A 230,686-nucleotide genomic window follows, 5' to 3' on the forward strand; every position below is an offset into this window, starting at 1 on the left:
CTCTCAATACCTACATTCCCCGCAATCACCTCTGTTTGCTGTGGGGGGGCTAAAAAATGGATCTTGGATAATGATGAAAATTGCGCGTATTGCACTTGCTCTCGGGCTGCTTACCTCGGTGAGTTCGCAGGCTTTTGCCTCTGGTCTGGTCACCAATGATAATGAACTACGAAACGACCTGGCTTGGCTATCCGACCGAGGTGTTATCCATCTTAGCCTTTCAACCTGGCCGCTGAGCCAGGAAGAGATTACTCGCGCATTGAATAAGGCAAAACCTTCTTACTCATCTGAACAAGTTGTCCTGGCGCGCATTAATCAACGCCTTTCATCCCTTAAAGCAGATTTCCGCGTCAACGGCTATACCTCGACTGACCGGCCCGGAACGCCGCAGGGTTTTGGTCAAGGGCAACCTGCAGATAACTCGCTTTCGCTGGCCTTCAATAACAGCGGTGAATGGTGGGACGTTCATCTCCAGGGAAATGTAGAAGGCGGAGAGCGAATCAGCAACGGTTCCCGCTTCAACGCGAATGGCGCCTATGGTGCCGTGAAGTTCTGGAACCAGTGGCTGTCGTTTGGACAGGTGCAGCAGTGGTGGGGGCCTGGCTATGAAGGTAGCCTGATCCGCGGCGACGCCGCCAGGCCGATGACCGGGTTTTTAATGCAGCGCGCCGAGCAGGCCGCACCGGAAACCTGGTGGCTTCGCTGGATTGGCCCATGGCAGTATCAGATTTCTGCCAGCCAGATGAATCAATATACCGCAGTGCCGCATACCAAGATTATCGGTGGTCGCTTGACCTTCACGCCGTTCCAGTCCCTTGAACTGGGCGCATCTCGTATTATGCAGTGGGGTGGGGAAGGGCGGCCGCAGTCGTTCAGCAGCTTCTGGGATGGCTTCACCGGGCAGGATAACACCGGTACCGATAATGAACCAGGCAACCAGCTGGCAGGATTTGATTTCAAATTAAAGCTTGAGCCGACGCTGGGCTTGCCGGTAAGCCTGTATGGGCAGATGATTGGTGAGGATGAAGCGGGTGGACTGCCCTCTGCTAATATGTTCCTCGGTGGTATTGAGGGGCATCACGGCTGGGGGAAAGACGCGGTTAACTGGTATGTAGAAGCGCACGACACTCGTAGTAATATGAGTCGTACAAACTATACATATACACATCATATTTATAAAGATGGCTATTACCAGCAGGGCTATCCATTAGGAGACGCCATGGGGGGGGATGGGCAACTATTCGCCGGAAAAGTGGAATTGGTCACAGAAGACAACCAGCGTTGGAGCACGCGTTTAGTCTTCGCTAAGGTTAATCCCGAGAATCAATCGATTAATAAGGCGTTTCCGCACTCGGACACATTGAAAGGCGTGCAGTTAGGGTGGAGTGGAGACGTATACAAAACCGTACGACTGAATACCTCACTCTGGTATACCGATGCAAACCACAGCGATAGCGATGATGTCGGGGCCAGTGCAGGGATTGAAATACCGTTTAGTTTATAGGCTGACTGCTGCGAGTATCGAAGAGAAAGTGATGTTCTCTTCCTAAGTCAGATGGCAACAAACTGGCGGATGGATAGCAGCTCAGGAATTGGCAAATTTTGGTTTACTGATGATGTGACATTATGAAGAAAAAAATTGTTAGATTTTCGGCATTAGCATTGGCAATTGGGTTTTTAGCGGGTTGTACCATTATTCCAGGCCAGGGATTAAATAGTCTGCGCAAGAATGTGGTTGAACTACCGGATAGTGATTACGATCTGGATAAGCTGGTTAACGTTTATCCGCTAACACCAGGCCTAATCGATATGTTACGTCCGGAAACTGTGATGGCTCAGTCCAATCCCCAGTTAGATAATCTACTGAAAAGTTATGAGTATCGTATTGGGGTGGGTGATGTTTTAATGGTAACCGTGTGGGATCATCCAGAGTTGACAACGCCAGCGGGCCAGTACCGTAGCGCCAGTGATACCGGGAACTGGGTTAATGCCGACGGCACGATTTTCTATCCCTATATCGGTAAGGTTCAGGTGGCGGGCAAAACGTTGAGCCAGGTACGCCAGGAGATTTCGAACCGTCTTAACACCTATATTGAAAGCCCACAGGTAGATGTGAGTATCGCCGCATTTCGTTCACAAAAAGTTTATGTTACCGGTGAAGTGACGACTTCAGGCAAGCAGGCGATAACTAATATTCCCCTAACCGTTATGGATGCGATCAATGCCGCGGGTGGATTGGCTGCCGATGCAGATTGGCGGAATGTAGTTCTGACGCATAATGGTAAAGATACCAACATTTCATTGTATGCCTTAATGCAGAAAGGAGATTTAACACAGAATCATCTACTGTACCCTGGCGATATTCTGTTTGTCCCCCGTAATGACGATCTAAAAGTGTTTGTGATGGGAGAAGTAGGCAAGCAGAGCACCATGAAGATGGATCGTAGCGGTATGACGCTTGCTGAAGCATTGGGTAATGCCGAAGGTATCTCTCAGTCAATGAGTGATGCAACAGGAATTTTTGTTGTTCGCCAGTTGAAAGGCGACAAACAAGGTAAGATTGCAAATATTTATCAATTAAATGCACAAGATGCATCAGCTATGGTTCTGGGAACGGAGTTCCAGTTACAACCATATGATATTGTGTATGTTACTACCGCTCCTCTTGTTCGCTGGAACCGTGTTATTTCTCAGCTTGTCCCAACGATCACCGGTGTTCATGATATGACCGAAACAGTTCGTTATATTAAGAGATGGCCTAATTAATGTTTGATTCTATCCTCGTTGTGTGTACAGGTAATATTTGTCGTTCCCCTATAGGGGAACGACTTTTACGACGGGCGCTCCCGAATAAAAGAATAGACTCTGCGGGTACAAGTGCTCTTGTGGATCATGATGCTGATAGTAGTGCGATCAAAATTGCTGCTCATAATGGCCTTTCACTTGAGGGACATAAAGGGCAACAGTTTACTTCTTCGCTAGCACGGCAGTACGATTTGATCCTGGTGATGGAAAAATCCCATATTGAGCAAATTTGTCGTATAGCTCCGGAAGCAAGAGGGAAAATCATACTTTTTGGCGAGTGGATGGGTCATCGAGAGATCCCTGACCCGTATCGTAAAAGTGAAGAAGCATTCGCTTCTGTATATCAATTGATAGAGCAAGCTGGTTTGCTCTGGGTTCAAAAATTAGGCGCATAACTATCAGGGATTATCGCATGTCTCCAGTTACAAACAAATCTGTCACGAAAGATGCAGATGAAATCGATTTGGGCCGTTTAATCGGAGAACTTATTGATCACAGAAAGCTCATTATTTCTGTTACTGCATTATTCACTCTAATTGCGTTGGTATATGCGCTTTTTGCAACGCCTATATATCAAGCCGATGCTTTGATTCAGGTTGAGCAAAAACAAGGAAATGCCATTCTCAGCAATTTAAGCCAGATGCTACCAGATAGCCAGCCAAGTTCAGCACCTGAGATCACCTTGTTACAGTCTCGTATGATTTTAGGAAAAACAGTCAGCGACCTGAATTTGCAAGCACGGGCTGTCCAGAACTATTTCCCTATATTCGGAAAAGGCTGGTCAAGACTTATGGGGGAGAAACCAGGACATTTATCTATTTCTAGATTATATATGCGAGACGATGAAAATGAAACTCCTGAGCTAAATCTTCTGGTTAAGGATAGTTTTCATTACGTTATTAACTATAAAGGTAAGCAATTAGAAGGAAAAATCGGCGAGCTTTTAGATGGAAAAGATATTTCGCTGAAAATTGATGAAATTGATGCGAAACCAGGAACTGAGTTTACAATCTCGTATGTAACTAAACTGAAAGCTATTACTGACCTGCAGAATTTATTCACAGTGGTTGATGAAGGTAAAGATACGGGAATGCTAACGCTGTCACTGACAGGTGATGATTCAGATTTGATCGTGAAAATCATCGATAGCATTAGTAATAACTACCTAGCTCAGAATATTTCTCGTCAGGCAGCGCAAGATGCTAAAAGTTTGGATTTTCTCAATATCCAGTTACCGAAAGTAAGAGCTGATCTCGATCTTGCAGAGGATAAATTAAATCAGTATCGTCGCCAAAAGGATTCAGTTGATTTATCGTTGGAAGCTAAATCGGTTCTTGAACAAATTGTTAATGTCGATAATCAGCTAAATGAATTGACATTCCGTGAGTCTGAAATATCTCAGCTGTACACAAAAGAACATCCAACGTATAAAGCTTTGATGGAAAAACGGAAAACTTTGCAAGATGAAAAAGGGAAACTTAATCAACGCGTATCTGCTATGCCAAAAACGCAACAAGAAATTTTACGGCTCAGCAGAGATGTAGATTCCGGGCAGGCGGTATATATGCAGCTTTTAAATCGCCAACAGGAATTGAGTATTGCTAAATCCAGTGCTATTGGTAATGTGAGAATAATTGATAATGCCGTCGCACAGCCAAAACCAGTAAAACCAAAGAAGGTACTTGTGCTTCTCGTTGGGATAGTCTTTGGGCTTATGGCTTCAATAGGATTAGTCCTGTTTCGTGTATTTTTACGTCGAGGTATCGAAAGTCCTGAGCAGCTCGAAGAATTAGGCATTAATGTCTATGCAAGTATTCCTGTGTCAGAAGCTTTTGCAAAGAAAATGATCCTTTCCCGTGATTGGAGAAAAAAAAATCATGGCGATTTTCAGGGATTTCTTGCTCTTGAAAATCCTGCTGATTTAGCTATTGAAGCTATTCGTGGATTACGTACAAGTTTACATTTTGCGATGATGGAAGCCCGTAATAATGTATTAATGATTTCGGGTGCAAGTCCTAATGCTGGTAAAACTTTTGTCAGTACTAATCTTGCAGCTGTTATTGCGCAAACAGATAAAAGAGTTCTTCTCATTGATACTGATATGAGAAAAGGATACACCCATAAGATATTTAATGTTTCAAATGAAAATGGTCTTTCTGATTTTTTGTCGGGAAAAGTTGAGTTGTCTAAAACTATTAAAAATGTTTCCCAGATTGGATTTGACTTTATTTCGCGAGGTATAGCTCCACCAAATCCGGCAGAGCTTCTTATGCATCGTAGATTTGGCGAACTAATAACCTGGGCAAGTTCAAATTATGACATTATTATACTCGATACTCCTCCAATCCTTGCAGTAACTGATGCGGCAATTATTGGAAATTATGCAGGCACAACTCTTCTTATCGCTCGTTTTGAACAGAATACAGCTAAAGAACTTGAGGTTAGTTTCAAACGATTTGAGCAGAGTGGAGTTATGGTAAAAGGCTGTATTCTTAATGGGGTTATGAAAAAAGCGAGCAGTTATTACGGTTATGGTTATAGCCACTATGGCTATTCATATACCGACGATAAATAATCTCAATAATTATGGTCGGGCTATTAGTTATTAGCCCGGCTTATTTCAGATCTCTCTTAGCACAGTTAATTAATATTAATAGTTTCTGAAAAATGCGTTATAAACATTGAGAGGGAATCATGACGCTTCTAGGTAGGAATATTTTGGTCAGTGTGGCCCTGGCCTTGTCTGACTTCCTTAGTTTTACAATTTCCATATATTTAGCGATGGGATTGTTATCTATATGTCTAAGTGACTACGATAAAATAATTCCCGCAAGTCAAACTGATGGATGGGTTGCATTACACTTACTATTAGCTTTTTGTTGTGTTGCATGGTATTCAATGCGCCTGCGCCATTATTTTTATCGTAAGACATTTTGGTTCGAACTAAAGGAAATTTTGCGGACATTAGTTATTTTTGCCATTATTGAAATTGCAGTGATGGCATTCACGACCTGGTCTTTTTCTCGTTATTTATGGGTTCTGACCTGGGTGTTTGTTCTATTTTTAGTTCCTGTATCCCGTATGATAACCAAACGTGTATTAGATGCCTTTAATCTCTGGCAGCGTGATACCTGGATTATAGGGAGTGGTATAAATGCACATGAAGCCTATAAAGCAATTAATAGCGAGAGAAACCTAGGGTTAATCATTGTCGGGTTTATTCATAGCGATGGCGGGATACCAGCAGGTGAACAGATTGATGGTCTGCCGGTACTAGATAATGATTTAAGCTGGTTGGCGACAAAAGATAAAAAAACACAGTTTATTGTCGCAGTAGAATCACACCAAAGTGAAATAAGGAATACATGGCTCAGAAACTTTATGATCAAAGGTTACCGCTACGTCTCCGTCATTCCAACATTACGCGGAATGCCACTTGATAGTACCGATATGTCTTTTATTTTCAGCCATGAAGTTATGATATTTCGTGTTCAACAAAACCTTGCAAAATGGTCGTCAAGAGTGTTGAAACGTCTCTTTGATATTGTCGGTTCATTAGCAATTATTATTTTACTTTCACCTGCATTACTCTATATCAGTCGTAAAGTCAAAAAAGATGGTGGTCCGGCAATCTATGGGCATGAACGTATTGGGAAAGGCGGTCGTTCTTTCAAATGCCTCAAGTTTCGTTCTATGGTTATTAATTCAAAAGAGGTTCTGGCTGAGTTACTTAAAAATGATCCTGCTGCTAAAGATGAGTGGGATGCGACATTTAAATTAAAAAACGATCCACGAATTACTAAAATTGGTGGGTTTCTTCGAAGAACCAGCCTTGATGAACTGCCGCAGTTATTTAATGTGCTTAAAGGTGAAATGAGTCTGGTTGGTCCCAGACCAATTATCACTGCAGAACTGGAGCGCTATAATGAAGAAGTTGATTACTACCTCCTAAGTAAACCAGGAATGACTGGTTTATGGCAAGTCAGCGGACGTAGCGATGTTGATTATGAAACAAGGGTATATCTCGACGCATGGTATGTTAAAAACTGGTCAATGTGGAATGATATTGCCATTCTCTTTAAGACTATTGGTGTGGTATTGAAAAAGGATGGTGCGTATTAAGCATATCCCTAAAATTAGTAAATAAAGAGTTTTAATATGAAATACTATATTGCAATACCAACTTATAATGGCGGGGAAATATGGAAATCCGCTGTGGCTAATATACGAAAATATGCGCCTGCTGATTTGTTTGTACATGTTATTGACTCCACCAGTAAAGATGATACGGTTTCCGTCGCAGAACAAGCCGGTTTTGATGTGGTTACTATCGCGGGAAATGATTTTAATCACGGAGGTACCAGAAATCAAGCAGTTGAAAAATATATTGATCGTTATGATATAGTTATTTTTTTGACTCAGGATGCTATCCCGCAGCCAAATTTCATTGAGAAAATAATATCAGTATTTTCTGATGATAGAATCGCGTGTGCCTATGGTCGACAGTTGCCGCATACGGATGCTAACCCACTGGCAAGGCATGCCAGAAGTTTTAGCTATCCGGGAAAAGGATATGTTTGCGGTAAAGAAAACGTTCCAGATATGGGACTGAAAACCGTTTTTATGTCAAATTCTTTTTCTGCATATCGATTATCAACTTTTAAAGAATTGGGCGGTTTTCCTTCAGATACGATTCTTTGTGAAGACATGTTTTTCACGGCAAAAGCCGTGCTGGCTGGGTATAAGGTTGCCTACGTTGCAGAAGCAGTCTGTCCAACATTCGCATAATTATACCCCATCAGAAGAGTTCAAACGCTATTTTGATATTGGTGTTTTTCACAAAGATGAACCCTGGATTCGGCAAAGTATTGGAGGTGCAGGGGGGGAGGGTAAAAAATTTATATTTTCTGAAATTAAGTTTCTGTTAAAAAATGCCCCTCACTGGATACCTATTGCATGTATAAATAATTTTATGAAAATATTAGGATATAAGTTAGGACAACGATATGAAAAGATACCTAAAAAAATGATTAAATCCTTTAGTATGCACAAGCGCTATTGGGATTTTTGATTTTATAATTAATCCTTAATTTAATATGATAATCGTATGATTATTGGACTATTTTGCTATAAGAGGGCAACATGAAAATAATTGTTACTGGTGGTGCTGGGTTCATTGGGTCTGCTGTAGTACGTCATATAATTAAAGATACTAACGACGAAGTCGTGGTAGTTGATAGTCTAACCTACGCAGGTAATCTTGAGTCGTTGAAAGAAGTTGCTGACAGTTCACGCTTTAATTTTGAGCATGTGAATATCTGTGACAGATCAGAACTGGACCGAGTTTTTAATGAGCAACAGCCAGATGCTGTAATGCATTTGGCTGCTGAAAGTCATGTTGATCGTTCAATCGACGGCCCAGCTGAATTTATTGAAACCAATATCATCGGAACCTATACGATGCTTGAGGCCGCACGTTCGTACTGGAATCAGTTAGATGAGAAAGGAAAACAAAATTTCCGTTTTCATCATATCTCGACTGATGAAGTTTATGGGGATCTTCACGGAACTGATGATCTATTTACTGAGACGACTCCTTACGCTCCAAGCAGTCCTTATTCTGCATCTAAAGCGTCGAGTGATCATTTAGTTCGAGCATGGTTAAGAACATATGGGCTTCCAACAATTGTGACTAATTGTTCTAATAACTATGGGCCGTACCATTTTCCGGAAAAATTGGTACCTTTGATCATCTTGAATGCTTTAGATGGTAAACCTCTGCCAGTATATGGTGATGGTGGTCAGATCCGTGACTGGCTATATGTTGAGGATCATGCTCGTGCATTGTATAAAGTTGTTACCGAAGGTGTGGTTGGCGAAACATACAATATTGGTGGGCATAATGAACGTAAAAATATTGATGTTGTGAAGACTATATGTCATCTACTTGAAGAACTTGTTCCAGCTAAACCTGCTGGTGTCACACAATATGCCGATCTCATCACATATGTTACTGATCGCCCTGGTCATGATATGCGCTATGCAATTGATGCCGACAAAATCTATAAAGAGTTAGGATGGAAACCACGGGAAACCTTCGAAAGTGGAATTCGTAAAACTGTTGAGTGGTATCTGGCTAATGAAATATGGTGGAGTCGTGTAAAAGATGGTTCATATGCTGGTGAACGCTTAGGTCTGTCTCATTAATTACTTTAGGGAAGGAAAAAATGAAAGGTATTGTTCTTGCAGGTGGTTCTGGCACTCGTCTTTATCCTATTACTAAAGGGACCTCTAAGCAGCTTTTACCAATATATGATAAACCAATGGTTTATTACCCAATTTCCGTGCTGATGCTTGCTGGTATTCGCGATATATTAATCATTTCGACTCCGGATGATATGCCTGGTTTCCAACGCTTGCTCGGCGATGGCAGTCAGTTTGGCGTAAAATTTAGTTATGCCATTCAACCAAGTCCAGATGGACTTGCTCAAGCCTTTCTGATTGGTGAGGAGTTTATTGACGGGGACAGTTGTGCGTTGGTTCTGGGGGATAATATTTACTTTGGTGAAAGTTTTGGACGTAAGTTAGAAGCTGTTGTGCAGCGTAGTGACGGTGCGACTGTGTTTGGCTATCAGGTAATGGATCCAGAACGCTTCGGTGTTGTCGAGTTTGATGAAAGTAATCGTGCGGTATCTCTCGAAGAAAAACCTGCTGAGCCTAAATCGAACTGGGCGGTTACAGGACTTTATTTCTACGATAAAAATGTTGTAGAAATGGCAAAAAAAGTTGAACCATCTGCCCGCGGTGAGTTAGAGATTACTACGCTAAACGAAATGTACCTTGAACTAGGCAATTTGCATGTTGAAAAATTAGGTCGTGGATTTGCATGGTTGGATACCGGAACTCATGAGAGTTTACTTGAGGCATCTCAGTTCATTCATACAATTGAGCAACGTCAGGGTTTCAAGGTTGCATGCCTTGAAGAGATTGCATACCGCAAGGGCTGGCTTACAAAAGATGAAGTATTAGCACAAGCTAAAATACTCTCAAAAACTCAGTACGGACAATATCTCCAAATGTTAGTGGAGGAGAAGTAATTATGCAGATTATTGATACTAAAATTACAGATGTTAAAATTATCCAGCCTAAGGTTTTTGGCGATGCACGTGGTTTTTTCGTGGAAACTTTTGAAAAAAAACGCTATCAACAAATGTTGAATATTGACTTGGATTTCGTCCAGGATAATCACTCACGTTCGACGAAAGGCGTACTACGTGGGCTTCATTTTCAGACACAGCATGCGCAAGGTAAATTAGTACGAGTTGTACGTGGTGAAGTTTTCGATGTAGCCGTCGATATTAGGCCTGACTCACCTACCTTTGGGCAATGGGAAGGCGTAATCCTTTCTGAAGAAAACAAAACTCAGTTTTGGATACCACCGGGCTTGGCACATGGATTTGTTGTACTTTCAGATATAGCTGATTTTGAGTATAAATGTACAGATTATTATAATCCTGGATTCGAGGGATGCGTAGTATGGAATGATGCTGATATTGGAATCGATTGGCCTGAGAAAAATCCCTTACTTTCAGAAAAAGACAAGCAAGGGAAAAAACTTAAGGAACTTTTTTCATGAAAGTATTACTGACAGGAGCAAATGGACAACTAGGGCGTTGTTTCCAGGATCGCGTACCAGCAGGATGGAAAGTTTGGGCAACTGATACTTCAGTGCTTGATATCACAAACCGGGATAATGTTCTTGCTGCAGTAGATAAGTATCAACCAAATGTAATTATTAATGCAGCAGCTTACACGGCAGTAGATAAAGCTGAAAGCTCCTTACAAGATGCTAATTTAGTAAATAACGTAGGGCCGGAAAATTTAGCCATTGCTGCTAAGAAATGTTCTGCAATTTTTATTCATGTGTCTACAGATTATGTTTTTGATGGTTTTTCGGCTACTCCATATGTCGAAACAGATAAAACTAATCCATTAAGCGTATATGGAAAGACAAAACTTGATGGTGAAACTACCGTAGCAAATGTATATCCAGATACAATCATAATTCGTACTGCTTGGGTATTTAGTGAGTATGGTAATAATTTTGTAAAAACCATGCTAAGACTAGGAAAGGAAAGAACTTCTTTAGGTGTTGTTGCCGACCAGCGTGGATGCCCAACATATGCTGGAGACATCGCTCATGCAATCATCAAGTTAATTGAGAACAACACCGGAGGTGGTATTTATCACTTTTGTGGTGATAAAGAAGTTTCCTGGTATGAGTTTGCAGAGACTATTTTTGAAGTGGCAAACATCTCGGGGACAATAAATTCCAGACCGCTTGTAAAACCAATAAAAACAGAAGAATATCCTACACCTGCGCCTAGGCCCTCCTATTCAACACTAAATTGCACTAAAATAAAACATGCTGGAGTAACTCCATCACCATGGGAACAGGCTTTAATTGATATTATCCATAAATTATAATAATAATATAGCCAGGTAACACTGGCCATATTATTTGGCGATAGGATTAATTAAAATTCTGTAAGTTATTTATTTTAGAGAACCCTTATGTATGCAAGCTAATGTTGATGCTCCTAAAGTAAGTATCTATATTTCGACATTCAATAGAATTGATAAATTAAGGAGAGCAATAGATTCTGTCCTGCGTCAGGATTATTCTGACTGGGAACTCTTAATTTGTGACGATGCATCATCTGATGGTACTGAGGAATTCTGTATAGAGCTTGAAAGATTAAACTCTAATATTCGTTATTTTCGCAATGCTACAAATTTAGGTGCTTGTGTTGCAAGAAATTTAGGAATATTTAATGCTAAAGGTAAGTTTATTACAGGTCTTGATGACGATGATGAATTTACTCCTGAGCGGTTGTCATTTTTTTTGGAAAATTGGGATGATAAATTTTCATTTATCTGTTGTAATTTTACTAATAAATATGCAACAGAAGAATCAATTTATTATAAAGATAATGGAGAAAAGTGTGCATTTTCATATAAAGATCTCTTATTTGAAAATGAAGCATCAAATCAAATATTTACATTGACATCACGACTTCAAAAGATAGGTGGTTTCAATAAAAACGTGAAAAGACTTCAAGATTGGGATACTTGGCTAAGGTTATCTTATGAATATGGGGAATTTTTGCGTTTAAATAAATCAACATATATCATGAATCATGATCGTTCCCCCCGTGAAAACCGTGTTTCGCAGAATGCAAAAATTACAGAGTCTTTATTGGAGCTAGCTTCGAGAAATCACGAAATCTATTCAGTATCTGATTTAAGATATATGACATATATTGTGGATTCAATGAATAAACAGGCAAGGTTAAAAGAGACTATTTATTGGTCGTATAAGAAGAAAAATATTAAATTTATCGTAAAATATCTCCTTCAGTGATTTGGATCGAACTATGAAAAAATTGGATGTTATTCTTGCTTCCTATAATGGTGAGAGTTATATAAAAGATCAGATTCTTTCTATCTTAGCATGTTTTGAGCATGTTCCTAATATAGATTGCAATGTATTGATATCCGACGATAAATCGTCAGATAAAACAGTATCAATTATTAATGAGTTATGTAGTCATGATTCTCGAATTCAATTATTAGATGATGAAAAAAAAGGAGGGGTAAAATTAAATTTTCTCCATCTAATACGTAACACTAACGCAGATTATATTTTCTTTAGTGATCAAGATGATTACTGGTTGCCAAAAAAAATAAACTTATTCCTTAGTGAAATGATGATGAGTGAAAGCAAATATCAAGGGCCAATTTTAATTCATTCAGATTTATGTGTTACAGATGAAAATTTATCACCGTTAAATGTATCAATGTTTGATTATCAGAACTTGAATAAATCGCCCTCATTTACAGAGTTGCTAGTAAGTAATTCTGTTACTGGTTGTGTTATGGCTTGTAATAAGGCCCTGATAGATTCGATAAAAGATAGTCAAATTAATAAATCAATTATGCATGACTGGTATATTGCATTATATGCTTCTGCTTTTGGGCATATTGAATTTATTGACAAATCCATGATACTTTATCGACAACATAACAATAATCAAGTAGGTGCGAAAGCATTTACACTAACTAGTTTATTTTCCTCAGATGATTATAAATCTAAGGTGAAGAATGCTAGAGATTCTGTATACAGAACGAAAGAGCAGGCTCAATTGTTTTATGACGATTTTGGGGTGTCCCTCAACACGACTGATAAAAAGATTCTCGAACAATTTATCACAACCTTTGATAATTCTTTTTTCGGGCGACTTAGGCTATTTTTAAATAAAAAATGTAGGAAAAAAGGAATGTTGAGAAATCTCGTATTCTTTTTTATATATGTTCTAAAAGTTTAGCTAAATCCAGATATAAGAAGCATACTGTTATATTAGGAGTTATAATGCCATCTACTAGTAAAATTTACGCATTAATGACAGTTAAAAATGAAGCTGACATTATTATCGAAACCTTAGACAAAGCTTCTGTATGGGCTGATAAAATTTTTATATTAGACAATAATAGTAACGATAATACATGGGAACTGTTGACTAAATATGCTCTGAGTAATTCGAAAATTGTGCTTTGGGGGCAGTATGGAGGTCGCTTTTATTTAGAGTTAAGGCAGGTCATTTTTCGCGAGTTTAGAACGGTCGCAAAACTCAGTGATTGGTGGTGTAGATTAGATGGTGATGAGTTTTATATTGACGATCCACGTGAATTTTTATCATCACTTGAAGGCGATATTGATCATGTATATAATGCATCTTTTCAATATTATTACACTCCAGAAGATTATGAGCGTGAAAAAAATAATGGGGTTAATAATAGTGTTACACAACGGTTAAAATGGTATAAATGCAATCATTCTGAGATAAGGTTTGTTCGTCATTGGGATGGTATTTGTTGGCCTCAAAATACGGAATGGCCATGTAATATGCGTAAACCATCATCTAGAAGAATTAAGCTAAAGCATTATCAATATCGAGATATTAAACAAATTGAAGATAGATTGCAGGCTCGTAATGCACCTGACTCAGGATCATCTTTTTCTCACGAGAAAGTTTCAATAGATGAGTGGTATAAAAAGAGAGGATTCCAATTACCAAGTAATACGAATTATGCACAATATAGAATTGTGGAAAAGGAAAATCTATCAGACAGTGAAGAATTTATCTATGAGGATAAGTTATTACCTCCAATATACTATCTTTCTTTTAAAAAGAGAATTAAGAACGCTATAATTAATATTTACATGAAATATTTAAATGATTTTCTTTTCAAAATTTAGCAAGTTATGATCTAGTGATTATGGCACAATCAAGAATTTATTTTAAGTAGATTGTGCTTTGCTTTTAATAATTGAAAGTTGGTCGTCCTTAAAATCGGATAGTTATCCTTGGGGAGTTGAATTGAATAAACGTATTGTGGCTAATTCGCTTTGGATGATGTCAGAAAAAATTGTGGCAATTTTTGGCCTTATTTTTGTGACTTCTTTTGTTGCAAAGTATGTTGGGCCTGAAATTTTTGGTAGCATCGCTTTAGCAATGTCAATCTTTCAATTAATTCAACTTGTTGCCCAACTTGGTACTGATGTTTTAATTTTCAAAAGATTGAGCCGTAATAAACAATCAGGGATAAATTTAATTAATGTAACGGTCCCTATAAGAATGTTTGTTTATATGGCTTTGTCTTTTCCTGTTTTGCTTTTTTATATTGCAAAAACTGATTATTCAGCTTCATATTATTTGATTGCTGCACTCATTGCATGTTTTATTCAGTCGATGGATGTGTATTCAATTTATTATGATGCTACTTTAAACTCCAAGGTAAATACATTTGTTAATGTTATAGGGTTGGTTTTTTCATTGCTATTAAGATGGGGGATTGCTTTCTTAAAATTGGACCCATTATGGCTATGTTTGCCAATAATTTTAGCGCCGTTGATCCCATGTCTTATTCGTTATTTTTACTACATTAATAATACGAACAAAAAAAATATATCTCACAAATTCAAAAGAAAATATGTAAGGTATATTATAGGGGCAGGTTCGGCTTTTGTAATTTCATCATTATCTGTAGCGATTTATACTAGGCTATCATTATTAATGCTTGGCTTTTTCGACGGAGAGTCGGCTGTTGGTATTTACTCCGTTGCTGCAACACTTGCGACATCTTGGGCTTTTATACTAAATTCCCTTGTTACCTCGTCTTTGCCATCTATATTTTCTGAAAATAATGATGAAAATACTTTGAACAGAGCAGCTAAACTTAACCTTATTGTTGTTGGTGTTTCAATTCCTATAATCCTTGGCGTTTATTTTGTCGGCGAGTGGTTTATCAAAACTTTTTATGGTGACATGTATATGTTGTCATATCATCCATTGCTAATACTTACATTTTCTACATTGTTTGGGTCTTTGGGTACAGTATCTGCTAGAATAATTGCAAAATATTCTGGTTATTCTTTTTTGTCAAAGAAAATGTTTTTAGTTGCTATCTTTAGTTTTATTGTTAATTTTTTGCTCATTATGAAATTAAGTATTATAGGTGCTGCAGTAGCAAATGTTCTTACACAATTTTTTTCTTTGACACTATTCAACTACCCATTTAAAAATGGTGTTGTTTTAAAACTTCATTTAAAAACTATTTTCTTTTCTTTTAAGCGATAATTTCATTAAAGCCAATTTGAATGACCACTATCCAATTACTTGAAGTTTTATAATGCCACCTCATAAAAATTCCAAAAAAACACAATATTTATTTTCTTTAAAATTGATGGTTTTTGATAATGAGTTTATTCCGGAAATGTTTCCTGTGAAGAGGTTGAATAGATTGCTTATAAGTCTGCCAACTAAATTAGTTGTAGATTCCTAGTAACCATATCAAAATATTTTTCCTTATAAGAATACTTCTTTTATTAGGTTTGTTTGATAATGCTAAAGTTGACTTTTACAGTTTTTCATTATTATATAGGCCGGTGTTTGAATAATTTGAATAATTTGAATAATAATTTGTGGGGTGTTTTTTGTTGGTTTAAAAACACCTAGTTAATTTTTTTTGACTTTAGCGTGGGGAGATTGTATGGTTATCGATATATATATGAAACTGCAGCAGGCACGATTTTTAATTATATAAAATTATTGAGGTCTTTATGCGTTTTTTTATTAACCCTTTTTTTGTTTTTTTGCTTTTTTTGTTTTTGTCTCGATGTTGTTTGAATTGAAATTATCTCATTTGTATGATTATGTTGATGGAAGCGAGACAAAATTCTTAATGTATGCTTTGTTGTTGATAAGCCTTTTTTTAGGAACATTTTTTCATGTGGTAGTTGTAAAAAAGATAAATGTAAAAACAAGTAGTGATGATGTATCAAAAAAGAATGCGTTCCTTATTTTTTTTATTATAATCGCCGGTGCTTTTTTGGAATTTGGGGTGGCAAGAGTAATACCAATTGTTAGCGTATTACGAGGAAGTGGCTATGAATATAAAAACTTTTGAATCCCTACTTTTCATGTATTTCTTGTGATTTATATCGTAACCGCGGCAGTTTCAGCTTTTAATAGATATATGTTGTATAAAACAAAAAGAAATCTATAAATTACTCTGTGTTGTGTAATCTACTCAATATTTATTGTAAATCGAGGGTTAATGATTATGACAATAGCCCCATGTGTATATATGTATCTTTATTATAAAGCGAATAAAAAATCTCTGATTAATAGTTTAGTTTTTTTATTTTGATTATAATGTTGTTTGGCTATATGGGGGATAAAAGGATGCGATCATCTGGCTATACAGATGACAATCCAATATATCGGATTGGTCAAATAGATAGTACTGTATTGAAAACTTTGCCTAGTGGTTTTTCATGGTTTTACGTCTATGCTTCATCTCCTATTGCTACGTTATTCAATCAACAAGATAAGATTGGTTTCGATCGTGGAGACGTATTTGAGTTTTTGCATTCTACTATTATTCCTGATTTTATTGCCAAACGATTTGGTGATGATAAGTCAAAATATAAACCAGTTTTGATTGACCACCAACTAACAGTTCCTACGGGCTTTGGTGTTGCATTCCGGGTTTTTGGATTTGCTGGTGTTTTTTTTACATATTTATATCTTTCACTGGTGATTTTCTTTTTTTCTTTTTGTAACTTAAGAGGTAACATTTTGCCTGTTCTTGGTGTTTTATCTTCGGTATCATCGCTAATGATATTTTCTAATATGCTTAATTTTTCTGCAGGGATACTCCCCCTATTTTTTATTACTTTTTTATCCAAGAAAAAAATTAAGTTAGGGCGTTCAAGACTTTATATATTTTAAGTTAAATTGCCTATAAATTTGTTATGTTAATTCGGTTTTTCTTCTAGGCTCATTCCTATCTTTGAGCTAACATCATCATCACATTTAAGCTGCGAACGTGTCGCAGTGACCACACCAGACAGGAGTATGTAATGTCCAAGCAACAGATCGGGGTTGTCGGTATGGCAGTGATGGGGCGCAACCTTGCGCTCAACATCGAAAGTCGTGGTTATACCGTCTCTGTTTTCAACCGCTCCCGTGAAAAGACCGAAGAAGTGATTGCCGAGAACCCTGGCAAGAAACTGGTTCCGCATTATACCGTCAAAGAGTTTGTTGAATCCCTTGAAACTCCACGCCGCATCCTGTTAATGGTCAAAGCAGGCGCTGGTACAGATAGCGCGATCGATTCCCTGAAACCATATCTGGACAAAGGCGATATCATTATCGATGGTGGCAACACCTTCTTCCAGGATACCATTCGTCGCAACCGCGAATTGTCTGCTGAAGGCTTTAACTTCATCGGTACCGGTGTTTCTGGTGGCGAAGAGGGCGCACTGAAGGGCCCCTCTATCATGCCTGGTGGTCAGAAAGAAGCTTATGAACTGGTTGCGCCGATCCTTGAGCAGATCGCTGCTCGTGCAGAAGATGGCGAACCGTGTGTTGCCTATGTCGGTGCTGATGGTGCTGGTCACTATGTGAAGATGGTTCATAACGGCATTGAATACGGCGACATGCAGCTCATTGCTGAAGCATACGCTTTGCTCAAAGGCGGCCTTGCTCTGTCTAATGAAGAGCTGGCTACAACCTTTACTGAATGGAATGAAGGTGAGCTCAGCAGCTACCTGATTGATATCACCAAGGACATCTTCACTAAAAAAGACGAGGAAGGAAAATACCTTGTTGATGTGATTCTTGACGAAGCTGCCAACAAAGGTACAGGTAAATGGACTAGCCAGAGGCTCACTCGACCTGGGCGAACCGCTATCCCTGATTACTGAATCTGTCTTTGCGCGTTATATTTCTTCGCTGAAGGACCAGCGTGTTGCAGCTTCAAAAGTTCTGCCGGGGCCCAAAGCTCAACCGGCTGGTGACAGGGCGGAGTTCGTAGAGAAAGTTCGTCGCGCTCTGTATCTGGGGAAAATAGTTTCTTATGCTCAGGGCTTTTCTCAACTGCGTGCCGCATCGGATGAATACAACTGGGATCTGAATTACGGAGAGATTGCCAAAATCTTCCGTGCCGGTTGCATTATTCGTGCTCAGTTCTTGCAGAAGATCACTGATGCTTACGAGCAAAATGCAGGCATCGCTAACCTGCTGCTGGCACCGTACTTCAAACAGATTGCTGATGAGTATCAGCAGGCGCTGCGTGATGTAGTGGCTTATGCTGTTCAGAACGGCATCCCTGTTCCGACATTCTCTGCTGCCATTGCCTACTACGACAGCTATCGTTCTGCAGTCCTGCCGGCTAACCTGATCCAGGCTCAACGCGACTATTTCGGTGCTCATACCTATAAGCGCACTGACAAAGAAGGTGTATTCCATACTGAGTGGATGGAATAATCGACAGTCATTAAACGTACGTCAATCCCGGCTATTTAATAGCCGGGATATTTCTATGAATATCTTTCAATCCGAACACTCTTGTTACGACTGTTCGTCTCCTCTTTAAAGCTTTGCTTTGTTAGTAACTCTGGATCAGGAAAGATCTGTTCTTGACATACATCCAGCCAGAGAGTAAAACCGCCAGAAGTGCTGATTACCAGGGTGGCTATTATGCCGCCGTCCAGTTAACTGATTAAAGTGTGATCGAATGAAAATTACTATTTCCGGTACCGGTTATGTTGGTCTATCGAATGGCATCCTGATTGCGCAGAACCACGAAGTGGTTGCGCTGGATATCGTACAGTCCAAAGTTGATATGCTTAACCAGAAGATTTCTCCGATTGTCGATAAAGAAATCCAGGAATATCTGGCCGAAATACCATTGAATTTTCGCGCGACAACGGATAAGCAAGATGCATATCGTAATGCCGATTATGTCATTATCGCCACACCGACTGACTACGATCCGAAAACTAACTACTTTAATACGTCGACAGTTGAGGCAGTCATTCGTGATGTAACAGAAATTAACCCAAATGCCGTTATGATCATTAAATCGACAATTCCGGTCGGTTTTACTCGTGATATTAAAGAGCGTCTGGGTATCGATAATGTCATATTCTCCCCAGAGTTCCTGCGTGAAGGGCGTGCGTTGTATGACAACCTTCACCCGTCCCGTATCGTTATCGGTGAACGTTCTGAACGTGCTGAACGTTTTGCCAACCTGCTGAAAGAAGGGGCGATTAAGCAGGACATTCCAACGCTGTTCACTGATTCCACGGAAGCCGAAGCGATCAAGCTGTTCGCCAATACCTATCTCGCGCTGCGCGTTGCCTATTTCAACGAACTGGATAGCTATGCTGAAAGCCAGGACCTGAACAGCAAGCAGATTATTCAAGGTGTTTGCTTGGATCCGCGCATCGGTAATCATTATAACAACCCATCCTTCGGTTATGGTGGCTACTGTTTACCGAAGGATACCAAGCAGTTGCTGGCAAACTATGAATCTGTACCAAACAATATCATCGGTGCCATCGTTGATGCCAACCGTACCCGTAAAGATTTTATTGCTGATTCTATCCTTGCACGTAAACCGAAAGTGGTCGGCGTGTACCGACTGATCATGAAGAGTGGTTCAGATAACTTCCGCGCTTCATCGATTCAGGGAATTATGAAACGCATTAAGGCCAAGGGGGTTCCGGTTATTATTTATGAACCGGTTATGCAAGAGGATGAATTTTTCAATTCTCGTGTAGTTCGCGATCTGGATGCATTTAAGCAAGAAGCCGATGTCATCATCTCTAACCGTATGGCAGAAGAACTCGCTGACGTCGCGGATAAGGTTTATACCCGCGATTTGTTCGGCAACGACTAGCATTTCGCTGACCATGACTGGCGGTACCTGCCGCCGGTCTGTTTTAACCATCTCTCTTAAACCCTTCTTGCCTCTTCCTCTACTGATACCTGGCACCATTAAAATTGTGATGTATCCCGTAATCTAGCACTCTATCCATTGCACCTTCTGAACAGGTCGGATATGTTGAATCTACCTTGTGAAGAGCTACCGTCACTGTGATGTAGATGCTGGAGATAAGCGCCGGAAGGTAAAACGAAGCCTGCAATGCAGGCTTTTGTTATTTTTGTAACCTGATGAACCAAGTATATTACTGACTGAGTTTTAAGATTAATTGGTAAAATAGGAGTTATTGTCAAATCTGGTGTACGAAGACATCAGGCGACGCTCCGATCTGATGCTTCATCTTCCACCTGTTCGCCGTCTTTAAACGGCACGTTGTTGACCACCAAAGTCAACAGCTCGAATCCCTTAAGTCGATTCCAGTTTTTCTGCGCTGACTGGAGCAACTTGAATACCATCGCCAACGTCGTCGCTCTCGAGCCACAGTTCTTAGCTCGTTTGCTGCGTAACCGAACTGTCGCAAATGCCGATTCGATGGGGTTAGTCGTCCTTATTGACGCCCAGTGTGCCGCCGGGAAATCGTAGAAGGCGAGCAGCTCTTCTCGATCCTTCGTCAGCTTCTTCATCGCTGCCGGATATTTGTCGCCATACTTCACCAGCATCGCATCCAGCGCCGTGTCTGCTGACACACGGTTCTCTGCCAGCCAAATATCCCTCAATTCACTTTTTATCTTCGGCTGCACCGACTTCGGCAACGAGGTCAGTATGTTAGCGGTTTTATGTACCAGACAGCGTTGGTGCCGGGTGTCAGGAAACACTTTCGACAGTGCATTCCAGAAGCCCATTGCGCCATCACCGGTTGCCAGCTTCGGTGATATCGTCAGGCCACGTGTGCGCAGCCCGCTCAGGAGCTCGTACCAACTCGCCTCCGACTCCCTGTAACCATCTTCAACAGCAATCAGCTCCTTACGACCGTGTTCCGTGACCCCGATGACAACCAGCAGGCACAGCCGATCGTCCTGCCGTACGTTGCTGTAAATACCATCAGCCCAAAGATAGGCATACCGCGTATCGCTCAGGTCGCGTTGTGCCCAGATATGGTGCTCATCCAGCCACTGAGCCTTAAGACGACTGATGGTGCTGGCCGAGAGGCCGGAAGCCCCTTCGCCGAGCAGAGCCGACAGGGCTTCGTGGAAATCGCCGGTAGAAATCCCACGAAGGTACAGCCAGGGTAGCAACTCGTCTACGGATTTAGCCCGCTTCAGGTAGGGCGGTAACAAGGCACTGTTGAAGCGTATGCCGTTGCCACTGCGATCCCTGACCTTCGGGACTTTGACGCTGACATCGCCGATACTGGTCTGAATGCGTCGCTCAGGTAGAAAACCGTTACGCACCACCGCCTGGCGGCCATCATCGAGTCGGCGCCCGGCAAACCGGGCGAGCATAACTGCCAGTTCTGCTTCAACGGCACTGGCGATCAACTGCTGTGCGCCGGTTCGAAGTAAATCATGGAGTGGGTCGGTGGCCTCAAGTAGCTCAGGCAACACCTGTAGGGTAGACTTGGTCATGGCGTATCATCTCTCTGTTGTTGAAATCCGGGAAGAAATCAATCAGCAGGATACGCCACCCTCTTCGGATCCCCATACACCACAAATGAACATAACTCGTAAAATAGCCAGTACCGAGAAAAAACGGCACGGTTACTTTTTTAAATTTTAATTCGGTTATCATATTATTTATGTTGCGACTACCACTTGCGTTTATTGAACGATAATTTGGTTCTTTTTCTATCCTTTAAATAAGAAATTAAAAAATAAATAGAAACAGCGAGCAGTATGGCAGCAACAACTAAGACAAGTAGGTTTTCCATAAGATCTACCAGAGCAGAAGTAACAGAAGTAAATTATTAGCTTGAAATTAAAGACTGATAGAAACTATCTTTATCGTAATAACATAGCTTCTTTCTGGGGAAATTCCTATGCGGTAATTTGGTTTTTATGGAGAATGAAAACTATATTATTCAAAATAAAACTGGATTAAGCTCTTGTTTTTTAGGTTAAAGTTGAAATTTTAGTCTGTGATAACGAGGTCAGCACGCTGCTGTTGAAAGAAGGGTTGATGAGATAAAACTTTCCGCACTAGTGAACAAAATTATGCGTAAAAGGGGAGGGGCGGTGCCAGAAGAGAGAACCGCAGCTTGTGCCGCTGCGGTTGAGAAACTGATTTCGCGATTATGCCTTGTAGTATTCTTTATACCAGTCGACAAAATTCTGCACGCCTTCTTTGACGCTGGTCTTCGGTTTGAAGCCAACCAGATCGTACAGAGGTTTGGTGTCCGCGCTAGTTTCAAGCACATCCCCCGGCTGGATAGGCATCATGTTTTTCTCAGCTGTCATTCCCAATGCTTCTTCCAGGGCGGTGATGTAATCCATCAGCTCAACCGGAGAGTGTTGCCGATATTGTATACCCGGTACGGCGCTGAACTGTCTGCCGGAGAGCCATTCTCAACGGTCCACTCCGGATTCGGCTGCGGGATAACGTCCTGGACGCGCACAATGGCTTCCACAATATCGTCAACGTAGGTGAAATCACGTTTCATCTTGCCGTAGTTGTACACATCAATACTCTTACCTTCCAGCATGGCTTTAGTGAATTTGAACAACGCCATGTCAGGGCGACCCCACGGGCCGTATACGGTGAAGAACCGCAGCCCGGTAGTCGGTATCCCGTAAAGGTGGGAGTAGGTATGCGCCATCAGTTCATTCGCTTTCTTGGTGGCGGCATAAAGAGAAACCGGATGGTCAACCGAGTCGTCGGTTGAGAACGGCATTTTACGATTCAAACCGTAGACGGAACTGGACGATGCGTACAGCAGGTGTTCGACCTTATGGTGTCGGCAACCTTCCAGAATGTTCAAATAGCCGATCAGGTTGGAGTCGGCATAGGCATGAGGATTTTCCAGCGAGTAGCGAACGCCAGCCTGAGCGGCCAGATGGATCACGCGGTTAAACTTCTCTTCTGCGAACAGTCGTGCAATGCCTTCCCGATCGGCAAGATCGACTTTATGGAAACTGAAAAGGGAGGATTGCAGTAAATCCAGACGCGCCTGCTTAAGATTGACGTCATAGTAATCATTCATGTTGTCGATACCAACAACTTGATGACTCGCCTCCAGAAGGCGCCTGCAGGTGTGGAAACCGATAAATCCTGCGGCTCCAGTGACTAAAAACTTCATGTTCATCCTCCGGGTTTGTTGTTTCCCGCTGTATATAATGGTTGATTTTACACTGGCTTGCCGTAGGGGTCATCTGCTTTACCGTTGTACAGCATCAAGGTGAGGGGAAATGCTTTTTAGCGTTCAGGGAGCACACTATTAATGAACGTAATTGTTTCTAATTTTACGTAAATAATAATCATTATCAACTGTGAATTGTTAGCACAATAATAGTCTATGATGGTGTCTATGAGGATTAAGATGATGATGGCTCAGGAAGTAGCCAATTAAGGGGAGAGAAGGCTCTTGCCAATATTGTTTCTGATTATGCTTTTTCCGAACATTTCCTAAAGATTATTCATAAATACTATATTGTTTTTCAATGGAAAATATGATTAATGCCTTGTTATCAACTAGTTGAGGATTCTTTCCTTTGATTGCTCAAATAATGTCTAGTCATGTGTAATTTTGCTATGACAGAGTTATCATGTTTTTTCATTTTTATTCTCACCGACCAGAGCTATAATACATAGCTAATTCATGTATGGCATTGATGTATTATTGTGAAGAGGCAATTGATGAGGGCGTAAAATGATTAAGCGAGTTGTGTTAAAAGAGACCGCTTAATACGCTATAGCAGAAGGCAAGTTTTGAAGGTTTTTTATTGCTGTCCATCTGCTCTATGACCTTTGATGTATCACTCTTATCCTGAAAGGCTGTCGGCGTGGCAACATCCTGTTAAACACCTTCAGACTCAACGCTTACCGTGATGTAACAGGCAGGGCAAATGAGAAAGTCCTTATGGATAGGAGGTAGTAAAAAGGGGAAAGTAGCGACCTTGTGTGGGCCGTTTGCTCCGTTGGCTGTTGGCTTGAAAACAGCGCTATGTCTGATGATATACCTCTGTTTTTAGTTTTTTGCATAGGGCCAACTCGTCTGCTTTAGGTTGTGTGAGCTCTCTGTTGGCGATGCTCGGGCATTAGGTGATGGCTGTATGCTGGGGGGCGACACTAAGACTCATGAATACAACACGGCAGCGTTACGTGCTTTGGTTGCGATAGCCAAGGGCGGTAGCGTGTCCATCAAACGGTGAAATATCAGTTGTAGTTGGTTATTTGGTTGCACATAAAGTGATTGTTTATTTAAGGATTTTAATATGTTACTTCCTGTAATTATGGCTGGCGGCACAGGCAGCCGACTATGGCCGATGTCCCGCGAGCTGTATCCAAAGCAGTTTTTGCGGCTGTACGGGCAGCACTCTATGTTGCAGGAAACTATCTCTCGCCTCTCAGGGCTGGACACCTATGAGCCCATGGTTATTTGTAACGAAGAGCACCGTTTTCTGGTGGCTGAGCAGCTGCGACAGCTGGACAAGCTGTCGAAAAATATCATCCTTGAGCCGATTGGCCGCAATACGGCGCCGGCTATTGCTCTTGCGGCACTACAGGCGACGCAAAATGGTGATGACCCGCTGATGCTGGTTCTTGCTGCCGATCACATTATTAATAATCAGGCAATTTTCCATAAAGCCATTGGCATCGCTGAACAGTATGCGCTGGCCGATCATCTTGTCACATTCGGGATCGTGCCGAGCACGCCGGAAACGGGGTATGGGTATATTCAGCGTGGTGAGGCGTTGACCGACGACGAGCACACGCCTTATCAGGTGGCGCGGTTTGTTGAAAAACCCGATCGTGAGCGCGCAGAGGCATACCTTGCCTCCGGTGAATATTACTGGAACAGCGGCATGTTTATGTTCCGGGCTAAAAAGTATCTTTCTGAGTTAGAAAAATTCCGCCCGGATATCCTTGCGGCATGTACCGAAGCGGTCCGCAATGCGGACGACGGCAACGATTTTGTCAGCATTCCACACGACATTTTCAGCAGCTGTCCGGACGAATCTGTCGATTACGCGGTCATGGAAAAAACGGCTGATGCGGTGGTCGTGGGCCTGGATGCCGACTGGAGCGATGTCGGCTCCTGGTCCGCATTGTGGGAGGTGAGTCCCAAGGATGAGCAGGGCAACGTCCTGAGCGGGGATGCATGGATACATAACAGCCAGAACTGCTATATCAACAGTGACGAAAAACTGGTGGCGGCAATAGGCGTTGAGAACCTCGTTATCGTCAGTACCAAAGATGCCGTGCTGGTCATGAATAAGGACCACTCACAGGACGTGAAGAAAGTGGTGGAGTTTCTGAAACAAAATCAGCGCAGCGAATACAAGCGTCACCGTGAAATCTACCGTCCCTGGGGGCGCTGTGACGTGGTGGTACAAACTCCGCGTTTCAATGTGAACCGGATTACGGTTAAGCCTGGAGGCGCGTTTTCCATGCAGATGCACCACCACCGGGCTGAACACTGGGTTGTCCTTTCCGGTACAGGTCAGGTGACCGTCAACGGAAAACAGTTCCTGTTGACGGAAAATCACTCCACCTTCATCCCAATTGGCGCCGAGCACTGTCTGGAGAACCCTGGGCGCATTCCGCTGGAAGTGCTGGAGATTCAGTCCGGCTCTTATCTGGGTGAAGACGATATTATCCGTATTAAGGACCAGTACGGTCGTTGCTAATTTTTCAGGACATAGATTCAGAATGACACTGCTTAAATGTTTTAAAGCCTACGATATTCGTGGCGAACTGGGCGAAGAGCTGAACGAAGATATTGCCTACCGTATCGGGCGCGCTTACGGCGAGTTCCTTAAGCCAGAACGGATTGTGGTGGGCGGCGATGTCCGCCTGACCAGCGAATCCCTGAAGCTGGCGCTGTCCAGGGGCCTTATGGATGCGGGGACGGATGTGCTGGATATCGGCCTGAGCGGGACGGAAGAGATTTATTTTGCCACCTTCCATCTGAACGTTGACGGGGGAATTGAGGTCACGGCCAGCCATAATCCGATGAACTACAACGGCATGAAGCTGGTCCGCGAGAACGCGAAGCCCATCAGCGGTGACACCGGCCTGCGGGATATCCAGCGCCTGGCGGAAGAAAATCAGTTCCCGCCCGTGGATGCCGACCGGCGTGGGACGCTGCGTCAGGTGTCCGTCCTGCAGGAATATGTGGATCACCTGATGGGCTACGTCAGACTGGCGAATTTTACCCGTCCTCTGAAGCTGGTGGTGAACTCCGGTAATGGGGCGGCGGGTCACGTCATTGATGAAATCGAAAAACGCTTTATCGCGGCAGGCGCGCCGGTGAGCCTTATCAAGGTGCATCACCAGCCTGACGGTAATTTCCCGAACGGTATTCCTAATCCCCTGTTGCCTGAGTGCCGTCAGGACACCGCGGATGCCGTGCGTCATCATCAGGCCGATATGGGTATCGCGTTTGACGGCGACTTTGACCGCTGCTTTATGTTCGATGATGAAGCGGAGTTTATCGAGGGATATTACATCGTCGGTCTGCTGGCGGAGGCGTTCCTGCAGAAACTGCCGGGCGCCAAAATCATCCATGATCCGCGCCTGACGTGGAACACGGTGGATATTGTCACCCGCAGCGGCGGTACGCCGGTCATGTCCAAGACCGGGCATGCCTTTATTAAAGAGCGGATGCGCCAGGAAGATGCGATCTATGGCGGCGAGATGAGCGCGCATCACTACTTCCGTGATTTTGCCTACTGCGACAGTGGGATGATCCCGTGGCTGCTGGTGGCCGAACTGCTGTGCCTGAAAAATACGTCGCTGAAAGCGCTGGTGGCGGATCGTCAGGCGACGTTCCCGGCATCGGGGGAGATTAACCGCAAGCTGAACCATGCGGCAGAGGCGATTGCGCGAATACGCGAACGTTATGAGCCAGCGGCCGCAGTTGTCGATACAACGGACGGCATCAGTATTGAATATCCTGAGTGGCGTTTTAATCTGCGCAGCTCGAATACCGAGCCGGTGGTGCGTCTGAATGTGGAGTCCAAAGGCGACCCTGCGCTGATGAAAGAGAAAACGGCCGAACTGCTGAACTTGCTGAAAGAGGAATCGCTTTGAGTCCGATGTTATCTGCGATTTATCGCTACCGTGGCTTTATTATTGACAGCGTAAAACGGGACTTTCAGTCCCGTTATCAAACGAGTTTCTTAGGTGCAGCATGGTTGATCTTACAACCTGTTGCCATGATTTCTGTTTATACATTAATTTTTTCTGAGCTGATGCGTGCCCGTCTGGCTGGGATGGATGGGCCTTTCGCTTATAGTATTTATCTCTGCTCAGGAGTGTTGACCTGGGGGCTATTTACTGAGACGCTGAACAATCTGGTGAATGTGTTTTTAACCAACGCCAATATACTTAAGAAACTCAGTTTTCCACGTATTTGCTTACCGATTATCATTACTGCCTCTGCTTTCATTAATTTTCTGATTATTTTTGGTTTGTTTGTTGTGTTCCTGATTATTACCAAGAACTTCCCCGGCTGGATATTTTTCGAAATAATTCCGGTGTTGATGATACAAATGCTTTTTACGCTGGGTTTGGGAATTATTCTCGGAGTATTAAATGTCTTTGTGCGTGACGTAGGACAGTTTGTTAATATTCTTCTACAATTTTGGTTCTGGTTTACTCCGATTGTTTATGTATCAAAAACGCTACCGGAGTGGGTTTCTGGGCTGTTAGCTTACAATCCGATGGCAACGATCATTGGTGCTTACCAGAATGTCATGCTGTACCACGAAAGCCCTCACTGGATGGCGCTTCTGCCGGTGGCTATCGTCTCCCTCCTTTTATTTTTATTCGCCTGGCGTCTGTTTAAAAAACATGCAGCTGATATCGTGGACGAGATTTAAGAATGAGCATAAAAGTTCAGAACGTCGGCAAGGCGTATAAATCCTATTCTTCAAAATGGAATCGGGTAATTGAAAAACTTCTGCCGGGGGATAAACCCCGGCATAGTAAAAAATGGGTCCTGAAAGATATTAGCTTTTCCGTGGAACCTGGGGAATCGGTAGGGATCGTTGGGGTTAACGGCGCGGGCAAAAGTACTTTGCTGAAGCTCCTCACGGGGACCACGCAGCCGACAAAAGGTGAGATCCATATCGAAGGCCGGGTTGCCGCGTTACTGGAGTTAGGAATGGGTTTCCATCCTGATTTCACCGGTCGGCAAAACGTGTTTATGTCCGCGTTGATGATGGGGCTGAATCGCGAAGAAATTGAGCGTTTAATGCCAGAGATCGAGGCTTTTGCCGATATTGGCGACTATATTGATGAACCGGTACGTATTTATTCCAGCGGGATGCAAATGCGCCTGGCCTTTGCCGTTGCGACCGCTTCTCGCCCGGATATTCTGATTGTTGATGAAGCATTATCAGTGGGGGACTCCCGATTTCAGGCAAAATGCTATGCGCGCATAGCCGAGTTTAAAAAGCAGGGAACAACGCTGCTTCTGGTTTCTCATAGTGCCGGAGATATTGTCAAACATTGCGATCGCGCAATCTTCCTAAAAGATGGCGATATTTGTATGGATGGTACCGCCAGAGATGTCACTAATCGATATCTGGACGAACTGTTCGGTAAGCCGGGTAAAAACGCTGCGGCTAAGAGCGATAAGCAATCGCAGCGCAGTGCGAGTGAGACGGGGATGTCGCTGGATGAGATTGCTGACACTTACCACACCCGTCCGGGCTACCGTCCAGAAGAGTACCGCTGGGGGCAGGGAGGGGCAAAAATCATTGATTACCATATTCAGAGCGCAGGTGTCGATTTTCCGCCATCTCTTACCGGTAACCAGCAAACCGATTTTTTAATGAAGGTCGTCTTCGAATACGATTTTGACTGCGTGGTACCGGGAATTCTAATTAAAACTCTGGATGGTCTTTTCCTTTATGGCACCAATTCTTTTCTGGCCTCTGAAGGTCGGGAGAATATTTCTGTCTCTCGCGGTGATGTGCGTGTATTCAAATTCAGTTTACCCGTAGATTTAAACAGCGGCGATTATTTGCTTTCGTTTGGCATTTCGGCCGGTAGTCCGCAGACTGATATGACGCCGCTTGACCGTCGCTACGACTCCATTATTCTACATGTGACTAAGAGCATGGATTTTTGGGGTGTCATCGATCTTAAGTCAACGTTCAAAAGCTACCAATGAAGATGAGAAAAAATATTCCATGACTACTAATACACACAAATTGGTTAGCGAATTACCTGAGATTTATCAGACTATTTTTGGGCATCCTGAGTGGGATGGCGATGCTGCACGCGACTGTAATGAACGGCTCGCGCTAATTAGTGAAGAATATGACAGCTTGTCCAGAGAGTTAGGAAGGCCACTACTGGTTCTCGATCTGGGCTGTGCGCAGGGATTCTTCAGTTTAAGCCTGGCAAACATGGGCGCCAGCGTATTAGGTATCGACTTTCTGCAGCAGAACATTGATGTTTGCCAGGCGCTTGCTGAAGAAAATCCACACTGTGATGTTAAATTTCAAGTCGGGCGCATCGAAGACATTATCAGCACTCTGGAAGAAAACCAGTTCGATCTCGCCATTGGGCTAAGTGTTTTTCACCATATAGTTCATCTGCATGGGATTGCGGAAGTCAGAACGCTGTTAGAGCGATTGGCAAACCTGACGCAGGCGATGATTCTCGAACTCGCTGTTAAAGAGGAACCGCTGTATTGGGGGGAATCCCAGCCTGAAGATCCGCGTGAACTTATTGAACAATGTGCTTTCTATCGATTAATTGGAAGATTTGACACTCATCTGTCTAATATTTCGCGTCCGATGTATATTATCAGTAACCACAGGGTTATTCTTCCGAAATTTAATCAGCTATTTACTTCATGGCGCGACAGTCCTTATACCGGTGCAGGTTTTGCGCATAAGCAGAGTCGTCGCTATTATTTCTCTTCTGAGTTCATATGTAAGTTCTATCGTTACAGTACGGTAAGTGGTTTACTAACTGATAAGGAGAGCGAGCGTAATCGTACTGAACTCGCCCATGAAGAAGCCTTTCTCAAATCTCCGCCATCTGGCTTAAAAATGCCGGCGTTGTTTACTTCCGGGGGGAATGAAGCAGCGGGATGGCTGGTAATGGAAAAAATACCCGGAGAGCTGTTAAACGATGTTCTGACCAGCGAACGAAATATAGATCGGGAAAAAGTTATTGCCGATCTTCTCGACCAGTTGGTCATTTTGGAAGAACATGGTCTGTATCATGATGATTTCAGAACTTGGAATGTTTTAATTGACGATAATGACAGTGCTCGTTTAATAGATTTTGGCTCGGTTGGAAGCGTCCAACAAGACTGCAGCTGGCCAGTTAATATTTTCCAGTCGTTCATTATTTTTGTAAATGAACTCTTTGGTGAAAATAAATCCTGGGGTGGTTTCTGGCGTTCCGCGCCATTAAGCCCTTTCCAGTTGCCTGAACCGTATTCAAATTGGTTGACAGCATTCTGGAAACATCCTGTTAGTGAGTGGAACTTTGCTTTACTCCAACAACTCTTTAATACTAAAGATGGTCTACCGACTGCGAGCTCCGTTATGGACGCTTCTGATCTATGGGTCCGGGCTCAGGAGCCCGTATTGTTGGAAAGTCAAACGCAAATACGCAATACTGATGCGCGGGTTGCCCGTCTCGAGTCGCAAATCAATGAACTCACATCCCTGATTAATATTATGGGTGAGAGCATTCAAACGCTTGAGAAGCGTGAGTATCCGCCACATGACGTTATCACTGATGTACAGCCGTGTGTCGAGGTTGAGCAGAGTAAAACTGTGGATTCTGAAGAGGTTATACAACTTCATACTCAGCTAAATGATGCTCGACAAGAAGTAGAGAATCTACGCCATGAAATCGCTAAAATCCATAATAGTCGCTCATGGAACATGACGAAGTGGTATCGTTATGCTGGCTTGCAGTACTATTTACTTCGTCAGTACGGCTTCAGACAGCGTTGTAAGCACTTACTGAAACGAGTACTTGGCAAAGTATTCTATTTTTTACGTGCACATCCACTACTAAAGCAGAGAGTTATCAATCTACTGCATAAAGTTGGAGTTTATGACTTTGCTTATCGCTTGCATCGCCGTATGAATCCTGGTTCACATAACCCTTATCAAAACGACCCACAAAATCAGTCGCAGACTGAAAAACAGATATTACATCCAGAATTATTGCCTCCGGAAGTTAATTCAATTTTTAGCGAGCTCAAGAAAAAAGAGATAAGGTGAGTCACTTGCATATTTTGATTGATGTACAAGGATATCAGTCGGAAAGTAAATTCCGTGGAGTTGGTCGTAGCACCTATGAAATGAGTCGTGCGATCATAAAAAATGCTGGCCAGCATCGAGTCAGTATTTTAATGAACGGCATGTATTCGATTGATAGTATTAATGAAATTAAAAACAGCTGGGGTGATATCCTACCACAGGAAGAAATGTTTATTTTTTCAGCTGCGGGCCCGACAGACTCTTCGCGACCGTGAAAATCATCCACGGAGTGTTGCCGCTAAACTAGCTCGTGATCTTGCTATTGCTAATATCAACCCCGACGTTGTTTTCGTCATTAATTTCTACGAAGGTTTTGACGATAGTTACACCGTCTCAATTCCTCAAACTACAGTGCCGTGGAAAACAGTTTGTGTTTGCCACGATCTCATCCCGTTACTTAATAAAGAACGCTATCTGGGTGAACCGAACTTCCGTCAGTATTATCTTGATAAACTGACTGAATATGAAAGGTCGGACGCTATTTTTGCTATTTCCAAATCATCCATGCAGGAAGTTATTGATTATACATCGATTCCTGCAGATAAGATTATTAATGTTTCGTCTGGAGTTAGCGATTCATTTAATATTACAAGTTATACTCAAGACGATATCAATGCTTTACGTAATAAATATCAACTGCCTCAATATTTTATTCTCTCTTTGGCAATGATAGAACCACGTAAAAATATTGAGGCACTGATCCATGCGTATAGTTTATTACCGCATGCCCTACAACAGAGTTACCCCTTAGTTTTAGCCTATAAAATTAGCACCGATGAAAAGGAAAGGCTGTACCGCGTTGCAGAGAACTATGGTTTATCCCGTAGTCAGCTAATTTTTACAGGTTTCTTAAACGACGGTGACCTTATTGCACTTTACAATTTGTGCAAAATTTTCGTTTTCCCCTCTATACATGAAGGGTTTGGCCTGCCTCCACTAGAAGCTATGCGCTGCGGCGCGGCTACGCTGGGTTCAAATGTGACCAGCTTACCGGAGGTCATCGGTATGGAAGAGGCTTTATTTAATCCGCTGGATGTTGACGATATTTGCCGTGTTATGCAAAGGGCTTTGACCGACAGTGAGTTCTACTCAGCGTTGAAAACTCATGCTCCGGCGCAGGCGGCAAAATTCACATGGGATCATACCGCGCAGCTCGCGTTAAAGGGATTTGAGAGGCTTGTGGATACGGCTTCCGCTTCAGAATCTCTGGATATCACTAGCTTCACCCTAAACGCCATTAATCAAATTAAAAATATTGCAGAATTAGGTGAAGCCGAACGCTTACAAACAGCCTGGGCTATTGCTCGCAATAGCTTTGCCACGCATCAGCGTAAGCTGCTGGTTGATATTTCTGTTCTTGTTGAACATGATGCGAAAACGGGGATTCAACGGGTCTCTCGCAGTATACTTAGTGAGTTACTGAAATCAGGTGTTGCTGGTTATACCGTCAGTGCGGTTTATTATCGACCGGGTGAATGCTATCGCTATGCCAACGAATATCTGAATACCCATTTTAACGATCAGTTCGGGCCTGATGAACCGGTGCTGTTTACCAAAGATGATATTCTGGTTGCTACCGATCTGACTGCACATCTATTTCCTGAACTTACTGCCCAGTCTGGATTTTATTCGTCTATCCGGCGCCAGGGTTTGTTTTGTTGTGCATGATATCCTGCCTCTGAGAAGGCCGGAGTGGAGCGATGAGGGAATGCAACGCGTTTTCCCCATTTGGTTATCCTGCATTGCACAGCACGCTGACCGTTTGATTTGTGTCTCTGCAAGCGTAGCAGAGGATGTGAAATCGTGGATTGCTGAAAATGCCGACTGGGTTAAACCTCATCCATTGCTGCAGGTAAGGAATTTCCATCTTGGCGCCGACCTGGATGCCAGCGTTCCTTCTACGGGTATGCCGGATAACGCAAATGACTTGCTGACTAAGATGACTGCTGAACCCTCCTTTATTATGGTGGGAACGATGGAACCGCGCAAAGGCCATGCGCAGACGCTAGCGGCATTTGAGGAATTGTGGCAGCAGGGCAAGAACTACAATCTGTTTATCATTGGTAAACAGGGGTGGCATGTTGATGACTTATGTGAACGTTTACGTCACCATCCACAGCTAAATAAAAGACTATTTTGGCTACAAAATATTAGCGATGAGTTCCTTGCGAAGTTGTATGCTCAGTCTAGTGCGTTAATCTTCGCATCTCTCGGCGAAGGATTTGGACTACCATTAATTGAAGCCGCGCAGAAAGAATTACCGGTAATCATCCGTGATATTCCAGTGTTTAAAGAGATTGCTCAAGAACATGCCTTCTATTTTTCTGGTGAACAGCCGGGCGACATTTCAACAGCGATCGATGAGTGGTTGGAGTTATATCAGAGAAATGCTCATCCTCGCTCTGAAAAAATTAAATGGTTGACATGGAAGCAAAGTGCACAATTCCTGGTAGAGAATCTTCCGGTTATTAAATCTGACGTGAATAAATAAACAATATTAACCGTGGCAGTCTCCTGTGCCACGGTCAAGAGCTTTTATGAAAATTATATTTGCAACTGAGCCAATCAAATATCCATTAACGGGTATCGGTCGTTATTCCCTCGAGCTGGTAAAGCGATTGGCGGTGGCCAGCGAAATTGATGAGCTAAAGTTATTTCACGGTTCTTCATTTATTGACTGCATTCCCCAGATTGAAAATAAAGCGGATACCCGAGCCAGCAATCACGGTAAGCTGGCGGCTTTTTTACGTCGTCAGGCGTTATTGATTGAAGCCTATCGTGTGTTACATCCGCGTCGCCAGGCGTGGGCTCTGCGCGATTATAAAGATTATATCTATCATGGGCCTAATTTTTATCTGCCACACAATTTAGATCGCGCCGTTACCACGTTTCATGATATTTCGATATTTACCTGCCCGCAGTACCATCCAAAAGATCGGGTGCGTTATATGGAGAAGTCGATACGTGAAAGCATGGCGTCGGCAAAGCTGATTCTGACCGTATCCGATTTTTCGCGCAGCGAGATTATTCGCTTGTTCAACTACCCTGCTGACCGCATTGTCACGACCAGGCTGGCGTGTAGTGGTGATTACGTGCCGCGCAGTCTGGCGGAATGCCAGCCAGTGTTGCAGAAGTATCAGTTAAAATGGCAACGTTACGCCTTGTATATTGGTACGATGGAGCCGCGTAAAAATATTCGTGGTTTGCTCCTGGCCTATCAGCAATTGCCTGTGGAAACGCGTATGCGCTACCCGCTGATCCTCAGCGGTTATCGTGGTTGGGAAGATGAAACGCTATGGCAAATTGTTGAGCGCGGCACCAGGGAAGGTTGGATTCGCTATTTAGGCTATGTGCCGGATGACGATCTCCCATATTTGTATGCGGCTGCCAGAACCTTTGTTTATCCTTCGTTTTATGAAGGATTCGGTTTACCTATTCTTGAAGCAATGTCTTGCGGTATTCCGGTAGTATGTTCCAATGTGACTTCATTGCCTGAAGTCGTCGGAGATGCGGGATTATTATCCGATCCCAATGATGTCGATGCCATAAGCGCTCATATTTTGCAAAGTCTGCAGGATGAATACTGGCGTGAAATAGCAATTGCGCGGGGCTTTGTCCAGGCACAACGGTTTTCGTGGGAAAATTGTACGGCGCAGACCATCAATGCCTATAAATTACTTTAAGGGTGTACGTTGAGAGTTTTACACGTCTATAAGACCTATTATCCGAATACCTACGGTGGTATTGAACAGGTCATTTATCAGTTGTGTCAGGGCTGTGCTCGCCGGGGAATCGCAGCCGACGTATTTACCTTTTGTCCGGATAAAAATACCGGGCCTGTCGCTTATGAAGAACATCAGGTTATCTATAATAAGCAATTGATTGAAATCGCCTCCACGCCGTTTTCTCTGAGTGCGCTAAAGCGATTTAATAAGATTAAAGATAATTACGATATCATTAATTATCATTTTCCGTTTCCATTTATGGATATGCTGCACCTTATGGCGCAACCTGAAGCGAAAACGGTTGTCACCTATCATTCTGATATTGTGAAACAAAAACGGTTAATGAAGTTATATCAGCCGTTACAGGATTGCTTTTTGTCCAGTGTCGATTGCATCGTCGCTTCATCGCCCAACTATGTGGCTTCAAGCGAGACATTAGGGAAATATCAGGACAAAACGGTAATTATTCCCTTCGGACTTGAGCAGCATGATGTGCAGCACGATCCCCTGCGGGTAGCGCACTGGCGCGACAAAGTAGGGGATAAGTTTTTCCTTTTCGTCGGCGCCTTTCGTTACTACAAGGGGCTACATATTCTGCTTGAAGCTGCGGAACGTAGTCAATTGCCGATCGTCATTGTCGGCGGCGGACCTCTGGAAGCGGAAATTCGCCGGGAGGCGGAGCAGCGAGGTCTGAGCAACGTTGTATTTACCGGCATGCTGAATGATGAGGATAAATATATTCTCTTCCATCTTTGTCGCGCGGTCGTTTTTCCCTCCCACCTGCGTTCAGAAGCGTTTGGTATTACCTTACTGGAAGGGGCGCGGTTCGCCCGGCCGCTGATCTCCTGTGAGATTGGCACCGGGACCTCTTTTATCAACCAGGATAAGGTCAATGGTTGCGTGATCCCACCGGATAACAGCGCGGCGTTAGTCGAGGCAATGAACGAACTGTGGAACAGTGATGAAACGGCTGCCCGCTATGGTGCAAATTCTCGTCGCCGCTTTGAGGAGATGTTTACTGCAGAACATATGATTGATGCATATGTTAATCTCTACAGCACCTTACTGGAGAAGAAAGCCTGATCTTCAGCGAATAGCCCCCGCGAGTGCGGGGGCGAAAGGGATCAGTGACGACTCTTGAGATTATTAATCACATCGGTCAAATCGAGCCCCTGGTCCTGCAGCAGCACCAGCAGGTGATACACCAGGTCCGACGCCTCGTTCTTCAGCTCAAACTGGTCGTGCACCGTGGCGGCCAGCGCCGTTTCCACGCCTTCTTCCCCAACCTTCTGCGCAATGCGCTTGGTGCCGCTGGCATACAGCTTGGCGGTATAGGAGCTCTCCGGGTCGGCGTGCTTCCGCTCAGCCAGCAGCTGCTCGAGCTGATAGAGGAACAGCCACTGGTGTCCCGCGTCGCCGAAGCAGCTGGAGGTGCCTTTATGGCAGGTTGGGCCAATCGGATTAACCAGCACCAGCAGGGTGTCGTTGTCGCAATCCGGGGTGATGCTCACCACGTTGAGGAAATTGCCGGAGGTTTCGCCCTTGGTCCACAGACGCTGTTTGGTGCGCGACCAGAAGGTCACTTTCCCGCTCTCTTCGGTCTTCGCCAGCGCTTCCTGATTCATGTAGCCCAGCATCAGGACTTCGCCGGAAATAGCGTGCTGTACGATGACCGGCATCATGCCGTCGGTTTTTTGCCAGTCCAGCTGTTCAGTTAACATACCCTAATCTCCACGCCCTGTGCTGCCAGGTACGCTTTCAGTTCGCCAATATTAATAATCTGTTTGTGGAACACCGATGCGGCCAATGCGCCGTCGACGTTGGCGTCGCGGAAGGCTTCCAGGAAGTGCTCCATGGTGCCGGCGCCGCCGGAGGCGATCAGCGGCACGTGGCACACGGCGCGGACTTTGCGCAGCTGCTCAAGATCGTAGCCGTTACGCACGCCGTCCTGGTTCATCATATTCAGCACGATCTCTCCGGCCCCGCGCTTCTGCACTTCCTCTACCCAGTCGATAGTTTCCCACTGGGTCACCCGGGTACGGGATTCGTCGCCGGTGTACTGATTCACGTGGTACTTGCCGCTCTCGGCGTCGAACCAGGTATCGATGCCCACCACGATGCACTGCACGCCGAAACGATCGGCGAGGCGGGTAATCAGCGTCGGATCGGCGAGGGCAGGGGAGTTAACCGAAATCTTGTCTGCGCCAAAAGAGAGGATCTGCGCCGCGTCTTCCAGCGATTTAATCCCGCCGGCGACGCAGAACGGAATATCGATAACTTGCGCCACCCGGGAAACCCAGCTTTTATCCACCACCCGGCCGTCGCTGGAGGCGGTAATATCGTAGAACACCAGCTCATCCGCGCCTTCATCGGCGTAGCGCTTCGCCAACGGGACGATGTCGCCGATGATCTCATGATTACGGAACTGCACGCCTTTCACTACCCGACCGTCGCGAACGTCGAGGCAGGGGATTATCCGTTTTGCCAGCATTGAATGGCCTCCGTTACGTTGAATTTATCTTCCAGCAGCGCGCGGCCGACAATGACGCCGCGCACCCCGGTTCCGCGCAGCGCGGCGATATCGTTAAGATCGCCGATGCCGCCGGAGGACTGGAACGCGACCTGCGGATAGCGGGCGCACACCTCTTCATATAAAGAGACGTTGGAACCGGCGAGGGTGCCGTCGCGGGAGATATCGGTGCACAGTACGTGCTGCAGGCCAACCGGCAGATAGCTCTCCACCAGCTCCTCAAGGGTCACTCCGGAGTTTTCCTGCCAGCCGCTGACCGCCACCTGCTTATTACCTTCGGCATCGATGCGCACGTCGAGCGCCAGCACCAGATGCTGCGGGCCAAAACGTTTGAACCAGCCCTTCACCGTCTCCGGCGATTTCACCGCCGTAGAGCCTACCACCACGCGGGCGACGCCGGCATCCAGCAGGGCCGCGACGTCCTCTTCCGTACGCACGCCGCCTCCGACCTGCACCGGCACGTCAACGCCGGCCACCAGGGTTTTGAGCAGCGCAATCTGCCGCTTGGCGGGATCTTTCGCGCCGGTGAGATCGACCAGATGCAGCACTTCTGCGCCCTGGGCGGCGTAGGACTGCAGGCGCGGCAGCGGATCGTTACCGTAGTCGCGCTGCTGGCCGTAATCGCCCTGGTGGAGACGGACAACCGTACCGTCAATTAAATCTAAAGCCGGAATTATCATCACATCTCCAGGAAGTTTTTCAGCAGCCGGGCGCCGGCGCTGCCCGAGCGCTCCGGGTGAAACTGCACGCCAAAAAAGTTATCTTGCTGTACCGCGGCGGTGAACGGCTCGCCGTAGTTGCATTGCGCGATGGTGTGCGGATTGACCGGCATCGCGTAGCTGTGGACGAAATAGAACCAGGCGCCGTCCTCGATGCCGCTGAACAGGCGATTCCCTGCTTTCGGGTACACGCGGTTCCAGCCCATATGCGGCAACGGCAGCCCGTGGTCGGTCATCTTCGGCACGTCTTCGCCAATAATGCCCAGCAGATCGACGCCGTTGTTCTCTTCGCTGCGCCGGCCAAGCAGCTGCATGCCGAGGCAGATCCCCAGCACTGGCTGGGTGCAGGCTTTAACCAGCTCAATCAGCTCGCGGTCGCGCAGCTGGTCCATCGCCGCCTGGGCGGTGCCCACGCCGGGTAAAAACAGCTTGTCGGCGCGCAGCACCACGTCCGGATCGCGGCTCACCGCTGGCTGATAGCCGTGGCGGAGAATCGCCGACTTCACCGAATTGAGGTTGGCGCACCCGGTATCGAGGATCACCACGTTCATTACAGCACCCCTTTCGAAGATGGCAGCGTGTCGCCCTGGACGCGGATCGCCTGACGCAGCGTGCGGCCAAAGGCCTTAAACAGGCTCTCGACGCGGTGGTGGTCGTTCTTGCCCTTGGTTTTCAGGTGCAGGGTTACCGCCATGGTGTAGGAGAGCGAGCGGAAGAAGTGCTCCACCATCTCGGTGCTCAGGTCGCCGACGCGCTGATAGGCAAACTCCGCTTTATATTCGAGGTGCGGACGCCCGGAGATATCCAGCGCGCAGCGGGCCAGACACTCATCCATCGGCAGCACAAAACCAAAGCGGTTGATGCCGCGCTTATCGCCCAGCGCCAGCTTCAGCGCTTCGCCCAGCGCGAGGCCGGTATCTTCCACCGTGTGGTGATCGTCAATATAGAGGTCGCCGCCGACGTTAATCTCAAGGCGGAAGCCGCCGTGGGTGGCGATCTGATCGAGCATATGATCGAAGAAGCCGACGCCGGTGTGGATTTTGCTGCCGCCTTCGCGATCCAGCCAGACCTTCACATCGACCTGGGTCTCTTTGGTATTGCGCTCAACGTGGGCGTAGCGGTCGCGGCGGGTAAGCTGCTCGCAGATGGTCGGCCAGTCGAGGGTCTCGCGGTTGTAGCGCAGGCCGATAATGCCCATATTGTCCGCCAGCTCGATGTCGGTGGCGCGATCGCCGATGACGTAGCTGTGGGCTTTATCCAGCACGCCCTCTTCGAGCCACGGCAGCACCAGCTGGGTTTTCGGCTTGCGGCAGTCGCAGCCTTCCGCCGGCAGGTGCGGGCAAATCAGCACTTCTTCAAAGTTGACGCCCTGGGAAGCAAACACCTGCATCATCAGGTTGTGCGGGCCGTCGAACTCCGCCTGCGGCAGGCTCTCCGTGCCCAGACCATCCTGATTGGTGATCATCACCAGCCGGTAGCCTTCCTGCTGCAGCTTCAGCAGGGCGGGGATCACCTGCGGCTCAAAGGCCAGCTTTTCAAAGCGATCTACCTGAAAATCAACCGGTGGCTCGGAAATCAGCGTACCGTCACGGTCAATAAAGAGAAACTTCTGGGTCATACACTCTCCGCAGTCAAGGCATCAATTACGCGCTGGCTCTCTGCACGGGTACCGACAGTGATACGCAAACAGCCGCTTAATGAGGGTTGTTTATTCTGGTCTCGTAAGATAATGCCCTGATCCCACAATGATTTAAACACCGCGCTGGAGGCTTTAATGCGCGCGAGGATGTAGTTGGTCTCGGAATCGAAAACCTGCTCAATGCAGGCGATACCGCGCAGCTGGCCAATCAGGTACTCACGCTCCTCCACGATCTGCGCCACGCGGGCGCGCATGGCGGCAATCCCCTCGTCGTTGAGGGCCTGGGCGGCGATATCGGCGACCGGCGTGGAGAGCGGGTAGGGGGCGATAACCTTCATCAGCAGGTTAATCACCTCGGTGTTGGCCAGGGTAAAGCCGCAGCGCAGGCCGGCGAGGGCAAAGGCCTTCGACAGCGTGCGCAGCACCACCAGGTGCGGATAGTCGCTCAGCCAGCCGGCCAGCGTCGCCTGCGGGCAGAACTCGATATAGGCTTCGTCGGCGATGACAATCGCCTTGCCGCGGGTCATCTCCAGCAGCGCGCGCATATCGTCGGGTTTAATCACCTGCCCGGTCGGGTTGTTGGGGCTGCAGACAAAGACCACCTTCACGCCGTCGAGATTGGCGGCAATGCCGGGGAGATCGAGCTGCCAGTCGCTCAGGCTTGGCACCGTCCGGCGGTCCACGCCGAAGGTTTCGGTACTGACGCCGTACATGCCGTAGGTTGGCGGGCAGTAGAGCACCGCGTCCTGTCCCGGCTCGCAGAAGGCGCGGATCACCAGCTCAATGCCTTCATCGGCGCCGCGGCTCACCAGAACCTGCTCCGGCTTCACTCCGGCATAGCGGGCGTAGTTCTCAATCACCGCTTTCGGCTGGCCTTCCGGGTAGCGGTTCAGCGTTTGCTGAGTTAGCTGGAATTCAACGGCGGTCGGGAATTCGTTGGCGTTGAGCCAGACGTCGCCTTTGCCGCCCAGGCGGCGAGCAGACTGGTATGGCGTCAGGTCACGCACGTTAGCGCGGGCTAAATCTTCGATGCTCATGCTTGCTCCTTTAGGGCTGCAACGCGCAGCGTCACGGCATTTTTGTGAGCGGTCAGGCGCTCGGCGGCGGCGAGAATTTCAATCGTTGACGCCAGGGCGGCAAAGCCTTCGCGCGACAGCTCCTGCACCGTCATGCGCTTCTGGAAATCCGCCAGGCCGAGGCTGGAACAGGTGGCGGTATAGCCGTAGGTCGGCAGCACGTGGTTGGTGCCGGAGGCGTAATCGCCCGCCGACTCGGGAGACCAGTCGCCGAGGAACACCGACCCGGCGCTGGTGATGCTGTCGACCAGCTCACGGGCATTGCGGGTTTGAATAATCAGGTGCTCCGGGCCGTACTGGTTGGAGATCTCCACGCACTGCGCGAGGTCGCGCGCCACGATGATGCGGCTGGCGGAAAGCGCCTGGCGCGCGGTTTCCGCCCGCGGCAGCTCCGCCAGCTGGCGTTCAACGGCCTCGGCGACGCGGCGGCCCATTTCGGCGTCCGGGGTCAGCAGAATCACCTGCGAATCCGGGCCGTGCTCGGCCTGCGACAGCAGGTCCGACGCCACGAAGTCCGGCGTCGCGCCGCTGTCGGCAATTACCAATACTTCGGACGGGCCGGCGGGCATGTCGATCGCCGCGCCGTCGAGACGCTGGCTGACCTGACGCTTGGCCTCGGTCACGAAGGCGTTACCCGGGCCAAAGATTTTGTCCACTTTGACAATCGATTCGCTACCAAAGGCCAGCGCCGCAATCGCCTGGGCGCCGCCGACATTGAAGATATTCCGCACGCCGCACAGCTGGGCGGCATAGAGAATTTCATCGGCGATGGGCGGCGGCGAGCACAGCACCACCTGCTGACAGCCGGCGATGCGCGCCGGCGTCGCCAGCATTAATACGGTCGAGAACAGCGGCGCCGAGCCGCCGGGAATATAGAGACCGACGGAGGCGATGGGGCGGGTGACCTGCTGGCAGCGCACGCCCGGCAGCGTTTCAACGTCTACCCCCGCAAGCCACTGGGCGTTGTGGAAGGTTTCGATATTGCGTACCGCAACCGCCATTGCCTGCTTAAGCTCGTCGCTCAGGCGCTCGCCGGCGGCGGCAATCTCCGCGTCGCTGACCTTCAGCGCCTTAACCTCGGTCTTATCAAACTTTGCGCCGTACTCGCGCAGCGCCGCGTCGCCGTTTTGTTTGACGTTATCAAGGATCTCAGCAACGGTGCGCGTGATGCTGTCGGAAGCGGAAATCGCCGGGCGCATTAATAGTTGTTGCTGTTGTTCGGCGCTACGGCTATTCCAGTCGATGATTGTGTTGAAGCTCATGATCGTTTCCCCTGGTTACTCTCTGAGACAGGCCCGGCGGGGCCCGCGCTGGCTGGATTACTCCATCATCTTCTCAATCGGCAGAACCAGGATCGAGCTGGCGCCGAGCGCTTTCAGTTTTTCCATGGTCTCCCAGAACAGGGTTTCGCTGCTGACCATGTGCATCGCGACGCGCTGCTTATCGCCCGCCAGCGGCAGAATCGTTGGACGCTCGGCGCCGGGCAGCAGGGCCACCACTTCTTCCAGACGCTCGGTCGGCGCGTGCATCATGATGTATTTCGATTCCCGGGCCTGGATTACGCCCTGAATACGGGTCAGCAGGCGGTCAATCAGCTGCTGTTTGCCATCGTCGATGTCGCCGTCGCGCTGAATCAGGCAGGCTTTAGAGCGGAACATCACTTCCACTTCGCGCAGGCCGTTGGCTTCGAGGGTTGCGCCGGTGGAGACCAGGTCGCAGATGGCGTCGGCGAGTCCGGCGCGCGGGGCGACTTCAACAGAGCCGTTCAGCAGACAGGACTTAAACGAGATCCCTTTCTGATCGAGGTAGCGCTTCAGCAGGTGCGGATAGGAGGTGGCGATACGCTTGCCGTCCAGCGCCGCCGGACCGTCCCAGCGCTCGTCCGCCGGCGTGGCCAGCGACAGGCGGCAGCCGCCGAAATCAAGACGGCGCAGGGTGAAGTAGCGCGGGTCTTCGCCCTGGGCGCGGCGGCTCAGCAGCTCTTCTTCCAGCACGTTTTCGCCGATAATCCCCAGGTCGACCACGCCGTCCATAATCAGGCCCGGGATATCGTCATCACGCACGCGCAAAATATCGATCGGCATATTTTCCGCCAGCGCAATCAGGCGCTGGGTGTGCAGATTCACTTTGATGCCGCAGCGGCTCAATAATTCGCGTGAATCTTCGCTCAGGCGGCCTGATTTTTGAATAGCTATGCGTAAACGGCTGTTGTCTAACATTCTTGTTTTCCTCTTATACCTGTCTGAATCTGTCCGAGTTTAATTCAAAAAAAAGCCCCCGGAAGTAAATCTTCCGGGGGCTCTCTTTGCGTTCATGCACCACTGGAAGATCCAAACGTCTTCCAGCACACATCGCCTGAAAGACTAGTCAGGATGATGGTGATGATGGTGGTTTTTAGATTGAACGCAGTTCATAAAATTCTCTTTGAATGACTATGCATTTGATGCCCTTTAACCTAAACCAGTTCAGCGACATAAAGCAAGGGCTTTTTACTATCATTAATTCATTTCATATTCACCGAAGAAATTGTCAGCCGCCGCCGGCTGGCGTAGCCTTAAGTCAGCGCAGCGAAAGAGCCAGGAGCCAGGATATGAAAAAGGTCGCGATTGTCGGATTAGGATGGTTGGGTATGCCCCTTGCGCTGTCGTTGATGGCGCGCGGATGGGAGGTCACCGGCAGTAAGACGACGCAGGATGGCGTGGAGGCGGCGCGGATGTGCGGCATTGACGGCTATCCGCTGCGCCTTGAGCCCCAGCTGGTTTGCGACACGGAAGATCTGGATGCATTGATGAACGTTGATGCGCTGGTGATCACCTTACCGGCTCGCCGCACCGGGCCGGGGGAGGAGTTCTACCTGCAGGCGGTGCAGGAAATCGTGGATACCGCGTTAGCCCACCACGTTCCGCGAATCATTTTCACCAGCTCGACCTCAGTGTACGGCAACGCCAGCGGCACCTTAAAAGAAGGCGCTCCCCGCAATCCGCAAACCGCCAGCGGCAGGGTGCTTAAAGAGTGGAGGACTGGCTGCATAACCTTCCGGGGACTTCGGTCGATATTCTACGCCTCGCCGGGCTGGTGGGGCCGTCGCGCCATCCGGGGCGTTTCTTTGCCGGTAAGTCGGCGCCGGACGGGCAGCAGGGGGTCAATCTGGTCCATCTGCAGGACGTTATCGCCGCGATTGAGTCTGCTGCTGCAGGCCCCGAAGGGCGGACACATCTATAATATATGTGCGCCAAAGCATCCCGCTCGCGGCGTCTTCTATCCGCAGATGGCCCGCGAACTTGGCCTGCCGGAACCGGTGTTTGCCGATAATCCGGACGGCGATAGCGGCAAGATTATCGACGGCAATCGCATCTGCCACGAGCTGGGGTTTGAGTATCAATACCCGGACCCGCTGGTCATGCCGATGGAGTAATCAGTCAGCGGGAGATCGCGAACCGTAAGGGGGCGGCGATGAAACCACTGCTGGATGTCCTCGTTATTCTCGATGCGCTGGAAAAAGAGGGGAGCTTTGCCGCGGCGTCGGCAAAGCTTTATAAAACGCCCTCCGCGCTGAGCTACACCATTCACAAGCTGGAAAGCGATCTTAATATTCAGCTTCTTGACCGCAGCGGACACCGCGCGCGCTTTACCCCCGTCGGGCAGTCTGCTGCTGGAAAAGGGGCGCGAAGTGCTGCATACCGCCCGCGAGCTGGAAAAACAGGCGATTAAGCTGCACCAGGGCTGGGAAAACGCGCTGGTCATTGCCGTGGACGCCACCTTTCCCTTCTCTTTGCTGGCGCCGCTGGTGGGCCAGTTTTACCAGCAGCACAATCTGGCGCAGCTGTGCTTTTGCCGCGAGACGCTTCCCGACCGCTGGGAGGCGCTGGTAGAAGGGCGGGCGGATATCGTGCTGGGGGCGTTAAGCGATCCGCCGGCGCTCAGCGGCTATGGTTTCAGCCCGCTGGGCGAGCTGGAGCATGTTTTCGTCGTCGCGCCGCAGCATCCGCTGGCGCAGATGGCGGAACCGCTGAGCTGGCGGGTAATGAAGCGCCAGCGGGCCATTATCTGCGGCGGCGGCTGGCCGTCCGTCGACGATCGGCAGCATCTGGCGGCATTTGATTACCCTGGCCAGCTGGCGCTGGTTTGCGCCGGTCTCGGCTGGGGCTATCTGCCGCGCTACCTGATCGAGGACCCGCTGGACCGCGGCGAGCTGATAATGAAAGAGGTCGCCGCCCATCAGCCGATACATCGGGCGTGGATTGGCTGGCATGAGGACGCTTGCGGCCTCGCCAACGGATGGTGGCAGAATGCAGTTTTAGCAAATAATGCTATTCGCAGGATATACAATACTAAAATCGTATGAATATTAGTCTGTTAAATAACTCCTACAATTATTTGGCTCTTCAACGGCTTGTCATCCGGCCAGTAAATGTTGCAAAATACGCGGCCTGAAAAACGGAAACTAGCCGACGCTTTTTAAAGCGTCGGTTATTTTTTTGCTTTAAAGACACATCATTCAATACCAAGAGGCCGGGCTTCGTACCGGATAGATATTTACTAAAAACCGACAGTTGTTGTCGCTGAGGAATACACAGAAATGGGGCAATTTTTTGCTTACGCGATGGCTTTCGCCGTAAAAGGGGATGACCACAATGTCGCATAACGCTACTCCAAAAACCTCTCGCGTGGAATTACGTAAAACGCTTACGCTGATTCCGGTTGTCATGATGGGCCTGGCCTATATGCAGCCAATGACGCTGTTCGATACGTTTGGTATCGTCTCTGGATTGACCGACGGTCACGTTGCGACGGCCTACGCCTTCGCGCTGGTCGCGATTCTTTTCACGGCGCTGAGCTACGGTAAACTGGTTCGCCGTTTCCCGTCGGCAGGCTCCGCCTACACCTACGCGCAGAAATCTATCAGCCCGGCCGTTGGCTTTATGGTTGGCTGGTCATCGCTGCTCGACTATCTGTTTATGCCGATGATCAACATTCTGCTGGCGAAGATTTACTTTGAAGCGCTGATGCCTTCTATTCCGTCGTGGATCTTCGTCGTCGCGCTGGTCGGCTTTATGACCGTCTCTAACCTGCGCAGCATCAAGGCCGTGGCGAACTTCAACACCCTGATTGTGGTTCTGCAGATGGGCATCGTGGCGGTTATCGTCGGCCTGATCATCTACGGCGTCATGCACGGTGAGGGCGCCGGTACGCTGACCAGCACCCGTCCGTTCTGGTCTGAAGGGGCCCACGTGGTGCCGATGATTACCGGTGCGACCATTCTGTGCTTCTCGTTCCTCGGCTTTGACGGCATCTCTTCTCTGTCTGAAGAGACCAAAGACGCAGAGCGCGTGATCCCGCGGGCTATCTTCCTGACCGCGCTGATCGGCGGGATGATCTTTATCTGTGCCTCTTATTTCCTGCAGTCTGTACTTCCCGGATATCTCGCGCTTTAAAGATCCGGACGCGTCGCAGCCTGAAATCATGCTGTACGTGGCGGGCAAAACCTTCCAGTGGGGCGTGCTGATCTTCTCCAGCGTCACCGTTCTGGCTTCCGGCATGGCCGCGCACGCGGGCGTTTCCCGTCTGATGTACGTGATGGGCCGCGACGGCGTTTTCCCGACCAGCTTCTTCGGCTACGTTCACCCGAAATGGCGTACCCCGGCGTTTAACGTCCTGCTGGTGGGCGCGATTGCGCTGCTGGCGATTAAATTCGACCTGGTAACCGCGACAGCGCTGATTAATTTCGGCGCGCTGGTGGCCTTTACCTTCGTTAACCTGTCGGTAATTTCGCAGTTCTGGATCCGCGAGAAGCGTAACAAGACGCTGAAAGACCACGTCAACTACCTGGTGCTGCCAACCTGCGGCGCGCTGACCGTAGGCGCCCTGTGGGTCAACCTGGAACAGAGCTCGATGGTTCTGGGCCTGATCTGGGGCACCATCGGCCTGGTCTACCTGGCCTGCGTGACCCGTCGTTTCCGCAACCCGGTTCCGCAGTACGAAGACATTGCCTGATTGCGCGTCAGGATAAAAAAAGCCGGGGGGAGACCTCCGGCTTTTTTGTTTCCGTCACGCCCGCGCTTCCTGGCGCATCACCCTGAGTAGCGTATCCAGCAGCCCGGGAAAACGCGCCTCCAGGTCCTCCCTGCGCAGCGAAATCATATTCTCCCGTCCCTGCGGACGCTGCCAGATCACGCCGCTATCGCGCAGCACGCGCCAGTGGTGGGTCATGGTTGATTTGGCGACATCCTCATGGCGCAGGGCGTTGCAGCTCTGCTCGCTGCCGTCGGCGAGGATGCGAATAATCTCCAGCCGCATCGGGTTTCCAAGGGCAAAAAGCACGTTTTCAAGGCGGATTTGTTCACGTTCGGGATGATTGGCGATCATAATATTCCTGTGTCGGCGGTTGCTCTGCTCCGCGGAACAGCAGCCCGCATCGGCGGCTGGCCGGTAATATAGCAAACTCAATCCCTAAAGCCACGCGCGCTGCCGTAGCTTCACCAATAGTAACGATAGCAAAAATAGTTCGAATATACTCGTACAGTTGTACTATGATAGAGGGCGTTAAACGAACCGCGGCCATTTCGCCGCTCACTGACAGTCAAAAATGACTAAGGACGCATCATGCCCCGACCCATCCCCCTCGAACGTTATCGCAACATCGGTATCTCCGCGCATATCGATGCCGGTAAAACCACCACCACCGAGCGCATTCTGTTTTATACCGGAATGAGCCATAAGCTGGGTGAAGTACACGATGGCGCGGCAACAACCGACTGGATGGCGCAGGAGCAAGAGCGCGGGATCACCATTACCTCCGCCGCGGTAAGCTGCTTCTGGCCCGGCATGGACCGCAGCTTTGAGCCGCACCGGATTAATATCATCGACACCCCCGGGCACGTCGATTTTACGATCGAAGTCGAGCGCTCCATGCGGGTGCTGGACGGCGCGGTGATGGTCTACGACTCCGTGGGTGGCGTGCAGCCGCAGTCGGAAACCGTCTGGCGGCAGGCGAATAAGTACCAGGTCCCGCGGCTGGCCTTCGTCAACAAAATGGACCGCCCGGGGGCCGATTTCTTCCGCGTGGTGCAGATGATGATCGACCGCCTGAAGGCCAACCCGGTGCCGGTGGTGATTCCCGTCGGCGCCGAGGAGCATTTCGTCGGGGTCGTGGACCTTATCAAAATGCGCGCCATTTTGTGGGACGACGCGACCCAGGGGATGACCTTCAGCTATGCGCCGGTGCCGGATGCGCTGTTGGCAACCGCCCGCCAGTGGCGGGAGAACATGGTCTCCGCGGCGGCGGAAGCCAGCGATGAGCTGATGGACAAATATCTCGAAACCGGCGATCTGAGCGAGGCTGAGATCGTGGCCGGGCTGCGTAAGCGTACCGTTGCCGGCGAGATCCAGCCGGTGCTGTGCGGCAGCGCCTTTAAGAATAAAGGCGTCCAGCGGATGCTTGACGCGGTCGTCGAACTGATGCCGTCCCCGCTGGATATCCCGGCGATTCAGGGCGTCGATGAGCAGGGCCGGCCGGCGGAGCGTCATCCCGACGACAATGAACCGTTCTCGGCGCTGGCGTTCAAGCTAATGACCGACCCCTACGTGGGCCAGCTGACCTTTATCCGCGTCTATTCCGGCACCCTCAAGAAAGGGGATGCGGTATATAACCCGGTTAAAGGTAAAAAAGAGCGCATTGGCCGCATCGTGCTGATGCACGCCAACGATCGCCACGAGGTGGACGAGCTGCACGCCGGCGACATCGCCGCCTGCGTTGGCCTGAAAGACGTCACCACCGGCGACACGCTGTGCGATCCAAACGCGATCGTTACCCTGGAACGTATGGAGTTTCCGGAGCCGGTGATTTCGCTGGCTATCGAGCCGAAAACCAAAGCGGATCAGGAGAAAATGGGCATTGCGCTGCAGCGCCTGGCGGCGGAAGATCCGTCGTTCCGCCTGCATACCGACGAGGAGTCGGGGCAGACGATTATTTCCGGGATGGGCGAGCTGCACCTGGAGATTATCGTTGACCGGATGCGCCGCGAATTTGGCGTTGAGGCGAATATCGGCCGCCCGCAGGTCACCTACCGCGAGACGATCCGCAAAACGGTGAAAGAGGTGGAAGGCAAATTCGTCCGCCAGTCCGGCGGCAAGGGGCAGTATGGCCATGTGGTGCTGACTCTCGAACCGCTGGAGCCCGGTAGCGGCTTCGTCTTCGAAGACGCCACCAAAGGCGGGGTGGTGCCGCGGGAGTACATTCCTTCGGTGGAAAAAGGCCTGCGTGAAGCGATGGGCACCGGCGTGCTGGCGGGATATCCGGTAGTGGACGTCAAGGCGATCCTGACTTTTGGTTCGTACCACGACGTCGACTCCTCGGAAATGGCCTTCCGCATGGCGGCCATTTTCGGCTTCAAGGAGGGAGCGCGCAGAGCCGACCCGGTAATCCTCGAGCCGGTGATGCATGTGGAAGTGGAAACCCCGGAGGAGTACGCCGGCAATATTATGGGCGATCTCTCCTCCCGCCGCGGCATGGTGCAGGGGATGGAAGAGCGCTTCGGCAGCCAGATTATTCGCGCCGACGTGCCGCTGGCCGAGATGTTCGGCTACTCCACGACCCTACGCTCGATGTCCCAGGGGCGGGCGACCTACAGCATGGAGTTCCATCATTACGCAGAGGCCCCGCGTAACGTGGCGGAGGCGATTATCGCCAGCCGCGCGAAAGGGTAAATAACCGTTCCCGGTTCTGCGTCGCGCAGGCCGGGAATTTTTTTAGCCTACACAATTTCCTGCGCGTACTGCCACAGCGCTTTCACCAGCGTCAGCTTTTCATTATCGTCAGCATACTGCTGCTGCAAGGTCTGCAGCTCATCGGCATAAGCCTGTAAAAACTCCGGCGTAAACACCTCCCGACGATGCGCTAACCAGCGCTGCTGCTCGGCTTCATCGAGGCTGCCCGGGAAGTTGCGCGCGCGATAGTTAAACAGCAGGCGTTCGATGCGCGGGTCGGCGAAGGTAATGTCCAGCGCCGGCAGATTGCGCGGCTCGGTCTCCAACACAATCTTCATCGCCGTGCGGTCGGCATCGCTGAAGAAGCCGTTATAGAGCTGAGTATCGACGTTGTCGGAAGGAACGAACGGCTCCGCCTCGGCAAAAATTGCCACCACTTTTTCCCGCACCTGCGGCTGGCCGCGCAGCAGCTGCAGGTTATCGAGGCAGCGCTGACGGTTGATGCCCAGACGCTCCGCGTCTTCCGGGCGCAGCGTATTGGCCTTGGCCAGCACCGGACATTTGTTGAGGTGCACCAGTTTGATCGGTACCGCCGGCAGGTCGCCGAGATCGGCTTTGGCGGTATACAGCCGCTCGCGTAGCGCATCGGCGTCCAGCTCCAGCAGCGGCGACATATCGCCGGCAAGGTCAACCATAATCACCGCATTGCGATTATCCGGATGCCACGCCAGCGGAGCCACCCAGCTGGTGTTGCCGCGCGCGGCGCCGAACATCCCGGAGACGTGGACCAGCGGCGTCATCTGCGGCACGTCAATCAGCGTCGCCAGCTTGCGCTTATTGCGGAAGGTATAAAGGTAGTCGAACAGGCGCGGCTGCCGGGTTTTGACCAGTTTGGCCATGGCGATAGTGGCATAAACGTCGGCCATCGCATCGTGGGCGTTGCTGTGCTCGATGCCGTTGGCCACCGTCAGATGCTCAAGGCGAAAGCTGGGCAGGCCGTCGTCGTTTTCCGGCCAGTTGATGCCATCCGGGCGCAGCGCGTAGCAGGCGCGCATCACGTCGAGCAGATCCCAGCGCGAGTTATCGTGCTGCCAGCTCCAGGCGTAGGGATCGTAGAAGTTGCGGTAGAAAATATTGCGGCTGACTTCGTCATCGAAGCGCACGTTGTTGTAGCCCACAATGCAGGTCTTTGGCACCGTGAACAGATCGTGAATGCGGCGGGCAAAAGCGGCTTCGTTGTCGCCTTTGGCGATCGCTTCCTGCGGCGTTATCCCGGTAATCATCACCGCCTGCGGCTGCGGCAAATAGTCGTCGGCCGGCTTGCAGTAGAACACCTCGGGTTCGCCGATGACGTTAAGATCCGCATCGGTGCGGATCGCGGCAAACTGCGCCGGTCGGTCAAGGGACGGGCGGGTGCCGAAGGTTTCGTAGTCGTGGAAAAGAAAGGAATATTGTTGCTCACCGTCTGCCATTGTCTAATTTAGTCCAATATCGTTAATTAACTGACTGTTTTGTCACGATAAACAACACATCATACGCCTAATATTTTCCATAACTACAAAACATAGTTGTTTACTGTATGCCGTTGTCCATGTGATCTTGCGTACCAAGAGAGTACCAAATATCAATTTGTGAGCGAACCAAAACTATCATAGCCATCAGTGACACTAAGCTGTGCTCCATTCATGGTAAACCATATTCAGCCTTATCAGAAGTGACTAATACTGATAGGTAAGTGTGAGAATTTATCCATGAGAGGGCTTAAATTTTAATACAGGAATCGAGTTTTTGTGGCGCTGGCGTAGCATAGCTAGTTGTACTTTGAATACTTCATGTTGGTCTGTTACCTTTGAATCATCGACCATGGACGATTATACTCTTTATACCTTTTTTAATGCTCATCTGTAAATCACCTTGCATGATAAAATGGGAGAAGATAGCCTACTAGCCGAAGCAAAAATGGCACTTACGCTGATTCGTAACGAAAGAATGAAGCACAGAGAGAAAGTTAGCCAATTATAAATGCGGCCACGTAATGGCCACATTTATTTATTGTAATAGATCACATAACATACCACTCTCCATTAGTATATGTGGCAACCATTTTTTGTGTTCTCTCTGCGCTTGAATTTATTTTAGCATCCCCATAAAAACTAACTTTGTGATTACTGAAATTATCAATTTCGATAGTAAATCCATCGGCTATCTTTGATTTTTGAGGGAGAGTGATAGAAATATCTTTATTTGCATTGATTATATATTTGTAATAATCATCTGATAATTTTTTTGAGTCACTCAGGACTTGGGTTTTGTAGGCTAATTTTATAATCTGACCATCAGGTGATATTCTTGAAATTACTTGTCCATTAGAGCGCCATTCAGTTGAGCTATCTTTATTTTTACCAGAGAAAATAAAACCAACTGAAGCCGATGAGTTGTCTATGAAGCCAACTTTGGTCGATTTTTCAGGAGTTGCGTCAGAACTATAAAAATTAGCAAATTTTGCACCTTGAGACATAAATCCCATTTGCCATTGCTGTTTGCCTCCCGTTCTTGCAGATCTGGCTAGATATGCTGCAGTGCCACCATATTTAGAGCCTGGAAGAACTACAGTATCAAGACCATTAATTGCGTTTGGATTTTCATTTTCATTATTAATTAATCCATTCTCCTGAATTACCCCCGCTCTAGCTTTTCCGCCTTTTTTTAAAAATATATTGAAATTAGTTGCCCATATTTTTGTGACTGGATTAATGAATAAGGCTGCACCTGATGGAGGTGTGCCAATTTTTTTTAGTGGAATTATTAACCCATCCATTTGTGATTATCTTGTGATTTTCAATAGAGATCACATAGGCCGACCATTTTGGATTTGAAGCAACATCAAGGAGCATGCCCGGCTTTATCTTGCCACTATCTAATTCAGGGGATGATACAGATGTTGGAGTATATTTTGTAGACCTAACTTTCTCCCATGATTTAAATGGAGATGATGTATTGTCAGTATACAACCCTACGGAATCCCGTCCACCATAATTAGACATCGCCTTGGTATAATTAAAACCATTAACTGGATAACTTTCACTGTCATCTGCATTTGCCCTAGCTGCTAGGACAACAGCATTAGCTCTCATTCCATAAGTATCTTTAGCCGCATAGACCCCAGATGAGAAAGTATTTGATTCCGATGGAGACATTACTCTTCCCATAGTACCAATGTTGCTTTCTGCAGAAAATGTTTGACGAATACAAACTAAGAAAATAGTAACTATCAATGCTAAATATCTTATCTTCATAGCGCGCTCTCATAAAATTATTTATCAATGATATTCTAATTGCTTAAAGTATAAGTGCATATTATTTACTGTTACTGAATGTTAATGTTCCTCTTCGTCATATTTATTGTAGTATATGATATTCATATATAGATGCTTGTTTTATTTGTATATTTTTAGGTTGAGGTGGTAGGAAGTAACTTTGCTCTCTGCTAGTGATAAATAATCTAAACCTGTGTTGTAAGCACACCCACTTTAGTTCCACGCTTTTTTTGAGAGTTCCGGTTTATCAGCCATCAGCCGGTACTCTTCCGGCGTCAGGTTATTCAGGGACTCATGAGGTCGCTCGCTGTTATATTCCATCAGCCAGTTCTCAGTAATTTCCCGTGCTTCATTCAGTGTTCTGAACAGATAAAAATCCAGGATTTCTGTCCGGTACGTCCGGTTAAAACGCTCGATAAAGGCATTCTGCGTTGGCTTTCCCGGCTTGATAAATTCCAGCATCACGCCATGCTCCTCTGCCCATTGTGCCAGTGCCAGAGAGACCAGTTCTGGTCCGTTATCCATCCGCATCTTCAGTGGATAACCGCGGTTTGCCACTATCCTGTCCAGCACTCTGATCACCCGCTGCGCCGGGATATTCAGGTCTATTTCTATCGCCAGTGCTTCGCGGTTAAAGTCATCCACTACATTGAAGGTCCGGAAGCGTCTGCCGCACATCAGCGCATCATGCATAAAATCGATGGACCAGCTCTGGTTTAACGCCTCCTGCGTGGCCAGTGGTGCCGGGTTACGCACTGGCAGACGCTGCTTTCCCCTGCGACGAAAATTCAGTTTCAGCAGGCAGTAAATCCGGTGAACGCGTTTATCGTCTAATCAGTCAATATCAGATGGAGTCTTTGTCGTCTTCGTAGTCACTTTTCAATGCTACAACATGTTGCAAGACATCGCCTTCATTCCTATGTGATTCCCGCAAGGCTGTCGCCCTGCAAAGCGCGTCCCGGAATTGAAGTTTAAGGCGGCCTCAGTCTGATTTGATTATGATTTTTTTACTTCTTAATTTACCGCTTTAAGCCGTTCATTATAAAAAGTTTCTGATTTCCACATACTCAATTAATGTTGTCAGTTTTCTCGCCAGGGCAACAATAACTTTCTTGTAGCCCATTCTGTGCCTGAGTTCATTTGCCCATAGAGCCAGACTTGTATCCGTGCCATAGCGGGTCAGCAAGCAGGATGCTGCTTCATAGATAAGTGTGCGTGTCATTCTGTTGCCCTGTTTTGAAATTCCCCCATTCCTGTCAACCTCACCGGATTGGTACTTTTTGGGCGTTAACCCGAGGAAAGCGCCAGCATCACTGACACGTCTGAAGCGCGAAGGGTCATCAATTGAGGTTTTAAAGCTTAATGCCGTCAGAACGCCCACACCCGGAATAGATTGTAATATCTGACAAACAGGATCATTTCGGGCAAGTTTTTCCAGCATATAGTTAAATTTTCTTATCTGGCCGGAAAGATGTTCCCACGTATCCAGCAGCATCATAACCGCAGGTTTAATGGTTTCCAGAGAAGGTGATGACTCAAGTACAGCACGCTCAAAAACACTGTTTTTCCCCGGAGGAAGAACAACGCCGAATGTTTTCAGGAGCCCGCGGATCTGATTCGTGACAGCAACCCTGAGTTGAACCAGTTTTTCCCGGCTGGTCAGAATGAGTCTTTGTTGATGGCATTCAAGGCTTTTGACATGTACCGGCTTATACCATCCAGAAAGAACCAGCCGGGCGATACCAAAAGCATCATTTTGATCGGTTTTATTCAACTGCATCGACAAAGCGGCATGGACGTGCCTGGCGTGGATACAATCAATGTCCAGGCCAAAACTCTTGAGCGAATGGTAAAGCCAGACGCAAAGCGGCCCTGTTTCCAGACCGATTTTTGACTTATCAAAACCTTCAGAAAAGAGATAATCAGCGATAACCTAGGATGTGTATCGACGTTAGCCATACGAATTTTATTACCGTTATGGTCTATCACGCAAACGCTTGTTTTCTTCTGAGAAACATCAAGTCCAACGAAAGTTTTCATGACAGTCACCTCGGATATCACAGACTGGGATCGTATTAAGATTACAGCATGTGGTTCCAGGTGTGCCCCTGCCTGCGCAGAAGCTGGAACAGCTTCTTAAAACCGTATCGCGGATAGCGCTCCGCCAGCTCAGTCAGTGCCTGGATCACCCGTTCATTGTGCCGGGTATCGGGCTGGTAAAAATAAACCGTCCTGCTCAGCGATAACATCCTGCATGCCTGACGTACATTCATCGAAAACGCCTCTTTCAGATAGCTGACGAGTTCACGCTTTATCGCTGGTTTTAAAGCTTTTTTTCGATGACGTCTTTTAGTGCGCGATTTTCCAGACTCAGGTCGGCAAACATCTGTTTGAGGCGGCGGTTTTCGTCCTCAAGATCTTTTATCTTTTTGATATCAGAGGATTCCATCCCACCGTACTTTGCTTTCCAGTTGTAGTACGAGGCTTCAGAAATTCCTGCTTCGCGGCAGACATCCTTGACGGCACGTCCGGCTTCAACAGACTTCAGGACAGCGATGATCTGGTGCTCAGTGAATCGGGCTTTACGCATGGCGATCTCCTCAGGGAACATAATCAGTATGTCGGAAGATCTCTAAAAGTGAATGGTTCGTTTAAGCGGGATGCTTACACCACCTCCTAGGGAGGTGGTGATTGATCCTGTAAGGCTATAGCCTGAAGAATGCCCATGTCGGAATATCTCTGCTTACTCACCACAAGTAAAAGGAGACAAACCGACATGGGACTTTACAGGAGTTCATCACATGTATATTGGCGTTGCAAATACCACATAGTTGGACGCCCAAGTACCGATTCAGGATCTTGAAAGATAAGCTGGGGAAGGAGTCTGTACAGGACGATCTATATTCTCTGTGGAATAAAGGATTGTGAGGTTCTGGAGCTAAATGTTCAGCCCGATCATTTGCATCTGGTCGTAATCATCCCACCGAAGATCTCGATATCAACTCTGATGGGCCATCTAAAAGGCCGCAGTGCTATCAGGCTCTACAATCGTTTTCCACATATACGAAAGAAGCTATGGGGCAACCACTTTTGGTCACGTGGTTACTTTGTAGATACAGTCGGTGTGAACGAGGAAATTATCAGACGATATGTGCGGCATCAGGAGAAAACGGAACAAACGCATGAACAGCAGATGGAATTGCTAGAGTAGTAAGCGGAAGGTGACAGTAGCCCCCCTTACAGGGGGCATTCTCAAAAGCCACCTTCTCAGAAGATGGTCTTTTACTAAAATCTCGTTGTTCCTTCAGCTGATTAACCCACTAATGCACATTGTCATCATTGTTATTCGTGTCAACCCCGGCGAAAGAGCAGGCTCCATGGATAAAAATTTCCGCAAATGCATGTTCCCTTTTACGTCATATTCATCAGCACTTGCCTGTCGCCAATTGAATGCTATTGTTGAACCAGACTATACGGCAAAGTGATGACCATTTTTAAATTCAGTTCCTTTGCCAATAGCGACAACAATGGCCGTAGCCGTTTTAGGAAGAATGCCTTTAACTTTGGCAAATTGCTGACAAGCTTCGAATTACCTGAATACAGAATCGATTTCTTTATCAAAAAAGTTTATACGAAGGTGGCGATAGTTAAAGAGATTATAAAGTTCCACAATTGTTCTGCGCATTCTAGCATCGAGACTGTTTTCTGAATATTTAAGGATTAGCTGAATGGCACGACGAACTCTTGATAATGCTGACCTGATTGTTATTCCTCCGGTCAAGCAGCAATCTTCTGATTTGACAGATTGTCGTGGTATGATAATTGACAATACGCTGTTTTGTCCGGTACATTGTCCGGTACAAGACTTGAACGTCCTGCTTTTCAGGATTTTTGGGACGGAGTAAACTGAATCGCTAGTTGCATAAGTGCTACAGCTATCGTCTGTGTATCTTTACCGTCATTTTTTGCCCTTGGACAAAAAAGTATCACATGCTGAAGGCTGATGACTTTTACTTTATGTCCCATTTTTTTCAAACTCACGTTTCCAGTGGAATTCCCCTGTGAATGCTTCGACACCAATTAGGCAGGTCGGAATATTCTCCATCGTCTGGAGTAATTCTTTTCGATCGGTCCGTTTTGTATAAACTGGTTTGTCGGCTTGATTTAATCAGTAGAACTGAAAAACATTTTTAGCCAGATCAATATCCAGAAATACGATATTCATAGTTATTCCTCTTATGAGTGTATTTCGTACAGTTAACTGCGGGGGCGAGGTAGTCCATTCCATTAACTGAAAGAAGAAATTTGCCAGTCTGGACGTTACGGAATCGTGATGTCTGTGGCTACTGTAGGATGAAAATCGGCAGCTGAAGAAATGGAGGGCTGACCTGAGTCTGGACAAGGAGATGCTTCAGATGGTGGTGTAAGAAAAGCTCTGAGACCGGCTCAGAAGCGCCAGGCAGAGTATTTTTGCGCGAGGCTTACCGTATCAGTATCCGCCGGGGATGCTGGTTGCTGATACAGGGCAGAACCGTCTAATACTGGAAGAGCCGGCGTGGTGATCGGGTGGTAATCCTGCGTATCCGGGAGATAGTAGAACCTAGGTATGGTTGCCCACGTATTCATATTCAATTATGGCGATAAGATAGGTGGATTAACCACAAGAAAACACATCGAATTTATTACCTGAAAGGTCTCAATCTGCGCAGAAAACTCCCTCGCTCGCAGGAGCGCACCGTCATACACATCAATCAGTGCTGGAGTATGGATTTCGTGTCGGATATCTGTTTAACGGACTGCGCTTCCGGGCGTTGGCTGTAATGGATAATTTAAGGCGGGACCCGATTTGCCTGGGCATCAGAAGGGCAACAGCTGCGCAATGTTTTTACCGTGTCATATTTTCTTGCAATTAAACCATGATATGAAAGGAGAATTTCCGTAAAAAGGACGGCGGATCTGTAAATCTTGAGGATATGCCGTTGAAAGGCCGTTTTTTTATTGCCGTAACTTTGCTCGCTTCGAGCATTTCTTGCGCCTTTGCCGCGAACGATTTTCCCGTCACCGTGACGCCGCCTTCCATTCAGGCAGGCTCCTGGGTGCTGATGGACTACACCACCGGTCAGATCCTGACCGCCGGTAACGAACACCAGCAGCGCAACCCCGCCAGCCTGACGAAACTCATGACCGGCTACGTGGTCGATCGCGCCATCGACAGCCATCGCATCACCTTTGACGATATGGTCACCGTCGGCAAAGATGCCTGGGCGAAGGGCAACCCGGTATTCGATGGCTCATCGCTGATGTTCCTCAAACCCGGCGATCGGCTTAGCGTCCGCGATTTAAGCCGCGGGCTTATCGTCGATTCGGGCAACGACGCCTGCGTGGCGCTGGCCGACTACGTTGCCGGCGGCCAGCCGCAGTTCGTCGCCCTGATGAATGAATACGTACAAAAGCTGCACCTGCAGGACAGCCATTTTGAAACCGTCCACGGGCTGGACGCGCCGGGGCAGCACAGCTCGGCCTACGATCTGGCGGTCCTCTCGCGGGCGATTATTCACGGCGAGCCTGACGTGTACCATATGTACAGTCAGAAAAGCCTGACGTGGAACGGGATTACCCAGCAGAACCGCAACGGCCTGCTGTGGGATAAAACCATGAACGTCGATGGCCTGAAGACCGGCCACACCTCCGGCGCCGGTTTTAACCTGATTGCCTCCGCCGTCGACGGCCAGCGTCGCCTGATTGCGGTGGTGATGGGGGCCGAGAGTCCGAAAGGGCGCGAGCAGCAGGCGGCCAAACTGCTGCACTGGGGCCAGCAAAACTTCGATACCGTCCAGGTCCTGCAAAAAGGCAAAAAAGTGGGTAGCGAGCCTATCTGGTACGGCGATAAGGAGCAGATCCAGCTCGGCACCGACCAGGACTTCTGGCTGGCGCTGCCGAAGTCGGAGGTTTCGCGGATTAAGGCCAAATATGTGCTGGATAAGAAAGATCTGGAAGCGCCGATCGCCGCTAATCAGCGGGTCGGCGAGATTTCTCTCTACGACGGCGATAAGGTCGTGGCCCACTGGCCGCTGGTGACGCTGGAAAGCGTCGGCAAAGGCGGCGTTTTCTCGCGCATGAGCGATTATCTGCACCACAAGCTGTGACCTCTGTGCCGCTCCCTCCCGGAGCGGCATCTTTTCCCGCCCACGCCGTTGTGGCGCTGGTTGGCGATTCGTTTAGTTTCAGTCAATTACCTTACCCGCTCACCCTTAAGGAAATTCACCGGCGCCCGCGCGCCTGAAATGGAGGCTGGGAAAATGAAATTTTTTGCGCGTAGCGCGCTTTCTCTGGGACTTTTTGCCGCTTTGAGCCCCGCAGGCCTGGCCTCTGGTCTGGTTCTGGCCGATAACGACGTGCGCAATGATTTAGCATGGTTGGCCGATCGCGGAGCCCTGTCGTTGAGTTTATCGACCTGGCCCCTCAGCGAGGAGGAGATCGGCCGCGCGCTGGCCAACGCCCAGCCGACCACATCCGCAGAGCGGGTCGTGCTGGGGCGGGTGAACCAACGTCTGAGGGCGCTAAAAGCCGACCTGCGCGTCACCGGCTACAGCGCAACCGACAAACCGGGAACGCCGCAGGGTTTCGCCGGGTCTTATCCTGCCGACCGCTCGCTCTCCGTCGCGCTCAATAACGGCGGCGAATGGTGGGATCTGCACCTGCAGGGCAACGTTGAAGGAGACAAGCGCATCGGCAATAGCTCCAACCTCAACGCCAACGGCGCCTACGGGGCGGTGAAGTTGTGGAACCAGTGGCTGGCGTTTGGCCAAATTCCGCAGTGGTGGGGGCCCGGCTATGAGGGGAGCCTGATTCGTTCCGACGCCGCGCGGCCGATGACCGGCTTTTTGCTGCAGCGCGCCGAACAGCGGGCCCCGGAGAGCGCCTGGCTGAGCTGGATTGGTCCCTGGCAATACCAGCTTTCCGCCAGCCAGATGAGCCAGTACGCGGCGGTACCGCATACTAAAATTTTTGGCGGCCGTCTGACGATCTCGCCCTTTACCTCCCTGGAGCTGGGCGCTTCGCGCATTATGCAGTGGGGCGGCGAGGGTCGACCCTCCTCCTTTGGTAGCTTCTGGGAGGGGCTTACCGGGCACGATAACACCGGCGATTCGGCGGACGATCCCGGCAATCAGCTGGCGGGATTTGATTTTAAACTCAAGCTGGCGCCGACCACCGGCTGGCCGGTAAGCGTTTACGGGCAGATGATCGGCGAGGATGAGGCCGGGTATCTGCCGTCCGCCCACCTTTACCTCGGCGGCATTGAAGGGCATCACCAGTGGAACAGCAGCGCAGTCAACTGGTATCTGGAGGCGCACGATACCCGCTCGAACATGGGGCGCACCAACTACATCTATAACCACTTTATCTACAAAGATGGCTACTACCAGCAGGGCTATCCGTTAGGCGACGCGATGGGCGGCGACGGGCGTCTGTACGCCGGGAAGGTCGAGCTGGTGACGGAGGAGAATCAGCGCTGGAGCGCGCGGCTGGTCTACGCCGAGGTGAACCCGGAAAATCAGCGGATTAATAAGGCGTTTCCGCACGCCGATACCCTGAAAGGCGTGCAGCTCGGCTGGAGCGGCGACATGACGCCCACCGTGCGCCTCAGCACCTCCCTGTGGTATACCGACGCCAACCACAGCGACAGCGACGATCTGGGCGCCAGTATCGGGATTGAGCTCCCTTTTAGCCTGTAATCGCCGGCGGCGCTTTGCGCCGCCACGTCGCGCCTCTTCCCAACGCAAAGCAGGCCAGCGGCAGAGGCAGGGTGACGATCAGCAGCATCCACAGCAGGGTATAGACCGCGTCAACGCCGTCGTTTTGCAGGTTGGTATAGAGTTTGACCGGGATCCCCTGGGGGAAATAGGCAAAGATCATCACGATGCCGAACTCGCCGACGGCGCGCACCCACGCCAGGGCCACCGCCGAGGCCAGCCCCGGCAGCGCCATTGGCAGGGCGAGAAAGCGGAAGCGGTTCCAGCCCGTAGCCCCCAGCGTTTGTCCGGCCTCGAGGATCGCTTTCGGCACCGTGGCGAAGGCGGAGCGGGCGACCACGATAAAGTAGGGCAGCGCGCCGTAGACCTGCGCCAGGACAAAGGCGGCGGGATTGTTCACCAGCGTGACGCCTATCCGCGTCAGCCACTGCCCGGCCAGCCCGTAGGGGCCGTAGGCCGAGACCAGTAAAATCCCCATCGCCAGCGGCGGCGTCAGCAGCGGGATCATCAGCAGCAGTTCCGCCAGCAGACGCCGACGACCGCTGGCCTGCGACAGCCACCAGGCGGTCGGCAGGCCTATCGCCACGATCGTCACCAGCGCCAGGCACCCCAGCCCCATCGACACGAGGATCGCATCGTCGTCGCGCCAGGCCAGCCGCAGATGCCGCCACGGCGTGACGCTAATTAGGGTAATAAAGGGGACGCTGAGCAGCAGCAGAGCCGGCAGCGCGAGCCAGCCGGCAATGCGCCCGGCGCGTTTTACCTGGCGTATAGGTTTTCCCCTTTCGCCGCGGCGTAGCCGTACTGTTTAAACAGTCTGCTGCCCCTGCGCGCTTTGCATGAACTGGACGAATTTCTCTCCTTGTTCCACGCCGTTCGGCGCATTTTTCAGCACCGCGGCGTAGAAGACCAGCGGCTGGGTGTGCAGCGTCTGGTCTTTACCAGCGCTGTCCTTAATGGTGAAGCTAACGGTGTCGTACCACTGCTTCGCCATCGCCGGGTTGCTGAGGTTAATCTCATCGGGCAGCGCGACGTAGGGCAGATGAGCGGAGAGCACTTCGCTCTCGTAGCCCGCCGCGGCGTCAACCTGGCCGCTCTCCAGACGGCTCAGCAGGCCGCCCTCCTGATGGGTCTGCGCCGGATTTTGCAGCTCGCCGAGGATTTTGTTGCTGATGCCCGGCTGATGGTAATACTTCTCGGCCAGCAGCAGGGTAAAGACGATATTCTGCCCCTTAGGATCGACGTACGGGTCGGTGCGGCCAAAGCGGACGTCTTTCTGCGTCAGCAGCTTCAGCCACGAGGCATCCTGGTTTTTATTGGCGGCGGCAAACTGCGCGGCGTATTTCCCTTTGGGGCTGTACGCGACCACCATGCTGGTGCTGGCGACCGGTATCGCCTCATCGATCAGCCCGGCATCTTTGAGGATTTGCATCGGCCCCGGAGTGATGGAGACGAAAACGTCGGCGGTCAGCTTGTGGCTGGCCAGCAGGCGCGCCATGCCGTAGGCGCCCTGGCCTTGTCCCTGATAATCGCCGTTTTGCGCTTTGGCAAACGCCGGGCCTAGCCCCTGATCCATGACCTTACCCATCGAACCGGCATAGGTGACGCGAATATCCTGCGCCATCGCCGCATGAGCAAACTGCAGTGCCAGCACGGCTGCCAGCGTAAACTTCATTTTTCCGTGCATCGGTATCCCCATTCGTTATGTTTTTATTTACATAACGATTATCAATAATCCGCGCGGCGAAAACAATTTATCCAGAAGCGGTATTGAGGCGCGGTTGAAGTATCCGTTCTGCGTGCCGGCTTCCTGAATCATTTTTCAGCGCCGGCCAATGGCGACTCTGTGAATCCGCGCACATACTGTGTGTTAACTGCCTGCTACATTATATGTATATTTATGGCTATGTTTGCAGTCTCCGTTGGAAAACTTCACTATACTGTACATAATACTGTATAAAGACGTCCCCTCTCGGAGGTTCCCATGAAAAAGCAAGACGTTATACAGATCAAAAGTCTTCTTTCATCCCTGCCTGCTAATACCCGACTTCATCTCATTACCTGGCTGAATGACAACCTTCAGACGGATACCGCTTCCGTTATTGACACCAGCCCGCCTGAGTTATGTTGCCCTCACTGCCACAGTGAAAAAGCAATCCGCTGGGGACGCGATTCAGACATACAACGATATCGTTGCAAGGATTGCGGAAAAACCTTTAACAGCCTGACCGGAAGCCCGCTGGCCCGGCTCCATTACCATCAAAAATGGTTCGATTATCTGCGCTGTATGCAGGAGGGGCTGACATTACGTGAGTCCGCAAGGCGTACAGGGATTGATCTGACAACAGCATTCAGATGGCGTCATCGCTTTCTGGCTTCAGCCGCAGCAAATAATATAAATCCCCTGTCCGGGATCATTGAGGCCGATGAGACTTTTTTCCCTGAATCCAGCAAAGGCAAACGCAACATCATTCACCGAAAAGCCAGAAAACGCGGCGGGGAGGTGGATAAGCGAAAAAAACAGGAACAGGTGCCAGTCGTCATAGCCTGTGACCGGCAGGGGCGTGTGAGTGACTGCATCCCCCCGGAATTTGATACTGAAAATATTCATCGATTCCTTGAGCCGATAGCAGACAAGGATTCAATTCTGTGTACGGACGGTGCCAGCTGGTACAGGACGTTTGCCAGTGAACACGGGATGAACCACTACCGTCTTATAGCACTGGATAATCAGCGTGTTATCGACAGTGTATTCCATATACAGCATGTGAATGGCTATATCAGTCGTTTAAAAGGCTGGATGAAGCGATTTCATGGTGTAGGGACTGCATATCTGCCGAATTATCTGGCCTGGAGGCGGCTGTTTGAGACCACCGTAATTGATGTGAAAGTCTGGCTACAAATTGCATTACGGCATAACCAACATACTTTGCAAACATAGCCATATTTATACAGTATCTTATCAATCGCGGAGGCAATATGAACTACAGCGTTAAGTCCGTTGGCGCGCGTAAAATCGCCGGTTTTCATATGGTGGGTCCCTGGGAACAGACCGTTAAACAGGGTTTTGAACAGCTGGCGGTATGGGTCAACACCCGCCAGATCCCAGCCCGGGAGTGGATCGCCGTCTATTACGACAACCCGGAGCAGGTTGCGGCAGAAAAGCTGCGCTGCGATACCGTGGTAACGGTGGACGACGACTTCGTTATTCCGGCCGATAGCGAAGGGGTGATCCTCACCGGGATCGCCGGCGGCGAATACGCTTTTGCCCGCGCGCGGGTGCTGAATCATGATTTCTCCACGCCCTGGCTGCAGTTCTTTGACAGCCTGCTGCAAAGTAAAGAGTATCAGCTGGCGGCAAAACCCTGCTTTGAGCTCTATCTGAACGACGGCAACCGCGACGGCCACTGGGATATCGAAATGTACGTGCCGGTTGCGCATATCGGCGGGTAGGCGCTTATCCCTATAGTGAGAAAGGTTTTCTTACATTAGCGTGAGGCTTGTGATGAAAAAACAGCTACAATCGGCCTTTTGTTTTTAGCGGAGAGGGTCGTGCGCGCTGATAAATCACTCAAGCCTTTTGAAATTCGCCTGTATCGGCATTACCGCATCGTACATGGCGTACGCATCGCGCTGGCTTTTGTTCTCACATTTCTACTGGTACGTCTGCTGAACGTACCGGAAGGGACCTGGCCGCTGATTACGCTGGTGGTGGTGATGGGGCCGATATCGTTCTGGGGCAACGTGGTGCCGCGGGCGTTTGAGCGTATCGGCGGCACCATCCTCGGCTCCGCGCTTGGGCTGGTGGCGCTCAAGCTGGAGCTTATCTCCTTACCCGTGATGGTGCTGTGGTGCGCGGTGGCGATGTTCCTCTGCGGCTGGCTGGCCTTAGGGAGAAAGCCCTACCAGGCGCTGCTGATCGGCATTACGCTGGCGGTGGTGGTAGGGGCTCCGCCGGGGGATATGAACACCGCGCTGTGGCGAAGCGGCGACGTTATCTTCGGCTCCCTGCTGGCGATGCTGTTTACCGGCATCTGGCCGCAGCGCGCGTTTCTGCACTGGCGTATCCAGATGGCAAACTACGTCACCGCCCTTAATCGCCTGTATCAGGCCGGGATCTCGCCAAACCTGGTCGAGCGCCCGAGGTTGGAAAAACATCTGCAAAAGGTCCTCAACGACGTGGTGAAAATGCGCGGCCTGATTACGCCGGCAAGCAAAGAGACCCATATCCAGAAGGCTATTTTCGAGGCGATTCAGACCGTCAGCCGTAACCTGGTCTGTATGCTCGAGCTGCAGGTCAACGCTTACTGGGGCTCGCGGCCGGGGCACTTTGTGATGCTAAATTCCCGTACGCTGCGCGAAACGCAGCAGATGACCCAGCAAACCCTGCTGACCATCGCCCATGCCCTCTATGAAGGCAACCCGCAGCCGATCCGCGCCAATACTGAAAAGCTTAATGAGATCATCGCCGAGCTGCGGCAGCTTATCAAAGAGCATCCGGGCGAAAACCTCGCGGAAACGCCGATCCACGGCTACGTCTGGCTGACGATAGAGCTGGCGCGCCAGCTTGAACTGCTGTCGAATTTGATCTGTCGGGCGTTGCGTAAATAAAAGCCAGATGCGCGAGAACGACCACAGGTTGCTTCGATTCAGCAGCATTTAGAGGTATGATAACCCTAAAGGAAAAAACATTGTCATCAGCGACTGCTAACAGTTATGTTAGCCCTATATTGCAGTCGCTTTAGCGAATCCGAATCTCAAATATTAGGGGTATAAAAATGGAAACAACTAAGCCTTCTTTCCAGGACGTACTGGAGTTTGTTCGTCTCTATCGTCGTAAGAACAAGCTGCAGCGTGAAATTCAGGACGTTGAGAAAAAGATCCGCGATAACCAGAAGCGCGTCCTGCTGCTGGACAACCTCAGCGACTACATCAAACCGGGCATGAGCGTTGAAGCTATTCAGGGCATCATTGCCAGCATGAAGAGCGATTACGAAGATCGCGTCGATGATTACATCATCAAAAATGCTGAACTCTCTAAAGAGCGCCGCGACATCTCCAAAAAGCTGAAAGTTATCGGCGAAGCGAAGGTCGAAGAGTAATCTCCTCGATCCTGCCCGGCGTCGGTTCTCGCCGCCGGGAGTTATCCCCGGTACTCCCTCTGTACGACTCCTTTCTTCCGTATGGCGAACCGCCGTATAACGCGGGCTGCCGGCCCGAGCGTAGAAAATACGCGCGCAACGGTCCGCCCCCTAAAGCGCTACGAGGAACATCATGGACACACTTTCGGCCCTCATTGCCGACATTCCGCCGCCGGATCGCCCGGCGATGGCCCAGGCGCAGCAGCATCTTGACGGTTTATTAAAACCGCCCGGTAGTCTCGGCCGCCTGGAGGCGCTGGCCGTACAGCTGGCGGGTATGCCGGGGCTGAAAGGTCAGCTGCGGCTGGCGGAAAAAACCATCGTGGTGATGTGCGCCGATCACGGCGTCTGGCATGAGGGCGTGACTATCTCGCCCCGGGCGGTTACCGCGATTCAGGCGATAAACATGACCCGGCAAAATACCGGCGTTTGCGTTCTGGCAGCGCAGGCGGGGGCAAAAGTCCGGGTGATTGACGCCGGGATCGATGCGGAGCCGATCCCCGGCCTTGTCGACTTAAAAGCGGCGCGAGGCAGCGGCAATATTGCGCAAACGGCGGCAATGAGCCGCGAGCAGGCGACGGCGCTGCTGCTGGCGAGCATCCGCTATACCCGCGAGCTGGCGTCTCAGGGCGTGACGCTGTTCGGCGTCGGCGAGCTGGGAATGGCGAACACCACGCCGGCGGCGGCGGTGGTGAGCGTGCTGACCGGCCGCGATGCGCAGGATACCGTCGGCATCGGCGCCAATCTGCCGGTGTCGCAGCTGGCGCATAAGGCGGAGGTGGTGCGTCGGGCCATTGCCGTCAATCAGCCGCGGGCTGAGGATGGACTAGAAGTGCTGGCAAAGGTTGGCGGTTTCGATCTGGTTGGCATGGCCGGCGTCATGCTCGGGGCCGCATCCTGCGGACTGCCGGTGGTGCTGGACGGATATCTCTCCTGTGCGGCGGCGCTGGCGGCCTGCCGTATCGCGCCTGCCGTTCATCCCTATCTGATCCCCTCGCATCTGTCGGCGGAAAAGGGGGCGCGCATTGCGCTTGAGCATCTGCAGCTTGAGCCGTATCTGGATATGGGGATGCGTCTGGGCGAGGGGAGCGGCGCGGCGCTGGCTATGCACCTGGTCGAGGCCGCCTGTCGGGTGTTTAACGAAATGGGGACCCTGGCGGAGAGCAATATCGTCCTGCCGGAGAGCCGTTAACCCACCGATCGGGGCGCCGTCAGGCGCCCTGTTGCCATTCGGACTACAGCGCTTTTTGCCACACGCTCTGCGGCAGCAGATAGACTTCGGCTGCGGCCTTCATGCCGTCGGTCACGATATGGTGGATACCGCTGGCCATCACCGCCAGGGTCACGTCAAATGCGTTCAGGCTATCGCCAAAACCGGCGGTCAGGTTGAGCATCGAACCGTTGGCCATCAGGTAAACGGTTTTACCATGCATTTGATAGGCGTTGATATACGGCATCACCTCATTATGGCTGAACTGGCGCAGGTAGCCGCAGTCAATCTCTTCCGCAACGTGGCCGACGTTAAGGATAAATACCCCGTCTTTTGCTTTATCCAGAGCGCTGCTGTTAACCACCTTTTTCGCGCCGGTTGCCGTAGCGACGACATCAGCGGAAGCAATGGCCTCCTGCAGTTCGACGACATGCCAGCCGTCGTAAGCCGCCTGCAGGCGACGGGCAGGGTCGATTTCGGCGACCATCACCTGGCCGCCGAAGGCTTTTGCGGCGGCGGCAACGCCCTGGCCCACCAGGCCATAGCCGATCACCAGCACCTTTTTCTCATGCAGCGTGAGGTGGGTGGTCTGGAAGAAGGTGTGCCAGGCGGTCAGGCCGACCATGTGGCGGTTATGCAGGCCCTCTTTAACCGGCAGATCGTCCCAGTTAAAAATCGGATAGCCCGGGCGAATATCGCCCAGCCGGCTGACGCCGGAACCGGTCGCTTCCAGCCCGGCCACGATATTGCCAAATTCGCCGCGCTGGTGGAGCAGGGTGGTGATATCGGCCCCCATTTCACACAGGTGCGTCGGCCCCCAGGCGATGGCCTTTTCCCACGACTGCTGCCAGTCGGCATCGCTCATATTGCGCCAGGCGCTGGCCTCGGCACCGCGTGCGACCAGCCAGTTGACGACCTCGTCCTGTACGGTGGTTGGGTTGCAGGTGGTTAAAAAGACCTGAGCGCCCTTCTCCAGAAGGCCCTGCACCAGCGGGATCATTTTCATATCCAGATGCATACAGCAGGCCAGTCGAACCTGGCTCAGGTCGGGAAGCGCCGCCACCTGGCGCAGAGTACGCGGCATGTTCTGGCTGGCCCATGCCACTTCTTTCTCTAAATTAATATTATTATTCAAAGTATTATGCCTTCAATCCGTAGAGTGGGTGAAATCCTGAACGGGGAGATTCTAGCGTAGTCCGCTGAAATCACATAGCCGGGGCCCATGGCGAGTTGTCGGATGAGGCGAGGGTTAGTAGGCATGATAAAAACGTGGTTGTTAAAATATGGTTAAAAAAGAAAATAAAATATAAGTAATTTAATTGAACAAAAAGCGCGCCGGCGCATGGCCGCTGCGCCGAGGGCCTGACGCCGCCGTCGGGCGAGGGGCGGCGGTGAGCGGCTAAAGCTCGCCGGTCATATACTGCGCCACGCCGCGGCCAAAGCTCCAGTCGCCTTTTTGGTTGCTTAGCACTGAAACCATTAAATCATCAGGGCTGAGCCCGCAGTGTTCCTGCAGTTCGGCGAGCAGCGTCGCGTAAAACAACTGTTTTTGTTCTTCGCTGCGCGGGCTGGTGTACACCCTGACCACCACCATCTTTTGACTTCGCGTCAGGCCTAAACCGGTGTCCTCAATCACCATATGGTGAGGCTTGTTTTCATGAACAATCTGGTAGCGATCGCGCTCCGGCACCTTAAAGGCGTGCAGCACGGCGCGGTGGGCGGCATCGAGCAGCGTTTTTATTTCAGCTTCACTGCGACCTTCAATCACATCAAATGTCAGTAGCGGCATGGCGGGTCATCCTTATTATCTTGCGTATGTTGAGTGGGTAAAATCGATGCTATCCAATGTGACGACGGACAAAAACCGCTATATTTGAATTCATTGTTTTTACAGGTGAACAATCGAAATGAGCGATCCGCGCCCCGACGTTTTCTGGACCCATTTGTACTGGCTCACGGTGCTGGAAGAGCAGAAGAGCTACACCCGCGCGGCGGAAAAGCTGGCGGTGAGTAAGTCGGCGATCAGCCAGAAAATCAGCGAGCTGGAGCGGGTAACCGGCAAAACTCTGGTGCACCGGACCACCCGCAGCGTGACGCTGAGCGAAGACGGGCTCAGGCTGGTGACGGGAGCTGAATGCGCCCTTCGGCCAGCTGCGCGATATCTTTAACGGCACCCGTGATGAGGAGGGGCCGCTGCGCGGTACGCTGCGGGTTACCGCCCCGGTCGCCTTTTCCCGCCAGCAGCTGGTCCCGGCGATGACCCCTTTTCTGCATCAGCACCCGCAGCTCCAGCTGCAGCTGGAGGTCACCGACCGGCTGGTATCCCTTGCCAGCGAGGGATTCGATCTCGCGATTCGTCACTGCCGACGCGAGGCGCTGCCGGACACCCATGTCGCGTGGACGCTGTGCCAAACCGCCACGCTGGTTGTTGCCTCGCCGGAGTATATCCGCCGCTTTGGCGCCCCGGACTCCCCCGAGGCGTTACGCCATCACCAGTGTTTGACCTACCCGCGCGGCTCGCAAAGCCCGCAGTGGGCGTTTGAGTCTGAGGACGATCGCGCCGGGCGCGTGAGCGTGCCGGTGCGCGGCCCCTTTGCCACGAACAATAGCGAATCGCTGCGCGATGCGGTGCTGGCGGGGCTGGGGATTGCGCTATTGCCCGATTTTAGCGCCCGGGAGGCGATAGGGCGCGGAGAGGTGCAGGAGTTGCTGCCCGGCTGGCGGCCGGTGGACGTGTTTGCCGGGAGTCTGTTCGTTATCCGCCCCTACGCGCCGCGCGTATCGCGGGCGGTAGAGACCTTTAGCCGCTATCTGAAAAGTACCTTCAGTCTGAGATTTTGCCACTCGGTCGCCAGCGCCTGGCGGAAGCGGGGCAGCAGATCTTTTTCGCCCGGCAGGCGCTGGGCGAGGGTAATGGTTTTATCCGCATGGTAAACCCGGCCGCTGCCCAGCTGTGACTCAAAATCATTTGCTGCCTGATGCGCGGCGATCGGATCGGCGTCGATCAGGATCACCGCATGCGCGAGGACCACGTGACCGCGGCCCTCCGCCATCGGCCGCCAGTACTGCGCGGTTCCGGCAATTTTACGCGCCTGCTCCCCCTGTCCGCAGGCGAGGTTGTAGCGTCCATCGCAAAACGAGCCGCTCACCGCCTGAAAACGGGCATCGACGCCAAAGGTCGCCAGCGCGCGCTGCAGCAGACCGCACAGCATCAGATAGATAGGCTCAGCGGCTTCGCCCAGCGGCTGATAGACCGGCCAGGCGAGGCTGAGATTAACAATCCCCGGCCCCTGCGGCACGAGGCCGCCGCCGGAGCGGCGCAGCCACACCGGCCAACCGCGCCCGGCAAAACGTTCGCTGACGGCGGAGAGCTGGCTAAATTTGCGATAGCTGCCGGGAACGACGAATCCCTGCGGGGCCTGCCACAGCTGGGCCAGCGCTTCGCCGTCGCGGGCGCGCTCAAACAGCGGCAGTTCGGCAAGCGTTGGGTCGGCGTGGTACTGCAGCGGCAGCTGTTGATGAATAAAGCGCGGCGGCCAGCAGGCCGCTCTGTTGTCCTGGTTCATGGAGTCTCCTTATGGACGGCGGTCTCCCGCCGTCCCGGGCGCTGTCAGCTGTGCTGAGGCTTGTTCATCAACATGGCCGTGATGGCCGAGAGCAGGCAGCCGGCGGTCAGATAGATAGCGACGCTGTGCCAGGAGCCGCCGGAGAAGGTCACCAGCGCGGCGGCGATGAAGGGCGTAAAGCCGCCTCCGACGACGCTGGCGACCTGGTAACCCACGCCGGCGCCGCTGTAGCGGTAGCTGGCGCCGAACATTTCGGTGAACATCGGCTGCTGTACGCAAACCACCATATCGTGGGCGATATTGGCCAGCATCAGCGCGAAGAACAGGATCCAGAAATAGGACTGGCTTTCGAGGGCCATAAAGAACGGAAAGCCGCTTAGCGTGCCGATCAGCGCGCCGGTAATATAGATGCGCCGGCGGCCAAAGCGGTCCGCCAGCCAGGCGAAGAACGGAATGGTCAGGCAGCTGATCCCACCGACAAGCAGGCCGATGTTGAGGAACAGTTCGCGCGGCAGGCCGAGATTTTGCGTGGAGTAGTTGAGGGCGAAGGCGGTCACGATATACATCGTCAGCAGTTCGCACAGGCGCAGGGCGATAATCAGCAAAAAGGCGCCGGGATGGCGGAATAACGCTTCGACTACCGGCAGGCGCTTTTTCGCCGCGGTGGGCATGTTTTTCTGCTGCTGATGCTCAAACTCCGCCGATTCGCTCATGCCGTTGCGGATCCACAGCGCCGCCAGCACCAGCACCACGCTAAAGAGGAAGGGGAGGCGCCAGCCCCAGCTCAAAAACTGTTCGTCGCTGGTATTGGCGCTGATTAGCGACACCAGGCCGGTTGCGAGCAGCAGGCCGACGCCATAGCCAATCTGGACGCCGCTGCTATAGAAGGCCTTCTTATGCTTCGGCGCGCTTTCTACGGCGAGCAGCGCCGCGCCGCCCCATTCACCGCCCACGGCAAAGCCCTGGATTGCGCGCAGCAGCACCAGCAGCACCGGCGCCCACCAGCCGATTTGCCTGAACGAGGGCAGCAGACCAATGCAGGCGGTGGCGATCCCCATCATCCAGACGGTCATCATCAGCATCCGCTTGCGCCCGAGGCGGTCGCCAAAGTGGCCGAAGATAATGCCGCCCAGCGGGCGAAAAAGAAAACCGACGCCAAAAGTGGCAAAGGCCGCCAGGGTACCCATTGCCGGGCCGATCTGTGGGAAAAACTCCTTGTTGAAGACCAGCGCGGCGGTAATGCCGTAAAGCAGAAAGTCGTACCAGTCGACCACGGCGCCGGCGAAGCTGCCCCACGCAGCTCTTCGTGCGCGATGAAGTGAGTGGGTGTTACCGGTGGGGCGAGGGGATGTAAGCGTTGAGTCCATACCTGTCCTGTCAATCTGAGCTGTCGCTACGTTATCATTATTGGAATGAGACGCGCTCTTAATGGCGTCATCAAAGAGACTACCGCGCCGCCGGGCGCGAGAAAAGATTTTTACCTGCCGCTATGCATTAACGGCAAAAAATGTGCATTCTACAACCTGTCGTCAGCAGGCGGTCGGAAGGTTCTGAAATTTGGGATTCTTTTTTAATTGAACAGCTCACAACCTTCCGATGACATCTTTTAAGAATTGCCGTAAATGGTTTACAATTAACATATCTCCAATCCCGGAAATGGTGAGTTAAATGCGTTTACTTTTCGCCGCTTTATTTTGTTTCATGATTTTACCAAATGCATTTGCAGAAAAACTGCCCGCGCCTGTGGGCAAGCCCGTTTTAACCATTTCCGGTCTTATTGGAAATACAAATGAAGGCGATACCGCGGTGTTTGACCTCGCGATGCTTGAGAAGCTGGGCATGCAGACCGTGGAAACAACCACCCCGTGGTACTCAGGGAAAATCCGTTTTGACGGGATTTCCCTCAGCAAGCTCATGGACTTAGTCGCGGCAAAGGGTCAGTCGGCGCGGGTCATTGCCCTTAATGACTATACGACGATTGTGCCTATTGATGATTTTCATAAATTCCCCGTTATTTTGGCTTTAAAAATGAATGGTGAATATATGCGCGTCCGCGATAAGGGCCCTCTGTTTATTGTTTATCCCTATGACAGCAGCCCTGATTTACAAAATCAGATCTATTATTCCCGTTCGGCGTGGCAGGTTTCAAAAATTATTATTGAGTAATAGCCTGGGCCCCCAGGCGTAATTGTTGCATAGGGTTTGGACACCGGCAGAGGCTCAGGAGCCAGGCGTATACGGCGTACGTGGGGTTTGGAGCTCTGCCCAGGAGCAAACTGATAAATAAAATAGCCTAATGGGATAGGCTCTAAGGGTTTGATCTTGAATCGAATACTCACCGCCATTATTTTGTCGCTTTTCATTATCACCGGGTACATTACCTATCTGGTGCACGAGCGACAGAGCGAACTGCAAAAGTTGACCCGTTACACCGATTCGTGGTCAATCGCGCAGATAGTCTCTGAGTATATGCGGCTGGAGGCGCATCTGGGCTCCTATGCCCTGGGCGTCGAAGGGGTCGATCGGGATGACGTCCGGCTGCGTCTGGAGATCATGATGGGCCAGATCAAACCGCTGCAGCAGGGGGAGCCGAGTGAGTTTATTCGTAAGGACGCGGGGCGCCGGGCGACTATTGAGAGCCTGATCGCTATTCTGTATCAGCTTGATGAGCAGCTGGATACCATCACCCCGCAGCGGATAAAGCCGATTTTGCATAAGATGGGCGAACTTGACGGCCCGATGACCGGGCTGGCGTCAATGTCGCTGGCGCAGGATATTAATATTGTTAACCTGACCCACGATAAAATACAGAACCTGTATTTTATCTATTCGATAATTTCCGTTCTGCTGATCACCATGTGTATTTCTTTAGGGCTGTTGATGCTGCGGCAAAATAACAACCTGCGCCGCGCTCACGTTCGCATGAAGCTGTTGGCGAACGATCTGCAGGCGTCAAAAGAGAAGCTCCAGGTGCAAAACAGGCGTTTGCAATACGACGCTTACCATGACTCCCTGACCGGCATGCCGAACCGGCTCTCCTTCTGGCAAAAGCTGCAGGAGATCGTCAACCAGGTTCGGCCGTACAACGGCTCGGCGGTGGTTATGCTGTTCGATCTGGACAATTTTAAGGATGTTAACGATACGCTGGGCCACGATTCCGGGGATAAGCTGCTGCAGGATCTGGCCAGCCGTCTCTCCTTTTTCCGCAAAACCTCCGAAACCCTCTACCGGCTCGGAGGCGATGAGTTTGCGCTGGTCTCCTGTGATTTAAGCGAAGAGCAGGCTCTGGAGCGGGCGACGGTCATCCGCGAAAAGATCAGCCAGCCGTATCAGGTTTATGATTCGCTGATTAATATTGACGCCTGCATCGGGATTGTTATCTCTGACCGGGAAACCCGTACCGATTATCTGTATAAATGCGCCGATCTTGCGCTTTATGAGGCGAAAAAAGAGGGATCGGGTACCGTGCAAATTTTCCGCCCGGGGATGCTGCAGCGCCTGCAGGAGAATAAGTCTTTTGAGGACGATCTGCTGCAGGCGCTCGATAACGGTGAATTCCGCGTTTACTACCAGCCGATTGCCGATACCATGAGCGGCGAGATTTATGGCTATGAAGCGCTGGTACGCTGGTTCCATCCGGTGCGCGGCATGGTGCCGCCGACAATATTTATTCCCGTCGCCGAGAAAATTGGCATGATTAACCCGCTGGGAGAGTGGGTGCTTAAAACCGCCTGTGAGGAGGCGGCGAGTCTGGTCATCACCGCTTAAAGTTTCGGTCAACGTATCGCCCGTTCAGCTGATCAACAGCTCGTTAACCGATACCGTTATCGCGATACTGAAGCAGACGGGGCTGGATCCGCACCGCCTCGACCTGGAAATTACGGAATCAGATGTGTTTAATGAAAACACGCGCTCTTTAGAAATCCTCAGCCAGTGGCGCGAGCTGGGGATCCAAATCTCTATTGATGATTTCGGTACCGGATACTCCTCCCTGTCACGACTAAGCTATTTCCCATTCGATAAAATTAAAATCGATCGCTCATTTGTTATTAATATTCCCGCACAGAAAGACGATCTCGATATTGTCCGGCTGATTATCAGCATGGGTAAAAGCTTGCATATGCGCATCGTGGCGGAAGGCGTCGAGACGGATGAACAGTTAAAATCTCTCCAGCAATTAGGCTGCGACCTCGTCCAGGGCTATCTGATTGGTAAACCGGGGCCGCTGAATACCGCCAGTAATAAATAGTTCGGAAGGCTTTATTTACCGCAGAACTATTAATGCCGATGCGCCTTATCGTATATTCAATAAATATAATCCTTGGTGGGTATAAATAGGGGTAGGGTGAAATTTATTAAAAAATAATACCCTCAGAGATTAAAAGGAGTATATCATATGCAATATATTTCCCCGTTCCCGACCGTGCTCAATGGTGCGGAAAGAGAGGCCGAATCATGCAGCGTATCGTTATTCCTACCCACTATGTGCATACCCGCACCACCCCGCTCTGGACCAAAGAAACGGCGCCGGCGTCAATCTGGCAGCGGCATCTTGATGCCGGTACAAGGCAAGGCGTTTACCCTCGCCTGGCGGTCATGCAGGGCGCTATACGCTATTATGGTTATACGGATGAAACCGCGCCTGAACCTGTCGAAACGATGACGATAGAGGCCGGACAGTTCGGCGTCTTCCCGGCGGAAAAATGGCATCGTATTGAAGCGTTGACGGAAGATACCGTCTTTAACGTGGATTTCTATGTCGATCCTAAAATTCTGATAGAGGGATAAGGCTGAATTTATGAACAGTGAAAATAAAGGCTATGCATTAACCGTGGTTAACGGCAATAACGGTCAAAAACAAGAAAAAGTCTATCTTAAACCGATGGCGCTTTATGTTCCCGATATTGCAGTTCAGGCCGTAGCAGAACTTATTGGCGCACTGTCGGTGGATAATCAGCAGGGCAAAGGATTTATTCTGTCAGTGACCAATAATAATAACAGCATATCGGTAGATAAAGAATTTGCTACTCTCGTCGAATTACAGGACCCGCTTATTGCCGCCGATGCGGTGAAGGACCTGATTAATATCGTCCGCGGCTATGAATCGGATGAAGAGACCAACGTCTGCGGCTGGTAGCCTAATCAGGCAGGTCTCCTCGATGCCTGCCTTTCTCCATACCACCTTAGCCCTCGCTGTTTCCAGCGCCAGCAGAGTTGGCCGACGGATCCCGCGCCTGTCGGGCGGATAACCCCGCCTGCTAGCAAGCGCCGCGCCGTTAGCTGGTGCACGAAGGTCCCGGTAACCAACCGATGCTCACCATCGGCGACGACGACCTGAGAGCGGACAGGTGCATGGAGGAGACCAGTCGCGCGGAGACAAAAAAGCCCTGACCATTGCAGCCAGGGCTTTTAAGGAAATACTGATTTAATATTTAACATTCATGGACTTAATATGGGTACTACTCATGATACTGCTTTAAATGTACACGTTTATCACAGATAATATTGGGTGCTGATACTAACTAAAACCTCCCGCTATTCTCTCGTTACTTTACCCACCATTTTTATAACGCTAAAAAATGGCACTTTAAACAAGTACATCCCCTCGCGACATATACTCTTTGATGCGTGGCTTGACTTCCGTTGCGATGATTTAACTAACTCACGTACATGGACCAATCGCAAACAATAACTCTTAAAACATAGCCTTACATCGTCGCGCTACTTCCCCCCAGATTTGCGATTAACTACGCTAACTACATGACCTTAAAACATTACTGATGTAAAAAATAATCTTCTTAACACCCGTAATCCCATACAACAAAATACGTGGCCTGTATCGCAAATTACTTCTTACGCTTTCAACATATAACAGCGAACTACCATTTCAGTGCTGTCAAACTCAATTTAACGCTTTTAAATGCACTGTCAATACTGTGTTTAAAGACATGCTTTTATTTACAGCAAATATATTCTGCGGCCGTTAGGCTGTATCTCAACGTCCCCTTATTTATGGCTCGGGAAAGCATACCGGTGACCTATTTTCTGAGCGCTTTATTAACGGCGGAAAACCTTTTCTACGAGGAAGGCGTGTCGTAGGCTTGCAGGCCATCCGCGCGCGAAGTCTTCCCGACATAGCCCAAATCGCGGCGCGCGGCGGAGTCGTCGAGGTTAAACTCTCGCCCGATCATGCGCATCATCGAGCGGGAAATCGGCGGATCGCCTTTTTTTCGCATAATGGTCCAGACGGCATCCATCGCCCGGCCCGCGGCTGAGGCGAGCCAGTAGGGCATCGAGCGCACTCCTCGATAGAGAGCCCTTGCGCGCCTGCAATAGACGCGATGAATTCGCGGAACGTCCACTTTTCCCGGTCGGTGATGAAGAAGGCGCGACCGCCAGCGCCGTACTCAAGCGCGCATTCAATCGCTTCCACCACATTGTCAACGTGGCAGGTTGAAAAGGCATAGTTACCTCGATCGATGAAGGCGAACTGCCCGGACTTTATCGCGGCGGGAAGCTGGCGGCTGAAGGGATCGCCTGGCCCCCAGATCGCCGGCGGACGAAGGGCGATCGTAGTAAAGTCGGGCCTGTTGGCTGCCAGCACCAGCGATTCGGCCCGCGCTTTACTGGCCAGATAGGCCGAAAAATGGTTCGGGTAGGTGAGGGCGCCTTCATTGGCGTGGCGGATCGGCGTGCCGGCTTCGTCCTGTATGACGCCCGCAGCGCTGATGTAGATAAACATCCGCGCCGCGGAATTCCCGGCGGCTTTCAGCAGCGCGGCGGTGCCATCGACATTGGTGCGAGAGAAGGGTTCGCGCGGACCTGAAAAGCGGAACATAGCGGCAGCGTGCACCACTGCGTCGATCGCCGGCAAAATCAGGGGAGCATCGCTTTCCAGATCGGCGTCAATCGGCAGCGCGCCCATGCTCTTTAGCCTGGAGTGGGAGGATGTCGCGCGGGTGAGAGCGAAGATCTGGTGACCCGCGCCCGCAAGTTTTGGGATCAGGCGGCTGCCAAGCAGTCCGGTCCCGCCCGTGACAAGAATTTTCATGACGATCCTCCTTTCGATTCAGGGTTCAAAATAGACTGCATGGCGCTGTCGCGGATTTGCTCAAGGACGTCAGGCGTGGGCGCAGCGACCTTGCGCAGCTGGGCCGTGACGTAAAGAAAGGATGCGGCGTGCGCCGATGCCCACATGAGATCGGCGGCCGCTTCGACGGAACGGCGAAGTTGCCCCCTGGCCGCAATAGCCTCAATGCGCTCGATCAGGTGCGCGAAGGCTTGCGTAGCGGCCGGGATTTCCGCGCCATCAAGTACGCGGCTCATCATTGCGGCATATAGCCGGGGACGGGCCGCCGCGAAGCGCACGTAATCGTCCCAGCCGTCGCGTAGCGCTATCACCGGGTCGGTGGAGTGAACCGCAGACCTTTTGCTTTCGAGAAACTGCGAAAAGGCTTCGGCTATGGCGGCGCTCAATAGCCCATCGGCACTGCCATAGTGATGGTAGAGCGTGGGGGCGGTGACGTTCGCGAGCGCGCAGACGCTACGCGTCGAAAAATGCGCCTCGCCTTCTGTTTCGAGCACGTTGAGTGCGGCATTGAGCAGGATATCTCGTGTTTTCATGGTGGGAGTATAGCAGTGCTATAGTGAGTGTCTATAGCGCTGCTATAGACAGGGGGCAGTTTGCGGAGTTCTGTCACATTAGGCGGCGTCAGGTCACATACTGTTTTTGCTGATGCAGCCAAAACGGCGGCGATAATCCGTCGGCGTGAGAGCGACAACCCGGCGAAATCGTGCGCGGAAGGCCACCGCAGAACCGAATCCGGCAAGAAATGCGATTTGGTCTATTGGTAGCTGGCTCTGCTCAAGTAATTCGCGCGCTCGTTCAATACGAGCGGCAAGAAGCCACTGTAAAGGGGTTGTGCCGATCTGCTCCTGAAATCGACGCGCAAAGGTTCGCGGGCTCATATTGGCGCGAGCCGCAAGGCTATCGACCGTATGCGCAGCGTGCAAATTGTCGCGCATCCATTCGACTAAGGGGTTCAAACTCGTTGGCGAGCCTGGGATTTTCTGGCGAATAAACTGCGCCTGGCCACCGTCCCGGTGCAATGGGGCGACCATCAGACGAGCCGTGTTTGCGGCAACCGTCTGGCCATAATCTTGTTGCACGAGGTGCAGGCACATATCCGTTCCCGCGGACGCGCCAGCAGACGTTACGATGCTCGCTTCATCGACGAACAGAACGTTAGGTTCGACGTTTATTTCCGGGTAAAGCCTGGCGAGGTCGTCGGCCAGGCGCCAATGAGTGACGGCGCGCTTTCCGTTAAGGAGGCCGCTGGCGGCAAGGATAAAGGCCCCGGAGCAAATTGATGCCAGCCTGGCCCCGCGCGCATGGGCCCGCCGAAGCGCGATGCTGACCGTCGTTGAAACCTCCCCGAGAGGGTCTTCGCTCCCCGGAATAACGATAGTGTGCGCTAACGCAAGACGGTCAAGGCCGTAGCGTACGTGCATATCAAGTCCGGCGACCCGAATTGTCGGCTCAGGACCGCACACCTCCACCTCGTAAGCTCTGCTTCCGTCGGCCAGACGAGCGAGGGTGAAAGCCTGCCAGGCGATGCCAAAATCCAGCGGTACTACATCATTAATAGCCAGAACCGCAACCTTACGCATGTCATTGAACTCCGCTGGAGAATTTGAAAATACCATCCTGTTGGCAGAAACCGGTCTATTTTTGTCGTCCTTGCGACTCACGCAGCCCCGCAGGCGGAATTATTATTGAGTCGAATTTAACGCAAAGGGGAACATAATGTCCGACGAATTGGGTAACGGTGTTGAAGGTCGCGAATTACAGATTGGCATGGTGATTTTCCCGGGATTTACTCTGCAGGATTTAGCAGGGCCGCAGACGGCCTTTGGTCTTCATGCCAAAACACACATAATCTGGAAAACCATGGAGCCTGTGCCAACGGACATGGGCGTCACCGTGAATCCTACCATCACGATTGCTGAGGTTCCAGACAACCTCGACGTGCTGTTTGTTGCGGGCGGCGCAGGCACTCCCGAGATTATGAAGGATCGGCAGTTCCTTGATTTCATCTCCCGCGCGGGAGCAACGGCTACCTATATCACCGCCGCATGTACGGGGTCTGTACTTCTCGCCATGGCGGGGCTGCTGGAAGGCTATCGTGCCGCCACCTATTGGCCATTTTATGAGCCGCTGATCGCGTTGGGCATTGAGCCCAGCTACGAACGCGTCTGCGTCGACAGGAACCGCATCACCGGCGGCGGCGTCACGGCAGGTATCGATTTTGCGCTGCAGGTCATCGCCGAAATCAAAGGGTTGGAGGCGGCAGAGTTCACGCAGCTGGTGCTCGAATATGACCCGCAGCCGACAATGAATTCAGGGAATCCACGTACCGCACGGCCAGAAATCGTTGCGCAGATAAAGGGGCTGTGGGGGCGAACGGATGAAGCAGTAAGAGTCGCGAAGGCGCATATGAAGCGCCTGGCGCAGACGTCAAAGGTGGCTTCTTGCCGATCGTAGCCCTCCGTTGGCGCCCCGGGTGAATCACGAACCGCTATTTTGCAGGGGTCAGTTAAAACTGACCCCTGTGCCAGTCTGATACCCGTTGTATTTATGTCTTCATTCCGGCCTCGGTCAGCATCGCTCTGAGTATTAATGAAACTACGCCCAGCGCCAAAACGCTCAATGACCAAATCGCTATCAGCCAAAATAATCGCTTAAGGAAAGATGTCCCTTTCGGGGAAATACGCATGTTAAGCATCAGTGATATCCTTCATCCGCTTGCGTCTTGCCGCGGAAAACGTAATAACTCCAAAAGGTATAAACCAGGATGACGGGTATAATAAAAAGGCTACCAGTCAGTATAAATACCTGACTGCTTCGCGGGGCCGCGGCATCCCATATGGAGACCGATGGCGGGATGATATTTGGCCAGATGCTAATGCCCAGGCCTGAGAATCCCAAAAATATCAGCCCGAGCGTCAGCAGGAAAGGGAGGTAATGGGCATCGCTTTTGATACTGCGGATTATTCCCCACGCAAAAATTAACACCAATACGGGAACAGGCATAAACCAAAATAGATTGGGGAGCGTAAACCACCGCTGCGCAATATTTTCGTGAGCCAGCGGCGTCCAGATGCTGATCAAAAATATAACCCCAAGCAGCGCGTACAGGATGGGGCGTGCCACCGCTTGCATCCTCTTATGGATCCGGTGCTCGGTTTTCATGATCAGCCATGTACATCCCAGCAGGGCGTAGGCGATAATCAATCCAACACCGCAAAACAGTGGAAAAGGTGATAGCCAGACTCATTGATGAACCGGCAAAAGTCCGGTTCAAAACCGGTAGCCCGTCCAACAGCGTACCGACGGTAATCCCTTGACAAAACGTTGCCAGTATTGAGCCCGCGATAAAAGCGCCGTCCCAGAACGGGCGGTGGGCTTTGGTGGCTTTGAAGCGAAACTCAAAGGCGACGCCGCGGAATATTAATCCGATGAGCATCATCGTTAAGGGTATAGATAGCGCATCGGCAATGACGGAATATGCTAATGGAAAAGCACCAAATAACGCTGCGCCACCAAAAACGAGCCAGGTTTCATTACCGTCCCATACCGGGGCAATTGTATTCACCATGACATCGCGATGTGCGGGGTCTTTAATAAATGGGAATATAATTCCAATGCCCAGATCAAATCCATCCATAACGATGTACATCAGCGTTGCGAAAATGATGATGGAAAACCAGATAATGGAAAAGTCGCTCATTTAATTACTGTCCTTTCTCGTCCGTAGAATAAGACTCGCGTGCCGATAGTTAGTTATCTGCAAATGCACGGGCCCTTTATCTTACCGGGGATAATAATAAGAGGAATCGCCGCCTCGATAATTACGGCTTGTCATTGTATCGGTCTGCCGCAGAAAGCGGACGAGCCGGCGTTCTGTTTTTCCCGGGGCCACCGTCGACTACCGTTTTCCCTTCGCCTGTTGCTGGCCCTTTTTTGATTAACCGCATCATATAGTAATAACCCACCCCGAAGACCGCGCTGTAGACTGAGATAAATACCAACAAGCTAATGCTCATCTGCAGAGCGCCATGTGCGGAAACCGCATTTATGGTTCTCTGAACGCCATACACAACCCACGGCTGGCGCCCAATCTCGGTAGTAAACCAGCCGGCAAGAATCGCCAGTAATCCGGATGGCCCCATTAATAGAGCGAACCAGAGAAAAGATCGTGAATGATATAAGCGTCCCTTGTAGCGCATCCATAAGCTCGTTATCCCCATGGTGATCATTAGCAATCCCAGGGCAACCATAATGCGAAATGACCAGAAAATAATGGATGAGTTAGGTCTGTCTCGCTGAGGAAAACTTTTCAACGCCGGGATTTGCTTATCAAGGGTATGGGTTAAAATCAAACTACCCAGGTAAGGAATGGATAACGTATATTTTGTCTTCTCTTGAGCCATATCGGGCAGACCAAACAGGATTAGAGGCGTAGGCTCAGCGCCCACGTTTTCCCAGAGCCCCTCGATTGCAGCTATTTTTGCCGGTTGATATTTAAGCGTATTCAAACCATGCGCATCGCCTATCAAGGCCTGGACAGGCGAGACCACCAGTACCATCCATAAAGCCATTGAAAACATCTTGCGGATCGCCGGGCTATTGTTTCCTCGTAATAAATGCCAGGCGGCGGAGGCCCCAACAAATAGTGCGCTCGAGAGAAAGGCCGCCGTTGTCATATGCGCCAGGCGATACGGGAAAGAGGGGTTAAAAATAACCTTAAGCCAGTCGATTGGCACAACTACATCATTGTGGATGATATAGCCCTGAGGGGTATGCATCCAGCTGTTGGAAGCCAGTATCCAGAACGTGGAGAATAACGTGCCTAACGCGACCATACACGTAGCGAAGAGATGAAGGGCGGGGCCAACCCGATTCCAGCCAAAAAGCATCACCCCAAGGAACCCTGCCTCAAGGAAAAATGCGGTGAGAACCTCGTAGGTGAGTAAAGGGCCAGTGATACTACCTGCAAACTGAGAGAAACCGCTCCAGTTAGTTCCAAACTGGTAAGCCATGACTAAGCCAGAAACGACTCCCATACCAAAATTGACGGCGAATATTTTCGACCAAAAATAATAGAGATCGCGATAGGTTTCGTTGCGTGTCCTGAGCCATAATCCTTCCAGTATGGCGAGGAAACAGGCGATACCGATGGTTATTGCCGGGAAAATAATATGGAATGAAACCGTGAATGCAAATTGAATTCTGGCCAGGTGAAAAGCGTCTAGTCCAAACATAATTCCCTCATTATACCTACTTTTTAACCTGCCAAATTTATTCGGCAAAAAAGTCTGTCTTGGCCCCGCGAGTGGGCTAATCTATTGCTGCTATTTTTGTGCTATTCCGCTGCCGCGTGTTTTGGCGTGACTCTTTGCGCCTTAGGCGCGTGGCGATTAAAATAGTACCGGTTTAAACTTAGCCAGGAAAATTATTACGGAGATCGCCAGGATAATAATCGATGCGCCGCGGCGAATCGTCAGCCTGGCATTAATATGTTCACCGTTTGCCAGCATTCGTATCGATTTCGAGAGCGTGCCGTGCAGGGCCGACAGAAAAATAAGGATCACCAGCTTCATTAAAATCCATGAGTGAAACAGGCCGGCTTTAGAAATTAATACAATGCCACATCCCCAAAGCACAAGCATAGCCGGAGTGATAACCTTTCGGTTCCACCTTAAAATATGCCTGAACCACGATTGATCAACCGCGTTGCCGTGTTGCTTCTCGGAATAAATATAAGCTGTGATTGCGAGCAGCAGCAGTCCGCTAACCCAGACCACGGCCGCAATCAAATGAATGGCGCCGAACCAGCGGTAATCCATATTTCCCTCTGTTGGTTGTTTAAAAAAATATACCTGAGTATTTAACGGCATCCGCCGTTTCGGTCAGAGAGATAAATCGCCGGAATGGCTCTCCGCCGCCGCCATTCTTCGAATACTCTGCGGGGGCATGCCCGTAACCCGAATAAACGCTCTTCTCATTCGTTCAGGATCGGCGTATCCCACCCGGCGGGCGATAACCTCAACGGGTTCGATGCCTTCCTCAAGATGCTGTTTTGCCACCTCCGTACGCAGCTTTTCTACGGCTTTTGCCGGGGTATATCCGGTTTCAGCTCTGAAAATTCGCCCAAACTGACGCGGGCTCAGGCAGGCTATCGTTGCCAACTTTTCAACCGACAGATCGTCCGCAATATTGCTGCGCATATAGCCTAAAATGCTGCGGATTCTGTCCGATTGCGGCGCCATATCGGCAAGCGCGGAAAACTGCGACTGGCCGCCCGGCCGCCGGTGGTAAACAACGAGCATCCGCGCTGTCGCTCGTGATATGGCGGTTCCCATATCCTCTTCAATCATGGCAAGCGTCATATCGATCCCCGCGCTGATACCCGCCGAAGTCCATATATGGCCATCTTTGGTAAAAATATGGTTGCCGTTAACCTTAATCCGCGGGAAGAGTTGTTGTAGTTGGGAAGCGTATTTCCAATGTGTTGTTGCCTTTCGCCCATCCAGCAGTCCGTCGGCAGCCAGAATAAATGCGCCGGTACACACGCTCGCAATACGTCTGATTTCACCGGTCAGTATGGGTTTCAATTGCTGAGAAACATCAAATAGATCGGTTAGATCGGCTAAAACGTCGCCGCCTACGACAATCAGCGTGTCATATTTCCCGGGGATCAGCCGTTTTGTCACGACTTCCAGGCCACCGGAACTGGCAATTATCCCTCCGGTTAACGATACGACATGCAGATAATAGGAGCCCGCGCCAGCCAAATTACCCGCTGTTTCAAAAGCCGCGAGCGGCCCGCTTAGATCCTGGATCTGAAATCCGGGAAAGACCACAAAAGCAATGTCACGTTTGATTGGCGCATCATTCAGTTTTTCTTTCATAGAAGTATTCAACGTTGTTGATCGGGTCAGGCTGCCGCCTGAGTTCTTACCTTAGCCGTGGCCCGCGGGGGGCCATCGCTATTGCCTTGCCTGACGTGATGACGCGATTTCCAACCGGAGCAAGCCGTACCTGCAAACAGCGTAAGCGGACTACCGTTACTTCCGTTTTTCTCATCCGCGTATCTATAGTGCATCAACATCAACGCATCCGAAAGGACACATATCCCTCATTAACAGACACTTTCTGGTAATTGATTGAAAAATAAAATAATTATAAGGGGAGGGTATTGTTAATTTTGTCAGAGAGGAATGCGATGGCTTTTAGCCCTGGTATGCCAGGGTCACTACTGAAGTTGGTGCGATGAGCACACAATGCCTGGCCTGATAGGGGACTCATCCATTGTGTGATTGCCTGTCATTGTGGTTTGTAGCCATACCAGACGATACCAGTTGGGCAAAATGGTATCATCAGCGCTATGCCGGACTGATAACATCAGGTAATCTTCAAGTATGTCTGGGGAATGGATGGTGAAGGCGTGGAACGAAAATTCATTGAGACACTGAAAACGTATTGTGACAATGCGAATCGCGGGGCCGGACCACTTTATCTGCGCCTGGAGAGAGGGTTTCGCGACATGATCAGTCGTGGTGAGCTCAAAGCGGGTTATGCCATTCCCAGTGAACGTGAACTTTCAGAGCAGTTGAGCTTATCCAGAGTCACGGTACGGCGCGCATTAAGCGAGCTGGCAAACGCACAGGTCATCGTACAGCGACGTGGGGCGCGCAGCACCGTAGCCGGAAGGGTAGAAAAACCACTCTCATCGCTGACCAGTTTTAGTGAAGATATGATTTCACGTGGTTATCAGCCCGGTGGCCGCTGGCTGGAGAAGGAACTGACGTATGCTTCTCCCTCCGAGATTATTGCCCTGAATTTGTCTCCCGGAGCGATGGTATGGCGGCTTAAGCGCCTGCGTACCGTCGACGACCGGCCGATGGCAGTGGAAATCGCGGTGGTGCCGCAGATGTTTATTCCTGATATGGATGAACTGAGCGATTCATTGTATGCCGTGCTCCAGCTGCACGGTTTCATGCCGGCACGCGCGTTACAGCGCATTCGGGCTGAGCCGCTAAATCGCGATCACAGCCAGTTGCTGGAAATGCCAGTACATAGTCCGGCGCTGCACGTTGAGCGTCACTGCTACCTTGAGGATGGTCGCCCGATTGAATATACCCATACCTGGTATCGGGGCGACAGTTACGATTTTCTTGTTGAGCTCCAGCGCGATATCTCGACGGGTATGTAACGATTGTTACTGGTGTTGTGCCCAGTCAGCAACACCCAGTAACCCAGCATCGCCGCCTCCCAGCGCGGGAGTTACCGGCAGCTTAAACAGCTCAGGAAGTTCCTGCAGCGCTTTTTGCACCCGGGCAAGCATACCATCTGCCAGACCCACGCTTCCCCCAATCACCACCTCTTCAATATCGACAACCATCAGCATATCGGCTATCGCCTGGGCGACAGCTCTGGCGGCGTTATTAAGAATGGCGTCGGCCTGCGGGTTTGTAGCGGCCAGCGCAAAAAGCTGGCGGCTATTGAAAGGGCGTCCGAAGAGTGCCGTGGCCTGTCGCGCCAGCGCGGTACCGGAGGCAACGTGTTCCAGACAACCGGTACGGCCGCAACCGCAGGTGCCTGACTTCGGGTCCATTGGTGCGATGTTCACCGTCGCATGGCCGATATGCCCGGCGAGCCCGTGCGGACCAATACGCAGTTTCCCGTCACAAATCAGCCCTCCGCCGACACCGGTAGAAAGTGTGATAAATAACAGGTTAGCGCGTTGCTCGCGGCGCGGTAGAAACTCTCCCCACGCAGCGGCCTGCGCATCATTCAGCATGATAACCGGGCAGTTAAACTGCTGCTCTAACACCCGTCCGAGAGGAAAGCCTTTCCAGAACGGGATCGTGTTCTGATTCACCGACCAGACCCGCCCCTCCCGCAGGTAACCCGTAGCCGCTACCGCGACGCGTTCGATCGGATAATCCGACTGCGTGACTTCACGAAGGGCGGTGAGAAACCCCGCTTCATCGTGGCGCATGGCGACCTGCCGACGGTCAATGCAGCGTTGACCCTCGATCCAGGCTGCGGAAAGCTTGGTACCACCAATATCCAGAGCCAGGATCATGCTGACGTTCTCCCGTTAACAACCGCGGCGAGGGCGCTGTTGTACCACTCAGTAATATGTTCAACACGCGTGATAGCCGAACCCACTGTTACCGCAAAGGCCCCGGCCTGAAGCGCCGCCGCCGCATGAGCGGGAGTCCGGGTACGGCCTTCGGCCATAACACGATAACCACGGCCGGCAAGTTGCGCAATAAGTTCGAGGTCCGGGTGTTCCATTGGCTGATCCGAGGTTTCGGCGGTGTAACCGGAGAGCGTCGTGCCAATCAGATCGAATCCCAGTTCTGCGGCTGCGATACCCTCCGCTAACGTTGAGCAATCGGCCATTACCAGTACGCCAGACTGACGGGCAAGCCGGTAAAGTTCCGCCACGGCTACCGGACGGGGACGCGCCGTGGCGTCAATCGCAATGATACTGGCTCCGGCAGCAATCAGGGCTGATACATCGTTCAGGAAGGGAGTGATGCGCACCGGCGAATCGTCCAGATCGCGCTTAACAATCCCGATAACGGGAATATCCAGGTGTCTGGAAACCTGACGGACATTATCCACTCCTTCAATGCGCACCGCGCCGGCTCCGGCCCGTTCCGCACTACGCGCCATCGCGACCACGATATCTGTGCGGTCCATCGGTCCATCGGTTACCGGCTGGCAAGATACAACCAGCCGATCTTTGAGTCGATTTATGTCGATCGCCATTTTTTCACTCCTGTTGGTTTTGTCATTGCCAAATAGATAATCACAATAATACCAGATGTGTAAATTGGTATTTTTATTTAATACCTGACGCTTCGTGATGGTGCTCTAAGTTTGATCAAAAGCACCATAAATGTGCTGGACAACACGAAAAAGCAGGCAGTATAACAGGTTAAATATGTTGAAATAATGTGCCTTAAAATGTTAAATGCTTTGATTTTAAAGGATTTTACATTATTGGTATTAATCTGGCATTTTTCTGGCATGTTAATTGAATGACCGAACAGGTTGCAGGAAGCGTTACTCAATTTTTCAAACCCGGTACTGAGGAAAGTGAAATGACAGACAGCGTGATTAAAGTGTGCGTCATCGGCGCAGGTTTCATGGGGGCAATGCATGCCAGAATCTGGCAGCAGATGTACGGCGTAGAGGTGGTTGGCGTGGCCGATCCGGACTTATCCCGCAGCGAAGCGCTGAAGGAGTGGATCCCGCAGTTGAACTGCTATGAAGATTTCAACCAGATGCTGGAGCAGGAAAAACCGGCCATCGTAAGTATCTGCACCAAAGATGACTTCCATCTTGCCCCCGCGCTCGCGGCGGCTAAAGTGGGGGCCCATATTTTTCTCGAAAAACCCATCGCAGCCACAATGGAAGATGGCGAAGCCATCATCCGGGCAGCGCGTGACGCCAATGTGAAGCTGGGGATTGGCTTCTTGCTGCGCTTCGATCCGCGTTACTCCCGTGCTCAGGAAATCCTGGCGACCGGCAGTGCAGGAGAGGTGAGCCATATTACCGCCCGGCGCAACAGCCCTGCGATTGAAGGACCGGCCCGTTACGGCGGCAGCCTGCCGTTGCCGCTGCACGTCACCGTTCATGATGTCGATATGATCCTCTGGCTGCTGAAGCACACCAGCCCGGTAAGCGTTTATGCGCAGACCACTAACAAACTGCTGGGTCATCTGGGTACAGAAGATTCAGTCTTCGCCATCATCCGCTTCGACGATGGAACCGTGGTGAATCTGGAAAGCTCGTGGGCGCTGCCGGCGGGTTCACGCACGCTGCTTGACGCCAAAATGACGATTCTTTCGACCAAGGGCCTGATTGAAATTGAATGTGGGGAGTCCGGTCTGTATCACGCTGCTGAAAACATGAACCGCTATATCGACACCCAGCACTGGCCGCTGAGTCAGGGGGAAATTAAAGGCGATCTGCGCGAGGAACTGATGGCATTCCTGGCCGATGTTCGTAGCGGATCGACCAGTGTGGCAACCGGCGAAGAGGCTAACGAAGCCTTGCGCATCACCCTTGCCATTATGGACTCTGCCCGCACCGGAGAAATTGTCCGGGTCTGACATTCTGACTGAATAACCAGGTGATGAGATGAGCATAAAGAAAATCGCGATCGCAGGTATTATCAGCACGTTGCTGCTGGCGGGTAACGCCAGCGCGCAGGAAACCATCCGTGTCCTGCTGGAAGGCCACAGTACCAGCGATTCCATAAAAGCATTATTACCGGAGTTTGAGAAAGAGACCGGTATTAAGGTCCAGGCTGAGATTGTGCCCTACAGCGATCTGACCTCCAAAGCCCTGCTGGCCTTCTCCTCGCACAGCGGACGTTATGACGTCGTCATGGACGACTGGGTCCACGCTGTCGGTTATGCCTCGGCAGGCTACATTGTTCCCGTCGATAAGTGGATGAAGAGCGATAGCGCATTTTATGACAGTGCGGATTTCGTTCCGAGCTATGCCGGGACGCTGCGGTATAAAGAGGGCTACTACGGGCTGCCGGTTTACGGCGAAAGCACCTTCCTGATGTACCGCAAAGACCTCTTTGCGCAGTACGGTATTGCGGTACCGAAAACCTTTGATGAGCTGACGGCTGCGGCGAAGACCATCAAAGAGAAAACCAACGGTCAGGTTGCCGGTATCACGCTGCGCGGAGCGCAGGGGATCCAGAACACCTTTGCGTGGGCAGCGTTCCTGTGGGGCTACGGCGGCCAGTGGATCGACAGTAACGGCAAATCTGCCATCTCATCGCCGCAGGCGATTGAGGCGACCAAAGCTTTTGTCAATGTCCTGAAAAATTACGGTCCGATCGGCGCGGCTAACTTTGGCTGGCAGGAAAACCGTCTGGTATTCCAGCAGGGCAAAGCGGCCATGACTATCGATTCAACCGTCAACGGCGGTTTTAACGAAGATCCGAAACAGTCCTCTGTCGTCGGCAAGGTGGGTTACGCGCCGGTACCTGCCCAGCCTGGCGATCGTCCGGGTAACAGCGGCGCGCTTCAGGTACATGGTCTGTATATCTCCAGCGACAGCAAGAACCAGGATGCAGCCTGGAAGTTTATCAGTTGGGCGACCAACAAGCAGACGCAGGTGAAGTCGGTGGAGCTGAACCCGAACGCAGGCGTGAGCTCACTCAGCGCCATTAACAGCGATGCTTTCACCCAGCGCTACGGCGCTTTCAAGGATGGCATGCTGGCGGCGCTGAAGAATGGTAATGCGAAGTACCTGCCGACCGTTCCGCAGTCCACGCAGATCATCAACATTACAGGCATCGCCCTGTCCGAAGCGCTGGCCGGTACGCAGTCAGTTGAAAGCGCACTGAAGGCAGCGAACACCCGTAACGATAAAGCGCTGTCCCGTTAACCATTTTCAGCCGGTGCGTTTGCGCGCATCGGCTGAAGTGAATTCCTTACGCAGGTCCAGGTAAAACTATGAAAGCAAAACTCACGCAGCAGGCGTTTACACTGCCGTTACTGGTTGTATTGCTGCTGGTTTCGTTCTACACGCTGGGTTACGCCATCTACTTGTCAGTGTACGACATCGATTTGATGTCGCCGCCGCCGTTTGATTTTATCGGCCTGGCGAATTTTATCGAGGTACTGAAAGAACCACGCATGTGGCTCTCTCTGTGGCACACGCTGGTATATGTCGTGGGCTCCACGGTAGCTGAGCTGGTACTTGGCAGCGCCATTGCGCTGTTTATCAGCCGTGACTTTGTTGGCCGTAAGCTGGTACGAGCGCTGTTACTGTTGCCGATGATTGTCACGCCCATCGTAGCCGGGCTCATCTGGCGTATTTTTTATGATCCCAACGCCGGCTTGTTCAACTGGCTGGCCGGTTTTTTCGGTATCGCACCGATTGACTGGCTAGGCAACACAAGCACAGCAATGGCATCGCTGATCCTGGCGGATATCTGGCAGTGGACGCCGTTCATTATTCTGCTGGTTTCTGCCGGTTTGGATGCGCTGCCGAATGAGCCTCTGGAGGCGGCAGAGCTGGATGGCGCTCGCGGCTGGCGTCTGCTGGCGTTTATTAAATTACCGATGATGAAACCGATCATCCTGATGGCGTTGTTTTTGCGCATGATCGATGCCTTCAAATCTTTCGATCTTATCTACGTGATGACCCGTGGCGGCCCGGCGCTCGCAACGGAAACGACCAACATGTATGCCTATCTCACCGGATTCCAGGATTTCCGTATTAGCGCGGCGGTGGTGATTGCCATTATCAATACGCTGCTGGTGATCGCGGTACTGTCATTTGCCAGTAAAAAGGTGATGAAAGATGAGTGATTCCTTGACGTTTTTTGGCCGGAGAATCGGATTTTACCTTGTACTGGCCGTGATTCTGGCGTTCTTCCTGTTGCCGATTTACTGGCTGGTAACGATGTCGTTTAAAACCTATATCGACGCTTTTGCCATGCCGCCAAAGCTGTGGTTTACGCCGATTCTTGATAACTACAGACAGGTATTGAGCAACGGCGACTTTGTCCGTGCGTTTGGCAACAGTCTGCTGATCTCGCTGGTGTCGACGTTTCTGTGTCTGGTGCTTGGCGCACTGTTTTCCTACGGCCTGGTGTTCTTCATCGAACGTAAGGGCCAGGCTAAGCAGTTCATTATGAGTTTGCGTTATGCGCCGGCGATCATGCTGGTAATACCGGTCTATTACCTGATAACTAAACTGGGAATGACCGACAGCTATCTGGTGCTGATTCTGGTGTACACCGTGGCGAATGTGCCTTTCACCATACTGATGATTACCACCTTTTTTGAAGATATTCCCCCTGAGATCCGCGAGGCAGCCCGCGTTGATGGCGCCAGCGAGTGGCGCGTATTCCTGAGCGTTATGCTGCCGCTGGCGCGGACCGGGCTGGCGGCGTCGGGTGTCCTGACGCTGTTTTTTATCTGGAATGAATTCCAGATTGTCCTGACGCTCTCTGGTGACTCCACACAAACGCTACCCGTCGCGATCACTTCATTCCTGACCTTCCAGGGGACGGAGTGGGGGCCGCTGACGGCAGCAGGAACTCTGGTGATGTTGCCGATGCTGGTACTCGGTCTGCTGGTACAAAAACATTTGGTACGCGGTTTAACCATGGGCGGCGTTAAGTAGCTCAGAAGAGAGGAGTTGTAAATTATGTCTGGTATACGTCTGAGCAATGTATTTAAGCGCTTCCATGACACGCAGGTGATTAATCAGGTCGATCTCGAAATCAAAAATGGTGAGTTTTGTGTGTTTATCGGGCCATCGGGATGTGGCAAATCGACGTTGTTACGCATGATCGCCGGGCTGGAAACCATTACTTCTGGAGAGATCTCGATTGGTAATAAGGTGGTAAATCGTCTGGCTCCGGCCGATCGTGGTGTGGCGATGGTATTTCAGAGCTATGCGCTTTATCCGCACATGACTATTTATGACAACATGGCGTTTAATCTCAAGCTGGCGAAAACCGAACCGGCTGAAATTGAACGTCGCGTTATGAATGCGGCGAAAATTTTGCAACTTGAACCGCTGTTACTACGTCTGCCAAAGGCGCTTTCCGGTGGGCAGCGCCAGCGTGTTGCCATTGGGCGGGCTATCGTTCGCGCGCCTGATGTTTTCCTGTTTGATGAACCGTTGTCTAACCTCGATGCTTCACTGCGCGTCGCAACGCGGGTAGAAATTGCCAAACTGCACCATCAGCTTGGCAACACTATGATCTATGTGACTCACGATCAGGTTGAAGCGATGACGCTGGCGGATAAGATTGTGTTACTGAACAGCGGAGCAGCAATGCTAAATGAGGGCTCGATCGCGCAGGTCGGTCATCCGCTGAAGTTATATCACCATCCGGTGAATGAATTTGTGGCCGGATTCATTGGTTCACCGAAAATGAATTTCCTGCCGGGGGAACTGGTTAAAGGAACGGGCCAGAGCGCCAGAGTACGCCTGGGAGGGGGCGGCAAAGAAATTGAAGTGCAGGTCAATACGGCCGCCATGCGTTCAGGCGAGCGGGTAAAAGTGGGCATTCGCCCCGAGCACTTACGCCTCGTCGATAAGCTGGAAGCGCATCTGATCGGAAAGATTCAGCATATCGAACACCTTGGTGAAGCTGCTTACTTCTATGTGTCCGTTGATGGATTTGATCCTCTGTTGGTAAGGCATTCAGAAGAGCAGGAGCTGGGGCTGGGTGATGACGTCGGGTTAGCGATCCCAGCAAATCATGCGCATCTGTTTGATGATAAGGGCGTTGCATTTCGTCGCACGGCCGCCGCGGTACAGAAGCAATTTGCATCTGTATAAGAGTGGAATTAAGTTTTTATCGAAAAAAAGCCCGCTCAGGTTTCCCTGAGCGGGCTTCTCAAATTTGGCTCCTCTGACTGGACTCGAACCAGTGACATACGGATTAACAGTCCGCCGTTCTACCGACTGAACTACAGAGGAATCGTGTGGGGTCGTATCTTAGCGGCGAAAAATATTTTGTCAAACATCTATTCTGCTCCTGCCGATCAACCGCCGCTTCTATCAACAATTTGTTGTAATTACCGACAATTTAGAAGGAAAAATGCTTTGCAGGATTAGCATTTCTCGATCATCATTTGAAATGTAGTTTCAACTTTTCTCACTAAGGTCTCCCTTGAACGTCACATCCGCAGCACGCAGGGTTTTAGAACGAACATCCTGGTTCAAAAAACGTAAGAGTTATCGCGTACTTTACTGGCGTGAAATCAGTCCGCTGGCAGTACCTATCTTCCTGGAAAATAGCTGCGTTTTGCTGATGGGCGTCGTCAGTACGTTCCTGGTGAGCTGGCTGGGAAAAGAGGCGATGGCCGGGGTAGGGCTGGCCGACAGCTTTAATATGGTAATCATGTCGTTCTTTGCCGCCATCGATCTCGGGACGACGGTGGTGGTGGCCTTTAGCCTCGGCAAGCGCGATCCGCGACGCGCGCGCGCGGCGGCGCGGCAGTCGCTGGCGATTATGACGCTGTTCTCCATTCTGCTGGCGGCGGTGATCCACGCCTTCGGCAAAGAGATTATCAATATTGTCGCCGGAGACGCCTCGGCCCAGGTGAAGGATATGGCCTTAACCTACCTGGAGTCTGACGGTGCTGAGCTATCCGGCCGCGGCGATTGCGCTGATCGGCAGCGGCGCGCTGCGCGGCGCGGGCAATACAAAAATTCCGCTACTGATTAACGGCGGGATGAACATCATCAATATTGTTATCAGCAGTATCCTGATTTACGGCGTCTTATCGTGGCCTGGCCTCGGTTTTGTCGGCGCGGGGCTGGGGCTGACCATTGCCCGTTACATCGGAGCGGTGGCGATCGTTTGGGTATTAGCCGTCGGCTTTAACCCCGCGCTGCGCATCTCGCTGAAGAGCTATTTCAAACCGCTTAACTTTGCCATTATCTGGGAAGTGATGGGCATTGGCATCCCGGCGAGCATCGAATCGGTGCTGTTCAACGGCGGCAAGCTGCTGACGCAGATGTTTGTCGCCGGCATGGGAACCAACGTGATTGCCGGCAACTTTATCGCTTTCTCCTTCGCCGCCTTGATTAACCTGCCGGGAAACGCGCTCGGCTCGGCCTCAACCATTATTACCGGTACCCGGCTGGGTAAAGGCCAGATCGGGCAGGCGGAGCGCCAGGCGTGGCATGTCTTTTGGCTATCGACCATCGTCCTGACGGTGATTGCGTGGGGAACCGCGCCGTTTGCCAACCTGATCGCCTCGTTCTATACCAGCGAAGAGGATGTCAAAGTGGTGGTTAAAGAGCTGCTGTGGCTGAACGCCTTCTTTATGCCGATTTGGGCGATGTCCTGGACCCTGCCGTGCGCGTTTAAAGGCGCTCGCGACGTGCGCTACACCATGTGGGTGTCGATGCTGGGGATGTGGGGCTGCCGCGTGGTGGCGGGTTATACGCTGGGCATCGTGCTCGGCATGGGGGTGATTGGCGTGTGGCTGGGAATGGTGCTCGACTGGGCGGTGCGCGGCGCGCTGTTTTACTGCCGAATGGTGAGCGGGCGCTGGCTGTGGAAATATCCGCGCAGCAAAAGCCAGGTGCGCGAAACCTAACCATTTTTCGGGCGAAACGACAAATTTCGCGCAAAGTGGAGAATAAATCGGCAAACGGTTTGCAATGTGCGAAACAGCCTTTGACAAGGCCAGGCGTCGCCGTTAATATTCGCCCCGTTCACACGATTCCTCTGTAGTTCAGTCGGTAGAACGGCGGACTGTTAATCCGTATGTCACTGGTTCGAGTCCAGTCAGAGGAGCCAAATTCGAGAAGCCCGCTTAAGGAAACTTAAGCGGGCTTTTTCATATCCTCTTTGAGAATCCCTTCGTAATTTTGCTTCAATAAGCAAGCGTGAGAATCTTCCCGGCGCATTTTCAGTTTTCCCGTCATATCGGGCAAATTTGGCGGTCAGCACGGAACGCGGCGCGGGCATAAAAATGGCCGCCGGCGGCAGGAGATACCCTGAACGGCGCCAGCGTTGCACCAGATGCAAAACTACGTTGTATATTCCCCGGATTATCACCTCTGACATTGTCGTTTAAGTTAACTGCACCCGACACGGGATGTAGTTTCCTAATTAATACCGTTAATTTCAGGAGAACGATAATGAGCCATTTCACTACCTCAGATAATGTTTGCATTGCGTATAAAGATTGGGGCAAAGGTCAGCCGGTTGTTTTCTCTCACGGATGGCCGCTTTCCGGTGACGCCTGGGACGCACAGATGCTTTTCTTCGGGCAGAACGGTTTCCGGGTTATCGCCCATGACCGCCGCGGGCATGGCGCATCCGAGCAGCCCTGGGAAGGCAACAACATGGACCGTTACGCGGAGGATCTGGCAGAGCTGATCGACCATCTTGATCTGCATGATGCGATACTGATTGGCCATTCAACCGGCGGTGGGGAAGTCGCCCGCTATATCGGCCGCCATGGATCTTCCCGCGTGGCAAAAGTGGTGTTAGTCGGCGCGGTTCCACCGCTAATGCTGCAAACGGCTGATAACCCGCAGGGCACGCCTCTGGAGGTTTTCGACAATATCCGCACCGGCACCGCAGCCAATCGTTCGCAGTTCTTCCGCGAGCTGGCGGTACCGTTTTATGGCTTTAATCGCGAAAATATCGCCACCAATGATGGCCTGGTCGAATCGTTCTGGCGGATGGGGATGCAGGGCGGCATCAAAGGGGAGTATGACTGTATCCGCGAGTTTTCCGAAGTCGACTATACGGACGATCTGAAAAAAATCGACAAACCTGCCCTGATTATTCATGGCGATGACGATCAAATTGTGCCCATTGCTGCGGCAGGCATTAAGAGCGCGAAGATAATCGCAGACGCTGAGCTGAAAATCTATCCCGGCGCCAGCCACGGTCTGGCTCAGCTAAATGCCGGGCAGTTTAATCAAGATGTGCTTGCGTTTATCCGCCGCTAGTTTAGATAAATAACCAGGCGTACTGCTTTAGCCTGGCTTCCCGCAGAAAATATCAGTTTCCTCTGCCGCCTGCTGGTTGAGGAACTGATAAATAAAATCGACAAATAATTTCACCATTTTAATGTCGCGGCGGCTTGGATGATAAAGCGCATACACCGCGGATTCATCTTCGTCAGCGGTAACATCAGCGCGTATATCCGGAAACAGCGCTAACAGGTCGCCGCGCTGAACGTCGTTATTCACCAGCCAGTCCGGAAGCAAAGCAATACCCTGTCCGCCCAAAGCCGCCTGCCTGAGGATCTGAGAATTGTTGCATCTAAGGTTTCCCTCAACGCTGACGCCTTCCGTTTTATCGCGGAAGAAAAACCATTTTGTCTGACCGGAAGAGTAGGAGAAAAGCAGGCAATTATGGCGTCGTAAATCGGCAGGCAGCAATGGCACGCCTTTTTCAGCAAGATAGGCCGGGCTGGCGCAAAGAATGCGCTTTTGCAACAGCAGCTTTTTGGCAATGACGTTTTGCGCAGAAATTTTCCCCAGCCGGATGCTGAGATCCAGCCGGTTCTCAGCCAGATCAACCACATCGTCAGTAAACGTGAGTTCAAGCCGGATAAGCGGATATTGCTTCATGAATTCAGGCAATAAAGTGGCTAAATATTGCAGTGACCAGGATACCGGCAGGCTGGCTCTGAGGATCCCGCGAGGCATACCGGAGTGGTCGCGGGCTTCGTAGTTAGCGTACGAGAGATCGGCCATAATCCTGCAGGCATGCTGGTAGTACCGTTCTCCGGCCCCGGTTAACGATACCTTTCGGGTTGAGCGAACCAGCAGCACCGTTCCAAGATATTGCTCAAGCGTGTCAATTTGCCGGGTGACGGAAGAGGTGGCAAGCGACAGGCGCCGCCCGGCGGAAGAGAATCCGCCTTCCTCAACCACCGCTACCAGCGCCTGTAACGACGAAAACATATCCATAGCTTTAACTTTCTCTTATAGGAAAAACGCCCGCGTGAGATCCTTACCTTAGCCTGTTTTGAGTAAGGAATACCAGTCAGCTTTGCATGCTACGCAATAGTGTTTCCGGTTTTGCTGGTATTCTCCGCTAGCGCTGAGGCTGTTATGGTTAACGTCAGCAGCCAGACAGTTAATTATTATTTATACCCTTACCTGCGTGGCATAAATAAAATGCGGAGGTGCCTGTGTCAGATATTACCCAAGCTAAAAAAGCCATTATTATCGGCGGTTCTCTTGGCGGACTTTTTGCCGGAAATATGATGAAAAAAGCCGGGTGGGATGTGGATATTTTCGAACGCTCGGCAAAAAATCTGGATAGCCAGGGCGGTGGCATCGTGCTTCAGCCGCAGGTGGTGGAGGTAATTCAGGAAAGCGGCGTTAATAAAAAATGGGATGAGATGGGCGTTCGTTCACAATACCGCATTTTTTATAATCCCGATGGTACGGTTGAATACAAACAATTAGCGCCACAAATGCAAACCTCATGGTCGTTAATTTATTCGACATTACTGACCACCACTGGCAAAGAGAATTACCATCAGGGGAAAAAACTGCAGCGTATCGATTCGCAAAAAGAGGGCGTTACCGCGTGGTTTGAGGACGGTAGCCATATAAAAGGCGACATTCTGATTGGCGCCGATGGCAATAACTCCACCGTCCGCCAGCTGCTCTGGCCGGGTGAAACCCCGACTTATTCTGGCTATATCGCCTGGCGAGGACTGATTCGTGAAGATCGGCTGCCGGAGCGCGCCCGCCTCGATCTTCATGGCAACTTTGCGTTTGCCGATAATAAGGGATCGCAGATTCTGGGCTACCTCGTTCCGGGGATAAATAACGATCTGCGTCCGGGGCACCGGCTTTATAACTGGGTGTGGTATCGCGTTATGGACGACGCGACTCGCGAATCGGTGATGACCGATAAAAATGGCGTAATGCGCGGGCATTCTCTACCTGAAGGCGTCATCGCGCAAAAATGGAAAAACCATATTTATGAAGAGGCCGTGCGGATGCTGCCGCCAGGGTTCAGAGACGTGGTGCTGGCGACAAAAGAGCCTTTCGCGCAATCTATTCGCGATCTGGCCGTTGATAGCATGGTGAAAGATCGGGTGCTATTGCTTGGCGTCCACACACGGCGGCAAGCACTTCCAAGGCGGCGGCAAATGCCCTGGCATTACGGTGGGCATTTCTGAATTATCCTGACGATATCGATGCCGCTTTAGCGCGCTGGGAGCCGGAGCAGCGGCATCTCGGTAAATACCTGAAGCAGGTGGGAATGAACATGGGCAACCGCCTGATGTCAATTGATATGTCACCATCATCCGGATATTAAATATCAATACGCCGTAGCGCCCGTAATGTATTTCATCTTTCGCCTAAATAATCTTTTAACGCAATGATGTTCCCGACCCACTCATAGCCAGCAGGAGTCAATATGAATATTACCGTCAAGCTCACCTCTGATTTTATTTGCCCGTGGTGCCTTATTGGCGAACGCCGTCTGCAAAAGGTGATTCGTCGTTTACCCGATGATGTGGAGGTGACTATTCTCTGGCTGCCCTATGAGCTTAATCCCACGATGCCGGTAGAAGGCGTCGATCGTAAGAACTACCGTTCCGCCAAATTTGGCAGCTGGGAGTACAGCCAGTCGCTGGACAGAAAAACCATTCTGGCTGCCGCGGAGGATGATATCGCGTTTAATTACGACGCCATGCAGAAGACGCCGAACACCTTCCGCGCGCATCGTCTGATGAATCTGGCCCACCGGCATGGCGCCGCTGATGCCGTCGCCAATGGGATTTTCCATGGCTATTTTGAGCAGGGCCGCGATATCGGGGATGTAGACGTTCTGGCTGATATCGCCGGGGAAAACGGCCTCAACAGAGCGGAAGCGCTGGCCTACCTCACCAGCGATGCTGGCGCAAAAGAGACCAGAGCGGCAATCAGCTTCGCCACCGGGATCCGCGGCGTACCGAATTTTGACATTGAGGGCGAGACGATTTCCGGCGCGCAGCCGTTAAATGTTATCGAGGATGCCATCATGAGGGCGATTGCCCGTAAACCTCAGGAGAAGCCCGCTCTCTGAACGTCTGATGCTCTTCAATCCCTGCATGGTGAGGTTGCTAAAAATGACCGATAAAGAAACAAACAGCATACGCATTTATGGCCGGGTGGGATCGCCGGAAGGCTATCTGCTTCGGGACTATCTGGCGCGTAGCGCGGTTACCTTTGAATGGATTGAACTAAATAGTGAAGAAGAGTGTTTGTCGGCATTAGGGGTGTCAGGGTTCAATGACCTGCGTCTTCCCGTTGTTGAATTTCCTGGACAGGTTCGCCTGTTCGCCCCGGGACTGCATGATATTGCCGCTTATTTAGGCCACATCACGCTGCCCAAATATCGTGAATATGACGTCTCCATTTACGGCGCGGGCCCTGCAGGGCTAAGCGCCGCCGTCTATGCCGCATCCGAAGGTCTGCGAACCATATTAATTGAGCGCCAGGCTCCAGGCGGCCAGGCGGGTACCAGTTCATTAATCGAGAATTATCTCGGTTTTCCCGAAGGGATCTCCGGGGCCGCGCTGGCGGACCGGGCCCGCAAGCAGGCGATTAAGTTTGGCGCTGAATTGGTAACCATGATTGAAGGGGTGAAGGCCCATTTTAAGGATGGCAAAATCCATGTTCGTCTTGCCAATGGCGAGACGCTGACCGCCAGAACCAATATCTGCGCTACCGGCGTTGAGTATCGCCGCCTTAATTTACCCCGGGAAGATAAGTTCCTCGGGCACGGCCTGTTTTATGGCGCCGGAGCAGCAGAGGCTCCTTATTGCGCGAATGATCATGTTTATGTGGTGGGGGGCGGCAACTCGGCAGGTCAGGCGGTGATGCACTTTGCTGAATATGCTGCTCAGGTCACGATGCTGGTACGGGGAAGCAACCTGTCTCAGACATTGTCGACGTATTTAATCCAGCGTATCGCCTCAAAAACCAATATAAAGGTCATCTTCAATAGCGAGATAGCTGAGCTGGACGGTGAGGATTCCCTCGCGGCGATTACTCTTCACGACCGGTTATCGGGCGGGAAAAGTCGCCACGCCTGTTCCCGACTTTTTGTCTGCATTGGCGGCCAGCCCAACACCGACTGGGCCAGCGAAACGCATATTTTGCGCGACTCTGAAGGCTATCTGCTAACCGGGCCCGATCTCTTCGGAGAGAGCCGCTGGCCTGAGAGCTGGCCATTAGCCCGCCAGCCATTTTATCTGGAAACCAGCGTTCCCGGCTCTTTTGCCGCGGGGGATGTCAGACATGGTTCCGTGAAGCGCGTTGCGTCCGCCGTTGGCGAGGGGGCGATGGCCGTGACATTTGTCCATCGCTACTTACAGGAACAGGGGTGAGCGTATGTCGGCAACCCCCACCCCTTGAAACCACGCATATCGCAACGATAGACACCATCGTTACGGATATCAGCAACTTTTTCCCTTCGCTGTTGTGAGCGTTTTCAACATATAAGCGTCCTCATATCATTTGAAGTTCGTCACCCGGCTCGTATGAGCCGGGGTGCTTTCAGAAGGTGACATTCACCTTGCCCCAGAACGTTCTTCCAGGTTCGTTTACCGACGTATTCGCGGAATAGCCGAAGCTGCTGTTGCCTGCCAGATTCAGGTGCTCGCTGTAGGCTTTGTCGAACAGGTTATCAACGCCTGCACTGACCTTGACATACTTGTTCACTTTATAAGCGGCGTTAGCAGAGAAAATGGCAAATCCCGGACTGCTGTCAAAATCTTTGCCGACGACATTTCCTTCATTCATGGCGACGCGATGCTGGCTGCTGACCAGACGTAGCAGACCCGTGCTGCTCCAGTCACCGTTCTCCCACGTCAGACCCAGCCGGGCTTCGAGCGGTGGAATCTGCGGCAGCGGCTGATGGTCATCGGTATTTTTCCCCCATGAGTACGCCAGGCTGGCATCCGTTTTCCAGCTCTCACTCAGTTGATAGCTCAGGCCCGCTTCGCCCCCCATAATCGTGGCGTTCACGTTATCCACCTGGCTAATATAGGCATTATTAGGATCGTAACGGAACAGGATAAAATCGTTTACGCGACCGATGTAAGCTGAGACCCAGCTTTCCAGACGCTTACCTTTGTATTGCGCGCCAATATCGATCTGGGTCGTTTTTTCCGTTTTGACTTTATCAAACGCATCCGTTGAGCCGTCTGGGCCATAGGTCGGAGAAAAAAGCTCCCAGTAGTCAGGGAAACGTTCTGTATAACCGATACCTGCATAAAACATTACCGGCATCTCAGCCAGATTATGCTCGAAGCGGATAAAGCCTGCGGGGAGCGTATCAGTACGCTCAGATGAACCGACATCGGTGAAATTATCGACCAGAACCCGGTCAAGGCGCGCACCGCTGACTACTTTGCTGAGGTCCGTCGCATTCCAGGTCAGTTCACTGAAAAGACCATAATCGTGGAAGCGTGCGTCCTTCGTCCATCCGTCATCACCTTTGCTGCGGTGCGTATTTAACTGGGTATCTGCGCCGCTGCGCAGCTCAAAGTCAGACCAGTTCCAGGTTCCCATCATCCGTCCACCAACGGTGCGTCTGTCGAGTTCCATCGCCATCGGCATCGCCATGTTCATTGATGAACCCGAATCCATAGATGAATCCATTGAGGATCCCATAGAATCACTCATACCCCCACCAGACATTCCTCCCGACATGCCGCTGTCCGGCGAGCGCAGAGAATAGTTGTCCATAATGTGGTCGGCGTAGTTGTAATAGACATTGGCCTCAAACTTATCAAATACATCACCAATGTTAGACTTCTCAAAACGAGCCCCGAGGCTTTCACGTTTAAACTGTGAGCCATCCATACTACGCCCGGCATAACGCGCCTCACCGTCGCCTTTTCCGGCGGTCAGCTCCAGTAACGTATCTTTATCCGGCGTCCAGCCCAACGCCATATCCCCATTCCACTTATCCCATTTCGAAGGAACACGATCGCCATTGCCATCCTTGTAGTCGTCGGAACGTGATTTGTTACCCGTCAAACGTAAATACCCGTCTTCACTGCCAAGGCTGATATCGGCATTTTCATCCCAGCGGTTGTTGGATGCGGCAAGCAGGCTGGCTGTACCCTGAATACCTGGTTTGTCAAAGCGTGGTTGCTCCCGCTCAAAACGGATGGTCCCTGCCGAATTACCCGGTCCCCAGAGCACGGTTTCAGGCCCTTTGATCAGCGTCAGGAGATCAAAACTCTCTGGCGATATGTAGGAGCTTGGCGCATCCATTCGCGCAGGGCATGCGCCGAGCATCTCGCCGTTATTGGTTAACAGGCGAAGCCGCGAGCCGAACATGCCGCGAAAAACAGGATCGCCGTTAGTGCCGCCATTACGAATTTGCGAGAATCCTGGAATGGTTTTCAGATAGTCAGACCCATCGCTGGCGGGTACAGGCTGTCGTGGCGTTTTGGGGGAAGTAACAACCTCCAGTGGAGAAGAGACCGGCGCAGTGACGATCATGACGGAGTCATCCTGCATTTGCATGTGGTTGTGCTGCTCTTCAGCGACTGCGGTATTAGCCAGCTGTGCCGTAAGCACCAGATAAGCGAGCGGAGTGCGCACAAAGTCGTGTTTTTTCATTACAAATCCTATTGTTTTCGGCATAACCCTCCAGGCTCATCAATGGATAAACCGGCGTTATGCAAATTTTTTATAAATAGTCAGATTGCAACAGAAAAAACGGCAGGAGGAGCGCGAGCGCGTTGAGGAGGCCAGGTGCGAAGAACAGGAAGGAAAACGGCGTGCGGTACGGGCGACCGCTGGACTAACAGCAACAACAGCCACAGAAGAGCCGTCACCACGACCAGAATAAACGGCAGATGGATCAGGAGTCTGACAATAACCGCAGGCTATCTCCTCCACCGGTGACATTGCCTGCCCGGACATCATCCGCTGATCCATATCTGACATTGTCCGGCACGGTTCTGCCATCATCATGCCGTGATGCATATCAGACATGTTCATCGCTGCGACATTATGATGTTCACAGGACGCTCGGTGAGAAATCGACTTTGAGATAACCGGCGCAACAAACAGCATGGCAATCGAGAAGAGTGCCAGCCACGCTGCAATGTAATTACTGGAAATACGCCGGGACACAATATTACCGATTACTGGTTGTTTTGACACAAGTGTATCTGATTGGGCTTTTAAATGTTACATGCGCTGAAGGGAAAATGCAGGAGAAGGCCATGATTACGAAGAGTACCGCAGCGGGAGTAATCTTATTACCCTGCTAAATGATTTAAAACATATACGGCTTCATCGTCACGCCCCGCAGGGCGTGACATCAAAATCAGGCCTGTTCGTCTTCTTTACCGTAGTAAAGCTGACCGATTTTGATAAGAGGGCGGCCCTGGGATTTGCGGTGCAGGTTGCTGTCACGCAGTGAATAGACGCAGCCGCAGTATTCCTGCTGGTAGAACTGCTCGCGCTTGCTGATTTCAATCATGCGCGACGAACCGCCCTGTTTGCGCCAGTTATAGTCCCAGTACACCATGCCCGGATAATGCGCGGCGGCTCGCTGTCCGCAGTCGTTGATTTGCTGCATATTCTTCCAGCGCGAAATGCCCAGCGAGTCTGCTAATTACGCTGAAACCATTTTCAGCGGCGTACAGCGCAGTCCGCTCAAAACGCATGTCAAAACACATGGTGCAGCGAATACCCCGTTCGGGCTCCCATTCCATGCCTTTGGCGCGCTCAAACCAGTTGTCGGTGTCGTAATCCGCGTCGATAAACGGTACGCCATGCTGTTCAGCAAAGCGAATATTTTCATCCTTACGAATGAGATACTCTTTCTGCGGATGAATGTTGGGATTGTAGAAGAAAACGGTGTAGTCGATGCCTGACGCCTGGATAGCTTCCATCACCTCGCCGGAACAGGGAGCGCAGCATGAGTGCAATAATAATTTATCTGCGCCGTTAGGCAGTTGCAGTTTTGGTCGCTCAAATTTAGCTATAGTCATCGGTCATTTTTTCATGATAAGTAAATTTGCGAAAATTGTAGCATTTATAAGAGCATTGTAAAAAAAGTGATACGCATCAGCAGCGTCCGCTCCCGGCACCGGGCAGAGTGTCTGGACTCAGGACCGGCTCTCCGATGCTTACTTCGGCGATGCTGCCCCGGGAAACTTAAGCGGGTTTTTTGCTTTCTGTCCGCGGCGAACGACGTCGTCGTATTAAAGAGAGGCGGTTTTTCGTAGCTGCCATAAAAACCACGGCGCGCCGATAAAGGCGGTCAGCAGGCCTGCCGACACCGGCCACGGCCAGGCGATATTGCGCCCCAGCCAGTCCGCCAGCACCATTAACAGCCCGCCGGCCAGCGCCGCCGTTACCAGTTGCTGGCGCACGGCGTGCGCTCCCAGCAGCCGCGCGCACTGCGGGGCCAGTAAACCCACAAAGCTGAGCGGCCCTACCAGCAGCGTGCCCGCCGCGGTAAGCAGCGCGGTCAGCAGCAAAATGAGTAGCTGGCTGCGCCGCAGCGACATGCCCGCAGACTGCGCGCTGAGCTGCCCCAGCCCGAGCAGCGTCAGCCAGCGCTGCATCAGCAGCGCCAGCGGGCAGAGGATCGCGGCGGCAATCAGGGCGCCGCCCGCCGTCGCGGCATCAATATTGGCGGTGGAGCCGGTGCTCCAGTTTAGCAACATCAGCGCGCGCGGATCGCCGCTTAGCATCAGCACCATATTCAGCGCCCCGGCGAAGCTGGTCAGGCTTAGCCCGATAAGAACCATTTTTTGGCGGCTGAACCGACTGCGTAAGCCCAATAAAAACAGCAGCGCGATGGCGATCAGGCTGCCGAACAGCGCCGATGGCAGCAGGAAGGTCAGCGGAACGGGGGTAAAAAGGACGGTCAGCAGCACCGCCAGCGCGGCGCCGCTGCTGATACCGGTGAGCTCAGGGCTGGCCATCACGTTGCCGGTTAGACGTTGAATCAGCACCCCGGCGCAGGCCAGCATCATTCCGGCGCACAGCGCGCCGGCCGTTCGCGGCCAGCGCCAGGCCAGCAGGTGAGCGGTCACCGCGCCCGGCGGTTCCCGGTTGAGCCACAAAGATGCGAGTATCGCCAGCGCCAGCAGCAGGATCAGGATCGGCACATGGCGGCCCGTGAACGGCGGCCTGGCCCGGCCGTCGCCCGTCGGCACTACGCCGCCGGTTACGCGCTGGCGGAGCAGCATCACCAGCAGCAGCGGCGCGCTGAGCAGCGCGGTAGCCGCGCCCGCCGGGATATCGCCGGCGGCGGGGGAGTAGCGTAAGGCCAGCTGATCGACCAGCAGCAGCAGCGCCGCGCCGGTAACAAGGGTGAGGCCAAGCTGTCGTCCGAGGCGGCGAACCCCTGCGGCTTTGACCATCGCCGGCGCCGCAAGGCCAATAAAGCTGATGATCCCCACCTGGCTGGCGATCGCCGCGCTGAGCAGCACCGCGATGGCCAGGGTCATGAGGCGAATCTTTGGAACCGACACCCCTAGCGAGCCGGCATGCTGCTCCGATAGCCCGAGAACGGTCAGCGGGCGCAGCAGCAGCAGGCTGACCGCCGCCGAGGGCAGCAGCACGGCGGCCAGCACCTGACTGCTGGCCCAGCCGCTTTGCGTTAACGCGCCGGCCTGCCAGCTAAAGAGATCGCTCAGGTAGTCGTGGTTGAAAAGCACCAGTAACGTATTCAGCGCGTTGCCATACAGGCTGAGCACCATTCCCACCAGAATCACGCTGAGCGGCGCGAAATGACGGCCCGCGGTCAGCCAGACGAGGACCAGCATCACCCCCGTTGAGCCCAGCAGCGCCAGAGTGGGCAAGCCGAGCGCCAGCAGCCCGGGGGCGAAGACCAACGCCGCCGACATCGCCAGGTTCGCGCCGGCGGCAACGCCCAGCGTACCCGGCTCCGCCAGCGGGTTGCGCAACACCTGCTGGAACAGTAATCCCGCCAGCGCCAGCCCGGCGCCGCACAGCAGGCTGACGGCGACGCGCGGCAAGAAGCTTTGTGTCAGCAGCAGCGAGGCCAGCGACGCCGGATAGCGCGCGGTCAGCGCCAGGTAATTCCCGCCGGTGAGGGCGACGGCTGTGGCAGCGCAGATGAAAAGGCCGACGATCGCCGGCGATAGTCTCATGCGGCGCGCTCCAGGATCCGGGCGATCTGCCCGGCCAGCCCGACCGCGGTGGCCAGGCTGCCAAAGGGGAAAAAGTGCTCCAGCCGGGAGGCGCGGCGGTCGGCGACGATCGGCAGGTGCTGCCACAAGCCGTTGGGCTGCCGGGCCCGCGTCAAACGGGTCAGGGTGGTCGGCAGCTCGGTATAAAAAAGCCAGTCGCAGGGAAGGTCCGCCAGCGCTTCGACCCGCACCCGCGCGACGTGGATCGCGCTCACCGGCTGTTGCCAGGCGTTGACGAGGCCAAGCTGGCCTAAAACGGCATCGGCAAGGCTGCCGGGACCATAGACCGTGGCGTACTTGCCATCCTGATCGAGGACCATCACCAGGATTTTCGCCTTTTCGCGCGCCGCCAGCCGCCGGCGCAACGTCGCGATGTCTGCCGCCGTTTGCTGCAGCCAGCGCGCGGCGGCCGCCTCGGCGCCCAGACGATGAGCCATCCCTCGCGTCCACTCCCCGAGCCCTCGCCACAGATCGCCGGGTTCGGAGTAGGCGGTGACCGTTTCCACCGGCGCAATCGTCGCCATTTTCGCCATGATCGCCGCGGGCAGCACGTCGCTAACGATCAGCGAGGGGCGCAGAGCGTCGAGCATTTCCATATTCGGCTCCCAGAAAGGCCCCACGTCCAGCACCCCGGCCGGCAGAACGGGCTGGACGATCCGCTGGCGGAAGTAGCGGCTGTCGGAAATCGCCAGTGGCGTCACGCCAATGCTGAGCAGGGTTTCTGCCGCGGCCCAGTTAATGGCGACAATTCGGCGGCTATCGAGGCGCGCCGGCGCGGCCCGCGCCGCCATCGGCAGCAGAATGAGCGCCTGCAGGCAGGCGCGGCGGCTGATTCCTTTTGACATCAGAAGTTAAGCTTCAGCGAGCCGATGAAGGTCCGCTCCTGGCCGGGATAGCAGACTGGTGTCGCCATCGCAGGTCCCGATGTAGTGATGGTCGAGCAGGTTCTGGACGTTGAACCCCAGCTGAATATGCTGATTCACCTGATATTTCACGCCGGCATCGACCAGGGTGACGTTTTTGACCGGCAGCGTATTGGCGTTATCGCCGTACATGCTGCCGATATAGCGCACGCCGGTGCTGAGCAGCAGCCCATCCAGCGCCCCCTGGCGAAACGCGTAGTTCACCCACGCCGAGGCCATCTGCTTCGGCACGTTAGCCTGCTGTTTTCCCTGGTCGCCGTTGTTGCTTTTGCTTATCTCCGTCTCGTTCCAGGTATAGGACGCCAGCGCATCGAGGTTGCCGGTGATCTGCGCCTGGGTTTCCCACTCAATGCCGCGGGAACGAATTTCGCCGGAGGCGACCTGGTAGCCGGTCGGCGTGCCGTTGGCGATTTCGTTGGTCAGGACGTTGGTTTTGGTGATGTCAAACGCCGCCAGCGTCATCAGCAGATTGTCGTGCGGCCGATATTTCACCCCGACTTCGTACTGGTGCGCTTTGCTGGGCTCGAAGGTGCGGTTTTGGCGGTCGGTCCCGCTGTTGGGGACAAAGGATTCGGCATAGCTGATGTAGGGCGCGAGGCCGCCTCCCGCCAGCCAGGTCAGCCCCGCCCGGCCGGTCCATGCCCCTTTATCCAGCCATGAGGTCGTCTCGTCGAGGTGATTACGCGTGCGCATGCTGACGTCGTCGTGGCGTCCGCCCAGGGTCAGCAGCCAGCTATCGGTCAGGTGGATTTGATCCTGTAAGTAGAGGCCCAGCTGCGCGGTGGTCTGATCGTTATTGTTGAGCGCATAGGTGGGATCCGCAATCTCCATGCCGTAGGCCGGGTGATTGATGTTGAGCGGCGGCGCGACGGCGCCGAAACGCCTGGCGTTTCCGTCCAGCCAGCTGTAGTCCACCCCCGCCAGCAGCCGGTGCGCCACGACGGCGGTGTTGAAGTCCATCTGCAGCTGGTTATCGACGTTGAACGCGTGCATATGTTCGTCAAAGCGCACGGCGTTGCGCGCCAGCGTACCGTTGGCGAAATCCGGATCGCCCGGCAGCAGGTTATTGAGGATGGTATCGGTCTGCCCGTAGCGCAGGTTCTGGCGAAACTGAACGCTTTCCGTCAGCTGCTGGCTGAACTCATAGCCGACGGTGAACTGTTGCTGGCGAAAGCGGTTATAGCTGTAGTCGCCCAGCAGCGTGTCGGTTATTTTCCCGCCGGGCTTCGTCAGCACGGCAATGGTGCCGCCGGAGGTATCGCGCAGATAGTCCGCGCGCAGGGTCAGGCTGGTATCGGCGGAGGGAAGCCACGTCAGCGTCGGCGCCAGGTACAGGCGGTTATCTTCCACCTGCGGGCCGTTCTGATACTGGAACTGGGTATCGCTGTCGCGGGCGAGGCCTACGACCCGGTACAGCCACTGGCCTTCATCATCCAGCCTGTCGCTGACGTCAAACTGCGCCTGGCGGCGGTTGAAGCTGCCGAGCTGAACTTCCACCTCATGCACGCCGCGGGCATCCGGCATTTTGCTGACCCGGTTGATAATCCCGCCGGCGTCTCCCAGACCAAACAGCGTCGAAGAGGGGCCGCGGACGATATCGATACGCTCAAGCGCGTAGGGTTCGGTGCGGAAATAGCTGTAGCTGTTGTTGAGCTGGCGCAGGCCGTCGCGGTAATCATTGGTGGTCAGCGCGTTGAAGCCGCGGATGTAGATCCAGTCGTAGCCTTTAGGATCGACGCCGTAGGTCTCCGTCTTGACGCCGGGTACGTAGCGCAGCGCTTCGGTGACGCTCTGCACGTTCTGGCGATCCAGCCGCTGGCGCGTAATCACCGAAACCGACTGCGGAACCTCCAGCAGCGGGGTATCCGTTTTGCTGGCGCTGGTGGTCTGTTGCGCCACCTCCGCCGATGCGCTACCCCCGCCGATGACGGTGATCGTCTCTTCCCCCGCGGCGTCCGGCGTCACGGAGACCGTATCGCCGTTTAGGGACCAGCGGAGCCCGCTGCCTGCCAGCAGCCGGCCGAGCGCGGCATCAAGCGTCATGGCGCCGGAAACGGCCGGGGCGGTTTTGCCGGTAAGGGTGGCAGGCGCGACGATCAGCTGGACGTTAGCCTGTTTGACTAACTGATTTAAAGAGGCCGCCAGCGGCTGCGCGGGCAGCGAAACGTTCAGCGTCGTTGCCGCAAAAACGGCAGAGGCCGGCAGCGCCGCGGCCAGCGCAATATGGTGGGTGCGAAACGCACGCCAAATGGAAACAACAGCCATTCTTCATCCCCAGAGTTATAACGAATAATAATCATTCTCCTCTGAAGACGAAGCGGGAGGGAAAACCCTGACGTCAGTTTTGATTATTTTTTGCCGCCGCCGCGGATAGGCTAATAATGTATTGATTATCCTTGTTCTTTATTTTTACCGGCAGCACGCTCGGCAGCGCGGCGGCAAAGCTGTTCACTCGGGTTATCGCAAAGCTGCCGCTGACGCGCAGGGCGGCAACCGCCGGCGAGTCGAGGGTAAGCGGCACTTCGCCGTAGCGGGCAAATTCCGCCAGCGCCATATCGAGGCGGATATTCTCCAGAACGATACGGTCGTCACGCCATGCGGCAATATTTTCCGCCGGCAGCGGGGAGGGGGACGCCAGCATGCCGCTGGCGTCGCTGGTGGCCCGCTGCGAGCTCTGCAGTACGGTGAGGTAGCGGGCGGCCTGCGGCAGGTGCAGGCGCTGCATCGCGCGCCACCAGCGGTTTTGCCAGATCCCGCGCGGGCCGACGCGCACGGCGCCGGTGCTGACCGCCACGTCGGTACCGTCGCCGCTCAGGGTATGCGGCAGATAGCGCACGCTGAACCCGGTGCCGACTACGGTGACCCGGGTTGGACCGCTGAGCACCTCGAACGGGCGCTGCGGCTGATGGGTAACCTTAAAGAAGGCCTGCCCCTGGGGCATCACCACCTCCCGGCGGTGGGCAAAATAGCGGACGGTTAACTGCGTTCCGGCATCAAGGGATATTCGGCTGCCGTCCGGCAGATCGACCTGGCGTATCTCGCCGCGCCCGGTGTGCCAGCTGGCGGTATAGATCGGCGCGGCAAACTCGTCGCGCAGCGGGAAAAAGAGGATCGCCGCCAGCAACAGGAGCGCGCAGCCCCAGCGCAGCGGGCGCCAGAGCGAACGGCGCGGCGCGGCCGGTCGCAGATGGGCGATATCGCGATGCGGCAGGCGCGAGGTCTCCTGCCATAGCTCGCGCAGGTCGTCGTATTCGGCCTGATGTGCCGGTGTTTGCAGCCAGCGCTGAAAGGCGGCGCGCTCGGCGGGGGTCATCCCTTCCCGCTGGCGCAGCAGCCAGCGGATCGCCTGTTCAGCAATAGTCTGCTGGTCTTGATGGGTCATCGCGGCTTCCTTGTGGGCGGTTCTTCACGCCAGCTGTCGCGACAGACTGCGGCAGGCCAGCATGGCCCGAATAATATGCTTTTCTACCATATTGGTTGAAATGCCCATTCTGCTGGCGACCTCGCTTTGCGACAGGCCGTCAATGCGGTGCAGGATAAATGCCTCGCGGCAGCGTGGCGGCAGCTGTTCAATGGTGGCAACGAGGCGGTCGATATACTGCTGTTTTTCAATCAGGCTATCCGGCTGCTCATGACCCGGGGCCAGCAGCTCATCCGTCGCTGTCTCCTCGCTATGCGCGCGGCGGTGGCGATAGCGATCGACCAGAAGATTTCTGGCGATATGGTAGAGCAGGCCGCGGTGCGATGACACCTTTTCAGAAGAGGCCAGCGCGCGGCTGAACGTCTCCTGGGTAAGCTCCTCTGCAAGGTGTGTGTCCCGCAGTTTCCGACTGAGAAAGCGGAACAGTTCCGTATAGTAACGCTCAAACGCTGACAAGATAGCTTCCCAACGGCCGCGCATCGCTGCGCGTGTTTAGCGAAAAGGGGCCCCTATTTAAATGAAAATAGTTATCGTTATCAAGGTGAAAATTGTAGGGATATCGCCGCCGCGTTTCGCGCCTAATCCGCCGGCGGGACAGGTGGCGGCGGCCGGTCATCAAACTGCAGCAGCCGCCCGGTATTCAACAGCACCAGCAGGATGCTGAGATTGTGCAATATCGCCGCCACCAGGGCGCCCGCCGCGCCGAGTAGCCCCATCGCCGCGGCAATCACGATTAAAATCGTCCAGCCGAGGCCGATAAATACGTTGACCCGCAGGGTGGCGCGGCACTGGCGTCTGAGCCTTACCGCCAGCGGCAGGCGGCGTAAGTCGCTGCCGGTCAGCACCACGTCGGCGGAAGCCAGCGCGATATCGGCGCCGTTGCTGCCCATAGCAATACCGACGGCGCCGGCCTTGAGCGCCAGCGCATCGTTGATCCCATCGCCAACCACCATCGGGCGCCATCCTTCATTGACGGCTTGCTGCACCTGCTGCAGCTTTTCGGCTGGAAGCACTTCGGCCGCCAGGCTCGTCAATTCCCGTCCGCTGCGCCACGCGCTGCGCGACGGCCAGGCGATCGCCGGTCAGCAGCAGGAAGCGGCCGACGCCGAGCTTTTGCAGCATTCCGATGGCCTCCGGCGCCTCGGGGCGGATCGTATCATCGAGCAGCAGCCAGCCGAGAAAAACGCCGCCTTCAGCGATACCGACCGTCGGGCCGTCGTGGTCGGGGAGCGGCGCCACCGCGATCCGATAGCGGTCAAATAGCTCTTTTCTGCCCAGCAAAGCCTGGCCGGCAGCGGTGGTGGCGACGACCCCCAGGCCCTGAATCTCCTCCACCTCCCGCAGCGGAATCTCTCCATCTGCTGCGGGAGCGCCGACCATCGCCCGGCTGACCGGATGATTACTCGCGGCACCCAGCGCCGAGGCCAGCTGCAGCAGGGACTCGCGCGGGCGCGAGGTTGCCGGAGCCACGTCAACCAGCCGCAGACGCCCCTGGGTCAGGGTGCCGGTTTTATCGATAATCACCGCATCAACGTCCGCCAGCTCTTCAAGAAAGGCCGCGTTGCGGATCAGGATGCCGTGCCGGGCGGCTACGGCGATCCCCGCCATCGAGGTGGCCGGGGCGGAGAGCACCAGGGCGCAGGGGCAGGCCGCGACCAGCACCGCCAGCATCGCCTGGCTGTCGAAGGTCAAAAACCAGGTCGTCGCGGCGATCAGCAGCACGAGGATCAGATAATGTCCGGCGTAGCGCTCCAGCATCCGGGTAATGGGCGGTTTTGCCCGCTCGGCATCCTGCATCAGCGCCAGCACTTTTCCGAGGGTGGAGTGCTCGCCCGTATGGGTAATCTCGAGGCGCAGCAGGCCGTTGAGGTTTAGCGTTCCGCCGAAGACCGACATCCCCGGGCAGACCTCCGCCGGGACCGATTCGCCGGTAATGGAGGCCACATCGAGGCTGGCGTTACCGGAGAGGATCTTCCCGTCGGCGGGAATCTGATCGCCCGCACGCACCTCAACCACGTCGCCGGGCCGCAGCTGCTGGCTGCCGATATTCTCCAGCGATCCGTCCTCGCGCAGGCGTCTCGCCCGGCTGTGCGCCAGCTTGCTGAGGCCGGCGATGGCCTGGCGGGTGCCCATAACGCTGCGCTCCTCCAGAATGTGGCCGAAGATCATGATCACCGGCAGCAGCGCGGCGGTCATCAGATCGCCCAGCGCCCACGCGCCCAGCATCGCCAGCACGATCAGCAGGTCGGTCACCCCGTGCAGATCCGGATGCAGCAGGCTGTGCCAGCCGGCGCGAAATACCGGCACGGCAACCAGCAGCCAGGCCACGCCGGCCAGAATATCGCCGATCGCCGGCTGATCCGGCGCGACGGCGCGCCAGAGCAGGCTGAGCAGCAGCAGCCCGAGGGTTATCATCGCCAGCGTTAGCCGGCGCGCCATCCGCCGCCGCTCCGCCGGGGTCTGGAGACTATTGCTGAAGTGAATATGTCCGTGGCTGCACGACTGGCTCATGGTGATTTCTCGCTGGCCGGCGGCGTGGCCGGCTGGGGTGGAAGGCCCTGCAGGATCAGGCGACTGTCGTCTCCCGGGGCGACGGTAATGACCTGTCCGGCCTGTGACAGAATGCGGCCTACCGCGTCGCGCCACAGACGTAGCAGCAGTCCGCCATCGCTGCCGTCGCGCCGGGTTTGCGCCAGCCTGCAGGATGGTCCGGGTATCAACGTTGGCCTTCGCCAGGGTCTCCTGACGGCCGGCTTGCGCCTGCTGGATGATGCGATCCGCCTGCTGCTGCGCCTGCTGGCCCAGCAGCGTAGCCGCGGTTCGCGCGCTGGCGATCTCCTTGTCGGCCTGCTGGCTGGCGGTGAGCACGGCGTTGAATGCCGCTACCGCGTTAGCCGGCAGGGATGAAACGATATCGACGCGCTCGATGACGATCCCCGGATCGTTGCCGCCGGCGGCCATCTGCGCCAGGCTTTGCGCCATGCTGCGCCTGAAGTCGCTGCGCAGACGGATGCGCTCCTCCGCCGAGTGGCGATCGTTCTGCGGGCTCTCCGGTCTGGCAACCAGAATCGCGTCCAGACCGCGCTCCATGCAGACGACCGCGGCGGCACGTTCGGTCAGGCGATCGATCAGCGGCTCGATATGCGCACGCTGTAGCGCGAAGCGGATCGGGTCGCTGACCCGCCAGAATACGCGGACGTCCAGCTGCACCACGCCCTCATCGCCGGTTAAAAGATAGCCCGCTCCGGCGCCGGCATCGCCGTCGCGCTCCCAGTTGTTGATCCGCTCCAGCTGCTGGTCGCGGCGCAGCACCGCCACGTCCCGTTCGAGAATGCGTTCGGCGGCCGGCACCAGTTCGATGCTGTTGACGGGATGCGGCCAGGCGAACAGCAGCCCCGCGTTCTCCACGCGGATCGGCCTGCCAAACTGAAAGACCACCGCCCGGCTGTCGGGGGCGACCTGATGGATACAGGAGAACAGCCACGCGCCGGCGGCAAGCAGCGCCGCGCCATACAGCGTAAAGAAGGCGATGCGCCAGGACTGTCCCCAGGGCGTTGAGCCCGGCGATGCTGAGGTCATGGCTGCTGCGTCCCGGTCAACGGCGCGGGTCCCTGCACCAGGGTACGGAACGGCTCCGCATCGGTGCGCAGCACCAGGCGGGTGCTGGCGTTAACGATCGTGCTGAGCGTATCCAGCGAACGCAGCAGATCGTACACGCTGCGGGTCGCTGGCCCGCGCCTTGCCGTAGATGCCGGCCGCGTCGCGCTGGGCGTCGGCGCTAATGGCCGCCGCTTTCACCGCGGCGTCGGCCTGCAGAATGCGCGCGTCGCGATCCGCCCGGGAGTGGATTTCCGCCGCCTGACGTTTGCCCTCGGCGGTGCGTTCGGTGGCGATGGTTTCGCGCTCGGCGCGCATGCGGTCCACCGTGGCGTTCAGCGTGACGGCCGGTAGGGTCAGCCGTTCGATCCCGGTCTGGATCAGTTCAATGCCGTAGCTTTTCAGCAGCTGGGCCTGCAGCTGCGACTGCAGCTGGCCCTCCAACTGGGCTATTTTGACTTTTTTAGCGTCGACGTTAACGATATCCGACAGCGCGTAGTTGCTGGCGGTAGTCTCCAGCGCCGAGCCGATAAAGGTGCGGATTTGGCGGGCGGCCTCGTCCGGCTGGTTCTGCACGGCGCGGATAAAGCGCAGCACGTTGTCGTTATCGGGTTTGACCTTCCAGATAACCCAGGCCTGCACCAGCACCCGCAGACCGTCGCGAGTGCCCACGTCCTGCAGGCCGCTGGAGGTGGAGCGGATGCGCAGATCGACGTCGAGCGGCGTTTCAAACGGCGCCGGCAGCCGCCACGCCAGACCGGGGGCGAGCAGGACGCGTACCGGATCGCCAAAGCGGGTCACCACGGTGGCGCTTCCGGCGCGGACCTCCAGCAGGCAGGCGGTTAATACCGCCAGGGTGACCAGCAACGCCGCGACGGCGAGGCGAATACCGCGCCTGCGGCGCAGCGGGGCGGGCGGGACGATCTGCCGCGTAACGGCGTTCGGGGCCGCGTGGGCGGCGGTTATCGCGCGGATCTTCATGGTGTGCTGGCCTTCTGTGGGGCGGTACTGTCGGATAAAGCGGAATACTGGCGGAGATCGAGCACCGGCTGGCTGCTCCCCTGGAGATGATTATCGAGGATCAGCAGCGGGGTATGGGCCAACGCCTGGCTCAGAATGCGATAGCGCCGCTCGGTCATAAACGCCTCTCCGGCCTGCTGCGACGCCTGGCGTTCCGCGCTGAAGGTCACCGCGGCGGCCCGGGCCTGCGCCAGGTTTTCAGCGGCGGAGGCCTCGGCGTTATTCAGTTTGGTCAGGGCGTTACGCTGCGCTTCGCGGCTGACCTTCTCCGCATAGCCCTGTTCGCGGGCGATCAGCGCATTTGCCGCAATTTGCGCGGCCTGCACTCCGTGATAGGCGTTAGCCGCGCCGGCGGGGGGATGAATGGCCTCTATGCGGGTAAACAGCAGCTCCACGCCGGTATTGAGGGAGGTAAGACGCTGCTGGATTTGCCGGGTGAGCTCGCTGGCCAGCGTCGCCCGCTGCTCATCAAGCAGCTCATCGAGCTGTTTGCTGGCGAACTGGGTCACCAGTATCTGCCGGGCGATGCTGCGAATCATCAGCGCCAGGTCTTCGGTCTGATACTGGCTGTTAAGCGCATCCCGATCGCTGAGGCCAATGCGCCAGATCGCGCGGATATCCATATTCACTATCTGAAAATTCTGCTGGTCCATGGCGGCGCTGGCGATGACCTGGGACTGGTCCGTGGCGTGGCTGCTATCCCAGAGCCGCCAGCTGCTCTGCGGAGCTGGGCCTTCTGCGGCGTCGTCGGGCTGAGGATCCGCCTGCGCCGCCTCGGCGATATCGCTGAGCTGGAGTTCATGCACCGCGCCGTTCTCGACGGCGACAACCCGGCCAAAGGGCCAGGGCAATCCGGCGTGCAGCCCGGGAGCCAGAACGGCGATCGGCCGGCCAAAGCGCTCATATATCCCGCGCTGATGCAGCTGCACTTCCGTCAGCCCGCTGAGCAGCCAGCCCAGCGCCGCGATCCCCGCGGTCACCGGCAGCAGCCGGCTGCCCATCAGACGAAAAGCCTGAATCTGCCGCAGATCGACGCCAAAGCGCTGCTGAAATGCGTCCAGCACGCGCAGCAGCGGCCGCGGCGGCCACTGATACAGCGCGGCGAGCAGGCTGCGGGTCAGCAGGCGGGGAGCGGAGTCCGCCGCAGGGGGAGAGGCCATCGCGGCCAGCGCGCGCAGGGTATACTCCAGCGCCACCAGCAGTAGCATCAGGCTCGCCAGCTTAATGCCCCACAGCGCGGGGGCGGGGAAAGCCATCGCCGCCAGCAGGGAGAGGGTGAGTAGCAGGAAGAGGCTGAGCATCAGGCGGGCGATCCCCACGTGCTGCTGCCGATGGGGCCAGCCGCGAAGGGGGCGGAAGCTGAGCGTGCGTTCAAGCAGCAGCAGCGTAAAGCAGAGCAGGATAAAGAAGCCGACGGCGATCGGCCGCGGGGCGTCGGCGAGATCAACGGACCGGGCGTCCGCGATATTGGCGATGGCAAAGGCGCCGGCCAGCGCGGAGGCGATAAGGGTGGTGGCCAGATGCTGATGGAAATGGCGGAGCCAGGCCTGCGCGCTTTCCGGCAGCACCCGGCTCAGGAGCGTCGGCTCTTGCGCCGGGCTATCGGCGGGCGGCGGGTCCTGCATCCCGCCGCCTTCACAGCGCAGCGCGTTTTCGACAAACGCCAGCGCGACCAGCACCGCGGCGAGCATCAGGCGCGTCACGGGAAGCCAGAATCCCGACGCGGCAAAGAGTGCAGAAACAGATAAATCGCGCCAGCGATAGCGAGAAGGCCATACAGAATAGCCTGCGCGATGAGCAAACGCCGGTTTCGCGACGTGGCCCGAGGGCGATTCTCGGGTAGAGGGGGCTGCGCCATAGACTCTCCAGTTGATCCGTCCCTGCCCGACTCAACCCGGGCAAACGATCTGCGGAGGTCAGCGCTGAGACGAAGAACCGATGGTGTTATATGATAACATCCGCAATATAAACAAAGCGCTCCGTCCTGGATAGTCTGCGACCGGTGTAAAGGTGGATGTTATATTGTAACAATGTATTTATTGTGCAATATAGCGCTGGCGCCGAACGGGCGCTGTGGTAGGGTTTTCACATCAATAACTGGCCCGGGACGCGCTTCTGATATGAAAATTCATCGCATAGTACTTTTAACCGTTGCTTTTAGTTCCCCGGCCGCCTGGGCCTTCCAGGCTAAAAGCGCGCCGGTCTCTGAGGCGAGCGCCGGCCAGCTGAAAAAGGCGGAAGAGAGCATCGTCAGCAATTTCTATAGCCACAACGACGCCGGCTTTCAGACCTCAATACTCGGGACCTGCAGCGCGACGCCGGTTCCCGGCTGCCACTGCGCCTTCTGCACGATGCTGCGCGGCGGGGCGTAACCGACCTTTCTCCTCTGGGCCTTAGTGGTTATTGTTGATAGCTGGTTGAGGTGGATTCGCGGACAATAGCGCCGCTATTCCCCCTTTTTAACCCGCAGAGGAAGCTGATGTTTAAAATAATTTATCTGGCCGCCATTATGGCTATGCTGTCAGGATGTTCGGGCTTTATCGATAAGGTCAAAAATACCGAACTGAAAGAGGAGTATTTTTCCGCCAGCGTAGAACGTACCCAGGGATGTCTGCAGTATCAGTCACTCCGCCATCAATTTTATCTTGAGCAAGACGATCCGCTGCCCAATGGCGATAAAAGATATAACCTTCTACGAGACCGCGATGCGGTGGCGAATATCGACATGGGAAAATCGGGCAAACAGACGCTGGTCAATTTCTTCTACGATAAAAGGGACCCGCAGGTAAAAAGCGCGCTGACCGACATCATCCATCAATGCCACCGTGACCTGGATTAGTTTCTCCGCGCGTTCCCTGAGCAAATATTGTTAGGCTTCGTAGCCATCGCAAAACCCATCAGGTTGCCCGAGCGGCGGGGGATAAACGCCGCGCGGGCTGTACCGCGATCGCCTTCTTTCAGGAGGCGTGGAGGTTGAAAGAGGGGATCGTTTTACCATCCACGGTCATGCCGGCGAAAGCGAGCATCGGCGCCAGGGTGGCGTTGTTTTCAGCCGGGAAGTTGAGCTTCGGCTGCGAAACCTCGCTGAGCCGGGCGATCTGTCCGGCCGATAGCGTCACCTCCAGCGAGTCGAGGTTGGTTTTCAGCTGATCGAGCCGCCGGGCGCCAATCAGCGTGGCGCTGACTCCCGGCTGCGATCTGACCCACGCCAGCGCCACCGCCGCCGGGCTGACGTTAAGCGCCGAGGCGATCTCGACAACCGTTTCGATAACATCGTAGTCCGCCGGCGACGGCATGCCGACCATGCCGCTGCGGCGGGTGTCGACGCTGCCTTCGCCGTTGCGCCTGAATTTACCGCTCAGGAAGCCGCTTTTGAGCGGTGACCAGGGCATAATCCCCATGCCCATCTCCTGCGCCAGCGTGAACAGTTCCCCCTCGCCGGTTCGTTCCAACAGGGAGTATTCGAGCTGCAGCGCAATGATCGGCGCCCAGCCGCGAAAGCGGGCGATGGTCTGCGCTTCGGCGGTTTTCCACGCCGGAATATCCGAGAAGCCGACGTAGCGAATCTTGCCGGCGGTGACCAGATCGTCGAGCCCGCGCAGCGTCTCTTCAATCGGCGCGGTCCGGTCCCAGTTATGCAGCCAGTAGATATCGATATAGTCGCTCTGCAGGCGCTGCAGCGAGGCCTCGCACTGCTGGATCAGCGCCTTGCGCCCCGCGCCGCCGCCGTTCGGATCGCCAGGGAAGAGATTGCAGTAGAACTTCGTGCTCAGCACCAGCTCATCGCGCCGTAGCGCGCGGTGTTTAATGTAGTCGCCGACGATCTGCTCCGAATGACCGGCGGTGTAGATATTGGCGGTATCGACAAAGTTGCCGCCGCGGCTGCGGTACTCATCGAGCATGGCAAACGACTCCTGCGGGCTGGCGCCCCAGCCAAACTCTTCGCCAAAAGTCATGGTGCCGAGGCAGTACGGGCTGACCCGCAGCCCGGAGCGTCCCAGGGTAATGTAGTGATTAAGCGGCATAGCGTTCTCCCGTGTGGCTAAAAAAATTATTGCCCGAGCATCCTGAGCGAAAGGTCCCACAGACGCTCGGCCTGCAGAGGGTCCATCGCCCAGCGGCGCACGCCGCTGACGTCGGGGCTATCGTCGGCGACCTGCGGCGAGATGTCGCAGTCCGCGCAGTACACTCCGCCCATGCCGGCCAGCTGCGGGCTGGTCGCGGCCCACAGGCTCGTCGCCGCGCCCTGAGCCACGGTTTTCAGCGGCGACGGTACAAAGTCCGGCCCAACCTGCGCCGCCCGGGCGACGGCGGCTCGCTCTTCCGCGCTCATAAAGCGGCTCAGCCCGGTAGCGGGGATCCTGCCGGGATGTACCGAAAACGCGCGAATGCCCAACGGCTGGCCGATCCTGTCGAGATGTACGGCAAACAGGGCGTTGGCCGTTTTCGACTGGCCGTAGGCCCGCCAGGGATCGTAGGGCCGCTGCCGGTAGTGGATATCGTCGAAGCAGACCGCGGAATAGCGGTGCCCGAGGGATGACAGCGCCACGACGCGCGCGCTCCCCGAGGCGACGAGCGCGTCCCAAAGCCGCAGCGTCAGCCTGAAAATGGCCGAGATGGTTGGTGGAAAACTGCGATTCGAACCCGCGGGCGTCGCGGGAGAGAGGCGGCGCCATAATACCGGCGTTATTCAGCAGAATATCGACGGCGTCGGTTTCGGCGAGCGCCGCGTCGGCGAAGCGGTCAATGGAGTCCGGGTTCAGCAGATCCAGCGGCAGCACGATAGCGTCCGGCATACCGGCAAGGGCGGCCCGGGCCGCGGTCACGTCGCGGGCGGGAACGATGACTCTGGCGCCGGCGGAGCGCAATGCCCTGACGGTCTCCAGGCCAATTCCCGCGTGGCCGCCGGTAACGATGGCGCATTTTCCGCTAAGGTCGACGTCGTGCATGATGTCCTCGGGCGTGGAGGTCGCGCCGAAGCCTGAAACAACAGGGGATTGAGGGGTGAGCATAGCCGTTCTCCGGGACAAAAGGGGTTGTTACATGGTAGAGTGCCGTCACCGTACGATGAAGCCGTGAAAATGCTATTTTTATGCGTGATAGTTCAAATTTAGGCGTTGACCCGCTATCGGATCTGCTCGATTTCCTGCAGGTGCGCTGCGATCTCTCCGGCCGCCTGGTGGCCGGTGGGGCCTGGGCGCGCCGTTTTGCCAACCTCGACGCGATTAAGTTTTGCGCGGTAACCCAGGGGCGCTGCTGGTATGCGCTCGATGACCTGCCGGCTCCGCTGCTGGCGGAGAGCGGCGATGTGCTGATTACCAACGGAACGCGGACCCTGACGCTGGCCAGCGCGGCCGAATTGATCCCCGACGCCGGGCAGGCGCCGGTTGAACGCGACGACGATGACCGCTATCGCCTGGGGCAGGGGGAGGATTTCACCATGCTCGGCGGCAAGGTCCGGCTGGATGCCGACCGCCAGACGCTGCTGCTGAGCGGGCTGCCGCCGCTGATCCACGTGCGCGGCGGCGCTGCCGAAGCTGAACCGATCTCCTGGCTGCTTAAGCAGCTGGTGGTTGAGATGAACAGCAGCCGTCCCGGACGCGCAAGCATGGTGGCCGGGCTGACCCAGGCTGCTCTTCACCCAGACCCTGCGCGCCTGGCTTGCCGACGCGCCGGCGGACGATAAGGGATGGCTGCAGGGTTTTGCCGATCCGCGACTCTCCCTCGTGCTGAGCTGCATTCACGGCGAACCCGCCCGCGGCTGGACCCTGCAGGCGCTGGCAAAAAGCGCCGGGATGTCGAGAACCTCGCTGGCGGTGCGGTTTCGCGAAAGAATGGGGATCCCGCCGCTGGCCTATTTAACCCAGTGGCGCATGTACCTGGCGCGGCGCGAGCTGATGGCGGGGACGGCGATCGCCGAGGTGGCCGCAAGGGTAGGGTACGCTTCCGAAAGCGCGTTCAGCAGCGCCTTTAAACGGGTGATGGCCGTGGCCCCCGGCTACTATCGTCGGGATGCGCGCAACGATGCCGCAGAACCGGCGGCATCCGGCGAGGCGGATGGCGGTGATTTTTAGGCGCGGTCCCGGCAGGAGGCTACTTCGCCAGCGGCCCGGTTGAGCCGCGAAGCCGCAGGTGCAGATCGAGGATCGCCGGCTTTGTCCGGCTCTCCCGGGCGTGCGACGGGCCGAGCTGGGCGAGCAGCAGCGCAACCGAGCGCTGGCCAATCTCTTCTGCGGGAATGGCGATGGTGGTGAGTTCCGGGCTTAGCAGGCGGGCGATTTCCACATCGTTAAAGCCGATAACGGAGAGATCGCCGGGTATCGATTTGCCCATTTTCCGGGCCGCGCGGTACAGCGCCCCGGCGAGCAGATCGTCATCGCAGACTACGGCGGTAATATCGTTCTCCAGCAGCTGCAGGGCGCACGCCGTCGCCTCCTCAACGCCGAATCTGGAAAACAGGCGACGCTGCGGCGCAAAGGCGACGCCCAGAAGCGCCAGCTGCTCGACGAAGCTGTCAAAGCGACGCTGGAACAGCGCTCGCGGGTAGCGGGCGGCAAGGTAGCCGATGCGCCGGTGCCCGAGGGCGGTCAGGTGTTCGGCCACGGTTTTCATCACCCTGGCGGTATTAAGATCAATACCGCTTAGCGCCTCGTCATCGGCTTCAATATAGACGACGTGATCCTGCATGGGCGCCAGGCGCCGCTCGGTCTCTTTGTCGCTGGCGTAGACGATACAGCCGGCGATGGTATGGCTATTGAACATCTGCAGCAGGCGCCCGGCCCAGTCCGCGTCGGCGAGGGTGTCGATCAGGATGATGTTGTAGCCGTGCTGGCAGGCGAAAAGCTCTGCGGCATAGAGCACCTGGCCAAAAAAGGGCTGCTGCAGGTCGGGAACCGCGAAGGCGAGGGTTTTGACGATCCCCGTGCGTAGCGTCTGGGCGGAAACGTTGGGCCGATAGCCCAGCTGCCGCGCGGTCTCTTCGACCAGGCTCCGGGTGGCGGCGGATACGCGGCCGGCGGATTTTCCCGAGAGCACCAGCGACACGGTGGATTGAGATACGTTAGCGGCCCGCGCCACCATCGTACTGGTCACCGCGCCTTCGCGTTCGCCAGACCGGGGATCCGGACGCGTTTTTCCTCTTTCAGCCATGTCGTCTCCTTTTTCACGCCGGTTATGATGCCTGTGGTTGCCGGGTTAGACAAGGATGCGCTGCAAACCATGCCCCGGCGGTTTCCTCATGAAGTCATACGTATTACTTAATTTGAGACAGCCGTCACGCTCAGCTAACGAAGTCATACGTATGATGTCGATCTTCGCCGCCGGCGGACGCCGATCGGTGTGACAACTGCGAGATTAACTTCAGGAGCAAAACGCTATGCCTGGTCGTATTGAGTGGGTGCAAGAGAACTGTCGCTTACTGCAGGAGATTGCCTGTGAGTTCCGCGAAACCCGGCCTTTTGCCGGGCTGACCATTGGTACCGGTATTCACCTCGAGCCTAAAACCGTGGCGCTGTTAATGACGCTACGCGACGGCGGCGCCGGGATAGTCGCCACCGGGAACCTCAACTCAACCCAGCCGGAAACGCTGGCGTGGCTGCGTGAGAAGGGGGTTCGGGTGATTGGCGAAGCCACCCAGGATCCCGAACGTCATCGTGAATTCCTGCAGCAGGTGCTGGCCACAAAACCGGATATGCTGCTGGATAACGGCGGCGATCTGTTCGAGCTGTTCCTCGAGCAACCGTATGACTCCCTGCTGGGCGGCACCGAGGAAACCACTTCTGGACGCATGCGCCTGGCGATGAAACGGGCCGAGCTCAATCGCCCGATCCTCGTTATCAACGACAGCCCGATTAAGCAGTTTGCGGAAAACGAACACGCGGTCGGCCAGAGCGTGCTGGAGTCATACATGCGGGTGACGAACCGGATAACCAACGGCCAGCGCGTGACCGTGTTCGGCTACGGCGCCTGCGGTATGGGCGTGGCGTATAACTTCCGCAATGCTAACGCCAAAGTCAGCGTGGTGGATAGCGATCCGCTCAAGCGCCTGCGCGCGCATCTGGACGGTTTTGATACCCCGGAGCGGGAGACGGCGATCCGCAGCGCCGACCTGATTATCACCGTGACCGGCGGCGGGCGCATAATCGGATCTGAAGATCTGGCGCTATTAAAAGATAACGTTACCCTCGCCAACGCCGGCCATTTCCCGACCGAGCTTGACGTGGCTGATATCGCCGCCCACCGCGACGTCCGCGATATTACGCGCTTCGCCGAGGGGATCACCTGCTATACCCTGGCCAACGGCCGGCGGATCCGCATTCTGACCGACGGCCATATGCTGAACCTGGCCGGCCCGCGCCCGCTCGGCAACTCGATTGAGTCGATGGATCTCGGCTTTGCGCTGCAGTCCCGCTGCCTGGAGGCGGTGGCGCGGGGTCACGCCACGCGCGCCGATTGCGTGGTGCCGGTTCCGCGCGAAATCGATGAGCGGGTCGCCAGTGGCTACCTGAATCTGCACTACCCGACAGGGCACTAATCAACGACACCCCGGCGCGGAACCGACGTTGAGGACGTCCGCCGGGTTCACAGCAAGAGGATCAATATGGAAAGCAGCGGCCACTTCATTACCGCCGAAATTACCCTTAACGCCCGGTGGTCCATCGAGGAGGGACATCGCGCTATCGATGCCTTCTGCGCCGCGATGCGTCAGGAGCCGGGCTGCACCCTGGCCCAGGCATGGCAGGATAATGCCGACCCGCGGCGGTTTATTCTCTGGGAGCGCTATGAGGATCCGGCGGCCCATCAGCGGCACTTTACCCTGCCGCATACCCAGGCGTTTATCCGCGCCGGGTGGGTCAGCCTGGTACGGGTTTTCGAAACCACATTACCGGCGCGCGTCGGTGGGGAGCATGACCATGATTAACTGGGGTATCCTGGGTACCAGCTTTATTTCCGGGGTGATGGCCGAAGCTATCGCCCGCGCGCCCGGGCACCGTCTCTATGCGGCGGCGGGGCGCTCTGCCGCCGGTCTGGCGTCATTTGGCGAAAAATACGCCCCGCAGCGCCTGTTTGACGACTACGCGCGGCTTATCGCCGATCCTGACGTTGACGTGGTCTATATCGCCCTGCCAAACCATATTCATCATGATTTCGTGATTCAGGCCGCCCGGGCCGGAAAAGCCATTTTGTGCGAGAAATCGCTGTCGGTGGATATGCCGCGGACCGAAGCGGCGCTGGCGGCGGTAGAAGAGCATCGCGTCTTCTTTATGGAAGGCCTGATGTATCTGCACCATCCGCTGATTGCCGCGTTGATCGATATCCTCAACGGCGGCGAGCTGGGGCCAATCCGGTCGGTGACGGCCCGCTACGGCGCCGATATTGCCCATCTGGTTAACCCGGACAGCCGGGGCGCGATTTACAACCTCGGCTGCTATCCGGCTTCATTAGCGCATCTGGTGATGCAGCACAGCCTCGGCGAAGCGGCGGGCGCTTACCGTCTGGCGGCGATGGGCCGCCGGGGCGCAGATGGCAATCTCGCCGAGGCAAGCGCAATGCTGAGCTGGCCCGGCGGGGCGGTGGCCTCCCTGCACTGTACGGAAGATTACGGCATGTTCTGGGATTTCAGCATCCAGGGCAGCGCCGGTTCATTGCGGATTGAGAGCAATCCCTGGCTGCCGGAAGCGAGCGGCAACCGCATCGCCGTCATCCCCTACGCGGGAGAACCCCGCTATATCGATATCGCCGCCGCTGGCGACGCGTTCGACTATCAGGTGCTGGCGGTCGGCAGCGCGCTGGCGCAGGGGGCGCGGGAGGTGGCGCGACCGGCGGCGAGAGCCGAAGACTCGCTGGCCATTATGCGAATACTCACGGCCTGGGAGCAGGGGGCCGAAGCCGGTCTGGTGTAGGAGCGACGAAGATACCGCGTTTAGCCGCTAAGCGATGCGTGCCCCCGCGCTCCGGATCGCGCGCAGGGGAGTGCCGGAAGGGAAACTAGCGGAACGGCGGTTCGTTGAAGGTGCGCAGCTTGCGCGAATGCATATGATCGCCTTCGGCCCGCAGGAGATCGATAGCCTTAATGCCAATCTGCAAATGTTCTGAAATCGCCCCTTCGTAAAAACGGTTGGCCTGGCCGGGGAGCTTTATCTCGCCGTGCAGCGGTTTATCCGAGACGCACAGCAGCGTGCCGTACGGGACGCGGAAGCGGTAGCCCTGGGCGGCGATAGTCGCGCTTTCCATATCGATAGCGACGGCGCGGCTGAGGTTGAAGCGCAGCGCCGAGGCGGAATAGCGCAGCTCCCAGTTGCGATCGTCGGTAGTGACCACCGTCCCGGTGCGCAGGCGCTGTTTCACCTCTTCGCCCGGCATGCTGCTGATCTGCTTGGTGGCATCGTAGAGCGCGCGCTGGACCTCGGCGATGCTGGGGATTGGGATATCCGGCGGCAGCACCGCGTCGAGCACGTGGTCATCGCGCAGATAGGCGTGCGCCAGCACGTAGTCGCCAATGGTCTGGCTTTCACGCAGGCCGCCGCAGTGGCCAATCATCAGCCATACGTCAGGACGCAGTACCGCCAGATGATCGCAGATATTCTTGGCGTTAGAGGGGCCGACGCCGATATTAATCAAGGTAATCCCCTGACCATCTTTAGTGATCAGGTGCCAGGCGGGCATCTGATGCTTTTTCCACGCCAGATCGGAAACCGCCTGCTCCGGGGCTTCGGTGTCCGCGGTGATCCAGATCCCGCCGGCGCAGGAGAGCGCGATATAGGGACTGTCGGGATCGAGGATCTGGCTGCAGCCCCAGCGCACGAACTCATCCACATAGCGGGTGTAGTTGGTGAACAGCACGTACGGCTGGAAATGATCGACCGGCGTGCCGGTATAGTGGCGCAGGCGGGCCAGCGAGAAATCGACGCGTCGGGCATCGAAGTGGGAAAGCGGATGGTTTTCCGTCGGGTGGAATATGCCGTCGGCGGTTTCATCGCCAATCTGCGACAGTTCGGTAGTCGGGAAATGGCGGGTCAGGCCGGCGCTCATCGAGCGGTCAAGGGTCAGCGCGGAACCGTCAATCACGTAAGGGTAGGGAATTTCATGCTGCGAAAGCCCAACGCTGATGTGCGCGCCGTAATCCTCATACAGCAGGGTTAGCTGTTCGAGAAGGTAGGTACGAAAGAGCTTAGGATTGGTAATGGTGGTGGTGTAGCAGCCGGCGTGGGTGAAGCGGCCCCAGGCGCGGGTTTTGAGGGCCTTGTGATCGGCGCCGTCCCAGGAGACGGACAGCAGCGGATAGACAAACAGCCCCTGGGCACGGACGGCCTCGTCAGGGAGTACGTTATGGCTAATGTACTCGCCAATGGCTTTACGTAGCGCATTGACCGACTGCTCATACTGCGTTTCTAGCTGGCTCAGCGCTTGTTCCGGGGTCAGACTGGCGGCCTTGTGGTTCATCATTCGCTCCTTGTTTCAGGTCTGCTGACGTGTTCGATAGTATGTCACAGACGGAAAAGAGCGAAGGGTAATTTCAGCGGCTGAACGATGAAAATACTGCAAATAGAACCAGTTGATGATTATTGTTGGCGGCTATTTGGCCTCGGCGTGAGCGCTATCGGCCCAGCGCTCGGGGCTGAAGTGTGTCGCCTTTTTCACCTTTAGGGTCACCGCGGGATTATCGTTGATACCGTACCGCGCGTCGGCCTGCGGCGTGAGCTTATCGCCGATGCTTAAGCCGCAGCGGCAGGGTTCAATTTCGGCAATTATCAGCAGTGGTCCGCTTTGTAAAACCACGCGGACCGTTTCTGCGCAGACCTTTTTTACCCACCACTCCATCTCTTTTTCCCGGGCCTGTAATATTGCTGGCGATAATTGTCTTTTGCTCTGCTTCTGACAATAAGAATAGCCCTTCGGTTTAGTCTATGTTTAAAAAGCCTCTCGCAGGCTGTAGTCACGCGGACATCCATGCGCGAGTGCGCGAACGATCGTTATGTACGGCAAAGAAAAATGGACAGTGATATGGCAATGATGCGCTTTACCCGACACCTGAATAAAGCTGGCTTAAAAGTCGCCTCGCTGGCGAAAAAAATCGCCGTGGGCCTGCTTATCGTGATTGGCGTTTTTTTTGCCGGACGTATTTACGAAACCCAGCGCGGACCGGCGCTGCATGGGTGGCACACGTGGTCCGCTGATGAAATGTCGGCGGCTGAGATTGACCGCACGACCTTCGCCGGATATCTGGCGCGGGAAGGGGCTATTTTTCAGGAGATGAAAACCCAGCTGAGCGATGCGCTTCCTGATGACGAAAAAACGCCGCTCAACCGCTTTTATGCGCAAAGCGAGGTCTACCCGGAGAAGTTTCAGCCTAACTGGAACCGCTCTTTCGTACTGCTGCCGGAGGGAAAGCCGCGCGGCGCCGCGGTGCTGCTTCATGGGCTGACGGACTCGCCCTACAGCGTGCGCTATTTGGCTAAAGCCTATCAGCAGCAGGGGTTCGTGGCGGTGGTGCCGAGGCTGCCGGGACACGGCACCGCGCCGGGATCGCTGACCGCCGTTGACTGGCAGGCGTGGATGGCGACGACGCGGCTGGGCGGACCGAACGCGCCGCTGCACGTTATCGGCTACTCCAACGGCGGCGCGCTGGCGCTGAAGTATGCGCTCGACGCGCTGGACGATGGCACGTTGCCCGAGCCGCAGCAGATCGTCCTGCTGTCGCCGATGATCGGGGTGACCGCCTTTGCCCGCTTTGCCGGGCTGACGGGGCTGCCGGCGGTGTTCCCGGCCTTTGCCCGGGCGGCATGGCTGAACGTGGTGCCCGAGTTTAATCCTTATAAGTACAACTCGTTTCCGGTGAAGGCGGCCCGCCAGTCGTGGCTGTTAACCCAGACGCTGCAGGAGCAAATTGTCCAGGCCTCCCGCAGCCGTCGGCTTGCGGCGCTGCCGCCGGTGCTGACCTTCCAGTCGGTGATGGACTCCACGGTGAGCACCCGGGCGGTGGTGGAGTCGCTGTATCGCTACCTGCCGGAAAACGGCAGCGAGCTGGTGATTTTTGATATCAACCAGGCCGCGAACCTGCGGGCGCTGTTTCGACCGGCGCTCTACTCCGCGGTCAGCGCGCTGCTGCCGCCGGCGCCGCGCCGCTACAGCACCACGGTGATTACCAACGCCTCGCCCACGACCTATGAGACGGTGGCCCGTACCACGCCGGCGGGAGAAAAAGAGGAGCGGGTGACGCCGCTGAACCTGGCGTGGCCGCAGGATATGTATTCGCTCTCGCACGTGGCGGTGCCGTTCCCGCTGAACGACTCCCTGTACGGCCGCGAGCCGACGGAGAAGAACCGTTACGGTATTAGCATCGGTACTATTTCGCTTCGCGGCGAGACCTCAACTCTGAGCGTCGGGCTGGATACGCTGATGCGCGTGACCTCCAACCCGTTCTTCCCGTTTATGATGGATCGCATTGACCAGCGCATTGGCTGCGGCTTCCAGCCTGACGTGCGGGCCTGCCTGCAGCCGACCGGGGGCTCAAAATAGCGAGACGTGCATCAGGGTGCGAACCGCGATTCCAACCATGGCGCCAGGCGCGACAAAGCGGAACAGACGCACAAACCGCGAGCTGACGCCGAGAAAAATGCCGATTCCCGGAAGATCGAAGGTCTGAATCAGCAGCCCGGCCGAGGCGTTAATCTGGCTGGCGGTAACCTTGCCCTGCTGGAGTAGTTCAGAGATGACGCCAAAGTAGGCCGTGCCGCCGGCCACGCATTTAACCAGCGCCGGCAGGACGAAGTTCTCCGGGATATGCAGCCACAGCAGCAGCGGCATCAGCAGGCGCTGGAGCATATCAATCAGCCCGGCGGCCTGCACCAGCCCGACGATGGTGAGCGACAGAATCAGCATCGGCACGGCGCCGAGAGCAAGACGAATCGCATCGGAGCCGGCGCCGTTGATAACGGAAATAATCCCCTGGCTATTTTGCTCCGCGTTGGGAAGCGCCTCCGCGCGGGCGTTTTCGACGGTTGATAGCCGGCGGCCGGTGAAATACCACGTTGCCGCGGCCGCGCACAGGCCGCCGACAATCGAAATGATTATCGAGGCCATCCAGTGCAGGCCGAAGGGGGCGAGGGGGTAGAAGACGTTGCCTTGACCCATCGCAAAGACCATTGCCAGGGTCGCGGCCATCTGCCGGTCCGAGACGCCGCGCTTATCCATAATCGACAGGGTCGCCAGCGGGGCGGCAAAGCTGACGAAATTCATCTGAATCAGGGCAAAAGCGCTCATCCCGGTTAAGCCAAACGGCTTGAGCAGCGGCGCGACCCAGCGGACGATAACATCGAGCACCCCGCGCACTTCCAGATACTTCATGATGATCAGCATCACTACCATAATCGGTAGCAGGGTATAAAGCGCGACGTTAACCGAGGATTTCCCCGCCGACATAATAATGCTTATGACATCCATTTATTTTCGAGCACCGCCTGCAAAACCATTAATTAAATCCGGTAAACCCCCGGCTTTGCCGGGGGACTCCGAAAGGTTTGACCTTTAAGTCAGTCGCGCGAATCTGAAATCTCCGCCAAGAGATGAGGATTCGTGATGAGAGACTATCAGAGCTTAAGCCATACGAAATGGGACTGTAAATATCACGTGGTTTATATCCCTAAACGCCGGAAGCAGCGGTTATATGGTGCGCTGCGGCATGAGTTGGGAAAAATATTCCACGAGCTTGCGAGCCAGAAGGGCTGTCAGATTCTGGAGGGGCATCTGATGCGCGATCATGTCCACATGTGCATCAGCATACCGCCAAAGTACTCGGTATCGACAGTAGTCGGCTATCTGAAGGGAAAAAGTGCGATAGCGATAGCACGACACTTCGGCAGAGGTAAAAACTTCACCGGTGAAGTTTTCTGGGCTCGAGGTTATTTCGTTTCAACCGTTGGTTTGGATGAAGCCACGGTCAGGGCGTACATACGCAACCAGGAGAGAGAAGACGAACGATACGATCAAATGAAACTGAACGTATAGCAGCCGCCCTGGGCGGCTCATGGTTTGTCGGCGCCTTTGAGGCGCTCACCCTAAAGCCTCCGGCTCTGCCGGAGGATACTTACTAGCATCATGATAATCCTCGCTGCCGGCAAATGATACGATTTGCCGCGATTGGCCGTCGCCCTGGCGGTTGTTATATATACTGTTCATAAGGTGCGCGTATTACCGGTGAAATGCCGCCACGACATCCGTGAAGCGCGTTTATTATTCCCGGAATGAAAATACCCGGCGGAAATTATCTTTAAGGAAAAGCCTATGCAACGTTGTCGGCAGATAGTGTGGGGAGCCCTGATTATTTTCGCCTCGGCGGCGCGGGCGGAAGAAGGCGTTTACGGCGAGCAGCGCATCAGCGGCTGGTGGGACTGGCTAAAAAATGATGTTTCGCAAACCTGGAATCAGCCGCAAAACTACGACCTGTATCTGCCGTTTCTCAGCTGGCACAACCGCTTAACCTACGATAAAGAGAAAACGGATAACTACAACGAGATGCCATGGGGCGGCGGCTTCGGCCTCTCCCGCTATCATGATGACGGCGACTGGAGCTCGCTGTACGCCATGATGTTTAAGGACTCGCACAACGAGTGGCAGCCGATCGTCGGCTACGGCTGGGAGAAGGGCTGGTATCTGGATAGCTCCCGCGATTTCCGCCTTGGCCTCGGCGTGACCGCCGGGATCACCGCCCGCGATGATTTCGCCAACTACGTGCCGCTACCGATTATCCTGCCGCTATTTTCCGCGAGCTATCGGCGGCTTAGCGTGCAGTTCACCTATATTCCCGGCACCTACAATAACGGCAACGTTCTGTTTGCCTGGCTGCGCTATGGTTTTTAAGCCCGGCGCCAGGCCGGGCGTTGGTGCTTTAAAGGGTGATCACTTTTTTGGCGACCGGGTTGGATAGCGCCAGCATCGAAATCAGCACCGAGGCGACAAACGTCAGGGCAATCAGCATTAATTTTGTGCTCATCGAAGCGATCGGGATAAGGGCGCTCAGAAGATGAAAAATGGAGTAGTGGAGGATATAGACCCCGGTCATCGTTTTGCTGATCGCCGCCAGAATACTCTCTTTAAACTCGCTGTTTTTACGAAAGCGGACGCCGTTGGCCGCAATAACCAGCGCCACCACCAGAATATAAATTTGCGAACCGGTGAGCAGGAACGCATTTCTGTCGGCCTTAAACAGGGCGAAAAAGAAATGGCGCTCGTAAAACCAGGTGAAAAGATAAATAAAAGGTATGGCCGCCATCGCGGCTTTGACCACTTTATCGCGGGTAAGCCAGCCCGCAACCAGCGGATCGTTAAACAGCTGGCCGGTTAAATAGAACAACAGCCAGGTCCACAGGCGATACTGCGGCGCCAGGCTCAGCGCTTGAACGTCGGGATGGAGGGCCGCCAGCAGATCGTAACCGTAGGAGAAAAGCAGCAGCACAAACACTACGCCAAAAAAGAGCCTTCTGCGCTGGCTTAGCCACTCGATCAGCGGGTGGAAGGTATAAATCACAATAAAGGCGAAGACAAACCACGGCTGAATAAGATAGCCGCGCTGGTAGGGCTCCCAGAGATAGTAAATCGTCATCCAGAAAAGAAAGACGATCGCCACGCTTTTAATTTTGCCCATCTGCCAGCGCGCGCTGTGCCGGGACTGGGCGTCGAGATAGCCCGCCACCACAAAAAAGAGCGGAGTGGCGATGGTCGAGATAAACGTCAGAAAGCCGAGGATCCAGTGATAATCGTAATCATATAGATCCCAGGTGTTATAGATGGTAAAGAACGTTACCGCCGTCATGCATCCCAGCGTTTTGATAATATTTAACCCGGTGCTGTTCATTGTGCTTGCTGCATATCCTTAGGGTGGAAACAGGCGTAAATAACCGGAAGAACCAGTAGCGTCAAAATGGTCGCAAAACCCAGCCCAAACATGATAACAACCGCCATACTCTGGAAAAATACGTCCAGCAGCAGCGGCGCCAGGCCGAGCACGGTGGTGAAGGCCGTGAGCAGTATAGGGCGTAAGCGCGAGGTTGCGGCATAGATAATCGCCTGAAGCTGCGCTTTTTCCTGCTTCTGCTGTTCAATCTCTTCCACCAGCACGATGCCGTTGCGGATAAGCATCCTGCTGAGACTGAGAACCAGCTGAGTATCAGGGAGATTAACAGCCCCTGGAACAGCGATTTACAATACTCCCCCGTCGAGTCCTGCTACAGGCCGATCCTGCTGTTTTCCGGGACCACGGTCAGCTCCGGCGGCGGTAAAGGCCTGGTGGTGGCGACCGGCGATTATCTCGATCATTCTCTCTTTAAGCGTGCAGAGCATGGTGCCGGGTACGCTGCTTGAGCGCTATCGGAGGACCATTGATTTATGTAACGACAGCCAGCTCATCAAGGATGAAAGCGGATTATGGAAAATTACCGGCGAGCCGCGGAAGAGGCGTTAAGCAGAATGCGAGGCGGTTTGAATGTAGGCGCTCGTGGGTTATTTGCCGGCAGGCCAGAAGATGAGTGCGACCGGAGGCGCAAAGATCAGCAGGAAAATCGGCAGCTCTTCAGCAAAGCTATAGCCCGCCCGGATGATACCGAAAGCCATATTGGCTGACGCCAGACCGAACCACAGTAGGGTAAACAGCAGCGGAAGCCGGCCTGAGGCCGGTGGATGAGACGGCATGGACAGCCGCGTCAGCAGGCGAAACAGGCCCGCCAGCAGCAGGCCGCTGAGCAGAAATAGCAGGGTGCGCATAGGCAATTTTTCCTCAGCCGCAGGCCCGGCAGCCGACCGTAATTGCCGGCCGGCGGCGGATCTTACGCCCGGCGATGGGGAGCTAATAAATCCCCTAATCCGATGCGCTGTAAAAACTCTTTGCGGATGCGATCGGCGACCGCATTGACAACCACGGCGCCATCGTCCGACGGATCGACATGCAGCCGGAACGGGCGTTTCCCGAAGGGCATATTGACGATATCGACCATGGCGGCGGCGACGTCGGCGACGTTTGCATCCTCCGGCTCGCAGGCGGCCAGCCCTTTCAGCGCCTCCTCACCCAAACCGGCGGTTGGCCCGGCGTCGGTATATTCGCGTTCGCGCTCGGCGTCGGCCGGTTTGCCGGAATGCAGGAAGTGGTTGGTGCCGGTGGTAAACGCGCCGGGCACAATAATCGAGGTCTCGATTCCCCAGCGCGCCAGTTCCGCAGCGTAGCTGACGGCGACCGCGTCCATCGCCGCTTTGGCCGCAAAGTAGGGGGCCAGATACGGCGGCGTGCCGCCGCGGGTGCTGCTGCTGCCAACCCACAGCAGCAGACCCTGGCCCTGTTGACGCAGCTGCGGCAGGGCGGCCCGGTTGACCCGCTGCGTGCCCAGCACGTTGATGTCGTAAAGCTGGGCGAACTGTTCCGGCAGAAACGCTTCCGTCGGCCCGTAGGCCATATGCCCCGCGTTATGCACCACCACATCCAGACGACCCTGGCTGGCGATAATTTGCGCAATCGCCGCGTCGGCGGACTCCTGGGACTGGACGTCCAGCTCGACGGTGCGTAAATCGACGCCGTGCTGCCTGGCGTAATCCAGCGCGTTTTGCACCTGCGGCGCGTTGCGTCCGGCGGTGTCGCGCATGCTGGCGTAGACAATGTGTCCGGAACGGGCGAAAGCGCGGGCGGCCAGCGCGCCGAAGCCGCTGGAAGCGCCGGTAATCAGAATGACCTGTTGCATGATGTGCTCCAGAATAGCGGGCGGCGATGCCGCCCGGGCAATGTTAAAAGCAAATATCGAAATTAAGCGAAGCCGCCGTTAACGCGGATCACCTGAGAGTTGATCCAGCTGCCGTCCGGGCCGGCCAGCGCGGCAACCGCGCCGGCGATCTCTTCCGGCGCGCCGATACGCTCCAGCGGCGCCAGTTTGGCGATGGCGCTGATTTGCTCCTCGCTTTTGCCATTGAAAAACAGATCGGTGCCGGTCGGTCCCGGAGCCACCGCGTTAACGGTGATGTTACGGCCGCGCAGTTCATTCGCCAGCACGTGCACCAGGCCTTCCACGCCCGCCTTGGAGGCGATGTACGGACCGTAGGCCGGGAAGGATTTGGCGATCACGCTGGTAGAGAGCGCAATAATGCGTCCCCCGTCACTCACCGCTTGTGCCGCGTTTGCCAGCACGAGGAAGGCGCCGCGCAGGTTGGTGTGAATGACCTTGTCAAAATCGGCCAGGCCATCCGGGGTGATTTTTGCCATCGGCATGATCCCGGCGCTGTGCACCACCACGTCCAACTGACCGGTCACGGCCTTAGCTGCGCTGAACAGGCGGCTTACGTCATCTTCGCTGGCGACATCGGCTTGTATGGCAACGGCGTTGCCCCCGTTGGCAATAATGCTTTGTACGGCCTCGTCGGCGGCGCTCGCGTTCCCGGCGTAGTTAACGATGACGGTAAAACCCTCCTGCGCCAGGCGCTCGGCGATGGCGCGACCGATACCGCGGGATGCGCCGGTAACAAGGGCTGTTTGATTGGTTTTGCTCATGGTGTTCTCCGGAGGCTGATTGTTTATCCGTGTTGGCACGGGTTGATAGAGATATTAATGTTTTCTTATGAGATATAAATGGGGATATTTTGATATGATAATTCCATTAACATTAATAATAGGTCGCGTGAGAGGTTTCAGATGGATAAGTTCGATACTTTGCTGCTCTTCACCCGCATCGTCGAGCTGGAAAGCTTCAGCCTCGCGGCGGACAGGCTGGGGATCCCCAGAGCCACCGCCAGCAATGCGATAAAAGTGCTGGAGAAAAAGCTGGAGTGCCGGCTGCTGGAGCGGACAACCCGCCACGTGCGAACCTCGCTGGACGGTAAGGCTTTCTACGAACGCTGCGTGCATATTCTTTCTGAACTCGATGACGCCGAGTCTTCTCTACGCCACTCCGTCGCGCGGCCGCGCGGTATTTTGCGCATTGACCTGCACGGCGCTCACGCGACGCGGATTGTTCTGCCGCGTATTGACGAGTTCCACGCCCGCTATCCGGATATCGAGCTGGTTATCAGCAGCGGCGATCGGCTGGTCGATCTGGTGCGCGAGGGGATTGATTGCGCCGTTCGTGCGGGGAAACTGCATGATTCATCGCTGATTGCGCGCTATCTGGTCACCATGCCGCAGGTTATCTGCGCCAGTCCGGAATATCTGCGCCGGCACGGCACGCCGCGTTCGCCCAACGATTTGCAGTCCCACCAGTGCGTGAATTTTTTCTCTACCAGCCGGGGAACGAACTATCCGCTGGAGCTTATCGTAAACGGTAAAGTGCAGGGCTATCAGCTCAAAGGCTGGATGACGGTAAACGATGCGGAAAACTACGTTATTTGCGCGCTGCGCGGCGCGGGGCTGGTACAGCTTCCCCGCTATCACGTCGCGGATGCGCTGGAAGACGGGCGGCTGGTGGAGGTGCTTGGCGCCTGGCAAAGCCCGGGGATGTCGCTTTCCGCGCTGTACCCGCAGCACCGCCAGCTCTCGCCGCGGGTCAGGGTATTTATCGACTGGCTGAGCGCCCTCTATAAAGCGCGTTTTCCCGAGGAGGGGGCGTAATTAGCCGTCCGCTATCTTGCCCCCGAGTTCCTGCGGTTAGCCCTCAACGGCGGTTCCAGTTACTCTCCATTTTTGATATGCGGCAGCCCATTCATTTTCGTATGGGCAGAGGGTCAGGAATGCATCATTAATTGATAATGATTATTATTTACATATTTATAAACCCCAGTATGATGATTCCCTGAGTTTCGTTTCGGGAACTAAGCACCTGGCGCCTTCGCCAGTCGGGTGCTTACAAAAGAGGGTTTTTTATGCAATCCACTCACCAGTTACATTCTCTGCAGCAGTTAACCGATATGGCGCAGCAATGGGGCTATGACTACGAGCTGGCAAATACCAACAGTTCGGTTCGTCAGTCTGGCGAGTTTGCAGGGACCATCAAAACGGTCACACTGCCCTATGGCGTCAATCTCTGTCTCAATGAGCTAACCGCCAACGGCGACGACCATCGCAGCGGCACGCTTCATCATTGTTTGACGATTTTACTGACCCTCGGCGGCGATGAACCCAATTATCACCTGGATGACGGCAGCCCGCTGCCGGCAGAAAGGGGCATGGCGAAGGTGATTGCCACCAAAGATCGTATGCGCCTGTGGTGCCGCAATCCGCGCGGACATCACTGCCGCAGCCTGGTGATTCAGGCGGCCCCCGATCGTATCAGCGATAAAGAGCTGGCGGATCAGGTCGAACGTATTTTGCAGCGTAACCATGTCTTCAGCCTAATCGTCCCGCAGTACACCATCGATCGGGCCAATGAGCTGTTTGGCTTTGGCGATAACGGCGTGATTGGTCGGCTACAGACCCATAGCTGCGTACTGGATCTGATGGCCCAGGCGCTGCGCGCTGCGAATCCGGATTTACCTCAGGTGGGGGCGATGGCGCCGCAACGCGATGTGGCGCGGATGCTGAAAGTGCGGGATAGGCTGGTCACCGAACTGGACTGCAACCATTGCCTGTGCGACCTGGCGCGCGATGTTGGCATCAGCGTCAGCGCGCTGAAAAGTAAGTTCCAGGCGGTCATGGGGCAGTCGGTTTTTGCCTTCCTGCGCGACCAGCGCCTGACCCGCGCCCGTCAGGGATTAGAATCGGAAGGGTGGACGGTAAAACAGGCGGCCTACTATGTGGGTTATCAGCACCCCAGTAACTTCTCGACGGCCTATCGGCGCAAATTTGGTATGCCCCCGCGCGACTCTCTCAGCCTCTGACTGGCTGAAAACATAACTCATTTGGCTTTGCTCATAGCTGAGTTAACTAGGGCGTCGTATGAGCCCCCCATATAATTGTGACGGATATAAAACGATTTTTTTGTTTCTGTTTCAGCACCATGGGGATGGTCATGCGCACCAGTTCACACCAGCTTTGCTTAAAACAAAATCTGACAATCACCATCAAACCGCTCTGCCTGCTGTGCGGTCTGGCGATTTCAGCTCCGGCGTTTACCGCGGAACAAACCACCGATAGCAAAAAAGAAGAAACCCTGGTGGTGACGGCCCGTAAGGTGAAAGAGGATCCGTTGAAAGTCCCGGTCAGCATGACGTTGTTCGATCGCCAGACGCTGGGCGATCGCCGTATTGATGATGTGGAGCACTTAATCCGTGACGTGCCAAACATCAGCTTCAGCTCGCTGGGGGATATGCGCTCAACGTATATGTCGATCCGTGGGGTCGGGCCGATGGCCCAGCCGCTCGGCTTTGATGATACGTCGGTCGTGACCTATATCGATGGCGTGCCGCAACCGGCCTTCGGTGCGGATCTGCGTTTCCTGGATGTTGAACGGATTGAAGTCCTGCGCGGCCCGCAGGGCACGGTGTTTGGACGCAACGCTCAGGCGGGGGCTATTAACATCACCACGCGCCAGCCTGGCGATACCTTTGAAGGCACATTGCGTGCGGAAGCGGGCCTGAACAGCGAATCCGAGAACGTGGGCCAACTGATGGTTTCCGGGCCACTGATTGAGGACCGCCTGGGCGGGCGCTTCTCCGCCGCCTATTCCAACCTGGGCGCCGATGTGGATAACAATGCGCCGGGCGGCAAGCTGGGCAAGGTGGAAACCGGGGTGTTTCGCGGTTCGCTGGTCTTCACTCCCGACGATCGTACCCGCTTCGTGCTGACCGGCAACTACGAGCGGGACAACAACACGCCGTCAAACTTCATTCTCAAAAATGGCCCGAATTTCCCCACTGTAGAGCTGGATCCTAAAGGCTGGGTCGATCGCGAGATTTCCGGTCTGTCATTAACCGCCAGCCGTCAACTTGATCGGATGCAGTTTACCTCCGTATCCGCGGTGAACCATTACGATTTTAAAAACCTGACCAATAACTCCGAGGCGCTGACCTATAGCAAAGTGTTCGGTATGCCGACGTCGGCGTTTATTCCAGCCACCGACTGGAGTACTTATGACGAAAGCCAGAATAGCCTGTATCAGGAGCTGCGCCTGAGTAGCCTCGATAACGCGGATATTGTCTGGGTCGGCGGCATCAACTATCTGCATGACAGCTACAAGCTGACCACCAAATATGATTCCGCGTTCTTTGCTTCCACCAACGGTACGCGTAACGGGGATTACACCACCGACAGCTATGCCGCTTTTGGCGAGGTGACGGTACCGCTGTTTGGCTCCGAGAAACTGAAAGGGACGTTAGGCGGTCGCTACACCCACGACCGTAAAAGCTATGAATCGCTGTATCGTTCCAACGGTTTCCCCGGGACGGTGGCCTCCTTCAACCAAAGTGGGGTGCTGAATTACGACATGGTGACAGGCCGCGCGGCGCTGAGTTATGACCTCACCGATGACTCGACGATCTATACCAGCGTCGCACGCGGCGCGAAAAGCGGCGGTTTCCCCAATTTTACCAACAACGCACCCAGCGGCTTGAAGGATGAGCCTTATAAGGATTCCTCCTCCTGGAGCTACGAGATCGGCAGCAAAAACCGTTTCCTGGACGGGCGTGCCGAACTGAACGCCTCGTTGTTCTATAACAGCGTAAAAGATGAAAACCTGTTCGCGCTGGATTCCGCGTCATTCACCTTCGTGCCGAAGCCGATGGATACCCGTAACTATGGCGTGGAGCTGGAAGGCTCGCTGCAGCTGGCAGAGCACTGGAAGGTCAGCGGCGGGGCGGGTTACACCCATACGGAATTACGCAATGTTTCGGATGATGTCGCGGCGTCATCTGGCGCACGCGATGGCAACCGGGTACCGGCGGTACCGAAATTCAACACCAACCTGACGCTGCAATACTACGATTCCGCCTCCTGGCTGGGGCTACCGGAAGCCAATATCTTCGCCCTGGCGCAGCATCAGTATGTCGGCAGTCGTGAAGCGGATGTCGGCAGCCACTTCAAGCTTGATGCCTACCAACTCTACAACGCCAAAGTGGGTCTGGAGTTCTCCTCCTTCGATGTCTATGTCTTTGGTCAAAACCTGACGGATGAACGTCCACAGTATATTGGTCTGTACTACGGCCCAGGCAGTGAGGCGGTCAGCGTTGGACATGGACGTGTGTTGGGCGTCGGCACGCAAATAAAATTCTGATTACCCACTGCGCCCGGCCAGGTACCCGGGCGCGTCATTCAGTTTTCCCGGATGCAAATATGATGAAATTACGCCTGCCAGGGTGGTTGTTCCTGGGTGTGACAATGGCTCTGCCCGCCGCGCAGGCTGCCGCTGAGCGTACTCTCCGGGTGGTGATGTTGGGCAGCCAGAGCGAAACGCTCGATTACGGGCGCGCGCAAACCTATTACCCCTGGGTGGTGACCGGCAATGTCTGCGATGTGCTGGTGGCGGATAAACAGGGCAGCCCCGACTATCAGTTGAGTCGCGCCATTACCCCCAATCAGGATGCCACGCGCTGGACCGTCTCACTGCGTTCCGGGGTGCGCTTTTCCGATGGATCGCCGCTGACCGCGGATGATGCTCTGGCAAGCCTGCGCTTTCTGGCCACCTCTCCCGGTTTTGCCGGATTCTTCAGCGATGTCGATATGCAGGCCAGCCATGTTGTTAATGCCGAAGCGCTGGAACTGGTTCTTACCCGGCCACGTGCCGATCTGGTCACCACCATTCTGACCGCCGCCAGCATGGTATGGAAACAGGGGCGGGGAGATGCGGCGATCCCGGTATGCAGCGGCTCCTATCAGGTCACCTCCTTCAATGCGCAGAACGGGGCGCTGCTCAGCCGCAACCCTTATGCATGGCATCCTGCGGCGTGGTTTGATCGCATTGAAATTCGCCCGCTGGCCGATGCCACGGCGCGGGTGAACGCCCTGCTGAGCGGTGCGGCAGACTATGCCTTTGATATTCCGGTCAGCAGCGCCCGCAGCGTAGACGGACGCCAGGGCTGGCAAATCATCCGCAGCGGCGTGACGAATGCCAGCGGCTATTACTTTGCCATGAATACCAGGGTAAAACCGTTTGATGACGTTGAGGTCCGGCAGGCGCTGAAAACGCTGGTGAACCGTCAGCAGTTGCTTGATGTGGTCCTCGGCGGCTATGGCTATCGCGGGAATGACGTTTTCGGCCAGGGGCTCAGTGGTTTTGACAACCAGACTCCCTCAGCGCCAGACCGATGCTGCCGAAGCGCAGGCGCTGCTGCGCAAAAAAGGGATCACGCAGCTGACTTTGCTGACCGCCGATCTGACCCCAGGGCTGAACGACGCGGCAGAACTATTACGCCAGCAGTTGGCCGACGTGGGCATTATCCTCAGGGTTGAGACGGTGGCTGCGGCTGATTATCTGGGGGATATTTCACGTCTCCATCAGGCGCAGATGTTATCGATGTATGCGTTAAATCGCCCCTTCCTGGCGGCGATCCCGATGCTGTTCGGTGATGACAACCCCTATAACTATGGCGGGTGGTATCCGGACGATTTTGCGGCAGGGGTTGAGCAGGCGCGTAAAACGCTCGATCCGCAGCGCCAACAGCAGCAGCTCGACCAGTTACAACAACAGTTGTGGCAACAGGGGCCGTATTTGCTCTGGGGGTATCGCGATCAGCTTTCGGCGGCGGTGACGGCTTTGCAGGGCGTTGAGCTCAACCAGGGGATCCCTCTGTTCCGCAGCGCCCGGATGGCGGCCGGCCAATGATGGCCAGATTTGTCCTCTGGCGTCTGCTCAGCACTCTGCTGCTGCTGTGGCTGGCGAGCATGTTGATCTTCTTCACCCTGGCGCTGGCGCCCGGAGATGCCGCCGTGCAGGCATTGGGCGAACGCGCCACCCCGCAGGCGTTGCAGACGCTACGGCATCAGTTCGGTCTCGATCGGCCCGTCGCCACAAGGTACTGGCAGTGGCTGAGCGGTATTCTGCGCGGCAATCCCGGCATCTCTTTGACCAGCCAACAACCGGTAGCCGATATTATCGCGCCCGCCGCACGGCGGAGCGGGCTGCTGGCGCTGCTGGCCGCCTGCGGGATGCTGCTGCTGGGAGGTACCGGCGGCGTACTGGCGGCGATGCATCGCGATCGCTGGCAGGACCGGCTGCTGTCATTCATCGCGATGAGTGGATTAAGCACCCCGGAATTTATTGTTGCCACGCTGATGATCCTGCTGTTGGCGGTTGGGACGGGGTGGTTCCCGGCGGTATCCCTGCTGCCGGCTTCCGGCAATATCAGCGACCAGTGGTCGATTCTGGTTCTCCCCGCGTTGACTCTGGCACTGATCGGCGGCTGTTATTTGCTGCGTATGATACGCGCCTCGTTGATAAGGCTGACTGCCGCACCCAACATTCTTAGCGCCCGCCTTAACGGCGTGCGCGGGCTGACGCTGGTGGCCCGCCATTTGCTGCCTCAGGCCGCGGGGCCGCTGGCCCAGTTATTTGCCGCCAGTTTACCCTACCTGATTGGCGGCGCCGTGGTGGTGGAACGCGTATTTGGCTTTCCCGGCCTCGGCGAGCTGCTGCTGACGGCGCTGAATACCCGTGATGCCATTTTGCTTCAGGGGGTGGCGATGCTGCTGGCGCTGATTACCGCCCTGTGTTGGTTCGCGGCGGATATCCTGGCGGTCTGGCTCGATCCCTGGCGGAGGCGCTCGTGAGAATCGTCGCTTTATTGATGATTGCCCTGATTATCTGTAGTCCGTGGCTGGCCCCCTATAACCCACAGCGTAGCCTCGGTCTGGCCTGGCAACTGCCGGATGAAACACTGTGGCTGGGCAGCGATGGCCTGGGGCGGGATGTCTTGAGCCGGCTGTTGAGCGGTGGTCGCAATATTCTGCTGTTCCCCCTGTTGTGCGCATTGTGCTCCTCATTTTTAGGCAGCCTGTGTGCGCTGCTGCTGGTTGCTTTGCCCGATCGCGGCAGAAGGCTGGTGGTGTTACTGGACCCGCTACTGTACATGCCCCCGCTGCTGGTACTGATTGGGGTGATCTATGCCTTTGGCAACGGGCAGGTCGCGCTGTTGATCGGGATTACGTTACTCAATATCCCTTTTACCCTGCGCTACGTACGTTCGCTGGCGGATCCCGTCCTCGATACCGGCTATGTCGAGGTCGCGCGTGCGGCAGGCGATGCGCTGCCGCTGCTGTTATGGCGCGAAGTTCTGCCGGTGATTATTCCCGGTATCCTGGCAGATGGGACAACCCGTTTAGTCGCGGCGATTTACCTGCTCGCCTCGGCCAGTTTTCTCGGTATCGCCACTCCCGGCGGGATCGACTGGGCGTCAATGGTGCGCGACGGGTTGCCCGGACTGATGCTCAATCCTTGGGCGGCGCTGTTACCTGCGCTTGGTATCGCGCTGGTGGCGGTGGCGATAAGTTGGCAGACTGACCGCTGGAGCAAGGGCTGATGCGTTGGGTGGTGCAGGTTTCCGGCCTGACGATCCGCAACCCGCAGGGTGATGCGGTGTTGCAGGACATTAACTTTGAGCTGGCCGCGGGTGGTTCGCTGGCGCTGATTGGCAGCAGCGGGGCAGGGAAAAGCACCCTTGGGCGCGCGCTGCTGGGTGACCTGATCTCCGGGCAGCGCCACGCCGGCGGGCAGATTATTTGCTGCGGGTGCGAGGTATTGCAGGCGACGTCTCGCCAGCTCCGGCAGCTCAGATTCAGGCATACCGCCTGGCTCGGCCAGGACCCGGCACAGGAGCTGACGCCAGGTATGTCGGTGCGGCGTCAGCTTAATGAATTTCATCATGGTGACGCCAACGCCATTAGCGAGGTACTGGCTTCACTCGGATTGCCGCAGGATAACGTTTTCCTGCAACGTTTCCCCCACCAGCTTTCCGGCGGGCAGCGTCGTCGGGTCGCCCTCGCTCGGGTGTTATTGAAGCGCCCGCAGCTACTTATTCTCGATGAGCCCTTCGCCGGATTAGATCGCCGACATCGCGAGCAGATGATAGCGGAACTGCGTCAGTTACAGCGGCAATATCGCTTTGCCCTGTTGCTGATCGGTCATCAACTCAACGCCGTGGCGGAGATAGCGCAGCGGATGCTGGTACTGCATAACGGGCAGCAGCTGGAATATGGCGACACCCGGCAGCTTTTTACCGCCCCCAAAAGTTCGCTGCTGCGCGCGTGGTTGTCTCCTGTTACGTTGTCACAACCGATAATCGCTGAGGAAACGCCGCTGTTGCGGGTTTCGCGCTGGCATCCTGGCCCTTCCCGACAGACTGCGTTGCCAGAGCTGAGTTTCGCGCTGCATCCGGGGCAGTGCCTTGCGGTCACCGGGCCATCGGGCATTGGTAAAAGTACCCTTGCGCGATCGCTGGCGGGTTTAAATCCACCCCATCAGGGCACTATCACCCTTGGCGATCGACCGCTGGCGAGCGATGTGCGCCGGCGCTCTCGCGAACAGCAGCGCGCCATCGCGCTGGTGCCTCAGGACCCGGCCCATTCTCTGCACCCGTTACGCAGCGTTGGACAACAGCTACAGCAGGCGCTCGATCGTTACCGGTTACCTCATTCGGGCAGCGTGGCCGCGCTGCTGCGTCAGGTCGGACTGCCCGGCGATTACGCCCGCCGCCTGCCGCGAGAGCTCTCCGGCGGCGAACAGCAGCGCGTTGCGCTGGCGCGGGCGCTGGCCGGTCAGCCCAGCGTGCTTATCTGCGATGAAGTGACCTCGGCGCTGGATGTGCTCAGCACCGGCACGATTCTACAACTGCTCAGTCAGCTACTGACGCAGGGCGTGGCAGTGCTTTTTATTACCCATGATTTACCGGCAGCCAGACAGATTTGCACCGCAGGTCTGCATCTTAGCAGCGATGATGCTGATTCAGGCGCGGTGTTTGACAAGGAGATTTGTGATGACTTCAACATGCGAGACTGAACCTCAGCAGGTCGGGCTATTACGACCGGTTCGCGGCTGGATTGCGCTGGCGGTGCTACTTCAGGTGGGTTCATCGGCGCTGGTGCTGGCCCCGCTGATTGGTCTGACCGAACTGGCGCGGGTGCTGATGAGCGCGCAGGCCGATCGCGCGGCCCTGGCCTGGCATATCGTGAAAATATCCGCTTTCTGCCTGGGCGGAGGATTGGCGTTGCGGGGGCTGGCCGATCTCACGACGCACCTCGCTGACAATGCGTTCTCCTTGTGGCTACGCCGCCAGTTAGCGCGTCGTATGGCTCACGCGCCGCTCGGCTGGTTCAGCGCCAACAGCAGCGGCAGAATTAAGCAGGGTATGCAGGATGACGTGACCGCCATTCATCATCTGGTGGCGCACTCCTATCTCAATCTGGCAAACGCCGCCGCCACTCTTCTGTGCGTCTACGGCTACCTGCTGTTCATCGATTGGCGGATGACGTTGATTACCTTGATTCCGCTACCGTTCTTTTTTCTGCTCTATCGCCAGATTATGCGTGCCAGTCAGGCCAAAATGGCGGAATACGGCCAGGAGCTGGAGCAGGTCAATCGCTCGGTGGTGGAGTTTGTCCAGGGCATTCCGGTGGTGAAAACCTTCGGCCAGCATGGCGTTGCTCATCAGGCATATCGCCGGGCGGTAGACAGCTTTCGCGATTTCTTTCTCGACTGGGTGCGTCCGCTGATCAAACCGGAAAGTCTCTCAGGGGTGATTATAGCGCCGATCACCTTATTGCTGTTGGTGCTGGTTGGCGGCGTCACCTTTATTCATTTCGGCTGGATGGATATCTGGCAACTCCTGCCGTTTGCGGTGCTGGGGCTGGGGATCTCGGTGCCAATCGGCACGTTAAGCAGCAGCGCACAGTCGCTGCAGATGGCGAAGGGGGCTTTTGCTCGCCTGGCCGGGTTACTGGCGATCCCGCAACAAAAGGAGCCGGAGCGGGTGATGCTCAATGCGGGCAACCAGGTGCGTTTTGATCGCGTCAGCTTCAGCTACGGGCCCGATCGCCAGATTCTGCATGACATATCGCTGAGGCTGGAACCCGGTACGGTAACGGCGCTGGTTGGCGCATCCGGGGCGGGCAAATCAACGCTGGCGAAGTTACTCCTGCGCTTTGCCGAACCCGACGCTGGGCGGATTATGCTGGGGGGTGTCGATCTGGCCAATATCGCGACCGACCATCTCTATCGCCAGATTGGCTGTGTCTTTCAGGAGGTACGACTGCTGCGACTCAGCATCAGAGACAACATTGCCCTGGGTCATCCGCAGGCAACCGATCGGCAAGTGATTGCCGCGGCGCAGGCAGCCAATATCCATCAACGCATTCTGCAATTGCCGCGCGGCTATCAGTCGGTCTATGGCGAAGATGCCCGCCTGTCGGGCGGGGAAGCGCAGCGCCTGAGTATTGCCAGAGCGCTACTCAAGGAGCCGCAGCTGCTGGTGCTGGATGAAGCCACGGCACAGGCTGATGCCGAATCAGAAGCTGCCATTCAGGACACGCTCTCCCGGCTCATTTCTCAACAGGGTAACCGCTCGCTGCTGGTGGTGGCTCACCGCCTCGCGACGGTGGTTAACGCCGATAATATCGTGGTGCTGGCGCAGGGACGTATTGCGGAACAGGGAACGCATAGCCAGCTGCTGGCTAACAAGGGGGAATACGCGCGTCTGTGGCAGGCGCAGTTCTCACCATCAAAGGAGGAGGTATGCTGCTGACCCGTCTCTCGTCGCTGCTGGGCAAAGATAACGCCAGGGTTCTGCGACGTTACCTGATTCTGATGGTGCTTTTCTGCCTGGTGCAGGGGATCGCTTTTGCGATGGTCGTGCCAATCGTCCAGGCGCTATTGCAGGATGATATCACCCGGGCGACATGGTGGTTATTGCCTCTGACGCTGGGTACGTTGCTCGCCTGGTATCTTAACTACGTTGCCTCGTTGGGCGGCTTCAAGGTGGCCATCGCGCTACTGAATACCTTGCGTCACCGTATTGGCGACCATGTGGTGACACTGCCGCTGGGCTGGTTCACTCCCGCCAATACCAGCCAGCTTGGCGTGTTGCTCAGTCAGGGGGTGATGGAGATCCTCGGACTGCCCGCCCATCAATTAAGTCCGTTAATGCGCGCTACCTTGACGCCGCTGGTGGTGGTGGCGATGACCTTTTTCTTCGACTGGCGTATCGCGCTGATCGCGCTGGTGATTTTTCCACTGGTGGCGCTGGTTTACTGGTGGGCGGGCAGGCTGGGGCGCGCCGCGGACGAAGCCGTTCACCGTGCCACGGCGGAAGCCAGCGAACGTATGCTTGAGTTTGCGCAGAACCAAATGGTGTTGCGTACTCACGGCTGCGGCGAACAGGGACATGCCAATTTTGATGCGGCCTTAGTGGCGCAAAATCGGGCCAGTAAACGCCAGGCTGTGGCTGGTGCTGCCGCCGTTACTGGCGAATTCCTGGCTGGCGCAGGCTCAGTTTCCTGACGTTGATGGCCAGCGTCACTTGGCTGGGGCTGGCCGATAGCGATCCGCAGCAGCTGGTCACGCTACTGGCGCTGCTGGTGCTGATTAATCGGGTGATTGATCCTCTTACCGAAGTGGCCGCCTATGGATCCGGGATCCGCATGGCCTCTGCCCAAATGAATGCGGTGGAACGGGTACTGGCCGAGCAACCGTTGCCGCAGGCCGACGCTCCGCAGCCATACGGCGGCGAGGCCAGCATTGAGCTGCATAACGTGACCTTTGGCTATCAACCCGAGCGGCCGATCCTGAAAAATGTGTCGGTTACGCTGCCCGCCAATACCACCACGGCGCTGGTGGGCCTCTCTGGCGCCGGTAAAACCACCCTTATGCGTTTGATCGCGCGCTTCTTTGATCCCGACAGCGGCAGCATTACGCTAGGAGGCACCGATCTGCGCCAGTTAAGCAGTCGCGAGCACATGTCACTGATCGCGCCAGTCTTTCAGGACAATTATCTGTTCAGCGGCACCCTGCGGGAAAACGTATTGATTGGCAATCCGCACGCCGCTGCGCAGGAAATTGCGCAGGTGGTCAGGCTGGCGCGGCTGGACGAACTGCTGCAACGCCTGCCGGATGGCTGGCAAAGTCAGGTTGGCGAGGGCGGCGGCCTGCTTTCGGGCGGTGAACGCCAGCGCGTCGCCATCGCGCGCGCATTGTTGAAAAACGCGCCGATACTGCTGCTGGATGAGGCCACCGGCGCTCTTGATGCAGAGAATCAGTCCGCGATCGCCGCCGGATTACACTCTCTGCACCATCGTTGTACGCTGCTGGTTATTGCCCATCAGCTCTCGACCATCCAAAACGCCGACCAGATTCTGGTGCTGGATCGGCAGCAGATTATCGAACAGGGCAACCATCAGCAATTACTGGCCGCAGGCGGTCGCTATGCCGATTTCTGGCAGGCGCGTAACCGTGCTGAAGGCTGGCGTCTGTAGTAAACCGGGGAGCTAACGATGTCCGAAGCGATTATCAGCAGTATTGGCCGCTGTCTATGTTCAATGCCGCAGCGGGCGTATATCTTTCGAACGTAAAGTCAGCCTGCACCGGCACCGACTTATAGGACGGGGTGCCGCTGTCTTTATCCACGTAATCCAGGGGGACCAAAACGTTGGCTTCGGGGTAATACGCGCCAACCGATCCTTGCGCAATGCTATACGCCACCACGGTAATATCGCGGAGGCAAAGCGCGCTGCCGGGCAGCGCGGTTTTGATATCGACGCGGTCACCATGCTCCAGTCCGAGGCTCGCCATATCGATTTCGTTCATAAAAAGAATATCGCGGCGGCCAAAAACGCCACGATATCTGTCGTCCATCGCATAAATCGTGGTGTTGTATTGATCGTGGCTGCGCAACGTAATGAGCCGCAGAATATGCTCGCCTTCCCCTGCCAGGTTTTCATTTACTCCATGAAAAATGGAGAACATCGCTTTGCCGGTTGGGGTTGGCCATATCCGTTCCGTCGGCGGAAGGGGCATGCGGAATCCGCCGGGTACGCGGATCCGCGCGTTGTAGTTATCGAACCCTGGGATCGTTTGTTCAATGCATTCGCGGATGCGATCGTAATCGGCAATCAGTTCTGACCAGGCGACCCGGGTGTCCGGCAAGGCGGCCTGCGCCATACCGGCAATAATCGCCGGCTCCGAGCGTAGCAGGGGCGATGCCGGTTTCAGCTTCCCGGAAGACGCGTGGACCATCGACATGGAATCTTCCACGGTGATGGACTGTTTGCCGCTGCGCTGGATGTCCAGTTCGGTACGGCCCAGGCAGGGGAGAATAAAGGTTTCTTCGGCGACCAGCAGATGCGTCCGGTTTAGTTTGGTGCCAATGTGGACGCCCAGCGCCAGGTTCTGCATTGCCGGAAAGCTCTGCTCGTGGTCCGGCATGGCGACGACAAAGTTCCCCCCAAGGCAAATGAGCGCTTTCGCCTGCCCGTCGATGATGGCCTGCGTGGCCTGGACCGCGTCATGCCCGTGTTTGAGCGGGGGAGTAAAGCCAAAAACCTGTTCAAGCCGGTTGAGAAACGCGATCGGGGGTTTTTCGGTGATCCCGACCGTCCGGTTCCCCTGAACGTTGGAATGGCCGCGAAGCGGGCAAATACCGGCGCCCGGCTTACCGATGTTGCCCCTCATTAGCAACAGATCGGCGATCAGGCGGACGTTTGCGGTTCCTCTGTTGTGCTGAGTGATGCCCATCCCATAGGTAATAATCGTGGCTTTGGATTGCGCATACGCTTCCGCCACGCTTGCCAGTTGCTGGCAAGTTAAACCTGACTCCTCTTCAATCGCCGCCCAGGGCGTGGCGGCGATATCGGCGGCAAAATCAGCAAAACCGCTGGTATGGGCGGCAATAAACTCCCGGTCGAGAACGTTGCCTTGCTGATTTTCAAGCTGCAGCAGATGCTTAGCTACCCCTTTTAGCGCGGCAGCATCGCCGCCGGCTTTCACCTGAAAATAGGTCGAGGCGATGTCGGTTGAACTGTAGGTGGCCATCTCGATAACGCTTTGCGGATCGGCAAAACGCTCAAGGGCGCGCTCGCGCAGCGGGTTAAGCACAATAATCGGCACGCCGCGCCGGGCAAGTTCATGGAGCGTGCCCATCATTCTTGGATGGTTGGTTCCCGGGTTGTGACCAATAGAGATGACCAGCTCCGTTTTGTCAAAATCATCCAGCGAAACGGTGCCTTTACCGATACCAATAGAACGTGGCAATCCCACGCTGGTGGCTTCATGGCACATATTGGAGCAGTCGGGAAAATTGTTGGTGCCGTATTCGCGGGCAAAGAGCTGAAACAGGTAAGCGGCCTCATTGGATGCGCGACCCGAAGTATAAAACTCCACCTGTTCCGCCGGCAGCCCGCGTAAAATTTCGCCGATTCGGGCAAAGGCCTGTTCCCACTCTACGGGCTGGAAAGTATCGCTCTCCCGGTGATACAGCAGCGGGTGCGTCAGGCGACCGTATCCTTCCAGCTCGAAATCAGTTTGCTCCAGCAGCGAGGTGACGCTGTTGTGGCGAAGAAATTCGGGCGTTACGCGTTTATGGGTGGCTTCCCACGTCACCGCCTTGGCGCCGTTTTCGCAAAACTGAAAGGTTGATTTATGTTCTTTGTCCGGCCATGCGCAGCCGGGGCAGTCAAAACCATCCGGCTGGTTAGGCTGTGTCCCTTAATTACATAACCTCTTGTAAAACAATCGGATGCAACCCAGTTTCACCATCGCCAGATAATTCCTCGCCGTTTTGTCGTAACGTGTGGCAATGCGGCGGTATTCTTTCAGGCGACCAAAGCACCTCTCAACAACATTGCGATTGCGGTAGGCTTCACGATCGAGTGGTGAACGACCATCTGTGGCCATTTTTTCATTGGATTTACGCGGGATGACAACTTTTATCCCTCTTCTTTTCAGTTCGTTACGTAACGCATGTCCGGAGTAGGCTTTATCAGCCAGTACTGCATGACCACGGCGCTTGATACTTCCGTTCTGGCGCTGAACACCGATACCGTCCAGAAGACGTTGTGCAAACTGGCTTTCGTGAGCCTGACCGGGACTCAGTACGATGTTTAACGGCAGACCACTTCCGTCTGTCGCCAGATGAATTTTGGTGCCAAAACCACCGCGAGAGCGACCCAGCCCATTATCTCCGGTGATATCGGGTTGTTTTTTTGCGCACCGGCAGCACATTTCAGCGCCCGGATATTGCTGCCATCCAGTGCAGTGGCCGACCAGTCCACGAGGCCATGTGCATCCAGAGTCTGAAAGTAACTTGTTGAAAATAATGTTAATCACACCCGATTTTGACCATCGGTTAAAGCGGTTATAAACGGTCTTCCATGGGCCGTACCGTTCAGGTAAATCACGCCATGGTGCACCTGAACACAGCACCCAGAACATGCCGTTGATGATCATACGATGCTCCGCCCACGGACGCCCGGCCTGTGGAGAGGCAGACGCTGCTGGCAGAAAGGGTTGGATGATAGTCCATGCTTCATCGGGAATGTCGTAGCGAGCCATAGTTTAATATGTTGTGGAAACAGACAGTTACTATAGCTCAGGTGATTACGGGACACAGCCTAGTTGACCACTTCAAACCAACTTGACCCCAGATTTGACCACCAAATTCTTCCAATGCAGAGGGAAAACTGAAAATGCATCGGGAAGACTTTTCACACTAACCTGTTGAATCAGAATCACATAAGGATTTACAGAGCGTCATGAAAAACAAAAAGCCCGCTTAAGTTTCCTTAAGCGGGCTTCTCTAAATATGGCTCCTCTGACTGGACTCGAACCAGTGACATACGGATTAACAGTCCGCCGTTCTACCGACTGAACTACAGAGGAATCGTGTGAACGGGGCGCATATTAACGGCGCCGCTCCACCTTGTCAAAGGCTGAATCATCGGAATGAGTTTGACTGCTGACAATTTCAGCAGTCGGAGAACGTTCGCGCAGTTTTGTGCCGCTGCGCACCGCGATGGTGCAAATGTACCCCTAATGGGGCATATCGTAATCCGCTTACCGGGCAAAAAAATTCCCTGCAACAATCGGAATCGCTTATTACGCCGCGTTCTGCGGCTTTTACGCCGGCGATAATAAAAGTGGCAAGTAAATTGCAAAACCTCCGTATCTCAATTGCCAGCGTGGGTACTGGCGTTCCTTACCGGAGGCAAAATGAACTTAAGACGACTGAAATATTTTGTGAAAATCGTCGATATCGGCAGCCTGACTCAGGCAGCCGAAGTCCTGCATATCGCGCAGCCCGCGCTGAGCCAGCAGGTTGCGACCCTGGAAGGCGAACTGGACCAGCAGCTGCTGATTCGTACTAAACGAGGCGTGACGCCGACGGAAGCGGGGAAAATCCTCTATACCCATGCCCGGACCATTCTGCGCCAGTGCGAGCAGGCGCAGGCTGGCGGTCAATAACGTGGGTCATATTCTTAGCGGCCAGGTCTCTATCGGCCTCGCGCCGGGAACGGCGGCATCCGCCATTACGATGCCGCTTCTGCAGACGGTACGTAACGAGCTTCCCGAAGTGATGGTCTACCTGCAGGAGAGCAGCGGGACGATCCTTAACGATAAGCTGCTCAGCGGTCAGCTGGATATGGCGGTGCTGTACGAGCGCTCGCCGGTTGCCGGTATCGTCAGCCAGCCGCTGCTGAAAGAGGATCTGTACCTGGTCGGAACCCGGGATTGTCCGGGGCAAAGCGTCGATCTGACGGCGGTTGCCGAGATGAATCTGTTCCTGCCCCGCGATTATAGCGCGGTGCGAGCGAGGGTGACCGAGGCCTTCACCCTGCGGCGGCTGTCGGCAAAAATCATCGGCGAGATCGAGTCTATTACCACCTTAACCGCGGCGATAGCCAGCGGAATGGGGGCCACCGTGCTGCCGGAATCCGCCGCTCGCTCGCTGTGCAGCGCCGCCAACGGCTGGATGGCGCGCATCAGCACGCCGTCAATGAGCCTGTCGCTATCGTTGAATATGTCCGCCAAGGGAAGCCTGTCGCCGCAGGCGCAGGCGGTGAAGGAGATCTTACTGTCGCTGGTGAGCCGCCCTTCGCTGGAGAACCGTGAACTGCTGTTGGTGAGTTAACGTATATTCCCGAATGGAATAAGTTGCTGGTTTTTATTATTTGTTAGCAGGGACAACAGACTTTAACAATAGAGCATATGTTATGTCTGATAGCCCGGAGGCAAGGGTGAATTTCCAGCAGCTAAAAATAATTCGTGAAGCGGCCCGTCAGGACTACAACCTGACGGAAGTCGCCAATATGCTCTACACATCGCAATCGGGCGTCAGCCGCCATATTCGTGAACTCGAAGAAGAGCTGGGGATTGAAATCTTTATCCGACGCGGCAAACGTCTGCTGGGGATGACGGAACCGGGTAAAGCGCTGCTCTCGATTGCTGAACGCATTCTTAATGAAGCCAGCAACGTCCGCCGTCTTGCGGATCTGTTTACCAACGACGCCTCGGGCGTCTTGACCATCGCCACGACGCATACCCAGGCACGCTATAGCCTGCCGCCGGTAATTAAAGCGTTTCGCGAGCTTTTTGCCGACGTTCGCCTGGAGCTGGTGCAGGGGACGCCGCAGGAGATCGAAGCGCTGCTGCACAACGGAGGGGCCGATATCGGCATCGCCAGCGAGCGGCTGAGCAACGATCCGACGCTGGTGGCTTTCCCCTGGTTCCGCTGGCACCACAGCCTGCTGGTACCAAAAGATCATCCGCTGGTGCAGGTGACGCCGCTCACTCTGGAAGCTATTTCCCGCTGGCCGCTGATTACCTATCGTCAGGGCATCACCGGGCGCTCGCGTATCGATGAGGCCTTCAATCGCAAAGGGCTGATGCCGGATATCGTGCTTAGCGCCCAGGATTCCGACGTCATTAAAACCTACGTTGAACTTGGCCTCGGGGTTGGGCTGGTTGCCGAACAGTCGGGCGATGCCAGAGAGTCCGACACCTTCACGCGTCTTGAAACCCGACACCTGTTCGATGCCAATACCGTCAGGCTAGGCCTAAAGCGCGGACAGCTGCAGCGTAACTACGTCTGGCGCTTTATCGAGCTGTGCAACGCCGGGCTGTCGCTGGATGAGATTAAACGCCAGGCGATGGAGCCGGAAGAGGCGGCGATTGATTACCAGATCTAGCGGAATACCGGCAGTGGACAAGGGAAGGGGCTCCGCCGCCGTGCGTTGGTATATAACATTTCGATAATAAAGCTATAATTCATTCACGATTGTCGCGACTGAGGAAGGGAAATGGTGCGGCGTGTGAAACTGCTTTGCTCTCTGTTATTTATCCTGTCAAGCCAGAGCGTTCTGGCCGTTAGCTACCCGTTGCCGCCGGAAGGAAGCCGCCTTGTGGGTAGCCCGCAAACCATCACCGTCCCGGACGGTAATACGCTTCCGCTGGAGGCGTTTGCCGCGCAGTACGGGCAGGGACTGAGCAATATGCTCGAAGCCAATCCGGGGGTTGATGTCTATTTACCGAAGTCGGGTTCGACGCTGACCGTACCGCAGCAGCTTATTCTGCCCGATACGGTACGTGAGGGGATTGTGGTTAACGTCGCGGAAATGCGCCTTTACTACTACCCGCCGGAGGGGACGACGGTTGAGGTTCTGCCGATCGGCATCGGCGAGGCGGGCCGCGAAACGCCGCGCAACTGGGTGACCGCGGTGCAACGCAAGCAGGAAGCGCCGACCTGGACGCCGACGGCGAACACCCGCCGCGAATATGCCAAAAGAGGCGAAAGCCTGCCCGCATTCGTGCCTGCCGGCCCGGAAAACCCGATGGGGCTGTATGCCATCTATATCGGCAGGCTGTACGCCATTCATGGTACTAATGCCAACTTCGGTATCGGGCTGCGCGTAAGCCAGGGATGCATCCGTCTGCGTAACGATGATATCAAGTATCTCTTCGATAACGTTCCGGTGGGGACGCGGGTGCAGATTATCGATCGGCCGGTGAAATATACCCTCGAGCCGGACGGCAGCCGCTGGCTTGAAGTTCACGAGCCGCTCTCGCGCAACCGCGCGGAATACGAATCGGACAGAAAAGTGCCGCTGCCTGTGACCGCGGGGATCCAGGCGTTTGTTCAGGGAGAGGGCGTTGAGGCGAACCGGGCCAGCGAGGCCATGCTGCGCCGTTCCGGCATGCCGGTAAATATCGGCTATTCCGCGATTCAGTCCACGTTCGGCGGCTAGCGTAGCTGAACGCGTAAGAATTAAGGAAGTAAAAAGCCTGCTCCGTTTCCGGAACAGGCTTTTTTTATGCAGCCGCCAGGCAGAGAAGGAACGAACCTGCTTACCGTGAAGCGCATCAAAGAGTTATGAGGCGCGGCAAGTCGCTACTGGTTAAAATTTGCCCATTCGCCGCTGCGGTCGGTCTCACGGCCTTTGCAGCAATCTGACTCCAGGTTATCCACAGAGTTAAGTAGCCACTTTGTGGACAGACTCGACGCGGTGTGCCCGATGATTTTGCCGGCCGGCGGCAAGGTATCCACCGGTAAAAATATTAATTGTGGCGTAATCCGCTATGTAACGTTTCGCGGTAGGCCAGTGCCGCCGCCAGGCTGGCAACGGCTGCCGCGATAACAAACCACGCGGGAGATTGCAGGTCGCCGGTGCTGCTTACCAGCCAGGTGGCGATAAACGGCGCGGTGCCGCCCAGCAGCGTAACCGGAATATTCAGGCTGACCGACAGGCAGGTATAGCGCAGTCGGGTTGGCATAATCTCCGCCATCGCGCATAGCGCCGCCGCCGAATGGGGTGCGAAAGCCAGACTCATCAGGCACAGGCCCAGCACGGTTTGGTTGAAATGGTTCACATCAAGCAGGTGAAACGCCGGGTAGGTGATCAGGGCTATCGCCAGGGTGCTGACGATCATCAGCGGGCGGCGGCCGACGATGTCGCTCAGCCAGGCGAAACCGGGCAGCAGGCAGCAATAAAATATCAGACTGTATAAATTGGCGCGCTGCGCCTCCGCCAGAGGGAACCCGCGAACCACCGAAAGGTAGGTCGGCGAGTAAATATAGTAGATGTAGATGCAGGCGGAAGGCGCGGCGATCAGGCCCATGCCGATCAATACCGCGCGCCATTCCTGGCGCAGTCCCGCCAGCAGAGGAGCATGTACCGCCTTGGCGGTTTTCTTCACGTTGGCGAAGTGCGGCGTCTCTTCCAGCTTCAGGCGCAAATAAAGCCCGACGAACCCCAGCGGAAGCCCGGCAAGAAAAGGCAGTCGCCAGCCCCAGCTATGCAACGCCTCCGGCGACAGCAGGGCGGTTAGCAGCGAGGCCACGCCGCCGCCGACCAGTAGCGCCAGGCCGATGGTAAAGGTTTGCCAGCCGGTATAAAGGCCGCGTCGGTTGGCCGGGGCGTATTCAGAGATAAACGATGTCGCGCCGCCGTATTCGCCGCCGACGGAAATCCCCTGCACCAGCCGCGCCAGGGTCAGGATGATGGGCGCCGCGATGCCAATCGATTCATAAGTCGGCATCAAACCGATCAGCGTTGTTGAGGCGGCGATCAGCATAATCGCCACCGCCAGCGGCGTTTTGCGCCCGTAGCGATCCCCCAGATGACCAAAGATAATGCCGCCGAGCGGCCGCGAAGCGTAGCTGATAGCGAATACGGCGAACGTTAACAGCAGGCTGGCCGCCTGGCTCTCGGCCGGAAAGAACAGCCGGGCGATAACCGAAGCGAAATAGCCGTAAATCACAAAGTCAAAATACTCAATAAAATTGCCGATACAGGCGGCGACAAGCGCCCGCTTATGTTGCGCAGTGATCCGCGGCGCAAGCTGCGCCGTGATGGCTTTTGAGTTCATGGTATGTCCCTTGTGGTTGTGGGATATCAGGCCACGGTGCTGCCTGCGTCCGTCACCAACGCAGCGCCGTTGATATGGCTGGATTCGTTTGACAGTAAGAAAGCCACCGTATTGGCTACGTCTTCCGGCTTTCCGTAGGGGGCGGCCACTGCGCGCGCAATGCGCTCTCCCTGTGAGCGCTGTGCCGCCATGTGATTAATGTCATCAATCATTGGCGTCTGCGTCGGCCCGGGAAGGACGGCGTTCACCCGAACATGACTGCCGATGCACTCCAGAGCGCTGCTCCTGACCAGACCGAGTACCGCATGTTTGCTGGCGACATAGCCGGACATATTGGCCCGGCCGCGGATCGCGGAAGTGGAAGCGATGGCGACAAAGCTGCCGCCGGCGCACCTCAGCAGCGGCAGGGCGTATTTGAGGCAATAGAAGGTGCCGAGGGTATTGATCTCCAGCACCTGACGGAAGATCTCCGACGGGTAATCCTCAATGGCCTCAACCGAACCGGCGACACCCGCGCTGCTGACAAAACCCTGACAGCCGCCGAATGCCGATAGCGCGGCGTCAACCAGCGCGGCGACATCCTGTTCGTTGCGCATATCTCCCGCGACGCATTGCGGCGTCGCGCCCAGCGCCGCGCATTGTCGGCGGCAATTTTCCAGCGCCGGCAGGGTTCGGTCCGCCAGTACCAGCCGCCATCCGCTGCGGGCCAGTTTGACGGCGACGGCGCACCCGATCCCTCCGCCAGCGCCGGTAATAATGGCTACAGGATTCTTCACGATCGCAGTCTCCGGTTTCAGGGTTGCAGGCGGGCCAGCAACCGGCGGTCTTCAACGGCAAAACCGCCGCCGTAGACGTCCGAGGTCATAAAGTGCGCGCTGAGGACTTCCGGATCCAGCGCGGCAATGGGATCGAACTCGCTGGCATACAGCTTCCAGTCGATGCGACCACGTACCGGGGTGGAGTACTGTAACGGCGTGCGGCGGTACACCACATCGGCATAAGCGGTCGCCAGTTTTTCCGGATCCGGCAGGCGGCGAACGTGGATTTCCCCGCCCGGCTGCTCGGCTTCATCGGTCAGCATGACCAGCGGCGCCGAAGGATCGGGGGTAAAGCTGAAGTCCGCCAGCGGGACATTGCGCCGCCGCACCCAGCCTTCGATTTTGCCGTCCGCCGTTTCATTAAAAGCGTAATGAGTATCTTTTTTGGTGTAGCCAAACAGCTCGCGCCCGGCGCAAATGCCCATCGGATCGCTGCAATACATAAAGATATGCGTCTGAGTAAACAGCGACTGATAGCGCACCGGCACGGTCACCATCAAATCAAACATCTCGCCGCTGTGGACGGCTAGCGTATGGCCCGGCGAGAGCATAAAACGAAACGCGACCCGATCGTTGACCCGTTCGAAGGGCGTATCCCGCAGCAGGGCTTCTATTTTGCCAACTTCCACTCTCGTCACCACCTCCAGGGTGCGCAGCGGGCACTCCCACTCAACCGGGTAGGCCGGGGAGTACGGCGGGTTAACGCCGCTGTTGGCGTGCATTTTATAATCACCAAACATAGATAACGCTCCTTTTAATATTCAGCTTCAGGGTTCAGAGTGCCGCAGCGCCGGGCTGAGGCGAACAGGGTAGGGTGACGAATGGCCCGACGTTAAGGGCCAGGGATAATCGACGATCGTGTCGGGGCTGAGCTGGCCGAGGCTGGTGGCGCCGCACAGCGCCATCGTCGATTCTAATTCTTTGCGTAATATGTCGAGGCACAGCGTGACCCCGTTACCGCCCAGTGCACCGAGGCCGTAGAGAAAGGCGCGGCCAATCATCACGCTGTCGGCGCCCATCGCCAGCGCGCGCGCGATGTCCTGGCCGCTGCGAATGCCGCTATCCATGATGATTTCTCCCTGCCCGGCGACGCTATCGGCAATCGCCGCCAGCACGCTGATGGTGGACGGCGCGCCGTCAAGCTGGCGTCCGCCGTGGTTAGAAACCACGATAGCGTCGGCGCCAGCCTGAAACGCCCGGCGGGCGTCTTCGCCGTCCATCACGCCTTTTACTACCAGCTTGCCGCCCCAGCGCTGTTTCACCCAGTCGATATCCTCCCAGCAGAAGCTGCGATCGAACTGGCGGCTCACCCAGTCGGCAAAACCCAGCGTATCGGTGACTCCCCGGGCGTGGCCGACGATGTTGCCGAATGTCCGGCGCGGCGTTTTCAGCATCGCCGCGCACCAGCGGGGATGGGCGAGCATTCCCAACATCCCGGCCAGCCCCAGCTTCGGCGGCACCGACAGCCCGTTGCGGATATCTTTGTGGCGCTGTCCCTGGATCGGTAAATCCAGGGTTAACACCACCGCGGAACAGCCTGCGGCTTTGGCGCGCTCGATCAGATCGGCGATAAAGGCCCGATCTTTCATCATGTACAGCTGGAACCAGAACGGCCGGGCCAGCTGACTCGCGACATCTTCGATGCTGCAAATACTGACGGTGGAGAGGGTGAAGGGCACGCCGGCGGCAGCGGCGGCGTGCGCGGCCAGGATCTCGCCATCGGGATGTACCATACCGGCAAGCCCGGTCGGCGCCAGGACCAGCGGCAGCGAAGCAGCCTCGCCGAGAATGGCGGTTTGGGTGGTGATATTTTCCACGTTGCAGCCCACCCGCTGGCGAAAATGCAGACGGGTTAAATCGTCGTTATTTTCGCGGTAGGTGGATTCGCTCCATGAACCGCTATCGACATAGTCGTAAAACAGCTTCGGCACGCGCCGACGCGCCAGCTTTTGCAAGTCGTCGAGACTGGTGATGACGGGTTTCATCGCGCTGTCCCGCCGGCGGCGACAAGAAGGTTCCGCTGTTCGCCCAGCCCGCTAATACCGAGGCGGATCTGCTGGCCCGGCTTGAGATAAACCGGCGGCTTAAACCCCATGCCGACCCCGGCAGGCGTGCCGGTGGCGATGATGTCGCCAGGGTGCAGGCTCATAAACTGGCTGATGTAGGCGACCAGCTCGGCGACGCCAAACACCATTTCCCGCGTGTTGCTGTCCTGACGACGCACGCCGTCGACCTCCAGCCATAGATCCAGATTTTGTACGTCGTCAATTTCATCACCGGTGACCAGATACGGGCCCAGCGGCGCAAAGGTATCGGCATTTTTTCCTTTGTCCCACTGCCCGCCGCGCTCTATCTGCCAGGCTCGTTCGGAAACATCATTGAACACGCAATACCCGGCGACGTGCTGTAACGCTTCGCGTTGCGTCAGATTGCGGCCATGCTGCCCAATCACCACCCCCAGCTCCACTTCCCAGTCGACTTTGCTGGCCAGCGGCGGGATGACAATGGGATCGTTCGGCCCGGTGATGGCGCTGGTGACTTTCAAAAACAGAATGGGTTCCGCGGGTAGGGCCATCCCGGCTTCTGCGGCATGGTCACGATAGTTCAGTCCGACGCAAACGATCTTGCCCGGCCGGGCGACGCAGGGGCCAAGACGCGTTGTTGCGGGCACCACCGGCAGTAAATCGAGGGCAGTCGCCTGCAGGCGCTGTAAATTTTCCGCAGTAAGGGTTTCCGCGCTCCAGTCGTCCACCAGCTGGCTGGCATCACGTATCTGCTGATGCGGGTCAACAATCCCCGGTTTCTCTTTACCTGCTTCTCCCCAGCGCACTAGTTTCATCGTTCTCTCATCCTCAAGGTCGTGGATTATCGTAAAACGTACTTTGCATTCAATGTGCATTTAGTTAATGGGAAAGTATTTAAGGTGTCAAAAAAAAGTTAACGAAATGATAAATTGGTCACTATTTGGTCATGTAACGTGAAAGCGATCACAATCAGAAGCAGAGGAATGGCCCGTGCGCAACGGGAATCACTGGACAGTCCCTGTCGCCGTTACAATAATGAACAGCGAAGCACCCGGCGCTTTTCCCGATAACCGTCTAACAGGGCTTGAAAATATTAACTATGTCAGGATCGACGGACAGACACTCTTTGCAAGATCGCGCCTTTCAATTGCTGAAAACAATGATCGATGATGGTCGTCTCTCGCCCGGTGAAAAACTGCTGGAAGCGCATGTGTCGAAAGCGTTCGGCATCAGCCGCTCCCCGGCGCGCTACGCGCTGCGTAAGCTTTGCGAGCAGCAGCTGATTCTGGAAGTTCAGGGGCGCGGTTACGAGGTTGCCGGTAAACGCAACGCGCAAAGCGTCCCGCAGCATGCGACGCTGGATGAGATCAAAATCCCGGCGGTGGCGCGTTGGGAAGGTATGTATAACCAGCTGGAGCAAACCATTTGTACCAGCGTGATTTTCAACTCTGTGCGCATTATCGAAGAAAGGGTGGCGGAGCATTTTCACGTCAGCCGCACCGTTGTACGCGACGTGCTCGCCCGCATGCACAGCGTGGGGCTGGTGAGTAAAGAGGCGTCGGGTCGCTGGATAGCGCCGCAGGTGACGCCGGAAAAAACGCACCACCTCTATGAAATTCGCTGGCTGCTGGAGCCGCAGGCTTTGCTCCAGGCCGCGCCGAGGGTGCCGGAAAGCTATTTGCGCCAGGCCAGAGAGCGGGTCGTGCAATCGCTGGACGGGTTTCCGCGTGAAGGCTTTGATACCGATGTCGTCGAAAACGACTTGCATGTTACGCTGCTATCCTGGTGCCCGAACGTCGAGATTTTACAGGTGCTGGCGCGCACGAGAAATTTGTTTGTGCCTACCCGCTATCTCTTCGATCCGGTGCTGCATATTCCTGTTTCTTTGATTGAAGATGCGCTGAAAGAGCATCTGTGCATTTACGATCTGTTATTGAACCATCAGCCGCAGGCGGCTGCCGAGGCGCTTTGCTCGCATTTGCAGCAGGCGGACGAACGCTGGTTAAAACGTTTCAGTAGTAAACTTCAGCCTGAACTGCAAATACCCGATTATCTCATGCCGCTGTGATAAGCCGCTCCGTGGCTTATCGTTTCCTGGCGGATGGCTCCGTCAATATGGATAATCTGAGCGTATCGGCTGCTCAAACTACTGAACCCTTGAATATATCCTGCTTACTGCCGGCGAACTTTGTATTTGATAATCCGGTCTCCACTGAGAGACAGTATCCATTCGAGTTGTGGTACGTAACGAAAGATTTTTCGTACTCCTGGCCGTTACAGAAACCCATCGCTCACTCTGCGTCATCCCGCTATATCCGCGGTGATAAAGCAATTCCATTCCCCCGACAGCGGTACCTCACTATCCTTGTCAGCGTACAGATACCGATATTTTTAGCGTTTTCTCTCCTTATATTCTCATTTAATGTGAAACTTATCACAAAATCAGCACGCCATTTTTTGGAAAACATAGCCATTTCCTGAAAAAAAGAAAGATAAAACAAAATTCAATTAAAACATTGTGTTGTGGATTTTCTCTGCAAAGATTCCTGTTTTATAAGTGATGTACATCACATTTTTTCGTCTTTTTTTAACCTATCAATAGCTATACCCAATTAACTTCAAGTTGCAGGATGGTAGTGCGTAAACAACTTATACACATGATACTTCAAGTTGCAGTTTGTTAAGTTCATTCCCTTATATTAATCATTCACTCTGTAACTGATTAAGGATTTGGTGCATGGCCGCCTTTTAGCAAAGCAGATTTTTGGATTTCTTTATTCAATAAAACCAAATCCACCTCAACCCGCTACACTACCGCAACATATTTTATGCCATTGTTATTCTCTTTTAACGTTTCAAGCGTCTGTGGAATGTCATCAAACGCAACGGTTTGAATAAACGGCATAATCAACTCGCAGCGACCGATCTGTTGCAGCATGTTTTCGCCGGCTTGACGTAACCGACTCCACTGTACATTGCTACCGTATGCATGAATGGCTGCCAGAGCAATTTCATGAAGCGAGATACTGGTCGTGAACGGTGGTAATGGCGCTTTTTCCAATCTGTCCTGAATACATACAAGATGGCCGTAATAACCCAGTAATCCCGCCAGAGATAGTGCATTTTGCTGATTGACGGTATCGAAAGCAGCGTACAGCGGTTTTTCGCCCAGTGCGCGATTCAACTCATCTGTCCATGACCTATGGCCATAGTCAAAGCACTGGATGACCCCATGGTTGAGCAATTTTTGATGATGCCTGCCGCTGGCGGTGACATAAACATTAGCGCCTGCCTGAATAAGCATCTGTGTTAACAGGCTGCCAGCACTACCACCGGCACCGCTGACAAGCACGTTCTCACCAGAGAGATGAGGGACTTTTTGCACTGCCTGCCAGGCCGTCAGACCCGGGCAGGGTAACGCTGCCGCGCTGATATCACTGATATGCTCGGGAACAGAAATAACTGCATGAGCGTTGACTATTGTATGGCGGGAAAAACTGCCGTCGAATCGAAGATCGGTATGGTACATTACCCGAGAACCAAGGCGCAGATGCGTGGCGTTTCGGCCTGTGGCGGCTATGACACCCATACCATCTACACCTGGGATTTGGTCAATTTGCCAGATATCTGATAGACCATTCAGTAATTAAATCCGGTAAACCCCCGGCATTGCCGGGGGACTCCGAAAGGTTTGACCTTTAAGTCAGTCGCGCGAATCTGAAATCTCCGCCAAGAGATGAGGATTCGTGATGAGAGACTATCAGAGCTTAAGCCATACGAAATGGGACTGTAAATATCACGTGGTTTATATCCCTAAACGCCGGAAACAGCGGTTATATGGTGCGCTGCGGCATGAGTTGGGAAAAATATTCCACGAGCTTGCGAGCCAGAAGGGCTGTCAGATTTTGGAGGGGCATCTGATGCGTGATCATGTCCACATGTGCATCAGCATACCGCCAAAGTACTCGGTATCGACAGTCGTCGGCTATCTGAAGGGAAAAAGCGCGATAGCGATAGCACGACACTTCGGCAGAGGTAAAAACTTCACCGGAGAAGTTTTCTGGGCACGAGGATATTTCGTTTCAACCGTTGGTTTGGATGAAGCCACGGTCAGGGCATACATACGCAACCAGGAGAGAGAGACGAACGATACGATCAAATGAAACTGAACGTATAGCAGCCGCCTTGGGCGGCTCATGGTTTGTCGGCGCCTTTGAGGCGCTCCCCCTAAAGCCTCCGGCTCTGCCGGAGGATACTTACTTCCAGTCTACAGGATTGATGCCAATAGCCCGATTCTCAATCAGCACCTGATCATCGCCAGGTTCCTGTAAGACTTTTTCGTGGCGAACAAGCAGGAGTGGAGATACTTGTTTTTTCCACAGAAAGGCTTCGGTTTCTATCATTGATCAGTCCTCTGGTTTTGGTGAAAGGACAAATTAAACAGCGCCTGAGCGTGAATACAATTTCATTTACCCAATCATACCGAAGATGCTGGTCTGAGTGTCTGGAAATTATCGTTAATCCGACAGGTCAGTTGCCCGGCTATCACTGGCAGGGTATCGCTGAAAAATCCGTTTATTGCCGCCCGGAAGGCCTTCGCCGTGGCAAAATACCGGTTGTTCCGGGCATGCTCATTCATGACCTTCCACAACCGCTCAATCGGATTCAGATTCGGGCTGTAAGGAGGCAGGTAGTGCAGTTCAATATTCATCACCACCGCCCAGTCCTGCACCAGTGAGGCACGGTGATACGGTGCACCATCCAGTATAAGATGCACTTTCTGCCTGACCGGGTAAGTCTGCCGGATAGCGATGAAAAACTCACAAATGGTTCTGGCATTAATCTGCGCATAATCGCAGGTCACTGTCCGGGCGATGTCGTTCAGGCTGAGTGCCCCGATGATATTCATCCGGGTACGGCTGCCGGTGGTTTTAACCGCTTTGCGCTCACCCCGGCGTATCCAGCCACCACTCAGTTTCGTTGACTGCGTGGGATGCACCGCATCCATAAACAGGATGGGTTCGCTGTCACCCGCCGTCAGCTTCAGAGCCTCATATTCAGCCATGAACTGCTGCTGTTTTTCTTCGCTGAACTTATGCGGGACGCCCGTCGGCTTTTTCCATGAAAAACCATTGCGGTGAAGCCACTTGTTCATCCCCGGAATGGAGTAAGACACACCGAAACGCTCGCTGACGAGGGCAACAATACTGGCTGTACTCACATGTACGTCATCGGTCAGCAAACAGATTAACTCTGCTGAGTGCGCAGAACTGAGATGCTCCTGAGAACCACCGTTTTCAGAGGTCAGCTTACCCTCATCAAGATAATCCGCGATATGGCGCAGGACGGTGGTCTCATGGATAAGCTGGGACTGCGCAATCATGGTCGTTGACCAGCCCTGAGCAGAGAGGAGTACGCAGCGAATTCTGTCGCAGACACGGCGGTCACGGCTTAGGCGGTGCTGAGCCTCAAGGGCTGCAATCTGTTCGGGTGAGAGTCTGATGTTCATGAATTAAGCATGATCCCCTGACTGCATGAAATCAAGCAGTTTCAATGATCACGGGTATAGCTGTTCTCCCCAGGCAAAAACGTAATAAATAATCAGGAGGCGATATGTTTTCATCATTAAAAAAATTATTTAATTCCGCAGAGCCGCAGGGGGATAATCATGACACCGAGGCTGAGGGAATTATGCAGGAACTATCACAGTTAGAAGCCGCTTTGGCGGAAAATCCGACGGATAACTCGACGCAAAAAATTCTTATGGTGAAATATAACCAGGCTGTCAAAGCTTACGCCGCCAGTAAGCGTTACAGAAATTGTGTTGATGATGTTTTTGTTAAAATTGATGAGTTAAGGAACACTATTCGCAAAAATATATGAGGTGGTATGGGTATTAAAGATTTTCTCTCTGAGAACCAGTGTGTTCAGATCGGTATTAATGTCGATTCATGGGATGAGATAATCGAAATAGTGGCGCAGCCATTAATTGTAGGTGGATTTGTCACTAGCGATTATCCTAAAGCAGTAATTAATAATACAAAGGAGTATGGTGCCTATTATGTCTTTGATGAAGGTATTGCTATTCCTCACGCCAGACCTGAGTGTGGGGTAATAAAGAACTGTTTTAGGCTGTGTCCCGTAATCACCTGAGCTATAGTAACTGTCTGTTTCCACAACATATTAAACTATGGCTCGCTACGACATTCCCGATGAAGCATGGACTATCATCCAACCCTTTCTGCCAGCGTCTGCCTCTCCACAGGCCGGGCGTCCGTGGGCGGAGCATCGTATGATCATCAACGGCATGTTCTGGGTGCTGTGTTCAGGTGCACCATGGCGTGATTTACCTGAACGGTACGGCCCATGGAAGACCGTTTATAACCGCTTTAACCGATGGTCAAAATCGGGTGTGATTAACATTATTTTCAACAAGTTACTTTCAGCTCTGGATGCACATGGCCTCGTGGACTGGTCGGCCACTGCACTGGATGGCAGCAATATCCGGGCGCTGAAATGTGCTGCCGGTGCGCAAAAAAACAACCCGATATCACCGGAGATAATGGGCTGGGTCGCTCTCGCGGTGGTTTTGGCACCAAAATTCATCTGGCGACAGACGGAAGTGGTCTGCCGTTAAACATCGTACTGAGTCCCGGTCAGGCTCACGAAAGCCAGTTTGCACAACGTCTTCTGGACGGTATCGGTGTTCAGCGCCAGAACGGAAGTATCAAGCGCCGTGGTCATGCAGTACTGGCTGATAAAGCCTACTCCGGACATGCGTTACGTAACGAACTGAAAAGAAGAGGGATAAAAGTTGTCATCCCGCGTAAATCCAATGAAAAAATGGCCACAGATGGTCGTTCACCACTCGATCGTGAATCGACGCTGATGAGAGAATGGCTGGGATGGCGTTACTTATTGTTGGAATGAGGGGCATGCTGCTGCATCAATTCAATGATCCAATCAATAAAAACTCGCAGTTTGGCGTTGACGTGGCGGTTCGGCGGAAATGCCAGGTACAGGGGCATGGGATTAATACGCCATTGTTCAAATAACGGAATCAAGGATCCACGAGTCTGATGCGCCGCCGCCATATAGGTTGGCAGCGCAATCACGCCCAATCCAGCGAGTCCGGCGGCAAGGTAAGCATTGCCATCATCCACGGCAAGTACGTAGCTGCTCTTGATTTCAATATGTTCCCCCTCACAGTGCAGGACCAGAGGATCAATCTTACCGGTGCTTGAGGACAAAAATCCCACTATGCGATGGTCGGTGTTTTCCAGCTCTTGCGGGCGCGCGGGGGCGCCAAGGCGTGCCACATAACTCGGCGCGACGTACACGCCGATTTGCAAATCACCAACGTGGCGGGCGATCAGGGACTGGTCGTTGATTTCGCCCCCGCGCAGGACGCAATCCACGTTGTCGCCGATCAGGTCCACCACTCGGTCGCTCACGCCCATGTCGAACTGGATATCAGGGTAGCACGCATGGAAAGCCGGTAGCGCCGGCACCAGGACGAGGCGGGCCAGCGGACTGGGCACATCCACCCGCAGCCGTCCCCTGGGCGTAATCGCCGCACTGGACAGGCTGTTTTCAGCATCTTCCATGTCCGCGAGCAGGCGGATGACGCGTTCGTAGTAGACCGCGCCATCGGGAGTGACGCCGAGCTTGCGGGTGGTGCGATGGAGCAATTTGACGCGCAGACGCGCTTCCAGTCTGCTGGATGAGCTGCGTCACCGTGGTTTTGCTCATATGCAGCGTTTGGGCAGCTTTTGTGAAGCTACCGGCCTCCACCACGCGTGCAAAGGCGCGCATCGCATCGAAACGATCCATTCCTTATCCTCTCTTTTCACCGATTGTTTGGATTTTACAAACAATGATGAACAAAGTCGCTTGTTTATCCCGCCGATCCAGCACCTGTAAAGTGTCTTTATGTTCACCGGGCAGATTTCGCCCCCTTGCAAAGGTATAAACATGACAGCACGCGAAGCAGTTTTTCCCTTCGGTCGGCAGGCGCTCTATGAGCGCAATCGCTATTCACCGGCCATCAAATCTAACGGTTTCCTGTTCGTTTCGGGGCAGGTGGGTAGCCGCGAGGATGGTTCGCCTGAACCGGATCTAAAAGCGCAGATCGGGCTGGCATTCGATAATCTGAATGCTGTTCTCGCGGCTGCGGGCTGCACATTCGGTGACGTGGTTGACGTCACCCTCTTTGTCGTCGATCCCGAGTCGAACCTCGACGCTATCTGGAGTGTCCTGCCAGAATATTGGGGGGAAGCGCCTTACCCCACTTTGACCGGGGTCGGCGTGACCTGGCTTTACGGATTCCAGTTTGAGATTAAGGTGGTTGCCCGGCTGCCCTAAGCGTTACGGCGCCAGGTGGCCAGGCGACGGCGAGCGGCGGTTGTGACTGCCGATCGGTCAGAGAGACGGAGGAAAACTTGTGAAAGCAGCGGTTTATGACGCGGAAGGCGCTCCCGGCGTCCTGAAATATATCGATATCCCCGAGCCAGTCGCCGGGCCTGACGATGTCCTGATTGCTGTCGAGGCTATCTCGATTGAAGGGGGAGACCTCATCAACCGCCGTTCAGCGCCGCCGCGGGCAGGGTGGTTGCCGTCGGAGCGAACGTCCGTAGCCGCGCGGTGGGGGACAGAGTCACGGCTTTTAACATACAGGGGTCACATGCGGAACGTTGGGCCGTGCCCGCGGAACGAACATGGCGGATACCAGATGGGGTGGATGCGGTAGACGCGGCGGTGTTACCGATCTCCTTTGGCACCGCGCATCATTGCCTTTTCACACGAGGCATGCTCCGGCAGGGAGAAACCGTCCTTATTCAGGCGGCAGACTGGCGGCGTGGGTCTCGCAGCCGTTCAGCTTGCCTCGCAGGCGGGCGCGACGGTTATCGCTGTGGCAAGCGGAACGCAGCGAAGAAGTCGGTTGCTTGAACTTGGCGCCGACTATGTCGTGGATCGTGCAGCGAATGACGTCGTGGACAGTGTCCGACAGTTCACCCACGGCGCCGGCGTGGACCTCGTCATCGATCCTGTGGGGACGACGTTACCTGCTTCGCTTTCTGCACTCGCTCCGGAAGGACGTCTGGTCTTCGTCGGTAATGCGGGCGGCGGCAGCCTGACTGTCGACCTGCGGCCGCCAATGCAGTCTAATCAGACGCTTATGGGGGTATTCATGGGCCCCCTTTTTGAAAGACCCGGAGTTCGGGCAAGCGTGGACGACATGTTGCAGGCCGTAGCTGCAGGGCGCATCAGGGTTGTCATCGATCGTATATTCCCCCTGGCCAACGCTGCCTCCGCCCACGAATTCGCCGAGACGGCGAAACCGCTTGGCCGTGTCGTTATGAAGCCATGAGGCGCGTTGGGGAATGCGGTCAGGAAACAGGGGCCGCATTCAATTCAGCTGGGATACCCGTGACGCGAACCGCCGGGATTAACTAAAAGATATAAACCGTGAGAATCGGAAGCTTTGAAGGGTTTTGCGGATGGCTTTAAGTTGCGGATTTTGGAATCGTTAAGAGACATTTGGAGAGACCCCAAATCTGACCACCAATTTTTCCCGATGCGGAGGGAAAACTAAAAAACATCGGGAAGAGTTTTCACGCTGGCCTATTGAATCAGAATCACATAAGGATTCGCAGAGAGGTATGAAAAAACCAAAAGCCCGCTTAAGTTTCCTTAAGCAGGCTTTTTAAATTTGGCTCCTCTGACTGGACTCGAACCAGTGACATACGGATTAACAGTCCGCCGTTCTACCGACTGAACTACAGAGGAATCGTGTGAACGAGGCGCATACTACTGGCCTTGCATTTTTGTGTCAATACTAAATTTAACTAGCTGATTCAGATGGCTAAATTTAGCTCAGCTCGTTGTTTTAGTGCACAATTCGCGCGTCGTCCGCGTCCTGCTCTTCATTATCACGTAATCTTTGCAGCGGGTCCTGGCGGTAAAAGTGGCAAAAACGCTGCCAAAGCGCCGGAAAACGCGGGGCGAACAGCTCGGGGGCGCTAAAGAAATATTCTGACAGCACGGCAAAACACTCTGCCGGGTCGGTTGCGGCGTAGGCATCAATACTGGCGGCGCTCTCGCCGACCAGATCAATCTCATCCTGAATGTTGTTCATGGCCGCGTGGAGATCGTGTTCCCAGCCGGCGACCTCGCGTAACGGTATGAGCGGTACGCCGCTGGCGCGATCGCCGTTGCGGGTATCAAGCTTATGCGCCACTTCGTGTACGACGAGGTTAAAACCAGATGCGTCGAAGGAGTCCTGAATATCCAGCCAGTTAAGAATAATGGGCCCCTGCTGCCAGCTTTGTCCCGATTGCACAACCCGTTGGTTATGCACCAGGCCAATATCATCTTCCCACTCATCATCGACGACGAACGGGGCGGGGTAGATCAGCACCTCGTGGAAACCGTCCAGCCACTCAATGCCGAGCTCGAGGACCGGCAGGCAAAACAGCATCGCGATGCGCGCGCTTTGTAGCGGAGTGAGCTCCAGCCCCTGCAGGGCAACCAGGCGTTTTTGCTGTAAAAAGCGCGCCGCCATCTGTACAAGCTGCTGCTGCTCCTGCGTGGACAGGTTGGCTAAAACGGGGATGGCAAGCGCTTGCTCCCACGGTATTTGCGCACTGCCGGACTCTTCATTTGCTTTCCAGGGCCATTTAAACATCATATTGCTCGCAAAGTCGTCACTTGAACGTAATTAAAGAGACAGGAGCTATTAAAATGCCAAAGAACCTGGCATTATAGCAACCTCTACAGCGGAGAGATGCCGGAGCGGCTGAACGGACTAGTCTCGAAAACTAGAGTAGGGGCAACTCTACCGGGGGTTCAAATCCCCCTCTCTCCGCCACTTCAACTTCTATCTATCTGATTCAAAAATCCTTTAATCAAATTCCTGTTGTTCAGAATTCCGTTACCTGTGCCATCTGATGTCGGCTCCTGCTGGACGGGATTGAACGCTTCTCACGCCTCATAAGCTATCACTTAGCGATTGTTCAAGGTAGAAGTTTGCCAGTATCTCCTTCATTTTGTGAGCTAAGTCGTGTGACGTTATCCGCGGTCGCGCTCATTTAAAAATGTGCCACCGTCGGCGATTGCGCATTAGGCCGTCTCCGAATTTGCTGTCGGGCGGCGGCCAACAAAAAAAAGCCCGCACGAGGCGGGCTTAGGTAGGTGAGGCGGCATCAGAACTGATAGGTGATGCCGAGCGCGAACTGATTATCAGTCGCCGCGCCGGTGACAACGCGGTCTTTCTCATCGAGAAGATTGAACTTATAGGCGGTGTAGACGTTGAAGTTTTTGTTGAAGTAGTACCAGGTACCCAGCTCAACGTAGTTCATGATCTCTGCGTTGCCGCGCCTGTCGTTGCCGAGATCCTGACCCTTCGCGTAGACGTAGCCCAGGGAAGGGCGCAGACCGAAGTCGAGCTGGTACTGCACGACGGCTTCAACGCTCTGCGTTTTATTGGCGATGAGGCCATTTTCCATCGGCAGCATATTGCGTGATTCGGCATACATAACGGCCGTATACAGGCTATTGGCATCATATTTCGCCGCGATACTCCAGACCTCCGCCGTTTCACCTTTACCGTCGGCGGTCTGTTCGTCCGTACGGTCGGAATTACCGTAGGCGGCGGCAAAACCAAATCCGTCGAGGCTGTAGTCAACGGACATGCTGTAGCCGTCGCCGTTTGCTTTCAGACGATCGCGGTTGGTATTTTTACCCTGGTACTGGAGAGCAAAGTTCAGCCCATCGGACAGGCCAAAAAAGTCGGTATTGCGGTAGGTGGCGACGCCGTTGGCTCGGCCGGTCATAAAGTTATCGGTATGCACCAGACCGTCTCCGCCCCACTCAACCAGCATATCCGTGTAGCCTGCGGCGTCGTATACCACCCCGTAGTTGCGGCCATAATCAAATGAGCCGTAACTGGCGTATTTTAAACCGGCAAAGGCCAGACGGGTCGCGCTGCCCTGATCGCCTTCTGGCCGGTTAGCTTTCATATTGTACTCAAACCGACCGTAGCCGATCAGATCGCTGTTGATCTGCGTTTCACCCTTAACGCCGAACCGCGCGTAGGAGGTGTCTTCAGAGTTGCGATTGCCTTCGTCGGTATCGGTCATAATATGCTCGCCGACCATTTTGCCGTAAAAATCGACTTTATTACCGCTCTTATTATAGATTTCCGCTGCGCTAGAGGCCCCAGAGATTAATAAGGACGACACCAGAATTGCCAGTGCTTTTCTTTTCATTATATATTCCCTTTTATTTATAATTAATGTGAATGTCAACGAGTCTTGCTGAAATGCAAAATAGATACTATCTGCGAAGGTTCATTTTTATTTAAATTAAAAATGTAATTAAATTATATATAATATTGCAAAATGTTTCATTTTAATTCTTTATATTAATATTTTATCGTTCATTGTTGAGTCATTGATCTTATTTATTGTCTTTTATAACAGTGAGTTATTTGTTTATTTGAGAGGTTCACGTTCATTATAAAATTTATAATGTTTATGTTTAATCGCTTCATACAAGTTCGGGTGATAATTATCCATCATGGACGCTGAATTATTTCGTGGAAGAATAGTCGGCATTGAAAAGAGATTAAATCGAGCGTTGTCGGGAATAATATGCCGGCGTGATTGGGCATATTATCGATCGGGAGTAGATAAGAGGCGCTGCGGACGACCTTGATTCGTCGAGCGTACTTCACCCGAGGTTACGGGTGCCTGATGGCAAACTTCGCTGTATAATGTGATTTTAATCACATTTTTCATTTTAAGGTGACGTTTCGTTACTGAAGAAAGGAGAGCAGTTGAATGGAAGAGAAAGCGAAACGGAGTCCCGCCGGGAAGCTGGCGCTATGGGCGTTTTACGCCTTCTGCGGCTATTTCCTGTGGGCGATGGCGCGCTACTGGTGGGTTGTCGGACATATTCAAAGCCTGCCAGGCGCGGGCGTTGACGGGGATCTGGGTTCGACGACGGGGAAATGGCTGGGCGCGCTGCTGGGCTTTCTTGTCCTCGGCATCGTTGGGTTAGCCCTTGGGGCCATCGCCTGGTATACGCGGCCTGATAGCCGGAGATATGAACATCAGGATTAAAGTTGCTATGCTCGCAGCCTACCTTCTCTCAAAGGAACGCGTATGGAACTGGTTGACTGGCAGCAACGATTTGAAACCTGGCTGATAGAGCATCATTCGCAGGGCGACTCCGCGCACGACATTTCGCATTTTCGTCGCGTGTGGGGCACCGCCCAGCGGTTGGCCGCTGGCCGGCAGGTTGACCGTCTGGCGATCCTCACCGCCTGTTACTTTCATGACATTGTGAGCCTGCCCAAAAACCACCCCGACCGCAGCCGCTCATCGGTGATGGCGGCGAAAAAGACGCAAAGCATTCTGCAGTCGTCTTTTGCCGATTTTCCCGTCGACCGCTATCCTGCCGTGCTGCACGCCATTGAGGCGCATAGCTTCAGCGCCGGTATTCCTCCCCTCAGCGAAGAGGCGAAGATTGTCCAGGATGCCGACAGGCTCGAGTCCCTGGGCGCGATTGGCCTGGCGCGCGTTTTCGCGGTTTCCGGCGCGCTGAATAATATCCTGTTTGACGCTGACGATCCTTTTGCCGACCGGCGCAGTCTGGACGATCGCACCTATGCGCTGGACCATTTCCAGTGCAAGCTGCTGAGCCTGCCAAAAACGATGCAAACCGATGAAGGAAAAGCGATGGCGGAACACAACGCCCGCTTCCTGGTGCAGTTTATGGCGAAGCTCAGCTCAGCAGCTGCAGGGTGATCCCACCGCGCTGGATGAGGCGGTTTTGCGCCGCTTTGATCCACAGGCTTAAAACTGCCTGCGCTATTTGTGGTAATCTCTGCGAAAAGTGTCCAGCTGGTTGAGGTTATGCCGCAAAATTTATCTAAGGAAAATCCCCCGTCTCTGCCGGTCACGCAGGCCGGGGAAGATGCGCAGGCGTTATTGCGCCAGCTGATGGCAATATATGATGTGAAAACGCTGGTAGCGCAGCTGGTGGCCGTCGGCGAACAGCACTGGAGCCCGGCAATACTCAAGCGCGTCGCGACGGTGCCCCGGGCGGCCGGCCGCCTGGGCCAGCGGGAGATCGCGCATCTGGCATCGCTGCTGCCGCAGCCGCCTGCTCATCATCCGAAGTACGCTTTTCGCTTTGTCGATCTGTTCGCCGGTATCGGCGGCATCCGCAACGGCTTTGAAGCCATCAACGGGCAGTGCGTTTTCACCAGCGAATGGAACAAGCACGCGGTGCGCACCTACAAGGCGAACTGGTATTGCGACCCCGAGCAGCATCGCTTCAATGCCGATATCCGGGATATTACCCTCAGCCATCGTCTCGATATCAGCGACGATGAGGCCGCGCGACACATTCGCGACGCCATTCCTCAGCATGATGTGCTGCTGGCCGGCTTTCCCTGCCAGCCTTTCTCCCTCGCCGGGGTGTCGAAGAAGAACGCGCTTGGGCGCGCCCACGGCTTTGCCTGCGAGACGCAGGGCACGCTGTTTTTCGACGTCGTCAGGATTATCGCGGCGCGACGGCCGGCAATCTTTGTTCTGGAAAACGTCAAAAACCTGAAGAGCCACGATAAGGGGCGAACGTTTAGCATCATTATGCAAACCCTCGACGAACTGGGCTATGAGGTCTCTGATGCCGGACATAGCGGGGCGGACGATCCCAAGGTTATCGATGGCCGCAACTTCCTGCCGCAGCACCGGGAACGCATCGTGCTGGTTGGCTTTCGTCGTGACCTGCAGCTGCACGATGGGTTTACCCTGCGCGATATCTCCGCGCTTTACCCGACCCAGCGCCCGACGTTTGGCGATCTGCTTGAGCCGACGGTGGATGCCAAATTTATTCTGACCCCGGTGCTGTGGAAGTACCTCTATCGCTACGCGCGTAAGCATCAGGCGCTGGGCAACGGTTTTGGCTATGGGTTAGTTGACCCACGCAATCCGCATAGCGTGGCGCGCACGCTGTCGGCTCGCTACTACAAGGATGGTGCCGAAATTCTTATCGACCGCGGCTGGGATCGCGCGCTTGGCGAAAAGGACTTTGACGACCCGCAAAACCAGCAGCGGCGCCCGCGTCGACTCACGCCCCGAGAATGCGCGCGGCTGATGGGCTTTGAGGCCCCGCAGGGATACCGTTTCCGCATTCCCGTTTCCGATACTCAGGCCTATCGCCAGTTCGGCAACTCGGTGGTGGTGCCGGTGTTTGCCGCCGTCGCCAGGCTGCTGCAGCCGCGAATTGCGCAGGCGGTGGCCCGCCGCGATCCCGAGGATGATGATGGACGTTCACGATAAAGCCACCCGCAGTAAAAATATGCGCGCCATCGCTACGTTCGATACGGCGATAGAAAAACGCCTGGCCGGGCTGCTCACGCAGGCCGGTTTTTCTTTTACCGCTCAGGAGGCCGCGCTGCCGGGGCGCCCGGATTTTGTGGTGAACGATTACCGCTGCGCTATCTTTGCCCACGGCTGCTTCTGGCATCATCATGACTGCTACCTGTTCAAGGTCCCGGCAACCCGCACGGCGTTCTGGCTGAAAAAAATCGACGGCAACGTGGCGCGGGACCGGCGGGACGAGGCGCTGCTGCTCGAGCAGGGATGGCGGGTACTGATCGTCTGGGAGTGCGCGCTACGCGGACGGAAAAAGCTCAGCGACCAAGCGCTTAGCGAACGTCTGGAGGAGTGGATCTGCGGCGGCGGAAGCCGCGCGCAGATTGATACGCAGGGAATCGGGCCGTAGCCTACTTTTCAACCTTACAGGGCGCTACTTCGCTGCGGGCGGGAAACAGATACTTGCCGAGCGTCACCAGCACGACCGCAAAAATAATGATGCCGAGGGCCGTCCACTCGGTCAGCGACAGGCTCTCTCCGGCGAACCCGGTTCCTAATAACACGGCGACCACCGGGTTAACGTAGGCATAGCTGGTGGCAACGGCGGGGGTAACGTTACGGATCAGGTACATGTAGGCGTTAATGGCAATCAGCGAGCCGAATATGGCCAAATAGGCGACGGCAAGAATCCCCGACCATGAGGGCATCTGGGTGAGCTTTTCGCCGGTCAGAGCGGAGGCGAGCAGCAGCACAATTCCCGCCGCGAGCATCTCAATTGCGCCGGCCATCATGCCGGTCGGAAGCTCAATTCTTGAACCATAGACCGAACCAAACGCCCAGCTCATGGAGCCGATCAGAATCAGCAGCGCGCCCCAGGGGTTGCCGCTTAAATTACCGCCGCTATTGAGCAGGATAATGCCCGCCAGGCCGATGGCGATGCCCAGCCACTCGATTTTTCGCGTGGCGATACCGAAAAAGCGGCTAAAGCACAGGGTAAACAGTGGGACGGTGGCGACCATCACCGCCGCAATACCGGAAGGCACGTGCTGGTGCTCTGCCAGAGTGACGAAGCCGTTGCCAACGGCAAGCAGCAAAATACCGATCAGCGCCGCGTTGAGCAGCGGTCTGCGCGCCGGGATCCTGTGTCCGGTAGCCAGCAGGTAGGCGATCAGCAACCCTCCGGCAGAAAGGAAGCGAATACCGGCCATCATCAGCGGGGGCCAGCTGGCAACGCCAATGGCGATGGCAAAGTAGGTGGAGCCCCAGATGATATATAGCGCAAACAGCGCCCCGATAAGCGGTAATAACTGACGGGTAGACATACGTCCTCACGACGGAACAAAAACAGGAAGGAGGCATATAGTAAACGTGAAAACTACCTCGCTGGCGAGCGCTTTAATTACCCGGTGATTGTTAATTTTTTGTTGACTATTTGCTTTGCTGGGCGAGAGGCCGATTTTGCCCCATACTCTATGTTTAATAACCATAAAATGAAGGAATAGTATTTTGGCGGGAAGTAGTCTTTTAACCTTACTGGACGATATTGCCACGCTGCTCGACGATATTTCCGTTATGGGTAAGCTGGCGGCGAAGAAAACGGCAGGCGTGCTCGGGGACGATCTTTCCCTCAACGCCCAGCAGGTGACCGGCGTGCGGGCGAACCGCGAGCTTCCGGTGGTCTGGGGGGTGGCGAAGGGGTCCCTGGTCAATAAAGTGATCCTGGTGCCGCTGGCGCTATTAATCAGCGCCTTTATTCCGTGGGCGATTACGCCGCTGCTGATGCTTGGCGGGGCCTTCCTCTGTTTTGAAGGCGTCGAAAAGGTGTTGCATAGCGTGCAGGCCCGCAAACATAAAGAGGACCCGCAGGCCCGGCAGCAGCGCCTGGAGGCGCTGGCTGAACGCGACCCGCTGGCCTTTGAACGCGATAAGGTGAAAGGCGCCATTCGTACGGACTTTATCCTCTCCGCCGAAATTGTCGCTATCACCCTCGGCATCGTGGCGGACGCGCCGCTGTTAAACCAGATTCTGATCCTTTCCGGGATCGCCATTCTGGTGACCGTTGGCGTATATGGCCTGGTGGGAATTATCGTGAAGCTGGACGATATGGGCTACTGGCTGGTGGAGAAAGGCGGCGTGCTGGCCCGGTGGCTCGGTAAAGGTCTGCTGGCGGTGGCGCCTCGTCTGATGAAAGTGCTGTCGATTGTCGGGACGCTGGCGATGTTCCTCGTCGGTGGCGGCATCGTGGTTCACGGCATAACTCCGCTGCACCACGCAGTGGAAAATCTGGCCAGCGGCATGTCCGGCTTCGCCGCTTCGCTGCTGCCGACCGGCGTAAACCTGGTATTGGGTTTCATCATTGGCGCCGTGGTGCTGGCGGGCGTGAAGGCCATTTCCGGACTTCGTCGCGCGGCAAAGTAAATCCGCCGGCGGTTATGCAAAATGTCGCAGCTTCGTCTAAGGTGAAACAGTTTCTCCCGGATTACGGAGCGAAAAATGGTCTGGTCCATCAGCGATGAAGTAAGGCGGAAAAACGGCGGGCCGCGCATGGTTGTCACCGGTTTTGCTAACGGCATGGTTGAATGCCGCTGGTATGACGGTTATGCCGTTAAGCGTGAGGCGTTCCGTGAAGATGAATTGGTTCGTGGGGGAGGGGGCGCAGAACAGGTCTCCTGAACCCAATAACGCCCGGTTTATACCGGGCGTTTGTGTCTATGATGGTACTGCGAGAGAGCGATGAATAAGCCGCCGTGGGGGAGAAAACTGCGCCGCCTTTTGAGCCCGGGACATGTGGTTAATTTTTGTTTTGTCGTGGTGTTCTTTTTTTCTACGCTGCTGATATGGCGGGAAATAATGGTGCTGGAGGAGGCGTATGTCGATAACCAGCGCAATAATCTTGAAAACGTCGCCCACGAAATGGACGGCCTGCTGCAGTTTAATATCGACCGGATGATCTTTTTCCGCAACGGCATGCAGTCGGCGCTGGAGACGCCGTTAGATTTTACGATCCTGCGTAACGCCGAGCAGGAGTACATGAGCAGACGCCATGAAGCGATATGGTCGGTGGCGTTACACAACCGGCGTACGCTACCGGTCTACGGCGTATCCGATACTTTTGTCGACAGCGCGAATATCCTGTCCCGCGACAACACCCTCGCCGGCAACGAGCTGATGGCCACGCTTGAGCTGGGCTACCTGCTGCGGCTGGCCAATAATAACCGCGGCTTTACCGAGCGCATGCTGTACGTATCGCGCAGCGGCTTTTTTATCAGCACGGAGACGCTAAAGAACAGCGGCCAGGCGCTGGCGCTGTACGGCGATGCCACCCGCTCCCCGTGGTTTACCCGCCAGGCCCAGCGGACCAATCCCGGGCGCGGCGTAGTCTGGCAAACCTTCCCTGAGGAGGGCTCTCTGCGCGATGCCCAGGTGGTGACCGCCTCCGTACCGCTGGATTTCTGCCACTCCTGGCACGGCGTGCTGGCCATGGACTTCTCCGTTCGCGAAATGAAGGACTTTCTGATGCGCGCCGCAAAGGGCGGGCAGGACGGGGAGTATCAGCTGTATGACAGCCGGCTGAACCTGATTGCCTCTTCCGCACCGGGCAATGTGCTCACTCTGCTTTCGCCCCGCGAGCAGGAGAGGCTGCGCCACGCCTTCTCGTACGACAACAGGGGCAACCTGCGCCTGCTAACCCGCTACATCAGTTGGGAAAAGCTGCATAATTTTGATGGCGTCCTGCTGCGTATTCACACTCTTCAGGAGGGCGTCCGCGGTGAGTTTGGATCGATTACCATCGCGCTGATGCTGATGTGGCTGCTGTTTACCTGCCTGCTATTTATCTCCTGGCTGGTTATTCTGCGCATGGTGCGCAATATGAGCGTGCTGCAAAAGTCGCTGGAGTGGCAGGCCTGGCACGACGCCCTAACGCGGCTGTTAAACCGCGGCGCGCTGTTTGAAAGAGCCATTGCCGCCGCCGGAGAGTGCGAGCGCGGGAGGCGCCCGCTCGCGGTTATCCAGCTCGATCTGGATTACTTCAAGCGGGTTAACGACCAGCATGGCCACCAGTCCGGCGATCGGGTGCTGTCTCTGGTCGCCGGTACGATAGCCAGCAGCATCCGCGAAGGCGATCTCGCCGGGCGCGTGGGCGGGGAGGAGTTTTGCGTGGTTATGCCGGATACCACGCTGCAGGAGGCGGTTGCGATAGCCGAGCGTATCCGCGTTCGCATCAACGGCCGTGAAATACTGCTCTGCAACAGTACGAGCCTGCGCATCAGCGCCTCACTGGGCGTCAGCTGCAGCGAGGATTCCGCGGAGGTTAACTTTGAAAACCTGCAGTCGATCGCCGATCGCCGGCTCTATCTCGCGAAACAGAATGGCCGAAACCAGGTCTGTTTTGCCGGATGAGCGTCGGGGCTGGCCGTCGTCATCCGTTTGCGGCGGTACGGCCATCTCCTGATATGAGATTTTTCTTAAATGAGAGGGCGGGATTAAGCGTGACTCATGGCGCAGCGCTATCGACGAAGCCTTATGCTGCCCGGGTTATTCAACACCCTGAAATCATTAGACGCATTTCTCAATTATTTTCTGCATCAATTGCTCTTGTCATGCAAAATAATTGAGGATAATGTTTTCCGGGCATCGGATCTCCCGGTGTAACGAATTTTCAAGTGCTTCTTGCATTAGCAAGTTTCATCCCGACTCCTGCGAGTCGGGATTTTTTTTCGCCTGCGCCTAGCGGTTGACTTCGGTGACGCTAAAGTCATGGATATCGAGCTCAAAGGCTTCCGCTAGCTCGCGCCAGGTATGGTAATCGCGACCATCAATGCTCACGTGATGGGGATCGTCGCGAGCGCGCTGCACTTCGCTTTCGCTAATCTCATTAATGGCCGCCAGCAGGGCGTCAACATTGACGCCACCCCCGCCGCTAGCCAAATTGCTCTCTTTGGCGGATTTCATCATCGCTACCTCGCTTGGCTCCAACAGTGCCTTTTCAAGTATAGACGGTCTATAAAAACGCCGCTCATCGGGCGGGACGCTGCGCATTCGGCGGTTTTGTTCTACACTGGCTCAAAAATAGAGGAGACGAGTTATGCAGGTGAACGATCGTGTCACGGTGAAGACCGACGGTGGCCCACGTCGATCGGGGGTAGTACTGGCAATAGAGTCGTTTAGCGAAGGAACAATGTATCTGGTTTCGCTGGAAGACTATCCGCTGGGGATCTGGTTTTTCAACGAGAAAGGGCATCCGGACGGCGTCTTTGTGGAGAAAATCGACGAGTCTGTCTGACAGCAGAACTGGCGGTTGCTGCCGCCAGTTCTTTCATCGCATGTTGACGTAAATCCCGGAGGTAATGTTTTCCGTCAGACGCACAATATGGTAAATCACCTGTTTATTGTGAGTCTGGATTTTCTTTTTAATATTGCCTTTATGCGACGACACGGTCTTAGCCTTGATGTTCATCTGCGTCGATATTTGCGATGTCCCGTGTCCGGCCATCCACATTTGCAGCATATTTGATTCGGCCCTGCTCAATGACAGCGTGGGTATATTGATGCGTTCAGCACTGAAGCCATCGTATTTCAGATGATTACCCAGAATGCCATCAAGGTCTTTCGGCGTAAGCGACTTCGAGCTAATAAGTAAGTTTTTACGCACCAGCAGGTAGTGATCAAAATGAACGTTAGCCAGCGCCATAAAGATGATAAATAGCGTGCCGGGATAGTCCGTAATGATTTGTCGGATAAGCTGATTACTCTCTTCGTTATGAATAAAACAATCTTCGTTGAGAAACACCACCGCCGGGCGGGATGATTCACAGCTCTCCTTCAGGCTCGCCGCCGTTTGCACTTCGCTGATGTCACGCTTTCTTATTCCTCGGCTTGTCAGATACCCGGTTAATCCCAGTCGCGTGTAGCTGCACAAATCCATGATAATCGTTGACATGACCCATCCTCAATCAACACGTAACGATAATTCATCCTTCGCCGGTAAGCGCGATGAAGTCCATTTAAGTGGGTAATAAAACAAGGTACCGTGTTGAAACCATTAAGTAACCTGAACTATTCCGTAATATTGCCTATAATTTGCCAGGAATACTCCCAAAGTACAGGCGTGCATCATGTTACGTCGGGGAATTAAAAGCAAAAACTTCCAGTTACAGATATGCTTGCTGGCCCGGAGTTATTCTTTTTTCGGATTATCCTTATGCTGTCTGGATAAATTCTCACCTCACCAATATGTCATTTCATCAAGAATATTAATTAATGCCTGAATAAACCATTCCGTCATTTAGCGGCACGGGCGATTGCTCCGGATAGACCGCCGTCGGGTGCCGTTTTTCGCTCGCAGCAAGAGTGGTGGCAGGCTTAACGCTTTAATGCCACAATACTTTTTTATCGGTGTGTGGGATGAATGATGAAAAAGATAGTAATTGCTGGTGCTCTGTTGACTCTCGCCGGATGCGTTCAGGTGGATAATTATAACGAGGTTGTCAAAGCGTCAGCGCCCGCCGGGTTAGCGGGATACTGGCAATCAAAAGGTCCGCAGAGCGAAATGATGAGCCCGGAGGCGATTGCCAGCCTGATTGTGACCAATGATGGAGATACCCTCGATTGTCGTCAGTGGCAGCGGGTCATCGCCACGCCGGGCAAATTAATGCAGCGTGATGAGCAGGTTTACAACGTCACCTCAGGTCTGGATGTCTATTCTGTCGAACGCACGGGCAATACCCTGCAGTACGATCGCATGACCCTGACTCGCGTTGACCGCCTGACTCCCGAGTGCGAGCAGGCGTGGAGTAAAGCCGCCGCGGCGGCGAAAAGCGCGCGCTAAGACACCTGCGGGCTGGCAGCGCGCCCAGCCCGCGATACTCAGCGGATTTACAACGTTTCTTCGATAACCCACACGCTGACGCTCCCGCCGCGGCAGGTAAAGATCGCGCAGCCTTCGTCGTCGGTTTCTACCTGCTCCTCCCGGTTGCCGAGAAAATCCTTCCAGCGCTTATTGCCGTAATTGGCGCCAAGGGTCAGCGATTTTTCACCGTCATCGCCGTTCGACAGCACCACGACGCATCCCGGATCGTTATCGGTACCGCTACGGCTGAAAGCGATGCAGTTCGGATGATCGAACCACAGCGTCTGCACGCCGTGGGCAAAGCGCTGACGGGCATCAATCAGCTCATGCAGCTGTTCAATCACCGGCATCTCGATAGCGTAAGTCTGACCATCTCCGCCCGTATCCTCATAGCTGGCGCCGAAGAGATCGGGATAAAAGACCGACGGCACGCCGTTTTCGCGCAGCAGAATAAGAGCATAGGCCAGCGGCTTAAACCACGGCTCAACCGGCGCCTCCAGCGCCTGCAGGGGCTGCGTGTCGTGGTTGGTCACCAGGGTGACGGCGTGGAAAGGATCGGCTTCAACCAGCGTACCGCTAAAGATCTGGCTCATATCGTAATCGCGGCCCTGGCGCGAGGCTTCGTGAAACTTCATCTGCAGAGGGGCGTCGAACAGCAGCGTTTTGCCATCCACCATCGCAATATAGTGCTGCAGCTTTTCGACTTCGTGCGACCAGTATTCCGCCACGATAAACAGCGGCTTGGTCGCCACTTCCTGGACGTGATCGATCCACTCCTTATAAAACCAGGCTGGAATATGCTTCACCGCGTCGAGGCGAAAACCGTCGCAGCCGGTCTGCTCCATCGCCCAGCGCGCCCAGTACTTGAGCTCCTCGGTAACCGCATGATTGCGGAAGTCGATATTCTCGCCCATCAGGTAGTCGAAGTTGCCCATCTCATCGTCGACCTGATCGTTCCAGCCTTCGCCGGTATAGTCGTTAACGATTTTAAAAACGCCGTCTTCGTCCGGGTTCTCAATATGATCGATACCGCTAAAGCACTTATAATCCCAGACGAACTGCGAATATTTACCGCCGCGGGCGGGGAATTCGTAGCGGGTCCAGGCCTCGCACTCCACGATCTCTTCGGCTATTTGCGTACGATCCTGCTCGTCCACGCGCTGAACGCGGATGCGCTCTTTTTTATCGGCGCCCATTTTGTGGTTGACCACCACATCGAGCAGGACGGCAATATCGTGCTGCTGTAGCGCGGCGATGGCCGCCAGCAGCTGCGCCTTATCGCCGTATTTGGTGGCAATCGAGCCCTTTTGATCGAACTCGCCAAGGTCAAAAAGGTCGTAGCTGTCATAGCCGACGGAGTAGCCGCCGGAAGCGCCTTTATAAGCGGGAGGCAGCCAAATCATATTGACGCCGATTTCGTTCAGGTTAGGCGCCAGCGCCTCAACTTCACGCCATAACTCGCCGCCGGTGGGGTAATACCAGTGAAAGCACTGCAATAACGTGGGGTTTTTCATCTTCCGTGCTCCAGACGTCATCAAGCTGACTCTTGCAGTATGAGAGATCTCCAGCAAATACGATTAATTTTGTCCGCGTTTTTCACTATGCCATAAACGGCATCATATATAATAAATTGGAATAAGATGTAGCGGATAGATGTTGGTCGATCCGGATAAACGCCTTACACTACAAAAAAATATCACTCTGTGGGGTCTCTATGAAATTAGCATTTTTCGGCCGCCAGGCGCTGCTGGGCGCAATGGCTGTGGTTCTGATGACTGGCGTTAGCGTAAAAACGTTTGCTGCGGAAAACCTGTTTAACCAAATTAAAGAGCGCGGCACGCTGCGCGTGGGTCTGGAAGGCACCTATCCTCCGTTTAGCTTTCAGGGTGATGACGGCAAGCTGGCCGGTTTTGAGGTCGACTTCGCTAACGAGCTGGCGAAGCATCTGGGCGTGAAGGCCGACCTGAAACCGACCAAATGGGATGGGATGCTGGCTTCGCTGGATTCTAAACGCATTGACGTGGTTATTAACCAGGTGACCATTTCCGATCAGCGTAAGAAAAAATATGATTTCTCCACGCCGTACACCGTCTCCGGCGTTCAGGCGCTGGTGAAAAAGGGCAATGAAGGCGTTATCAAAACGGCGGCCGACCTGAAAGGCAAGAAAGTCGGCGTGGGTCTGGGCACCAACTACGAAGAGTGGCTGCGTCAGAACGTGCAGGGCGTGGATATCCGCACCTATGATGACGACCCGACTAAATATCAGGATCTGCGCGTAGGCCGCATCGACGCCATTCTGGTCGATCGTCTGGCGGCGCTGGATCTGGTGAAGAAAACGGGCAATACCCTGGCCGTGACCGGCGAAGCGTTCTCGCGCCAGGAGTCCGGCGTGGCGCTGCGTAAAGGTAATGAAGACCTGCTGAAAGCGGTGGATGGTGCCATTGCCGACATGCAGAAAGACGGCAGCCTGAAAGCGCTGTCGGAAAAATGGTTTGGCGCTGACGTGACGAAATAACGGCCGGCGGTGAAAAAAGGCGCTCATAGTAGCGCCTTTTTTTATTTCGTCCGCGACTACGTGCATAATAAAGACAAAGGGCCTGTTTCATCAGGCTATTTTATGGGCTGGTTTGCCCGGAATAATAACGCCTGAGGGATTGGCTCTCAGTCAGGAGATATCATGTCACTGCAAAATTTAACGCGTTTCCCGCGCCTGGAGCTGATTGGCGCCCCGACGCCGCTGGAATACCTGCCGCGTCTGTCCGATCACCTCGGTCGCGAAATTTTTATCAAACGTGACGACGTAACTCCGCTTGCTATGGGCGGCAATAAGCTGCGCAAGCTGGAGTTCCTGGCGGCCGATGCGCTGCGGGAAGGCGCCGATACGCTGATCACCGCCGGCGCGATTCAATCTAACCACGTTCGCCAGACGGCGGCGGTGGCGGCTAAGCTTGGCCTGCACTGCGTGGCTCTGCTGGAAAACCCGATTGGCACCCGCGCGGAGAACTACCTGACCAACGGCAATCGCCTGCTGCTGGATCTGTTCAATACTCGGGTTGAGATGTGCGATGCGCTGACCGACCCCAATGCGCAGCTGGAAGAGCTGGCGACGCGTATCGAGGCTCAGGGCTATCGGCCGTACGTGATCCCGGTCGGCGGCTCCAACGCGCTGGGCGCGCTGGGCTACGTTGAAAGCGCGCTGGAGATTGCCCAGCAGTGCGAGGGCGCGGTAGAGCTGTCGTCCGTCGTGGTCGCATCCGGCAGCGCCGGCACCCATGCCGGCCTGGCGGTGGGCCTGGAACAGCTGATGCCGGGGAGCGAACTGATTGGCGTCACCGTGTCGCGCAAGGTGGCGGACCAGCTGCCGAAAGTCGTAGCCCTACAGCAGGCGGTCGCAAATAGCCTCGAACTGCAGGCAAAAGCCGACATTACGCTGTGGGACGACTATTTCGCGCAAGGCTACGGCACGCCGAATGACGAAGGAATGGAAGCGGTAAAACTGTTGGCGCAGCTTGAAGGTATCCTGCTGGATCCGGTCTATACCGGGAAGGCGATGGCCGGGCTGATTGACGGTATTCAGCAGAAGCGCTTTAAGGATGAAGGGCCGATCTTATTTATTCACACCGGCGGAGCGCCGGCGCTGTTTGCCTATCATCCCCATATCTAAAGCAGAATAAACAGAATGCAAGAGAGTATCCAACTGGTTTTCGATTCCGCACCTTATCTCCTCAAGGGCGCGGTATTTACGCTACAGCTGAGCATCGGCGGCATGTTCTTTGGCCTGGTGCTGGGCTTTCTTCTCGCGCTGATGCGAATGTCGCCCCTCTGGCCGGTAAAGTGGCTGGCGCGGGTCTACATCTCTATTTTCCGCGGCACGCCGCTGATCGCCCAGCTGTTTATGATTTACTACGGTCTGCCGCAGTTTGGCATCGAGCTGGATCCCATTCCGGCGGCGATGATCGGCCTGTCGCTCAACACCGCGGCGTATGCCGCCGAAACGCTGCGCGCGGCGATCGCTTCGATTGATAAAGGGCAGTGGGAAGCGGCGGCAAGCATCGGCATGACGCCGTGGCAAACCCTGCGGCGTGCGGTTCTGCCGCAGGCCGCGCGCGTGGCGCTACCGCCGCTCTCTAACAGCTTTATCAGCCTGGTGAAAGATACGTCGCTGGCGGCGACTATCCAGGTACCGGAACTGTTCCGCCAGGCGCAGCTTATTACCTCCCGTACGCTGGAAGTTTTCACCATGTATCTGGCCGCATCGCTGATTTACTGGGTGATGGCGACGGTGCTGTCGACGCTGCAAAACTATTTTGAAAATCAGCTGAACCGCCAGGAGCGTGATCCAAAATGAGTGCCATTGAAGTCAAAAACCTGGTGAAAAAGTTCCACGGACAGACGGTACTGCACGGTATTGACCTGGAGGTGGCGGAGGGCGAAGTGGTGGCGATTATCGGCCCCAGCGGCTCCGGTAAAACGACGCTGCTGCGCAGCATCAACCTGCTGGAACAGCCGGAAAGCGGCACCATTCGGGTGGGGGAGGTTACTATCGATACCGCCCGCAGCCTCAGCCAGCAGAAGGGGCTGATTCGCCGTCTGCGCCAGCACGTCGGCTTTGTCTTCCAGAACTTCAACCTGTTCCCGCACCGCACGGTGCTGGAGAACATCATCGAAGGACCGGTTATCGTGAAGGGTGAAGATAAAAATGAATCCATTATTCGGGCGCGCGAGCTGCTGGCGAAGGTTGGGCTGAGCGGAAAAGAGAATAGCTATCCGCGCCGGCTTTCCGGCGGCCAGCAGCAGCGCGTGGCGATTGCCCGCGCGCTGGCGATGCGCCCGGACGTGATCCTATTTGATGAACCCACGTCGGCTCTCGACCCTGAGCTGGTGGGCGAAGTGCTGAATACGATCCGTCAGCTGGCGCAGGAGAAGCGCACCATGGTTATCGTGACCCATGAAATGAGCTTTGCCCGCGACGTAGCCGACCGCGCTATCTTTATGGATCAGGGACGTATCGTCGAGCAGGGTGAGGCTAAGGCGCTATTTGCCAATCCGCAGCAGCCGCGCACGCGCCAGTTCCTCGAAAAATTCCTGATGCAGTAACGGCCTGCGGCTGCCGAGCCCGACAAAGGGCGGGGACGACCAGATAACCGGCGTTCCCGCCAGCCGCAGCAAATGTCGCTCACCCGGCCTGCGGAATGAAAATCCTCCCCCACGCGCAGGACGATAGCGCCATTCTGAAAGAGCGGAACTATTAAACGCTGCTTATCGATTGATTTTTTTATATTCAGCCGCGTACCGACCAAGCGGAACGATACGCCACTCCTTATCGCTGAAGGTAAAACCGCAGGGGTAAGAGGAGGCAATATCTGCCGCAGGATGCGCGCTAAGCACCTTCCACCATTGAAAATATATCCTCGGCTGAGATAAATGAGACAACATTCTCTTCTTCCGCCGCCGCTGAATAGCGCCAGTAACGATCTAATATGTGCGGTGTACACGATATTTTATACATAGAAATAAGATTTATGTGTTAGTTTTTGTATTTGTAATAATGATAATTAATCAGGAGTTATTTAGTCGGTTATGAGGGACAATGATTTTTTCAGCTGGCGGCGGGAAATGCTGCAACAATTTCAGTCAATTTCGGCGGGAGAGGAGGTTTATAATCTCCTGCAGCAGCAGGCGGAAGGGCTGGAATATGACTATTTTGCTCTCTGCGTGCGTCATCCCGTGCCCTTTACGCGCCCTAAGGTGACGCTGCAGACGACCTATCCGCAGGCGTGGATGGCGCACTATCAAGCCGAGAACTATTTTGCCATCGATCCGGTGCTGCGGCCGGAAAATTTTCTTCAAGGTCACCTGCCGTGGAATGACGGGCTGTTTCGCGATGCCCAGCAGTTATGGGACGGCGCGCGCGATCACGGGCTGGTAAAAGGGATCACGCAGTGCCTCACCTTACCCAACCATGCGCAGGGGTTTCTCTCGATCTCTGGGCAGCATCGTAGCGCAGGACCATATCCGGCAGACGAGCTGGAAATGCGCCTGAGAACGCTGGTTGAGCTGAGTTTATTAACGCTGTTACGCCTGCAGGACGCGATGGTGATGCCGCCGGAAATGAAGTTCAGCCGGCGTGAGCTGGAGATTTTGAAATGGACTGCGGAAGGGAAAACCTCGGCGGAGGTCGCGATAATTCTCTCTATCTCAGAAAATACCGTCAATTTTCATCAGAAAAATATGCAACGAAAATTCAACGCGCCGAATAAAACGCAAATAGCCTGCTATGCGGTTGCCACCGGCTTAATTTGAGCTAGCCCATCGTTCTGCGTGCCAGGCGTGAAACCGGCTGTCAGTTTATACTTTCAGCCGGTTTATTGTTACTGACGGTAAGCCTGTTTAATTTGCTTAACGGTGCTGGAGAATACGGCAGCCTGAGCCTCATCTTCCATCTGCGTGATTTGCTTTTCCATCTTAATAATCACCCGACCCGCATCGGCCTGGCCCATTGCCTGGAGCATCAGCGTCAGCAGCGTTTTCAGGCAGGTCACTTCCTGCGCCAGCTCTTGATTATTTTCTGCAGTGGAAAAATCTGGTGTGCTCATCGATATCCTCGTTTGCTATCGGCGCTTTTGCGCAATACTAAATCTCAAAGCGGCGCAGTATACCACAAGCGAGAGAAAAAAAAGGAGCGCGTAATTTACGTTCTCTGATCGGAGCTGTGAAGGGGTTAATTGGCTGAACATGGCGCCCGCAAATTGTTAATTTTTAGTGTGATTTTTAACGTTAATTATTGTTACATATTTTCTTTCGTATTTATCAACGATGTATTATGTTGTGCTTATTGCGTTTTCTGTATGCCGAATGTTAAAAACAGGACCTTATACAACTCTCTGTTATGTATGGGTTTCCACCAGGTGTGCAAACAACTTGCCATTAATGGCGGATAAATCCTCTGAAGAACACTTTTGGCTTTTAAAATTATGCCAAAACCCGGTAATATGGGTTCGATAAACTATCAGCTGTGTTATCCCTAATTCTGGAGATTATTCCTTTGATCAACGTCCTTCTTGTTGATGACCACGAACTGGTGCGCGCAGGGATACGACGCATTCTGGAAGATATAAAAGGGATTAACGTCGTTGGCGAATCTTGCTGCGGCGAGGATGCCGTTAAATGGTGTCGGGCGAATCCCGTTGACGTTGTCCTGATGGACATGAATATGCCGGGAATCGGCGGTCTTGAGGCGACGCGTAAAATTGCGCGTTCTATCGTCGATACCAAAGTCATTATGCTCACCGTTCATACCGAAAATCCGCTGCCGGCGAAGGTTATGCAGGCAGGGGCCGCGGGCTACCTGAGTAAAGGCGCCGCGCCGCAGGAGGTGGTCAATGCGATTCGCTGCGTGGCGTCCGGGCAGCGCTATATAGCCTCGGATATCGCCCAGCAGATGGCGCTCAGCCAGATCGAGCCGGAAAAAACGGAATCGCCGTTTGCCAGTTTGTCGGAACGAGAATTGCAGATTATGCTGATGATCACTAAGGGTCAGAAGGTCAACGAGATCTCAGAGCAGCTGAATCTGAGCCCCAAGACGGTGAACAGCTACCGCTATCGGATGTTCAGTAAATTAAACATTCACGGCGACGTTGAGCTGACTCACCTGGCAATCCGCCATGGCCTGTGTAATGCGGAGTCGTTAGCAAGTCTGTGAGTGATGTTTTTGATGCCAAAGCTTTCCTGAAGACAGTGACCAGCCAGCCGGGCGTCTATCGGATGTACGATGCCGGCGGTACCGTTATCTACGTGGGTAAAGCAAAAGATCTGAAAAAGCGGCTAAGCAGCTATTTTCGCAGCAATCTGGCTTCGCGTAAAACCGAAGCCCTGGTGGCTCTGATCGCGCAAATAGACGTAACGGTAACCCATACCGAAACGGAAGCTCTGCTGCTTGAACATAACTATATCAAGCTGTATCAGCCGCGCTATAACGTGCTGCTGCGCGATGACAAATCTTACCCCTTTATTTTCCTCAGCGCCGATACCCATCCGCGGCTGGCGACCCACCGCGGCGCAAAGCATGCGAAGGGCGAATATTTCGGTCCTTTCCCGAACGGCTATGCGGTGCGCGAAACGCTGGCGCTGCTGCAAAAAATCTTTCCCGTTCGCCAGTGCGAAAATAGCGTCTACCGCAACCGCTCGCGTCCATGCCTGCAGTACCAGATTGGCCGCTGCCTTGGCCCCTGCGTGGCCGGTCTGGTTAGCGAGGAAGAGTATGCGCAGCAGGTTGAATACGTGCGGCTGTTTCTGGCCGGCAAGGACGATCAGGTCCTGACGCAGCTTATTGCCCGCATGGAGAAGGCCAGCCAGGCGCTGGAGTTTGAAGAGGCGGCGCGCATTCGCGATCAGATCCAGGCCGTACGCCGGGTGACCGAGAAACAGTTTGTCTCAAATAGTGGCGACGATCTGGACGTTATCGGCGTCGCCTTTGATTCGGGCATGGCCTGCGTCCACGTGCTGTTTATTCGTCAGGGGAAAGTGCTGGGCAGCCGCAGCTATTTTCCTAAGGTTCCCGGCGGCACCGAGCTCGGGGAAGTGGTGGAGACCTTCGTCGGTCAGTTCTACCTGCAGGGTAGCCAGATGCGTACCTTGCCCGGGGAGATTCTGCTCGACTTTAACCTTGGCGATAAAACCCTGCTCGCGGATTCGCTCTCCGAACTGGCGGGGCGGCGGGTGAATGTTCAGACGAAACCCCGCGGCGACCGCGCGCGCTACCTTAAGCTGGCGCGTACCAATGCCGCGACGGCGCTGACGACCAAACTCTCTCAGCAGTCAACCATCCATCAGCGCCTGCAGGCGCTGGCCGCGCTGCTCAAGCTGCCGGCGGTGAAGCGCATGGAGTGTTTTGATATCAGCCACACGATGGGCGAACAGACCGTCGCCTCGTGCGTGGTGTTTGACAGCAACGGGCCGCTGCGCGCCGAGTATCGGCGCTATAATATCTCCGGGATTACGCCGGGGGATGACTATGCGGCGATGAACCAGGTTCTGCGCCGGCGCTACGGTAAAGCTATCGAAGAGAACAAGATCCCGGACGTTATCCTGATCGATGGCGGTAAAGGGCAGCTCGGGCAGGCGAAAAGCGTATTTGCCGAGCTGGATGTGACATGGGATAAACATCATCCTCTACTATTAGGGGTAGCAAAAGGCAGCGATCGTAAGGCGGGCCTGGAAACGCTATTCTTTGAACCTGAGGGCGAAGGGTTTAGCCTGCCGCCGGACTCTCCCGCGCTGCACGTCATTCAGCATATCCGCGATGAGTCGCACGATCACGCCATCGCCGGGCATCGTAAAAAACGGGCAAAAGTGAAAAGTACCAGCACGCTGGAGACTATCGAAGGGGTAGGGCCAAAGCGTCGGCAGATGCTGCTGAAATATATGGGCGGTCTGCAGGGGCTCCAGAAGGCCAGCGTCGAAGAGATAGCTCAAGTACCGGGTATATCTCACGGTCTGGCAGAAAAGATCTTCTACTCGTTGAAACATTAGGGGCTCTGTAGCAACATAGGGCTAATTTTTACTTCTAACAGATAGTTACCTGTCACTATGCAATTTAACATCCCTACATTGCTTACTCTGTTTCGCGTCATCCTGATACCGTTTTTTGTGCTGGCGTTTTACCTTCCCGTGGTATGGGCGCCGTTCGCCTGCGCGCTGATCTTTTTTGTTGCCGCGGTAACCGACTGGTTTGATGGCTATCTGGCGCGCCGCTGGAATCAGAGCACCCGTTTTGGCGCATTTCTCGACCCGGTAGCGGATAAGGTCATGGTGGCCATTGCGATGGTGCTGGTCGCCGAGCATTACCACACCTGGTGGGTCACCCTGCCGGCGGCGACGATGATCGCCCGTGAAATCATTATTTCTGCCCTGCGCGAATGGATGGCCGAGTTGGGTAAACGCAGCAGCGTGGCGGTTTCCTGGATCGGTAAAGTTAAAACGACGGCGCAGATGACGGCGCTGGTGTGGATGCTGTGGCGGCCAAATGAGTGGGTTGAAGGGGCAGGGATCGCGCTGTTCCTCGTTGCGGCGGTGCTGACTCTGTGGTCAATGCTGCAATATTTGAACGCGGCGCGCGGCGATTTGCTTGATCAGTGATCGTTTCGGCGTAATTTTCAGCAAACGACGCAAGGTTTTAAAAAATATCGTTGACTCATTGCGCCAGGTAAGTAGAATGCAACGCATCGAACGGCAGCACAGTTCGCCAGACGATAACAAAATCAAATGATTAGCAGATTACCTTGCTAATGCGGGAATAGCTCAGTTGGTAGAGCACGACCTTGCCAAGGTCGGGGTCGCGAGTTCGAGTCTCGTTTCCCGCTCCAGTTTAAAAACATCGGCAGTGGCGGGTGTTACAGCATTAAGGGCGCGTTAGCAAAGCGGTTATGTAGCGGATTGCAAATCCGTCTAGTCCGGTTCGACTCCGGAACGCGCCTCCAATTTACATCCCGAGCCCGGATGGTGGAATCGGTAGACACAAGGGATTTAAAATCCCTCGGCCATAGGCTGTACGAGTTCAAGTCTCGTTCCGGGTACCATTGGGATTATAGAATAAAATCAATGATAAGCAGTGTCGTGAAACCACCTACGGGTGGTTTTTTTGTGCCTGAAATCCGCCATTTAGACTGTCGCTTCAGCATATTCTCCTGCCTTGCGGCATATTCCCTTGCAGAGCAGGGCATCACCCGCCAAGCCTGCTACTATCCGTAAGGTCGCACCCGCTAAAATCACAAGGAGTACTGATGCCCGTTTCAGGCCAGACTAAGAGCCGCAAAATTTTTATTGGTGATATTCATGGCCAACACGGCAAGCTTTGCGCCCTGCTGGATCATCTGCGGGCCCGGGAGGGGCTGGATCGCAGCCTGCAGGTTTTTGTCGGCGACCTTATTGATAATCAGCCGGGGAGCCACATCGACCATGCGTCGGTGCTGGAACGGGTGAGGGGAGAGGTTGCCGCCGGCCGCGCCATTTGCCTGATGGGCAACCATGAATTTAACGCCGTTGGCTGGCTGATGCGCCATCCGGAAACGGATCGGCCCCTGCGCCCGCATACGCCGAATAACCGCCGCCAGCATCAGGCCTTCCTCGACGACGTCACGGAAGATAGCGCGCAGCACCTGCTGTGGGTCGAGTGGTTTAAAACCCTGCCGCTGTTCGTCGATTTTGGCGATATTCGCGCGGTGCACGCCTGCTGGGACCAGAACGCTATTGCCCGGCTTCGCCCGTGGCTTGATGAAGAGAACCGGCTGAAACCGGAGAACTGGGTGCACGCCTTTGATAAACGGCACGTCCTGTTCCACCTGCTGGAGACGATACTCAAGGGGCCAGAACTGGCGCTGCCTGAGGGCTACAGCTTTCTGGATAAAACCGGGGTCGAGCGGCGCCATATTCGTATCCGCTGGTGGCTTAACGAAGCAACAACCTATCGCCAGATTGCTCAGGTCCAGCCCGAAATGGTTGGCCGGATCCCGGATATTGCGCTGGAGAAAAGCGCCTGCGCTGTGCCCGAGGTTGCCGTTGTCGTCGGGCACTATACCCTATCCGCCGAACCGCAGGCGCTGAGCGAGCGGGTGGTGTGCGTTGACTATAATGCGGCAAAAGCGAACCATCCCCTGCGCGCGTGGATCTATGACGACGGCCAGACGACGGTGGCGAACGGACGCTTCGTCAGCGTTTGAGGCCGATTTTCCGCATTATCGTCATGGCGCCCGGCGGTCAAGCCCTCAGTTTTCTCCGGCACATTTCTGGCAAACTGCGCTAAAATAGCGCTCCGGCGCGCGCCTGCGGGCCGGATAAACTGCCTTTGGGACCATATGCCGTTACTGCAATAATAATTATTTTTAATGAGGGATTTTATGGCTACGTTGCTTGAAAGCTACGGTAACTGTTTTCGGAAATATGCCACCTTCCGCGGCCGCTCGGCGCGCCAGGAGTACGCGGTATTTACCGTTGCTAACTTTGTGCTGTCGGCGATTCTGGGGCTGATCCCGGTTATCGGCGGGCTGTTTAGCCTGATTATCATTATTCCGGGGATCGCGGTGGCGGTGCGACGCCTCCACGATCTGAATCGCTCCGGCTGGTGGCTGCTGGCGCCTTTCCTGATCCTGATCATCGGCCTGATTGGCGTTGCCGGCACCGTTGAAGAAGGCGGGGCGGCGGCATGGGTATGGCTGATGGTGGCCGGCGGCGTCATCTCGCTGCTGATGTCAATCTGGCTGCTGTTCGCCCGAGGTACCGCCGGGGTTAACCGTTTTGGCGACGTTCAGCAGGATAATAACGCCGCCGGCGCGCAGAGCACCTCCGTCTCTTCCGCCGACGACGTCAGAGAGCGCCTGGCTCAGGCCACAAAAATGCGCGATGACGGTACGATCAGCGAAAGCGAATATGAAACGATGCGCTCGAGCATTATTAAGGATATTTAACCCGCGCAGAATGCCCGCGCCGGGTGGTTTTCTCCCGGCATTTCCGCTACTGTATGCGCCATTTTTCTATGACGACGAGCCTGTTTATGAAAACCGGACCCCTGAACGAAAGCGAACTTGAATGGCTGGACGATATCCTGTCGAAATACGCCACCGACGGCGCCATCCTTGATGTCTCCGAGCTTGATGGCCTGCTGACGGCGATCCTCTCCGGGCCAGCCGAGATTGAACCCGCCCGGTGGCTGCTGGCTATCTGGGGCGGCGCCGACAGCGTGCCGCGCTGGGCCAACGATCGCGAGCGCGACCGCTTCGTTAACCTTACTCTGCAGCATATGAGCGATGTCGCCGAGCGCCTGGAGGAGTATCCGGAGCAGTTCGAGCCGCTGTTTGGTACGCGCGAAGAGGAAGGCCAGGAGCTGACTATCGTAGGCGAGTGGTGCTTTGGCTATATGCGTGGCGTCGGCCTGGGCCGCTGGGCGTCTTTACCGGCGGAACTGCAGGCCGAGCTGGATATCATCGCTTTGCACGGGACGGAAGCGCAGTTCCCGGCGGTTGAAGCGCTCTCTGTCGATGATTTCCTCGCCAGCGTGGAGCGTATTAAACCGGCGGCGCTGGCGCTTTATCAATACTGGACGGAGCATGCGCAGCCGGCGGAAGTGCAGCAGCCGATCCGAAATGATGCCAAAGTTGGCCGTAACGATCCCTGTCCGTGCGGCAGCGGTAAGAAATATAAGCAGTGCTGCTTAGCAAAATAAAATAAGGGGCCGACAGGGCCCCTTACTCTTTTATCCGACGGCGGGTAAAACGCCGATTGCGATACAAAACTGAATCAGCACGATAGCGATCCCGGCCAGCAGGACCAGCCACAGCGCCGGCGCTCCGCCGATAACGCGCCACGCCGCCTGCGGATGCTGCTGGCGGCTCTTCATCACCAGCAGCGCAGGCAGCATCAGCGCCAGTACGGCCAGGGCAACGCCGGCGTAGCCCAGCGCCATCACGAAACCCCGCGGATAGAACAGGGAGAAGGCCAGCGGCGGCACAAAGGTGATGACGCCGCTTTGTACCCGCCCGCCCGGCGTATTTTTACGCTGGAACAGGTCGGCCAGATAATCGAACAAGCCCAGCGCGACGCCGAGGAACGACGTGGCCAGCGCCAGGTCGGCAAACAGATGAACCGCCAGTTCGACGTGCGGTGAGGCAACGACCTCTCTGATAGCCTCGAGCAGGCCGTTCAGGCCGGCATGCTGTCCGAGAAGAGCGGCAAAGGTTGGTGAGCTAATGCTGCCCAGCGTCGCCAGCTGCCAGAAAATATAGGCCACCAGCGGGATAAAGCTGCCGATGATAAATACCCGCCGCAGTTTACGAATATCGCCGTTAAGGTAGCTGACGATGCTCGGTACGCTGCCGTGAAAACCGAAAGAGGTAAAAATAACCGGGATCGCCGACAGCGCCAGTCCCTGCTGAAGCGGCAGAGTCAGCAGGTTTATCTGATGGATATGCGGTAGCAGCAGGGCCAGCATAATAGCGAGAAAAATAATCTTGGCGCTGAATAAAAAGCGGTTGCACAGATCGACCAGCGAGGTCCCGAGGCAAACCACCGCCCCGCCAATGCCGGTAAACAGCAGCACCCCGCCTGCCGGCGGAAGATTCCACTGCAGCCACTGGTTCAGGCTGGAGGCCAACAGCTCGCCTGCGCCGCTGATATAGGCGGCCGTCAGGGCGTACATCAGAAACAGCATGCAAAATCCGGTGGCCCACTGCCCGTAGCGCCCGAGGTAGCGGGCGGCGAGAGAGCCGAGCCCCATATCGGCCGGCACGTGCTGATAGACCTCCAGCAGCAGCAGCGCGGTATAGCACATCAACGCCCACAGGGCGATCAGCAGCCCGAGCGTGACGCCGAAACCGACGCCAGCGGATGCCAGAGGCATTGCCAGCATCCCTGCGCCAATAGTGGTCCCTGCCACGATTAAAATACTACCAAGAGTGCGATTCTTCACGTTTCTCTCTATCCATGAAGGAATTAACAATAAAATATGTCGCGCAGAGTATGTGAAATCGGCAGGTTCGTCAAATGAGGGTTACAGTGCTTGTCAGTAAAAGTTTACACGCCGGGAACCCGCGCTAATGCTGCGCTGGCGCAAGGCCTGAAGCTGTAAGGTGGTTTATCGTGGGCGTTTTACAGGAGGAGTTATGCAATCTATTCACGGTCATGAAGTTCTGCAGATGATGATCGCTTCAGGTGAACCCTACAGCGTTGCCAGCCTTGAAGCGGCGATAGTCGCCCGCTTTGGCGAGAAGGCCCGTTTTCATACCTGTTCGGCGGAAAATCTCACCGCCGGAGAGCTGGTGATATTTTTACAAAAGAAGGGAAAGTTTATTGCCGCAGATGCCGGATTTAGTACCAGCGAAAGTAAAATCTGTCAGCATTAATTGGGCGACAATGCCGAAGCATTGTCGCCGCTATAATTATTTCTGCGTATCGAGCGTTGCCAGCTCTTTATCAATAAAGTACAGACCTTCGCCGCTTTTACCGGCGAGGGTAAGTTTATCAATAACGGATTTAAACAGTTTCTCTTCTTCGTGCTGCTCGGCAACATACCACTGCAGGAAATTAAAGGTCGGATAATCCTGAGCGGACATGGCGGCGTGGGCCAGAGCGTTAATTTGCTGGGTGATCAGCTGCTCGTGTTCGTAGGTGACGCGGAACAGTTCATCCAGCGATGCGTACTCGGCAAACGGAGAGGAAATGGCGTTGATGCAGGGCAGGCTGCCGGTGTCGGTCAGGTAGTCAAACAGGCGCTGCATATGGGTCATCTCTTCCTGAGCGTGACGACGAAGAAACGCCGCCGCCCCTTCAAAGCTATGATAGCTGCACCAGGCGCTCATTTGCTGATAAAGCAAAGAGGAATAGAGTTCAAGGTTCATCTGCTCATTGAGCTTATCGATCATTTCTGTTTTCAGCATAGCGCGTGCTCCAAAATATAGGCATAAAGATTATTGTGCGCTCACTATAAGTTGTTATTTATTTATTTGCAAAAAGTAAATTAAAAAAACATTTATTAAAAATGAAAATGGGAATAAAACGCATTGGCAATTTAATAATTAATGAGAATGGTTTTAATTTATATTTAATAAATAACGCTAAGCGATCGCGGCGGATAAATGTGAGAAACCGCATAACCGACGACCGGGGGCCTGGCGCGGAGCTTGCCGATTGCGGAGCGGCAGGGAGGCGGATGTGGGAAGGGCGAGGGGCGAGGGCAAAAGTGTGAAGCACTACGTGATTTATAAAACAACTTTTCATAAAATTTGAAAGTGCGTTTGTTAAGTAGTAATGTCATAGCAACGTTAACGACCTATCGCTGAAGCACCCGCAAAGCATTCAGGAGAGTAAAGCATGAAAATTGCACTGATGATGGAAAACAGCCAGGCAAACAAAAATGCCATCATCCTCAACGAGCTCAACGCCGTTGCCGACGAGAAGGGCTTCCCGGTGTACAACGTGGGGATGAGCGATGAGCACGATCATCATCTGACCTATATTCACCTGGGCATCATGGCCAGCATTCTGCTGAATTCGCAGGCGGTGGACTTCGTGGTCACTGGCTGCGGCACCGGCCAGGGCGCGCTGATGTCCTTGAACATCCATCCGGGCGTGGTATGCGGCTACTGTATCGACCCGGCCGACGCCTTCCTGTTTGCCCAGATCAACAACGGCAACGCGCTCTCTCTGCCGTTTGCGAAAGGGTTCGGCTGGGGCGCAGAGCTGAACGTACGCTTTATTTTCGAAAAAGCGTTCACCGGCCGCAACGGGGAAGGCTATCCGCCGGAGCGTAAAGAGCCGCAGGTACGTAATGCCGGTATTCTGAATACGGTGAAAGCGGCGGTGGTGAAAGAGAATTACCTCGACACGCTGCGCGCTATCGATCCGGAGCTGGTTAAAACCGCCGTTTCCGGTCCGCGCTTCCAGCAGTGCTTCTTCGAGAATTGCCAGGATAAAGAGATCGAAGCGTTCGTGCGCCAGATCGTCGGTTAATCACCAGCAGGGCCAGCCGCGGCTGGCCCTGATTGCGCTTATGCTTTTTTGTTCGACACGCTGCTTCCGGCATCCGCGGCCAGCTTCAGGCTATCCACCATTCCCACCAGACAAATCAGCGCAATAAACGCGAACGACAGGCGAAAGCTAATGCCGGGCAGGCTCGACAGGCTCAGCCATTCGCTCAGCTTTTCCCCGATACGAATGCCTATCGCGCCGAGGGTTATCCCTAAGCCAACCGCCAGCTGCGAGGCGGTGCTGAACAAGGTGTTGGCGTAGCTCATTTGCGCCGGCGGGACATCGGCAAAGGCCAGAGTGCTGATGCCGGTGAACTGAATCGAACGGAAAACGCCGCCAAGATACAGGATCGTCAGGATTAACCACACCGGCGTTTGCGGGGTTAAAAACGCGCAGGCCAGCAGCGACAGAACGTTAAGCGCGCCGTTAATCAACAGCAGGCGGCGAAAGCCGAGCCAGCGGATAAGCGGCGTGGTCGCGGGCTTAATCGTGAAGTTGCCGACGAACACGGCGAGCACCAGCAGCCCCGAGTGGAAGGGATCCATGCCGAATCCAACCTGGAACAGCAGCGGCAGCAGGAAGGGCACGGCGCTGATGGAGGCGCGAAATAGCGAGCCGCCGTACATGGTGACCCGGAACGTGGGGACCCGCAGCGCGTCGAGGCGCACCATCGGCCAGGCGGCGCGGCGGAAGTGGCGCAGCGAGAACAGCATGCAGCCGATCCCAAGCCCCAGCAGCGCCAGGGGCTTCCAGCCCTCGGGCCGATTGTCGCCGAGGATCTCCATGGCGCTGACCAGGCTGACCATCGCCACCGAGGTGGCCAGGAAGCCGGGAAGGTCGAACGGCCGCCGCTCCTCCTCGCGGATATCGGGAATAATGCGCAGCGACAGAGCCATCGCCGCGAGGCCCAGCGGGACGTTAATAAAGAAAATCCAGTGCCAGCTGGCGTAGCTGGTAATAAAGCCGCCCAGCGGCGGGCCAATAATCGGCGCCACCAGCGCGGGCCAGGTCAGCGTCGCAATGGCCTTAATTAGCTGGTGCTTCGGGGTGGTACGCAGCACCGCCAGCCGGCCGACCGGGACCATCAGCGCGCCGCCCATCCCCTGCAGGATGCGCATGGCGACAAAGGTATCGACGCTGGTTGAAAGGCCGCAGAACACCGAGGCAAGGGTAAAAATCGCCAGCGCGAGAGTGAAGACCCTGCGCGCGCCGAAACGATCGGCTATCCAGCCGCTGGCCGGGATCAAAACCGCCAGCGTAATCAGGTAGGCGCTGATCCCGATATTGAGATCCACCGCCGCCACGCCAAAATCTTTCGCCATATCCGGTAGCGCGGTGGCGATCACCGTACCGTCGAGAAACTCCATGAAAAAGGCCCCGGCAACCAGCAGCGCTGGCGCCGAGAACGCCCGGTCTTCCCGGGCGGAGATGTTTGTGGTCATTGTGTTGTCGCCATAGCCCGCTGAGATCGTGAGCAGGAGAGGGGGGAAGGCTCCGGCTCCGCTCGCTTTTTTGTTAAATTTAAAATGCAGTCTGCAATTTTATTTGTGATTTGGCGCACATTTAAATTGATTTTTGTGATGCTGGTCATATTATATACGTACAAAAATTAACACCTGCATAACAAAAAACGGAGTGACGCCATGAAGCTGCGCAAGATCCTGAAAAGCATTTTTGACACCTACTGCAAGACCTTCAAAGATGTGCCGCCGGCCGGCATGTTCTGATAAAAAACCTGCTGCGGCAGGTTTTTTTATCTCGACCGATTTAGGGTACTATTACGCTCCTGCAAAAAGGAGTAAAAAATGTCTCAACGCCTTACCGAACAAGACGAGCTGGTTTCCGACGTCGTTGCCTGTCAGACTGGTTATCAAACAGATCCTCGACGTCATTGACGTTATCGCCCCTGTAGAAGTGCGCGAAAAGATGGCTACTCAGCTTAAAGCTATCGATTTTTCTGGCCACCCCTCGTCATCCGACCCGGTTACGATGCGCGCGGTGCAAAAGGCGATTGCCCTGATTGAGCTGAAGTTCACCCCGCAAAGCGAAGCGCACTAATCAGTAAATAAAAAATGGCGCCGGAGCGCCAAAAGATCACGATAGCGGGGAGTGAGGGGCGTGCCGAAAGGGGGCCGATACGCTGGGGAGCGCGCCGCGATCGCCGCTAATTGCGATCCGGGTCGCTCCGTCGGCTCGCCACAGCGTAAGCCGGGTGCCGCAATCGTCATGATGGACGCTCACGTCCGTCAGCGGCATTTGGCTGGCAAAATCCCAGAGACAGAGGAAGCGCGTCTGAGGTTGATGGCTGCGCATCACCAGATAGCTGAGTTCGCCCAGCGCGGGATTATCGGGCGCATAGCCCTGCCACAGCTCCCCGTCGCCGGCTAGCCACAGTGCGAAGGTTTCGCTCCCGGCGGCAAAGTGGCGCGGTTGGCAGTTCTGCAGCGGCACCATCGTGGCTCCCCGCATCTTTTGCAGCGGCCCGCTCAGCGCGAACGGCATCGCCAGGCCGCTTTGATCCAGCGCCCGTGCCGCCAGGTGCAGCGTGAAGTCCAGCTGCTGTCGATGCGGGTTGTCGATCGTCGCAAGATCGATCAGGACATCGCCCGCCCACAATAGCTGCCGGCGAAACCGCACGTCTCGCCAGGCGGCGCTGTCCCACTCTATCCGCGTATGGCTGTTTAAAACCGGCGGGGGAGAACGCCAGTCAACTTCGCCGTCCAGCCACTGAAAATCCTCGCCCTGATGCCAGCCGCTGATGTTGGTGTTGGCCGGCGGCTGGTTGCCCTGATTAATGGATAACGTGTTGTGGGTAGCGCTTTGCTTGTAGTAGTCGTAATGCATACGCGCGCCGTATCCGGTAGTGCCGAGGTCGGGAAGCAGCGCGCGATCCCGGTGCCAGATGAGCAGGCTCAGCCGGTCATAATGGTCGTGCTCGCCGCCGTAGGGGCTGTGTTTTATCATCACCACCCGCTGCTCTGCGGGCCGTCGCCAGAGCGTTAGCCCGGCGCCGGGAGCATATAACGAGTTTGTCGGAATCAGCGGCGGTACGTCGTCGGGAAACGGCGCATCGCGCCAAAGTAGCGCATCGAGAGTCAGGTCGTCGCCCACCGTGTGCCTGAGCACGGCGGCATAGCGCGGATCGCGCCAAATATGCCACGCAAATTCATAGATATCGTTGTGGTACAGCTTTTCCTGTCCCGGGAGGCAATCATTGAGCCGGGGGAAGGTACCGTCCGGGAGTAACAGCGAGAGCGGAAAGCTGAGCATTTTTTTATACCATGGCCCATCAATCAGGCTCCAGCGCGTGCCGCGGGCCAGCTTTTCGAAGGCAAAAAAGCCCTCCAGCGCGTAGTAGTGGTAATGAATTGACCCTTCGAACCACAGCCCTTCGCTAAGCAGCCCGTTCGCCAACTGCCAGCGCAGCCCGTAGGTTTGGTTAACGGCAAAATCAAGCAGCTCTTCGTCCTGCAGCACGAAGCCGAGTACCGCGAGGGCGGCGCTGATTTTAACTTCATGGTTATGAATCTGCGGGCTGCGGTGCTGGCGCAGAAACAGCGCCGCGCAGCGCAGCAGGCGGCTGCGAATATGCTGCTGCTGTTCGGCGGATAGCGTCTGCGCGATAAAGTCGTATCCCAGAGCCATCTCAAGAATACAGTTGGCTTCACAGAGCGTCTGGGCGTTCATTTTGCCCGGTCCGTTGTGGGGAATATCGCCATGCACTTCATAATCGGGATAGACGTCGGCATAGCCAATGAGCAGCTCGGCGACTTTACTGGCGTAACGCTGCTCTCCGGTCAGGCGCCACAGTAATCCCAGACGATAGCAGGCGCCGGCATTTCGGCCGTTCAGTTCGCGCCACCACGCGCCGTCGTACGGCTCGCCGCTGAAGATTTCATCATCCACCGGGCAGCGGTGGCGAGTGGGTGAATCCGCTTGCCAAATCAGGCGTACGCTATGCTGCGGACAAAAATAGTACAGATTCCAGCTGGCGATGCCCGTCTGCGGGATCTGCACCGGCATCGCTAGTTCGTCCGCATGTTCAGATGCCAGTTTCGCCACCTGCGTAGCGTTGGCTGCTCGGGCCGCAATCGCCGGCCACAGCCCGGAAAATTGGATCATTATTTGCTCTCTCCATCCCTGGACTGCAGAGGTAACGGCGCGATCAGGGTCGTAATATCATCCGGATATTTCTCCTTCAGCCAGCGGGCTTTCTGCACAAATTCATTATCCTGCGGCCACGCGTGCGCGGCGGAGGCGAGGTTAAACAGCGCCTTTTTATCCTCAGGTTTATCCAGGTCTTTCCATGGCCAGGTTTTATCGCTATTGATAAAGCCGGCAATGTACTGATAGCCCTTGCGCAGGCTATGGTCGTCAAGAGAAAAGTTCCAGATATCGACTCCGGTCTTTTCGCCCAGTCGGCCAAGTTGACTGTAGGCTTCGAGGTTAAAATTACTGTAGTGCCAGGGACGGGTACGCTCGATCTCCGCCATCTGGCGGCCTTGACCGTCAAATTGCCCGGCGATTCGGCGCAGCTGCGTGATTTGCAAGCGCTTTTTCGCCTCGTCGCTTTTGCCGCTAAACAGCGCGAAGGTGGCCGCCTGCAGGTCAAACCACGTACCGTGATTGTTGTGCCAGTTATCCTCTTCAAAGCCGTTTTTGCTGGTGGTCATCCAGGAGTAGAAATCGCCAAACCACCGCTGCAGATGATGGTAGTCATCTTCGCTGAGCTGCCCGGATGGGCGCAACAGTTCGATGGCATCCACGACGCTAACCAGCGCCCGGCTATCAATAATTCCGATGCCGCGGCCGGTATTAATACCGGGAATCGCCTGGGCGTATTCAAGATTTGGATTCATCCGCGTGCCGGGAGAGAGAAACCAGCCGCGTATCTGCGCCGCGGCCTTTTCGGCATAGCGCGCATCGCGAGAGAAGTACCAGGCGAGGGCGAGGGTGTAAACATCATTACTCATCTTGACGAGGCGGTTTTTATCGGTCGCGTCGCTGTTGGCATCGGGGTTGGTTTGCCCGTCTTTACGGATATACGGCAGCCCGTCTTTCGTCTGCGGATCCGGCCACCAGTAGGGAGGGAAGCTGTAGTAATCGTGCTTATCGCCGCTGGCGGAAACCAGGCTCTTGTCCATCACCGAAAACAATGGATGCTTGAGTGCGGCATCGGCCCGGGCCAGCAGCGCGCTCTGCGCCCGGACAAATTGCGGATTACCGTCGGCAATTTGCTGGCGACTTTGCGCCAGATCGTTGATATCGAGAATCAGCGGCGCCGACTCTGCGGCATAAAGAGAGCTGGTGATAGCCGAAAATATAAATGCGCAGCACAATACTCCCCGGCCTGACAATGTTGCCATAGCGATAATCCTTCAGTTTGAAAATGGCCCCGACGCGTTCGTATTCAATATGCGAAAATATTGAGAAGGCGTCATTAAATAATAGTTAGATACGGCGTGAAATGATGTTTCATTCACGATGAGGTGCAGTGTAAAAGACAAAATAATTTTTTTTGTGATACAGATCCTACTTACGTGCTTGAGCGAAAAACGGCTGAGGAAGTGTGACCCATCACGCTATATTGGCCATTTCTCTAATAAATTTGAGTTTATAAAATAATATTTGTTATTTTTATATTATTGATTTTATTTGTTATTTTAAATTTGTCACTTTACATGTAACTTTTTGGTGTGATGTGCGTCACTATTTTTTATATTGAAACGCGATTTCTTTTTTAGCAGGTTGTAATGATAAATAGCTTCCGATTTAATATTGGGGAAAAGCTAAATTAGTCTCCTGATATACCACCAATAAAAATAAGTGTTTTGTGTTTTAAAATAACAAGGGTGCAAGGTAATAACCGATGAGGGTTATTATTTTGACCTTTTAACCCTACGATAAAGGATATGAAACCATGTCTGAGAATAAATTACGTTCCCTGTTACTCCTTTCTGCTTTGGGGCTGGGGATGGGGCAAAGCTATGCCGCAACCACGCTAAACGTTTGGATCCGGGCGAGTAATGACTCGAAAAACATTTATCAGCAGGAGGCGCAGACCTTTGAGAAGCAGAGCGGCATCAAAATAGAATATTTTAATGCGACCACCGATTTTGAGCAGCGCCTGGCGCGGGCGGCGGCGGGAAACGCGCTGCCGGACCTGATTTTTAACGACGCGGTGTCCCTTGGACAGTTTATCCAGCTTGGCATTGCTGACGAAATCGACCCTGCCACTATTGCCGGCGGCGACCAGCCTCTACCCGACGGCCTGGGAGAGCACGCGCTATGCGGACGGAAAATATTATGGCGTACCAACTTCAGCGCAAACCTTCGCGCTGTTTGTGCGTAAAGACTGGCGGGAAAAGCTGGGGCTAGCGCAGCCGAAAAGCTGGGACGATATCATGACTCTCGCCCGGGCATTTACCACCCAGGACCCTGACGGCAACGGCAAAAATGATACCTATGGTTTTATTGTCCCGGCATCCAGCACCCGCGGCTATGCCAGCTGGTTTTTAAGCACCTTTATCTGGCAGGCGGGAGGGGATTACGTTGCAATGAAAGAGGGGCGGTTTAGCGCAACGCTGAATACCCCCCAGGTTGCGCAGGCGGTATCGTTTATCCGCACCATGATGTGTGAAAAAGTGGCCCAGCCGGGGGCGATTAATGCCACCACTGCGGATGTGATCCCCTCATTCCGCTCCGGGCAAAGCGGAATGTTCTTCAGCGGCCCTTACCACATCAACCTGTTCGATAAAGATCCCGGGAAAGATAAATTTGAGGTTATTCCGCTGCAGGGACCGCAGGGGGAAGCGACTCTTGCCGAAGGCACGACGGTATTCCTGATGAAAAGCAGCAAGCAAAAAGAGGCGGCGCGTAAATTTATCGAATTTATGATTTCCCCGCAGGGCCAGGAAATCGGTATGGGGAAAGGCAGTAAGCATATTCCGGTGGTTCGTCTGGCGGTCAACAAAAATGTGGATGTGCAAAGCGTCTACCAGGATACGCGCTGGGCAACCTTCTCCCGTTTGTATAACCAGCACGGCCGCTATGTGCCGCAGGTCCCGAACTGGACGCCAATCCGGCAGATCACCGCAGATGGTTTCAACCGGATCCTTGCGGACTGCCAGAGCGATATCTCTGCTGAACTCAACGCCCTGAACGGTAAAGTTGACGCTGAGCTGGCAAAACAAAACGTGCTGGCTAAGTGAGGCATTGACGGATGAGCGTGCAAGAGACTAAAGCGTCGGCTCTGACGCCGGCAGCATCACCGGCGGCAAGCCGTTGGCTCACCGCCAGGGGCAAACGAAAGCTGATCCCATGGCTGTTTTTAGCTCCGGCGTTGATTATTTTTACCTGGTTTAAGTTTATCCCCATGATTCAGGGGCTGATCATGAGCTTCTATAAGGTGAACTTTAACCAGCCCGATGAATGGGTTGGCTTTGCTAACTTTACCCGCGCGTTTGCCGATGCTGAACTGCATTCGGCGGTGATCAATACCCTGCTTTACGTTGTGGTAACGATGTTTGCCGCCGCGATTTTAGCCTTTTTCCTGGCGATGCTGCTGGAGGGACCCGCCCGCCATCTGCGCTTTATTCGTACGGCGATCTTTCTGCCGGCGGTGACCAGCGCGGCGATTGTCGCCGAGATGTGGCGCATCCTGTTTAACCCTACGGCAAACGGCGTGATAAACCACGTGCTGAGCTGGTTCGGCATTGATGAACAGGGCTTTCTGGCCAGCTCCGACCAGGCGCTTGGCGTCATCATGCTGCTGCATATCTGGAAAGCCGTACCGTACAACATGGTGATTTTTATCGCCGGATTAGCCGGCATTAGCCGCGATCTGTATGACGCCGCGAACGTCGATGGCGCCAGCTGGTGGAACCGCCTGCGCTACGTCACCTTGCCCGGCATGATCCCCGCGCTGTCCGTTGTGCTGATGCTTTCATTTATTCGCGGTTTTCGCGTATTTGCTGAAGTTTACGCCACGACCGGCGGCGGGCCGTCAAATGCGACCGAGATGATCATGACCCACATCTATAAGCTGGGATTTGAGCAGTTCGATTATGGATACGCGTCGGCGGTGTCGTTCCTGCTGTTCGCCTTTACCGTCGTGCTGACCATTGCCCATATCACTCTCAAAAAACGTATTGCCCGTTATTAAGGAGCCTTCATGTTAAATAAACGCTGGGAGAGCGCCGGCCGCTGGTGTATTTACGCGATATTGCTGGTGGTCTTCGTCGGGCCGTTCTGGGGGATCGTCGCCACCGCATTCAGCGGTGCCCCGGTGAAGCCCGGAGAGCTGCTGGCCTGGCCGCAGGCGTTCTCGCTGGATAACTTTATCTTTGCCTGGCAGGACATTGGCGTCTGGCAATATCTGCTGAACTCCATTCTGGTGGTGTTTTTTGGCACCATTCTGCAGGTGGCGGTGAGCGCGCTGGCCGCTTATGCCCTGGCGCGGAAGAAGTTTCGCGGCGTGGCGCTGGTGAGCCTGGTTATTTTGTCGACCATGATGCTGCCAGAAGAGGTTATCGCCATTCCGCTGTACATGATTATCAACTGGCGCCTGCCGCTGATCGATGCCTCGCTGTACAACAGCTATCTCGGCATGATTCTGCCGGTTGTCGGCTGGGCGTTCTCCATTTTTGTGCTGACCGAATTTATGTCAGCGATTCCAAAAGAGCTTGAGGAGGCGGCGCGAATCGACGGCGCCAATGAATGGCAGATTTTTTTCCACGTTATTCTGCCGTTAGTCAAACCGGCGCTCGGAACTGTCGTTACGTTCGGCTTTATTATGATTTGGGATCAGTACCTGCTGCCGCTGATCGTCATCAACCAGGATAGCCTGAATACCATACCGGTGATCCTCGGCACGCTGCGCACCGATGAAAGCATTACGCCAAATATTTTTATCGCCATTAACCTGCTGGCAATGCTGCCCAGCATCATCGTTTACCTCGGTCTACAAAAACATTTCAATCGTGGGATTATGTCCGGCGCGGTCAAAGGATAAGGAGAGTGTGATGGGTGCCGTTGTTCTGAATAATGTCCGTAAATCGTACGGCGAGGTGAACGTCATTAAAGACGTCTCATTGACCATTCCGGATGGTGAATTTTGCGTGCTGGTGGGCCCAAGCGGCTGCGGTAAATCAACGCTGCTGCGGATGATTGCCGGGCTTGAGGAGATTTCCGCCGGGGAAGTGCACATCAACAGCAAGAACGTGACCGACGTTGAGCCGAAGCTGCGAGATATTGCGATGGTGTTTCAAAGCTATGCGCTCTATCCGCAGATGACGGTGCGAGAAAATATGGGTTTTGCCCTGAAAATGGCCAAACTGGCTAAGGCGGAGGTCAATCGCAAGGTCACCGAGGCCGCCGCGCTGCTGGGCCTCGAGCCCCTGCTGGAGCGCCTGCCGAAGGATCTTTCCGGCGGTCAGCGCCAGCGGGTGGCGATGGGGCGCGCTATCGTACGCAAGCCGCAGGTCTTTTTGTTTGATGAGCCGCTATCCAACCTCGACGCCAAGCTTCGTACCCAGGTCAGAGGCGAAATTCGCGAGCTCCACCGTCGGCTGAAAACAACCTCGGTCTACGTTACCCACGATCAGATAGAAGCGATGACGATGGGGCAGATGATTGTTGTCCTGCGCGACGGGCGCATTGAGCAGGCGGGAACGCCGCTGGAGTTGTACGACAGGCCGGCGAATCTCTTTGTGGCAGGGTTTATCGGCTCACCGGAAATTAATCAGCTGTCGGGGGAAGTTGAGCGCGACGGCGACAGGGCAAGCCTGCGGCTTAAGGATGGCTCAACGCTCATGCTGCCGTCTGGCCTCGCGGTTAAGCACGGGCAGCAGGTGATTTACGCCATCCGTCCTGAGCAGGTCAACGTGGTGAAGGAGGCCCGGGAGGACGCCATCGCCGCGCGAATCACGGCTATCGAAAATACCGGCTCGGACGTTCAGCTATTCTGCGAAACCGGAGGCGGCGCGTTTACGTCGGTGTTCAAGCAGCGTCTGGAAGTACGGGAAGGCGAGGAGCTGTGGCTGCAGCCGAGGCTCTCCGGGGTTCACCTTTTTGACGCCGGCAGCGGTTTACGCATTGGCGACGAGGAGAGTGAATAAAGTGACGATGAAGCTGTATGCCCTCGACCAACGCTATCTGGAGAATGCCCAGGCCAGCCTGAAGCAGCCTTTTTCACCGCTGCAGCCCGCGCTGAGCAGCCTGCTGGCGGAGGCGGACAAGCGGTGCCGCGAACAGCCGGAGAGCGTGGTCCATAAAAAGCTGCGGCCGGTCAGCGGCGATCCGCATGATTATTACAGCCTGGGTACCTACTGGTGGCCCAACCCGCGGCGGCCCAATGGGCTCCCCTACATCCGCCGGGATGGACATACCAACCCGCAGTGTGAAAACAATGACACGGATACGGCCCGCGTGATTCGGATGTGCGAGCGCTGCATGACCCTGGGGCTGGCGTGGTATTTTAGCGGCAAGAGGCAGTACGCCCAGGCGGCGGCGCTACAGATCCGCTGCTGGTTTCTTGACGCGGATACGCGAATGAATCCGCATCTCAACTACGGACAGGCGATCCCTGGCATCGTCTCCGGCCGCGGAACCGGCCTGATTGATACGCGCCTGCTGTGGATGGTTATTGATTCCATCGGCCTGATCTCCCCGGCAAAGGTGCTCGATACCGATGATATTATTGGCCTCCACCAGTGGTTTCGCGATTTTAACCACTGGATGTATTACAGCGAAATCGGCCATTCCGAATACGTCTGGCATAACAACCACGGGACCTGGTATGACGCGCAGAGAGTGGTGAACGCCCTGTTCTATGGTGACAAAGGGCTGGCCGCGCGAGTTGTCGAGCAGGGGATAACTCAGCGTATGGCGGCGCAAATCGATCGCGACGGCAGGCAGACGATGGAGCTGGAGCGCACGATGCCGTTCCACTACTCGCTATTCAATCTTGAAGCGCACCTGCTGCTTAACCGCTATGCCGAACACGTTGATATCGAGCGCTGGAACGCGATCTGCGACGGGCGCGGCGTAAAGCAGGGAGTTGATTATCTGGTGCCGTTTATTCGCGAACCCGATCTGTGGCCCTACAGCGATTTGCAGGGCATTGTCTGGGACAGCGCCCTGCGGGTGCTGCTGCAGTCTCTGCGCGGCTATGGCAGCCAGAGCGGAGGCTATAAAGATGCGCTGCAGCGGTTCCCTCCGGCTTCGGCCAGCCTGAAGGAGCGGCTGATGTGGTGTCCGCCGGAGCGGTATTAATGGTGCTCCTGAGCAACCAAATCCATCAGGCAGCGGTCGGTTTGCTGCAGGCAGATGCCGGCCTTATCGGCGTTACGCACCTCATCGAGGACGGTTTGCAGGAGAATGCCGTCTGCTGCTGCTCTTTCTCTAACAGGGTTAAAAAGCGCCAGGTGGAATCATCGCTTTGCGCTTTGGCTTCTTCTGCCAGCCCGGCGAGCAGGCTGCTGCGCTGTTCATAGTCGGCAAGGGTTTGGGTAAAGAGATCTTCGAGGGAGCGACACTCCTGACAAGGGATCCCCTCGGCTTTCACGATAGGCCACTCGCCGCCCTTTTTCATAAAATCGAATACCCGCATCATCAGCGTGATGCTGGACTGCGCCCGGGTGCGAAGAAACGTCGCGGTGCCGTCCAAGCGCTGCTGCGCGCACCATTCGCTCAGGTGCAGATACGAGTTCGATGCGCGGAACTCAAGATTCATCTGGTTATTCAGCTTTTGAGCCATTCCTGCAACTACCATAAAATATCCTTATTAATCTGGAAGGGGGCCTTCGCGGATTGAGATCCTGCGCCTTCAACAGCGGAAAACGAGGCCTTCACGCGAAAATTTACTGGGCGGATAATATAATTCCGCGCTCTCCATAAGCGATCGGGAATGATATTTCCGGTGTCCACAAATAGAGAATACGCTCATAATTCACTTAAGAAAACTCCTGGTTGGCGGGATTTGCGTTTAGTTACACCCTCCGCTGGCCGCAGGCTATCTGGCAGTGTTTTCATGAGTGTGGTGGTGTTTAATGAATTGATTCTATTTGATTTTAACTATTCCTCTGGCGGGATTGTTAAAGCATTCATGCATATTACGTAGCTGTATGATGTTTATATCAGCCGCGCGTAATGAAAATAAATTCTGCACCTGTTTAATCACGTCATTTTATTGTCACAGTTTCACCGGCTAATATTGCGCTGGATCATTTTTAATCGTTATTGCGGAATATATCGCGTAATACTATTTCAGGGAGATGAAGCTGTAGTTAATAAAGCACGATGTCGCTTTTCCGTCTGAAATCGTCGGAGGAGGGGCCGGGGGATTGCAGAGAGCACTGCCGATTGCGGGCCCGTACCCTGCCAGGATTCCGCTGAAGCGTATTACAGGGATAACTCTGCTGATGATATGGATAATCCTGCTGATTTCTGCGCTAATTGTCTGACAATTAGCGCATTTTTTATGTCATTTTTCGCTGAATTTATGCACTCAATTACTGTAATTCCGTGATGTGATAACCCTCTCGTATGGAGAATTGATTTCCGGCTATTACTATTTCCACAACGACATCGTTGGATGAGTTTTTCCTAATGCCTTGTTTTAAGTCTGATAAAAATTTTTAGATCCGATATTTCCCTACATGAAAGCGAATTTAAGCTGGAGTTTACCATGCACAAATTTACTAAAGCGCTGGCGGCGATCGGTCTCGCTGCGGTTATGTCACAATCAGCTATGGCGGAAACGCTTAAGCTCGGTTTTCTGGTCAAGCAGCCGGAAGAGCCGTGGTTTCAAACTGAATGGAAATTCGCCGATAAGGCCGGCAAAGATTTAGGTTTTGAGGTCATTAAAATCGCGGTCCCGGACGGCGAAAAAACGCTCAACGCGATCGACAGCCTGGCCGCCAGCGGCGCGAAGGGTTTCGTCATCTGTACCCCGGATCCGAAGCTCGGGGCGGCGATTGTCGCCAAAGCGCGCGGCTATGACATGAAGGTGATCACCGTCGACGATCAGTTTGTTAACGCCAAAGGTAAACCGATGGAGAGCGTTCCGCTGGTGATGATGGCCGCCAGCGAGATCGGCGCTCGTCAGGGCCAGGAACTGTATAAAGAGATGCAAAAACGCGGCTGGGAGGTGAAGGATACCGGAGTGATGGCGATTACCGCCGATGAGCTCGATACTGCGCGTCGCCGCACGACCGGTTCGCTGGACGCGCTGAAAGCCGCCGGCTTCCCGGATAAACAGATCTACCGCGTGCCGACGAAATCCAACGATATTCCCGGCGCCTTCGATGCCGGCAACTCGATGCTGGTCCAGCACCCGCAGGTAAAACACTGGCTGATCGTCGGGATGAACGATAACACCGTCCTGGGCGGCGTTCGCGCCACCGAAGGGCAGGGCTTCAAGGCGCCGGACGTGATTGGTATCGGCATTAACGGCGTTGATGCGGTCAACGAGCTCTCCAAAGCGCAGGCCACCGGCTTCTACGGCTCCCTGCTGCCCAGCCCGGATATCCACGGCTACAAAACCAGCGAGATGCTCTACAACTGGGTCACGAAGGGCGCCGAACCGCCGAAATTCACCGCGGTCACCGACGTCGTCCTGATTACTCGCGATAACTTCAAAGAAGAGCTGGCGAAAAAAGGGCTGTAAGGCCTGCTAACCATGTCTCCCGCAGCGGCGGGAGGCTGAGCGCAGTAGAGCGGAGTCGTTATGCAACAGTCTACCCCTTATCTCTCATTTCGCGGCATCACCATGACTTTCCCGGGCGTTAAAGCGCTGTCCGATATTAGCTTTGACTGCTATGCCGGCCAGGTTCACGCCCTGATGGGAGAAAACGGTGCCGGAAAATCCACGCTGCTGAAGATCCTCAGCGGCAACTATATACCGACCGCGGGCAGTCTACATATCCGCGGCCAGCAGACTGGCGTTCAGCAACACCACCGAGGCGCTTAACGCCGGGATCGCCATTATTTACCAGGAGCTGCACCTGATACCGGAAATGACCGTCGCGGAAAATATCTACCTCGGCCAGCTGCCGCATAAATACGGCATGGTGGACCGCAGTCTGCTTAATTACGAAGCGCGGCTGCAGCTTGAGCATCTGGGCCTGGATATCGATCCGCAAACGCCGCTGAAGTATCTCTCTATCGGTCAATGGCAAATGGTGGAGATCGCCAAGGCGCTGACGCGCAACGCCAAAGTTATCGCCTTTGATGAACCGACCAGCTCCCTTTCCGCCCGCGAAATTGACAACCTGTTCCGGGTGATTCGCGAACTGCGCCAGGAAGGGCGGGTCATTATTTACGTCTCGCACCGCATGGCGGAGATCTTTGCCCTGAGCGATGCGATCACCGTCTTCAAAGATGGCCGCTACGTACGCACCTTCGACGATATGCAAGCGGTGGACCACGATGCGCTGGTACAGGCGATGGTGGGGCGCGATTTGGGCGATATCTACGGCTGGAAGCCGCGCGCGTACGGCAAGGAGCGCCTGCGTCTGGAGCAGGTAAAAGCGCCGGGCGTGAGAACGCCGGTTAGCCTGGCGGTGCACAGCGGAGAGATCGTCGGTCTCTTTGGCCTGGTGGGAGCCGGGCGCAGCGAGTCTGCTGAAAGGGCTGTTTGGCGGCACCCGGATCGCCGGCGGTCAGGTGTACATCGACGGGGAAGCCATCGATATTCGTAAACCGGCGCAGGCCATTCAGGCCGGGATGATGCTGTGTCCGGAGGATCGTAAAGCCGAAGGCATTATTCCGGTGCATTCGGTGCGCGACAATATCAATATCAGCGCCCGACGTAAGCATGTTCGCGCCGGCTGCCTGATTAACAACGGCTGGGAGGCGCAGAACGCCGACCAACATATCCGGTCCCTGAATATTAAAACGCCGGGACCTGAACAGCTGATTATGAACCTCTCCGGCGGTAATCAGCAGAAGGCGATTTTGGGGCGCTGGCTCTCCGAGGAGATGAAGGTGATCCTGCTCGACGAGCCGACCCGCGGTATCGACGTCGGCGCCAGGCATGAAATCTACAACGTCATCTACGCGCTGGCGGCATCCGGCGTGGCCGTGGTCTTTGCCTCCAGCGATTTACCCGAAGTGCTTGGCGTTGCGGACCGTATCGTCGTGATGCGCGAAGGGGAAGTGGCGGGTGAGCTGCTGCATGAAGATGCGAATGAACAGCAGGCGTTAAGCCTTGCGATGCCAAAAGTGAGCCAGGCGGTCGCCTGAGTAAAGGAGCCAATGATGTCCTCTGTTACCACCTCAAATACCCGTCGAACCACCTTCAGCCTGGCCCGTATCTGGGATCAGTTTGGGATGCTGGTGGTCTTTGCCGTGCTGTTTATCGGCTGCGTGATTTTTGTGCCAAACTTTGCCTCTTTCATCAATATGAAAGGGCTCGGGTTGGCGATTTCGATGTCCGGAATGGTGGCCTGCGGGATGCTGTTTTGCCTGGCATCCGGCGATTTTGATCTGTCGGTCGCGTCGGTTATCGCCTGCGCTGGCGTAACGACCGCCGTGGTCATCAACCTGACGGAAAGCATGTGGATTGGCATTGCCGCCGGCCTGCTGCTGGGGGTGCTAAGCGGCCTGGTCAACGGCTTTGTTATCGCCCGGCTGAAAATCAACGCCCTGATCACCACCCTCGCGACCATGCAGATCGTTCGCGGGCTGGCCTATATTATCTCCGACGGCAAAGCGGTGGGGATTGAAGATGAGCGCTTCTTCACCCTCGGCTACGCCAACTGGTTCGGCCTGCCGGCGCCGATTTGGCTGACCGTGGGCTGCCTGATAATCTTTGGCCTGCTGCTGAATAAAACCACCTTCGGTCGTAATACCCTGGCAATTGGCGGCAACGAAGAGGCCGCGCGCCTGGCCGGGGTGCCGGTAGTGCGTACCAGGATTATTATCTTCGTTATCTCCGGCCTGGTTTCGGCCGCGGCGGGGATTATTCTGGCGTCGCGAATGACCAGCGGCCAGCCGATGACCTCGATTGGCTATGAGCTGATTGTGATCTCCGCCTGCGTGCTGGGCGGCGTGTCGCTAAAAGGGGGGATCGGCAAGATTTCATACGTGATCGCCGGGATCCTGATCCTCGGCACCGTCGAGAATGCGATGAACCTGCTCAATATCTCGCCCTTCTCGCAGTACGTGGTGCGCGGCGTGATCCTGCTGGCGGCGGTTATCTTCGATCGCTACAAGCAGAAGGCAAAGCGCAGCGTGTAAATACCCTAACCTTTCAGTTTAATCCTGGAATATCGCCAGCGCCCGCTGCGCTGGTGATAACTATCAAAAATGGCGAGCTCCGTCACACTGTCTATACTTACATGGCTAACAATTCGTTAACAGCCAGCGAAACGCTGGCCATGAAAGGAGGAGTTCAGGGTGGCTGACCAGATATCTGTACCGCCTGTACCAACCGGAAATTGCGCATTTTTCTTTGACCTCGACGGTACTCTTGCCGATATCAAACCTCATCCCGATCAGGTTGTTATCCCGGTTAACGCGCTTCAGGCGCTGCGGCAGCTCGCGCAGCAGCATCGTGGTGCGGTGGCATTGATTTCAGGGCGCTCAATGGTCGAGCTCGATGAGCTTACCCGTCCGCACCGGCTGCCGCTGGCCGGCGTCCACGGGGCTGAGCGCCGCGATATCAATGGGAATACGCATATCGTTTCCCTTCCGGATGCGCTACAGAAGGAGCTTCACGGGCGGCTGGCGCAGGCGCTTGCGGCGCTGCCGGGCTGCGAGCTCGAGCATAAAGGGATGGCCTTTGCGCTGCACTATCGTCAGGCGCCGCAGCATCAAAGCGCGGTGCTGGCGCTGGCCCAGGAGGTGGTGAAAAGCTATCCGCTGCTGGCGCTGCAGTTGGGCAAGTGCGTGGTCGAGATAAAGCCGCGCGGGGTGAACAAAGGCGAGGCGATCGCCGCCTTTATGCAGGAGGCGCCGTTCGAGGGGCGCAGGCCGGTATTTGTCGGCGATGACTTAACCGATGAGGCGGGTTTTGGCGTTGTTAACCAGCTGGACGGCGTTTCGGTAAAAGTCGGCGGCGGCGACACCCAGGCGCGCTGGCGTTTGCCGGACGTCGCGGCGGTGCACCTGTGGCTCAATAATATTGCGAATAATGGACAGCAACCAGACGCGCTAACCGACAGGAGAGATGGCTATGAGTCGCTTAGTCGTAGTATCTAATCGTATTGCCCCACCGGATGATAAAAAGGCCAGCGCCGGCGGCCTGGCGGTGGGGATTATGGGAGCTTTAAAAGCGGCCGGTGGGCTGTGGTTCGGCTGGAGCGGGGAAATTGGCGACGATAGCCAGCCGTTGAAAAAGGTCACTCAGGGGAACATCACCTGGGCCTCCTTTAACCTTAGCGAGCAGGACCATGATGAGTACTACAACCGCTTTTCCAATGCGGTGCTGTGGCCCGCGTTTCACTATCGCCTCGATCTGGTCGATTTTCAGCGCGACGCCTGGGAGGGCTACCAGCGCGTCAACGCGACGCTGGCGGACAAGCTGCTGCCGCTGATTGAGCCTGACGACATTGTGTGGATCCACGATTATCATCTGCTGCCGCTGGCGCACGAGCTGCGCCAGCGCGGGGTCAATAATCGGGTCGGCTTCTTTTTACATATTCCCTTCCCGACGCCGGAAATATTTAACGCGCTGCCGCCGCACGCCGAGCTGCTTGAGCAGGCTCTGCGACTACGATCTGCTGGGCTTCCAGACCGAGAGCGACCGGCAGGCGTTTCTTGACTGCATCGCGGTGCAGACCCGCCTGACCACCCGCAGCGGAAACGCTCACGTCGCCTGGGGCAAACCGTTCCAGACCGCGGTCTACCCGATTGGCATCGATCCCGATGAGATCGCGCGGAGCGCAAAAGGGCCGCTGCCGCCGAAGCTGGCGCAGCTCAAAAGCGAACTCAAGAGCGTGCAGAATATCTTTTCCGTCGAGCGGCTGGACTACTCGAAAGGGCTGCCGGAGCGCTTCCTGGCCTATGAAGCCCTGCTGGAGAAATATCCCCAGCATCACGGCAAGATTCGCTATACCCAGATTGCCCCGACCTCGCGCGGCGATGTTCAGGCCTATCAGGATATTCGTCACCAACTGGAGACCGCCGCCGGGCGTATTAACGGCCAGTATGGCCAGCTGGGCTGGACGCCGCTCTACTACCTGAATCAGCATTTTGAACGCAAGCTGCTGATGAAAATCTTCCGCTACTCCGACGTCGGGCTGGTGACGCCGCTGCGCGACGGGATGAATCTGGTGGCGAAGGAGTTTGTTGCCGCCCAGGACCCGCAGAACCCCGGCGTGCTGGTGCTGTCGCAGTTTGCCGGAGCGGCAAACGAACTGCCGACGGCGCTCATCGTTAATCCTTACGATCGCGATGAGGTCGCCGCGGCGCTGGACTGCGCGCTCACCATGCCGCTGGCCGAACGTATTGCGCGCCACTCGGCGATGCTGGCGGTGGTTAAGGACAATGATATCCACCGCTGGCAGGAGCGGTTTATCGCCGACCTAAAGCGGATAGAGCCGCGAAATGAGCAGAGCCACCTGCAGCATAAGGTGGCGACCTTCCCCAAACTGGCCTAGCCAGCGTATAGGGCTGGCGCTTCGGCGCTAGCCTTTCTCCAGCGATACCAGCAGCACGTCAACGCCGCTGCTGCCGACGATATTTTTTGCCGAGCAGGTCGCGCGGGAAAACAGGCTGTGGTTGTGGTTGCCGCAAATCACCAAGTCCACCCTATATTGCTGGCAGAAATCCTTCACGTGATGGCCAAGCTCGCCGCTGGCGATGGTGATTTTCTCAATCGGATAACCGGCATCCTGAGCCAGGCCGTTGAGAAAACCGCGGGTCTCTTCATACATCAGGTCCCGCAGGTTTTCCAGCATCGGCGCCGCAAACTGGTTATACATTTCCGGGTCCGTTGCCAGCGTGATCAGGCTAATTTTAGCGTCAAGCGGACGGGCGATAGAGACCGCTTTGTTGATAAGCGTACGGCTTTCCGGCGTTGGGGCAACGGCTACGAGCAGATGTGAGTAGGGCATCAAGCCTCCTTAAGATACGCAAAATAACCCTTCTTCTTTTCTTTACTCCGATTTCCCTGTTCCCGCAAGGGCTATTGTCTGCGGCACGGTTCGCTATTGCGCAGGGGGCGAAAGCGCGATTTTTGGCAGCCCTCTCGCAAAAATGGCCGTTAGTTTTGCTATAAAAGAAATGCTGTTTTATAAATTGGTGATGCGCGTTCACCCTCTCTTTGCGTTTTTGCCATCGCCGGGGCAGGGCTGGCAAAAATGAAAAGGTAAGCCCGTTTCCATCCTTTTACTGTAGCCAGGTACCCACTCCCTTTTGGCCTGGCCAGAAAGATTGTCGGAGTTCTCTAAAAAAAACGACACAGGATTTACGGCGATGAAAACACGGAAAATCGGTTTGGCTAACTATCTTGCCTATGGATCGGGCGACTTCCTCGGCGCGGGAACCACGGCGCTTACCGCGGCGTGGCTGCTCTATTTTTATACCACCTTTTGCGGCCTGTCGCCGATTCAGGCGACGCTTATCTTTGCCACCGCCAGGGTGCTGGATGCGGTGATTAGCCCGCTGATGGGCTTCCTCACCGATAACTTCGGCACTACCAGGCTCGGCAGACGCTTCGGCAGGCGAAAGTTCTTTATTCTGCTGGGGATCCCCTGCGTATTCAGCTACTCAATAATGTGGGTGGGCGATATGGGGTTCTGGTACTACCTGCTGACCTATCTGCTATTCGATATGGTCTACACCATGATTCTGGTGCCGTACGAAACCCTGGTCCCGGAAATGACCGATGATTTTAAACAGAAAACGAAATTCTCCGGGGCGCGTATTTCAATGGCGCAGCTGTCGGCAATCCTCGCCTCATTCCTGCCGGGCGTGCTGCTTAGCCACTTTGGTAAGGACAATGCCGTCTCCTTCTTTTACGCAAGCCTGGTGTTCTCGGTCCTGTGCGCGGCGATGCTGACCTTTGTCTGGTTCTTTACCTGGGAGCGCCCTCGCGAAGAGTGGTCGGCGACGGCGCTGCGGGCCGAGGAGGAGAAGCGCAATCTGTCGCTGGCGCAGAGCCTCAATCGTCTGTTTATTGAGCTCACCTCGACGCTGCGTATTAAGATCTTCCGCCAGCATCTGGGCATGTATCTTGGCGGCTATATTGCCCAGGACGTGTTTAACGCCGTCTTCACCTACTACGTGGTCTTTGTGCTGATGCAGGAAGCCGCGGTGGCCTCCAGCCTGCTTGGCACCATGGCGATCTTCCAGTTTATTGCGGTCATTGCCATGATCCCGCTGTGCATTCGCTTTGGGCCGGCGCCGTCCTATCGGATGGTGGTGGTTCTGTTCGGCCTCGGCTCGCTCTCCTATGCGCTGCTTTACTATGCCGGGCTGAGCGACGTCTATTCGCTGCTGCTGCTGATTTCCGCCATTGCCGGCCTCGGCCGCGGTGGGATCAACTACGTTCCGTGGAACACCTACACCTATATTGCCGACGTCGACGAGGCGATTACCGGCCAGCGCCGGGAGGGGATTTTCGCCGGCATTATGACGCTGACCCGCAAGGCTTCCCAGGCGGGGGCGGTGATGCTGGTCGGCATCATTATGCAGCTCTCCGGCTTTGTTTCCGGGCAGAAGGCTCAGCCCTATGAGGTCAGCCACACCATCCTGCTAATTCTGAGCGTGGGCACGCTGCTGGTGCTGGCCTGCGGCTTCCTCGTCTCCCTGCGCTTTAAGCTCAACCTCGAGACGCACGGCGTGCTGCGCGCCGAAACGCGCAAGATGCGCGAATCGGGCCGGGCGCAGCCGGAGCTGACCCGCGCCGAGGATCGGGCGGTGGTGGAGATGCTGGCCGGTATGCCCTACGCGTGCCTGTGGGGAAACAACAACATCGGCTATCTGAATCGTAATAAGCCTGCCGCGCCGTCGCTCAGGCAGGCTGCTGAAATGAATTCGACACTGAACAGAGGTTAATAATATGAAGGTTTGGCCTGTCAAACATAGCCCTTTACTGCGTCAGCCGGAGCGCTTTATTGCGCGCAACGAGCTGCAGGAGCTTATTCAAAAGGTGACCGATAATCTGGTCAATATTAAGGATGAAACGGGCGCCTTTCTGCTACGGCTGGACGATGGGCGGGTCATTGATACCAAAGGGTGGGCCGGCTGGGAGTGGACCCACGGCGTCGGTCTATACGGGATCTATCAGTACTACCGGCAGACCGGAGATATCGCGATGCGCGATATTATCGATAGCTGGTTTGCGGATCGCTTCGCTGAAGGCGCGACCAGCAAAAACGTCAACACCATGGCGCCATTCCTGACCCTGGCCTGGCGCTATGAGGAGACCGGCAGGCAGGAGTATCTGCCGTGGCTCGACGGCTGGGCCGAGTGGGCGATGAACGAGATGCCGCGTACCGATCATGGCGGGATGCAGCACATCACCCTGGCGGAGGAGAATCATCAGCAGATGTGGGATGACACGCTGATGATGACCGTGCTGCCGCTGGCGAAGATCGGTAAATTGCTCAACCGACCGCAGTATGTGGAAGAGGCGATATACCAGTTTTTACTCCACGTGCAGAACCTGATGGACCGGGAGAGCGGGCTGTGGTTCCACGGCTGGAGCTATGACGGGCGGCATAATTTCGCCCGGGCCCGCTGGGCGCGGGGCAATAGCTGGCTGACGATGGCGATCCCGGACCTTCTCGAGCTGGTGGAGCTCCCCGAGCACAGCGCGGTGCGGCGCTATCTGCTTCAGGTGCTGAATGCGCAAATTGCGGCGCTGGCGCAGTGTCAGGACGAGAGCGGTCTGTGGCATACGCTGCTGGACGACCCGAATTCATACCTTGAAGCGTCGGCAACCGCCGGTTTTGCCTACGGTATCCTGAAGGCGGTACGTAAACGCTACGTGAGCCGGGAGTATGAGCGCGTCGCGGAGAAGGCCATGCGCGGGATTGTGCAAAATATCTCCCCGCAGGGGGAGTTGCTGCAAACCTCATTCGGTACCGGAATGGGGTCGGATCTCGATTTCTATCGCCAGATCCCGCTGACCTCGATGCCCTACGGGCAGGCGATGGCGATCCTGTGCATGACGGAATATCTACGCCGGTATTTCTGAGGATAAGACGTTCCCCGGCCCGGCGCCGCGCGGCCGGGAAGCGTGCAAAAAAAGAAACCGGCCTGAGCCGGTTTCTTTATCGTCGATCGGAGCGGTATTACATTCGCTCGACGGTTTCAATGCCTAAGGTATCCAGACCCGTTTTAAGCGTTTTGGCGGTCAGTCTGCGCCAGCTTCAGGCGGCTGTTGCGCGTCTCTTCGCTTTCCGCGGAGAGGATCGGGCAGTGTTCGTAGAAGCCGGAGAACAGGCCGGCCAGATCGTACAGGTAGGCGCACATGACGTGCGGAGTCCCTTCACGCGCCACGACGGTGAGCGTCTCTTCGAACTGCAGCAGGCGCGCGGCCAGCTGCGCTTCGCGATCTTCGGTGATGATAACCGGCGCCGCGGCCAGCACGCTTTCGTCGATTTCCGCTTTACGGAACACCGACAGCACGCGGGTATAGGCATACTGCATGTAAGGCGCGGTGTTGCCTTCAAACGCCAGCATGTTGTCCCAGTCGAAGATGTAGTCGGTGGTGCGGTTCTTGGACAGATCCGCATATTTTACCGCCCCGATCCCGACCGCGTTGGCCAGCTTCTCCAGCTCGTCGGCAGGCATATCCGGGTTTTTCTCGGCAACCAGGCGACGCGCGCGCTCCAGCGCTTCGTCCAGCAGGTCGGCAAGCTTCACGGTACCGCCGGACCGGGTTTTAAACGGCTTACCGTCTTTACCGAGCATCATGCCAAACATATGGTGCTCCAGCGGGACGGAATCCGGCACGTAGCCGGCTTTGCGCACGATGGTCCACGCCTGCATCAGGTGCTGATGCTGGCGGGAGTCGATGTAGTAGAGCACGCGATCGGCGTGCAGGGTTTCGTAGCGGTATTTGGCGCAGGCGATATCGGTGGTGGTGTAGAGATAGCCGCCATCCTTTTTCTGGATGATCACGCCCATCGGTTCGCCTTCCTTGTTTTGGTACTCATCAAGGAATACGACGGTGGCGCCTTCGCTCTCGACGGCCAGACCTTTGGCTTTCAGATCGGCAACGATATCCGGCAGCATCGGGTTATACAGGCTTTCACCCATCACGTCGTCGCGGGTCAGGGTCACGTTCAGGCGGTTATAGGTAATCTGGTTTTGCGACATGGTAATGTCGACCAGCTGGCGCCACATCTGGCGGAAGTACTCGTCGCCGCCCTGCAGCTTAACCACGTAGCTGCGCGCGCGCTCGGCGAAGGCCTCGTCTTCGTCGTAGTGCTTTTTCGCTTCGCGGTAAAAGCCTTCGAGGTCCGCCAGCGCCATTTCACCGGCGTTTTCCTGCTGCTGCTTTTCGAGATACGCAATCAGCATCCCAAACTGGGTGCCCCAGTCGCCGACGTGGTTGGCGCGAATCACCTTGTGGCCGAGGAACTCGAGGGTGCGAACCGCGGCATCGCCGATGATGGTAGAGCGCAGGTGGCCAACGTGCATCTCTTTCGCTACGTTCGGGGCGGAGTAATCGATAACTACCGTCTGCGCCTGCGGCTGCGCGACGCCCAGGCGTTCGGAGGCCAGCGCGCTGCTGACGTTTTCCGCTAAAAACGCCGGATCGAGGAAAATATTGATAAAGCCAGGTCCGGCGATTTCGACCTTATTGGCAATGCCGTTCAGATCGAGATGAGACAGCACCTGCTCTGCCAGCTGTCGCGGCGCCATACTCAGTTTTTTAGCCACCGCCATCACGCCGTTGGCCTGATAGTCGCCGAACTGGATTTTTGCTGACTGGCGGACCTGAGGTTCGCAATCGGCAGGGGCGCCTGCCGCGATCAGGGCGTGGCTGACTTTTTCTGAGAGAAGAGCCTGAATATTCACCGGAATACCTTACTTTTAAGGCGCCGTAACCCCTGCGGGGTGGCGCCGGAATGTGGACAAATTAGGGCAGGAGTATACTGCATTTGCACCCCTGCGTCAGCCCTGCGCGCGCGTTGCCGGGCGGCGTGCTTAACGAATAACCAGCGTGGGCGGGATAACGCAGATTGCGGGTTGGTCGCCGCCGGGAAACGCGATAAATTAGCCCCTTTAGCGAGCACCGAGGTCAAGAATGGCGAACTGGCAGCAAATTGATGAACTACAGGATATTTCCGCGGATCTGCCGCGCTTCAGCGAGGCCTTAGGCCGGCTGGCGGCGCGGCTCGGGCTGGATATTGCGCCACTCTCTGCGGACCATATCTCTCTGCGCTGTCACCAGAATACGACAGCTGAGCGCTGGCGGCTCGGGCTTGAGCAGTGCGGCACGCTGCTCTCAGAAAACACCATTAACGGTCGGCCTATCTGCCTGTTTAAGCTGGATGAACCTGTCAGCGTGGCGCACTGGCGCTTTAGCGTGGTTGAGCTGCCGTGGCCCGGAGAAAAGCGCTACCCGCACGAGGGCTGGGAGCACGTGGAGATTGTGCTCGCCGGCGACCCGGAAACGCTTAATGCCCGCGCGCTGGCGCTGCTCTCCGACGACGGCCTCAGCCAGCCGGGGATCTTCGTCAAAACCAGCTCGCCGAAAGGGGAGCGCGAGCGCCTGGCGAATCCGACGCTGGCGGTGACGGACGGGAGCGTGACGATCAAATTTCATCCGTGGTCCATCGAGCAAATTATCGCCAGTGAAACAACGGATGCGTAACAGTGTGAAGCCGCGCGGCTTCTGAACAGAAAAATCGTGACATGCTGTGTTGCCCGCGGCGTGAGTGGAGAAGGGAATGACGTTACTGGAAGTGTGCTGTTACAGCACGGAGTGCGCCGAGGAGGCGCAGCGACGCGGCGCTGACCGCATCGAACTGTGCGCCGCGCCGCAGGAGGGAGGGCTAACGCCGTCGCTGGGCGTGCTCAAAGCGGCCCGCAGGGCGCTGACTATCCCGGTGCATCCGATTATTCGCCCGCGCGGCGGTGATTTTTGCTATACCGAGGGTGAGTTTGCCGCGATGCTCGACGACGTGGCAACGGTGAGGGAGCTGGGCTTCCCGGGCCTCGTGATTGGCGTTCTGGACGCCGATGGCCGGGTTGATACCGCGCGCATGCGGAAAATCATGGCCGCGGCGGGGCCGCTGGCGGTGACCTTCCACCGGGCTTTCGATATGTGCGCAAACCCGCATCAGGCCTACGCTGCGTTGGCTGAATCAGGCGTTGCGCGCATCCTGACCTCCGGCCAGCAGGCGAGCGCAGAAAAAGGTATTTCATTAATTATGGAACTTATTGCCCTGGGCGATACTCCAATCATTATGGCCGGAGCAGGCGTGCGGGCAGCAAACCTGGCGCAGTTCCTGGACGCCGGCGTCAAGGAAGTGCATAGCTCCGCCGGTCAGTGGCTGCCTTCGCCGATGCGCTTTCGTAATCCGCGGCTGTCGATGTCGACAGACCCGGAGGCAGATGAATATTCCCGCTATGCCGTTAACGGCGCAGCGGTGGCGGAAATGAAGAGCATTATTTCCGCCTGAGTGCCCCGCGTTGTTTGCGCGCAGCCTGCGGGCTGGTGAGCTCAAACCCGGAGAGCAGAGAAAGAAAACCGTTTTTTGCTGCACATCATGTCGCCCAATATGATGATTGCCCGTACCAGGCCCCTGCAATTTCAACAGGGGCCTTTTTTTATGCCATTTTGCGGCAGCAGGCCGGGGGCTAGCGCGCTTTTTTGGCCAGCGACTGTTGGGTTTCGGGCCGGGTAGCGATAATCACCGCGCGCAGCGGGGCGGGATAGCCTTCGAGAGTTTTGCTGCTGTCGTTGGGGTCGAGGAAATCCGCCAGCGATTCGGTGGTCATCCATTCGGTGCGGCGCTGCTCTTCGGTACTGGTTACGCAGACGTCAACGATACGCACGTCGACAAAACCGCATTTTTCCAGCCACATTTTCAGCGCCGCCGCCGAAGGAATAAAGTAGACGTTGCGCATCTGCGCGTAGCGATCGCCCGGTACCAGCACGGTATTTTCGTCGCCTTCCACCACCAGCGTTTCCAGCACCAGCTCGCCGCCTTCAACCAGTTGATCTTTGAGCTGCCACAGGTGGTCGAGCGGGGAGCGGCGATGATACAGCACCCCCATTGAGAATACGGTGTCAAAGGCGTTTAGCGCCGGCAGCTGCTCAATACCCAGCGGCAGCAGATGGGCGCGCTGGTCGTTGTCCAGCAGCTTGCGCACCGCTTCGAACTGGCATAAAAACAGCTGGGTCGGGTCGATACCCACCGCCAGATGAGCCCCGGCGCCGATCATCCGCCACATGTGATAGCCGCTGCCGCAGCCGACGTCGAGGATCGTCCGGCCGGTCAGATCGGAAAGATGCGGCAAAACGCGATCCCACTTCCAGTCCGAACGCCATTCGGTGTCGATATTCACGCCATAGAGCGACCACGGGCCTTTGCGCCACGGCATCAGGTTACGCAGCAGGTTTTCAATCCGCAGCCGATGGCCTTCGCTCAGCGGAACTTCGCTTTCCGCGGTCACGCTGTGCAGCAGGTCCAGACGATAGGGCGCGAGCTCGGGAAGAAACTCCACCGCCCGTTCCCATTCGCGGAACTTACCGTGCAGGGCCTCGCGCTGCCAGGCGGCAACCTGAGCGGGCAGCGTCTCCAGCCAGTGGGAGAGCGGACCTTTGGCGATGCGCTGATAAAAATTGCTGAAATCGATCATGCCGTTTCCCCGGACTTCACCGCCACCAGTGAGCCAAAGTTAAAGCACTGGAACCACAGCTCGGCATGCTCGAATCCGGCCTTGCGCAGCCGCGCTTTATGGGTTTCTACCGAATCGGTGAGCATGACGTTTTCCAGCATGCTGCGCTTCTGGCTGATCTCCAGCTCGCTGTAGCCGTTGGCGCGCTTAAAGTCGTGATGCATGTTGAACAGCAGCTCGCCGACGCTGGCGTCTTCGAAGCTGAATTTTTCCGACAGCACCAGCGCGCCGCCCGGATTCAGCCCCTGATAGACTTTGTCCAGAATCGCCTGGCGCTCAGCGGGCTCAAGGAACTGGATGGTGAAATTGAGCACCACCATCGAGGCGTTTTCGATGGCGACGTGGCGAATATCGCCTTCCACTACGTCTACCGGCGTCGGCGCCTTGTAGGCGTCGATATGGCGACGGCAGCGCTCGATCATCGCCGGGGAGTTATCGACGGCCACAATCCGGCAGCCGGCGTGGGAAATATTACGTCGTATAGAGAGCGTGGCCGCACCGAGGGAGCAGCCGAGATCGTAGACCTGGGTATTGGGCTGCACAAAACGCTCGGCCAGCATGCCAATCATCGAAATAATATTGGAGTAGCCGGGAACGGAGCGCTGGATCATATCCGGGAAGACTTCAGCAACCCGTTCATCAAAGGTCCAGTCGCCGAGGCTGGCGATCGGCGCGGAAAAAAGGGTATCGCGGTGAGACATAAGGTTAAGCCCGAAAAAACGAAAACGGCGTATTGTGCGCTAATGCAAGGAGAAAACCAACTCCCAGGGCATATACCACAGGTTGGCGAGCACCATCAGCACCAGCGCGCACCAGGTGGCGCTCATGCCGGAACGGCGCCAGCTATAGAGCCGGTGGTGGAAGCCGTAAGAGTGCATCAGCCGGCCGGCGATCAGCAAAATACCGCAAAGGTGCACCATCCAGTTCTGCGCGCCGTCCATTTCGACGAGCAGCAGCAGGATAAGGCCGATCGGCAGGTACTCAACCGCATTGCCGTGCACGCGAATAGCGACCTGCAGCTCGCTAAAGCCGCCGTCGCCGTAGCCAACGTGATACTGCGTACGCAGGCGTACGACGTCAAAAGAAAACTTGATTAACAATAACGCACCCAGGACGGCATACAGCGCGCTGACCATACAAAAAACTCCCTTTCACGTTGTCAGATGGCTCCGACTATCATAGCAGGATATCAGAAAAGAGAGGTCTGCTGCGGAATTGACGGCGCCGCGCCCACTTCGGGCAACACCGCGCGTAAATCTGCCCACAGGGTGTCGACCAGCGCCGGCGCGTGGGCGATATCCGGCGTATGCAGGAACAGGTAGGGCGTCGTCGAGTGGCTCCACTTCGGCAGCGTCTGCAGCCAGATGCGAAACAGCGCGTGGTTCTGCGCCATATCGTCGCTGCCGATAAAGCGCACCAGCGGATGCTGCGCGGTGACCACCGCGTGGACCGGCAGCTTCGGCTTTTTACGCTGCGCGTCGAGCGCAGCCTGGCTGCGGGCGATAACGCTGTGCACCGGGCGGCTATCGAGGATCACCCGGTTAACGGCGCGCTGGTGCAGCCCGCGGTTGAGCTGCTGCTCGTCGTCGCCTTTGGCAAAAAAGGCCGGATGCCGCACCTCGACGCCGTAGGTAAAACCGGCGGGGAGCGCGTCGAGAAACTGCCACAGGGCGGGGAGATCCCGCGGGCCGAACGTCGCCGGCAGCTGCAGCCAGTACTGGCCGATACGCGTCTCCAGCGGCGCGAGGCGGGTAAAAAACTCGCGGCTTAGGTCGCCGCAGTTGCGCAGCGCCGCCTGATGCGAAATGGTGGCCGGAAACTTGAAGCAAAAGCGAAAGTCGTCGTGGGTTTGATCGAACCAGCGGGCCACGATCTCAGCCTTAGGCAACGCGTAGAGGGTCGTATTACCTTCAACGCAGTTAAAGTGGCGAGCGTACTGTTCCAGACTGGTTATGCCAAGGCGCACCCATTTCGGATGCGACCATTGCGGGAGCCCAATATAGATCATAGCGCGGCGAGAATGTCCTCAGTGCTGCGCACGCGGGCAATGCGCGGGAAGATGTGCGTCATGCTGCTCTGGTGCTGCTCGGCGGAAGCGGCGCTGCAGGCGTCTTCGGCGACCAGCAGATTAAAGCCCAGCTCCCAGGCGTTGCGCGCGGTGGATTCAACGCCGATATTGGTTGAGATACCGCACAGAATAATGGTGTCGATACCGCGACGGCGCAGCTGCAGCTCGAGATCGGTGCCGTAAAACGCGCCCCACTGGCGTTTGGTAACTACGATATCGCTATCCTGTTTGCCCAGCGCAAGCGGCCAGGTCCACCAGTTGTCCGGCAGCGCATGCGCGCCCGTCTGCGCGTCAACCGGCTGTTTTAGCGCTTCGCCGAAGTCGGCAGACCAGCCGACGCGGACCATAATAACCGGCGAGCCCTGCTGACGGCATTTCTCCGCCAGACGAGCGGCGCGAGCGACCACCTCATCGGCGCGGTGTGGGCCGCCGGCGAACGGTAGAATGCCTTCCTGCAGGTCGATGACCACAAGCGCCGTTTTTTTCGCATTAAGTTCTGGCATAGTATCCTCGTATCCTCTGTAGTTTGGCCGTTACAATACCGTTGCCATTCCCGCGTCAGGGTAACAAATTTTGTTAATTTTTGTGAGCGTAGCCAATAAGCGCGCAGCAAAGCAACGTACAAACTGCGTCGGGCTTATCGTGCGGCAGAATTTCCAGTATAATAGCCGCCTTTTTTCATTCAGTTGTGACATTCAGCTAAAGCCGCGACTTCGTGGCCTGCAGAGCAGGCAACAATCCGCCAGCGGCTAAGTTAAGGGATATCTCATGCGTACAGAATATTGCGGGCAGCTGCGTCTGTCCCACGTGGGGCAGCAGGTGACTCTGTGTGGTTGGGTCAACCGCCGTCGTGATCTTGGTAGCCTTATCTTTATCGATATGCGTGACCGCGAAGGCATCGTGCAGGTGTTTTTCGATCCGGAACGTGCGGATGCATTAAAGCTGGCCTCCGAACTGCGTAATGAGTTCTGTATCCAGGTGACGGGCACCGTGCGCGCGCGTGACGACAAAAATGTCAACGGCGATATGGCCACCGGCGCCATCGAAGTGCTGGCTTCCGATCTGACCATCATCAACCGCTCGGAAGCGCTGCCGCTGGATTCCAACCACGTCAACACCGAAGAAGCGCGACTGAAATACCGCTATCTGGATCTGCGTCGTCCGGAAATGGCCCAGCGCCTGAAAACGCGGGCAAAAATCACCAGCCTGGTTCGCCGTTTTATGGACGAGCACGGCTTCCTCGATATCGAAACCCCGATGCTGACCAAGGCCACGCCGGAAGGCGCCCGCGACTATCTGGTTCCGAGCCGCGTGCATAAAGGCAAGTTCTACGCGCTGCCGCAGTCCCCTCAGCTCTTCAAACAGCTGCTGATGATGTCCGGCTTCGATCGCTACTATCAGATCGTCAAATGCTTCCGTGATGAAGACCTGCGCGCTGACCGCCAGCCGGAATTCACCCAGATCGACGTGGAGACCTCCTTCATGACTGCCCCGCAGGTGCGTGAAGTGATGGAAGCGCTGGTGCGCGAGCTGTGGCTGAACGTGAAGGGCGTGGATCTGGGCGAGTTCCCGATCATGACCTTTGCCGAAGCCGAACGTCGCTACGGTTCCGATAAGCCGGACCTGCGTAACCCGCTGGAGCTGGTGGATATTGCCGATCTGGTGAAAGCGGTTGAATTTGCCGTCTTCTCCGGCCCGGCGAACGATGCCAAGGGCCGCGTTGCCGCGCTGCGCGTGCCTGGCGGCGCTGCGCTGACCCGTAAGCAAATCGATGAGTATGGTAAATTCGTGCAGATTTACGGCGCGAAAGGCCTGGCGTACATGAAGGTCAACGAGCGCGCGAAAGGCCTCGAAGGCATCAACAGCCCGGTGGCTAAATTCCTCAACGCGGAAATCGTCGATGCCATTCTCGAGCGCACCGCGGCGCAGGACGGCGATATGATTTTCTTCGGCGCCGATAATAAGAAAGTGGTTGCCGATGCTCTGGGCGCGCTGCGCCTGAAGCTGGGTAAAGACCTTAGCCTCACCGACGAAGCCAAATGGGCGCCGCTGTGGGTTATCGATTTCCCGATGTTTGAAGACGATGGCGAAGGCGGCCTGACCGCGATGCACCACCCGTTCACCTCCCCGCGCGATATGACCGCGGACGAGCTGAAAACCGCGCCGGAAACGGCGATTGCTAACGCCTACGATATGGTCATTAACGGCTACGAAGTCGGCGGCGGTTCGGTGCGTATTCACAGCGGTGAAATGCAGCAGACCGTATTCGCTATCCTCGGGATCAACGAGCAGGAGCAGCGCGAGAAGTTCGGCTTCCTGCTGGATGCGTTGAAATATGGTACGCCGCCGCATGCCGGCCTGGCGTTTGGTCTCGACCGTCTGACAATGCTGCTGACCGGCACCGATAACATCCGCGACGTTATCGCTTTCCCGAAAACTACCGCCGCCGCCTGTCTGATGACCGAAGCACCGAGCTTCGCCAATCCGGTTTCGCTGGGCGAATTAGGTATTCAGGTTGTGGCGAAAGAGACAAAAGAGTCTCTGGAGAACAAGTAATATGTCATTCAAGCTCCCCGTTTCTGTACTGGTGGTGATTTATGCCGAAGATACACAGCGGGTGCTGATGCTGCAGCGGCGCGATGATTCCTCTTTCTGGCAGTCGGTGACCGGCAGCCTGGAAGAGGGGGAGACCGCGCTGCAAGCCGCCGCGCGCGAAGTAAAGGAAGAGGTCGCAATAGATGTTGCCGATGAGCATCTGGCCTTAATTGACTGTCAGCGCACGGTGGATTTCGAGATCTTTTCTCATTTACGTCATCGCTATGCGCCGGGCGTTGAGCGCAATACGGAATTTTGGTTCCGCCTTGCGCTCCCTCGTGAACGCCGGATTGTTTTTACCGAACATCTGGATTACCGCTGGGTCGATGCGACGGAAGCCGCCGCGTTGACCAAGTCGTGGAGTAACCGGCAGGCGATTGAAGAATTTGTAATTAACGCCAACTAATATTCCCGGCCTTTTGCGCGTCAGAAGGCTTTGGGACAACGGCATTTTTGGAGAGTTTTTTATGGCAGGTCATAGTAAGTGGGCCAACACCAAGCACCGCAAAGCGGCACAGGATGCCAAGCGCGGTAAGATCTTCACTAAAATTATTCGCGAACTGGTTACCGCCGCGCGTTTAGGCGGCGGCGATGCGGGCTCTAACCCGCGTCTGCGCGCAGCGATTGATAAAGCGCTGTCCAACAACATGACCCGCGATACCCTGAACCGCGCTATCGCCCGTGGCGTAGGCGGCGATGACGACGCGAACATGGAAACCATCATTTATGAAGGCTACGGCCCGGGCGGCACGGCGGTGATGGTTGAATGCCTGAGCGACAACCGCAACCGTACCGTTGCCGAAGTGCGCCACGCCTTCAGCAAAACCGGCGGCAATCTCGGCACCGACGGCTCCGTGGCCTATCTGTTCAGCAAAAAAGGGGTCATTTCCTTCGAAGCCGGCGATGAAGACGCGATCATGGAAGCGGCTCTCGAAGCCGGTGCGGAAGACGTTGTGACCTACGACGACGGCGCGATTGACGTTTATACCGCGTGGGAAGAGATGGGCGCCGTACGCGACGCGCTGGAAGCGGCCGGCCTGAAGGCCGACGCGGCAGAAGTCTCGATGATCCCGTCGACCAAAGCCGATATGGACGCGGAAACCGCGCCGAAGCTGCTGCGCCTGATCGATATGCTGGAAGACTGCGACGACGTGCAGGAAGTTTATCATAACGGCGAGATCTCTGATGAGGTCGCAGCAACGCTGTGATACCCGTAATCTTTCGGCCCACAGCGGCGTTGGCTCTCCTCGCTGACCCCGGCCAGGTAGTGAATC

Annotated in this window: 192 protein-coding genes, 8 tRNA genes, 33 pseudogenes and 1 other annotated feature; of the genes and pseudogenes, 135 read left to right on the forward strand and 98 right to left on the reverse strand. The window is 54.6% G+C overall.

Going from position 1 to position 230,686, the window contains the following annotated elements:
* The first annotated feature begins 70 nt into the window (after positions 1 to 70).
* From ABOC21_RS08000 to ugd, 18 genes and pseudogenes are all read left to right on the forward strand, one after another.
* Complete coding sequence (locus ABOC21_RS08000; protein ID WP_426814172.1) at positions 71 to 1,504, forward strand: capsule assembly Wzi family protein; 1,434 nt, start codon at positions 71 to 73, stop codon at positions 1,502 to 1,504.
* A gap of 122 nt (positions 1,505 to 1,626) precedes the next feature.
* A complete protein-coding gene (locus tag ABOC21_RS08005; RefSeq protein WP_426814173.1) occupies positions 1,627 to 2,766 on the forward strand; it encodes a polysaccharide export protein in 1,140 nt (379 codons plus the stop codon).
* A complete protein-coding gene (locus ABOC21_RS08010) occupies positions 2,766 to 3,200 on the forward strand; it encodes a protein tyrosine phosphatase (protein WP_426814174.1) in 435 nt (144 codons plus the stop codon). The genes ABOC21_RS08005 and ABOC21_RS08010 overlap by 1 nt, the downstream gene beginning before the upstream one ends.
* A gap of 17 nt (positions 3,201 to 3,217) precedes the next feature.
* Positions 3,218 to 5,380, forward strand: coding sequence for a polysaccharide biosynthesis tyrosine autokinase (locus tag ABOC21_RS08015; RefSeq protein ID WP_426814175.1), 2,163 nt, complete (start codon positions 3,218 to 3,220; stop codon positions 5,378 to 5,380).
* A gap of 119 nt (positions 5,381 to 5,499) precedes the next feature.
* Positions 5,500 to 6,927: an undecaprenyl-phosphate galactose phosphotransferase WbaP gene (gene wbaP / locus ABOC21_RS08020; protein WP_426814176.1), complete on the forward strand. Its 1,428-nt coding sequence runs from the start codon at positions 5,500 to 5,502 to the stop codon at positions 6,925 to 6,927.
* 36 nt (positions 6,928 to 6,963) lie between these two features.
* Positions 6,964 to 7,876 (forward strand): annotated as a pseudogene (locus tag ABOC21_RS08025) (glycosyltransferase family 2 protein).
* Between the two features lie 71 nt (positions 7,877 to 7,947).
* Positions 7,948 to 9,012 (forward strand): dTDP-glucose 4,6-dehydratase, encoded by a 1,065-nt coding sequence (gene rffG / locus ABOC21_RS08030; protein ID WP_426814177.1) that lies wholly within the window; start codon positions 7,948 to 7,950, stop codon positions 9,010 to 9,012.
* A 20-nt stretch (positions 9,013 to 9,032) separates the two neighbouring features.
* Positions 9,033 to 9,902, forward strand: coding sequence for a glucose-1-phosphate thymidylyltransferase RfbA (rfbA, locus tag ABOC21_RS08035; protein WP_426814178.1), 870 nt, complete (start codon positions 9,033 to 9,035; stop codon positions 9,900 to 9,902).
* A gap of 2 nt (positions 9,903 to 9,904) precedes the next feature.
* Positions 9,905 to 10,441: a dTDP-4-dehydrorhamnose 3,5-epimerase gene (rfbC, locus tag ABOC21_RS08040; protein ID WP_426814179.1), complete on the forward strand. Its 537-nt coding sequence runs from the start codon at positions 9,905 to 9,907 to the stop codon at positions 10,439 to 10,441.
* Positions 10,438 to 11,292, forward strand: coding sequence for a dTDP-4-dehydrorhamnose reductase (gene rfbD, locus ABOC21_RS08045; RefSeq protein WP_426814180.1), 855 nt, complete (start codon positions 10,438 to 10,440; stop codon positions 11,290 to 11,292). The genes rfbC and rfbD overlap by 4 nt, the downstream gene beginning before the upstream one ends.
* Positions 11,293 to 11,383: 91 nt before the next feature.
* Positions 11,384 to 12,229 (forward strand): glycosyltransferase, encoded by an 846-nt coding sequence (locus tag ABOC21_RS08050; RefSeq protein ID WP_426814181.1) that lies wholly within the window; start codon positions 11,384 to 11,386, stop codon positions 12,227 to 12,229.
* Positions 12,230 to 12,242: 13 nt separating this feature from the next.
* Complete coding sequence (locus ABOC21_RS08055) at positions 12,243 to 13,193, forward strand: glycosyltransferase family 2 protein (protein WP_426814182.1); 951 nt, start codon at positions 12,243 to 12,245, stop codon at positions 13,191 to 13,193.
* Positions 13,194 to 13,237: 44 nt separating this feature from the next.
* Complete coding sequence (locus tag ABOC21_RS08060) at positions 13,238 to 14,125, forward strand: glycosyltransferase family 2 protein (RefSeq protein ID WP_426814183.1); 888 nt, start codon at positions 13,238 to 13,240, stop codon at positions 14,123 to 14,125.
* Between the two features lie 121 nt (positions 14,126 to 14,246).
* Positions 14,247 to 15,506 (forward strand): oligosaccharide flippase family protein, encoded by a 1,260-nt coding sequence (locus ABOC21_RS08065; RefSeq protein WP_426814184.1) that lies wholly within the window; start codon positions 14,247 to 14,249, stop codon positions 15,504 to 15,506.
* Positions 15,507 to 16,056: 550 nt separating this feature from the next.
* Entirely contained in the window at positions 16,057 to 16,335 is a 279-nt protein-coding gene (locus ABOC21_RS08070) for a hypothetical protein (RefSeq protein ID WP_426814185.1), read from the forward strand.
* Between the two features lie 278 nt (positions 16,336 to 16,613).
* Positions 16,614 to 17,162, forward strand: a complete 549-nt coding sequence (locus ABOC21_RS08075; protein WP_426814186.1) for a hypothetical protein — start codon at positions 16,614 to 16,616, stop codon at positions 17,160 to 17,162.
* Positions 17,163 to 17,293: 131 nt separating this feature from the next.
* Positions 17,294 to 18,701: pseudogene (gene gndA, locus ABOC21_RS08080) on the forward strand (NADP-dependent phosphogluconate dehydrogenase).
* A gap of 250 nt (positions 18,702 to 18,951) precedes the next feature.
* A complete protein-coding gene (ugd, locus tag ABOC21_RS08085) occupies positions 18,952 to 20,118 on the forward strand; it encodes a UDP-glucose 6-dehydrogenase (protein ID WP_426814187.1) in 1,167 nt (388 codons plus the stop codon).
* A 356-nt stretch (positions 20,119 to 20,474) separates the two neighbouring features.
* Here the strand turns inward: ugd and ABOC21_RS08090 are convergent, their stop codons facing one another.
* The 3 genes and pseudogenes from ABOC21_RS08090 to ABOC21_RS08100 form a co-directional block, all read right to left on the reverse strand.
* Positions 20,475 to 21,728 carry an IS256 family transposase gene (locus tag ABOC21_RS08090; RefSeq protein ID WP_426812790.1) on the reverse strand — a complete coding sequence of 418 codons (1,254 nt, stop codon included), beginning with the start codon at positions 21,726 to 21,728 and terminating at the stop codon, positions 20,475 to 20,477.
* A gap of 179 nt (positions 21,729 to 21,907) precedes the next feature.
* Entirely contained in the window at positions 21,908 to 22,030 is a 123-nt protein-coding gene (locus ABOC21_RS08095; RefSeq protein ID WP_426814188.1) for a small membrane protein, read from the reverse strand.
* Positions 22,031 to 22,391: 361 nt separating this feature from the next.
* Positions 22,392 to 23,395, reverse strand: a pseudogene (locus ABOC21_RS08100) (NAD-dependent epimerase).
* 1,135 nt (positions 23,396 to 24,530) lie between these two features.
* On the opposite strand from ABOC21_RS08100, the gene ABOC21_RS08105 reads away from it, so the two are divergent.
* The 8 genes and pseudogenes from ABOC21_RS08105 (at position 24,531) to ABOC21_RS08140 (ending at position 36,370) form a co-directional block, all read left to right on the forward strand.
* Entirely contained in the window at positions 24,531 to 25,946 is a 1,416-nt protein-coding gene (locus ABOC21_RS08105) for a mannose-1-phosphate guanylyltransferase/mannose-6-phosphate isomerase (RefSeq protein WP_426814189.1), read from the forward strand.
* Between the two features lie 22 nt (positions 25,947 to 25,968).
* Entirely contained in the window at positions 25,969 to 27,351 is a 1,383-nt protein-coding gene (gene rfbK, locus ABOC21_RS08110) for an O9 family phosphomannomutase RfbK (RefSeq protein ID WP_426814190.1), read from the forward strand.
* Between the two features lie 5 nt (positions 27,352 to 27,356).
* Positions 27,357 to 28,142: an ABC transporter permease gene (locus tag ABOC21_RS08115; RefSeq protein ID WP_426815438.1), complete on the forward strand. Its 786-nt coding sequence runs from the start codon at positions 27,357 to 27,359 to the stop codon at positions 28,140 to 28,142.
* Positions 28,143 to 28,144: 2 nt separating this feature from the next.
* On the forward strand, positions 28,145 to 29,440 hold the full coding sequence (locus tag ABOC21_RS08120) for an ABC transporter ATP-binding protein (RefSeq protein ID WP_426814191.1): 1,296 nt from the start codon (positions 28,145 to 28,147) through the stop codon (positions 29,438 to 29,440).
* 19 nt (positions 29,441 to 29,459) lie between these two features.
* The gene (locus ABOC21_RS08125; protein WP_426815439.1) at positions 29,460 to 31,523 is read left to right on the forward strand and encodes a methyltransferase domain-containing protein; all 2,064 of its coding nucleotides are present in this window, start codon (positions 29,460 to 29,462) and stop codon (positions 31,521 to 31,523) included.
* A 5-nt stretch (positions 31,524 to 31,528) separates the two neighbouring features.
* Positions 31,529 to 34,053, forward strand: a pseudogene (locus ABOC21_RS08130) (glycosyltransferase family 4 protein).
* A 46-nt stretch (positions 34,054 to 34,099) separates the two neighbouring features.
* Positions 34,100 to 35,245 (forward strand): glycosyltransferase family 4 protein, encoded by a 1,146-nt coding sequence (locus tag ABOC21_RS08135; RefSeq protein ID WP_426814192.1) that lies wholly within the window; start codon positions 34,100 to 34,102, stop codon positions 35,243 to 35,245.
* A 9-nt stretch (positions 35,246 to 35,254) separates the two neighbouring features.
* Positions 35,255 to 36,370, forward strand: a complete 1,116-nt coding sequence (locus ABOC21_RS08140) for a glycosyltransferase family 4 protein (RefSeq protein WP_426814193.1) — start codon at positions 35,255 to 35,257, stop codon at positions 36,368 to 36,370.
* Between the two features lie 41 nt (positions 36,371 to 36,411).
* Here ABOC21_RS08140 and hisIE read toward each other — a convergent pair whose 3' ends face one another.
* The 9 genes from hisIE to hisL form a co-directional block, all read right to left on the reverse strand.
* Entirely contained in the window at positions 36,412 to 37,008 is a 597-nt protein-coding gene (hisIE, locus tag ABOC21_RS08145; RefSeq protein ID WP_426814194.1) for a bifunctional phosphoribosyl-AMP cyclohydrolase/phosphoribosyl-ATP diphosphatase HisIE, read from the reverse strand.
* Positions 37,002 to 37,778 carry an imidazole glycerol phosphate synthase subunit HisF gene (hisF, locus tag ABOC21_RS08150; RefSeq protein WP_426814195.1) on the reverse strand — a complete coding sequence of 259 codons (777 nt, stop codon included), beginning with the start codon at positions 37,776 to 37,778 and terminating at the stop codon, positions 37,002 to 37,004. Before hisF ends, hisIE begins: the two co-directional genes overlap by 7 nt.
* Positions 37,760 to 38,497 (reverse strand): 1-(5-phosphoribosyl)-5-[(5-phosphoribosylamino)methylideneamino]imidazole-4-carboxamide isomerase, encoded by a 738-nt coding sequence (gene hisA, locus ABOC21_RS08155; RefSeq protein ID WP_045859513.1) that lies wholly within the window; start codon positions 38,495 to 38,497, stop codon positions 37,760 to 37,762. The genes hisF and hisA overlap by 19 nt, the downstream gene beginning before the upstream one ends.
* Positions 38,497 to 39,087, reverse strand: coding sequence for an imidazole glycerol phosphate synthase subunit HisH (hisH, locus tag ABOC21_RS08160; RefSeq protein ID WP_426814196.1), 591 nt, complete (start codon positions 39,085 to 39,087; stop codon positions 38,497 to 38,499). Before hisH ends, hisA begins: the two co-directional genes overlap by 1 nt.
* On the reverse strand, positions 39,087 to 40,154 hold the full coding sequence (hisB, locus tag ABOC21_RS08165; protein ID WP_426814197.1) for a bifunctional histidinol-phosphatase/imidazoleglycerol-phosphate dehydratase HisB: 1,068 nt from the start codon (positions 40,152 to 40,154) through the stop codon (positions 39,087 to 39,089). The genes hisH and hisB overlap by 1 nt, the downstream gene beginning before the upstream one ends.
* The gene (hisC, locus tag ABOC21_RS08170; protein ID WP_426814198.1) at positions 40,151 to 41,212 is read right to left on the reverse strand and encodes a histidinol-phosphate transaminase; all 1,062 of its coding nucleotides are present in this window, start codon (positions 41,210 to 41,212) and stop codon (positions 40,151 to 40,153) included. Before hisC ends, hisB begins: the two co-directional genes overlap by 4 nt.
* Positions 41,209 to 42,513, reverse strand: a complete 1,305-nt coding sequence (gene hisD, locus ABOC21_RS08175) for a histidinol dehydrogenase (protein WP_426814199.1) — start codon at positions 42,511 to 42,513, stop codon at positions 41,209 to 41,211. The genes hisC and hisD overlap by 4 nt, the downstream gene beginning before the upstream one ends.
* A 57-nt stretch (positions 42,514 to 42,570) precedes the next feature.
* Entirely contained in the window at positions 42,571 to 43,470 is a 900-nt protein-coding gene (hisG, locus tag ABOC21_RS08180; protein ID WP_426814200.1) for an ATP phosphoribosyltransferase, read from the reverse strand.
* 46 nt (positions 43,471 to 43,516) lie between these two features.
* Positions 43,517 to 43,639 (reverse strand) — a sequence feature (His leader region).
* The gene (gene hisL, locus ABOC21_RS08185; RefSeq protein ID WP_115193915.1) at positions 43,615 to 43,665 is read right to left on the reverse strand and encodes a his operon leader peptide; all 51 of its coding nucleotides are present in this window, start codon (positions 43,663 to 43,665) and stop codon (positions 43,615 to 43,617) included. (Overlaps the previous feature by 25 nt.)
* A 176-nt stretch (positions 43,666 to 43,841) precedes the next feature.
* On the opposite strand from hisL, the pseudogene ABOC21_RS08190 reads away from it, so the two are divergent.
* The 3 pseudogenes from ABOC21_RS08190 to ABOC21_RS08200 all read left to right on the forward strand — a co-directional run bounded on the left by ABOC21_RS08190 (position 43,842) and on the right by ABOC21_RS08200 (position 47,245).
* A pseudogene (locus ABOC21_RS08190) lies at positions 43,842 to 44,666 on the forward strand (SDR family oxidoreductase).
* A 38-nt stretch (positions 44,667 to 44,704) separates the two neighbouring features.
* Positions 44,705 to 45,596 (forward strand): annotated as a pseudogene (locus ABOC21_RS08195) (LysR family transcriptional regulator).
* A 289-nt stretch (positions 45,597 to 45,885) separates the two neighbouring features.
* Positions 45,886 to 47,245, forward strand: a pseudogene (locus ABOC21_RS08200) (APC family permease).
* A gap of 54 nt (positions 47,246 to 47,299) precedes the next feature.
* Here ABOC21_RS08200 and ABOC21_RS08205 read toward each other — a convergent pair.
* Positions 47,300 to 47,617, reverse strand: a complete 318-nt coding sequence (locus tag ABOC21_RS08205) for an ArsR/SmtB family transcription factor (RefSeq protein ID WP_426814201.1) — start codon at positions 47,615 to 47,617, stop codon at positions 47,300 to 47,302.
* 237 nt (positions 47,618 to 47,854) lie between these two features.
* Between ABOC21_RS08205 and fusA the strand changes: the two genes are divergently transcribed.
* Entirely contained in the window at positions 47,855 to 49,957 is a 2,103-nt protein-coding gene (fusA, locus tag ABOC21_RS08210; RefSeq protein ID WP_426814202.1) for an elongation factor G, read from the forward strand.
* Between the two features lie 47 nt (positions 49,958 to 50,004).
* On the opposite strand, the gene sbcB is transcribed toward fusA, so the two are convergent.
* The 7 genes and pseudogenes from sbcB to ABOC21_RS08245 form a co-directional block, all read right to left on the reverse strand.
* The gene (gene sbcB, locus ABOC21_RS08215) at positions 50,005 to 51,429 is read right to left on the reverse strand and encodes an exodeoxyribonuclease I (protein WP_426814203.1); all 1,425 of its coding nucleotides are present in this window, start codon (positions 51,427 to 51,429) and stop codon (positions 50,005 to 50,007) included.
* A 590-nt stretch (positions 51,430 to 52,019) separates the two neighbouring features.
* Positions 52,020 to 52,775 carry a hypothetical protein gene (locus tag ABOC21_RS08220; RefSeq protein WP_426814204.1) on the reverse strand — a complete coding sequence of 252 codons (756 nt, stop codon included), beginning with the start codon at positions 52,773 to 52,775 and terminating at the stop codon, positions 52,020 to 52,022.
* Positions 52,708 to 53,253, reverse strand: coding sequence for a hypothetical protein (locus ABOC21_RS08225; RefSeq protein ID WP_426814205.1), 546 nt, complete (start codon positions 53,251 to 53,253; stop codon positions 52,708 to 52,710). Before ABOC21_RS08225 ends, ABOC21_RS08220 begins: the two co-directional genes overlap by 68 nt.
* Positions 53,254 to 53,487: 234 nt before the next feature.
* A pseudogene (locus tag ABOC21_RS08230) lies at positions 53,488 to 54,099 on the reverse strand (IS3 family transposase); the annotation flags it as partial.
* A 214-nt stretch (positions 54,100 to 54,313) separates the two neighbouring features.
* Positions 54,314 to 55,162 carry an IS110 family transposase gene (locus ABOC21_RS08235; protein ID WP_426815440.1) on the reverse strand — a complete coding sequence of 283 codons (849 nt, stop codon included), beginning with the start codon at positions 55,160 to 55,162 and terminating at the stop codon, positions 54,314 to 54,316.
* Positions 55,045 to 55,314, reverse strand: a complete 270-nt coding sequence (locus tag ABOC21_RS08240) for a hypothetical protein (RefSeq protein WP_426814206.1) — start codon at positions 55,312 to 55,314, stop codon at positions 55,045 to 55,047. Before ABOC21_RS08240 ends, ABOC21_RS08235 begins: the two co-directional genes overlap by 118 nt.
* A 50-nt stretch (positions 55,315 to 55,364) precedes the next feature.
* Positions 55,365 to 55,864, reverse strand: a pseudogene (locus ABOC21_RS08245) (transposase); the annotation flags it as partial.
* 186 nt (positions 55,865 to 56,050) lie between these two features.
* Here ABOC21_RS08245 and tnpA (ABOC21_RS08250) point away from each other — a divergent pair.
* A pseudogene (gene tnpA / locus ABOC21_RS08250) lies at positions 56,051 to 56,485 on the forward strand (IS200/IS605 family transposase).
* Here tnpA (ABOC21_RS08250) and ABOC21_RS08255 read toward each other — a convergent pair.
* Positions 56,415 to 57,499 (reverse strand): annotated as a pseudogene (locus tag ABOC21_RS08255) (IS110 family transposase). The pseudogenes tnpA (ABOC21_RS08250) and ABOC21_RS08255 sit on opposite strands and share 71 nt — an antisense overlap.
* A 127-nt stretch (positions 57,500 to 57,626) precedes the next feature.
* Between ABOC21_RS08255 and ABOC21_RS08260 the strand changes: the two are divergent.
* The 3 genes and pseudogenes from ABOC21_RS08260 to ABOC21_RS08270 all read left to right on the forward strand — a co-directional run.
* Positions 57,627 to 58,133 (forward strand): annotated as a pseudogene (locus tag ABOC21_RS08260) (IS3 family transposase); the annotation flags it as partial.
* Positions 58,134 to 58,253: 120 nt separating this feature from the next.
* On the forward strand, positions 58,254 to 59,420 hold the full coding sequence (gene dacD, locus ABOC21_RS08265; protein WP_426814207.1) for a serine-type D-Ala-D-Ala carboxypeptidase DacD: 1,167 nt from the start codon (positions 58,254 to 58,256) through the stop codon (positions 59,418 to 59,420).
* Positions 59,421 to 59,573: 153 nt separating this feature from the next.
* On the forward strand, positions 59,574 to 61,010 hold the full coding sequence (locus ABOC21_RS08270) for a capsule assembly Wzi family protein (protein WP_426814208.1): 1,437 nt from the start codon (positions 59,574 to 59,576) through the stop codon (positions 61,008 to 61,010).
* On the opposite strand, the gene ABOC21_RS08275 is transcribed toward ABOC21_RS08270, so the two are convergent.
* Positions 61,000 to 61,773 carry a molybdate ABC transporter permease subunit gene (locus ABOC21_RS08275; protein ID WP_426815441.1) on the reverse strand — a complete coding sequence of 258 codons (774 nt, stop codon included), beginning with the start codon at positions 61,771 to 61,773 and terminating at the stop codon, positions 61,000 to 61,002. The genes ABOC21_RS08270 and ABOC21_RS08275 overlap by 11 nt on opposite strands.
* A gap of 14 nt (positions 61,774 to 61,787) precedes the next feature.
* Positions 61,788 to 62,703: pseudogene (locus tag ABOC21_RS08280) on the reverse strand (extracellular solute-binding protein).
* Positions 62,704 to 63,012: 309 nt separating this feature from the next.
* Here ABOC21_RS08280 and ABOC21_RS08285 point away from each other — a divergent pair.
* From ABOC21_RS08285 to cobT, 5 genes are all read left to right on the forward strand, one after another.
* The gene (locus tag ABOC21_RS08285) at positions 63,013 to 63,969 is read left to right on the forward strand and encodes an IS1595 family transposase (RefSeq protein WP_426812593.1); all 957 of its coding nucleotides are present in this window, start codon (positions 63,013 to 63,015) and stop codon (positions 63,967 to 63,969) included.
* Positions 63,970 to 64,007: 38 nt separating this feature from the next.
* On the forward strand, positions 64,008 to 64,481 hold the full coding sequence (sbmC, locus tag ABOC21_RS08290) for a DNA gyrase inhibitor SbmC (RefSeq protein WP_426814209.1): 474 nt from the start codon (positions 64,008 to 64,010) through the stop codon (positions 64,479 to 64,481).
* A gap of 99 nt (positions 64,482 to 64,580) precedes the next feature.
* On the forward strand, positions 64,581 to 65,639 hold the full coding sequence (locus ABOC21_RS08295) for an FUSC family protein (protein WP_426814210.1): 1,059 nt from the start codon (positions 64,581 to 64,583) through the stop codon (positions 65,637 to 65,639).
* Between the two features lie 167 nt (positions 65,640 to 65,806).
* The gene (locus tag ABOC21_RS08300; protein WP_041146350.1) at positions 65,807 to 66,130 is read left to right on the forward strand and encodes a DUF496 family protein; all 324 of its coding nucleotides are present in this window, start codon (positions 65,807 to 65,809) and stop codon (positions 66,128 to 66,130) included.
* A gap of 172 nt (positions 66,131 to 66,302) precedes the next feature.
* Entirely contained in the window at positions 66,303 to 67,361 is a 1,059-nt protein-coding gene (gene cobT, locus ABOC21_RS08305) for a nicotinate-nucleotide--dimethylbenzimidazole phosphoribosyltransferase (RefSeq protein ID WP_426814211.1), read from the forward strand.
* Positions 67,362 to 67,404: 43 nt separating this feature from the next.
* On the opposite strand, the gene ABOC21_RS08310 is transcribed toward cobT, so the two are convergent.
* Positions 67,405 to 68,514 (reverse strand): adenosylhomocysteinase, encoded by a 1,110-nt coding sequence (locus ABOC21_RS08310; protein WP_426814212.1) that lies wholly within the window; start codon positions 68,512 to 68,514, stop codon positions 67,405 to 67,407.
* A 264-nt stretch (positions 68,515 to 68,778) separates the two neighbouring features.
* Positions 68,779 to 69,168, reverse strand: coding sequence for a tautomerase family protein (locus ABOC21_RS08315; RefSeq protein ID WP_426814213.1), 390 nt, complete (start codon positions 69,166 to 69,168; stop codon positions 68,779 to 68,781).
* A 118-nt stretch (positions 69,169 to 69,286) separates the two neighbouring features.
* On the opposite strand from ABOC21_RS08315, the pseudogene ABOC21_RS08320 reads away from it, so the two are divergent.
* A pseudogene (locus ABOC21_RS08320) lies at positions 69,287 to 70,208 on the forward strand (LysR family transcriptional regulator); the annotation flags it as partial.
* Here the strand turns inward: ABOC21_RS08320 and ABOC21_RS08325 are convergent.
* Positions 70,187 to 70,945, reverse strand: coding sequence for a lipoyl protein ligase domain-containing protein (locus ABOC21_RS08325; protein WP_426814214.1), 759 nt, complete (start codon positions 70,943 to 70,945; stop codon positions 70,187 to 70,189). The pseudogene ABOC21_RS08320 and the gene ABOC21_RS08325 overlap by 22 nt on opposite strands.
* Before the next feature lie 44 nt (positions 70,946 to 70,989).
* Complete coding sequence (shiA, locus tag ABOC21_RS08330) at positions 70,990 to 72,312, reverse strand: shikimate transporter (protein WP_426814215.1); 1,323 nt, start codon at positions 72,310 to 72,312, stop codon at positions 70,990 to 70,992.
* 301 nt (positions 72,313 to 72,613) lie between these two features.
* Between shiA and ABOC21_RS08335 the strand changes: the two genes are divergently transcribed.
* The 4 genes and pseudogenes from ABOC21_RS08335 to ABOC21_RS08350 all read left to right on the forward strand — a co-directional run bounded on the left by ABOC21_RS08335 (position 72,614) and on the right by ABOC21_RS08350 (position 76,082).
* Positions 72,614 to 73,111, forward strand: coding sequence for a molybdopterin-dependent oxidoreductase (locus tag ABOC21_RS08335; RefSeq protein ID WP_426814216.1), 498 nt, complete (start codon positions 72,614 to 72,616; stop codon positions 73,109 to 73,111).
* Positions 73,112 to 73,267: 156 nt separating this feature from the next.
* Positions 73,268 to 75,194, forward strand: a pseudogene (locus ABOC21_RS08340) (putative bifunctional diguanylate cyclase/phosphodiesterase).
* 206 nt (positions 75,195 to 75,400) lie between these two features.
* Positions 75,401 to 75,733 carry a DUF1971 domain-containing protein gene (locus ABOC21_RS08345; RefSeq protein ID WP_041146340.1) on the forward strand — a complete coding sequence of 111 codons (333 nt, stop codon included), beginning with the start codon at positions 75,401 to 75,403 and terminating at the stop codon, positions 75,731 to 75,733.
* A gap of 10 nt (positions 75,734 to 75,743) precedes the next feature.
* On the forward strand, positions 75,744 to 76,082 hold the full coding sequence (locus ABOC21_RS08350) for a DUF1869 domain-containing protein (protein WP_426814217.1): 339 nt from the start codon (positions 75,744 to 75,746) through the stop codon (positions 76,080 to 76,082).
* A 1,059-nt stretch (positions 76,083 to 77,141) separates the two neighbouring features.
* Here the strand turns inward: ABOC21_RS08350 and ABOC21_RS08355 are convergent.
* The 3 genes from ABOC21_RS08355 to ABOC21_RS08365 all read right to left on the reverse strand — a co-directional run bounded on the left by ABOC21_RS08355 (position 77,142) and on the right by ABOC21_RS08365 (position 79,615).
* Positions 77,142 to 77,996, reverse strand: coding sequence for an NAD-dependent epimerase/dehydratase family protein (locus tag ABOC21_RS08355; protein WP_426814218.1), 855 nt, complete (start codon positions 77,994 to 77,996; stop codon positions 77,142 to 77,144).
* Positions 77,993 to 78,568, reverse strand: coding sequence for a TetR/AcrR family transcriptional regulator (locus ABOC21_RS08360; RefSeq protein ID WP_426814219.1), 576 nt, complete (start codon positions 78,566 to 78,568; stop codon positions 77,993 to 77,995). Before ABOC21_RS08360 ends, ABOC21_RS08355 begins: the two co-directional genes overlap by 4 nt.
* A gap of 93 nt (positions 78,569 to 78,661) precedes the next feature.
* Positions 78,662 to 79,615, reverse strand: coding sequence for a GlxA family transcriptional regulator (locus ABOC21_RS08365; RefSeq protein WP_426814220.1), 954 nt, complete (start codon positions 79,613 to 79,615; stop codon positions 78,662 to 78,664).
* A gap of 136 nt (positions 79,616 to 79,751) precedes the next feature.
* On the opposite strand from ABOC21_RS08365, the gene ABOC21_RS08370 reads away from it, so the two are divergent.
* Positions 79,752 to 80,489, forward strand: a complete 738-nt coding sequence (locus ABOC21_RS08370; protein WP_426814221.1) for a DJ-1/PfpI family protein — start codon at positions 79,752 to 79,754, stop codon at positions 80,487 to 80,489.
* 91 nt (positions 80,490 to 80,580) lie between these two features.
* On the opposite strand, the gene ABOC21_RS08375 is transcribed toward ABOC21_RS08370, so the two are convergent.
* The 5 genes and pseudogenes from ABOC21_RS08375 to ABOC21_RS08395 all read right to left on the reverse strand — a co-directional run bounded on the left by ABOC21_RS08375 (position 80,581) and on the right by ABOC21_RS08395 (position 84,919).
* Positions 80,581 to 80,730 carry a DUF2474 domain-containing protein gene (locus tag ABOC21_RS08375; protein ID WP_426814222.1) on the reverse strand — a complete coding sequence of 50 codons (150 nt, stop codon included), beginning with the start codon at positions 80,728 to 80,730 and terminating at the stop codon, positions 80,581 to 80,583.
* Positions 80,730 to 81,735 (reverse strand): annotated as a pseudogene (gene cydB, locus ABOC21_RS08380) (cytochrome d ubiquinol oxidase subunit II). The gene ABOC21_RS08375 and the pseudogene cydB overlap by 1 nt, the downstream one beginning before the upstream one ends.
* Positions 81,736 to 81,856: 121 nt before the next feature.
* Positions 81,857 to 83,269, reverse strand: coding sequence for a cytochrome ubiquinol oxidase subunit I (locus ABOC21_RS08385; RefSeq protein ID WP_426814223.1), 1,413 nt, complete (start codon positions 83,267 to 83,269; stop codon positions 81,857 to 81,859).
* Positions 83,270 to 83,425: 156 nt separating this feature from the next.
* Positions 83,426 to 83,854 (reverse strand): CopD family protein, encoded by a 429-nt coding sequence (locus ABOC21_RS08390; protein WP_426814224.1) that lies wholly within the window; start codon positions 83,852 to 83,854, stop codon positions 83,426 to 83,428.
* 63 nt (positions 83,855 to 83,917) lie between these two features.
* Positions 83,918 to 84,919 carry a GlxA family transcriptional regulator gene (locus tag ABOC21_RS08395; RefSeq protein ID WP_426814225.1) on the reverse strand — a complete coding sequence of 334 codons (1,002 nt, stop codon included), beginning with the start codon at positions 84,917 to 84,919 and terminating at the stop codon, positions 83,918 to 83,920.
* A 521-nt stretch (positions 84,920 to 85,440) separates the two neighbouring features.
* Between ABOC21_RS08395 and ABOC21_RS08400 the strand changes: the two genes are divergently transcribed.
* Complete coding sequence (locus tag ABOC21_RS08400; RefSeq protein WP_426814226.1) at positions 85,441 to 86,223, forward strand: GntR family transcriptional regulator; 783 nt, start codon at positions 85,441 to 85,443, stop codon at positions 86,221 to 86,223.
* Between the two features lie 6 nt (positions 86,224 to 86,229).
* Here the strand turns inward: ABOC21_RS08400 and ABOC21_RS08405 are convergent, their stop codons facing one another.
* Complete coding sequence (locus ABOC21_RS08405) at positions 86,230 to 87,099, reverse strand: N-acetylmannosamine kinase (RefSeq protein WP_426814227.1); 870 nt, start codon at positions 87,097 to 87,099, stop codon at positions 86,230 to 86,232.
* A complete protein-coding gene (locus tag ABOC21_RS08410; RefSeq protein ID WP_426814228.1) occupies positions 87,096 to 87,794 on the reverse strand; it encodes an N-acetylmannosamine-6-phosphate 2-epimerase in 699 nt (232 codons plus the stop codon). The genes ABOC21_RS08405 and ABOC21_RS08410 overlap by 4 nt, the downstream gene beginning before the upstream one ends.
* 335 nt (positions 87,795 to 88,129) lie before the next feature.
* On the opposite strand from ABOC21_RS08410, the gene ABOC21_RS08415 reads away from it, so the two are divergent.
* The 5 genes from ABOC21_RS08415 to ABOC21_RS08435 all read left to right on the forward strand — a co-directional run bounded on the left by ABOC21_RS08415 (position 88,130) and on the right by ABOC21_RS08435 (position 93,359).
* A complete protein-coding gene (locus tag ABOC21_RS08415) occupies positions 88,130 to 89,143 on the forward strand; it encodes a Gfo/Idh/MocA family protein (RefSeq protein WP_426815442.1) in 1,014 nt (337 codons plus the stop codon).
* A gap of 28 nt (positions 89,144 to 89,171) precedes the next feature.
* Positions 89,172 to 90,440, forward strand: a complete 1,269-nt coding sequence (locus ABOC21_RS08420; RefSeq protein ID WP_426814229.1) for an ABC transporter substrate-binding protein — start codon at positions 89,172 to 89,174, stop codon at positions 90,438 to 90,440.
* 68 nt (positions 90,441 to 90,508) lie between these two features.
* Positions 90,509 to 91,369 (forward strand): carbohydrate ABC transporter permease, encoded by an 861-nt coding sequence (locus ABOC21_RS08425; protein ID WP_426814230.1) that lies wholly within the window; start codon positions 90,509 to 90,511, stop codon positions 91,367 to 91,369.
* Positions 91,362 to 92,189: a carbohydrate ABC transporter permease gene (locus tag ABOC21_RS08430; RefSeq protein ID WP_426814231.1), complete on the forward strand. Its 828-nt coding sequence runs from the start codon at positions 91,362 to 91,364 to the stop codon at positions 92,187 to 92,189. The genes ABOC21_RS08425 and ABOC21_RS08430 overlap by 8 nt, the downstream gene beginning before the upstream one ends.
* Positions 92,190 to 92,213: 24 nt before the next feature.
* Complete coding sequence (locus tag ABOC21_RS08435; RefSeq protein ID WP_426814232.1) at positions 92,214 to 93,359, forward strand: ABC transporter ATP-binding protein; 1,146 nt, start codon at positions 92,214 to 92,216, stop codon at positions 93,357 to 93,359.
* A 65-nt stretch (positions 93,360 to 93,424) separates the two neighbouring features.
* On the opposite strand, the gene ABOC21_RS08440 is transcribed toward ABOC21_RS08435, so the two are convergent.
* Positions 93,425 to 93,500: transfer RNA gene (locus ABOC21_RS08440), tRNA-Asn, on the reverse strand.
* A gap of 5 nt (positions 93,501 to 93,505) precedes the next feature.
* Between ABOC21_RS08440 and ABOC21_RS08445 the strand changes: the two genes are divergently transcribed.
* The 4 genes and pseudogenes from ABOC21_RS08445 to ABOC21_RS08460 all read left to right on the forward strand — a co-directional run bounded on the left by ABOC21_RS08445 (position 93,506) and on the right by ABOC21_RS08460 (position 96,500).
* On the forward strand, positions 93,506 to 93,598 hold the full coding sequence (locus tag ABOC21_RS08445) for a DUF5951 family protein (protein WP_426814233.1): 93 nt from the start codon (positions 93,506 to 93,508) through the stop codon (positions 93,596 to 93,598).
* 95 nt (positions 93,599 to 93,693) lie between these two features.
* A pseudogene (locus ABOC21_RS08450) lies at positions 93,694 to 95,131 on the forward strand (EmmdR/YeeO family multidrug/toxin efflux MATE transporter).
* 127 nt (positions 95,132 to 95,258) lie between these two features.
* Positions 95,259 to 95,334 (forward strand) — tRNA-Asn (locus ABOC21_RS08455).
* A gap of 344 nt (positions 95,335 to 95,678) precedes the next feature.
* Positions 95,679 to 96,500: an alpha/beta fold hydrolase gene (locus ABOC21_RS08460; protein WP_426814234.1), complete on the forward strand. Its 822-nt coding sequence runs from the start codon at positions 95,679 to 95,681 to the stop codon at positions 96,498 to 96,500.
* 27 nt (positions 96,501 to 96,527) lie between these two features.
* Here ABOC21_RS08460 and ABOC21_RS08465 read toward each other — a convergent pair whose 3' ends face one another.
* Positions 96,528 to 97,469, reverse strand: coding sequence for a LysR family transcriptional regulator (locus ABOC21_RS08465; protein ID WP_426814235.1), 942 nt, complete (start codon positions 97,467 to 97,469; stop codon positions 96,528 to 96,530).
* A gap of 224 nt (positions 97,470 to 97,693) precedes the next feature.
* On the opposite strand from ABOC21_RS08465, the gene ABOC21_RS08470 reads away from it, so the two are divergent.
* From ABOC21_RS08470 to ABOC21_RS08480, 3 genes are all read left to right on the forward strand, one after another.
* Positions 97,694 to 98,698 carry an FAD binding domain-containing protein gene (locus ABOC21_RS08470; RefSeq protein ID WP_426814236.1) on the forward strand — a complete coding sequence of 335 codons (1,005 nt, stop codon included), beginning with the start codon at positions 97,694 to 97,696 and terminating at the stop codon, positions 98,696 to 98,698.
* 242 nt (positions 98,699 to 98,940) lie between these two features.
* On the forward strand, positions 98,941 to 99,591 hold the full coding sequence (locus ABOC21_RS08475; protein WP_426814237.1) for a DsbA family oxidoreductase: 651 nt from the start codon (positions 98,941 to 98,943) through the stop codon (positions 99,589 to 99,591).
* Positions 99,592 to 99,634: 43 nt separating this feature from the next.
* Positions 99,635 to 100,897, forward strand: a complete 1,263-nt coding sequence (locus ABOC21_RS08480; RefSeq protein ID WP_426814238.1) for an NAD(P)/FAD-dependent oxidoreductase — start codon at positions 99,635 to 99,637, stop codon at positions 100,895 to 100,897.
* A gap of 169 nt (positions 100,898 to 101,066) precedes the next feature.
* Here ABOC21_RS08480 and ABOC21_RS08485 read toward each other — a convergent pair whose 3' ends face one another.
* The 13 genes and pseudogenes from ABOC21_RS08485 to hflK form a co-directional block, all read right to left on the reverse strand.
* Complete coding sequence (locus tag ABOC21_RS08485) at positions 101,067 to 103,145, reverse strand: TonB-dependent receptor domain-containing protein (RefSeq protein WP_426814239.1); 2,079 nt, start codon at positions 103,143 to 103,145, stop codon at positions 101,067 to 101,069.
* A 57-nt stretch (positions 103,146 to 103,202) separates the two neighbouring features.
* Entirely contained in the window at positions 103,203 to 103,694 is a 492-nt protein-coding gene (locus ABOC21_RS08490; RefSeq protein WP_426814240.1) for a DUF2946 domain-containing protein, read from the reverse strand.
* A gap of 166 nt (positions 103,695 to 103,860) precedes the next feature.
* Positions 103,861 to 104,530 (reverse strand): annotated as a pseudogene (locus ABOC21_RS08495) (epoxyqueuosine reductase QueH).
* A gap of 213 nt (positions 104,531 to 104,743) precedes the next feature.
* Positions 104,744 to 106,666, reverse strand: coding sequence for a Fe(3+)-hydroxamate ABC transporter permease FhuB (gene fhuB, locus ABOC21_RS08500; protein ID WP_426814241.1), 1,923 nt, complete (start codon positions 106,664 to 106,666; stop codon positions 104,744 to 104,746).
* The gene (locus tag ABOC21_RS08505) at positions 106,663 to 107,550 is read right to left on the reverse strand and encodes an ABC transporter substrate-binding protein (RefSeq protein ID WP_426814242.1); all 888 of its coding nucleotides are present in this window, start codon (positions 107,548 to 107,550) and stop codon (positions 106,663 to 106,665) included. The genes fhuB and ABOC21_RS08505 overlap by 4 nt, the downstream gene beginning before the upstream one ends.
* Positions 107,551 to 107,556: 6 nt before the next feature.
* On the reverse strand, positions 107,557 to 109,893 hold the full coding sequence (locus ABOC21_RS08510; protein WP_426814243.1) for a TonB-dependent siderophore receptor: 2,337 nt from the start codon (positions 109,891 to 109,893) through the stop codon (positions 107,557 to 107,559).
* A 73-nt stretch (positions 109,894 to 109,966) separates the two neighbouring features.
* Positions 109,967 to 111,010 (reverse strand): FecR family protein, encoded by a 1,044-nt coding sequence (locus ABOC21_RS08515; RefSeq protein WP_426814244.1) that lies wholly within the window; start codon positions 111,008 to 111,010, stop codon positions 109,967 to 109,969.
* Positions 111,011 to 111,034: 24 nt separating this feature from the next.
* Positions 111,035 to 111,529: an RNA polymerase sigma factor gene (locus tag ABOC21_RS08520; RefSeq protein WP_426814245.1), complete on the reverse strand. Its 495-nt coding sequence runs from the start codon at positions 111,527 to 111,529 to the stop codon at positions 111,035 to 111,037.
* Between the two features lie 98 nt (positions 111,530 to 111,627).
* Entirely contained in the window at positions 111,628 to 112,062 is a 435-nt protein-coding gene (locus tag ABOC21_RS08525) for a hypothetical protein (protein ID WP_426814246.1), read from the reverse strand.
* On the reverse strand, positions 112,016 to 114,628 hold the full coding sequence (locus ABOC21_RS08530; RefSeq protein WP_426814247.1) for a heavy metal translocating P-type ATPase: 2,613 nt from the start codon (positions 114,626 to 114,628) through the stop codon (positions 112,016 to 112,018). The genes ABOC21_RS08525 and ABOC21_RS08530 overlap by 47 nt, the downstream gene beginning before the upstream one ends.
* On the reverse strand, positions 114,625 to 114,765 hold the full coding sequence (locus tag ABOC21_RS08535) for a hypothetical protein (protein ID WP_426814248.1): 141 nt from the start codon (positions 114,763 to 114,765) through the stop codon (positions 114,625 to 114,627). Before ABOC21_RS08535 ends, ABOC21_RS08530 begins: the two co-directional genes overlap by 4 nt.
* Positions 114,719 to 115,627, reverse strand: coding sequence for an SPFH domain-containing protein (locus tag ABOC21_RS08540; RefSeq protein ID WP_426814249.1), 909 nt, complete (start codon positions 115,625 to 115,627; stop codon positions 114,719 to 114,721). The genes ABOC21_RS08535 and ABOC21_RS08540 overlap by 47 nt, the downstream gene beginning before the upstream one ends.
* Entirely contained in the window at positions 115,624 to 117,369 is a 1,746-nt protein-coding gene (gene hflK / locus ABOC21_RS08545) for a protease modulator HflK (RefSeq protein WP_426814250.1), read from the reverse strand. The genes ABOC21_RS08540 and hflK overlap by 4 nt, the downstream gene beginning before the upstream one ends.
* Positions 117,370 to 117,786: 417 nt before the next feature.
* On the opposite strand from hflK, the gene ABOC21_RS08550 reads away from it, so the two are divergent.
* Positions 117,787 to 118,038 carry a hypothetical protein gene (locus ABOC21_RS08550; RefSeq protein WP_426814251.1) on the forward strand — a complete coding sequence of 84 codons (252 nt, stop codon included), beginning with the start codon at positions 117,787 to 117,789 and terminating at the stop codon, positions 118,036 to 118,038.
* A 107-nt stretch (positions 118,039 to 118,145) separates the two neighbouring features.
* Complete coding sequence (locus tag ABOC21_RS08555; RefSeq protein ID WP_426814252.1) at positions 118,146 to 118,505, forward strand: hypothetical protein; 360 nt, start codon at positions 118,146 to 118,148, stop codon at positions 118,503 to 118,505.
* 118 nt (positions 118,506 to 118,623) lie between these two features.
* On the opposite strand, the gene ABOC21_RS08560 is transcribed toward ABOC21_RS08555, so the two are convergent.
* From ABOC21_RS08560 to ABOC21_RS08570, 3 genes and pseudogenes are all read right to left on the reverse strand, one after another.
* Positions 118,624 to 119,691, reverse strand: coding sequence for an aldo/keto reductase (locus tag ABOC21_RS08560; protein WP_426814253.1), 1,068 nt, complete (start codon positions 119,689 to 119,691; stop codon positions 118,624 to 118,626).
* A gap of 26 nt (positions 119,692 to 119,717) precedes the next feature.
* On the reverse strand, positions 119,718 to 120,215 hold the full coding sequence (locus ABOC21_RS08565) for a hypothetical protein (RefSeq protein WP_426815602.1): 498 nt from the start codon (positions 120,213 to 120,215) through the stop codon (positions 119,718 to 119,720).
* A gap of 94 nt (positions 120,216 to 120,309) precedes the next feature.
* Positions 120,310 to 120,678: pseudogene (locus ABOC21_RS08570) on the reverse strand (SDR family NAD(P)-dependent oxidoreductase); the annotation flags it as partial.
* 80 nt (positions 120,679 to 120,758) lie between these two features.
* Here ABOC21_RS08570 and ABOC21_RS08575 point away from each other — a divergent pair.
* Together ABOC21_RS08575 and ABOC21_RS08580 are read left to right on the forward strand one after the other, a co-directional pair.
* Entirely contained in the window at positions 120,759 to 121,352 is a 594-nt protein-coding gene (locus tag ABOC21_RS08575) for a cupin domain-containing protein (protein ID WP_426814254.1), read from the forward strand.
* Between the two features lie 40 nt (positions 121,353 to 121,392).
* Positions 121,393 to 121,740 carry a helix-turn-helix transcriptional regulator gene (locus ABOC21_RS08580; RefSeq protein WP_426814255.1) on the forward strand — a complete coding sequence of 116 codons (348 nt, stop codon included), beginning with the start codon at positions 121,393 to 121,395 and terminating at the stop codon, positions 121,738 to 121,740.
* A 19-nt stretch (positions 121,741 to 121,759) separates the two neighbouring features.
* Here the strand turns inward: ABOC21_RS08580 and ABOC21_RS08585 are convergent, their stop codons facing one another.
* Positions 121,760 to 122,815, reverse strand: a complete 1,056-nt coding sequence (locus ABOC21_RS08585) for a LacI family DNA-binding transcriptional regulator (protein ID WP_426814256.1) — start codon at positions 122,813 to 122,815, stop codon at positions 121,760 to 121,762.
* Between the two features lie 226 nt (positions 122,816 to 123,041).
* On the opposite strand from ABOC21_RS08585, the gene ABOC21_RS08590 reads away from it, so the two are divergent.
* The 3 genes from ABOC21_RS08590 to ABOC21_RS08600 all read left to right on the forward strand — a co-directional run bounded on the left by ABOC21_RS08590 (position 123,042) and on the right by ABOC21_RS08600 (position 125,568).
* Positions 123,042 to 124,199, forward strand: a complete 1,158-nt coding sequence (locus ABOC21_RS08590; RefSeq protein WP_426814257.1) for an adenosylhomocysteinase — start codon at positions 123,042 to 123,044, stop codon at positions 124,197 to 124,199.
* 66 nt (positions 124,200 to 124,265) lie between these two features.
* The gene (locus ABOC21_RS08595; RefSeq protein WP_426814258.1) at positions 124,266 to 124,586 is read left to right on the forward strand and encodes a putative quinol monooxygenase; all 321 of its coding nucleotides are present in this window, start codon (positions 124,266 to 124,268) and stop codon (positions 124,584 to 124,586) included.
* Positions 124,579 to 125,568, forward strand: a complete 990-nt coding sequence (locus ABOC21_RS08600; RefSeq protein ID WP_426814259.1) for a Gfo/Idh/MocA family protein — start codon at positions 124,579 to 124,581, stop codon at positions 125,566 to 125,568. The genes ABOC21_RS08595 and ABOC21_RS08600 overlap by 8 nt, the downstream gene beginning before the upstream one ends.
* Positions 125,569 to 125,653: 85 nt before the next feature.
* Here the strand turns inward: ABOC21_RS08600 and ABOC21_RS08605 are convergent, their stop codons facing one another.
* The gene (locus ABOC21_RS08605; protein ID WP_426815443.1) at positions 125,654 to 127,108 is read right to left on the reverse strand and encodes an AMP nucleosidase; all 1,455 of its coding nucleotides are present in this window, start codon (positions 127,106 to 127,108) and stop codon (positions 125,654 to 125,656) included.
* Between the two features lie 132 nt (positions 127,109 to 127,240).
* On the reverse strand, positions 127,241 to 127,486 hold the full coding sequence (locus tag ABOC21_RS08610; RefSeq protein ID WP_426814260.1) for a histidine kinase: 246 nt from the start codon (positions 127,484 to 127,486) through the stop codon (positions 127,241 to 127,243).
* 183 nt (positions 127,487 to 127,669) lie between these two features.
* Here ABOC21_RS08610 and ABOC21_RS08615 point away from each other — a divergent pair, with 183 nt between their 5' ends.
* The gene (locus tag ABOC21_RS08615; protein WP_426815444.1) at positions 127,670 to 129,184 is read left to right on the forward strand and encodes an alpha/beta hydrolase; all 1,515 of its coding nucleotides are present in this window, start codon (positions 127,670 to 127,672) and stop codon (positions 129,182 to 129,184) included.
* Here the strand turns inward: ABOC21_RS08615 and ABOC21_RS08620 are convergent.
* Positions 129,176 to 130,108 (reverse strand): nucleoside recognition domain-containing protein, encoded by a 933-nt coding sequence (locus ABOC21_RS08620; protein ID WP_426814261.1) that lies wholly within the window; start codon positions 130,106 to 130,108, stop codon positions 129,176 to 129,178. The two genes, ABOC21_RS08615 and ABOC21_RS08620, sit on opposite strands and share 9 nt — an antisense overlap.
* A 135-nt stretch (positions 130,109 to 130,243) precedes the next feature.
* Between ABOC21_RS08620 and tnpA (ABOC21_RS08625) the strand changes: the two genes are divergently transcribed.
* Positions 130,244 to 130,672 (forward strand): IS200/IS605 family transposase, encoded by a 429-nt coding sequence (tnpA, locus tag ABOC21_RS08625; RefSeq protein WP_426812394.1) that lies wholly within the window; start codon positions 130,244 to 130,246, stop codon positions 130,670 to 130,672.
* A 276-nt stretch (positions 130,673 to 130,948) separates the two neighbouring features.
* The gene (gene pagP / locus ABOC21_RS08630) at positions 130,949 to 131,524 is read left to right on the forward strand and encodes a lipid IV(A) palmitoyltransferase PagP (RefSeq protein WP_426814262.1); all 576 of its coding nucleotides are present in this window, start codon (positions 130,949 to 130,951) and stop codon (positions 131,522 to 131,524) included.
* A gap of 28 nt (positions 131,525 to 131,552) precedes the next feature.
* Here pagP and ABOC21_RS08635 read toward each other — a convergent pair whose 3' ends face one another.
* Both ABOC21_RS08635 and ABOC21_RS08640 read right to left on the reverse strand, forming a co-directional pair.
* Complete coding sequence (locus tag ABOC21_RS08635; protein WP_426815445.1) at positions 131,553 to 132,476, reverse strand: acyltransferase; 924 nt, start codon at positions 132,474 to 132,476, stop codon at positions 131,553 to 131,555.
* Positions 132,477 to 132,514: 38 nt separating this feature from the next.
* Positions 132,515 to 132,820: pseudogene (locus tag ABOC21_RS08640) on the reverse strand (efflux RND transporter permease subunit); the annotation flags it as partial.
* A gap of 178 nt (positions 132,821 to 132,998) precedes the next feature.
* On the opposite strand from ABOC21_RS08640, the pseudogene ABOC21_RS08645 reads away from it, so the two are divergent.
* Positions 132,999 to 133,109, forward strand: a pseudogene (locus tag ABOC21_RS08645) (hypothetical protein); the annotation flags it as partial.
* A 53-nt stretch (positions 133,110 to 133,162) separates the two neighbouring features.
* Here ABOC21_RS08645 and ABOC21_RS08650 read toward each other — a convergent pair.
* The 3 genes from ABOC21_RS08650 to ABOC21_RS08660 form a co-directional block, all read right to left on the reverse strand.
* Positions 133,163 to 133,423: a hypothetical protein gene (locus ABOC21_RS08650; protein ID WP_426814263.1), complete on the reverse strand. Its 261-nt coding sequence runs from the start codon at positions 133,421 to 133,423 to the stop codon at positions 133,163 to 133,165.
* A gap of 62 nt (positions 133,424 to 133,485) precedes the next feature.
* Positions 133,486 to 134,388 carry an SDR family NAD(P)-dependent oxidoreductase gene (locus ABOC21_RS08655; protein ID WP_426814264.1) on the reverse strand — a complete coding sequence of 301 codons (903 nt, stop codon included), beginning with the start codon at positions 134,386 to 134,388 and terminating at the stop codon, positions 133,486 to 133,488.
* Between the two features lie 62 nt (positions 134,389 to 134,450).
* Positions 134,451 to 135,188, reverse strand: coding sequence for an SDR family oxidoreductase (locus ABOC21_RS08660; protein WP_159235672.1), 738 nt, complete (start codon positions 135,186 to 135,188; stop codon positions 134,451 to 134,453).
* A gap of 141 nt (positions 135,189 to 135,329) precedes the next feature.
* On the opposite strand from ABOC21_RS08660, the gene ABOC21_RS08665 reads away from it, so the two are divergent.
* The 11 genes from ABOC21_RS08665 (at position 135,330) to ABOC21_RS08715 (ending at position 147,959) form a co-directional block, all read left to right on the forward strand.
* Positions 135,330 to 136,241, forward strand: coding sequence for a LysR substrate-binding domain-containing protein (locus tag ABOC21_RS08665; protein WP_426814265.1), 912 nt, complete (start codon positions 135,330 to 135,332; stop codon positions 136,239 to 136,241).
* A 251-nt stretch (positions 136,242 to 136,492) separates the two neighbouring features.
* A complete protein-coding gene (locus tag ABOC21_RS08670) occupies positions 136,493 to 137,446 on the forward strand; it encodes a helix-turn-helix transcriptional regulator (protein ID WP_426814266.1) in 954 nt (317 codons plus the stop codon).
* Between the two features lie 131 nt (positions 137,447 to 137,577).
* Positions 137,578 to 139,776, forward strand: a complete 2,199-nt coding sequence (locus ABOC21_RS08675; RefSeq protein WP_426814267.1) for a TonB-dependent receptor — start codon at positions 137,578 to 137,580, stop codon at positions 139,774 to 139,776.
* A gap of 59 nt (positions 139,777 to 139,835) precedes the next feature.
* Positions 139,836 to 140,951 carry an ABC transporter substrate-binding protein gene (locus ABOC21_RS08680; protein WP_426814268.1) on the forward strand — a complete coding sequence of 372 codons (1,116 nt, stop codon included), beginning with the start codon at positions 139,836 to 139,838 and terminating at the stop codon, positions 140,949 to 140,951.
* A gap of 4 nt (positions 140,952 to 140,955) precedes the next feature.
* Entirely contained in the window at positions 140,956 to 141,324 is a 369-nt protein-coding gene (locus tag ABOC21_RS08685) for a hypothetical protein (protein ID WP_426814269.1), read from the forward strand.
* Positions 141,321 to 142,268: an ABC transporter permease gene (locus ABOC21_RS08690; RefSeq protein ID WP_426814270.1), complete on the forward strand. Its 948-nt coding sequence runs from the start codon at positions 141,321 to 141,323 to the stop codon at positions 142,266 to 142,268. Before ABOC21_RS08685 ends, ABOC21_RS08690 begins: the two co-directional genes overlap by 4 nt.
* Positions 142,265 to 143,017, forward strand: coding sequence for an ABC transporter permease (locus tag ABOC21_RS08695; RefSeq protein WP_426814271.1), 753 nt, complete (start codon positions 142,265 to 142,267; stop codon positions 143,015 to 143,017). The genes ABOC21_RS08690 and ABOC21_RS08695 overlap by 4 nt, the downstream gene beginning before the upstream one ends.
* Entirely contained in the window at positions 143,017 to 144,492 is a 1,476-nt protein-coding gene (locus ABOC21_RS08700) for an ABC transporter ATP-binding protein (protein ID WP_426814272.1), read from the forward strand. The genes ABOC21_RS08695 and ABOC21_RS08700 overlap by 1 nt, the downstream gene beginning before the upstream one ends.
* Positions 144,470 to 146,233, forward strand: a complete 1,764-nt coding sequence (locus ABOC21_RS08705) for an ABC transporter ATP-binding protein (protein WP_426814273.1) — start codon at positions 144,470 to 144,472, stop codon at positions 146,231 to 146,233. Before ABOC21_RS08700 ends, ABOC21_RS08705 begins: the two co-directional genes overlap by 23 nt.
* Positions 146,224 to 146,988: an ABC transporter transmembrane domain-containing protein gene (locus ABOC21_RS08710; RefSeq protein ID WP_426814274.1), complete on the forward strand. Its 765-nt coding sequence runs from the start codon at positions 146,224 to 146,226 to the stop codon at positions 146,986 to 146,988. Before ABOC21_RS08705 ends, ABOC21_RS08710 begins: the two co-directional genes overlap by 10 nt.
* 5 nt (positions 146,989 to 146,993) lie before the next feature.
* Positions 146,994 to 147,959 (forward strand): ABC transporter ATP-binding protein, encoded by a 966-nt coding sequence (locus ABOC21_RS08715; protein ID WP_426814275.1) that lies wholly within the window; start codon positions 146,994 to 146,996, stop codon positions 147,957 to 147,959.
* A gap of 60 nt (positions 147,960 to 148,019) precedes the next feature.
* On the opposite strand, the pseudogene ABOC21_RS08720 reads toward ABOC21_RS08715, so the two are convergent.
* The 3 genes and pseudogenes from ABOC21_RS08720 to ABOC21_RS08730 all read right to left on the reverse strand — a co-directional run.
* A pseudogene (locus ABOC21_RS08720) lies at positions 148,020 to 150,174 on the reverse strand (FdhF/YdeP family oxidoreductase); the annotation flags it as partial.
* A 12-nt stretch (positions 150,175 to 150,186) separates the two neighbouring features.
* The gene (locus ABOC21_RS08725) at positions 150,187 to 151,032 is read right to left on the reverse strand and encodes an IS5 family transposase (RefSeq protein WP_426812496.1); all 846 of its coding nucleotides are present in this window, start codon (positions 151,030 to 151,032) and stop codon (positions 150,187 to 150,189) included.
* Positions 151,033 to 151,283: 251 nt separating this feature from the next.
* Positions 151,284 to 151,359, reverse strand: a tRNA-Asn gene (locus ABOC21_RS08730).
* Positions 151,360 to 151,689: 330 nt separating this feature from the next.
* On the opposite strand from ABOC21_RS08730, the pseudogene nac reads away from it, so the two are divergent.
* The 3 genes and pseudogenes from nac (at position 151,690) to ldtA (ending at position 154,721) form a co-directional block, all read left to right on the forward strand.
* Positions 151,690 to 152,608: pseudogene (gene nac, locus ABOC21_RS08735) on the forward strand (nitrogen assimilation transcriptional regulator NAC).
* A gap of 106 nt (positions 152,609 to 152,714) precedes the next feature.
* Entirely contained in the window at positions 152,715 to 153,665 is a 951-nt protein-coding gene (gene cbl / locus ABOC21_RS08740; protein ID WP_426815446.1) for an HTH-type transcriptional regulator Cbl, read from the forward strand.
* A gap of 111 nt (positions 153,666 to 153,776) precedes the next feature.
* Positions 153,777 to 154,721: a L,D-transpeptidase gene (ldtA, locus tag ABOC21_RS08745; protein WP_426814276.1), complete on the forward strand. Its 945-nt coding sequence runs from the start codon at positions 153,777 to 153,779 to the stop codon at positions 154,719 to 154,721.
* A 310-nt stretch (positions 154,722 to 155,031) separates the two neighbouring features.
* Here ldtA and ABOC21_RS08750 read toward each other — a convergent pair whose 3' ends face one another.
* The 5 genes from ABOC21_RS08750 to ABOC21_RS08770 are packed head-to-tail and all read right to left on the reverse strand — an operon-like array spanning position 155,032 to position 159,999.
* On the reverse strand, positions 155,032 to 156,342 hold the full coding sequence (locus ABOC21_RS08750) for an MFS transporter (protein WP_426814277.1): 1,311 nt from the start codon (positions 156,340 to 156,342) through the stop codon (positions 155,032 to 155,034).
* 26 nt (positions 156,343 to 156,368) lie between these two features.
* Complete coding sequence (locus ABOC21_RS08755; protein ID WP_426814278.1) at positions 156,369 to 157,118, reverse strand: SDR family NAD(P)-dependent oxidoreductase; 750 nt, start codon at positions 157,116 to 157,118, stop codon at positions 156,369 to 156,371.
* A gap of 17 nt (positions 157,119 to 157,135) precedes the next feature.
* Positions 157,136 to 157,900 (reverse strand): acetoacetate decarboxylase family protein, encoded by a 765-nt coding sequence (locus tag ABOC21_RS08760; RefSeq protein WP_426814279.1) that lies wholly within the window; start codon positions 157,898 to 157,900, stop codon positions 157,136 to 157,138.
* Between the two features lie 27 nt (positions 157,901 to 157,927).
* On the reverse strand, positions 157,928 to 159,145 hold the full coding sequence (locus tag ABOC21_RS08765) for an alpha-hydroxy acid oxidase (protein ID WP_426814280.1): 1,218 nt from the start codon (positions 159,143 to 159,145) through the stop codon (positions 157,928 to 157,930).
* On the reverse strand, positions 159,142 to 159,999 hold the full coding sequence (locus ABOC21_RS08770) for a fumarylacetoacetate hydrolase family protein (protein WP_426814281.1): 858 nt from the start codon (positions 159,997 to 159,999) through the stop codon (positions 159,142 to 159,144). Before ABOC21_RS08770 ends, ABOC21_RS08765 begins: the two co-directional genes overlap by 4 nt.
* Positions 160,000 to 160,331: 332 nt before the next feature.
* Here ABOC21_RS08770 and ABOC21_RS08775 point away from each other — a divergent pair, with 332 nt between their 5' ends.
* On the forward strand, positions 160,332 to 161,252 hold the full coding sequence (locus tag ABOC21_RS08775; RefSeq protein ID WP_426814282.1) for a GntR family transcriptional regulator: 921 nt from the start codon (positions 160,332 to 160,334) through the stop codon (positions 161,250 to 161,252).
* A 738-nt stretch (positions 161,253 to 161,990) separates the two neighbouring features.
* Here ABOC21_RS08775 and ABOC21_RS08780 read toward each other — a convergent pair.
* A complete protein-coding gene (locus ABOC21_RS08780) occupies positions 161,991 to 162,773 on the reverse strand; it encodes an alcohol dehydrogenase (protein ID WP_426812794.1) in 783 nt (260 codons plus the stop codon).
* A 160-nt stretch (positions 162,774 to 162,933) separates the two neighbouring features.
* Here ABOC21_RS08780 and tnpA (ABOC21_RS08785) point away from each other — a divergent pair, with 160 nt between their 5' ends.
* A complete protein-coding gene (tnpA, locus tag ABOC21_RS08785; protein WP_426812793.1) occupies positions 162,934 to 163,347 on the forward strand; it encodes an IS200/IS605 family transposase in 414 nt (137 codons plus the stop codon).
* Between the two features lie 93 nt (positions 163,348 to 163,440).
* Here tnpA (ABOC21_RS08785) and ABOC21_RS08790 read toward each other — a convergent pair whose 3' ends face one another.
* A complete protein-coding gene (locus tag ABOC21_RS08790; RefSeq protein ID WP_426812792.1) occupies positions 163,441 to 163,587 on the reverse strand; it encodes a hypothetical protein in 147 nt (48 codons plus the stop codon).
* A gap of 74 nt (positions 163,588 to 163,661) precedes the next feature.
* Positions 163,662 to 164,693 carry an IS630 family transposase gene (locus ABOC21_RS08795; protein WP_426812791.1) on the reverse strand — a complete coding sequence of 344 codons (1,032 nt, stop codon included), beginning with the start codon at positions 164,691 to 164,693 and terminating at the stop codon, positions 163,662 to 163,664.
* A gap of 104 nt (positions 164,694 to 164,797) precedes the next feature.
* Between ABOC21_RS08795 and ABOC21_RS08800 the strand changes: the two genes are divergently transcribed.
* The 3 genes and pseudogenes from ABOC21_RS08800 to ABOC21_RS08810 all read left to right on the forward strand — a co-directional run.
* Positions 164,798 to 165,067, forward strand: a complete 270-nt coding sequence (locus ABOC21_RS08800) for a hypothetical protein (protein WP_426814283.1) — start codon at positions 164,798 to 164,800, stop codon at positions 165,065 to 165,067.
* A 6-nt stretch (positions 165,068 to 165,073) separates the two neighbouring features.
* A complete protein-coding gene (locus ABOC21_RS08805) occupies positions 165,074 to 165,337 on the forward strand; it encodes a PTS sugar transporter subunit IIA (protein ID WP_426814284.1) in 264 nt (87 codons plus the stop codon).
* Between the two features lie 37 nt (positions 165,338 to 165,374).
* Positions 165,375 to 166,066, forward strand: a pseudogene (locus tag ABOC21_RS08810) (IS5 family transposase); the annotation flags it as partial.
* A gap of 29 nt (positions 166,067 to 166,095) precedes the next feature.
* On the opposite strand, the pseudogene ABOC21_RS08815 reads toward ABOC21_RS08810, so the two are convergent.
* Positions 166,096 to 167,017: pseudogene (locus tag ABOC21_RS08815) on the reverse strand (LysR substrate-binding domain-containing protein).
* A gap of 141 nt (positions 167,018 to 167,158) precedes the next feature.
* Here ABOC21_RS08815 and ABOC21_RS08820 point away from each other — a divergent pair.
* Together ABOC21_RS08820 and ABOC21_RS08825 are read left to right on the forward strand one after the other, a co-directional pair.
* Complete coding sequence (locus ABOC21_RS08820) at positions 167,159 to 167,548, forward strand: RidA family protein (RefSeq protein WP_153257690.1); 390 nt, start codon at positions 167,159 to 167,161, stop codon at positions 167,546 to 167,548.
* Positions 167,549 to 168,095: 547 nt separating this feature from the next.
* Complete coding sequence (locus ABOC21_RS08825) at positions 168,096 to 168,554, forward strand: quinone oxidoreductase family protein (RefSeq protein ID WP_426815447.1); 459 nt, start codon at positions 168,096 to 168,098, stop codon at positions 168,552 to 168,554.
* 53 nt (positions 168,555 to 168,607) lie between these two features.
* On the opposite strand, the pseudogene ABOC21_RS08830 reads toward ABOC21_RS08825, so the two are convergent.
* The 3 genes and pseudogenes from ABOC21_RS08830 to mtfA form a co-directional block, all read right to left on the reverse strand.
* Positions 168,608 to 168,724, reverse strand: a pseudogene (locus ABOC21_RS08830) (Arm DNA-binding domain-containing protein); the annotation flags it as partial.
* 173 nt (positions 168,725 to 168,897) lie between these two features.
* Positions 168,898 to 168,973 (reverse strand) — tRNA-Asn (locus tag ABOC21_RS08835).
* A gap of 100 nt (positions 168,974 to 169,073) precedes the next feature.
* Complete coding sequence (mtfA, locus tag ABOC21_RS08840) at positions 169,074 to 169,874, reverse strand: DgsA anti-repressor MtfA (RefSeq protein ID WP_426814285.1); 801 nt, start codon at positions 169,872 to 169,874, stop codon at positions 169,074 to 169,076.
* A 90-nt stretch (positions 169,875 to 169,964) separates the two neighbouring features.
* Here mtfA and ABOC21_RS08845 point away from each other — a divergent pair.
* Positions 169,965 to 170,054, forward strand: a tRNA-Ser gene (locus tag ABOC21_RS08845).
* A gap of 334 nt (positions 170,055 to 170,388) precedes the next feature.
* On the opposite strand, the gene ABOC21_RS08850 is transcribed toward ABOC21_RS08845, so the two are convergent.
* Complete coding sequence (locus ABOC21_RS08850; protein ID WP_426814286.1) at positions 170,389 to 171,453, reverse strand: porin; 1,065 nt, start codon at positions 171,451 to 171,453, stop codon at positions 170,389 to 170,391.
* Positions 171,454 to 172,026: 573 nt separating this feature from the next.
* Between ABOC21_RS08850 and drpB the strand changes: the two genes are divergently transcribed.
* From drpB to ABOC21_RS08870, 4 genes and pseudogenes are all read left to right on the forward strand, one after another.
* Positions 172,027 to 172,308: a cell division protein DrpB gene (gene drpB / locus ABOC21_RS08855; protein WP_426814287.1), complete on the forward strand. Its 282-nt coding sequence runs from the start codon at positions 172,027 to 172,029 to the stop codon at positions 172,306 to 172,308.
* Between the two features lie 42 nt (positions 172,309 to 172,350).
* Positions 172,351 to 173,047 (forward strand): annotated as a pseudogene (locus ABOC21_RS08860) (phosphohydrolase).
* A 56-nt stretch (positions 173,048 to 173,103) separates the two neighbouring features.
* Positions 173,104 to 174,534 carry a DNA cytosine methyltransferase gene (locus ABOC21_RS08865; RefSeq protein ID WP_426814288.1) on the forward strand — a complete coding sequence of 477 codons (1,431 nt, stop codon included), beginning with the start codon at positions 173,104 to 173,106 and terminating at the stop codon, positions 174,532 to 174,534.
* Positions 174,515 to 174,979, forward strand: a complete 465-nt coding sequence (locus tag ABOC21_RS08870) for a very short patch repair endonuclease (RefSeq protein ID WP_426815448.1) — start codon at positions 174,515 to 174,517, stop codon at positions 174,977 to 174,979. Before ABOC21_RS08865 ends, ABOC21_RS08870 begins: the two co-directional genes overlap by 20 nt.
* A gap of 1 nt (position 174,980) precedes the next feature.
* Here ABOC21_RS08870 and yedA read toward each other — a convergent pair whose 3' ends face one another.
* A complete protein-coding gene (yedA, locus tag ABOC21_RS08875) occupies positions 174,981 to 175,892 on the reverse strand; it encodes a drug/metabolite exporter YedA (RefSeq protein ID WP_426814289.1) in 912 nt (303 codons plus the stop codon).
* Between the two features lie 184 nt (positions 175,893 to 176,076).
* Here yedA and ABOC21_RS08880 point away from each other — a divergent pair, with 184 nt between their 5' ends.
* From ABOC21_RS08880 to dgcQ, 3 genes are all read left to right on the forward strand, one after another.
* Positions 176,077 to 176,988, forward strand: a complete 912-nt coding sequence (locus ABOC21_RS08880) for a DUF808 domain-containing protein (RefSeq protein WP_426814290.1) — start codon at positions 176,077 to 176,079, stop codon at positions 176,986 to 176,988.
* Positions 176,989 to 177,063: 75 nt separating this feature from the next.
* A complete protein-coding gene (locus ABOC21_RS08885) occupies positions 177,064 to 177,243 on the forward strand; it encodes a YodC family protein (protein ID WP_426814291.1) in 180 nt (59 codons plus the stop codon).
* Between the two features lie 60 nt (positions 177,244 to 177,303).
* The gene (dgcQ, locus tag ABOC21_RS08890) at positions 177,304 to 178,971 is read left to right on the forward strand and encodes a cellulose biosynthesis regulator diguanylate cyclase DgcQ (RefSeq protein ID WP_426814292.1); all 1,668 of its coding nucleotides are present in this window, start codon (positions 177,304 to 177,306) and stop codon (positions 178,969 to 178,971) included.
* A 327-nt stretch (positions 178,972 to 179,298) separates the two neighbouring features.
* Here the strand turns inward: dgcQ and yodD are convergent, their stop codons facing one another.
* Positions 179,299 to 179,523, reverse strand: coding sequence for a YodD family peroxide/acid resistance protein (gene yodD / locus ABOC21_RS08895; RefSeq protein ID WP_426815449.1), 225 nt, complete (start codon positions 179,521 to 179,523; stop codon positions 179,299 to 179,301).
* A 133-nt stretch (positions 179,524 to 179,656) separates the two neighbouring features.
* Between yodD and dsrB the strand changes: the two genes are divergently transcribed.
* A complete protein-coding gene (gene dsrB / locus ABOC21_RS08900; RefSeq protein WP_426814293.1) occupies positions 179,657 to 179,854 on the forward strand; it encodes a protein DsrB in 198 nt (65 codons plus the stop codon).
* 33 nt (positions 179,855 to 179,887) lie between these two features.
* Here dsrB and rcsA read toward each other — a convergent pair whose 3' ends face one another.
* Positions 179,888 to 180,511 (reverse strand): transcriptional regulator RcsA, encoded by a 624-nt coding sequence (gene rcsA, locus ABOC21_RS08905; RefSeq protein WP_426814294.1) that lies wholly within the window; start codon positions 180,509 to 180,511, stop codon positions 179,888 to 179,890.
* A 471-nt stretch (positions 180,512 to 180,982) separates the two neighbouring features.
* Between rcsA and yedD the strand changes: the two genes are divergently transcribed.
* Positions 180,983 to 181,399, forward strand: coding sequence for a lipoprotein YedD (yedD, locus tag ABOC21_RS08910; RefSeq protein WP_426814295.1), 417 nt, complete (start codon positions 180,983 to 180,985; stop codon positions 181,397 to 181,399).
* A 47-nt stretch (positions 181,400 to 181,446) separates the two neighbouring features.
* Here the strand turns inward: yedD and amyA are convergent, their stop codons facing one another.
* Positions 181,447 to 182,934 carry an alpha-amylase gene (amyA, locus tag ABOC21_RS08915; protein ID WP_426814296.1) on the reverse strand — a complete coding sequence of 496 codons (1,488 nt, stop codon included), beginning with the start codon at positions 182,932 to 182,934 and terminating at the stop codon, positions 181,447 to 181,449.
* Between the two features lie 200 nt (positions 182,935 to 183,134).
* Here amyA and tcyJ point away from each other — a divergent pair, with 200 nt between their 5' ends.
* The 5 genes from tcyJ to sdiA all read left to right on the forward strand — a co-directional run bounded on the left by tcyJ (position 183,135) and on the right by sdiA (position 187,723).
* Positions 183,135 to 183,935: a cystine ABC transporter substrate-binding protein gene (tcyJ, locus tag ABOC21_RS08920; RefSeq protein ID WP_426814297.1), complete on the forward strand. Its 801-nt coding sequence runs from the start codon at positions 183,135 to 183,137 to the stop codon at positions 183,933 to 183,935.
* Positions 183,936 to 184,097: 162 nt separating this feature from the next.
* Positions 184,098 to 185,084, forward strand: a complete 987-nt coding sequence (gene dcyD, locus ABOC21_RS08925) for a D-cysteine desulfhydrase (protein ID WP_426814298.1) — start codon at positions 184,098 to 184,100, stop codon at positions 185,082 to 185,084.
* A 15-nt stretch (positions 185,085 to 185,099) separates the two neighbouring features.
* On the forward strand, positions 185,100 to 185,768 hold the full coding sequence (gene tcyL, locus ABOC21_RS08930) for a cystine ABC transporter permease (RefSeq protein ID WP_426814299.1): 669 nt from the start codon (positions 185,100 to 185,102) through the stop codon (positions 185,766 to 185,768).
* Complete coding sequence (tcyN, locus tag ABOC21_RS08935; RefSeq protein WP_426814300.1) at positions 185,765 to 186,517, forward strand: L-cystine ABC transporter ATP-binding protein TcyN; 753 nt, start codon at positions 185,765 to 185,767, stop codon at positions 186,515 to 186,517. The genes tcyL and tcyN overlap by 4 nt, the downstream gene beginning before the upstream one ends.
* 483 nt (positions 186,518 to 187,000) lie before the next feature.
* A complete protein-coding gene (gene sdiA / locus ABOC21_RS08940; RefSeq protein ID WP_426814301.1) occupies positions 187,001 to 187,723 on the forward strand; it encodes a transcriptional regulator SdiA in 723 nt (240 codons plus the stop codon).
* 68 nt (positions 187,724 to 187,791) lie between these two features.
* Here the strand turns inward: sdiA and ABOC21_RS08945 are convergent, their stop codons facing one another.
* Positions 187,792 to 188,016: a DUF2594 family protein gene (locus ABOC21_RS08945; RefSeq protein WP_004864152.1), complete on the reverse strand. Its 225-nt coding sequence runs from the start codon at positions 188,014 to 188,016 to the stop codon at positions 187,792 to 187,794.
* A gap of 449 nt (positions 188,017 to 188,465) precedes the next feature.
* On the opposite strand from ABOC21_RS08945, the gene uvrY reads away from it, so the two are divergent.
* The 9 genes from uvrY (at position 188,466) to ABOC21_RS08990 (ending at position 194,636) form a co-directional block, all read left to right on the forward strand.
* On the forward strand, positions 188,466 to 189,122 hold the full coding sequence (gene uvrY / locus ABOC21_RS08950; RefSeq protein ID WP_095101610.1) for a UvrY/SirA/GacA family response regulator transcription factor: 657 nt from the start codon (positions 188,466 to 188,468) through the stop codon (positions 189,120 to 189,122).
* Entirely contained in the window at positions 189,119 to 190,951 is a 1,833-nt protein-coding gene (uvrC, locus tag ABOC21_RS08955) for an excinuclease ABC subunit UvrC (RefSeq protein ID WP_426814302.1), read from the forward strand. The genes uvrY and uvrC overlap by 4 nt, the downstream gene beginning before the upstream one ends.
* Positions 190,952 to 191,008: 57 nt before the next feature.
* A complete protein-coding gene (gene pgsA, locus ABOC21_RS08960; RefSeq protein ID WP_045859282.1) occupies positions 191,009 to 191,557 on the forward strand; it encodes a CDP-diacylglycerol--glycerol-3-phosphate 3-phosphatidyltransferase in 549 nt (182 codons plus the stop codon).
* Positions 191,558 to 191,708: 151 nt separating this feature from the next.
* Positions 191,709 to 191,784, forward strand: a tRNA-Gly gene (locus tag ABOC21_RS08965).
* Positions 191,785 to 191,824: 40 nt separating this feature from the next.
* A tRNA-Cys gene (locus ABOC21_RS08970) sits at positions 191,825 to 191,898 on the forward strand.
* 13 nt (positions 191,899 to 191,911) lie between these two features.
* Positions 191,912 to 191,997, forward strand: a tRNA-Leu gene (locus ABOC21_RS08975).
* 204 nt (positions 191,998 to 192,201) lie between these two features.
* Positions 192,202 to 193,137 (forward strand): metallophosphoesterase, encoded by a 936-nt coding sequence (locus ABOC21_RS08980; RefSeq protein WP_426814303.1) that lies wholly within the window; start codon positions 192,202 to 192,204, stop codon positions 193,135 to 193,137.
* Positions 193,138 to 193,314: 177 nt separating this feature from the next.
* Positions 193,315 to 193,881 carry a DUF805 domain-containing protein gene (locus ABOC21_RS08985; protein WP_426814304.1) on the forward strand — a complete coding sequence of 189 codons (567 nt, stop codon included), beginning with the start codon at positions 193,315 to 193,317 and terminating at the stop codon, positions 193,879 to 193,881.
* Between the two features lie 86 nt (positions 193,882 to 193,967).
* Positions 193,968 to 194,636: a YecA family protein gene (locus ABOC21_RS08990; protein WP_426814305.1), complete on the forward strand. Its 669-nt coding sequence runs from the start codon at positions 193,968 to 193,970 to the stop codon at positions 194,634 to 194,636.
* Between the two features lie 30 nt (positions 194,637 to 194,666).
* Here the strand turns inward: ABOC21_RS08990 and tyrP are convergent, their stop codons facing one another.
* Positions 194,667 to 195,878, reverse strand: coding sequence for a tyrosine transporter TyrP (gene tyrP, locus ABOC21_RS08995; protein ID WP_426814306.1), 1,212 nt, complete (start codon positions 195,876 to 195,878; stop codon positions 194,667 to 194,669).
* Between the two features lie 193 nt (positions 195,879 to 196,071).
* Between tyrP and ABOC21_RS09000 the strand changes: the two genes are divergently transcribed.
* Positions 196,072 to 196,311: a YecH family metal-binding protein gene (locus tag ABOC21_RS09000; RefSeq protein ID WP_426814307.1), complete on the forward strand. Its 240-nt coding sequence runs from the start codon at positions 196,072 to 196,074 to the stop codon at positions 196,309 to 196,311.
* Positions 196,312 to 196,347: 36 nt separating this feature from the next.
* Here ABOC21_RS09000 and ftnA read toward each other — a convergent pair whose 3' ends face one another.
* Positions 196,348 to 196,845, reverse strand: coding sequence for a non-heme ferritin (gene ftnA / locus ABOC21_RS09005; protein ID WP_426814308.1), 498 nt, complete (start codon positions 196,843 to 196,845; stop codon positions 196,348 to 196,350).
* Positions 196,846 to 197,278: 433 nt separating this feature from the next.
* Here ftnA and ABOC21_RS09010 point away from each other — a divergent pair, with 433 nt between their 5' ends.
* On the forward strand, positions 197,279 to 197,917 hold the full coding sequence (locus ABOC21_RS09010) for an RpiB/LacA/LacB family sugar-phosphate isomerase (protein ID WP_426814309.1): 639 nt from the start codon (positions 197,279 to 197,281) through the stop codon (positions 197,915 to 197,917).
* A 38-nt stretch (positions 197,918 to 197,955) separates the two neighbouring features.
* Here ABOC21_RS09010 and ABOC21_RS09015 read toward each other — a convergent pair whose 3' ends face one another.
* Positions 197,956 to 199,377, reverse strand: coding sequence for an MFS transporter (locus ABOC21_RS09015; RefSeq protein WP_426814310.1), 1,422 nt, complete (start codon positions 199,375 to 199,377; stop codon positions 197,956 to 197,958).
* Positions 199,378 to 199,578: 201 nt separating this feature from the next.
* On the opposite strand from ABOC21_RS09015, the gene azuC reads away from it, so the two are divergent.
* A complete protein-coding gene (gene azuC, locus ABOC21_RS09020) occupies positions 199,579 to 199,662 on the forward strand; it encodes a stress response protein AzuC (RefSeq protein ID WP_113771133.1) in 84 nt (27 codons plus the stop codon).
* 78 nt (positions 199,663 to 199,740) lie between these two features.
* A pseudogene (locus ABOC21_RS09025) lies at positions 199,741 to 199,993 on the forward strand (DUF2766 family protein).
* Positions 199,994 to 200,029: 36 nt separating this feature from the next.
* On the opposite strand, the gene ABOC21_RS09030 reads toward ABOC21_RS09025, so the two are convergent.
* Together ABOC21_RS09030 and ABOC21_RS09035 are read right to left on the reverse strand one after the other, a co-directional pair.
* Entirely contained in the window at positions 200,030 to 202,057 is a 2,028-nt protein-coding gene (locus ABOC21_RS09030) for a heparinase II/III domain-containing protein (protein ID WP_426814311.1), read from the reverse strand.
* Positions 202,057 to 203,301 (reverse strand): alginate lyase family protein, encoded by a 1,245-nt coding sequence (locus ABOC21_RS09035; protein WP_426814312.1) that lies wholly within the window; start codon positions 203,299 to 203,301, stop codon positions 202,057 to 202,059. The genes ABOC21_RS09030 and ABOC21_RS09035 overlap by 1 nt, the downstream gene beginning before the upstream one ends.
* A 554-nt stretch (positions 203,302 to 203,855) precedes the next feature.
* Here ABOC21_RS09035 and ABOC21_RS09040 point away from each other — a divergent pair.
* From ABOC21_RS09040 to ABOC21_RS09060, 5 genes and pseudogenes are all read left to right on the forward strand, one after another.
* A pseudogene (locus tag ABOC21_RS09040) lies at positions 203,856 to 205,146 on the forward strand (ABC transporter substrate-binding protein).
* An 11-nt stretch (positions 205,147 to 205,157) separates the two neighbouring features.
* Entirely contained in the window at positions 205,158 to 206,099 is a 942-nt protein-coding gene (locus ABOC21_RS09045; RefSeq protein WP_426814313.1) for a carbohydrate ABC transporter permease, read from the forward strand.
* Positions 206,100 to 206,108: 9 nt separating this feature from the next.
* Complete coding sequence (locus ABOC21_RS09050; protein WP_426814314.1) at positions 206,109 to 206,948, forward strand: carbohydrate ABC transporter permease; 840 nt, start codon at positions 206,109 to 206,111, stop codon at positions 206,946 to 206,948.
* A gap of 10 nt (positions 206,949 to 206,958) precedes the next feature.
* On the forward strand, positions 206,959 to 208,053 hold the full coding sequence (locus tag ABOC21_RS09055) for an ABC transporter ATP-binding protein (RefSeq protein ID WP_426814315.1): 1,095 nt from the start codon (positions 206,959 to 206,961) through the stop codon (positions 208,051 to 208,053).
* 7 nt (positions 208,054 to 208,060) lie between these two features.
* Entirely contained in the window at positions 208,061 to 209,209 is a 1,149-nt protein-coding gene (locus ABOC21_RS09060) for an alginate lyase family protein (RefSeq protein WP_426815450.1), read from the forward strand.
* On the opposite strand, the pseudogene ABOC21_RS09065 reads toward ABOC21_RS09060, so the two are convergent.
* Positions 209,206 to 209,708, reverse strand: a pseudogene (locus tag ABOC21_RS09065) (non-heme ferritin-like protein). The gene ABOC21_RS09060 and the pseudogene ABOC21_RS09065 overlap by 4 nt on opposite strands.
* Positions 209,709 to 210,623: 915 nt before the next feature.
* Between ABOC21_RS09065 and ABOC21_RS09070 the strand changes: the two are divergent.
* The 5 genes and pseudogenes from ABOC21_RS09070 (at position 210,624) to otsA (ending at position 216,540) form a co-directional block, all read left to right on the forward strand.
* Entirely contained in the window at positions 210,624 to 211,604 is a 981-nt protein-coding gene (locus ABOC21_RS09070) for an arabinose ABC transporter substrate-binding protein (protein WP_095101634.1), read from the forward strand.
* 60 nt (positions 211,605 to 211,664) lie between these two features.
* A pseudogene (araG, locus tag ABOC21_RS09075) lies at positions 211,665 to 213,181 on the forward strand (L-arabinose ABC transporter ATP-binding protein AraG).
* A 15-nt stretch (positions 213,182 to 213,196) separates the two neighbouring features.
* A complete protein-coding gene (araH, locus tag ABOC21_RS09080; protein WP_426815451.1) occupies positions 213,197 to 214,177 on the forward strand; it encodes an L-arabinose ABC transporter permease AraH in 981 nt (326 codons plus the stop codon).
* Between the two features lie 159 nt (positions 214,178 to 214,336).
* Complete coding sequence (gene otsB, locus ABOC21_RS09085; RefSeq protein WP_426814316.1) at positions 214,337 to 215,140, forward strand: trehalose-phosphatase; 804 nt, start codon at positions 214,337 to 214,339, stop codon at positions 215,138 to 215,140.
* A pseudogene (gene otsA / locus ABOC21_RS09090) lies at positions 215,115 to 216,540 on the forward strand (alpha,alpha-trehalose-phosphate synthase). The gene otsB and the pseudogene otsA overlap by 26 nt, the downstream one beginning before the upstream one ends.
* A gap of 27 nt (positions 216,541 to 216,567) precedes the next feature.
* Here otsA and uspC read toward each other — a convergent pair.
* Complete coding sequence (gene uspC, locus ABOC21_RS09095) at positions 216,568 to 216,996, reverse strand: universal stress protein UspC (RefSeq protein ID WP_426814317.1); 429 nt, start codon at positions 216,994 to 216,996, stop codon at positions 216,568 to 216,570.
* 361 nt (positions 216,997 to 217,357) lie between these two features.
* On the opposite strand from uspC, the gene ABOC21_RS09100 reads away from it, so the two are divergent.
* Both ABOC21_RS09100 and ABOC21_RS09105 read left to right on the forward strand, forming a co-directional pair.
* Positions 217,358 to 218,941, forward strand: a complete 1,584-nt coding sequence (locus ABOC21_RS09100; protein WP_426814318.1) for an MFS transporter — start codon at positions 217,358 to 217,360, stop codon at positions 218,939 to 218,941.
* Between the two features lie 4 nt (positions 218,942 to 218,945).
* Positions 218,946 to 220,085, forward strand: a complete 1,140-nt coding sequence (locus ABOC21_RS09105) for a glycoside hydrolase family 88/105 protein (RefSeq protein ID WP_426814319.1) — start codon at positions 218,946 to 218,948, stop codon at positions 220,083 to 220,085.
* 97 nt (positions 220,086 to 220,182) lie between these two features.
* Here the strand turns inward: ABOC21_RS09105 and argS are convergent.
* A pseudogene (argS, locus tag ABOC21_RS09110) lies at positions 220,183 to 221,917 on the reverse strand (arginine--tRNA ligase).
* Between the two features lie 229 nt (positions 221,918 to 222,146).
* On the opposite strand from argS, the gene ABOC21_RS09115 reads away from it, so the two are divergent.
* Both ABOC21_RS09115 and cutC read left to right on the forward strand, forming a co-directional pair.
* On the forward strand, positions 222,147 to 222,716 hold the full coding sequence (locus ABOC21_RS09115; RefSeq protein ID WP_426814320.1) for a VOC family protein: 570 nt from the start codon (positions 222,147 to 222,149) through the stop codon (positions 222,714 to 222,716).
* A 76-nt stretch (positions 222,717 to 222,792) separates the two neighbouring features.
* The gene (cutC, locus tag ABOC21_RS09120) at positions 222,793 to 223,527 is read left to right on the forward strand and encodes a copper homeostasis protein CutC (RefSeq protein ID WP_426814321.1); all 735 of its coding nucleotides are present in this window, start codon (positions 222,793 to 222,795) and stop codon (positions 223,525 to 223,527) included.
* 178 nt (positions 223,528 to 223,705) lie between these two features.
* Here cutC and cmoB read toward each other — a convergent pair whose 3' ends face one another.
* The 5 genes from cmoB to ABOC21_RS09145 are packed head-to-tail and all read right to left on the reverse strand — an operon-like array spanning position 223,706 to position 227,320.
* Positions 223,706 to 224,710 (reverse strand): tRNA 5-methoxyuridine(34)/uridine 5-oxyacetic acid(34) synthase CmoB, encoded by a 1,005-nt coding sequence (gene cmoB / locus ABOC21_RS09125; RefSeq protein WP_426814322.1) that lies wholly within the window; start codon positions 224,708 to 224,710, stop codon positions 223,706 to 223,708.
* On the reverse strand, positions 224,707 to 225,450 hold the full coding sequence (cmoA, locus tag ABOC21_RS09130) for a carboxy-S-adenosyl-L-methionine synthase CmoA (RefSeq protein WP_426814323.1): 744 nt from the start codon (positions 225,448 to 225,450) through the stop codon (positions 224,707 to 224,709). Before cmoA ends, cmoB begins: the two co-directional genes overlap by 4 nt.
* 39 nt (positions 225,451 to 225,489) lie before the next feature.
* Positions 225,490 to 225,885: an MAPEG family protein gene (locus ABOC21_RS09135; protein ID WP_426814324.1), complete on the reverse strand. Its 396-nt coding sequence runs from the start codon at positions 225,883 to 225,885 to the stop codon at positions 225,490 to 225,492.
* Between the two features lie 53 nt (positions 225,886 to 225,938).
* Positions 225,939 to 226,757, reverse strand: coding sequence for a DUF72 domain-containing protein (locus tag ABOC21_RS09140; protein ID WP_426814325.1), 819 nt, complete (start codon positions 226,755 to 226,757; stop codon positions 225,939 to 225,941).
* Positions 226,754 to 227,320, reverse strand: a complete 567-nt coding sequence (locus ABOC21_RS09145) for a hydrolase (RefSeq protein WP_426814326.1) — start codon at positions 227,318 to 227,320, stop codon at positions 226,754 to 226,756. Before ABOC21_RS09145 ends, ABOC21_RS09140 begins: the two co-directional genes overlap by 4 nt.
* 265 nt (positions 227,321 to 227,585) lie before the next feature.
* Between ABOC21_RS09145 and aspS the strand changes: the two genes are divergently transcribed.
* The 3 genes from aspS to ABOC21_RS09160 all read left to right on the forward strand — a co-directional run bounded on the left by aspS (position 227,586) and on the right by ABOC21_RS09160 (position 230,620).
* Positions 227,586 to 229,373, forward strand: coding sequence for an aspartate--tRNA ligase (aspS, locus tag ABOC21_RS09150; RefSeq protein ID WP_426814327.1), 1,788 nt, complete (start codon positions 227,586 to 227,588; stop codon positions 229,371 to 229,373).
* 1 nt (position 229,374) lies between these two features.
* Entirely contained in the window at positions 229,375 to 229,818 is a 444-nt protein-coding gene (nudB, locus tag ABOC21_RS09155; RefSeq protein ID WP_426814328.1) for a dihydroneopterin triphosphate diphosphatase, read from the forward strand.
* Positions 229,819 to 229,879: 61 nt separating this feature from the next.
* Complete coding sequence (locus tag ABOC21_RS09160; RefSeq protein WP_426814329.1) at positions 229,880 to 230,620, forward strand: YebC/PmpR family DNA-binding transcriptional regulator; 741 nt, start codon at positions 229,880 to 229,882, stop codon at positions 230,618 to 230,620.
* Positions 230,621 to 230,686 lie beyond the last annotated feature (66 nt).

Source organism: Klebsiella sp. WOUb02 (assembly GCF_050058015.1).
GTDB lineage: Bacteria > Pseudomonadota > Gammaproteobacteria > Enterobacterales > Enterobacteriaceae > Klebsiella.

Bases quoted from the DNA above. Each gene is read 5' to 3' on its own strand.
- ABOC21_RS08240 (WP_426814206.1), bottom strand. From the start codon at position 55,314: ATGAAAACTTTCGTTGGACTTGATGTTTCTCAGAAGAAAACAAGCGTT.
- ABOC21_RS08010 (WP_426814174.1), top strand. From the start codon at position 2,766: ATGTTTGATTCTATCCTCGTTGTGTGTACAGGTAATATTTGTCGTTCC.
- ABOC21_RS08095 (WP_426814188.1), bottom strand. From the start codon at position 22,030: ATGGAAAACCTACTTGTCTTAGTTGTTGCTGCCATACTGCTCGCTGTT.
- ABOC21_RS09160 (WP_426814329.1), top strand. From the start codon at position 229,880: ATGGCAGGTCATAGTAAGTGGGCCAACACCAAGCACCGCAAAGCGGCA.
- ABOC21_RS08985 (WP_426814304.1), top strand. From the start codon at position 193,315: ATGGCTACGTTGCTTGAAAGCTACGGTAACTGTTTTCGGAAATATGCC.
- ABOC21_RS08415 (WP_426815442.1), top strand. From the start codon at position 88,130: ATGACAGACAGCGTGATTAAAGTGTGCGTCATCGGCGCAGGTTTCATG.
- ABOC21_RS08780 (WP_426812794.1), bottom strand. From the start codon at position 162,773: ATGGGTGTCATAGCCGCCACAGGCCGAAACGCCACGCATCTGCGCCTT.
- ABOC21_RS08480 (WP_426814238.1), top strand. From the start codon at position 99,635: ATGACCGATAAAGAAACAAACAGCATACGCATTTATGGCCGGGTGGGA.
- hisC (WP_426814198.1), bottom strand. From the start codon at position 41,212: ATGAGCATCGAAGATTTAGCCCGCGCTAACGTGCGTGACCTGACGCCA.
- ABOC21_RS08420 (WP_426814229.1), top strand. From the start codon at position 89,172: ATGAGCATAAAGAAAATCGCGATCGCAGGTATTATCAGCACGTTGCTG.
- yedD (WP_426814295.1), top strand. From the start codon at position 180,983: ATGAAAAAGATAGTAATTGCTGGTGCTCTGTTGACTCTCGCCGGATGC.
- ABOC21_RS08620 (WP_426814261.1), bottom strand. From the start codon at position 130,108: ATGGATGTCATAAGCATTATTATGTCGGCGGGGAAATCCTCGGTTAAC.
- ABOC21_RS08555 (WP_426814252.1), top strand. From the start codon at position 118,146: ATGTTTAAAATAATTTATCTGGCCGCCATTATGGCTATGCTGTCAGGA.
- ABOC21_RS08135 (WP_426814192.1), top strand. From the start codon at position 34,100: ATGAAAATTATATTTGCAACTGAGCCAATCAAATATCCATTAACGGGT.
- ABOC21_RS08670 (WP_426814266.1), top strand. From the start codon at position 136,493: ATGCAATCCACTCACCAGTTACATTCTCTGCAGCAGTTAACCGATATG.
- ABOC21_RS08510 (WP_426814243.1), bottom strand. From the start codon at position 109,893: ATGGCTGTTGTTTCCATTTGGCGTGCGTTTCGCACCCACCATATTGCG.
- sbmC (WP_426814209.1), top strand. From the start codon at position 64,008: ATGAACTACAGCGTTAAGTCCGTTGGCGCGCGTAAAATCGCCGGTTTT.
- ABOC21_RS08635 (WP_426815445.1), bottom strand. From the start codon at position 132,476: ATGACGGCGGTAACGTTCTTTACCATCTATAACACCTGGGATCTATAT.
- araH (WP_426815451.1), top strand. From the start codon at position 213,197: ATGTCCTCTGTTACCACCTCAAATACCCGTCGAACCACCTTCAGCCTG.
- ABOC21_RS08805 (WP_426814284.1), top strand. From the start codon at position 165,074: ATGGGTATTAAAGATTTTCTCTCTGAGAACCAGTGTGTTCAGATCGGT.
- ABOC21_RS09115 (WP_426814320.1), top strand. From the start codon at position 222,147: ATGGCGAACTGGCAGCAAATTGATGAACTACAGGATATTTCCGCGGAT.
- amyA (WP_426814296.1), bottom strand. From the start codon at position 182,934: ATGAAAAACCCCACGTTATTGCAGTGCTTTCACTGGTATTACCCCACC.
- rffG (WP_426814177.1), top strand. From the start codon at position 7,948: ATGAAAATAATTGTTACTGGTGGTGCTGGGTTCATTGGGTCTGCTGTA.
- ABOC21_RS08000 (WP_426814172.1), top strand. From the start codon at position 71: ATGATGAAAATTGCGCGTATTGCACTTGCTCTCGGGCTGCTTACCTCG.
- pagP (WP_426814262.1), top strand. From the start codon at position 130,949: ATGCAACGTTGTCGGCAGATAGTGTGGGGAGCCCTGATTATTTTCGCC.
- ABOC21_RS09000 (WP_426814307.1), top strand. From the start codon at position 196,072: ATGCAATCTATTCACGGTCATGAAGTTCTGCAGATGATGATCGCTTCA.
- ABOC21_RS08075 (WP_426814186.1), top strand. From the start codon at position 16,614: ATGCGATCATCTGGCTATACAGATGACAATCCAATATATCGGATTGGT.
- yedA (WP_426814289.1), bottom strand. From the start codon at position 175,892: ATGTCTACCCGTCAGTTATTACCGCTTATCGGGGCGCTGTTTGCGCTA.
- dcyD (WP_426814298.1), top strand. From the start codon at position 184,098: ATGTCACTGCAAAATTTAACGCGTTTCCCGCGCCTGGAGCTGATTGGC.
- ABOC21_RS09045 (WP_426814313.1), top strand. From the start codon at position 205,158: ATGAGCGTGCAAGAGACTAAAGCGTCGGCTCTGACGCCGGCAGCATCA.
- ABOC21_RS08585 (WP_426814256.1), bottom strand. From the start codon at position 122,815: ATGGCTGAAAGAGGAAAAACGCGTCCGGATCCCCGGTCTGGCGAACGC.
- ABOC21_RS08550 (WP_426814251.1), top strand. From the start codon at position 117,787: ATGAAAATTCATCGCATAGTACTTTTAACCGTTGCTTTTAGTTCCCCG.
- tcyL (WP_426814299.1), top strand. From the start codon at position 185,100: ATGCAAGAGAGTATCCAACTGGTTTTCGATTCCGCACCTTATCTCCTC.
- ABOC21_RS08300 (WP_041146350.1), top strand. From the start codon at position 65,807: ATGGAAACAACTAAGCCTTCTTTCCAGGACGTACTGGAGTTTGTTCGT.
- hisG (WP_426814200.1), bottom strand. From the start codon at position 43,470: ATGTTAGACAACAGCCGTTTACGCATAGCTATTCAAAAATCAGGCCGC.
- ABOC21_RS09070 (WP_095101634.1), top strand. From the start codon at position 210,624: ATGCACAAATTTACTAAAGCGCTGGCGGCGATCGGTCTCGCTGCGGTT.
- ABOC21_RS08125 (WP_426815439.1), top strand. From the start codon at position 29,460: ATGACTACTAATACACACAAATTGGTTAGCGAATTACCTGAGATTTAT.
- ABOC21_RS09030 (WP_426814311.1), bottom strand. From the start codon at position 202,057: ATGATCCAATTTTCCGGGCTGTGGCCGGCGATTGCGGCCCGAGCAGCC.
- ABOC21_RS08610 (WP_426814260.1), bottom strand. From the start codon at position 127,486: ATGGAGTGGTGGGTAAAAAAGGTCTGCGCAGAAACGGTCCGCGTGGTT.
- rfbD (WP_426814180.1), top strand. From the start codon at position 10,438: ATGAAAGTATTACTGACAGGAGCAAATGGACAACTAGGGCGTTGTTTC.
- tcyJ (WP_426814297.1), top strand. From the start codon at position 183,135: ATGAAATTAGCATTTTTCGGCCGCCAGGCGCTGCTGGGCGCAATGGCT.
- ABOC21_RS08605 (WP_426815443.1), bottom strand. From the start codon at position 127,108: ATGAACCACAAGGCCGCCAGTCTGACCCCGGAACAAGCGCTGAGCCAG.
- rcsA (WP_426814294.1), bottom strand. From the start codon at position 180,511: ATGTCAACGATTATCATGGATTTGTGCAGCTACACGCGACTGGGATTA.
- ABOC21_RS08885 (WP_426814291.1), top strand. From the start codon at position 177,064: ATGGTCTGGTCCATCAGCGATGAAGTAAGGCGGAAAAACGGCGGGCCG.
- cutC (WP_426814321.1), top strand. From the start codon at position 222,793: ATGACGTTACTGGAAGTGTGCTGTTACAGCACGGAGTGCGCCGAGGAG.
- sdiA (WP_426814301.1), top strand. From the start codon at position 187,001: ATGAGGGACAATGATTTTTTCAGCTGGCGGCGGGAAATGCTGCAACAA.
- ABOC21_RS08115 (WP_426815438.1), top strand. From the start codon at position 27,357: ATGTTATCTGCGATTTATCGCTACCGTGGCTTTATTATTGACAGCGTA.
- ABOC21_RS08015 (WP_426814175.1), top strand. From the start codon at position 3,218: ATGTCTCCAGTTACAAACAAATCTGTCACGAAAGATGCAGATGAAATC.
- dgcQ (WP_426814292.1), top strand. From the start codon at position 177,304: ATGAATAAGCCGCCGTGGGGGAGAAAACTGCGCCGCCTTTTGAGCCCG.
- hisH (WP_426814196.1), bottom strand. From the start codon at position 39,087: ATGAACGTGGTGATCCTCGATACCGGGTGCGCCAACCTCAATTCGGTG.
- ABOC21_RS09010 (WP_426814309.1), top strand. From the start codon at position 197,279: ATGAAAATTGCACTGATGATGGAAAACAGCCAGGCAAACAAAAATGCC.
- tcyN (WP_426814300.1), top strand. From the start codon at position 185,765: ATGAGTGCCATTGAAGTCAAAAACCTGGTGAAAAAGTTCCACGGACAG.
- ABOC21_RS08370 (WP_426814221.1), top strand. From the start codon at position 79,752: ATGTCCGACGAATTGGGTAACGGTGTTGAAGGTCGCGAATTACAGATT.
- hisB (WP_426814197.1), bottom strand. From the start codon at position 40,154: ATGACCCAGAAGTTTCTCTTTATTGACCGTGACGGTACGCTGATTTCC.
- ABOC21_RS08770 (WP_426814281.1), bottom strand. From the start codon at position 159,999: ATGAAACTAGTGCGCTGGGGAGAAGCAGGTAAAGAGAAACCGGGGATT.
- ABOC21_RS08460 (WP_426814234.1), top strand. From the start codon at position 95,679: ATGAGCCATTTCACTACCTCAGATAATGTTTGCATTGCGTATAAAGAT.
- ABOC21_RS08285 (WP_426812593.1), top strand. From the start codon at position 63,013: ATGAAAAAGCAAGACGTTATACAGATCAAAAGTCTTCTTTCATCCCTG.
- ABOC21_RS08650 (WP_426814263.1), bottom strand. From the start codon at position 133,423: ATGCGCACCCTGCTATTTCTGCTCAGCGGCCTGCTGCTGGCGGGCCTG.
- ABOC21_RS08865 (WP_426814288.1), top strand. From the start codon at position 173,104: ATGCCGCAAAATTTATCTAAGGAAAATCCCCCGTCTCTGCCGGTCACG.
- ABOC21_RS08350 (WP_426814217.1), top strand. From the start codon at position 75,744: ATGAACAGTGAAAATAAAGGCTATGCATTAACCGTGGTTAACGGCAAT.
- ABOC21_RS08315 (WP_426814213.1), bottom strand. From the start codon at position 69,168: ATGCCGCTACTGACATTTGATGTGATTGAAGGTCGCAGTGAAGCTGAA.
- ABOC21_RS08505 (WP_426814242.1), bottom strand. From the start codon at position 107,550: ATGTCAAAAGGAATCAGCCGCCGCGCCTGCCTGCAGGCGCTCATTCTG.
- ABOC21_RS08400 (WP_426814226.1), top strand. From the start codon at position 85,441: ATGGATGGTGAAGGCGTGGAACGAAAATTCATTGAGACACTGAAAACG.
- ABOC21_RS08335 (WP_426814216.1), top strand. From the start codon at position 72,614: ATGCGTTTACTTTTCGCCGCTTTATTTTGTTTCATGATTTTACCAAAT.
- ABOC21_RS08220 (WP_426814204.1), bottom strand. From the start codon at position 52,775: ATGGATGGGTTAATAATTCCACTAAAAAAAATTGGCACACCTCCATCA.
- ABOC21_RS09135 (WP_426814324.1), bottom strand. From the start codon at position 225,885: ATGGTCAGCGCGCTGTATGCCGTCCTGGGTGCGTTATTGTTAATCAAG.
- aspS (WP_426814327.1), top strand. From the start codon at position 227,586: ATGCGTACAGAATATTGCGGGCAGCTGCGTCTGTCCCACGTGGGGCAG.
- azuC (WP_113771133.1), top strand. From the start codon at position 199,579: ATGAAGCTGCGCAAGATCCTGAAAAGCATTTTTGACACCTACTGCAAG.
- ABOC21_RS08715 (WP_426814275.1), top strand. From the start codon at position 146,994: ATGGCCAGCGTCACTTGGCTGGGGCTGGCCGATAGCGATCCGCAGCAG.
- ABOC21_RS08325 (WP_426814214.1), bottom strand. From the start codon at position 70,945: ATGAACCAGGACAACAGAGCGGCCTGCTGGCCGCCGCGCTTTATTCAT.
- ABOC21_RS08520 (WP_426814245.1), bottom strand. From the start codon at position 111,529: ATGCGCGGCCGTTGGGAAGCTATCTTGTCAGCGTTTGAGCGTTACTAT.
- ABOC21_RS08710 (WP_426814274.1), top strand. From the start codon at position 146,224: ATGCTGCTGACCCGTCTCTCGTCGCTGCTGGGCAAAGATAACGCCAGG.
- ABOC21_RS08675 (WP_426814267.1), top strand. From the start codon at position 137,578: ATGCGCACCAGTTCACACCAGCTTTGCTTAAAACAAAATCTGACAATC.
- ABOC21_RS08475 (WP_426814237.1), top strand. From the start codon at position 98,941: ATGAATATTACCGTCAAGCTCACCTCTGATTTTATTTGCCCGTGGTGC.
- ABOC21_RS08395 (WP_426814225.1), bottom strand. From the start codon at position 84,919: ATGAAAGAAAAACTGAATGATGCGCCAATCAAACGTGACATTGCTTTT.
- mtfA (WP_426814285.1), bottom strand. From the start codon at position 169,874: ATGATGTTTAAATGGCCCTGGAAAGCAAATGAAGAGTCCGGCAGTGCG.
- ABOC21_RS08005 (WP_426814173.1), top strand. From the start codon at position 1,627: ATGAAGAAAAAAATTGTTAGATTTTCGGCATTAGCATTGGCAATTGGG.
- tnpA (WP_426812394.1), top strand. From the start codon at position 130,244: ATGAGAGACTATCAGAGCTTAAGCCATACGAAATGGGACTGTAAATAT.
- ABOC21_RS08945 (WP_004864152.1), bottom strand. From the start codon at position 188,016: ATGAGCACACCAGATTTTTCCACTGCAGAAAATAATCAAGAGCTGGCG.
- rfbA (WP_426814178.1), top strand. From the start codon at position 9,033: ATGAAAGGTATTGTTCTTGCAGGTGGTTCTGGCACTCGTCTTTATCCT.
- wbaP (WP_426814176.1), top strand. From the start codon at position 5,500: ATGACGCTTCTAGGTAGGAATATTTTGGTCAGTGTGGCCCTGGCCTTG.
- hisF (WP_426814195.1), bottom strand. From the start codon at position 37,778: ATGCTGGCAAAACGGATAATCCCCTGCCTCGACGTTCGCGACGGTCGG.
- cmoA (WP_426814323.1), bottom strand. From the start codon at position 225,450: ATGTCTCACCGCGATACCCTTTTTTCCGCGCCGATCGCCAGCCTCGGC.
- ABOC21_RS08665 (WP_426814265.1), top strand. From the start codon at position 135,330: ATGGATAAGTTCGATACTTTGCTGCTCTTCACCCGCATCGTCGAGCTG.
- ABOC21_RS08540 (WP_426814249.1), bottom strand. From the start codon at position 115,627: ATGAAGATCCGCGCGATAACCGCCGCCCACGCGGCCCCGAACGCCGTT.
- ftnA (WP_426814308.1), bottom strand. From the start codon at position 196,845: ATGCTGAAAACAGAAATGATCGATAAGCTCAATGAGCAGATGAACCTT.
- ABOC21_RS08615 (WP_426815444.1), top strand. From the start codon at position 127,670: ATGGCAATGATGCGCTTTACCCGACACCTGAATAAAGCTGGCTTAAAA.
- ABOC21_RS08590 (WP_426814257.1), top strand. From the start codon at position 123,042: ATGCCTGGTCGTATTGAGTGGGTGCAAGAGAACTGTCGCTTACTGCAG.
- ABOC21_RS08515 (WP_426814244.1), bottom strand. From the start codon at position 111,010: ATGACCCATCAAGACCAGCAGACTATTGCTGAACAGGCGATCCGCTGG.
- cobT (WP_426814211.1), top strand. From the start codon at position 66,303: ATGGACACACTTTCGGCCCTCATTGCCGACATTCCGCCGCCGGATCGC.
- ABOC21_RS08820 (WP_153257690.1), top strand. From the start codon at position 167,159: ATGACAGCACGCGAAGCAGTTTTTCCCTTCGGTCGGCAGGCGCTCTAT.
- ABOC21_RS08750 (WP_426814277.1), bottom strand. From the start codon at position 156,342: ATGAACTCAAAAGCCATCACGGCGCAGCTTGCGCCGCGGATCACTGCG.
- yodD (WP_426815449.1), bottom strand. From the start codon at position 179,523: ATGAAATCCGCCAAAGAGAGCAATTTGGCTAGCGGCGGGGGTGGCGTC.
- ABOC21_RS08410 (WP_426814228.1), bottom strand. From the start codon at position 87,794: ATGGCGATCGACATAAATCGACTCAAAGATCGGCTGGTTGTATCTTGC.
- ABOC21_RS08700 (WP_426814272.1), top strand. From the start codon at position 143,017: ATGCGTTGGGTGGTGCAGGTTTCCGGCCTGACGATCCGCAACCCGCAG.
- ABOC21_RS08385 (WP_426814223.1), bottom strand. From the start codon at position 83,269: ATGTTTGGACTAGACGCTTTTCACCTGGCCAGAATTCAATTTGCATTC.
- ABOC21_RS09015 (WP_426814310.1), bottom strand. From the start codon at position 199,377: ATGACCACAAACATCTCCGCCCGGGAAGACCGGGCGTTCTCGGCGCCA.
- dsrB (WP_426814293.1), top strand. From the start codon at position 179,657: ATGCAGGTGAACGATCGTGTCACGGTGAAGACCGACGGTGGCCCACGT.
- ABOC21_RS09105 (WP_426814319.1), top strand. From the start codon at position 218,946: ATGAAGGTTTGGCCTGTCAAACATAGCCCTTTACTGCGTCAGCCGGAG.
- sbcB (WP_426814203.1), bottom strand. From the start codon at position 51,429: ATGGCAGACGGTGAGCAACAATATTCCTTTCTTTTCCACGACTACGAA.
- ABOC21_RS08365 (WP_426814220.1), bottom strand. From the start codon at position 79,615: ATGCGTAAGGTTGCGGTTCTGGCTATTAATGATGTAGTACCGCTGGAT.
- ABOC21_RS08090 (WP_426812790.1), bottom strand. From the start codon at position 21,728: ATGACCAAGTCTACCCTACAGGTGTTGCCTGAGCTACTTGAGGCCACC.
- ABOC21_RS08405 (WP_426814227.1), bottom strand. From the start codon at position 87,099: ATGATCCTGGCTCTGGATATTGGTGGTACCAAGCTTTCCGCAGCCTGG.
- ABOC21_RS08690 (WP_426814270.1), top strand. From the start codon at position 141,321: ATGATGGCCAGATTTGTCCTCTGGCGTCTGCTCAGCACTCTGCTGCTG.
- uspC (WP_426814317.1), bottom strand. From the start codon at position 216,996: ATGCCCTACTCACATCTGCTCGTAGCCGTTGCCCCAACGCCGGAAAGC.
- ABOC21_RS08655 (WP_426814264.1), bottom strand. From the start codon at position 134,388: ATGCAACAGGTCATTCTGATTACCGGCGCTTCCAGCGGCTTCGGCGCG.
- cmoB (WP_426814322.1), bottom strand. From the start codon at position 224,710: ATGATCGATTTCAGCAATTTTTATCAGCGCATCGCCAAAGGTCCGCTC.
- ABOC21_RS08680 (WP_426814268.1), top strand. From the start codon at position 139,836: ATGATGAAATTACGCCTGCCAGGGTGGTTGTTCCTGGGTGTGACAATG.
- ABOC21_RS08225 (WP_426814205.1), bottom strand. From the start codon at position 53,253: ATGAAGATAAGATATTTAGCATTGATAGTTACTATTTTCTTAGTTTGT.
- ABOC21_RS08355 (WP_426814218.1), bottom strand. From the start codon at position 77,996: ATGAAAATTCTTGTCACGGGCGGGACCGGACTGCTTGGCAGCCGCCTG.
- ABOC21_RS08800 (WP_426814283.1), top strand. From the start codon at position 164,798: ATGTTTTCATCATTAAAAAAATTATTTAATTCCGCAGAGCCGCAGGGG.
- ugd (WP_426814187.1), top strand. From the start codon at position 18,952: ATGAAAATTACTATTTCCGGTACCGGTTATGTTGGTCTATCGAATGGC.
- rfbC (WP_426814179.1), top strand. From the start codon at position 9,905: ATGCAGATTATTGATACTAAAATTACAGATGTTAAAATTATCCAGCCT.
- ABOC21_RS08850 (WP_426814286.1), bottom strand. From the start codon at position 171,453: ATGAAAAGAAAAGCACTGGCAATTCTGGTGTCGTCCTTATTAATCTCT.
- ABOC21_RS08050 (WP_426814181.1), top strand. From the start codon at position 11,384: ATGCAAGCTAATGTTGATGCTCCTAAAGTAAGTATCTATATTTCGACA.
- ABOC21_RS08725 (WP_426812496.1), bottom strand. From the start codon at position 151,032: ATGGCTCGCTACGACATTCCCGATGAAGCATGGACTATCATCCAACCC.
- fusA (WP_426814202.1), top strand. From the start codon at position 47,855: ATGCCCCGACCCATCCCCCTCGAACGTTATCGCAACATCGGTATCTCC.
- ABOC21_RS08485 (WP_426814239.1), bottom strand. From the start codon at position 103,145: ATGAAAAAACACGACTTTGTGCGCACTCCGCTCGCTTATCTGGTGCTT.
- ABOC21_RS08660 (WP_159235672.1), bottom strand. From the start codon at position 135,188: ATGAGCAAAACCAATCAAACAGCCCTTGTTACCGGCGCATCCCGCGGT.
- ABOC21_RS08435 (WP_426814232.1), top strand. From the start codon at position 92,214: ATGTCTGGTATACGTCTGAGCAATGTATTTAAGCGCTTCCATGACACG.
- ABOC21_RS08465 (WP_426814235.1), bottom strand. From the start codon at position 97,469: ATGGATATGTTTTCGTCGTTACAGGCGCTGGTAGCGGTGGTTGAGGAA.
- ABOC21_RS08120 (WP_426814191.1), top strand. From the start codon at position 28,145: ATGAGCATAAAAGTTCAGAACGTCGGCAAGGCGTATAAATCCTATTCT.
- ABOC21_RS08760 (WP_426814279.1), bottom strand. From the start codon at position 157,900: ATGTTTGGTGATTATAAAATGCACGCCAACAGCGGCGTTAACCCGCCG.
- ABOC21_RS08795 (WP_426812791.1), bottom strand. From the start codon at position 164,693: ATGAACATCAGACTCTCACCCGAACAGATTGCAGCCCTTGAGGCTCAG.
- ABOC21_RS08990 (WP_426814305.1), top strand. From the start codon at position 193,968: ATGAAAACCGGACCCCTGAACGAAAGCGAACTTGAATGGCTGGACGAT.
- ABOC21_RS08430 (WP_426814231.1), top strand. From the start codon at position 91,362: ATGAGTGATTCCTTGACGTTTTTTGGCCGGAGAATCGGATTTTACCTT.
- ABOC21_RS09055 (WP_426814315.1), top strand. From the start codon at position 206,959: ATGGGTGCCGTTGTTCTGAATAATGTCCGTAAATCGTACGGCGAGGTG.
- ABOC21_RS09140 (WP_426814325.1), bottom strand. From the start codon at position 226,757: ATGATCTATATTGGGCTCCCGCAATGGTCGCATCCGAAATGGGTGCGC.
- hisD (WP_426814199.1), bottom strand. From the start codon at position 42,513: ATGAGCTTCAACACAATCATCGACTGGAATAGCCGTAGCGCCGAACAA.
- shiA (WP_426814215.1), bottom strand. From the start codon at position 72,312: ATGGACTCAACGCTTACATCCCCTCGCCCCACCGGTAACACCCACTCA.
- hisA (WP_045859513.1), bottom strand. From the start codon at position 38,497: ATGATAATTCCGGCTTTAGATTTAATTGACGGTACGGTTGTCCGTCTC.
- ABOC21_RS09100 (WP_426814318.1), top strand. From the start codon at position 217,358: ATGAAAACACGGAAAATCGGTTTGGCTAACTATCTTGCCTATGGATCG.
- ABOC21_RS08425 (WP_426814230.1), top strand. From the start codon at position 90,509: ATGAAAGCAAAACTCACGCAGCAGGCGTTTACACTGCCGTTACTGGTT.
- ABOC21_RS08105 (WP_426814189.1), top strand. From the start codon at position 24,531: ATGTTACTTCCTGTAATTATGGCTGGCGGCACAGGCAGCCGACTATGG.
- ABOC21_RS08055 (WP_426814182.1), top strand. From the start codon at position 12,243: ATGAAAAAATTGGATGTTATTCTTGCTTCCTATAATGGTGAGAGTTAT.
- rfbK (WP_426814190.1), top strand. From the start codon at position 25,969: ATGACACTGCTTAAATGTTTTAAAGCCTACGATATTCGTGGCGAACTG.
- ABOC21_RS09050 (WP_426814314.1), top strand. From the start codon at position 206,109: ATGTTAAATAAACGCTGGGAGAGCGCCGGCCGCTGGTGTATTTACGCG.
- ABOC21_RS08530 (WP_426814247.1), bottom strand. From the start codon at position 114,628: ATGACCTCAGCATCGCCGGGCTCAACGCCCTGGGGACAGTCCTGGCGC.
- pgsA (WP_045859282.1), top strand. From the start codon at position 191,009: ATGCAATTTAACATCCCTACATTGCTTACTCTGTTTCGCGTCATCCTG.
- nudB (WP_426814328.1), top strand. From the start codon at position 229,375: ATGTCATTCAAGCTCCCCGTTTCTGTACTGGTGGTGATTTATGCCGAA.
- ABOC21_RS09145 (WP_426814326.1), bottom strand. From the start codon at position 227,320: ATGCCAGAACTTAATGCGAAAAAAACGGCGCTTGTGGTCATCGACCTG.
- ABOC21_RS08270 (WP_426814208.1), top strand. From the start codon at position 59,574: ATGAAATTTTTTGCGCGTAGCGCGCTTTCTCTGGGACTTTTTGCCGCT.
- tnpA (WP_426812793.1), top strand. From the start codon at position 162,934: ATGAGAGACTATCAGAGCTTAAGCCATACGAAATGGGACTGTAAATAT.
- ABOC21_RS08560 (WP_426814253.1), bottom strand. From the start codon at position 119,691: ATGCCGCTTAATCACTACATTACCCTGGGACGCTCCGGGCTGCGGGTC.
- ABOC21_RS08980 (WP_426814303.1), top strand. From the start codon at position 192,202: ATGCCCGTTTCAGGCCAGACTAAGAGCCGCAAAATTTTTATTGGTGAT.
- ABOC21_RS08345 (WP_041146340.1), top strand. From the start codon at position 75,401: ATGCAGCGTATCGTTATTCCTACCCACTATGTGCATACCCGCACCACC.
- ABOC21_RS08575 (WP_426814254.1), top strand. From the start codon at position 120,759: ATGCGTGATAGTTCAAATTTAGGCGTTGACCCGCTATCGGATCTGCTC.
- fhuB (WP_426814241.1), bottom strand. From the start codon at position 106,666: ATGAGACTATCGCCGGCGATCGTCGGCCTTTTCATCTGCGCTGCCACA.
- ABOC21_RS08790 (WP_426812792.1), bottom strand. From the start codon at position 163,587: ATGATAGAAACCGAAGCCTTTCTGTGGAAAAAACAAGTATCTCCACTC.
- ABOC21_RS08600 (WP_426814259.1), top strand. From the start codon at position 124,579: ATGATTAACTGGGGTATCCTGGGTACCAGCTTTATTTCCGGGGTGATG.
- ABOC21_RS08375 (WP_426814222.1), bottom strand. From the start codon at position 80,730: ATGCTTAACATGCGTATTTCCCCGAAAGGGACATCTTTCCTTAAGCGA.
- ABOC21_RS08205 (WP_426814201.1), bottom strand. From the start codon at position 47,617: ATGATCGCCAATCATCCCGAACGTGAACAAATCCGCCTTGAAAACGTG.
- ABOC21_RS08705 (WP_426814273.1), top strand. From the start codon at position 144,470: ATGACTTCAACATGCGAGACTGAACCTCAGCAGGTCGGGCTATTACGA.
- ABOC21_RS09035 (WP_426814312.1), bottom strand. From the start codon at position 203,301: ATGGCAACATTGTCAGGCCGGGGAGTATTGTGCTGCGCATTTATATTT.
- ABOC21_RS08390 (WP_426814224.1), bottom strand. From the start codon at position 83,854: ATGGATTACCGCTGGTTCGGCGCCATTCATTTGATTGCGGCCGTGGTC.
- ABOC21_RS09060 (WP_426815450.1), top strand. From the start codon at position 208,061: ATGAAGCTGTATGCCCTCGACCAACGCTATCTGGAGAATGCCCAGGCC.
- ldtA (WP_426814276.1), top strand. From the start codon at position 153,777: ATGGTGCGGCGTGTGAAACTGCTTTGCTCTCTGTTATTTATCCTGTCA.
- ABOC21_RS08060 (WP_426814183.1), top strand. From the start codon at position 13,238: ATGCCATCTACTAGTAAAATTTACGCATTAATGACAGTTAAAAATGAA.
- drpB (WP_426814287.1), top strand. From the start codon at position 172,027: ATGGAAGAGAAAGCGAAACGGAGTCCCGCCGGGAAGCTGGCGCTATGG.
- hisIE (WP_426814194.1), bottom strand. From the start codon at position 37,008: ATGTTAACTGAACAGCTGGACTGGCAAAAAACCGACGGCATGATGCCG.
- ABOC21_RS08765 (WP_426814280.1), bottom strand. From the start codon at position 159,145: ATGAAACCCGTCATCACCAGTCTCGACGACTTGCAAAAGCTGGCGCGT.
- ABOC21_RS08360 (WP_426814219.1), bottom strand. From the start codon at position 78,568: ATGAAAACACGAGATATCCTGCTCAATGCCGCACTCAACGTGCTCGAA.
- ABOC21_RS08870 (WP_426815448.1), top strand. From the start codon at position 174,515: ATGATGGACGTTCACGATAAAGCCACCCGCAGTAAAAATATGCGCGCC.
- ABOC21_RS08595 (WP_426814258.1), top strand. From the start codon at position 124,266: ATGGAAAGCAGCGGCCACTTCATTACCGCCGAAATTACCCTTAACGCC.